Below are 172,664 nucleotides of genomic sequence, written 5' to 3' on the forward strand. Positions count from 1 at the left end.
GAGAAGGCCGTGCCCTTCCACACGTTGGCCAGGACCACGGCCAGGAGCGGGGCGGTGAACAGCCAGTTCTGGGGATCGGCTCCGACCCGGGCCAGCACCGAGTTGAGGGTGCCCTCCCGTTCGAGGAAGGCGTACCAGACGAACCCTGCCACGACCTCCGGCACCACCCAGGCGCCGACCACGACCGCGCCCACCAGGGCCCGGACCGCGCCGTGGCGGTTCTGGAGCAGCAGCGCCAGGGCCAGCCCCAGGACCGTCTGCCCGGCCACACACCCCACCAGGAAGACGGCCGTGAGGAGCGTGGCGGTCCGGAACCGGGGGTCGGCGAGCAGCTGGGAGAAGTTGTCGAACCCCACGAACTCGGTGTGCGCGGCCTGCGCCCCGGTCAGTGCGGCGTTGGTGAGGGAGGCCCACACCGTCCACAGGATCGGCCCGGCGAAGAAGGCCAACAGCAGGAACAGGGCCGGGGCCATCGGGACCACCCACCGCGCCGCCCGGGCCAGGGGCTGGCGCGACCCGACCGCGGACACCGCTCAGGAGCCCGTCGTGACACGGTCCGGCCCCACGATGCCCTCGACCTCCTCGTCGTAGGCCCGCGCCGCCTCCTCCGGGGTGGCCTGTTCGAGCATCACGCCCTCCATCGCCTCCTGGACGGCCAGGGAGATCCTCGGGTACTCGCTGTAGGCGGGCCGGAACCCGGTGATGTCGACCAGTGCGGCGAACTCCCCGGCCATCGGAGAGGCCTCCAGGAAGACGGGGTCCTCGGCGACGTCCGCGCGGACCGGGATCTGTCCGCCCTCGACGGCGAACTTGACGGCGTTCTCACGGTTGAGTGCGTGGGTCATGACCTCCCAGGCCAGGTCGGGGTCGGTGGCGTTGGCCCCCATGGAGAGCGCCCAACCGCCGGACATGCTGGTGGCTCCGGCGCCCTGCCCCTCCTGGGTGGGCATCGGGGTGAACTCCATGACCTCCTCCCACTCGGGCCACGGCTGGTTGGCCTCCGCGATCCAGGACTGGGTGGCCCAGGAGCCCTCCAGGCTGATCGCCATCCGCCCTGAGGGGAAGCGCTCCTCGTTGTTGACCGTGCCGACGTTGGCGTCGAGGGCGTCCTGGGGGTCGAGGGTGAGGTCCTCCTCGTAGAGGGTCCGCAGGAACCCGAGGGAGTCGGTGAACCCGGTGCCGCCGGTCACCCAGCGCTGCGTCTCGTCGTCGAACAGGGTCCCCCCGGTGCCGCTGAGCAGCATCTGGAAGCCCTGGAGGGAGGCGGCCTCCCCGGCGGGGGTTCCGGAGTAGACGTTCAGCGGCACCACGCCGTCACCGAGCTCGGAACGCACGGTGCGGGCGGCGTCGAGGACCTCGTCCCAGGTGGACGGGGTCCAGGGGGTCGCGATCCCGGCCCGCTCCAGCAGTTCGGTGTTGTACCAGAGTCCGCGCACGTCCGTGCCGAGCATCACTCCGTAGCGCTGGCCGTCCAGCGAGGTGACCGCCGAGGCCTCCTGCTCGCTGTACTGGTCCCGCTCGTCCCAGGCGTCGAACCGGTCGTCGAGCGGCATGAGGTACCCGGCGTCGGCGTCCTGGTTGATGGTGAACGTGTCCTGGTAGATGAGGTCCGGTGCCTCGCTGGGGGAACCGTTCATGAGGTTGACCTGGGTCTGGTAGTCCTCGGCCTGCGCCTCGACGGCGTGGAGTTCGACGGTGACGCCGGGGTTGGCGTCCTCGAACTCCTCCTTGACCTGGCGCATCAGGGAGTCCATCGCGATGAAGGTGCCGAACTTCTGGTAGACGACGCGGACGGTGTCCGCGTCCCGTTCCGCTCCGGCCGAGCAGCCCGAGGCGACCAGTGCCAGGAGCGGGACGGCGACCGCCGCACGAATGGTGTTCCGTCGGATTCTCCTCATCGGGGCCCCTCGCGACGAAGTGGGTGCCGGGCGCCCGTAGCCCCCGACACGTGACTCACATCACTTGCTTACTAAAAACCTTGGATAAAGACAATGGGTGAAGTGGACCCTTCCGGGGCGGTTACCCTCATGTGGTCAGTCGGCGGCCCGGTCGGGCGGAAGAGGAATCGGCGTATGCGTACAAGCACCAACCTGCTGTGGCTGGGCGGGCTCAACCAGAGCAGGGTGCTGGACGCCGTGCGCCGCTCCGACGGAATCAGCCGGGTGGAACTGGCCGAGCGGACCGGGCTCACCGCGCAGACGGTCTCCAACATCGTGCGCAGGCTCCTGGAGGGCGGGCTGGTTCTGGAGGACGGCCGCGCCACCTCGCGCGGGGGCAAGCCCGCCACGGTGCTCCGCCTCAACGCGGGCGCCTACTACGCGGTCGGCATGCACATCGACCCCGCCTCCACGACGCTGGTCGTCACCGACCTGGCCGGGAGGGTCGTCGCGCGCAGCCGCCGCCGCACCCCCGCGTCGCAGGGGCCCCGACGGGTGATCGACGCCCTCAGCCGCTCGGTGCGGTCCGTCGTGGAGCAGGCGGACGTCCCGGGCCGCATCCTGGGCCTCGGGGTGGCCACCCCCGGCCCCCTCGACACCGCAGGAGGCGTCGTCACCCCTCCCCACCTGCCCGGATGGCGGTCGGTACCACTGCGCGAGGCGTTGGCGGAGGGAACCGGGCTGAAGGTGGTCATCGACAACGACGCCACCGCCGCGACCATCGGCGAGCGCTGGTCGGGCGGCGAGGAGCGCTCCTCCGACATGGCCTTCGTCTACGTGGGCACCGGAGTCGGCGGCGGCCTGGTACTGGACGGGCGCGTCTACCGGGGCACCACCCTGAACGCCGCCGAGATCGGTCACGTCACGGTGGACCCGCTCGGACCACTGTGCCCGTGCGGGAGCCGGGGATGCCTGGAGACCTACGTCGCGCCGCACGCGGTGGCCACGGAGGCGGCCCGCCGCCGGGGCGAGGCGTCGGACTTCGAACGCGGTCAGGCCCGCACGGTCGCCGCCTACCGGAGGGTGTGCCGCGAGGCCCACGCCGGGGACCCCGTCGCGTTGGAGGTGGTGAACGCCGCCGGGCGGCGCCTCGGCCAGGCCGCGACCACGCTGCTCAACCTGGTCGACGTACCCCTGGTGGTGCTCGGCGGCTGGGGGATGTCGCACGTCGGCGGGCTGTACGGCTCCACGCTGCACGATGCGGTGTCCGAGCGATCGATCGCCCGCTCCGTGCGGCGGGTCCGGGTGGAACCGTCGAGCATCGGCGAGGACGTCGGGGCCATCGGCGCGGCCGCGCTGGTGCTGCACGCGGCGTACGCGCCCGAGGTCGCCAGCGTGTGAACTCGTGCGCGCCCTCACCCGCACCGCGCGACCGGGGCGGGCTCGGGGCCCGCGCAGCCGAACGCCCGGGGTCAGCGCTCCGGGTAGACGGACTGGATGCGCTCGGCGACGTCGGGGAACCCGCTCCGTTCCAGGATCTCCACCTGCTCACGGACGAACGCCGCGCGCTCGGCCTCCCCCTCCACCGAGTCGATGAGACCGCGCAGGATGGCGACCTGGACGTCCTGCTCCATGCCGCCCTCGTCCGGCTCCTGCTCGGCGGGCCACCAGTAGCTCTCGTAGCCCTCCTCGTCCACCCCGCTCCCGGGGGTGGGCGGCCCCTGGTCGAGGTCCTCCCGGAGATCGGTCGTCCCGTGGGGCCCGTGCACGACGGCCACGTCCGACAGGTCCACCAGGTCCGGCGCCCCGGGCAGGTCGTGGGCCGCGGCCGTGTAGCGCGGCTCCGGCTCGCGGCCGGGGCGGGTCCCGCCTCCGGGACCGATCACGTCCCCGATCTCGTCGGACATCGACGCGCGCACACGGGCGGCCTCGTGCTCGGCCGCCCACAGCGCCCGGTCCTTGCGCAGGTGGGCCATGCGGTCCAGGCGAACCTCGTCCTCGTCGTCCAGGTCCAGGCGGACGCTCTCCGCCCACACCTGGATCGTCCCGCCGCAGACCGGCTCCTCCACCGCGAACGCCGACTCCAGCTCGCTCTCGGCGACGGCCCAATCGCTCGGGTGCACGTCCCGCAGGACCTCGCGGGCGCGCAGCACCACCGAGCGGACCGCCGGCCCCGCCGGGTTGCGCAGGCTCAGGTCGACCCGGTGGGCCCAGCGCCAGTGGACGAGCGCGGAGAACCCGAAGGCGTAGTCGTCGACGGCGCTCGGCAGGTCGATCCGGCGTGTACGCACCCCCCGCGTCCCGGTCCGGCCGCGCGGCGCCTCGACCGGCGCGGGCTCGTCGCCCTGGTCCGGGCGTTCGCGGAGCTCGCCAGCGGAGTCTCGCACGTCGGTCTCCTTCCGCGGTTCGCCCTCCTCGACCCCGAGCCGGGCCGTCAGCGGCCCGAGCGCGGCAGCCAACAGCTCCGGGCGTGCCAGGGCCGCGCCCAGCAGTGCCATCGCACAGGGCAGCCAGAGCAGCGCCCAGCCGCCGACCAGTGGAAACAGCACCGCGGGAACGATCAGCACCACGATGACCGCCGCCAGACGGATACGGGCGAAGGTGGCCACGGGGTGTCTCCTCGCACGGGGGCTGGGGGTGGGGAAGAAAGGGTCCTCAAGCCAGTGTGCCCGAGAACCAGCGCGGACGCGCCACCAACGTCGACTCGGCGGCCCCTCGGCGTCCGCTCCGCACCGGTTCCCCCCGTTCTGCGGGCACGGTCCCTCCGGATCTCCATAGCGCGCCCCGACCCGCTCGCCCACACTCCGTTTCCGTCCGTGACCGTCCGGTGCCCTCACGGCGCGATGCGGGAATCTCCGCCCCTCCGGTACCTGCGGACGTGATCGTCGTCGCGGTCGACGCGGGTGGTGTCCCTCCAGAGGGCGAAGACTCAGGAAACACTGGCGAAAGCTCTTCCGCGTTCGGTGCGCGCGGGGTGTCTCCGGGCGCAGGATGACGGCATGCGATCACCCGACTCCACCTCGCCACAGGTCGAGGCCGCCCCAGAAAGAACCGGTGCCCGGGGACGGGGAAGCCGGTTCCGACCCGAGGTTCAGGGGCTGCGCGCCGTGGCCGTGCTGCTCGTGCTCGCCTACCACCTGAATCCGCGGCTCCTGCCGGGCGGCTACGTGGGCGTCGACGTGTTCTTCGTGATCTCCGGCTTCCTCATCACCTCGCTGCTCCTGCGGGAGGTGCGCGAACACGGCCGGGTGTCGCTGGCCGGGTTCTACGTACGCCGGGTGCGCCGCCTCCTCCCGGCCGCCACGGTGGTGCTCCTGACCACCGGGGCCGCGGCGCTGGCCCTGCTGCCGGTCACCCGGCTGGCCGACACCGCCTGGCAGACGCTGGCCTCCGCCGCGTACGTGGAGAACCTGTACCTCGCCGACCAGGCACTGGACTACCTGGCGGCCGAGACCGCCCCCAGCCCCGTCCAGCACTTCTGGTCGTTGTCGGTGGAAGAGCAGTTCTACGTGGTCTGGCCGCTGCTGTTCGTCCTGTGGGCGCTCATGCTCCGGCGGCGGACGCGGGCTCCCGGCTCCGGGCTGCGGCTGCTCACGGTGGTGCTGGCCTCGGTGTTCGCCGCCTCGCTGCTCTGCTCGGTGCTGCTGACCGCGAGCGGCACCCCGGCCGCGTACTTCCTGCCCACGACGCGGGCGTGGGAGCTGGCCACGGGCGGGTTGCTGGCGGTGTTCCTGGCCGATCGCGGTCTGCCCCGGCGGCTCCGGCTCCCCCTGGGCTGGGCGGGTCTGGGCGCCGTGGTGGCCTCCGCCGTGCTCTACGACTCGGGTACGCCCTTCCCCGGGTACGCGGCGCTGCTGCCCGTCCTCGGTACCGCGGCCGTGATCGCCGCCGAACGCTCCGAGGGCCCCTCCGCCTCCCGTGTGCTGAGCACCGGACCGGCCCGGTTCGTCGGTGACGTCTCCTACGCGCTGTACCTGTGGCACTGGCCGCTGATCGTGTTCGCCCTGGTGCTCCTCGAACGGGACACCCTGGGACCCCTCGGGGCCGTCGCGGTGGCCGTCCTGTCGGTCCTGTTGGCGTGGGCGACCAAGCTGTGGGTGGAGGACCCGGTGGCCCGGTACGGGCTGGTGCGTACCGGCCGCGCCGCCCTCGCCGTGGCCCTGGTGGGCGTCCTGTCCGTGGCCGCGGTCAGCGCCGCGGCCCTGACACGGCTCGAGCGCTTCCAGACGAGCGAGTTCGACCCCGAGGTGCACCTGGGCCCCCGGGCGATCGGCCTGCCCTCCCCCGAGCGGGCGTTGATGTTCCCCTCACCGATCGGGGCGGAGGACGACACCCCCGAGGCCTACGACGACGGCTGCCACGCGGGTTTCGACAAGAGCGACCCCTCGGACCCGTGCGTGTACGGTCCCGACGACGCGGACACCACGGTGGCGCTCACGGGTGACTCCCACAGCACCCAGTGGTTCCCCGCCCTGAACGAACTGGCGGAGGAGCGGGGCTGGCGGCTGGTGGTGTTCAACAAGTCGGCGTGCGCGTTCACCGCCGCCGAGGTGGGTCGCGAGGGGGCGGTCTACGAGGAGTGCTCGGAGTGGAACCGGGCGGTGGCCGACGAGATCGACCGGCTGGAGCCCGACATGGTGGTCACCAGTTCCTCGGCCGCCGGGCTCCCCCACGGCTACCAGTCCGGCCCCGACGCGCGTGACGCCATGGCGGCGGGGATGGTGGAACTGTGGGAGGAGGTCGTCGCGCCCGGTGTCCCGCTCGTGGTGATCCGGGACACCCCCCGCACCTCGTCGGACGTGCTCGACTGCCTGGCCAGGCACTCGGAGGCCCCCTCCTCGTGCGATCGTCCGGCGTCGGCCGCGCTGAGCCGGGACGACCCCCAGGAGCTGGCTGTCCGGGAGGTGGAGGGTGCCGCGCTGGTCGACCTCAACGACCGGATCTGCACCGGCGACACCTGCCCGGCGGTGATCGGCAACGTGGTGGTCTACCGGGACTCGCACCACCTCACCGGCACGTACGCGCTGCTGCTCGCCGACGTCCTGGGCTCGCGGATGGACGAGGCCCTGGGCGTCGGCTGAAGGGCCACGGGGGTCAGGGGGCGCGTTCCGCGGACCGGCGCACGGTGTCGCTGATGACCGAGTCCGGGTTGGTGAGCGCGAGCGGCCAACCGGTGTAGGCCTCGGCGAGGTAGGCGCTCCCGGCCCGGGAGCCGGTGAGCTGGTCGATCTCGCCCAACTGGCGGCGTCGTCCGAAGGCGTCCGCGTCGGGGGCGGTGTGCAGCATGGACGTCATCCACCAGGAGAAGTGCTGTGCCCGCCACACCCGGTCGGAGGCGGTGCGTCCGTAGGAGTCGAGCAGCTCGGAGGAGCCTTGGTGGAAGAAGCGTTCGAGCGCCTGGCAGAGCACGGCGACGTCGGCGACGGCCAGGTTGAGCCCCTTGGCCCCGGTGGGCGGGACGGTGTGCGCGGCGTCTCCGGCCAGGTAGAGGCGCCCGTGGCTCATGGGGTCGACCACGTAGCTGCGCATGGGGATGACGCCCCGCTGGATCACCGGCCCCTCCTGGAGCTCGAACCCGTTCCCGTTGACGCGGGCGCGCAGTTCGGCCCAGATCCGTTCGTCGCTCCAGGCCGCCGCGTCCTCGGCGGGGTCGCACTGGAAGTACATCCGTTGGACGGTGGGCGTACGCGAGCTGATCAGCGCGAACCCCCGGTCGGAGTGGGCGTAGACCAGCTCGTCGGAGCTGGGCGGCGCCTCGGTGAGGATGCCGAACCAGCCGTGCGGGTAGGCGTGGAAGTAGTCGGTGCGCGCCTGTCGGGGGACGGCGGTGCGGCAGACGCCCTGTGAGCCGTCGCACCCGGCCACGACGGCGCACGCGAGCTCCACACGCGTGCCGTCCGCTTCGGTGAAGCGGACCACCGGGGTGTCGGAGGTGACACCGTGCACGCTGACGTCCCCCACCCCGAACCGCAGGTCCGCGCCGTCGTCGAGGCGGGCGGCGACGAGGTCCTTGAGCACCTCGTGCTGGGGGTACAGGTGGACGGCGCGCCCGGTGAGGGAGGGGAAGTCGATGCGGCGGGACTCTCCCCTGCTGCGGATCGCGACGCCCTCGTGTCGCCGACCCTCGCTGAGGAGCCGGGCGCCCACCCCGGTACCGGTCATGAGGTCGACCGTCCCCTGTTCGAGGATGCCGGCGCGCATGGTCGCCTCGATGTCGGCGCGGGTGCGCACGTCGATGACGACGGAGTCGATGCCGGACAGGGAGAGCAGGTGGGAGAGCAGGAGGCCCGCGGGCCCGGCGCCGACGACGGCCACCCGGGTCCGTTCCTGGTGAGGGTTGGTGCGCATGAGCACAGGATGCGGTCCACCGGACGTCCGGCACCAGCCCCGCTTCCGTTGAATGGCAAGGTTTCCTCCGGGGACCGCCGAGAACGGGGTGACGGGCGGGCTCACGCTCCGCCGGGCACACGGCGAAGACTCGAGGGTGGGGTGCGCGGGCCGCCGGGGGCGCACCGTCGCCGGTCTCAGCCGGGCGGCGCGCGGTGGCCCCTGGTCCTGATCGCGTCCCCGCCGGGGAGCGGAGCGCCCATGGCGCGGGAGATGCCCCGGGCGGCCGCGAGCAGGACGGGGACGTACGTACGCGCCGGGGCGTCATCGCGGAAGGGGACGACGACGGACAGGGCCGCCACCACCCGGTCGTCCCGGTCGCGGACGGGCGCCGCGAGCCCCACGGCTCCCGGGTCGATCATCCGGGAGGCGATGGCGTATCCGTCCCTGCGCACGGCGGCGAGCAGGCGCCGCAGGTCGGTGGGGTCGGTGACGGTGTGCGGCGTGTGTTGGCGCGGCCGCCCTCCGAGGACCCTCTCCTGGAGGGCGGCGGGGCCGTGCGCGAGCAGTACCAGGCCGGTGGAGGTGGCGTGGACCGGCAGCCGTCCCGCGATCTCGGCGGCGTTGTGCCCGGCGTCGCGGGCGGAGAGGCGTTCGAGGTAGAGGACGTCGGTGCCCTCCAGCACCCCGAGCTGGGTGTGCTCGCGCACCACCGCGTGGAGGTCCTCCATGAAGGGCAGAGCCGTACGGCTGAGGTCACGGACGGGTGAGGAGAGTGAGGCGATCTCCCACAGCTGGTACCCGACGCGGACGCGCTTGCCGGGCGCGGGTTCCAGTGCTCCGAGCGCGACGAGTTCGCGCACCATGCGGTGCGCGGTGGTCACCGGGAGGTCGGCGTGCCGGGCGATCTCGGAGACCGTGAGCGCCGGGGTACCGGCTCCGAAGGCGCGCAGGACCCTCATGGCACGGGTGAGAACGGACTCCCCCGAGGTCGACCTGGCCATCGCCGCGCACCTTTGCACCCGAACGGTCCGTTCGCCCATCGCGCGCTCGGTCGCATGGCGAACACTGCTGCGATCAGTCTGCCACCGGTCACGACGGCGCGCACGAGCGGGTCGGACGACGCGCTTCGGATCGCCCCGGATCGACCCGCCGACGCCCAACCGGCGCGGGCGCCGCACCATCCCTACGGCGCGCACCAGCGCCCAGGGCGGCGGACGTGAGCCAACGAGCCCCCTTCCACCGGGCACGGCGTCCGCCCACCCGCCGCACCTGGCATCCTGACTGCGGATCGTCCACCCCTGCCCCCGGGCAGCCCGACAGGAGGCACCCACCATGGCCGTCTACGCCGTCACCTACACCTACGCCGAGAACAGCACCGAGGCCCGCGATCTGCACCGGCCCGCGCACCGCGCGTACCTGGACGGCCTCTCCCAACAGGACGTCAACCTCTGCTCCGGCCCCCTCGGCCCCGACGACGCCCCCGGCGCCCTGCTGCTGTTCCGGGCGGAGTCCGCCCGCGAGGCCCTGGACCACACCGAGCCGGACCCGTTCCGTGTCGAAGGCCTGGTCTCCGACGTGTCGGTGCGCGAATGGGTGCCGGTCCTGGGCCCGCTCGCCAAGGAGTTCTGACCCGCTCTCCGGCGGCGCCCCACGTCGGGGCGCCGCCACGTCGGGACCCCACGTCCCCTTCGCCCACAATCCACATGTTCTTATCACTCAGATGATTGGAGTATTTTAAGGGTCAGGAGCAGAGGGGGCCCATGGAGCACGCGACCACACCGCACACCACCGAACGGGACCTCCTGGTCCTGCACGCCCTGCGCTGTGCCGGGTTCTCGGGCACCGGGCGGTTGTCCGAGGTCACCGGACTGCGCGAGGACGAGACCGAGTCCGCGCTGATCGACCTCGCCGTCGACGGTCTCGTCACCCGCACCCCCGGGGCCTTCGGTGGATGGGGGCTCAGCGGGTCGGGGCGCACGACGTGCGCCACCCGCATCCACGCCGAACTGGACGCCACCGGCGCCCGACCGCTGGTCGAACACGCCCACGAGGGCTTCGCCGTGCTCAACCCGGAGCTGCTCGACCTCTGCACGGCCTGGCAGCTGCGCGACGTCGACGGCGTCCCGGCCGCCAACGACCACACCGACACCGAGTACGACACCCGGGTACTGGACCTGTTCTCCGACCTCGACGGGCGCCTCGCCTCGGTGTGCGCGGAACTCTCCGCGCACCTGAACCGCTTCGCCCGCTACCGGGTCCGACTGGCCGGAGCCCTCTCCCGAGCCCGCGCGGGCGCCCTGGACCAGGTCGCGGACGGCACCGACTCCTACCACTCGGTGTGGGCCCAGCTCCACGAGGACCTGCTGGCCACCCTCGGCGTTCCCCGGTACTGACGCCCCGCCCCGCCCCGAAACGAGGACGCCATGACGTGGACCCACCCGCTCTCGGCCGAGGTCGAGCGGGGTCCGGACCTGCTGGGCGGCAAGGCGTACGGACTCCTGACCCTGCACCGCCTCGGCCTCCCCGTACCGCCGGGGTTCGTCGTCACCACCGAGGCCTGCCGCCTCCTCCGGCGCACGGGGCGGCTGCCCGACGGGCCACGCCGCGAGGTGGCCTCCGCCCTCACCGCTCTGGAGGCCGAGACCGCACGCCGGTTCGGCGACGACCGCGGACCCCTGACCGTGTCCGTACGCTCCGGCGCGAGCGTCTCCATGCCCGGCATGATGACCACGGTCCTCAACCTCGCCGTCCCACCCGACGGCCCCGGGCGCGGAACGGAACGGCTGGACCCGCTCCTCCGGGCAATCACGGAGGTCGTCGCGTCCTGGGACGCCCCCCGCGCCCGGACCTACCGCGCGCTGCACGGCGTGGCCGACGACCTCGGCACCGCCGTCACCGTGCAGGCGATGGTGTTCGGCGACCGGGACGCCCACAGCGGCAGCGGGGTCGCCTTCACCCACGACCCCAACACGGGGGAGCACCACCCCTTCGGAGAGGTGCTCTTCGGCCGTCGGGGCGACGCCGTCGTCTCGGGTTCCGAGCGAACCTCCCCCCTCGGAGCCCTGGCAGCCCGGGAACCCGGCGTGTGGGCCGACCTGACGGACGCGTTGGCGCGGGTGGAACGGCATCACCGCGACGCCTGCTACGTGGAGTTCACCTACGAGTCGGGATTCCTGTGGCTGCTCCAGCTCCGCCCGGCCCGACCGACCGGAGCCGCGGCCGTCCGCGTGGCGGTCGACCTCGCCGAGGCCGGTGTGATCTCCCGCGAGGAGGCGCTACTACGGGTCTCGGTCCAGGACCTGCGGCGTGCCCGGGTTCCGCGTGCCGTCTCCTCCGACGGCGGCCCGCCGCTCACCCGAGGAGTGGGCGCCTGCCCGGGGGTGGCGATCGGGAGGGTCGTGACCGATGCCGACCGCGCGGTCCGCGACTCCGAGCGGGGACCGGTGGTGCTGTTCCGCCCGGAGACCTCGCCGATGGACATGCGGGGGCTGGCCGCATCGGCCGGGATCGTCACCGCCCGGGGCGGCCCGGCCAGTCACGCCGCCGTCGTCGCCCGATCCCTGGGAACACCGGCGGTGGTGAGAGTGAACGGTCTGGCCGTGGGCCCGAACGGGCTCCGGGTGGGCGACCGGGACGTTCCGGAGGGCACGCTCGTGACCGTGGACGGGAGCGGAGGCGAACTGTTCCTGGGCCGTGCCCGCGTCACCTCCGCCGTGTCCGGCTTCCGTCTCGGGCGGCTCCTCGCGTGGGCGGACACGACGGCGGGCGCGCGGGGCGCGGGGTCGGATCGGCCAGAGGCCGGGATCGGAGGGGAACCGGCAGCGGGGGCGGGAACGGGATCGGAACCTGGAACGGGCACGGGAGAGGGGACACAGCCGGGAACGGCCTCGGAGGAGGCGAGGCTGGTCGCCGCCCAGGCCGCGCTGCGCGGGTGAGGCCCGGCCCGCGCGGGGCGGGCCGGGCACACTCGCTGCCGAGGATGCCCTGAGCTCGCTCACACGCGGGTACGTGTCGTCCCCGATCCCCGGCCGGGGTCAGAGCACCCCGTGTTCGGCGAAGTAGCGGGCCGCACCCGGATGGACCCGTTCCGGGTCCACACCGCGCAACGCCTGCTCGACGGTGGCGGTCGGCGCGCCGCGCGTGCGTTCACCGAGCTCCTCGTACACGGTGCGCGCCATCGCGTACGCCAGGTCTTCGTCGAGGTCGGCGTGGACGTACAGGGTCTCCCAGGTCGCCATGAGGTTGAGCTCCTCGTCCTGCCGGGGCAGGGTGCCCGCCTCGACGGTGAGGTCGGTGTGCTCCGGGTAGACGACGGCGACCTTCTCCACCACCTCCTCCGGGTACGCGAGGACCCGGACCTCCGTTCCCTGCCGTTCGAGGTGGTCGACCTCGGCGTTGGGGACCTCGTCCCAGATCACGTAGACGTCGACGTCACCGTCGATGAGGGCCTGCTGCGGGGTGAAGGCGTCGACCTCGCCCTCCGAGACGATCTCCATGGCGAACGGGTCGGTACCCGCCGCGAGCATGACCAGGTCGCTCACCGCCATGGTCTCCTCGTCGTCCCAGGAGAAGATGGCTCGCGTCCCCTCCAGGTCGCTCACGGAGCGCAGGTCCGAGTCGGCCCTGACCAGGTACTGGAGCGCCCGGGGCCGGACGTTGCCCAGGACCATGACGTCCTCGGGCTCGGCCACGGGGTCGCCTTCCAGCACGTCGAGGGTGCCGTCCTGGAGCTCGACGTACCAGCGGTTCTCCGTGAGGACGGCGTCGTTGCGGTAGGGGTTCCCGTCTCTGGGCGCCCTGACCTCCCGTTCCAGGGCCAGGAACTCCACCCCGGGGTCGAAGATGTCATGCGCCACCTGCTCGGTGAAGGTGACCTCGTCGATGCCGTCGGTCCACGCCGCGCTGATCTCCTGGGCCAGACGGGAGTTGTCGTAGCGCCAAGAGGGTTCGCCGAGCAGGAGGTCGCCCGCGTAGGGAACGGCGGGGGCCTGCTCGGCCACGGGTTCGGCACCGGGCCCCGCGGCCGGGTCCGGCAACACCCAGTAGAGGGCACCGGCCACCAGACCGGTCGCGAGCACGGCCGCACCGACGATCAGCGGGGTCCTGGCACGGCCCGGCCGGTGGTGGACCGGGAGAGGAGGGTGACCGGCCCCCCTCAGGTCCAGGTCCACCTCGTGGTCCTCGAACGGTGATGGTCCCCGCGCCTCCCCGGGGTCACGGGGAGGTTCGGACGCGGTGGGGGATGTGTCCATGTTGTCCCTTCGAGGACTGACATGTGGATGTTGATCCCCTTCATCTTAGAGAGGAACGCACATCCGCCGTCAGCCTCGGGGACGCCGGTGGGCGGCCGGTTCGGGGCCCGGCCCCTGACCCGGCGCCTGGTACTGCCCCTGGCCGGGGTGCTGCCCCTGGTACTCTCCCGCCCCGGGGTGCTGCCCCGGGCCCGGGTGCTGCCCCTGGTTGGGGTGACCGGAGTACCGCCCCGGACCGGCCTGGTTGGCCTGGTCGAAGGCCTGCTGAGCCCGTACGTCCCGTTCCCAGACCACGAAGCGCTCGCTCTCGCCCAGGGCCATGGTGGTCAGCCAGACGGCGACGGCGACGTCGTCCACCAGACCGAACACCGAGAAGATCAGCTCGGGCACGAAGTCGATCGGGGACAGGATGTAGCCCACCAGGACCACCATCATGAACAGCTTGCCGCCGCCGAGCCCCGGGTAGCGGCCACGCAGCTTCGCCCCGAGCATGCGTGGGATCGCACGCACGCGGTCCCACAGCGAGACCTTGCTGTCCGTGTTCTGGATGACCTGCCATGCGGCCGCACCGGCAGCGGCCCGGTTTGCCTTGCGCATCGTGTTCGTCTCCTCAGGGGGCAAATGACTTCTCAAGATATGACGCGAAGTCATCCCTGTTCGTTCCCCCTGACCCGCGTGGCAACCCCGAACGAGACCGACACGACACCGCCGACCCCGCACGCATCCGGCGAAGCGGGCCGGTGGCGCGCCCCCGGTCGCCGAACCGGTGGTCCGGTGGACGACCGCGGACGGGCTCCCTGCCGGTCCCGGAGTTGTCCACAGAGGGACCGCAGGCCCTGGCGGGGCCCGAACCGGAAGGGCATGCTTGAGGTGACGGCACCACACCGCACCGTCCACCCCTCCCACACGGGCGGACCCGCGCCCCTGCCGCTCCGACACCCACCGCACCCACCGCACCCACCGCACCCACCGACCAACGCGTCCCCTCTCGGGCCGTTCCCTCGAGCGAGAAGGCACCGTGACGAGCCGACGACCAAAGAACGCACCGCTCGCGAGGCGCGGGAGAACAGACACCCCCGCGTGCCCGGCGCGGTACCACGGAACGGGGGCCGCTCGGAATCCTCACCCGGACCCCACCGCCTCGGAGCGCACACGTGTCACGCTCCGCCAACCCGGTCACCTTGGCCTCATTGGCGAAAACCCACCACATGGCTCCACCCGTGCCCCAAGGTGGTGAATACCAGGCCTCCCGCTGGGCCGCACCCATTCGTTACGATGCGTCCGAGTGGCACCTGAGACGCGGGGCGCCCCCGAAGCAACCGACACCGCCCGAGTGCGCAGAACCGATGGAGCCTTCCCAGTGTCCAATGCCCTACCGCGGTCGGCGACGACCGTAGCCCTGTTGGCGGACATCCCCAGCACGGGCCACGTGGGCGAGACCGGAGCGCGGCGGTTCGCCATGACCGGCGACGACGTGGGCGCCCGCAGCGCGGCCTTCGTCGCCTTCGCCAGGGAGGAGGCGCGCGCGGGCCGCAAGATCGTGGCGCTCTACCCCGCCTGGCGGGCCACCGACGCCCGCAAGGCGGTCGACTTCGCCCGTGGTTCCCTGCGCACCGACCACATCGCGGGGATCAGCGTCGACCTGTCCCCGCTGGCCCTCTCCCTGATCGCCGACCAGCTCGCCTTCCTCGCCCCCTACGTGCCGCCGGGCATGGTGGCCGCGCTCAGCGCGGAACTGCCCAAGCACCTCCTGGCGGGGGCCTGGCTGAGAACCGTGTCCGGGTTGTCCACGCTCCCCACCAGCCTGGGGCAGCACATGGGGTCGTACGCGCCCACGGTCTCCTTCCTGGCCTACTGCGCGCCCTCCGCCCAGGTGAGTCGGTTGCGCGCCTCCGACATGATCACCGAACTCCCCTTCCGTCCGGTGCAGCCGGTGCAGCTGCTCTGCTCCACCCCGGACCCGAGCATCACCCGGGTGTTCGACGAGAACCTGCCCCAGGCGATCCAGCCCGTGGCCACCCGCAGCCTGCCCGTCCAACCCCTGGGCAGCGCCTACTGGGGCACCACCAAGTACGTGGAGTTCGTGGCGCTGAGCGCGCATCCCCAGGCCCTCGCCTACGCCGCCGGAGCACTGAGCGCGTCGGAGTGCACCTGGTGCGGCGAGTCCGTCGCCGCCACCCCCTGCCCCTTCTGCGGCGGCGACGCCAGCGGCCCTCCCGTCCGGGCCGACCACCCCGCCCCGGCGCCCACCGCGCGGAACGCGACCGGTCCACGGTCCGTGGGTGAGCGCACCGCCCCGGCCGCCGTCGCCCCGAACGGGCAGGGCCTGACGCCGGGCCCCCTCCCCTCTTCAGAAACGGCCTTCGGCGCCCGACTCCCCGGGGCCGCCCCTCCGGGCACCGGGGCCGCCACCCCCTGGACGTCCTCTCCCTGGTCCGCCTCCGCTCGGGACGCGCCGCCCCGGAACGACGGCCGGTCGGCCGCACCCGGGCCGGACGCCTCGACCGCCGCGCCCGCGACCGGGCGACACACCGGTCCCGCACGGGGGCGACGACAGCCCTTCGCCGCTCCCGTGGACCACCGGGCACCCGAACCGGTGCGCCCGCCCGAGGTTCCGGCGGACCCCGACGGTCTACCGCGCCCGGAATCCCCCAGAACCTACTCCCGCTAGGGCCCGACGCTCCGCCGCCCGGACGGACGACCCACGACGACACGGAAACGGATACCACCCCCTATGAACCCCCGTCAGCGACGCGGCGTCCTGCTCATGGTCGTGGCCGCTATCGGCGCCGTCGCCGTGTTCGCCTCCGTCTTCACCTACGTCAACGGGCAGCAGGACCAGGGGGGCAGACTCGCCACCGTCCTGGAGCTGGTCGAGGACGTGGACGCCAACCAACCCCTCGGCCGGGACTCCTACACCGCCGTCGAGGTGCCCGCGTCGTACTTCGATCCCGAGGTCTTCATCTCGGACCTGGAGGAGATCGAGGTCCCCGAAGGGCAGGAGCTGGTCGCCGCCAGCCACCTGGCCAAGGGGTCGATACTCCAGCTCGGCATGGTCAAGCCCCAGCCGACCCTGGCCGCCGGAGAACGCGAGATCGCCATCATGGTGAACGCCGAGAACGGGCTCGCGGGCAAGGTGGGTCGGGGGTCCGTGGTGGACATCTACGGCACCTTCCAGCCGCGTGACCACGGAGAGGCCTGCGCGACCCGGATCGTCACCGCGGTGGAGGTCCTGGACATCGGCGAACTGCGCAGCCAGGAGTCGGAGTCCGGTGGCGTGGCGGGCGTCGTCCCGGTCACCTTCCGTCTCTCCCCGGAGACCGCGCTCCAGCTCGCCTACGCCGAGGAGTTCGCGACGAAGCTGCGGATGGCCCTGGTCAGCGCGGCGGGAGGCGGCGACCCCGGGGACACCCAGGTGTGCAGCGGTGACTTCGACGCGGTCTTCGGCGACGGACTCGGCGGAACCGGCCAGAGTCCGCAGAACGACGAGCGGCGCACGCCGCGGGAAGGGTGAGTGAGCGGTGAACTTCCGAGTCCTGGCGGGGATGCCCACCTCCGAGACGGAGATGGTGATCGCGGCGCGCTTCGAGGAGCTGGCCGCCGCCGACCTCGTCTCGTGCCGCCTCACCAGCACGGACCTGATCAACGGGGCGGGCGAGTACCCCGACCTCGACGTCGTCCTGGTGCACCAGGAGTTGGGCCCCTCCCCGGTCTTCGACACGATCCGGGACCTGTCGCACCGCCACCCGCAACTGGCCATCCTGCTGGTCTCGCCGTCGATGGACCCCGACACCTTCACCGCCGCCATGGAGGCGGGTGCCCGGGGCGTGCTCCCGGCCGACTCGGGGGCGACCGAGTTGGAGACCCGGGTGGCCCGGGCGGCCGAGTGGTCGCGGACGTTGCGGCGACACCTCGAGTCGGCGTCGCTGGACCTTCCCGTCTCCGGGGTGCGCGGCAGGATCGTCACGCTCAGCGGTGCCAAGGGCGGGGTGGGCACCACCACCTGCGCGGTGCACCTGTCGCTCGCGGCGGCCCGGCGGGACCGGCTGGTGTGCCTGGTGGACCTGGACCTCCAGGCCGGGGACCTGCCCGCCTTCCTCAACCTCCAGCACCGCAGGTCGATCGCGGACCTGGTGGACGCGGCCGACGACATCAGCCCGGGCATGCTCGCCGAGACCCTGTACGTCGACCCGCGCGGCCCGCACGTGCTCCTGGCCCCGCAGCACGGTGAGCGCGGTGAGGACGTCACGGCCAGGGCCACCCGTCGTATCCTGAGCGCCCTGCGCTCCCGGTACGAACTGGTGATCGTGGACTGCGGTTCCACGATGAACGAGGCCACCGCCATGGCGGTGGAGGTGGCCGACAGGTCCGTGGTGACGGTGACCCCGGACGTGCCCGCACTGCGCGGCGCCCAGCGATTGATGGCCATGTGGGAGCGCCTCCAGATCCGCTCCCACGAGGACGTGTACTCGCTGGTCACCCGGCACAGCCGCAAGAACGAGATCCAGCCGGACTTCCTCCAGCAGCTGTTGGGCACGAAGGTGCTGCGCACCCCGGTTCCGGCCGCCTACCGGGCGTTGGAGCCCGGGGAGAACAGCGGCGATCCCACGAAGGTGACGGACGAGGGGCTGCGCAGGGCCTTCGCCCGGTTGGCCTCAGAGCTCGACCTGCTCGTGCCGCCCGCCGCGACCGCGAGCGGTATCGGCCCGGGCCGCCACACCACACCCTCGGGCGGGCTTCCACAGGGGTTGGCGGGGCTGGCCTCCCGGCCCCCCACGCAGACCGGCCCCACCACCCGCGACGTGTCCGGGTTCCTCAACTCCCTGGGGGCGGAGTCGGCCGGACACCCGACCTGGCCGACCAGCCCGCCTTCCTGGGGGCCGGGTCCCCGACTCCCGGGGGGCGGCGGTACCGGTGGCTGACGCCCACGGGGCCCACGGGTCGTGCCGGAGCCCCCGGGGGGACCGGGGCGCCGTTCTCGTCGAGTTCGCGGCGACGGTCCCGTTCATGATGCTGGCCCTGGCCCTGGTGTGGCAGGTGCTGCTGATCGGCGTCACCTCCATGTACGCGTCCCACGGGGCCTCCGAGGCGGCGCGCCAGGCCTCCGTCACCCCCGACGACCCGGACCGAGTCGACGAGGAGGCCCGCAAACGCGTCCGGGCACCGTGGAACGGCGCGGACGTGATGTCCACGGAGGTCGTCGACCGCGACGGCACGCGGTTCGCGCGGGTGAGCCTGGAGATGCCGGTGTTCATGCCCGGGGTGACGGTTCCGTGGACCCTCACCGGTGAGGCGAAGGTGGTCACCGAGGTCCGTCCCAGGCACACCGTCGAGACGGAGCCGGAGGAAGAGCTCTGAACCGCACACCAGCTTCCGGTCACGCGTCGGGCCCGCGCCGCCTTCTGTTCGGCGACCACCCGCGTTCGGACCGGGGCGGCCCCCTCCTGGAGTTCGCGGCGATCCTGCCGGTGCTGCTGTTCACGGCGGTGGTGGCGATGGAGGTCTTCCTGGCGTTCACGGCGATCGAACGCATCGAGTCCGCCGCCAGGGCCGGGGCGCGGGTCGCCGGAACCCAGCAGTTGTCCGGGGCCGAGGCCGCCGCCCGCGCCGCCCTACCCGGTTGGTTGGACGGCGCCACCGTCACCAGCGGGGCCAACGAGAGTGACGGGTACTTCGTGGAGGTCTCGCACCCGCTGCCGATCGTGTTCTCGTCGGTGGACCTGAACCTCACGCTGACCCGACGGGTGGACATGCCGAACGTGTGAGTCACGGGTTTCGGGGCGCCACGGCGGCACACGCAAGGAGGAGACGAGGGACATGGGGCTGAAGGACCGTCTGGAGGAGGACCGCGGCGTCGACGAACGCGCGGACCGCGGCAGTGTCACGCACTGGCGGCGGCGCCTCCTGGAGGAGATCAACCTGGAGGACCTGACCCAGCTGACGCTCGCCCAGCGCCGCGTCCGCCTGGAGAGGGTGGTCGGACACCTCCTGTCCCGCGAGGGTCCGGTGCTGTCGGACCGCGAGCGGTCGGTGCTGATCCGACGGGTGGTGGACGAGGCCCTCGGTCTGGGGGTGCTGGAGCCGCTGCTGGCAGACGAGAGCATCACCGAGATCATGGTGAACGGGCCCGACAACGTGTTCGTGGAACGTGGCGGCCGCATGGAGCGCATCGACGCCACGTTCAACGGCGAGGAACAGCTGTACCAGACCATCGACCGGATCGTGTCGCTGGTCAACCGGCGTGTGGACGAGGCCTCGCCGATGGTGGACGCGCGGCTGCCCAGCGGTGAGCGGGTCAACGTCATCATCCCCCCTCTGTCGCTGTCCGGTCCGGTCCTGACCATCCGCCGGTTCCCCAAGCCCTACCCCATCGAGGAACTGGTGCGGATGGGCAGTCTGGACCAGCCGACCGGGGTGCTGCTGTCGGCGATGGTGCGGGCCCGCTTCAACATCGTGGTGTCCGGTGGTACCGGCACCGGCAAGACGACCTTCCTGAACGCGTTGTCGGCCTTCGTGCCCAGCCAGGAGCGCATCGTCACGATCGAGGACTCCGCGGAACTCCAGTTGATGCAGGAACACGTGGTGCGGCTGGAGTCCCGGCCCGCCAACATCGAGGGCCGGGGCGAGATCGCCATCCGCGACCTCGTGCGCAACGCGCTGCGGATGCGCCCGGACCGCATCATCGTCGGCGAGGTCCGCGGCACGGAGACCATCGACATGCTCCAGGCGATGAACACCGGGCACGACGGCTCCCTGGTGACGGTGCACGCCAACTCCGCCGACGACGCCGTCCACCGGTTGCAGACCCTGGCGACCCTGGGCGAGGGAAACGTGCCCTACGAGGCGATCCGGGACCAGATCAACAACGCCGTGGACGCCGTCGTCCACCTGGGCCGCTGGCCGGACGGGTCGCGGCGGGTCAACGAGATCTCCGTGGTGTCGTCGCGGCGGCGCGAGGAGTTCCGGCTCGACCGACTCATGGAGTTCGCGGCGCTGCCGGTGAACCCCGACCGCTCCGTGGAGGGGCGGTTCCGGCACCATCCGCTTCCCCGCCACGTGGCGAGCCGGATCTACCACGTGGGAGAGAGCATCCCCTCCGTGTTCGGTGTCGTGTCCGACGACCGCTCCCGGGGAGACCGGTGAGGGGCCGCACCGCGTCGCCGACGCGGTGTGCAGGTCGCGTGTTCGCGGGTCGAGGGACGGCTCCGGCTCGAAGGGAGTCAGGGTGAACTGGCAGGTCATGGTGATCCTCGGCGGTCTCGCCCTGGTCCTGGCCGTGATGTTGTGGGCGCTGTGGGAGTTCGTGGCCAGCGCCGAGCAGCGGCGGCTGATCGCCGCGCGTAGCGCCCTGGAACAGGCGGAGTACGAGGCGTCCACGCCGCTGGCCCGGTGGGACGCCCGGCTGCGGCGCACGCAGTGGGGCTCCCGGCTGGCCCGTCGGATGGCGCGGTCGGGCACGGACGTGCGTCCGGCGACGTTCGTCCTCGCGCTGGTGGGCGGGGCCCTGTTGGCGGTCGTGGTGGTGTGGCAGGTGCTCGCGCCGTTCTTCGGGCTGTTGGCGGCGGCCGGCGTGGTGTTCCTGTTCTTCTCCTACCTGCGCAGGGCCGAGGCCAAGCGCCGGGAGGAGTTCACCAACCAGCTGCCGGACCTGGCACGGGTACTCGGCAACGCGACCTCGGCGGGGCTGGCCCTGCCGACGGCGGTGGCCATCGCGGCGGACGAGCTGGACGGCCCGGCCGGAGAGGAGCTCGGCCGGATGGCGGAGTCGATGAAGCTGGGCGCGAGCTTCGAGGAGGCCATCGCCGACCTGCGCCAGAGGATGCCGTCACGGGAGCTGGGGGTGCTGCTGTCCACGCTGGTGGTGGCGTCCCGGTCCGGAGGTTCCCTGGTGACGGCGCTGCGCAACATCTCCACCACGCTGGAGAGCCGCAAGGAGACCCGACGCGAGGTGAACACCATCCTCAGCGAGACGACCTCCACGGTGTGGGCGCTCGGGTTCATGTCGGTGGGTGCCCTGTTCATGATCAACGGCATCGAGCCCGGGATCATGCGCACGATGACGAGCACCGGTCCCGGCATCGCGGTGCTTCTGGTGGTGGCCGCCCTGTTCACGACCGGTTTCGCGCTGGTCGCCCGCATCACACGGTTCAAGATGTAGCTGTCGGCGGCGCCGCCGCGGTCTCCTCCGACAGCTCCCGCACCTAAGGACACCCCCGTGAACCTCCCGCTCCTGGCCCCGCTGGCGGCCGCGCTCGCCTCGTCCCTGGTCGTCCTGCTCGCCTTCTACGGCCTGTACCTGACCCGGTCGCACACGCGGGTCCAAGTGGAGGACCCGCTCGACGCCCCGGTCATCGTCAAGAGCGACGAGACCTTCTTCCTGCACCGGATCACCGAACGGATCGGCCGCCCCTTCTCCAGGAGGCTGCTGGCGTCGATGAGTGAGCGCCAGCGGGCGTCGGTCTCCGCCCGCATCGAGGCGGCGGGGCGTCCGGACGGGCTGACCACGGAACGGTACGTGCGGCGCAAGGTCGGCGAGGTGGCCATCTACGGCTCTCTGGCGGTCCTGGTGCTGGTGGCGGACTCCAGTCCGATGCTCGCGCTGCTGGCGCTGGCCTTCACCGGGCTGACCGACCTGAACCTGTACGTGCAGACGCAGGAGCGCGCCGACGAGGTCCAGACGCAGTTGCCGGACTTCCTGGACGTCCTGGCCGTCACGGTGAGCGCCGGGATGTCGTTCCGCGCCGCCGTGGCGCGGGTCGCGGTGTCGATGCCGGGGGTGCTGGCGGACGAGTTCACCATCGCGCTGCGCCAGATGGAGCTGGGCACCTCCCGCCGGGAGGCCTTCGAGTCCCTGCGCCGCCGCAACCGCAACGAGTCGCTGAGCAAGTTCGTGACCGCCATCCAACAGGCCGAGGAACTGGGCGCGCCGTTGAGCGACACCCTGGTGGACATCAGCCGGGACATGCGCCTGGCCGACGCCCAGTACATGCGGCGCAAGGCCCAGCGCCTCAACCCGAGGGTGACGATGGTGACCGCCGCGACCCTGCTCCCGGGCCTGTTGATCCTCATCGTCGGCTCGATGTTCCTGGGCACCGACATCGACCTCGCCCTGCTGCTCGGGGGTTAGGCAAGGACGCCCGGGGACCGCTCGGTTCAGCGGCGTCCGCCGCCGACGCCCGGCAGCTGGCCGAGGGCGAACTCCAGGGCACGGAGGGCGTCGTCGCGGTCGGGCACCACGAGCAGCCGCTCGACCGCGTCGACCTCGCTCTGGGACGGGGTGTCCCTCAGGTCGCGGCGCTTGCGGGAACCGTAGAGGGCGGCCCAGACGAAGGCGGCGGCGGACAGCGACACGGCGATTCCCACGGCTCCCGCGTCGTCCATGGCGTTGGCTGTGAGCAGACAGGCCACGGTGAACAACGCGGCCCCGACGAAGGCGACCACACCGGTGAAGGCGGCCTCCCCGGCCAGCGCGCTGCGGCTCTCCTCCATGTTCCGCAGGCCGCGCAGCCGCAGCTGCGCGTTTCCGGCGCTCCGCGCGACACCGGCCACCGCTCGAACGGCGACGGCCGCCGCCCGCCGGTCTCCGGGAGGGGTCCGGAGAGCGCCCTGGGCCAGGGCCGTGCGCCACGGCCCTTGGGGGACTCGGACCAGGGCCCGCTCCAGCGACTCCTCCTCGGTGCGGCCGCTGGACAGCTCGACGACCAGGTGGGCGGTGAGGGTCAGCGGCCGGACGTCGACGCGCATGAGGGGTCCGGTGAAGCGGCCGCGCAGGGGCGAGGACCATCGTTCGTAGTCCCCGGCCAGGCGCACGGTGGTCGGGACGAGGCGGGCGACCTCCTCGTACACGGAACAGGGGCGGCCGACCTCACACGGGTGGCCGGGCTGTGCGCAGTGGTGTCGGGCCAGGACCGGTAGGGCCCCGCTCTCGATCGCCGCGCTCACGGTGGGGTCGTGCGGTGCCTCGGGGTCGTCAGCGGCGCGGGCGAGGTCGGAGAGGGTCATCCGGACCCCCCGATAGACGGGCGGCAGGTCCGGACGCAGCAGCGCGACCAGCCGGGCGACCTCCAGGTCGTGGCTCGCGCCGTGGTCGTCCTCGATCCAACGGCGTGCCGGTGATCCCGGCGGCAGCCAGTCGGTGAGCGAGCGCCGCCGGGTCGGGGAGGCCAGGAGCGCGACGGCACGGTCCCAGTTCGGGCGCATGGCCTCGGCCAGGTCGCCCGGGTGCAGGTGGAGTCCGTTGGCGAACGCGAACGCCTCCCCCGGGCGGGCGCGGGCGAGTGGTCTCCCAGCCCCTGACGGCGGCGGTCCGGACGGCGGTTCTCCGGACAGCGGGGGCCGCGCGGGGGCGCGGGGCGAGGGAACGGTCGCGCGGTCCGCTTCCGTGGGGGCGCCGATGAGGAGGGCGAGGAGTTCGGCAGCGGTGGGACGGTGTCGCGGGTCCTTGTCCAGGCACCGGGCCACCAGGGGTCCCAGGGCGTCGGGGAGTCCGCTGAGGTCGGGTTCCGCGGAGACCAGCCGGTGCAGGATCGCCGCCGGGTTCGGGCCGTCGAAGGGAGCCCGGCCCGTGGCCGCGAAGACGGTCACCGATCCCCAGGCGAAGAGGTCGATCGCCGAGGTCGACGGCCGACCCTCGATCTGTTCGGGTGCCATGTACCTCGGGGTACCGATGAGCGCGCTCGACAGCGTGCCCGCCCCCTCCAGCGCCCGCGCCACACCGAAGTCGATCACCCTCGGCCCGTCCGGAGCCAGCATGATGTTGGCGGGGGTGAAGTCGCGGTGGACGATCCCCGCACCGTGGATGGCCGCCAGGGCGGTGGTGGTGGCGACGGCCAGGCGGTGCAGGTCCGCGCCGGAGCGCGGTCCCTCCAGGCGCACGGTCTCGTGGAGGGTGCGTCCCTCCACGTACTCGGTGACGACCCAGGGGGTGGTGGCGGTCGGGTCCGCGTCGATCACCCGTGCGGTGCAGAAAGACGCCACTGTGCGGGCCAGCTCCACCTCCCGTGCGAACCGCTCCCGTACGCCGGGGTCACCCGCGTGCTGGGGGTGCATGATCTTGACCGCGCCGAGTCCGCCCTCGGGGTGTCGGCCCAGGTAGACCGAGCCGAATCCGCCGTGCCCCAGCAGACGGAGCAGCCTGTGGCCGCCGACGGTGGAGTCAACCCCTACCAAGATCCGTCCTCTCGTGTGACCGATGTGTGACGGAAGGTGGGATGTGCGGGCCCTCACGGGGGTTCGCTCCGTGACCGGATCGTGGCGAACCCCCGCGGAGCCGGGCCCGGGGGACGGTCGGCCCCCGGGCCCCCGGGCCCCCAGTCACCGGGGCGGGAGACGGGTCACCTGGGCGGGAAGGGGATCGAGGACAGGGTGGGGATCAGGGTGTCCTCCTCGAAGTCCAGGTGGGCCTGGAGTTCTTCGGTCAGCCGGTCGAGTTCGGCCATGAAGCGCGCGCGGTCGGCGGTGGCGACGTCGGCGAGCAGGGCCTCCAGTTCACCCCGGACGCGGTCGACCACGCGGTGCTCCTCCACCAGGCGCTCGATCGGTTCCCGCAGGTGCGGGAACCCCTCGGCGAGCCCGGGGAACATGGTGTCCTCGCCGGTGTGGTGGAAGTGCAGGGACTCGCAGAAGGCCAGGCAGTGCTGGCGGATCTGGAGGTTGAGCCCCACGCCGGAGTCGGTCGCCGAGGCGTCCCGCCCGGCAAGGTAGCGCTCGGCCTCCACCCGCACGTTGGCGAGCTGGCCGCGCAACCAGGTGTGGACCTGGACGAGCTTGTCCGCGAGGTTGTCCGCCTCGTCGGGGCCGAACGCGGGCGGGTGCTGCAACTCGACCACCGGAAGCAGCCGCTCCGTCTGTTCCTGGTACTCGCCGTACCCCGGCAGGCGGCGGACGATCTCCTGGAAGACACGGTCGCGTTCCCCGCCCTCCAACGGGACGGCGACGGACTCGCGGGGGTCCTCTCCCGGAAGCTCCACGGTCACCATCGGGTGGGCGAGCAGGTGACGGTACCAGGCGGGGTGCTCCGGGGCGCCCCCGGCGGAGCCCACCACGAACACCCGGTCGTCGATTCGGACGAAACCGAGCGGGTTGGTGTACTCGTGCCCCGAGCGCTCTCCCTTGGTGGTGAGCAGCAGCAGGTCGCCGCCGGCGAACCGGCCGCCCACACGGCCTCCGTTGGCCCGGAACTCGGTCACCACCGCCTCGTTCCAGGAGCTCACCCTGGGGGCCGGACGCTGGTGCGGGCCGACCGGCGGTTGGTCGGCGGGGGTCGACGCGGAGTCGTGGTCGGCGGGGGTCGACGCGGTGTCGTGGTCGGTGCTGTCGTGGGTGTTCTGGTCGTGCTTGTCCGTCAAGGGACGGTCCTCTCACTGGTGTGGAGGCGGACGCCGCCGAGGGCGCGATGGCGCGCTCGAACTCCGAAAGGCCCGTACGGTTCGGGAGCGGGGCAGGTCACCGGGCAGCCGTCGGGTCGGGAGGGGTCGGAGGAGTCCGCCCGGAAGGGTGCGGTGGGCACCGAAGGGCGGTGGGGCGGCCGAGGCGCGGCCCGGGTGCGACGGCGGGGCGGACCCGCGGGGCCCGGAGTCACCGGGGCCGGAGGCTCACGGTCCCGAAGGACGTGTCGCACCGGAGCCGCGAACGGCTCGGCCCGCTCAGACGCGGAACGTGGTGTGTGTGCTCACGATGGGCTCCCCGAAAGATCATGGCGCCTCCATGCTTCCGGCCGGCCCACTGCTCTTTGGCCGGGAACACGCGACGCACCACCACCTTAGGCGCCCGTTCCGGTGGGGACAAACCCACCCGAAGTCTCGTGCGGGCCCCCTCGGCCGGGGGCCGAGGTCTCCGTAGCTTCGTCGTCGGGTCCCGAACCCGGACCTGCCCCGCAGCCGCGTCGACGAGAGAGTCACCATGAGCAGCTCCCCCCGCCCGCCCTCCAACGGAACCCCACCGCCCCCCTCCCCCGGACGCTCCCTCGCACCGGACCTCGCGCGCGGGTTCATGCTGTTGTTCATCGCGCTGGTCAACGCCCAGTTCTTCCTCACCCACTCCGAGACCGTTCGTTCCGTCGCCGACCAGGTGCTGGTGCTCGTCCAGAGCACCCTGGTGAACGGGCGAGCGATCCCGTTGTTCTCCCTGCTCTTCGGCTACGGCACGGTGTGGATCATGCGGAGGGTGATCGACTCCGGCGGCGGGTGGGTGCACGCCCGCGTGGTGCTGCGCCGCCGCGGCTGGTGGATGCTGACGATCGGCCTGGCGCACGGGGTACTGCTCCTGCCGGTGGACATCGTCGGGGCCTACGGGCTCGGCCTCCTGCTGTTCGTGGGGTTCCTGCGCGCGCGGGACGCCGTCCTGCTGTGGTCGGCGGGGGCGGTCGCGGTCGCCTCCGCCGCTCTGAACACGCTCCTCAGTCTGGGAGGGGCGCTCGGGTCCGCACCCGAGGACGCCGCCACGGCGCCGGCGGTTCCCTCTCTCGTGGAGTCCGACTTCCTCGCGGCCTGCGCCGAACGGCTCGCCGAGTGGGCCCTGTACACCCCGGTCACCCTGTTGTTCGTGGTGCTGCCGCCGTTGCTCGTCGGGATGTGGGCCGGTCGCCGGGGCATCCTGGAACGCCCCGAGGAGCACCGCGACCTGCTGGTACGCACCGCCGTCGTCGGCCTGGCGGTCGCCACGGCCGCGGGCCTGCCGGACGCCCTGGTGACCTCGGGTCTCCTGCCCGAGCCGGGACGGGTCCCCCTGACGTCACTGTGGATCGTGCACGACCTCGCGGGCTGGGCGGGCGGGCCCGGATGGGCGGCCCTGATCACCCTGGTCGCGTCCGGGCTGACCGAGCGGGCACGGGCCCGTGCGGGGCGCGCCGACGCCTCCCCCGGTCCGGTCGCCACGGCCGTCGCCGCCGTGGGCGAGCGTTCGCTGAGCTGCTACCTGACGCAGGCGGTCGTGTTCACCGTGGTGTTCGCCCCCTACGGTCTGGGATGGGGTGCCGGTGCGAGCGCGACGGTGGCCGCCGGGGTCGCGGTCCTCACCTGGAGTCTGACCGTGGTCCTCGCCGAGGCCTCCCGGCGGCTGGGGCTGCGCGGACCGGCCGAGGTGCTGCTGCGGAGGCTGACCTACGCCCGCGTCCACCTGCCGTCCGGCGACCGGAGATCGCACTGACACCGGGGCCGTCGCGGCGCTCCGGGGGTCGGACGCCCGGGCTCAGTCGCCGCCCCGCCCCCGAGGACCGTCCGCAGGGCAGAGCGTCATGTCGTTCTCACCGGGAAGGGTTCCCGGAAGGGCGAAGTGGCCCGAACCGAGCCGGTCGGCGTCCCGCCACTCCTCGGTACCGTCCACGTCGTAGCAGTGGCCGCTGGGGTCATGGAGCAGGGCGCCCGAGTACGCGGAGGGCCGGTAGGCGATTCCGGCGCGCTCCGGCGCCCCCGGGACGAGGACGGAGACCTCGGCGGTCGGGTTCTGCGGGCTCAGTTCGGCGAGGACGGTCATGGGAACGCCGAGCTCACTGCCGCTTCCTCCCCTGACGACCTCCTTGTCGACGCCCCCGTTCCGGTCGGGGTCGAGCGGGGTCAGGGTCAGGAAGTCCTCTTCGTACACCCGGTGGCTGCCGACGTCGGGGAAGTAGGCGAGCTCGGCCGTGAACTCGACGCCCTCGCCCGTGTCGCGTACGCCGGTCAAGCACACGCTCATCACCGGAAACGCCTCTACGAGGGAGGTGACCAGACCGAAGTCGACGGTGTCGTGGTCGAGCGGGGAGACGAACGGCCACACCTCGGGATCGGAGTTCGGCTCGCCCTCGGGGCCGGGCACGAGCAGAGCCGCGTAGGTGTCGGGGGACACGGCTCCCGAACCGAAGGGCCGCCACGGGGCGTGGTCCTGCTGCGCGCTCAACCGTTCCTCGTCGTCGCAGGCCAGCGAGGTGACGACGTCCTCCGGGATCTCCTCGTGCTCGGGACCGGCCGGTTCGTCGGTGGTCTCCTCGGCCACCACGGTGTCGGCGGGTGACGCGGCGAGGGTGTCGAACAGGAGGTAGCCGCCGCCCAGTACCGCGACCATCCCGACCGCGCCCACGGCGAGCCACAGACCGACCCCGCTCCGGGAGTCGGTGTCCTCGTCCGTGTCGAGGCCGCTCCCGGCTGCCTCGGCCTCGGACGGACCGCGCCCGCCGCCCGTCGCGGGTCCGAACAGGTAGTCGGCCCCGCCCCTTCCCGCCGTCCCCGCGCTACGCGTTCCGGGGGCGGGCCCGTCCCCGAACCCCGTCGCCGGTCGCGGGGTGTGACCGTACGCCTCGGCCGCGGCCTCGGGCCCCCAGGCGTCCTCACCCAGCGGGTCGGGGTCCGCGCCGGGACCGGGGGCCGGACCGGTCCCCCCGGAGTGCGCGTCGGCGGAGGATCGGGCCGGGGCGTCGGACGCGCCCGGAGCGGGCGCGGCGGCGAGGGCTCCGGGACCACTGGAGGCGTCGGCGGAACCGGGGACACCGGGAGTGCCCCGCCCGCCCCGGTCCTCAGCCCGGGCGAACCGGGCCCAGTGGTCCCGGTCGTACCAGCTCACGTCCGGCCGGGGCCAGTGCCGGGCGACGAGCCCGCGCAGCTGCCCGGGCCAGGTGTCGGCGGTCGACCGTTCGTCGATGCCCAACAGCAGCAGGCACTCCAGGTAGGCGTCCTCGGCGGTGGGTCTGCGTTCCGGGTCCGGGGAGAAGGCGCGCAGGAGGAGCGGGCGCAGGTCCTCCGGGAGCGCTCTCAGGTCGACCCGCGACTCACGGGCGCGACGCGCCATCTCCCACAGGATCTGCCCGGGGACCCGCCCCGGGGTGTGACCGGCCGGAGAGGCGCCGAAGGGCGGTTCACCGGTGGCGGCGAACACCACGAGACAGGCCCAACCGTGCACGTCGGAGCGGTGAGTGGCGGGCGAGCCCTCGTAGCGCTCGGGGGCCAGCCAGCCCAGGCTGGTCCCGCTCTGCACCGACGCGGCGTCGTCGACGCGACGGGGCACGCCGAAGTCCAGGAGCCGGGGACCGCCCTCCGTCACCACCAGGTTGTCGGGCCGGACGTCTCCGTGCACGGAACCCGTGGCGTGGGTCGCGGCGAGCGCCTCGGCCAGTCCGGCGGCCAGCACGAGAAGCGGGTCTCCGGTGAATCGACCGTGCGTCCGCACGTGCTCGGCCAGGTCTGGTCCCGGCAGGTGGTCGATCACGGCCCATGGTCGGCCCTCGTGCGTCCCGGAATCCCGGGCTCCCGCCGCGCACACTCCCTCGACCCGACCCGTCGCCGCCCGGCCCCCGGAGTCGTCCGCGGGGGCCCATTCGGCACCGGCGAGGCGAAGCGAGACCGGTTCGTCCTCTGGCGAGACGGCGGCGAAGAGGGTGCTCACACCGTCGGCGCCCAACCGCCCGACCAGGCGATATCGGCCCACCTGGAGCGGGTCACCGTCGGTCAGGGGGGCGACGTTCGGCGGCAGAGCGGGGAGGGAGAAGTCCATTGGGGGGCAGCTTTCCACACATCAGGAACGGTTGTGGTGGGCTGTGCCGGGATAGCACATTCGATCCCTTTTCCCTGCGAACCTACCTAATTCGTGAGGCATCCGATACGGCACTCCTCCTCTTTCGCGCACGCGCCACTTCCCTTCCGGCCCGGCGCGCGAACTCCGGGGAGCGCACCCTCCCGCGCGGCTCCGAACCGGTGTCACCCCTGATCACCGGGGTTCACGGGATGCGTCCCGGTCGTCGCCACCGTTGCCGAACCGTCTCACCGCGACCTCCGCCCCCGGACACAGTGGGTGAGGACGTTATGGGAAGGAGAGGAAATCGGTGCACTGCTCCGTGAACCCGGACCCGACCGGCGGGTGACCGGAGCGCCTGTCCCCGGGGCCCCGAGGGCGGCCCGCCACTCGGCCCCCGCCCGGGCCGCCCTCCGGGAGATCGGGGGCGCCGACCACTCGGGCCACATCCGGCCACTGGCGCGCCGCGGGACCGGCTGGCGACCACCGGCGGGGAGCCGTTCCGGGAACACGCCCGCGCCCGATCCCACCAGCGCGGCAACCCGCGCCCACGGCGCCTCCGCGTACCACCGGGGAAACAGGAACGAAACTCGGCCCCGCCACAGAGCGGACACCGGACCGAGCACGACGCGAACCACCGGCACCACCGCTGATAGCGTTTTTCGAAGCCCGCTTCACGACACGAGAAGACCATGGCTGACGACACCCCTCCGCGGGCCACCGAGCCCGACGCCGGTACCTCCCCCGCACCCGGCGGCGCCGCTCCTGCGACCACTCCGCCGACGAGGACTCCCGCGCGGGACGCGTCGGAGGGGGACGCGCCGGAGGGGGACGCGCCGCCACCCTTCCCCCGACTGGTCGGAATGGTCGCGGGCAAGGCACTCCCCCTCTACCTCTCCATGGTCGCCACCGTCATCGGGACCATGGTGACCGCCGGGGTCCTGGGGCACACCGGAACCGCCGTTCTGGCCGCCTACGCCGTGACCGTCTCCCTGTACAACCCGGCCGCGATGGTGGTCCAGGGAGCACTGCGCGGATCGATGCCCTTCGTCGCCCAGCACAGGGACCGCCCCGAAGCCCTCGCACCCACCCTGCGCGACTCCCTCTGGCTCGCTCTGTGCATGGGGCTGCTCGGCGGCACCGTGGTCGCGGCAGTACCACTGGTCGCCCGGCTGGTGGGTGTCCCCGCCGAGACGACGGCCGCCTTCGGGCCGTTCCCCCTCCTGATGGCGCTCGCCCTCCTCGCCAACGCCTTCCAGTCCTGCGCCACCGTCCTGCTCATCGGCCTGGGACGGTCGAAGCAGGCGATGACCGTGGGACTGCTCGGCACCGTGTCGTCCGTGGCCCTGACCCCCACCCTGGTCCTCGTCGCCGGCCTGGACATCACCGGCGCCGGGATCGCGATGTTCCTCACCGCCCTCACCACGGCGGCCACGGCCCACGTGCTGCTGCGACGCGGAACCGGACCGACCCCGCGCCCTTCGGGCCCCATCGCGCCGAACTGGCCCGGGATCTGGCACATCGCCCGGGTCGGGCTGCCCATGGGCTCGACCATGCTGATCAAGTTCGGCGTGCTGGGCCTGCTCGCGATGGCCGCGGCCCGGATCGGTCCTGTCGAGGCCGCCGCCCACCAGGTGATGATCACGTTGGCGACCTTCGTCTTCCTCCCGGCGACCGCCACGGGGCAGGCCGCGGTTCCCTTCATGGCGCGCGCCGCCCCCGGGGCCGAGATCTCCGAGGGCACCCCGCGGCACGGTTTCGGTGAGGTCCGCCGGGCGATGGGCGCGGGCCTGGCCCTGGCCCTGCCGGTCGTCGCGTCGAGCATGCTGCTGGTCTGGGCGGTGTCGGGGCCGATCGTCGGGGTCTTCACCCCCGACCCCGCGGTCGCGTCACTGGTGGCGGCGCTGATCCCGGTCCTCTTCGTGGTGGTCCTGGCCGACGGTGTGCAGGCCGTGCCCGGGATGGGGCTCCTAGCGCTCAAACGCACCACCCCCACCCTGTACGCCTTCGCCGTGTGCTTCGGACTGCTGGCGCTGGCCGCCTTCCCGGTCGCCTCGTCCGGTGGGCTGGCCTGGCTGTGGTGGGCCTACGCGCTCGCCAACCTCGGCCTGGTCGTCGGGCAGGGCGGCGGATTCCTCCTTCTGACCCGGGGCCGGGGCTGAACGGGTGCCCCCGCCCCGGGGAACGGGGGCGCAGAGCGGAGGCGGATGGCCCGGGAAGGGTGGTTCGGGGTCGGACCCACCGTTCCCCGGCACGAACCGCCGTCCGCGCCCGGAACGGACCACTCCATGCGGGACTCGCATAGATCCCGTGACGCGGCCCGCCGACTCCCGCGTGACCGGTCGGGTTCCGACCCACGACCCAGGACCCACGAGCGGCGCGGGCCACCGCCGAGCTGGCACGGCCCCGCGTTTCATCCGGGGAACAACACGGCGTTCTCCGGTAACGACCATTCGTATTCACCCCGAAAACCCCCCGGGTAATACGCGCCTTCACCATTTCGCCACCCCGCCGCGGACGCGTCGGTCCGCGCACCGCGCCACAGGGAGCCTGAACCGCTCCGAACGCGACTCCCGGCGGCGACGCGACCGCGCGCTCCTGAGGGCACCGCGCCCGCGCCGCCGCGAGCGGGGGAACCGGACAGTCGGCCCACCACAGGGAACACCGCCCGATGCCACGCGCCTGGTCGCAGAAGTCCGCCCCGTGAGCGCGTGGAGAGCCCCACGAGCCCCCGGAGACGCCCGTGGCGACCACACCCGCCACCGCCGCACCGGTGTGGCGCCACGCGGCCTCCCGCCCCACGAGGGCCTCGCGAGGGCCCTGCGCCACCGGATCAGCCGCCCCGAGGGTGTCCGGTTTCCGCCAAGCGATGACTTAAGACACCAAACCACCTACAAAAGACGGCGTCAGCGCGTCGCGCCCACCAATCCGGAGGCCGCCAATGACCACCCCGAGTGCACCACTCCAGGCACCCCGGGAATCAGATTGGGGAATTGCCTCGGAACGGCTGCGGAGCACCACCCGGCTGGGGCATACTCGGAACGTCGGCCGCCAGGCGGCGCGAGCTTCGAAGCCGGAGTCAGCGCCTACCCGGGCGTCCGTGTGGTGCGCTCTGCCTTTCGCGCATTCGTCCGTTTTCGGGACTCGTCCGTCGGTTCACGTTCACCGCGGTACGTGGTTTTCGAACGGGGACGTCATGGTGCGGCGAGGCGATAGAGTGCACCTGCGGGATCTCGCTTTCTCACGTTCGTCACACGAGAGAGACGCGGGTTCGACGGGGAACGGCACGTGGAAGTTCTGAATCTAGGGGGAACTTCCACCCAGGACGCTCCCACCCGCCGGGGTGGCGTTGGATTCGGGGGAATTCACGTTCGCCGAGCACGTGAATGTTCCATTCGCCATCAAGGGGACCGCCGTACCTCTGCTGCCCTCCGGACAACACCGCCGTCGGAGGGCAAAGGGGAACAGAGGGCGCGGAACCCGGTCACGAAGAGAAAAAAGGGGGGCCCACTCCGCTTCCACCACGGGGGGAACGGGAGCGGAGGCCAACCTCGACGTCGGCCCCGGACCGCGTCGGCTCACACGGAGCCGACCCGGCCGGGGTCGCCGTCGTCCCCATCGCACGGATGGGAGCGGCTGTCGAGCCCCCACCCTCATCGCGCATACGGCCGCCGATCGCCCCCGCCCCGGGTCGCAAGGCGCCCGCCCCACACCGCGGCAAGAATCCCGCAGGGTCGGGAACTCAGCGTGACCGGGCTTCGTTGCGACTGCGTGAGTGAAGACATGACGTGTCCGCGCCACCGGGCCGCGCCGGGGCGCACCCCCCGGCCCCTACCGCGCGCACGGCACCGGAGCGGCCTCCCGCCGCGCCCCGGACACCCCTCACCGGGGGTCGCTGCAACTCAGTACGGTCTCGAGCAGGCCAGGGAAACGCCCGTCGAGGTCCTGGTCCCGCAACGAGACGAAGCAACGCGTGCCCTCGGTACGGTTCTGGACCACCCCGGCGTTGCGCAGGATCTTCAGATGATGGCTCAGGGTCGACTGAGCGATCGGCAGCTCGATGTCCTTCCAGGCGCGTTCGCCGTCGAACTCCGCGAGCATGCGCACGATCCGCATCCGCGTGGGTTCGGCGAGCGCCGACAGGACCGTGACCAGATCCACCTCCGACAGGGGCGGATGCTCGCGCCCGCGGGACGTCCCCCTGGGAACCAAGACCCCACCTCCACTTCCTCCGCCGTACGGCCGTTCCACGCGTTCACCCGGAGGGACCACCAGCCCTCCGACACCGGCCCGACGGCCGGGTCGGCCGACGACCAGGATTTGGCGTGCGTTCAGCGGCGAGTGTACCGTCAGTGTTCGATGTTCGTCGATCATCGAATGAACCAGGCCAGTGGGGGTAACTGAGATGTCGCAAACAACCGGGGGCACGGAGGCCACAGGACCGGCGAACCGGCCCGCCCTGTCCGTCCTGGACCACGCCAGCATCGTCGAGGGCTCCCACCCCGGCGAGGCCCTGCGCGACGCGCGCGAACTCGCCCAGAACCTGGAGCGCTGGGGTTACACCCGCTTCTGGCTCTCCGAGCACCACAACATGAGGGCCATCGCCAGCGCGGCCACCTCGGTCGCGCTCGGTTTCATCGCCGAGGGCACCTCCACCATCCGGGTGGGGTCCGGCGGCGTCATGCTCCCGAACCACTCCCCGCTGGTCATCGCGGAACAGTTCGGCACCCTGGAGTCCCTGTACCCCGGACGCGTCGACCTCGGCCTCGGCCGCGCCCCGGGCACCGACCCCCGGACCATGCGGGCGATGCGCCGCGACTCCTCCGCCTCCTCGACCTTCCCTCAGGACGTCCAGGAGCTGCGGTCGCTCTTCGAGCCCGCCAGCCCCGGCCAGCCGGTCCGCGCCGTCCCCGGCGAAGGCCTGCGGGTACCCCTGTGGATTCTCGGTTCCAGCCTCTTCGGTGCCCAGCTCGCGGCCCACCTGGGTCTCCCCTACGCCTTCGCCTCGCACTTCGCGCCGAGCGCGCTCCACGACGCGCTCGCTGCCTACCGGGCAGACTTCGCGCCCTCCGACCAGGCCGACAGGCCGTACGCGATGGCCGGGATCAACGTGGTCGTCGCCGACACCGACGCCGAGGCGAAGAGGCTGTTCACCTCCCAGCAGCAGGCCTTCCTGGGCATCATGCGCAACGCGCGCGGCCTGCTCCAGCCACCGGTGGAGAGCTCCGCCATGGACACGATGTGGCGGCCCGGAGAGAAGGAGCAGACCGACGCGATGCTCCGCTACTCCTTCGTGGGCTCCCCGGAGACCGTGCGCGCCAAGATCGACCTCTTCGTCGCCGACACCGGTGTGGACGAGCTGATGGTCTCCTCGATGATCCACGACAAGAAGGCCCGGTTCCGCTCCTACGAACTGCTGGCCGACCTCTTCGACCTGGAGGCCCCCGCCGCGGGCTGACCACGGTCGACACGAAGCCCTGACCGGGGGTACTGGTCAAGGGCGCGGTTCCGGGCCAGGCAGGGCCCGGAACCGTTCTCCCCGGTCACTGGGGTGTGGGGCGGGGCCCAAGGCCCCGCCCCACACTTGTACCCGGCTCGGAACCAGGGCCGGCCGACCTCCCGAACCCGACTCCGCCGCAGGTCCCTTTCGTCGCGCCGACTAGCGTCCGCCCGACCGGCCCTCCTGCTCACGAAGGGCCACACGGTCCAGCTCCCTACGAGCCGGCCCGCTGAGGGGGATGCGTCTCCACCACCAGTTCTCCGCGACCCTGCCCTCCACCTCGGGTTCGGCCAGCGCCAGCCGCTCGGTGCCGTCCTCCTCCGTGAGGCGTCGGAACCGCTCGTCCGCGTCGGCCAGGGCCGCGTCCACACTCGCGGTGTGCTCCGTACCCAGCGTCGCGATGCCCCGGTCGACGAAGTCACGCAGGACCAGCGCCGTGACCAGGTCGTGGACGCCACAGGCGGAGGGGTCGGCGTCCGACAGGTCGAGGTCCTCCCGGAGCCTGCGCACATGGGTGTGCCAGGCGCCGAGCAGGCCCAGCAGGCCGAACTCGTGACCGGTGGGAATCCGTACCGGGAACTGCTCGAGCCGGTCCAGCTCCTCGGGCGCGAAGTAGCGGAGGAACCACTCCCCCGCCTCCGGTTCCGCAGCCATGGGAATCTCCTCGGTTGGGTTGGGACAGGATTCGGTCGGGGCCCGGGACGCCCGGGGCGGGGAGCGGAGCCGGTCGGATCGCCACCGGCCCGGATCGAGGAGCACGGCCCCACACGCCCTCACCACCCTCGCAGCTCCGCCGCTCCCGCTCACCGCCGAGCGGAACACCATGCGCACGGCGCATCGCCGGGCCCCCGACCCCTACCCGCCCCCTCCTACTTACGCGCCCCACGCGCTCCACCGGTTCACTCTTCGGTTCCCCGGTTCCGAGAGGCCAATCCGTTCGCAGGTTACGCGGTCGCGGAAGCACAGCCCAGGCGCCCTTCCAGGGGCGGGAATCCGCCGCCGGCCGTCAGTCGCCGCCCCCGCCGCCGCTGTCACCGCCACCGCCGGAGTCGCTCCCCCCGCCATCCCCGGAGTCGCCGTAACCACCGTCACCACCGGAGGAACCGCCTCCGCCCGAACCCGAACCGCCGGAACCACCGCTGTCCCCGCCCACCGAGCACAGCTCCGCGATCTCGCACAGGCTCGCCCAGTCGAGTTCGAGGCCCTCCCGCGTCTGCGGGGTCTCCTCCCCCACCCGGTGACGACTCTCCTGGACCACTCGGACCGACCCGGTGTCGGTCACCACCCGCACCGAGTCGTCACCACCGCCGACGCGCTCGCGACGCCTCGGCCCGGCCTCCCGCCCCATACGCCCGAGTCCTACCACGGCCATGTACCGCAGGGCCACCTCGCGCTCCATCGACCGCCCCCGGGCGCCACTGACCGCGAAGTCCACCTCCGCCTCCCCGACCAGCTCCCGCCCCGCCGGGGTCCTGGTGGAGGCGTTCCGCCCTCCCCGGGCCAGGTACAACGCGACGGCCAGACCGTTCACCACGGAGAGGACGGCGCCGAGCACCACCAGCGCGACGGACCACCCGTCCGGTTCCCGCACACCCACCAGGACCAGGCCCCCGACCACCAGTCCCGACCCCACGAAGGACAGCCGCTGGGCGATCCACCCCCCGTCATGGAAGTCGGCCAGCGTCTTGGTGAGCTCCCCCGAATGGGCGATCAGGCGCCGTTCGGCCAGCCGCTCGCGCACCCGGTCGACCCCCCGGCTGAAGGTGGCGGTCCGGATGATCCCGCGTGCGGTCAGACCGGTCCGGTTCTTGAACGCCTTGACGATGTCCCTGCGGACCTGATCCTTCTCGGTGACATAGGCGTTCGACGGGCCGACCAGGGTGAAGAACCCTCCCCTGGCCTGACGCCGGATACGACCCGACAGGAACAGGTCCATGAGTGCGACCTCCCCGACCCGGGTCGCACCGCCCACGAGACCGGCGAGCTCCGAGGGAGTGAGGTCCTGCGGCCGCTGCCGCACCCGAGGCACGGGGACCGCCGAGATCGCGGCAGCGATGGATCGGTGCGCGGTGACGACCTTGACCAGCGGATACGCGCCGACGGCCAGGCCAGACAGGGCCCCCAACAGGGGAATCAGCACCATGGCGTCCAAGATTCGGGCCTTTCTGGGAGGCCGACCCGAGGGGGCCGACCGGAAGAATCCTCAGCTGGGGCGGGGGCGACCCCGAGGGGACGAGGAGGCGGGAACGGGACAATTCAATACCATCGACCCGACACACCTCCGGCCTGGGCGGTCACCTTCCAGCAGCCCCCTTCGCGGAACGCACCCGCGCCCCCTGCACAGACACACCATGTCTCGAGGAACCCGGACACCATGTGCGATCATTCGGGCACGAGTGGCACCGCGCCCTTGAACGCCGCTCCCCCTAGCACTTCTCACCCAACCCATGATCTCCAGAGCCGAAATTCGCTTGGCCACATCCGGCCAATCTCAGGGGATGCACCTGACCGCGTGTCACATAGTGGGGTTTTGTAGCCTCTGAGGCCCCACCCCCGGGACCCCGGTGAGCCAACACTCCGGGCACCGGAGGCAGATCCAGGCAGCGGCACACAACCCCGCGGCCCTTCGAGGAGAAGATCCCATGCACAGCTTGCACCGACTGTGGGCGACCCTCATCACGCTGAGCCTGCCCATCGCGTACCGCAAGAGCGACAGGGGCGCAGGGTTCATCGAATACGGCGCCATCATCGTCTTCGTGGCTCTCGTGGCAGGGGTCATCATGACCTCCGGCCTCGAGAATCGCATCGTCAACGGAATGACGTCCGCTATTGATCGGATTTTCCGGTCGGAATAGACGAGGACCGCAGGGCCACGACCAACGCGGAGCGTAAAACGGAACATGTCGACCAGCGGACAGAGGAACGGGAAGACATTGCCCCCGAGAACCGAGAGACCTCCTCTGGGGAACCGAGTATCTTGGGCAGGATTCGCCAGTACTCTCATCCTCCTCAGCGCGACCGGCTGTGTCGTCGGTTCGGAAGAACCGGGAAACCCTGACCGCAGCCCGCCCGTTTCGACAGGGTCACCTGCCCCCGGATCTGGTCCCGGCCCCGGCTCCGGCGCTCCCGACGCGCTCGCCAGCTCGTCGTCCACCTCCACGGAAGTCGGCCCAGAACTCCTCGTCGAGGTCACCGCCCTGGAGAGGCTTCAGAACGGCCTACTCAGACTCCGAGTCAGCATCACCAACACCTCTGACACCAGTTTCGATGTCGGAGTTGGGCTGGCTGAGGGCACCGAACGCAATACTGGGAGCGCCATCTCCCTCATCGACGACGCGAACCAGAAACGGTACTTGAGTCAGGAGCTCAGTGACGGAAGCTGTTTCTGTGGAGCGCTGAGCGGAGCGGTCGAGAGCGGTACGACGCAGGACCTGTGGGTGATCTACCCGGGAGACGGTGGAGAACTCGACAGGATGACGGTCACCACTCCCCTGACACCTCCCATGTTCGACATCCCGATCACCGAGGTTGCGGAGTCCGTCGACACCAACGACCTCGCCGAACCCCGGGTCCTCGACCTGACCATGCTTTCCGACAGCGTGGACGAGGACCAGACGGGCCGTTCGGAGAGCGGGGACGAGGTGAGCATCATCCTTTCCTCCGACGTCCTCTTCGAGACCGGGAGCTCCGATCTCAGCGACGAGGCCCAGGAGATCCTGGAGCAGGTGGCCCAGGAAATCGACGACGCGAGCTCTTCCGTCATCTCCGTCGACGGACACGCGGACAACACCGGCAGCGACTCCGTCAACACTCCGCTGTCCAAGGAGCGGGCGGAAAGCGTGGAGGCCACGTTGAACGACCTCATCACCCGTGAGGGAGTCACGTTCGAGGTCGAGGGTCACGGCTCCGCCGACCCCATCGCCGACAACACGACCGAAGAGGGTCGGGAGCGCAACCGCCGAGTCAGTGTCACCTTCGAGAAGTAGGGCCGCACAATGAACCTGAGACTCCGAGGGACCTGGGCGGCGTCCCTTGCGCTGCTGCTCCCGTTCGGGGCGGCGTCGAGCGTTCTCGCCGCGCCCGTACCGCAGACCGACCTCGAATCCCTGGGGACGGCGGAATCCACCGACTCGATCAGCTCCGGCCTGACCGCGGAGGCCCACGCGGCGGAGAGAAACGCATCCGGGAACCTTCTCTCCTTGACCTGGAGCGTGGAGAACCAGGGCAGTTCCGAGGTCGATTTCGACTGGCCCCAGGGAACCACCTACATGTACAGCAACCGTATGGCCTACTCGGGGGTCACCATCCTTTCCTCGAATGAGGGAACGAGATTTCACCCCGTGATGGACAGCGCCGGGGACTGCCTCTGCTCGGGAAACAACTCCATGGACAGCAAGAACTTCCTGAGGCCGGGGGAGAAGGTCGTCTACTGGTCGATGTTCTCCGTTCCCGAGGACGTCGAATCCGTTGACCTGGAGATCCCGGGGTTCGACCCGATCGAGGACGTTCCCCTATCCTGAAAACGCCCCCACTTTCACTCCTGGACTCTTCCGGAGGCGGAGTTGACCACCCCTCAGCCCCCCGAACTCGGGGACACGCGACGGCCTTCCTCCACCCGCCCTCCCAACCGTTCGGACGGACGCGACCGGCCGCCCCGGATGTCGGAGCCGCGGGCGCGGCCCCATCGGCGGGCGCGACCGTGGTCGGCGGGCCGGGAGGACGGCGGGGCGGCGTTCGTGGAGACCGGAGCCGCGCTCCTGCTCGCCGCGCTGATCATCACGACCGTCTACGCCTCTGAGGTGAGCACGAGCTTCAACGACGGCGTCCGGCAGATGGTGTGCCTGGTCAACGGTCCGGGGTGCGGCGACCGCACCTGGGTGGACGAGGACCGTCCGGACGAACCGGAGCAGTTCGAGTGGGGGTCGGGCGGCTCGGACACGAGTGACAACAAGAACCTCGGTATGCAGGCGGCCGCCGCCGACCCCTACAACTGGACCGACCAGGAGTGGACCTGCCTGGACGGTTTCTGGAGCGCGCTGTCCTCCTGGGACGCGGGCATGGTGGACCCGACGACGGGGGCGCGGGGGATCGTCGGGTTCAACCCGGCCCAGCACGGTGCCCTGCCCTCGGGGTTCGACGGCAGCGCGTCGGCGCAGATCGGCTGGGGACTGTCCTACATCCAGGCCACGTACGGCACCCCGTGCGCGGCCTGGCGGTACTGGCAGAGCACCGGTACCTACTAGGCGCGGCGGGCCGGGGGCTCGAATTCTCTCACCGTGTGCGACCTGGTGTTTCCCCACGGTGGCCGGATTCGGCCACGGGAAGTCGCCCTCAGCGCACGATTTTGGTCCGGATATCCGGCAGAGTGTCCTTCACAAGCAACGTTGCGTTGCTCCCGGCGAGACGTCGTAGGTGGGTCAACCACCGGGCGTTGTTCGGTCGAAACAGCGTTCATCCGCTGGGGGCAGGCATCCGTTCACGGTCCAGCTCGAGTGCCCCCTACGTGCTGGGGACCCCACGTAGCAGTACGAGTTCCCCCACCTCGTCAGGGATCACGCCTTGGAATCCGAACAGACGCACGCGCGGAGCGCACCGCCGGTGAGCCGTCGGGCATCAGGGCGTTCGCATGGTCCGTCCCTGCGGAGACGGGCGGACACAGACCAGGAGACGGCACCGACGCGGGGGGCGGGCCCCGCCTCGGCGAGTCGGGTTCCGTGGCCGGGGTGCTTGGGCCTGGAGGGTCTCCAAGCACCCGTGTCGGCCGCGGTCCAGGATTCCTTGGGCCCCGACCACGCTGTCTCCCCCCACCGCTCCCCCGCCCTCGCACCGGGCTCCCCCCACCGGGGGGCGGGGGAGCGGACCCCTCCACGCCGGGGCGTCCGCCCTCGCGTTCGCGCAGCGCCGCCCGCCGCAAAGCACCCACAGGGGGCGGCAAACCTTTGGACATCACGGGGCAGATGCGGACCTTTGGCCCCATATCGCCCATAGCCTGATCCCTCGGTCCCCGCCCCGGGGCGGGGCACGGATCGGTGCGGACAACGGGGGTCGGAGCCGCCTCGTGCATGCCGCGCGAGCGGTTCCGAGGACTGGGGGCGCGATGAGGATCGCCTATCTGATCAACGACATGTACGGCATCGGCGGTACCGTGCGCACGGTCGCCAACCAGGCGGCCGCGTTGTCCGCCCGGCACGAGGTCGAGATCGTCTCGGTGTTCCGGCACCGTGCCGAGCCCGTCCTGCCCGTCCCGGCGCGTGTGAGGCTGCGCCCGCTGGTGGACGTGCGCGGACACGACGATCAGGCGGCCGGAGTGGACGGTCGCCCGCTGTACGAGGGGTCGGAACGGGCCGGGCTCCCCCCGCTGCTCTTCCCCGTGGAGGACGGCCGTGCGAGTACCCACAGCCGCCTGACCGACGACCGCCTGCGGGAGTACCTGGCGACCACCGACGCCGACGTGGTGGTGGGAACCCGTCCCGGGCTGAACGTGGTGATCGCGCGGGCCGCCCCCGGCCGGATCATCAAGGTCGGCCAGGAGCACCTCACGTACGAGCAGCACTCGGACGAGCTGCGCCGGGTCATGGCGGCCGAGTACCCCAACCTGGACGCGTTCGTCACTGTCACGGAGGCCGACGCGCGCACCTACGCGGCGCGGATGCCCCTGCCCGGGGTACGGCTGCTCTCCATCCCCAACTCGGTGCCCGCGCCCCCCTTCACCGTGAACGGGCACAACACGCGCACGATCGTCGCCGCGGGCAGGCTGGCCCCCAGCAAACGCCACGACCTCCTCGTACAGGCGTTCTCGATGGTCAGTGAGGAGTTCCCCGACTGGACGCTGCGGATCTACGGTCGGGGGAGCCGACGCGGAGCGCTCGGCAGGCTGGTGGGTTCCCTGGGGCTCCAGGACCGCGTCTGGTTGATGGGGCCGCATCCGAGGGTCGAGGAGGCGTGGGCCCAGGGAGCGTTCGCGGCGGTGACCTCCAGCGAGGAGCCCTTCGGGATGACCATCGTGGAGGCCATGCGGTCGGGCTTGCCGGTGGTGAGCACCAACTGCCCGCACGGTCCCGCGTCGATCATCCGGGACCACGAGGACGGTCTGCTGGTGCCTAACAAGTCGGCGCCGGGGATCGCCGAGGGCCTGGCCCGGCTCATGGGCGACGAGGCTCTGCGACTGCGCATGTCGCGGGCGGCGCTGACCGACTCCGAGCGCTTCGATCCGGCCAACGTGGTGCGTCTGCACGAGGAGCTGTTCTTCGACCTCGCGGGGATGGGCGCTCCGTCCCCGGCGGTTCCCGTCCTGCCCGCGCCCCGGACGGAGCCGCCGGTCTCCTGCCGGGCGGCGGTCGGCCCCGACGGGGTGACGGTGCTCTCGTTCGGCCCGGCGGAGCAGACTCCCGGCAGGGCGGGCGGGCGGGTCCCGCAGCTCGTGGTCCTTTCGAAGCCGGGGCGCAGGGTCGAACTGGTCCCGGACTCCGACGGCCGCGTGGTGGTGGACGCCTCCCGCACGGGTGAGGAGTCCTCCGACGTCGACGGACACCCCGGCGGCCTGGTCACCGGAGTCTGGCGGGTGTCCCGCGTGGACGACGGCGCGGAGGAGGCCGTGCGGGACGTGGAGATCCACCAGCACGGCTTCCCGCTGGCGCCCGAGCGGACCGGAGAGCTGTCGCTGGTCATCCCGGTCCGGTCCGCCAAGGGCCGTCTCGTGCTGCACGTGCGCCGTTCCGCGCACCACGCCGAGATCTCCCACGTGGAGGTCGCGGACGGGCTGATCACCGTGCAGGGCCGGGTTCTGGGGCGGCGGGTGCCCGACGCGCGCGCCCGGCTCGTGGTGCGGCTGCGGACCTCTCCGCAGACCCGTCGAGAGTTCCCCTCCGCGGTCGCGGCGGGAGGCGCGTTCACGGCCGTGATCTCCCCGGAGCTGGTGGTGCGGGGGCGTGAGGGCGACTCCGAGAAGTGGGAGATGCGGGTGGTCCTGTCGGACGGCACCGAGTACACGGTGGGCCGACACCTGTCCGGGGTGGTCGGTTACAAGAAGATCATCGAGTACGCGCCGCAACGGGTGCGCCCGGCCCGGGGCGTCGGCAGCCGGGTACGCCCGTACTACACGGTCAACGACCGGTTGGGGTTGCTGACGGCGCCGCTGGCGCCGTCGCTGCCGGTGGAACGGGCCCGGGTGCGGCCGATGGGCCGTCACGGCGACCAGTTGACGTTCGAGGTGTTCCTCGGCGGTGCGGTGCCCGAGGACACGAGCTTCGCGCTGGAGGTCGTGCGGGGAGGCGGTGCGGGCCAGCGGTACCCGTTGGAGGCCCTGCCCGCCCACCCGGGTCGGCGGGAGGGGCGGCTCGTGGGGGTGCTTCCGCTGTTGGAGCACGATGACCACCGGGGAGCGCCGGTGCGGCGGACCTCGTGGCAGGTGAGGTTGAAGGCGGGGCCGGCGGGTGCCCTCGCGAAACTGGGCGCCAAGGCCGTTCCGGCCCTGACCGCCCGCCGGTGGAGCCGAGGTGCCTACGTGCGCTCGGTGACCGTCTCGCCCCTGGACTCGGGTGACCTCAGGATCACCGTCGCCGACGTGCACGTGGTGGAGGCCGTCAGCCGACGCGTCCACTGAGATCGTCGACGGGGTACGCGCGGGGCACCGGCGGGTCACGCACCCCGGCCTCGACATCCGCGCACACACCGCTACAGTTCCCCTCATGAACGCACACGGCGTGACACGGCGGTGGGGCACCCTGGTGGTGCCCCTGGTGGCCGTGGTCGTGCTGTGCTTCCTGTGCGCCCTGTGCTACCCGGGGGCCGGTCCGTCCGGCGAGGGCCGGGGCGGGGTCGCCGTGGAGTGGTCGGTGGCCTCCGGTTCCCCCGAGGAGCCCGCACTCTCGCACGCCTGCCCCACCCCGGACGAGCGCGGGCTGCTGACCGCGCCGCCACTGCTCGCCCTCGGGTCGGCCCTGGTCCTGTGCGTGCCCGTGATGCCCCAGATCGGGCCCTCCCGGCGCCGCGCCCGCGAGGGTCCCGCGGCGCCGCACGGCTGCCGTCTGCTCACCCTCCTCTGCGTCCAGCGGGTCTAGGAGTACCGAAGAGCCCCTCCCCGCGCGGGGGCTCACACGCGTGCCCTCATTCTCAACGGACCACGGGAACCCTCAATGAGCAAGAACCTGATCATCACCCTCTGTCTCCTCTGCGTCGCCGTCCTCGGCATCGGCCTGCTCGTCTACCTGGACCGCGACGACGGGACCGGGGCGGCTCAGGGAGCCGCCGGACCGACCGCCCCCGGCGCCTCGCCGGAGGAACAGCCCACCGCCCCCGCCAGTGTGCTCGTGCGGGAGGACAGCCGCCATCTCGACCGGGTCGAGGACGCGGCCGTCACGGTGGTGGAGTTCCTCGACTTCGAGTGCGAGGCCTGCTTCGCCCAGTACGACACCATGGAGCAGATCCGCGAGGACTACGACGGCCGGATCAACATGGTGATCCGCTACTTCCCGCTGCCCGGGCACCTCAACTCCAGGCCGTCCGCCGCCGCCGTGGAGGCGGCCGCCCAGCAGGACGCCCTGGAGGAGATGTACCAGCGGATGTTCGAGACCCAGGGTGAGTGGGGCGAGTCCAGGCAGGACCAGAGCGAGGTGTTCGTGGGCTTCGCCGAGGACCTCGGCCTCGACATGGACGAGTTCGTCGCGACCATGGAGTCCGAGGAGACCGAGGAGCGGGTCCAGGCGGACTTCGACGACGGACTACTGCTCGGTGTGCAGGGCACCCCGACGATCTTCGTCAACGGCCGCCTCGCTCCCAGCATGCCGAGCTCCGAGGTCCTGTCCGCGATGATCGACTCGGAGCTGGGGTGAGGTCCGCGTCCGTGCGCGGCGCGGCGCCCGACGCCCCTCGCCCGCTGCCCGGGGCCGACACTCCGGTCATCAGCCGGGCCCTGCCGTGGTTGCTCCTGGTCGGCGGGCTGGTGGGCCTGGTCGCGGCGGGCGCGCTCCTGGTGGAGAAGATCCGTGTTCTGGCCGACCCCGAGCACGTGCCCGCGTGCAGTTTCAACCCGGTGCTGTCCTGCGGGACGGTGATGACGACACCGCAGGCCGAGGTGTTCGGGATGCCCAACCCGCTCGTCGGGGTGGCGTGCTTCGCCGTCGTCGCGGCCGTCGGGGCCGCCCTGCTCGCCCGCGCGGGCTCCGATTGGGAGGCGGACCCGGGTTTCCGGCGGTGGTTCTGGCTGGGCCTGCAGGCGGGGACGGTGTTCGGCGTGGTCTTCGTGCACTGGCTGATCTTCCAGAGCCTGTACCGGATCGGAGCGTTGTGCCCGTACTGCATGGTGGTGTGGGCGGTGATGATCCCGGTCTTCTGGTACGTCACGCTCCACAACCTCCGCTCGGGGCACCTTCCCGTGCCGATCGCGCTGCGTGCGCCCCTGGGGGTGCTGGCCCGCAACCACACGGTGGTGCTCACCGTGTGGGGCGTGGTGATCGCGAGCGCGATCGCCCAGGCCTTCTGGAGCTACTGGACGACGCTGGTGTAGCGCCCGGAACCCGCCGAGTGCGGGCGTCGCCGCGCGCGGCGGCGCCCGTTCCAGCGGGGACCATGTCCGGACCCGGGCGTACCGAGGCCGTCACCTGCGGTGACGGCGGTGGTCGTCCACAGGCCCCGGCCGCCGCCTTTACCCGCCCCGCCCGGGCGGGCTAAGCTGCGCCGGACAGGGGTGTGCGTGCGGCAGAAGGCGTGCCACCCCGCCGTCCCCGTGCGTCCACCCGTCCTCCTCTCGGAGACCGAACCCCCGGGACACCATGCGAAGGCCCCCCTCCTCCCCGGTACGCCGACACCGTCTCCTGGGACGCCGCGACGACGGACAGGCCAACGTCCTCCTGCTCTTCGGCATGACTCTGGGCCTGCTCGCCCTCACCGTGCTGTTCGTCCGCGTGGGTGCCGCCAACGACCTGCGCTCGCGGGCGCAGACCGCGGCCGACGCCGCCGTGCTCGCTGCCGTGGCGGGGTTGCGGGACCAGGCGGCCCGTGAGCTCGCCGACGGCGTGCACCCCATGCCCAGGTACGACGAGGAGGTCGCCGAGTCCCGGGCCCGGACCTACGCGCGCGACAACGGCGCCGTGCTCACCGACATCCGGGCCAGCGACAACGTCATGGGCCGCTTCGGCAACATCGTCCGGGTGGAGGTGCGCGGCGCCCTCTGCCAGAAGGAGCTGTCGGAGGACGGTACCCGCGCCTGGAACGACGTGGTGTGCGACGGTGAGGAGGACTCCGACGCGTCCTTCCGGGGCACGGCGGCGGCGATCGCGATCATCGACCTGTCCGCGGACTGCGGGCGGGACGACGACGGTCTGGTGTGCGACGGCCGGGCCGTCACCGACCAGGGCCAGGCCTCGGCCCTCTTCGACGTGCACCTCGTCGACCAGGAGGGCCGCTACCGGTTCGACCCGAACTCCGTCTTCGGCGGCGGCGCGATCACCGACTGCGGTTCCCTGGGCGGGCTGCACCCCCAGATGTGCGCCGCGCACGAGGCGCTCAACCGCGAGTTTCCCGGGTTCTACCTCAGTGCGGGCGGCTACCGGGACGAGAGCGGCAGCGACCACGGGTACGGCGAGGCGGTCGACTACATGATGGCCGAACCGGGGGGAACGCCGACCCCGGAGATGGACGCGACCGCCATCGAGGTGATCGACTTCCTGATCGCGAACGCCGGGGACCTCAACGTCAAGGGCATCATCTACGACCACCACATCTGGAGTCCCAGCAAGGACCTCCCGGGGCGGTGGATGGAGGTCAGGCGGCCGGCCAACAGGTTCTTCGACGACCCGACCCTGGACCACGTGGACCACATCCACCTGTCGGCGGGTCCGCCGCCGTTCCGGTGACCACGGAAGACGTCAGGGCCGAGGGGTTGTCCACAGGTCGCGTCCGGGGCTTGTCCGACGCGCTCCGGCCGCCGAACCTGGACGTATGACGCGAGACCGACGCGCTCCCTCTGGTCCTTCTCCGCTCTTCCCGCTCCCACGTGCCGCTCCCCGGCCGCGCGGGGCCCGTCCGCAGCCCCCGCCAGCGCGGAGCTCGCCGCTGTCCGGCCCCCTCCCCGACCACGACCTCCTGTTACGCACCCTGCGCCCGGTCCTGGCGGGACTGTCGCCGGACGCGGTGGCCTTCGGCCGAACGGCGGCCTACGTCTGGGGCGTGGACCTGCACCCGCGCGGCACCTCCGTGACCCGGGAGCGACCGCACGTGGCGCTGCCCCCGGGAGTCGCGGGCGCCGCCCGCGCCGGGGTCGTGGCGCACCGTCAGTACGTGCCCGAGACCGAGCGCGACCGGGTTCGGGGGGTGCGGGTGACCGCACGGGCGCGGACGGCCCTGGACGTGGCCGCGCTGTCCGTGTCGCTGTACGCCGCCACCGCCGCGCTGGACCGCTTCCTCGCGCTGCGGGTCACCACCGCCGAACGGTTGCGCGCGGCCGCGTTGTCGCACCCCCGGGCCTCCCGGGGCAAAACTGAGGCGGGCACTGGGTCTGGCGGACGGGCGCAGCCAGTCCCCCGCCGAGAGCTGGACCCGTGTGTTGCTGGACCAGGCGGGCCTGCCCCGGCCGCTGCCGCAGTGCCCGGTCCCCACTGTCGAGGGTGACTTCAGGGCCGACCTGGGGTGGCCCGCCTACCGAGTGGCGGTGGAGTACGACAGCGCGGCCCACCACTCGCTTCCCGCCGACCGCGCCCGCGACCGGTTCCGGCACGGGGCGATGCGGGCGGAGGGGTGGACCGTGATCCCGATCGGTGTGCACGACCTGTGCGCCCGTCCGGCGGCGTTCCTGCGCGAGCTGGTGGCGGCGCTCACCGAAGGGGGCTGGTCGGCGTCGCCCGAACGGACCGCCCGGGTCTGGCGGGCGGTTCACGGTGTCGAGCGCCGTCCCCCGCGCCTGGGGTAGGTTCCGCGGGCCGCCCGGTACGGCCACGGGCGGGCGGCGCCCCGGCGGCACCGAGGTGGACGAGGCCCGTTCGTCGTCGGTGCGGGCGATGATGTTCGCCCGCCCCCGAACAGAGCGGTGCGTTACGGCGTCGTACTCCGCGTAGGCGGTACCACCCATCACCGAGCCGCAGAATCGAGGCGTTGTCAGTGTCGACGTCGTTGCCGTCCACGGAGCAGGAGCCGGAGGACACCGCCCCCGGGCGTGCCGACTGGCTGTTGAGCCTGCTTGTGGCCCTGGCGTGTCTGGCCACGGTCGCCAGCGGCTGGGGCGTGGCCCGGCTGACGCTGGACGAGGATGCGGCCGCGCCCTCCGCGACCGACCCGGGCGGACCGGAGTCCTCGGTGATGCGCGCCGTCGACGCCGACCCCTCGGACCCGGAGGTGTTCCTCGAACTGGCGGTCAGGGAGGTGCGGAACGCCCCCGCGTTCCACGTCAGTTACACGCGGACCGTCGGGGGCGAGGAGCCCGTCCGGGGGTGGGCCCGGCACGAGCCCGCCTCCGACACCACGTTCGAGCACTACTTCGAGTCCGCCGACGGCGTGCGGGTCTACCGCTACGATCTGCCGGGCACCGGTTTCATGATCAACGCCGACCAGGGGCTGCCCGGGATGACCGTGCTGGACCTGCCCACCAGGGCCGACCAGCGGCTGTGCTCGGAGGAGTTCGTCCTGGGCCTCCTGGGAGACCTGGTGGACACCGCGACCGGGGTGGAGCTGCTGGGAACGGAGGAGGTCCGGCTTCCCGAGAGCACGCGGGAGGTGGGGGCCAGTACCCACACCGCCTACCGGTACGCGGGGACCTTCGCGACGGTCGCGGGCGACTACCTGCCCGAGACCGGCCGCAACGTCCTGATCGAGGTCCCCGAGGCCCGGTTCGACCTCTGGCTGGACGAGTCCGGACATCCCCGAAGACTCGCGTACACCGCGCTGAACGGGTTCGGTGAGACCTACGACTTCCACCCCGTGGACCCGTGAGTCCGTGTCGGTCCCGGCCGCCCGGACGGAGCGGTCAGTCGGTTCCGGCCCCGCTCATCACCAGTTCCGGAACGTTGACGGTGTCGTCGAGCTCGTAGGCGTAGGGAGGGTCGGGCACGGTGCCGCGCGGCTCGGGCTGGGCCGAGTCGACCAGCAGGTTGTCGCGGGTGACCGCGTTGCCCGGCTCGTCGGACCCGGTGGACACCGAGACCGGGGTGTTCTCGAAGTAGTTTCCCTCGACCAGCACCTGGGAGCCGAAGGAGGTTCGTACGCCGTACTCGGAGACGGCGCGGAAGTAGTTGTTGAACACGTGGACGTGTTCGGCGTTGAGGGCGCTGGGATGGCTCTCGGAGGTGCCGTCGAAGAAGTTGTGGTGCACGGTCACGCGCAGCGCTCCTGGCGCGTCGTCCTCTCCCCCGACGGTGATCGCGGACTCGGCGTCCGTGAAGTGGTTCCAGGAGAGGGTGACGTGGTCGGCGCCTTCGGCCACGGTGACCAGGGCGTGGTCACCGCCGCCGGAGAAGGTGGAACCGTCGACCCACACGTGGTGGGAGCCGCCCCGGACCGCGACCGCGGAGCCCGGGGAGTCCATGCCCAGGTTGGCCAGGATGACGTTGTCGGAGCCGTCCACGACCAGGCCGCCGCCGGTGAGCTCGACGCCCTCCCCCACGCCCAGGAGGGTCTTGTCCGAGGCGACCCGTACGCTGCCGTCGAGGTCGATCTCGCCCTCCACCTCCACGACCAGGGGTTCCTCGGCCTCCAGGTACTCCGCGAGCTGGTCGGCGTCGGCAGCGGTCACCGTCTCGCCCGCCGCCCCTCCGGTCACGCCCGGATACTCGTCCGGGGCGTCCTCGGCGGGGTCGGCGTCGGCCTCGTCGCCGGTGTCCTCGTCGGCGTCGGTGTCGCCGGTGTCCTCGTCACCGCTGTCCCCCTCCGTCTCCTCCTCGTCGGCGGGGGCGGCCGCCATGGGCTGGCCCGCCCAGCCGACGGGGGCGCCGAAGGGCCATGCGTCGTCGCTGTCCGGCGGCGCGCTGGACTCGTCGGCCTCACCGGTGTCGGTATCCAGGGCGGCGCCGACGGGGGGTTCGGCGGTGTCGTCCGTGTCCTCCTCCTGACGCGAGCAGGAGGAGAGGGCCACGCACAACAGGACCGCCAGGCATGCGGCGGCGAGAGGGTGGGGTCGCATCGGGAACTTTCCAACGAGCGGGGCGGGGGGAGGTGTCGGGCTCCACCGATTCTCTCAGGCGGCGGGAGACACCGGACACACCGGCCGTGCGCTCCGGGGCCGGTTCCGGATACGCGCGAGGGCGCCGACCCCCTCCGAAGGGGGCCGACGCCCTCACTGTCACGTTTCGCGAACACTCACCGTGCTCGTGCGGGTGTGACGACTAGTCCTCCTTCTTGGCCCAGCCGATGTCCTCGTACACGTAGTCCGAGGCCAGGCCGAACTCACCCCAGTTGTGCAGGTCCTCGTTCAGGGCCCACAGACCCGGACGCTCGAACATCGGGATGGTCACGACCTCCTCCCACAGAAGGCGGTCGATCTCGTTGGCCAGCTCGGCGTAGCGCTCGGGGTCGGTCTCCGACATGAGCTCGTCGAACTTCCCGTCGATCTCCTCGCTGGAGGTGCGGGCGAGGTTGTTGCCCCACTCGCCGTCCGCGTTGGGCATGCCGTAGTTGCCCTTGCTGCCGCCCGCGTAGGGGTCGGTGCCGGTGAGGACGTAGCTGGCCATCTCGTAGTTGCCGGGGATGACGTACTCGGGGAAGAGCGCGTTGCCGGGGACCTGCTGGACCACGACCTCGACGCCGATCTCGGCGAGCATCTCGCTGGCGATGTCACCCTCGTCCTGGGCGACGGCGAGGTCGTCGGAGACGACCCAGTCGAGGGTCAGGGAGTCGCCGTCCTCGTTGGTGCGGACGGTCTCGCCCTCATCGAGGGTCCAGCCGGCCGAGTCCAGGAGCTCCTGGGCGGTCGCCTGGTCGTACTCGCCGTAGCCCTCGCTGTTGTCCTGGTAGCCGAACTGGCTGGAGCGGAGCAGACGGTTGACCTCACCCGTGATGGGCCAGTTCACCGCCTCCAGGCTGACCTGGGACAGGACGTCGGTGTCGATACCGAGGGAGATCGCCCGACGAACGCGGACGTCCTCCAGGCGCGGGCTGCCGCCGTTCAGCGAGATGAACCGGTGACCGTGGTTGACGGCCTCGGTGAGGTAGGTGCCCTCACGGTCCTTGATCAGCTCGTAGCCAGCGGCGTCATAGCCGAGGTAGAAGCCGTCGACCTCGCCGTTGTTGAAGGCCGGGGCCTGGGCGTCGCTGCCCATGGAGTCGAAGATGATCTCGTCCAGCAGGGCCGGGGTGCCCCACCAGTCCTCGTTCTTCGTGACCGTGATGCGCTCGGAGACGTCGTCGAACTCCACGTCGCCGAAGGGGCCCGCGGTGACCGGGTAGGCCTTGCTGTACCCCTCCTCGAACAGCTCCTCGTCCTCCATGTACTCCGCGGGGTACAGGGGGCTGAAGAGACCGGGCCACTCGGAGTAGGGCTCCTCGAACTTCAGGCTGAAGTTGAGGTCGTCCTCGATGACGAACTCGTCGACGCGGTCGTAACCGACGGTGGAGCCGACCTGGAAGTCGCCGTCGCGCTGACCGGAGCGGGTGATCCAGTTGGCCTCGTAGTCCTCCGAGGTGATGGGCTCACCGTCGGACCAGACCGCGTCGGGGTTGAGCTCGTAGTAGACCTCGAGGCCGTCGTCGCTGACGCCGTAGTCGAGGACGTAGTCGGTGAGCGGCTCGTTGGTGCCGTCGGCGCCGAAACGGCTCGTGCGCGGCAGGACCGCGGCGGCGGTGCGGCGCACGTTGGCCAGGTTGCCGTTCGTGTGCGCCATGTTGTGCTGCTCGGCGTACTCGTTGAGGGCCCACACGAAGGTGCCGCCCTCCTGTAGGTCCTCGCGGGGCGCCGGGTTCAGGTCCTCGGCGGCCAGTGCCGCGACGCGCTCCTGGGCGTCCTCGTTGCTGTCGCCGTCACCGCTCGCGCAGGCGCTGGCGAGCAGCACCACGGCGGCGGCGGGTGCGAGGTACCGCGCCTTCCCGATTCGCATGGGGATCTTCCTTCTGTGAGTGTCGGCCAGCGCGCGGGGCGGCGCTGGCCTCGTGCCCGTGTCGGGCCGCGGGTCCGTCAGAGGACGTCCTGTCGCTCCGCGAAGTGACAGGCGGCCCCCTGGTCTCCACCGTTGGTGGGCTGGATCAGCGGTTCGACGCTCATGCACTGCTCCTGGTCGGACTCCGAGAGCGTGATGAACTTCTGGCACCTGGTCCGGAACCTGCAACCCGAAGGCGGGTTGGCGGGGCTGGGCAGGTCACCGTCCAAGACGATGTGCGTGCGTGCGCGTTCCTTCTCGGGGTCGGGGATGGGGATCGCGGACAGCAGCGCCTGGGTGTAGGGGTGGGCGGGCCGGGTGTAGATCGACGTGGTGTCGCCGATCTCCACGATCCGGCCGAGGTACATGACCGCGACCCGGTCGGCGATGTGCCGGACCACGGACAGGTCGTGCGCCACGAACAGGTAGGCGAGGCCGAGCTTGGCCTGCAGCTCTTCGAGCAGGTTGACGACGCCGGCCTGGATCGAGACGTCCAGGGCGGACACCGGTTCGTCGAGTACGAGCAGCTTCGGCTCCAGGGCCAGGGCCCGGGCGATACCGATGCGCTGGCGCTGCCCGCCGGAGAACTCGGACGGGAACCGTGTCGCGTGCTCGACGTTGAGGCCGACCAGCTGAATGAGCTCGTAGACCCGCCTGGTGGTCTCCGCCGTGGGGACGCCGTGGGCGCGCAGGGGTTCGGCGATGATGTCGAAGACCGGCATGCGCGGGTCCAGGGAGCTCATCGGGTCCTGGAAGACGATCTGCATGTCGCGTCGCAGGTCGAACCGTTCGCGCTTGCCGAGCTTGGCCGTCGGCCGGCCCATGACCTCGACCGAGCCGCGCTGCGGTTTCTCCAACCCCATGATCTCCATGAGGGTGGAGGACTTGCCGCAACCGGACTCGCCGACCAGGGCGAGGGTCTCGCCCTCGCGGATGTCGAAGCTCACCCCGTCGACCGCGTACACGGTGCCGACGCGGCGCTTGAAGACGGCGCCCTTCATCAGCGGGTGGTGCTTGATGAGGTCGTCGACCCGGAGCATCTCCGTGCGGTCCTCGCGGGGAACGGAGGTGGCCTCCGCCTCGGGGATGTCGGGGACCGGGTAGATGTCGCGGGCGGTCCACTCGTTGGTGTGGATCTCCCCCGAGCGGATGCAGGCGACCCTGCGCACCCCGGTGTCCTGCACCGAGTCGGGCTCGGGTACGGGCTGGTCGGAAACGTCCCCACCCGTCTCGGCGGCCGACGCCCTGTCCCGGATCTCCTCCGTGGAGGGTTGGTCCCCGATGGTGAGCAGCTCCGGCTCGGCGAGGTCGCACTCCGGCTGCGCGATGGGGCAGCGGGGGGCGAACGGGCAGCCGGGCGGCAGGGCGCTCAGGGAGGGCGGGTTGCCCTTGATGGGCACCAGGGCGCCCTGGCGCTCCAGGTCCATGCGGGGGACCGCGCCCAGCAGACCCATCGTGTAGGGCATGCGGCTCTGGTAGTAGATCTCGTCGACGCTGCCGATCTCCACGGGGCGCCCCGCGTACATGACCAGGACCCGGTCGACGAACCCCGCCACGACGCCGAGGTCGTGGGTGATCATGACGATCGCGGCGCCGGTCTCGGCCTGCGCGGTGCGCAGGAGGTCGAGGATCTGCGCCTGGATGGTGACGTCCAGGGCGGTGGTGGGCTCGTCGCAGATGATCACGTCGGGGTTGTTGGCCATCGCCATGGCGATCATGACCCGCTGGCGCATGCCGCCGGAGAACTCGTGCGGGAACGAGCGGTGGCGCTGCGCGGCGTTGGGGATGCCGACGAGTTCGAGCAGCTCCACGGCGCGGGCGTTGGCCTTGGCCTTGCCCGCCTTGGGATCGTGGACCAGGACGGCCTCGGCGAGCTGGTCGCCGACCGTGTACACGGGGGTGAGCCCGGACAGGGGGTCCTGGAAGACCATGGAGATGACCTTGCCGCGTTTCCTGGCCATGGTGCGGTCGTCCAGGCCGAGGATCTCCTCCCCGTGCAGGCGCACGGAGCCGGTGACCTTGGCGTGGTCGGGCAGCAGGCCCATCGCGGCCATGGAGGAGACGGACTTTCCGGAGCCGGACTCGCCCACGATGCCGAGGACCTCGCCCCGGTGGACGGCGTAGCTGACGCCGCGTACGGCGTGGACGTCGGGGTTGCCCCCGAGCCCCTGGAAGGTGACGTTGAGGTCGGTGATCTCCAGGACCGGGGTCCCGGACGTCGGTTCGTCGGTGCGGCCCTCGGTGGCCTCGACCGTGTTGGTGCTCATGTGTGTGCCCTCCCCTAGGACCGACGCGACTTGGAATGCGGGTCGAGGGCGTCGCGCAGGCCGTCCCCGATCATGTTGACGGCCAGGACCAGGACGACCAGCAGGATCGTCGGGAACGCGAAGACCCAGGGCGCGGTGGTGGCGTACGGAGCGCCGGCGGCGATGACCACGCCGAGGCTGACGTCGGGTGACTGGACGCCCAGACCGAAGTAGCTCAGGGCGGTCTCGCCGATGATCGCGGTGCTGACCATGATGGTGGCGTCGGCGATGAGCAGCGACGACATGTTCGGCAGGATGTGGCGCAGGATGATCTTGTGGGGGGGCACGCCCATGAAGCGGGCGGCGTGGATGTACTCCCGCTCCCGCAGCGAGATGGTCAGTCCGCGCACCATCTTGGAGGTGACCATCCAGCTGAAGGCGGCGAGCAGGATGACCAGGATGAACCAGCCGCCCTGTCCGACGAACTGGCTGGACAGGATCGCCAGGATGACGAAGCTGGGCAGCACCAGGGCGAGGTCGGCGATCCACATGAGGGCGCGGTCGGTGAACCCGCCGAAGTAACCGGCGAACGAGCCGACCAGCGCGGCGATGACCGTGGAGCCGATGGCCACGAGGAAGCCGATGAGCAGGGACTTCTGGAGACCGGCGGCGGAGCGCGTGAAGATGTCCTGGCCGGTGTGGTTCGTGCCGAACCAGTGGTCGGGCGAGATGCCCTCGAGGCGCGCGGTGAAGTCGCGTTCGCTGACGCCCCACTGGCTGATCACCGGGCCGAGGAAGGCGAGGGCGGCCAGCAGTCCGATCAGGACGAGTCCGACGATGACCCGCCGGGTTGCGAGGAGCTGGCGGACGATGTCCCTGGCCCGGTTGGGTGCCGGGGGCACCGCGGGGGCGTCGTTGACCTCGCGCTCCTCCGGGGAGCGCGTGCTGTCTTCGGTCGTACTCATGACGTGGTCTCCAGCTGGGCGGACGCGACGGGACGCGGAGGTTTCGTGGTGGTGCCGGGCGCGGTGGGGTCCCCGGCCCGGGGAGCGGGGGTGTGCGTCATGGTCACACCCGCACTCTCGGGTCGAGCCAGGCGTAGAGGATGTCGGAGAGGAAGGACGCGGCCATGATCGTGATCGCCATGAACCAGGAGACCGCCGCGACGACGTGCACGTCCTGTCGGGCGATGGAGTCGATCAGCCAGGCGCCCATGCCGTGCCAGCCGTAGATCTTCTCGGTGAAGGTCGCGCCGGACACCAGGGCACCGAAGGTGAAGGTGAAGTAGGTGATCGTGGGGATGAGGGCCGTGCGCAGGGCGTGCTTGAACAGGGCCCGGCGCCGGGTGAGCCCCTTCGCCATGGCGGTCCGCACGAAATCGGCGCCGAGCACGTCGAGCATCATGTTGCGCTGGTACCGGGCGAAGGCCGCGAACAGCGCGATCGTGAGCACGAGGGTCGGTAGCAGTGCGTGGTAGACGCGGTTGAGGAGGAGTTCGTACCACGCCCCGCTGAAGCCGGCCGTGTACTCGCCGGAGTAGCGCAGGAACTGGAAGCCGAGGAGGTCGTTGATGCTCACGGCGCCGACCTGCACCACGATCGCGATGACGACGGTGGGGACGGACAACACGAAGAAGGAGGCCGCGGTGGCCGCCTTGTCGAAGCTCCGGTACTGGCGGATGGCGGCGTAGGCGCCGACCACGATGCCGAGGACGCTTCCGAGGATGGTGGCGACCGTGATGAGGCGCAGGGTGACCCCGGCCTTCATCCACATCTGGGAGGCGACGTCGCCGCCCTGGATGGTCTTGCCGAAGTCGCCGGTGAAGACTCCGGAGATCCAGGTCGCGTAGCGCTGGGCGATCGGGGTCTGGTCGTTGAGGTTGAGCGCGTCGAGCTGGGCGTTGACCGCCTCGGGGGACGGTGGCGGCTGCATCTGCTCGAAGTACCCGCGCGGATACAGGTTGGTGGCGGCGAGCACGTAGGCGAAACTCGTCGCGAGCAGAATCAGCACGACGTAGTTCAGCAGCCGCCTGGCCAGGAACTTGCCCAAAACTATCTCCGAACCTCACAGCCGAGCCCGGCACTTGATCTGTCTAGATCGGTTGCGGGTGACCAACACGGGGAGTGACGCGGGGAGGGCGGGGTTCGTACGCTCCGGTCGGTTAGCCCGGGTAAGCGTTCAAGCTCTGCCGACACCGCGGGGATCACCCCCAGTGACTGCCGAAACACACGGTCTTCCAGTTCACGTTCAGTGACCGGAATGTCAAGATTCTGAGGGGTCATGAGACACTTGCCGGTAACCGACGCATCAAGAAAGGACAACGGTGGCGATTTGGGCACCAAGTTCTCGCGCAATTGTCAAGATTGACACCCAACGGAGCCACATCACTCCATTGCGTTACGAGAACTCTGTGAACTGCGCAAACGAAGGCAGTCACGCCCCGCCGCGTCAACGTTGTTTACCGAAAGCAGTCCCTCCCGACACCGCGTCACGCGTTTGAGGAACGCTCGCAACACCCGGGAAACAATCCCACCCCGCCCGCATCGTCAACCTCGGGAACAATCCTCGAAATCCGTCACTCCGGGTGACGAAACGCGCGATCGGGAACTCGGGCCACCCACCCCTGGAGGCCAAGATTGGTCACCGTGGGCAACGGTCGTTAACTGGGACTAAGTACCAAACCCGCGCGAGACTTACGTACGGGCCCGTCCGTACCCTCCACGACCTGCACGGATTCGAGTGAGACGGCCGACACCGGTGGTCGGACACGCGGTACCAACGAGGCCGCCGAACCAGAACGCACCGCACCCCACCACGTCCCGCACGAGCGCGCCGCGTCACCGGCGACCGCGAGGCCGGTCCACATCAGAGGCCCCACCGGGGCCGCACCGTGGCGGCGCCGCCACGACAACAGGTGCGGAACGGTGAGCACGGCGGCCGCGGCCAGCGCCCCGAGGCCCGGCGCCACCGTCTTCGCGACCGCGCCCCCGCGCCCGGCCGCCGCCGAACGCCGACGGGACCGGAGCGCCGCCCCGCCCACGGCCACCGCCGCGGTCAGCGGCCAGTGCGTCGTGCGGGCGAACCGCGCCGCCTCCCCCGAGGTCCGCGCGAGGTCCGCCGCCACGGGGCCCAGTGTGTGCCGGACCGGCACCCCGGTGTCCCGGGCCAACCGCTCGGCGACGACCATGGCCGCGAGCCCGTACACCGCCAGGCCCGCCACGGGCCGACCCAACAGCGCGAGGCCCAGACCGAGCACGCCGGACACGGGAAGTTCGGGGCCGCTCCCCCTTCCGCCGTGCTGGCGCGCCAGCGCGCCCACCGTGGCCCCCACCTCGAACCGGGAGCTCAGGTAGGGGCCCAGCCGGGTGCGCGGTGGGACGTACACACGCGACCGGGGCTCGTACCGCACCGACCATCCCCGCTCGCACAGGCGCCGCAGCAGCTCGACGGCGGTCGCCGGACCCGGATCGGGACCGGGTGCGGCAGGGCCCCTGCGCAGGAGCAGCGCGGGCGGGGGTGCGTGCGCCTCGGCCGCACCGAAGGCGTCGATCCGCGCGGGGTCGGGGCCCCGGTCGGCCGCCGACGCGTCGAGGGAGGCGACGGACATCCCGAGGGGGCCGCTGAGTACGCGTTCGGACAGGACCCTGGGGACCACCGCGGCGACGGCGGGGTCCGCGAAGTGGCCGAGGGCGGCGGCGAGCCAGCCCGGAGCGGGCCGGGCCCCGGCCTCCAACAGGGCCACCACCGGGGTGTCATCGGCCCCGAGCGCCGCTTCCAGGGCCTCGGCGTCGGTCAGCGGCCCCGGGACCACGGACAGGCCCCGGGCCCGGGCCACGCGTGCGCCCAGACAGGTGGTGCCCACCACCCGCGGACGAAGGTTCGGGTGTTCGTTCCCGAGGTGGTCCAGCGTGGACTCCAGGTCGTCGTGGCGACCGCCTCCGACCACGACGACCCGCACCTCGGGAACGGGGACGCGGGCCGAGGGGCGTGGGTGGGCCAGCCCCACCTCCACCAGCGCGCGGGCGATCCCGCGTTCACCGGGGCTGTCGGGCGCGGCGCCGCTGAGCCAGCGGATGACCGCGCTGACGCCCTCGGGTGACAGTCGCAGGGCACTCGGCGGTGAACCGCCGACCAGGACGTGGCCCTCGTCGGCGAGGCGGACGGAGCGGTCGATCTCGATACCGAGGCCCACGGGCAGAGGGGCGGGGGCGGGGGCGGCCATGCGGTCCAGCCTGTCGGGTGACCCACACCACGCGCAAGACCGGAGCAAGGAGGAAAATTCGGGAAGTCTTCACCACATCGTTATCGCCCCTTGAACGTCCCCGGGGGCCGCCGATCCACCGCGGTCCCACCCCCGAACGGGCCCACCGACCGACCCGGCGCCCTCTTTGGGCAGCTCAGAGGGGGCTACCCTGTCCGAACCAGGTCGGCCGAGTCGCCAAGGAGGCACGGAGCGTATGCTGAACGCGAACAGGCCCTTCAGTGTCGTAGGGCACACCCCCCACACATGACCATCCTCCACGGCCCGCCCCCGGCCACGCCACCGAACCGTGTGAAGCCGCACGGCCTCTCGCTCGCACGCAGCCGTCCCCGTGCCGCGTCCCCAGCGGCACCGAGCCGTGTCCCCCTGCCCCGTGGGCGTCGCCCCGTGTCCGCCTACCGCGCCGTGACCCGTTCCGGGCATGGACGCGACCAGGGCCAGGCGCCGGTTCGGCCCTGCCCGCGAACACACACCAACGGGGAGTGAACCCACTTGTGTGAGACCGCAGCCCCTCGTCCAGTACCCGCGCACACGCTTCCGGCGGTGTCGGACCCTCTCCACCGTCCCCAACGCCCGGCCAGTCCCATGGAAGAGACCAGCAGCTCCCCCGTCGAGACCGCCGCCGAGGACCGTTCCGCGCGGCGGCGCTTTCCCGGCCTGCCCAGCCAGATCGCCTACGCGCGCAGGTTCGTCGCGCGACAGCTGGCCGTCTCACCCGAGGTCACCACGGCGACGCTGCTGACCAGCGAGCTCGCCACCAACGCCATCACGCACAGTGACTCCGGCCGGTCCACCGGGAAGTTCGAGGTGTGCGTGCGGCACGCGCCGGGGTGGGCGCGGGTCGAGGTGCGCGACCTCGGCAGCACGACGGAGGCGCCCGCCCCCCAGCACCGGGACCCCTACGACACGGCCGAACACGGCCGGGGGCTGGATCTGGTGGAGGCGCTCGCCGCGAAGTGGGGGACGGAACCACGCCATGACGGCCGGGGCCGCCAGGTGTGGTTCGAGCTGGTGTGGGACGCCGACGACCGGGAGGCCGACCCGCACGGGTGAGGGTCGGTCCGCGTCGGGGCCGGTGCGCCGACCTGTCGGGGCGCGTGTGGTCCTACTCCTCCGCCGTTCCCGTGGGGGTGCCCGTGTTCACACCGGAGCCCGTGGCGGGCAGCCGGTAGCGCTCGTAGAGTTCGCGCGCGTAGTCCTTGGCCTCCTGGGAGGGCTCGTCCCCGAGTTCGTCGCGAACGAGGTCGTCCAGGCTCTTCTTCGCATCATCCATGTGAGGAAGCCTGCCTGGACTGCGCGGATAGCACAAATCGACAGCCCGGTGACAGAGAGGAAAGTCCCGAAAGTCCTACACAACAGGGCCTCTAGCTACGGATGTGCGGTCGTTCCGCGACATTGGGGCCGGGGTCGGCAGGAGCCTCGGCGGCCCTGTCGGCTCGCGTCACCTCCGCGCACCCCTGATCGCGGGACGGTCGATCCCCCGAACGGTGCCGAGGGTGACTCTACCCCCGAGTCGGTGCCCGCATCCCGCGAACGGCGTCGGCGGCTCGGTACCGACGACGGGGGGTGCCCCGCGCGCGGTTCGCGCGCGGGGCACCCCCTGATCGGTCCGAACGGTCGCTATCCGCCCTGGACCGCGTCCTGCTTCGGCGGGACCTCGCCGGCCTCGCCCTCGGCGGTGGAGCCGTTGCTCGGGGCGTTGTCGGCCGCCCGCGCCTCGGCGCGGGACCGGCGCTTGGCGGCGCGCCGGTCGCGACGGTCGGCCGCCCGGGCCTCCCGGCGCAGACGGCGCACCTCCACCAGCTGGTAGAGGACCGGAACCAGGATGAGCGTGAGCACGGTCGAGGTGACCAGCCCGCCGATCACCACGAGGGCGACCGGGGCGGAGACGAACGCTCCGCCGCCCGCCAGACCCGTGGCCATCGGGACGAGCGCGGCAATCGTGCCGACCGCGGTCATCAGGATGGGGCGCAGACGGTGCCGGGACCCCTCGACGATGGCCTCTCCGAGGTCCATCCCCTTCTTACGGTTCTGGTTGATCAGGTCCATCAGCACGATGGCGTTGGTGATCACGATGCCGATGAGCATCAGCATGCCGATCAGGGCCGCCGCGCCGATCGGCGTACCGGTCAGCATCAGCAGACCCAGCGAACCGGTGGCGGCGAACGGGACCGAGATCAGCAGCATCAGCGGCTGCATCAGGCTCTTGAACGTCGCGACCATCGTCAGGTAGCAGATGACGATCGCGGCGAGCAGCGCCAGTCCCAGCTGGGCGAAGCCCTCGGTCTGGTCCTGGCTGACACCGCCGAGGCTGGCGGAGGCACCAGAGGGCAGGTCCAGGCCGTCCAGGGCCTGGGTGATGGCGACGCTGACCGCCCCGAGGTCGCTGGCGGTCGGGTTGGCCGACACCGTGGTGCTCGTGACCCCGTCGATGCGGGTGAGCTCCGGCGGCTGCTCGACCTCGGTGACCTCGGCCACGTCGCGCAGCTCGATCTCCTGCCCGGTGGGCGTGGCGATCGGCAGCCTCTCCAGCTCCGCCACCGTCGCGGGGGCGTCCTGGACCAGGACGACCACGTCCCGGCGGAGGTGCTCGATGGTGGCGTGGCCGACGTTGCGGCCGTTGAAGGCGGCGGAGACGGTCTGGCCGACCATCGTCTCGTTGAGGCCGTACTCGGCGGCGTCCTCTCCGTCGACGTGGACCTCCAGCGCGGGCTGCGACTGGGAGATCCCACTGGTGACGTCGTCCGCGCCGTCGATCCCGCGCAGCTCCTCCTCGATCATCCCGGCCGCCTCGACCAGGGTGTCCTGGTCCTCGGCGGTCACACGGACCTCGATGCCCGACCCGCCCATGCCGCCGGTGGAGTCCAGGCGCGGCTCGTACTCGGTGTCGAGGTCGGCGAAGGTGTCCCTCAGGACGTCGCGGTTGCGGATCTGGTCGGTGCCGGGGTCGGCCGTGATCGTGTAGTCGATCCGGTCGGCCGCGCCGCCGCCCATCATCGGGTTGCCCCCGATGTTGACCTGGTAGGTCTCGATCCAGGCCATCCCCGCCAGGGCCGCCTCGACCTTGACGGCCTCGGCGTCCGCGGCCTCCAGGGACATGCCCGGTTCGAGCTCCTGGATGACGGTGTAGGTGTTCTCCTCGGCCTCGCCCAGCCAGTCGGTCTCGGAGTTGGCGGCCATCACGAGGGTGCCGCCGAAGATCGCCACCGACGCGGCGAGCGTCACCACCGTGGCGGTCCTGCGCTTGGTCGTGATCCACCGGATGATCGGCAGGTAGGCGCGCTGGAGCGGTGTGCGCATCTCGCGTTCGTGGGCGGCGCGCTCGATCTCCTCGCGGCTGGCGTCCCCGACCTCGGCGGGTCGCAGGAACCAGTAGCACAGGACCGGGGTGATGGTCAGGGCGACGAGGAGCGAACCGGCCAGGGCCAGGCTGCTGGTGACCGCGAACGGCATGAAGATCTCGCCGACCATGCCGCCGACGAAGGCCAACGGCAGGAACACGGCGATGGTCGCGAAGGACGAGGAGGCCACGGCGGTGGCGACCTCGCGGACGCCGTCCTTGACGGCGGCCATCCGCTCCTTGCCGTAGTCCATGTGTCGGCGGATGTTCTCCAGGACGACGATGGAGTCGTCCACCACCCGGCCGATCGCGATGGTGATCGCGGCGAGGGTGAGCATGTTCAGGGTGAACCCGAACGCCTGCATACCGATGAAGGCCACCAGGACCGACACCGGGATCGACACCGCGACCACCAGGGTGGAGCGGATGGACAGCATGAAGACGAGGATCACGATGACCGAGGCGGCCAGGCCGTAGGCCCCGGCCTCGAACATGTCGGTGATCGAGTCGTTGATGAAGGGCGCCTGGTCGAAGACGACGGTCAGGGAGATGTCGTCGCCGAGCAGGTCGGCCTGCTGGTCGAGCACGTCCTGGACGCCGTCGGAGATCTCGACGGTGTTGCCGTCCGGCGTCGCCATGACCATGAGCGCGACGCTGGGGTCGCCGTCCAGGCGGGCGATCGAGGAGGCGTCCTCGGTCACCATCGCGACGTCGGCGACCTCGGACAGGCGTACGGGAGAGGGCGCGGCCGCGGGCGGTGCGCCCGGCATCGCGGTGGACGGGTCGGCTCCCAGGGAGGGCCGCACCCACACGTCCTCGATCTCCTGGAGGCTCGTGAGCTGGTCACCGGTGGTGACGCTCAGGCTGCGACCGTCCTCGTCGATGCTGCCGCCCGCCATGAGCAGGCCGCTGGCCTCCAGGGCGTCGGACACGTCCTGGACGGTGGCCCCGGCGTCGTCGAGCTCGTCCTCGTCCGGGGTGACCTCGACGCGCTGCTCGGGGACGCCGGAGAGGTTGGCCGAGCGCACGCCCGGCACCGACTCCAGTTCGGGGATGAGGACGTTCTCGATGGAGGAGGCCATCGACTGCTCGTCGCCGTTGCCGGTGCTCGCCGCCAGCATCATCACCGGCATCATGTCCATGCTCAGGGCCATGACGGAGGTGGAGACGTCGTCGGGGAGCAGTCCGGAGATCTGGTCGACGGCGACCTGGGTCTCGCGGACCAGGGCGTCCTGGTCACGGCCGTAGTCGAACTCGGCCATGATCTGCGCGGACCCGGTGGTGGAGGTCGAGGTGACGGTGTTGACGCCCTCCACCCCCTGCAGGGCCTGTTCGAGGGGCTCGGTGACCTGTCCCTCGACCACCTGCGGGGTGGCGCCCTGGTACTGGGCCGAGACCATCACCATCGGCAGGGACATCTCGGGGAAGAGCTCTCGCTTGGCCGACACCGCCGCGAGGACACCGAAGAGCAGGACGGCCAGGGTGATGAGGAGGACCAGTGCCCGGTTGCCGAGCGACACGACCGAAAGGCGGTTCACGCGTTCGTCCCTTCCGCCGGGTGGGCGTGGCGCGCCCCGGTCAGGGGGTGCTCCGCACGCGGGGCCGTGGGGGCCTGTCTGGACATGAGAGGTGATCGCTCCTAGCTCGCCGTGGGTGGGACGGTCGGACCGGGGTGTGCCGCGCGTTCGTCGCCGAACACGCGCTCACCGGTGCGGTCGCGGTGCCGATCCGCGAGGACGTGGGTGTGGGGGATGCGGGGTGTTCGTCCGCCTGGTGCGAGGCCCGCGAGGGGCGGCGCATCCGCCGGGCGCTGTACTCACCATACGTCGCGTTATATCGGAAGTTGAGCGGACCGAGGGAGGTTCAGGGATCTCTCAGGGACGCCTCAGTCTTCTGTCAGGGTCCGACCCGACCAAAGTTGGGGACGTTCCGCCAAAGTCGGCCCGCTCCCCTTCCGAAGTGGGTCTTCTCCGGTTCCCCTCGCGCGGATTCTTGTTACGGACATCACACGCCAGGTTTCGGTTCGCCGAAAATCGGTGAGGCGCGCGGGAATCCCACCGGGTGCGGCCCCGGAGCGCGCTCCCGGGGCGGCGGTCGGCGCGGCGCGGTGACTCAGACGGCCGAGGCCTGTTTCCCTGGTTCCTCCCGGGAGTCCAGGGTGGCGTGCGGCTGGGTGGTACCCCAGACGACGCCGAGGAGGTCCTCCAACGCGTGCGCCAGGGAGTCGTCGACGAGTTCGTAGCTGACCTGACGGCCGCGGGCCTGGGTGCGGACGAGTCCGCAGTCGCGGAGACAGGCGAGGTGGTTGGAGACGTTCTGCCTGGTGAGGCCGAGCCGGTCGGCGAGCCCGGCCGGGTAGTCGGCTCCCTCCAACAGTGCCAGGAGGAGGCGGCACCGGGTGGGGTCGGACAGGGCGCGGCCGAGTCGCTGGATCGCGGTGAGGCGCTGCTCGGAGGTCAACATGAAAATCATTGTACATCGTTTGCTGTATAGACAGCCTTCGCTGTATAAACAGTGAAGGCTGAACTGTTCGGCCGGGTCTCCGGAGTCACACGGGACCGCCCGAGGGCGGTGGTCCGCCGGAGGGGCACGACGACCGACGCGTGGCGGCGCCACCGATCGCCGAACCGAGGAGGGAACCCATGGGCGCGGGACACGACCACGGCCCGATCACCGCCGGGGCCGCCAACAAGGGACGCCTGGCACTGGTCCTGGGAATGATGCTCACCGTCGCCGTCGTCCAGGTCACCGGCGCCGCGTTCAGCGGCAGCCTCGCCCTGCTCGCCGACGCCGGGCACACCGTCACCGACTCCCTCGGGGTCGCTCTGGCCCTGGCCGCCGTGTGGATCGCCGCGCGACCCGCCACCAGTAAGCGGACCTTCGGGTTCCAACGGGCCGAGATCCTCGCCGCCGCCGTGAACGCCATCGTGCTCTTCGCCCTGTGCGCGTTCATCGTGTCGGAGGCGATCAACCGATTCCGCGAACCCGCCGAGGTCTCCGGCCCGGGCATGATCGCGGTCGCCTCCTTCGGCCTGGTCATGAACATCGCCGCGATGTTCGTCCTGCGTTCCGGAGCCCAGGAGAGCCTCAACGTCAAGGGCGCCTACCTGGAGGTCATGAGCGACGCCCTGGCCTCCGTCGGTGTGATCGTGGGCGGTCTGATCGTGTGGCTCACCGGGTGGCAGCAGGCCGACACCCTCGTCTCCCTGGGCATCGCCGCGATCATCGTCCCCCGCGCGTGGTCACTGCTGCGTGAGGCCGTCCACGTCCTGCTGGAGGCCACCCCGAAGGGCATGGACCTGAGCGAGGTGCGCGAGCACCTCATGGGCCACCCCGCCGTCATCGACGTCCACGACCTGCACGCCTGGACCATCACCTCCGGCGTCCCCGTCATGTCCGCGCACGTGGTGGTCTCCGAGGAGGACCTGAGGGACACCGGGAGGATGCTCGACGAACTCCACGAGTGCCTCACCGGCCACTTCGACGTGGAGCACTCCACACTCCAGCTGGAACCGCCCGGCCACGCCGACCACGAGGGCGCACGGCACGCCTGACCGGCACCCGCCCGGCCGGGCGGGTGCGGGCCCCGAACGGTGGGGCGCCGTGTCTGGGCCAGGGGGTTTTGGCAGAATCGTTCGGGTCCCCGAGCAAGGAGAGCCCGTGTCCCGCAACCCCGACCACCAGGCACGTCAGCGGTGAACCGCAGGCCCGTGCGCCGACCCTCCGGCGCGCTGCGGCGGCTCGCCAGGAGCGTGATCCCGCTCCGCCGGTCCGCGCGCCACGGCGATCCGCGCACCGAGTGGCACACCACGCGGGAGTCCCGTGCCTGGTTCAAGCCCGCACGCGTGTTCCTGCTGATGTTCGTGACCGTCGACCTGGTCGGCGCCGTTCTCCTGAGCACTCCGTGGGCCACCACCGACGGCCGGGGCCTGCCCTTCGAGCAGGCCTTCTTCATGGCCACCTCGGCGCTCTCGGTCTGCGGGCTCAGCGTCGTCTCCATCGGCGACGACCTGAGCGGGTTCGGCCAGGGCGTGCTGCTGGCGCTGATGCAGGCGGGCGGCATGGGCATCATGACCCTGGCCTCGCTGTTGGGCACCGCCGTGATCCACCGGTTCGGCCTGCGCATGCAGCTCAACGTGCAGGCCGAGGTGCGCACGCTCTGGGTCGGTGACGTGCGCGGCCTGGTCAGCCGGGTCCTGACGATCTTCCTGGTCTGTCAGGGGATCACCTTCCTGCTGATCACCCCGCGCATGTGGCTGGGGTACGACCTCAGCCTCCACCAGGCGGTCTACTCCGGCTTCTTCCACTCCATCTCCTCGTTCAACAACGCCGGGCTCTCGCTGTACCCGGACAGCTTCGTCCGGTTCTCCGGGGACGCGTTCGTGCTGTTCCCCATCGCGCTGTCCTCGATCCTCGGCGGTATCGGCTTCCCGGTGCTCCTGGAGCTGCGCCGTCAGCTCCGTACCCCGCGCCGCTGGACCCTGCACACCAAGCTCACGGTCACCACCACGGCGCTGTTGTTCGTCGGGGGCGCCGTGCTGGTCACCGCGATGGAGTGGAACAACCCGAACACCCTCGGTCAGCTGCACTGGTGGGCCAGGGTCACCGACGGGGTCTTCCACGGCGTGATGCCGCGCAGCGGCGGCCTCAACGCCGTGCCCACCGGCGAGATGCAGGATTCCACACTGCTGCTGACCATCATGTTGATGTTCGTCGGCAACGGCAGCGCCGGGACCGCGGGCGGTATCAAGGTGGCCACCCTCGCCGTCATCTTCCTGGTCGTGCTCGCCGAGGTGCGCGCGCACGACCGCGTGCACGTCTTCGGTCGACAGCTGCCGTACGAGGTGATCCGGCAGGCCCTGAGCCTGGTGTTCCTGTCCGCGACGGTGGTCGCCGCCAGCACGGTGCTCATGCTCTACGCCACCCGTTTCTCGCTCATGGAGGTGCTGTTCGAGGTGGTGTCGGCGTTCGGCGTGGTGGGACTGTCCACCGGGATCACCCCCGAGCTCGCACCGTGGAACCAGTACCTGATGGCGGTACTGATGGTCGCCGGCCGGATCGGCCCCGTCACCTTCGTGACGGCCCTGGCCTTCCGCGACCGGCATCGCCGCTACGAACTCGCCGAAGCCCGGCCGATCATCGGTTGAGCCGACCGACGCGCCGAGCCCTTCCCCAGAGGAGAGAACCATGCCGCACCGCGACAGGAACGACGACAAACGCGTGCTCGTGATCGGCCTCGGCCGCTTCGGGAGCTCGCTCGCTTTGGAACTGGTCAACCGGGGCTGGGAGGTGCTGGGCCTGGACTCCAACCCCAGGATGGTGCAGACCTACGCCGACGCGCTCACCCACACGGTGGTCGCCGACGTCACCGACGAGGAGGCCCTGCGGCAGATCGGCGCCGCGCAGTACGCGCGGGCCGTGGTGGCGATCGGCAGCCACCTGGAGGAGAGCATCCTCGCCACCTCCCTGCTGGTGGACCTCGGGGTTCCCTCGATCTGGGCGAAGGCGACCAACCGCAGGCACAAACGCATCCTGGAGCAGGTCGGCGCCGACCACGTGGTGCTGCCCGAACACGACATGGGCGAGCGGGTGGCGCACCTGCTCTCGGGGCGGATGCTGGACTACGTGGTGTTGGACGCCGGTTTCGCGCTGGGCAAGACCCGGGCGCCGAAGTCGCTGCTCGGTCGGACCCTGAGGGAGACCCGGGTGCGCCAGCAGTACGGGATCACGGTGGTGTCGGTGAAGCGGGTGGGGGCGTCCTTCACCTACGCCACCCAGGAGACCGTCCTACACAAGGGCGACGTGATCGTGGTGGCGGGGCGCACGGACGATGTGGAGCGGTTCGCCGAGTCCACCTGAGCGGGTTCGGGCAGGTCGTGAGCTTCCCGACAAAGCTGGCAAATTGACAACCGTTTTCATTTTCCCGATGATGGCTCCATGAGAACTCCCATCGCGCGAGCCGCCGCCCTCGGCGCCACCACACTGATGATCGCCACCGGTTGCGCGGCCGGAGGAGAGGACGACTCCGGCGAGGGGGTCGCCCCCGCCGACGCGGCCCTGACCGTCGTCACCGGCGTGTACCCCCTGGAGTGGCTGGCCCGCGAGATCGGCGGTGAAGACGTGGCCGTCGTGCAGCTCACAGAACCGGGCACGGAACCGCACGACCTGGAGCTGACCGGACGACAGATCGCACAGGTCAGCGAGGCCGACATCGCCTTCTACGTCGGTGGGCTCCAGCCCGCCGTCGACGAGGCCGTCGGCCAGGAGGCGGCCGACGCCGCGCTGGACGTGGCCGACGTCGTCGAGCTCCACCCGGCCGGAGAAGGGGGCGGCCACGCCGAGGACGACGGGCACGACCACAGTGGGGACGGGCACGACCACGGAGACGAGGAGCACGGCGAGGACGACGGGCACGACGGGCACGACCACGGCGACCTCGACCCGCACTTCTGGCTCGACGTGGACCTCATGCAGGAGGCCGCCTCGGCCCTGGCGGAGCGTATGGGCGAGGTCGACCCGGACGGCGCCGACCGCTACCAGGAGGGGGCCGAGCGCGTCATCGGCGAACTCTCCGGCATCGGCGAGGAGTACGAGGCGGGCCTGGGCTCCTGCGAACACCGCGAGGTGGTCGTGGGCCACACCGCCTTCAGCTACCTGACCGAGCGGTACGACCTGGAGCAGATCGGAGTGAGCGGTGTGGACCCCGACACCGAACCCTCCCCCGCGCAGATCGCGGCGATCACCGACATCGTGCGGGACCGCGACATCTCGACGATCTTCACCGAACCCCTGATGCCCGCGGCCACCGCCGACACCATCGCGGCCGAGACCGGGGCCCGTGTCGAGGTACTCGACCCGCTGGAGGGCGTCACCGAGCGCTCTCCCGGCGACGACTACCCGTCGATCATGCGCGGCAACCTCGACGCGCTGTCGGAAGCGCTCACCTGCGACTGACACACGCGCCACCCCCTTTGAGAAGGCCCCGCCGTTCCCACGGCGGGGCCTTCGGTACTACAGCGCATTCGGGACCGGGTTCCCGTTCCAGCGACGGTTTCTCCCTGCCATCACCCACCTGACCTGGGATGGAACAGGTCCGAATCAGCTCCGGAGAAGCGTCCCGATTACATGGCGCTTACATCCTCACAAACGCCCGGACAAGTGGCGATGGTCACGCTATGCTCGGGAGAGTGTCAGTGCCAATGCACGTGCATCTGGCAGTGCATCGGCACGCACATCCCCTCAGACGGACCAAGGAGCTACTGGAACATGACCGCACACAACGGCATCCGCGCGACCGAGCTGACCGAGGCCGCCTGGCAGAAGGCCAAGCGCAGCAACTCGCAGGGCGCCTGCGTCGAGATGGCCCGCCTCACCGACGGTTCGATCGCCCTGCGCAACTCGCGCTTCCCGACCGGACCGGCCCTGGTCTACACCCAGGAGGAGATCGACTGCCTCATCCTGGGCGCCAAGGACGGCGACTTCGACAACCTGCTCAGCTAGGACGTGTTCCCCGGCCCCTGAACGGCGCGCCCCGGGGCGGTGCGCCGACCACGGCCTGGTATGCCTGCCCCCTGCTCTCTCCCAGGCCTCAGGGGCCCGTGCGACGCCGAAGGGCTCCGTCCATGCCGGACGGAGCCCTTCATACGTGCGCGGACCGGAGGGGCGGGTCGCCCAGGTCACGGAGCCTGCGGGGGATCAGCTGCCTTCGAGGTCCTTGAGCATGTCCCTGAGCAGGGAGAGGGTCTCGTCGGGAGTGGCGGCGGAAACGCTCAGCCGCGTCATGGCCTTGGTGTAGGCCTCCACGGTGGCGGGCTTGTCGATGATCTCGCCGTCGGTGAGCTGTTCGAGGTAGACGATGTCGGAGAGCTCGAACTCGGAGTAGCGCAGCAGGGTGAAGGAACCGGCCTCCGCCGCGTGCGCGCCCACCTCGAAGGGGATGATCTGGAGGGTGACGTTCTCGTGGTTCTCACAGAGGTGGATCAGGTGGCGGAGCTGGCCGCCCATGATCGCCGGACCGCGCTCCCGGCCCCCGATCGGACGGCGCACGGCCGCCTCGTCGAGGATGATCCACATCTTCTTCCCGGCCTCCAGATGCTTCTGTCTGGTGAGTCTGGCCTGAATGCGCTGCTCGGTCACCACGTCGGTGTCGACACCGCCGGAGATGATCTCGCGGGCGTACTCCTCGGTCTGCAGCAGGCCGGGGACGAACTGGGACTCGTAGATCCGGATCTGGTCGGCGGCCTCCTCGAAGCCCACGTAGCGGATGAACCACTTGTGGAGGGCGTCGCCGTACTCCTTCCACCAACCAGGCTTGTTGGATTCGGCCGCCAGTTCGCGGAATTGCTTGAGGAGCTTGCGGTCCGTGACCCCGTACAACTTCAGGAGGTCCTCGATATCGCGGGTCTTGAATCCGACCCGGCCGAGTTCCATGCGGCTGATCTTGGAGGCCGAGGCACGAATCTTCTCGCCCGCGGCCTCACGCGTGAGACCGCTGCGCTCACGGTGCTTGCGCAGCTGGTGCCCGAGGAGCATGCGACGCACGGTGGGTCCACTCCCCTGACGCAATTGAGCGATATCCACCTTCGCCGCCTCTCTGTCATTCTCCGAACAAGGGTATCGGGTCGGCCGCACCCCTTTGCCGGGCGGTCCGGACACTACACGTACACGATATAGCCCGCGCTCCCGAGCACCCGCGAGCCGGTCTCGACCCGATCCCGCAACCCGTCGGACCGCTGGATGGGCTCCCGCGGAACCCGCCCCGGCGGCCGGCGCCCGAGAACGTGACCCGGGCCGCCCACTCACACGAATTGCGCCCAAACGAACTTTCCGCCGGGCGGTGTGGGAATCACACCCCACTCTCGCGCGAAAGCGCTCACCAGGGCAAGCCCTCTGCCGCCCTCCATGCTCGGCTCCGCTTCCCTTCTACGGGGCAGTCGATCTCCGCCGTCGCGAACGGCGCAGATGAATTCACCGCCGCTACGCATGAGGGACAGCTGAATACCGGCCTGGCCCTGCCTGGTCAAGGCCAGCGGGCCTCCGTGCCGTACCGCATTCGTGACCAATTCGGAAACAACGACCCCCACATCGCCGGACAAGTACTCCATGCGCCATTCGAGGAGCAGGGCCGCGGAAATCTCCCGGGCGGCGGCGACGGCCCGGGGACGGGACTCGAAGGTCCACGTGACGGCGTCGTGGCGGTCGCCGCAGACCGGGGTGTTCCAGCGACGCGAACCGTGGGTCAGGACCTTGAGCCACCAGGCACCGGTCGGCTTGGCCACCGCCTCCGCACACTCCATGCCCTTCAACTCCTCACTGACGCTCGCGCGCCGGGCCGCCGACGAAAGGAAGGCTCGTGCCGGTGCACGTCCCGAATGCACGTGCATCTCAGCGCTGCACGCAATCGTAAGGCACCCCCCGGCAAAGTGCAGGCAAACGCGGACACGAACCGGGAAGGTTTACCGGTGCGCAGGTGGGAGGTATCGGCGGGCTGTCGTGGAAGCGTTACCCGAGCGTTTCACAAGTGCGTCCCAAGCGCCCCCGGGGACGTACCGACCGGTAGGCACGTGGATAGGATTCCCCCGCGCCCAGCACGCGAACAACGGAGGTAACACCATGTCCCCAACGCCTCGTGTGGCGATCGTGACCGGAGCGGCACGCGGTATCGGCGCCGCGACCGCCGAGCGCCTGGCCCGGGAGGGCCGCGCCGTCGCCGTACTGGACCTCGACGCCTCCGAGGCCGGTGAGGTCGTGGACCGGATCACCGCCGACGGCGGGACCGCCGTCGCCGTGGCCTGTGACGTTGCCGACGAGGACCAGGTCGCGTCGGCCGTCGACACCGTCGCCGAGCGCCTCGGACCGCCCGCCATCCTGGTCAACAACGCGGGCGTGCTCCGCGACAACCTGCTGTTCCGCATGTCCGCCGACGACTGGGACACCGTCCTCGGCGTCCACCTGCGCGGCTCCTTCCTGATGAGCCGGGCCGCCCAGGCGCACATGACGTCCGCGGGGTGGGGGCGGATCGTGAACCTGTCCAGCTCGTCCGCGCTCGGCAACCGCGGCCAGGCCAACTACTCGGCCGCCAAGGCCGGTCTCCAGGGCTTCACCAAGACGCTCGCCATCGAGCTCGGGAAGTTCGGCGTCACCTGCAACGCCGTCGCCCCCGGGTTCGTCGAGACCGCGATGACCCGCGCCACCGCCGAACGGATCGGTGTCGCCTACGACGACATGAAGGCCTTCAAGCAGGCGGAGATCCCGGTACAGCGGGTCGGGTACCCGGAGGACATCGCCAACGCCGTCGCGTTCTTCACCGGCGAGGACGCCGGATTCGTGTCCGGGCAGATCTTGTACGTCGCGGGAGGTCCCCTCGACTGATCCGTCCCCGGTGCGCCCTCGGAGCGTTCCGACAGGGCCGCCGCGGGACACTGGCCGGTTCCGGCCATCCGCGCCGCCCGGCGTGCCACGGGCCCCTCAGACGGGCTCCGGGCCCCCGGGCGGCCGTGTGCGCGGCTCCTCCCCGGCTCCCCCGGCCGCGGGCAGGGCCCGGACCTCGGTGATGGCCCTCCCGTCGGCCTCGGCCACCTCCGCCGTCCATCCTCCGAAGTCCACCCGCTCCCCCGGCTCACGCGGAATGTGCTCCAGGACGGCCAGGATCATCCCGGCCACGGTGACGTAGTCGCCCTCCGGCGGGGCGGTCGTCTCCAGACCGAGGTCGGCCAGGTCGTGCACCGGGTAGGTGCCCGGCAGCGTCATCGACCCGTCCTCGTGCCACCGCGCCGCGCGGACGTCGGTGTCGGTCTCGTCGTAGATCTCCCCGACGATCTCCTCCAGGAGGTCCTCCAGGCTGACGATCCCCTCGATCCAGCCCGTCTCGTTGACGACCACGGCGAGCTGGGCCCGCTCCGCGGTCATCCTCTGGAGGGCCTGGGACACCACGAGCGAGTCGGGGAGCAGCATCGGCTCCCGGGCGACCTCCCGCAGGCTCCCCGAGCCCCGCACCAGGTCGGACCAGTGCACCACGCCCAGTACCTGGTCCAGCCCCGCCCCCGACACGATCGGAGCCCGCGAGTGCCCGTGGTCGGCGAGCATCCGCACCGCGTCGGCGGCGGGAGTCTCCTCCGGGATGGAGAACACCTCACCGCGCGGCACCACCACCTCGCGCAGACGCCGGTCGTCGATCTCGAACGCGCCCGTGATGATGGTGCGCTGTTCCTGCGTGATGTCGCGCTGCGAGGCGAGCATGTCGCGCAGCTCCTCCTCCGAGACCTCCTCCCGGGCGGCCGCGGGGTCGCCGCCGGTCATCCGCACCAGGAGGTTGGTGGACGCGCTGAGCAACCACACGACCGGACGGGACAGGGTCGCCATCAGGTCGAGCGGACGTGACACGGCCAGTGCCCACGTCTCCGCGCGCTGCATGGCGACCCGTTTGGGCGCGAGCTCGCCCAGAACGAGGGTGACGAAGGTCAGGGCGACCGTGACGAGCACGACCGACACGGGTCCGGCCGCGGAGCCCAGGAATCCGAGTGGTTCCACGAGCGGGCCCGCGAGGGACACTGCGGCGGCCGCGGAGGCCAGGAACCCGGCGAGGGTGATGCCGATCTGGATGGTCGCGAGGTAGCGGTTGGGGTCTCGCGCGAGACGGGCCACGGCCCGCCCACCGGCCCCTCGTCCGGCCAGCCGCCGGACCTGGCTCTCACGCAGCGTGATCAGAGCGATCTCACTGCCCGAGAACACCGCGTTGACCAGGACCAGGGCCAGAACCAACCCGAGTTGCGCCCCGTAGCCGTCCATGGCGTCCGTCGTCTCCCCTGTGGTGGACCCGCGCTCTCGTACGGAGCCGTCGTGCTCCCACCTTGACACAACGTGCTGGTCGGAACCGGTCCGCGCACCGCCGTGGCCCCGTATCGCCGTGTTCGGGCCCGGGGCGGGCACCGCTCCGGGCGGCCTCGGCGGGGGTCACCCGGACCGTGCTCGGGTGACCTCGTCGATCCCCCGGGCCACGAGCGCCTCTCCGGTGGCGTCGGCCATCCGGAGGAGCTGGACGATCACGGGAACCACCAGCAGGTGGGGGCGGCCGGACAGGCCCCGGGCGCGGTACCCCTCGCGGGCCGCTCTCCAAGCGGCGGCGACCATCGGGATCGACCGGACGGTCAGGGCGAGCACCAGCGCGATCCGGTCCGGGTCGGCTCCCACGTGGCGCAGCGGCCGGGCCAGGCGCTCGAAGAGGTCCAGCATCTCCCGCACGCGCGTCGTGAGGGTGACGGCGTTGGCCAGCAGGACCAGTGCGGAGAGCTGGGCGCACAGCCGCACGCCCTCCTCCCATGCCCCGAACAGGGCCTGGAAGGCGCCGATGGCGAGCAGGAAGGGCCAGAGGGCGCGCACCACCGCGAGGGCCCGCCGGGGCCGCAGCCCGACCAGCGGGTACAGAACCAGGCTCACCGCCAGGGTGCCCAGGGACACCCACGCGTTCCCGGCGACCACCAGCGCCGTACCGGCCACCAGCAGGCCCAGGAGTTTGGGTCCGGCGGGCACCCGGTGCAGCGGGCCGGAACCGGGGACGTAGAGTCCGATCGCGCTCACGCGGCCCCGTCCTCCTCGTCCATGAGCTTGGTGTAGAACGTCACCGCGTCCTCGGGGCCTCCGTCGAAGGCCACCCGCCCCCCGGCCATGACCAGGACCCGGTCGAAGTCGGGCAGCAGGTCCAGGTCGTGGGTGAAGAGCACGACCTGCTGGTCGAGCCCGGCCAGGGTGCGGTGGACCATACGGGTGTTGCGCAGGTCGAGCAGGGTGGTGGGTTCGTCGCACACCAGGACCTCGGGGCCGGTCACCAGGACCGACGCCAGCGCGAGGAGCTGTTTCTGCCCTCCGGAGAGCAGGTGGCCCGGGTGGTCGCGGTGGTCGGCCAGGCCGTACCGGTCCAGGACCTCGTCCACGCGCCGCGCCGTCTCGGCCCTGCCCAGCCGCTGGGAGCGGAGTCCGATCTCCACGTCCTCCGCGACCGTCGGCATGATGATCTGGTGCGCGGCGTCGGAGAAGACGAAGCCGACCCGGCGCCGGACCTGCCGGGCGTGCCGCCGGGTGTCCCACTCCCCCAGCGACACCCGGCCCCGGTCCGGCAGCACCAGGCCGTTGAGGGTGCGGGCCAGGGTCGACTTGCCGGAACCGTTGGCCCCGATCACGCCGATGCGGTGCTCCGGGAGTTCGAGGTCGATCTCCCGGAGCACCGCGCGGTCGTCGTAGGAGTGCGAGACCCCTTCGAGGCGGAGCATCAGCCGTTCTCCTCGGGGACCCGGTCGTCGACGACCGGGCGGCCCGCCGGGGGGATCGGGTAGGCGCGGAACACTGCGCTCGCGATCGACGCGGTGGCCACGGCCTTGAGGAGGTCACCGGGTAGGAAGGCCGCCATGGACAGGGCGCCGGCGAGGACTCCGTCTCCGAGCACCACGGCCATCCAGGGAACTCCGATGGCGTAGATGACGACGACGCCGCCCAGGACGTTGGCGGCGAGGCCCCGCCAGAACACGTAGCGCCCCCGCGCGACCATGCGGTCGGTGAGGAGACCGATCACGAGGCCCGCGAAGATCCAGCTCACGATGAAGCCGCCCGTGGGACCGGCCAGCACCGACAGTCCGCCCCGACCGCCCGCGAAGAGGGGCAGCCCGGCGAGCCCGAGCGCGAGGAAGGCGGCGATGGCCAGGCAGCCGCGCTTCCACCCAAGCAGGCTGGGCGCGAGCATGATGCCCAGCGTCTGGAGGGTGATGGGCACCGGGCCGATGGGGATGGCGACGGTGACGCTGAGCGCGGCGATGAGCGCGGCGAACACGGCGACGAGCGCGAGGTCCCGTGCGGTGAGGCCCCGGTAGCGGACGTGGGCCGTCACGGTGGTGGGCATGCGTGGTCCCCCTCGGGGAGGAGTCGGGAGTGGATCACCGTCCATTGTCCGATATGCGGAGCCCCGCGGCACGGGGCGGGGGGCACAGAAGCCGGGCACGACTCTTGTAGGAGTTCGCCCAGGAACGGGGGCGTGCTCCGACCGGTCAGGCCTGGGCGGCCTCGGCGCGCTGGATGCGTTTGATGGGGACGGGGAGCACGCAGACGGGGACGGGGACGTCGACCCGGTGGCCGGTGTCCTCGGGGATTCCGGTGTCCGGGTCGACGCGCAGCGACATCAGGGAGTCCCCGTTCTGGGCGGCCACGACCAGGTGGTCGGGCTGCCCGCCGTGGCCGCGCACCACGGCGAAGTGGCGCGGCCAGGCGCCGACGGGGGTGTCGGCCAGGTGTTCCAGACGGGCGCCCTCGTCGCGGACGGCGAAGGTCGAGACGGTGTCCGCGCCCCGGTTGGAGACGTACACGCGCCCCTCGTAGCCGGTGGTCATGGGCAGGGCGTCGCCGTCGGCGATCTCCCGACCCTCGACCCTGAGCCGGTGGAGCGCGATCTCGGCCGGGTGGTTGGCTCCGGTGACGGCTGCGGTGCGCGCGCCGAGGGCGGGCACCGACCCGAGGTGCTCGCCGGTGCCGTTGCGGGGGTTCCAGCGCACGGTGTGCACGCGCGAGTCCAGTTCCCCCGCGACGTAGACGTACGCGCCGTTGACCGCCATGTGTCGGGGGCCCGTGCCGGACGGAAGGCGGACGGTGCCGAGCAGGCCCTCGTCATAGGCGGGCACCGGGCCCTGGTTCTCCTCGGTGAGCGGTGTGGCGTAGTGGTGGACGCGCAGTTCGTCGGTGCCGAGATCGGCGGCGACCAGGTACCGGAGACGGGGGTCGTGCGTGTCCCGGAGCACCGCGGTGCTGTGCGCGTGGGGACCGTCCTGGCGGTCGGCGACCGGGCCGCGGCCCCGGTGCGCGAGTTCGCGGGCGGGCCCGGAGGGGGAGCCGTCCTCCGTGGTGGGCTGGATCGCGACCACGCCGTTGGCGTAGTTGGCCACCGCGACGCGTTCGGGGCCCAGGTAGCGGACGTGGCAGGGCGAACCGCCGCCCGTGGGTACGGAGCCGATCTCGGTGAGGGTGGTGTCGCCGCGCACGCGGAAGGCGGTGAGGGTTCCCCGGGCCCTCTCGTTGACCGCGTACACCGTGGGCGGGTCGGGTCGGAAGGCCAGGAACGAGGGGCCGGTGGTGCGCGCGGCGACGCCGTCGGCGCTCAGCTCCCCGCTCTCGGGGTCGAACCACACCCGGTGGACGCCCTCGCCCTTGCCGGGCGGGTCGGAGTCGGGGGTGTAGGTCCCCACGAGCAGGAGCCGTCGTGGTGTGTCCACCGTGAGCCTCGTTTCCGTCGCCTCGGGATGGGCCGTGGTCCGGACCACGGCCGGAATGCTACCGCTCCCGCCGTCAGCGGGGAAGGACGCGCGCGATCGCCTCCGGAACCGCCCCGCTACCCACCGGTCACACAGAGAAAACGGTGACGTGCGTAGCCTTTCTGTTACAGTTCCTCCTCAACAGGCCGAGATGGGAGATTCAGGGCCGTCTCCCTCGCACCCGCCCTGTTCGCGACCACCGGATTCGGCTGTCCGTACCGACGGTGGTCCCGATCGGTCGGGCGGCTCCCGGGGCTCCCCGTACGCGTCCGTCGCGCCCCCACGGAAGGACCACCCCACCGCAGGTCCTCATCCCCCTCGGTGACCGCGAGCGGCGCGTCCACGCGCACTCGCGGACCGTGGTTCCCCGCTCACCCGACGTCTGGACCCGAATTGACCCTTCGCCGACTGTCCGAAGTGCCGTTGCCCGACAAGGAGACCATCGAGCTGGTCCGCCAGTCCTGCGTGGACATCCCCGAGGGCTCCACACGTCTGGCCCGGTCCTTCTACGAGAACCTCTTCTCGATGGTCCCCGAGGTGAGGAGCATGTTCTCCGAGGACATCAAGCCCCAGCAGCAGCGCATGGCGGACGCCCTGTTGTCCGTGGTGCGCCACCTCGACACCCCCGACGACGTCGCCCACTACCTCCGGCGCCTGGGCCGCCAGCACCGTGTGGAGCTGGGCGTGCTACCCGAGCACTACCCGCACGTCGGCCGCGCCCTGGTCCGCGCCGTCAGCGAGGTCTCCCCCACCTGGTCGTCCTCCATGAGTTCGGCCTGGGTCCTCGTCTACCAGTGGGTCACCGCGAACATGATGGCCGGGGCCGACCAAGCCCCGGGCCCCGCTCCGGCTCCGGCTCCGGAGCCCGCCCCCACCCGCGCCCCGGCTCCGTCGGCCGCCCCCCACGCGTTCCGGCGGGCCTGACACCCGCCTCCCCTGCCTGCCGTCCCTCACCCCGTCGAAAGCCACCGTTCATGACTCACAGCCATCAGAACCGCACCCCCGGCACCGAGGGGGAACGCCACGTACAGGCGGTCCTGGGCACCACCGACCGGGCCGACCGCTTCTACCGCGACCAGATGCTCGACCACCTCAACCCGCTCATGCGGGACTTCGTCGCCCGCCAGGAGATGGTGTTCGTGGCGACGTCCGACGCCCGGGGCGAGTGCGACTCCAGCTTCCGAGCGGGCCCTCCCGGTTTCGTGCACGTCGTCGACGACCGCACCCTGGTCTACCCCGAGTACCGGGGCAACGGGGTGTTCGCCAGCGCGGGCAACATCCTGGAGAACCCGCACATCGGGCTGATGTTCCTCGACTTCGAGCGGGAGCGGATCGGGCTGCACGTCAACGGGCGCGTGAAGATCATGGAGGACGAGACCCTGCGCCCCCACGTTCCCGGCCTACCGCTGCCGCAGGTGCCGGGGCAGCGCGCACAGATGTGGATGATGGTGCAGGTCGAGGAGGCCTACATCCACTGCCGCAAGCACATCCCGCACCTGCGCCGGGTCGGCGCCGAGGAGTCCTGGGGCACCGACGACGCGCTGCGCAAGGGCGGCGACTACTTCGGGGCCAGGGAGGGCAGGCGCGCCACCGCCGGTACCGGCCCCTGGTAGCGGCCCCTGGTAGCGGAGGGGGCGGCCCCGTGACGGCGGGACCGCCCCGACGACCTAGGGCGTGTTCTGTGGATGCTTTCGCCTTCTGGCGGCGGAGCCGCCAGCCCCGCGAGCGGCCGCCAGGCCATCTCTCGCAAGACGATGAGCGACGGTCAGCCCGGGTTTGGCTGTCCGAGCTTCATCGGCGCAGCGAGAGGCAGCCTGGCCACGCGAGCGCGGAATGATCCACAGAACACGACCTAGGAGCGTCTGCCCGCCTCCCTGACGGCCTCGACCGCCTTCATGATGCGCTTGTCCGAAACCGGGTAGGCGGTGCGCAGCTCCTGCGCGAAGAGGCTGACCCGGTACTCCTCCAGCATCCAGCCCAGCTCGACCACGTCCGGGTCGTCGGCCCGCCCCGCGGGCAGGGCCCCGCGGACCTTCGCGACGGCCTGGCGCATCTGTTCGACCTTGGACATGTTGACCTGGTCGCGGCGAGGGTTCTCGGGGAGCTTGCCCAACCGGTGTTCGACGCCGCGCAGGTAGCGGTGCACGTCGTCCAGCCGTGCCAGCCCCGCACGCGTGACGAACCCCGGACCGACGAGGTCGCCGAGCTGCCCCTGCACATCGTTGAGGGACGGCAGCACCGCGAGCGACGTGGTGCCCTTGACCTTCTTCGACACCTTGCGCCACAGCACGAGCACGCGCGCGGTCCTCCCCAGGATCTCGGCGAGGGTGTCTCCGAGGTCGGCGCGCACCCGGTCGGCGAGCCGGGCGAAGTCGTCACCGTTCCACACCGGCCCGCCTTCGCGCGTGAGCAGGTGGTCGACGGCGGCCGCCTCGGCGTCCTCCAGCATCTTGCGGATCGACCCGTGTGGGTTGTCCGCCAGGGCGAGTTTGTCGGGGTTGTTCAGCCCCTTGCTGACCGCCGTCGCCGGGGACGGGATGGTCAGCATGAGCAGGCGCCGGGTGCCCGCGCGCATCGCCGCCCGCTGCTCGGGCCGGGTGTCGAAGATGCGGATCGCCACGCTCTCGCCCTCGTCGACCAGGGCCGGGTAGCCCTTGACCTTGGGGCCCAGGGCCTTGCGTTCGAGGGTCTGCTCCAGCGGGCCGAAGTCCCAGGAGGTCAGGCCCTTCTTCTCCACGCCCTTCGCCTCGGTGGCGATCGCCTCGCGCAGGCGCGGTTTGAGTTTGGCCCGCAGCTGTTCGAGGTCCTTGGACTCGGCCAGGGTGCGCTTGCGGTCGTCGACGGCGCGGAAGGTGATGCGCAGGTGGTCCGGAACCCGGTCCAGCTGGAAGTCCTCCGGGCGGACGCGTTCTCCGTGGGCCATCACGGTGAGTTCGGCCGCAAGCGCCTCGCGGAGCGAGCCCTCGTAGGGGGTGATCCCGCCCCGGGCGCGGGCCGCGTTGTCGGGGACCGGCACGAAGTTGCGGCGCAGCGGCTTGGGCAGCGAACGGATCATCGCGGTGATGAGCTCGTCGCGCAGGCCCGGGATCTGCCAGTCGAACCCGGTGTTCTCGACCTGGTTGAGGAACTTCACCGGTACGTGCGCGGTGACGCCGTCGGAGTCGCTGCCCGGCTCGAACTGGTAGGTGAGGGGGAAGACGAACGCGCCCTGGCGCCACACGTCCGGGTAGTCGTCCTCGCTGACCGCGCCCACACCGTCGTTGATGAGCTCCTCGCGGGTGAAGTCGAGGAGCGCGGGCTCGGTGCGCCGGGTCTTCTTCCACCACGAGTCGAAGTGGGCGGCGGAGACGGCGGTGTCCGCCACGCGCCGGTCGTAGAAGTCGAACAGGGTGTCGTCGTCCACGACGATGTCGCGGCGGCGGGCCCGGTGCTCCAGGTCCTCCACCTCGTCCAGGAGCTTCCGGTTGTCGTGGAAGAACTGGTGGCGGGTCTCCCAGTCGCCCTCGACCAGGGCGCGGCGGATGAACAGCTCCCGGGACAGCTCCGGGTCGATCCCCCCGTAGGAGACCTTGCGCTGCACGACGATGGGCACCCCGTAGAGGGTCACCCGTTCGAAGGCCATGACGGCGCCCCGCCTGCGCTCCCAGTGCGGTTCGCTGTAGCCCCGCTTGACGATGTCCGCGCCGAGCTCCTCGGCCCACTCGGGTTCGATCCGGGCGACCATCCGCCCCCACAGCTTGGAGGTCTCGACCAGTTCGCCGACCATCACGAAGCGCGGCTGCTTCTTGAACAGCGCCGAACCGGGGAAGATCGCGAACCGCGCGCCCCGCCCGCCGAGGTACTCGTGTTTGTCCGGGTCCTTGAGGCCGACGTGCGAGAGCAGCCCGGCCAGCAGGGACATGTGCACGGCGCGGGGGTCGGCGGCCTCGGCGCGCAGCGGCGGGACCTCGATGTCCATGGTGCGCAGGACCTGCTTGAGCTGGCCGTGGATGTCCTGCCACTCGCGCACCCGCAGGTAGTTGAGGAACTCCTCGCGGCACATCCGGCGGAACTGGTTGCCGGACAGCTCCTGCTGCTTGTCGCGCAGGTGGTTCCACAGGTTGAGGAAGGCGAGGAAGTCCGACTCCTTGTCGGTGAACCGGGCGTGCGCCTGCTGGGCCTGCTGCTGCTTCTCGGTGGGCCGCTCGCGCGGGTCCTGGATGGACAGCGCGGAGGTGATGACCATGACCTCGGCGAGGCAGTCGCGCTTCTCGGCCTCCAGGACCATCCGGCCCAGGCGGGGGTCGATGGGTAGCTGGGCGAGGCGTCGGCCGATCGGGGTGAGGCGGCGCTGCCGGTTGTGCTCGCCCTTGGGCTCGGGCTGGAGGGCTCCGAGCTCGGCCAGCAGGTTGACGCCGTCCTTGATCTGCCGGTGGTCGGGCCCGTCCACGAACGGGAACGCCGCGACGTCGCCCAGGCCGAGGGCGGCCATCTGGAGGATGACCGAGGCCAGGTTGGTGCGCAGGATCTCCGGGTCGGTGTACTCCGGGCGGGAGAGGAAGTCCTCCTCGGAGTACAGCCGGATGCAGATGCCCTCGGACACGCGGCCGCACCGGCCCTTGCGCTGGTTCGCGGAGGCCTGCGAGACCGCCTCGATGGGCAGGCGCTGCACCTTGGTGCGGTGGGAGTAGCGGGAGATGCGCGCGGTGCCGGGGTCGATCACGTACTTGATGCCGGGGACCGTCAGCGAGGTCTCGGCGACGTTGGTGGCGAGGACGACGCGGCGTCCGCCGTGCCGGGACCACACGCGCCTCTGCTCGGCCACGGACAGGCGCGCGTAGAGGGGCAGCACCTCCAGGCCGCGGATCTTCTTCTTCTCCAGCGCCTCGGCGGTGTCGCGGATCTCGCGCTCGCCGCTCAGGAAGACGAGGACGTCTCCGGGTTCCTCGCGGGAGAGTTCGTCGACGGCGTCCAGGATGGCCTGGGTCTGGTCCTTGTCGGTGCCGGGCCCGGGGTTCCTCTCCTCGGGGTCGAGGATGTCCTCGGAGATGGGCCGGTAGCGGACCTCGACCGGGTAGGTGCGCCCGGAGACCTCGACGATGGGGGCGTCGTCGAAGTGGCGGGAGAACCGTTCGGGGTCGATGGTCGCGGAGGTGATGACGACCTTCAGATCCGGCCGTTTGGGCAGGAGCTGTTTGAGGTAGCCGAGCAGGAAGTCGATGTTGAGGCTGCGCTCGTGCGCCTCGTCGATGATGAGCGTGTCGTACTGCCGCAGCATGCGGTCGTGCTGGATCTCGGCGAGCAGGATGCCGTCGGTCATCAGCTTGACCAGCGTGTTGTCGTTGGAGGAGTCCGTGAACCGGACCTTGTAGCCGACCGTCTCGCCCAGCGGGGTGCCGATCTCGTCCGCGATGCGCTCGGCCACCGTGCGGGCGGCCAGCCGTCGCGGCTGCGTGTGGCCCACGGTGCCCATGACACCGCGCCCCAGCTCAAGGCAGATCTTGGGCAGCTGGGTGGTCTTGCCCGAGCCGGTCTCCCCGGCCACGATGACGACCTGGTGGTCGCGGATGGCCTCGGCGATGTCCTCGCGCCGGGCGCTGACCGGCAGGTCCTCGGGGTAGCTGAGCTGGGGCACGGCCTCGCGGCGCTCCGCCACGCGGAGCTCGGCGCGGTCGATGTCACCCGCGATCTGTGCGGTCACCGAGGAACGGCGGCGCTCGTCGCTGATTCTGGCCAGACCGTCGATACGGCGGCGCAGCCGGTGCCGGTCGGCGGGCATGAGGTCGCGCAACCGGGAACGGAGCTGGTCCGTGGCGGGCGCGGGCGTGGTGGTGCTCATCAGTACTCAAGGTTAGGAGGGCTGGCAACCGGTTTTCCCGGCGGGCACGGTTCTGGTCGGGGCGGGCCCCTACCGGCGGACGCGTCCCGGGCGCACCCAACGGGTCGTCCCGGGCACACCCACGGGTCAACGCCCGGAGTGCCGGAGTTGTTCCGCCGGGGGGGCGGGGGGGGGCGGACGCCGGTGGGCGCCCGCCCCGCCCGGGTTCACTCCGCGGCGTCCCGCTCGGAGAGGATGCGGCCGACGGCCTCGGCGGTGTGCGGCGCCCACTCCTCCATCATGGTGAAGTGGTCGCCCGGTACCTCGACCCGCTCGTGCCCGGTCGGCCAGCTCCACCCCAGGCCCAGCTTGCCCCCGTCCGCCGTGACCACCGCCTCGGTCGGCCTGACCTGCACGGTCCTCCCCCGCCAGTCGGACGGGCGCCACTGCGAGAACAGGTCGAGGTAGGCGCCCATGGCGGTCAGCCGGGCGGTGTCGAGGAGCTCGAACTCGTTGGCGCGGTCGGTGACGAACTCCGTCACCATCGGCAGGAGTTCGTCGTCACCGGGAACGACGGTGTCGAGCAGCACCGCCCGCTCCGGCGGGGTGCCCCGGCGCGCGAGCTCCTCCGCGACGGCGTGCGCGGTCCACCCTCCGGAGGACCGGCCGACCAGCACGAAGGGGCGGCCGTCGGCGGCGGCCAGCGCCTGGTCCGCCTGGGTCCGTACGAAGGTGTCCAGGTCGGCGGGAAGCTCCTCGCCGTCCAGGTAGCCCGGCGCGGACAGAGCGACGACGCGTCGTCGTCCCTGCCACCTGCTGGCGAACCGGGCGAACTCGTGCGGACCGGAGGTCATGACCAGTGACGGGTGACAGATCAGGACCGGTTCCTCGGGCCCGGTGGCCAGGACCGTGGTGGCGGCGGGCGAGTCCCCGGTGAAGACCGCCCGCGTACGCGAGGCGGCCAGGGCCAGGTCGATGGCCTCCCTGGGCCGGTACTGGACGCAGGCGTCCAGGAAGAGGCCGACGAGGCTGTCGTTGACTCCGGTGGCGCCCGGGGTCCGTTCGCCCGGGCCCTCCGGGGCGGGGCGGCGGGAGCCCTGCTCCGGCTCGGGCGCGGTCTGCCCCATCTCACGGTCGAGGAACCGTGCCAGGGCCACGGGTGTGGCGTGCTGGAACACCAGGGTGGCGGGCAGGCGCAGCCCGGTGAGCGACTGGAGGTGGTTGCGCAGTTCCACGGCGGTCAACGAGTCGAACCCCGACTCGGGGAACTCCTGGTCGGCGCCGTACTCCGAAGAGCCCAGGATCTCGGCCGCCCGTTCGCGCACCAGGCGGGTGAGCAGTTCCCGCCGCTCGGCGCCCGCGGGAACCGAGCCCAACGGCACCGTGTCCGGCCCGGTCCGCTCGGGGGCCCGGACCAGCCCGCGCATCAGCGCGGGCACGTGCCCCCGGGTGACCGCGCGGGTGCGGAGTCCGACCAGGTCCAGCGGTGAGGGCACCAGGTGGGCGCGGTCGGTCGACAGCGCGGCGTCCAGGAGGGCGCGCCCCTCGCTCTCGTCGATCCCCTGGACGCCCCAGGTGCGGGACATCCGGTTCGCGTTGACCGGGTTCATCTGCGCCGAGTCCCCGGACTCGGTGAGCCAGCGGCCCCAGGCCAGTGACTGGGCCGGAAGGCCCCGCTCCCTGCGGTACGCGGCCAGGGCGTCCAGGTAGGCGTTGGCGGCCGAGTACGCCGACTGGCCCGCGCTGCCGAACACCGCGGCCGCCGAGGAGAAGAGGACGAACGCGTCCAGGTCGAGGTGCTCGGTCAGGCGGTGCAGGTTCCAGGCGCCGACGGCCTTGGGCGCCATCACCCGAGCCATGGTGCCGTCCGTCAGACCCGTGAAGGTGGCGTCGTCGAGCACGGCGGCCGAGTGCACGACGGCGGTGAGCGGAGTGTCGGCCAGGAGCTCCCCCAACCGCTCGGCGTCGGCGACGTCGCAGGACTCGACCCGGACGCGGGCGCCCAGGGCGGTGAGTTCGGCGACGAGCGCCTCGGTGCCCGGGGCGCGGGAGCCCTGACGGCTGACCAGGAGGAGGTCGTCCACGCCGTGCCGGACCACGAGGTGGCGGGCGACCAGCTTGCCGAGCTGTCCGCTGGCGCCGGTGATCAGCACCGTTCCGCCGGGCCGGAAACGGCCGGTCAGGTCCAGCACCGTCTTGCCGACGTTGTGGCCGCGCTGCATGACCTGCAACGCCTCCGCGGCCTCCTCGATCGGGTACCGGTGCAGCGGCCCCTGGTCCAGGGTGCCGTCCGTGAGCAGGGGTACGAGCGCGGCGAAGGCCCGCTGGATGCGTTCGGGCCCCGACTCCAGGACGTTGAAGGCCCGGTAGGTGACGCCGTCGGGGACCTCGTCGGCCCCGAGCAGTTCGTTACGGCCCAGTTCCACGAACCTGCCGCCCTCGCCGAGCAGCCGTAGGGAGGCCGGGATCGCCTCGCCCGTGAGGGAGTTGAGGACGACGTCCACGCTGCCCGCCGCGTTCCGGAACCGCTCCTCGAACCCGGGCTCGCGCGAATGCGCGATCTCGTCGTCGCCCAGCCCGGCCGCTCGGAGCAGGTCCCACTTGCCGGGGCTGGCGGTGGCGAGCACCCGGGCGCCCAGGTGGTGGGCCAGGCCGAGGGCCGCCTGGCCCACGCCACCGGCGGCGGAGTGGATCAGCACGGTCTCACCCGCGCTCAGCCCGGCCTCCTCCACGAGGGCGAGGTAGGCGGTCAGGTACACGGCGGGGACGGCGGCCGCCCGTGCGTGGTCCCAGCTGTCGGGGACCCGGGTCAGGTAGCGGTGGTCGGCCACCGCCACGGGCCCGAAGGCGCCCGGGAAGAGTCCCATGACGCGGTCACCCGGTCGCAGGCCCCCGGCGTCGTGCCCGGCCTCCAGCACCACGCCGGAACCCTCGTTGCCGATGTCACCCGGCTCCGGGTACATGCCCACGGTCATCAGCACGTCGCGGAAGTTCAGCCCGGCGGCGCGGACCGCCACACGCACCTCGTGGGGGGCCAGCGGCCGTTCGGGCGCGGGGAGGTGCCGGAGTCCCCCGACGATGCCCCGGCCGTCGGCGTCCAGGCGCCAGCCGGGACTGCGCGCGGGCGGGAGGGCACCGTCATCGGCCTCCGAGCGGCTGCGGGCCAGGCGGGGTGCGTGGAGCCGCCCCTCCCGGGCCGCCAGCCGGGGCTCCTCCGTGCGCAGCGCCTCGGCGACCAGCCCCGTGTCGGCCCGGTCGGCGTCAAGGAGCAGGAAGCGGCCGGGGTTCTCGGTCTCCGCTGAGGCGACGAGTCCCCACAGTGCCGCCCCCGCCGGGTCCGCGGGCGGGTCGGCGTCGCCCGGTAGGCGCACCGCGCCTCGGGTGAGCACCACGAACCGGGTGGCGGAGTAGTGGTCGTCGTCCATCCGGTCGCGCAGGGACGCCACCAGTCCCGAGAGCCGGGCGAGCGCCTGGTCGGGATCGGCGCTCGCGGCGGTGTCCGACCCGAGCACGATCACGGGGGGCGCCGTCTCCCCCTCCTCCGTGGGGCAGTCGTCCAGCGGCGTGCCCGGGGTCGCGACCCACGTGCGGGGGTCGGGAGTCGCGGCCTCGCCCCGGCCGGTGACGTCCTCCCATTCCAGGTGGAAGAGCGCGTCCCGGTCCGGGCGAGACGTGTCGGCCGCCTCCCTGACCGTGAGGGAGTCGACGCTCAGGAGCGGGGCCCCGTCGGGGCCGGTGCACAGGACCTCGTACGTGTCGTGTCCGGTCCGGGTGAGCTGGACCCGCACGCGGTCGGTGGCGTGTCGGCCGTACGCGCGCACCCCGTTCCAGGAGAAGGGCATGAGGAGCCGGGGGCTCTCCCCCTCGTCCGCCTCACGCAGGAGCAGGGACTGCAGGCCCGCGTCGAGCAGGACCGGGTGGGGGCCGGTCATGGCGGCCGCGTCGGCGGGCAGGGTCGCGGGGCCCGCCTCGGCCCACGTGCGGGAGCCCTCGGCCCGCACCGTGCGCAGACCCTGGAACGAGGGCCCGTAGCGGACGCCCCGGGCCTCCAGGAGCTCGTAGACCCCCGCCACCGCGAGCTCGGACGCGCCCGGGCCGGGCGGAACGGGGGTCGGGGCGGGCGTCCGGGTGGCCGGAGCCAGGAGGCCCTGGGCGTGCTCGGTCCACTCCCGGCCGTCGGCGGTGGCCGACAGGAGCCGGAACGCGCGGGTGCCGCGCAGGTCGGGGGCGTCCACGATGACCTGGACGGGGGTTCCACCGCCGTCCGGGTCGGGTTCGAGGGGGGCGCTCAGGGTGAGTTCGGCGATCTCGGGCCGGTCGCACAGGTGCCCGACCCGCAGGAGCAGCTCGACCGTGGCGGCTCCCGGGAGGAGGGCCCGGCCGGAGAGCGCGTGTTCGGTCAGCCACGGGGTGCCCTCGGTGTCGAGCCTCCCGGTGAAGAGGGTCTGCCCGGTCCCGCCGAGGGGGGTCCAGGCCCCGATCAGCGGATGGTCGGCGGAGTTCAGCCCCACTGAGGAGGGGTCGCCGGAGAGCACGGGTTCGGTGAGCCAGTACCGCCGGTGCTGGAAGGCGTAGGTCGGCAGCGGGACCCTCCCCGCGCCCTCGCCCAGGACCTTCGCCCAGTCGACGCCGATCCCCAGGCAGTGGGCCTCGGCCAGCGCGGTCAGGAAGCGGTCGCGGGGGTCCTGGTCCCTGCGCAGGGTGTGGACCAGGGGGCGGTCGTCGGCCCCCGCCGCGTCCAGGGTCTGGCGCAGGGGAACCGACAGCACCGGGTGCGCGCCGACCTCGACGAACGGGATGCCGGTCGGGGCCAGGGCGCGGACGACGGGTTCGAGGACCACGCCATGGCGCAGGTTCCGGTACCAGTACCCGGCGTCCAGGGTGGTCCCGTCCACGGGCGCGGTGGGCGGTACGTATCCCGGCGTCCACGTGGTGGCGGGCGCGACGGTGGAGTGGAACGGCACGGTGCCCGCACGGGGCCGGAGGTCGGCCAGCTCGGTGAGCATCTCGTCCTCGACCCGGTCCATGAGGAAGCAGTGCGAGGTGTAGTCGACGGGGATGCGCCGCACGAAGGTGCCCTCCGCCTCCCGTGCCGCCACGAAGGCGTCCACGGCGGCGACGGAGCCGGCGACCGTGCAGGTCTCGGGACCGTTGGCGCCCGCCACCGCCAGGCGGTCCTCCATGCCCGCGATCAGGGCGGCCGCGCGGTCGGCGCTGAGCCCGACCACCGCGATACCGCCCTCTCCCGCGACCCGGGCCAGCGCGCGGCTGCGGGCGACGACCACCCGGGCGCCGTCCGCCAAGGACAGGACCCCGGCCACACAGGCGGCCGCCACCTCCCCCTGTGACTGGCCGACCACCGCCGCGGGCTCGACCCCGGCCGCACGCCAGAGCCGGGCGAGCGAGACCAGGAACGCCCACAGGACGGGCTGGACGACGTCGGGGCGCACGTTCTCGCCTGTGAAGGCCGGAGCGCCGGGTTCCTCGCGCAGGACCGCCGAGAGCGACCAGTCGACGAGGGGGGCCAGGGCTCCCTCGCACTCGGCCACGGAGGCAGCGAAGGCCGGGGAGTCGGCCATCAGGTCGCGGGCCATGCCCGACCACTGACTGCCCTGGCCGGGGAAGACGAACACCGGCCCCTCGGCGGGTCCGGACCGCCGCGCCGTACCGGTGGCGGTCCCGTCCGCCTCCTCGCCCGCGGCCAGGGATCGGAGTCCGCCGGTGAGGGCCTCGGCGGAGCCTCCGACGACGACGGCGCGCCGGGAGAAGCGGGCGCGTTCGGTGGCCAGGGTCCGTGCGACGTCGTGCGCGGAGGGGCCCGCGCCCGGCGCGTCCACGAGCAGGGTGTCCGCGTGGTCGGCGAGGCGTTGCGCCTGTGCCCGGAGCGCGGGTTCGTCACGGGCCGACAGCAGCCACGCGGTACGGCCCGCGACCAGGGGTGCGGTGGACCCGTCGCCCTGGCCGGGGGCGAGTGCTCCCTCCTCCGGGGCGGGCTCGGGGGCCTCCTCCAGAACCAGGTGGACGTTGGTCCCGCTGATGCCGAACGACGACACCCCCGCTCGGCGCACGCGCTCCCCGCGCGGCCAGTCCCGGGCCTCGGAGATCGGGCGCACCCTGCCCGAGTCCCAGTCCACCAGGGGGGTGGGGCGGTCGGCGTGCAAGGTCCTGGGCAGCCGTCCTCGGCTCAGGGCCAGCACCATCTTCACGATGCCGACCGCACCGGCAGCGCCCTGAGTGTGCCCCAGGTTGGACTTGACCGAGCCCAACCACAGCGGGTCGGGAGCGGACCTGGAGCCGAACACCTCCAGGAGGGCTCCGGCCTCGATGGGGTCGCCGAGCTCGGTACCGGTGCCGTGCGCCTCCACCGCGTCGATGTCGTCGGCGACCACGCCCGCGTCCTCCAGCGCGGCGCGGACCACCCGGATCTGCGCGGGGCCGTTGGGCGCGGTCAGACCGCTGGAGGCACCGTCCTGGTTGATCGCGCCGCCCCGGATCACCGCGAGGACCGGGCGCCCGTGGCGCCGGGCGTCCGACAGCCGTTCCAGGACCAGGGAGGCGGCGCCCTCCGCGAACCCGGTTCCGTCGGCTCCGGCTCCGAAGGCCTTGCAGCGCCCGTCCCGCGAGAGGGCGCCCTGCTTGGCCGACTCGGCGAAGAGCGAGGGCCCCGACATCACGGTCGCGCCGCCCGCCAGCGCCATCACGCACTCACCCCGGCGCAGGGAGCGCACGGCCAACAGCACGGAGGCCAGGGAGGAGGAACAGGCGGTGTCCACCGTCAGCGCGGGCCCGCGCAGTCCCAGCGTGTAGGCGATCCGCCCCGAGGCGACGCTCGCGGCGGTGCCGGTCATCAGGTAACCCTCGACGCCCTCCGGCATGGGCACCCGTCCCGAGGTCGTGGTCCGGGCGTAGTCGGTGGTGCTGATCCCGGTGAAGACGCCCGTGCGCGTCTCGGCGAGGGTGTGGGGGTCGATGCCCGCCCGTTCGAGGGACTCCCAGGTCACCTCCAGCATGAGTCGCTGCTGGGGGTCCATCGCCTCGGCCTCGCGGGGCGAGATCCCGAAGAAGGCGGCGTCGAACCCGGCCGCGTCCTCCAGGAACCCCCCGCCCGTGGACATACCGGGGCGGCCGCGCATGTCCTCGACGTCCCAGCCCCGGTCGTCGGGCAGGTCGCCGATGGCGTCGTCCCCCCGCTCCAGCAGGTCCCAGAGCTCCTCGGGGCCGTTCACCCCACCGGGGAGTCGGCACCCCATGCCCACCACGGCGATGGGCTCGCTGTCGCGTTCCCGGAGCTGGTTCAGTTCGGCCCGGGTGCGCCGGAGGTCGGCCGTGACCCGTTTGAGGTAGTCGAGGACCTGGGCGTCGTCAGTCATGGGTGTGCCTCATCGGTTCACTTCGCGGCACCGGGGCGCCGGGGGTGGTGGGGACTGGGGATCGTGGGGGCCGCGCGGCCGGACGGGGAGGAGGGCGGGCTCAGTCCGCCAGGGTCTCGTCGATGAGGGCGAAGAGCTCCTCCCGCGACGCGGAGTCGAGGTCGGCCCCGTCGGTCTTCCCGCCGAGGCTCCCCGGTGCGTCCGGCTCCAGCCTCCCCAGCAGGGCGCGGAGCCGCTCCGCCACGCGGGAGCCGTCGGCGCCCTCGTACTCGTCGAGCGCGGCGGCGAGCCCGTCGAGGCGCTCCAGGACGACCTCCTCCGCGCTGCCGAAGACCCGCTCCTCCACGTGGCGCGCCAGCGCGGAGCAGGTGGGGTGGTCGAAGGCGACCGCCGGGGGCAGGCGGACCCCGGTGAGAGCGGTGAGCCGGTTGCGCAGCTCCACGGCGGTGACCGAGTCCATGCCCAGGTCCTTCAGGCCCCGGTCGGCCGGGACCGCGTCGCCGGAGTCGTATCCGAGGATGGCCGCCACGTGCTCGCTCACGTGACCGGTGAGGACGCGCACGCGTTCGGCGCGCCCCGCCCCGGACAGGCGCGATCGCAGACCCGCGCCGCCCTCGCGTGGCTCGGTGCCGGTCACGGCCCCCTCAGCGGGACCGGTGCGGCCCCCGTTCCCGGCGGAGCCGGTCACGCCGAGGTCGCCGACCAGCGGGCTGGGCCGGTTCGCGGTGAAGGCCACCCGGAAACGCGGCCAGTCGACGTCGGCGACGGCCAGCGCCGTGAGGTCGTGGTCCAGGACGCGGCCCAGACCGGCCAGTGCCAGCTCGGGCTTCATCGTGGGCAGTCCGTGGCGGCGCAGCAGCCCGGCCACCGCCTCGCGTCCGGCCATCCCGGCGCCCTCCCAGGCGCCCCAGGCGATCGAGGTCGCGGTCAGGCCCAGCGACCTGCGGTGATGGGCGAGGGACTCGCAGAAGACGTTGCCGGGGGCGTAGTTGCCCTGGCCGGTGACGCCGAACACCGCCCCGACCGACGAGAACAGCACGAACGCCGACAGGTCCAGGTCGCGGGTGAGCTCGTGCAGATGCACGGCTCCGTCGGCCTTGGCGCGCAGGGCGCGGGCCAGGGCCTCCGGGGCGAGGTCGGCCACGGGCGCGTCGTCCAGGTGGGCCGCCGTGTGGAAGACCGCCGTCAGGGGCAGGTCCGAGGGCACCTCGGACAGCGTCTCGCGGAGCTGGTCGCGGTCACCGACGTCACGGGCGACCAGTGTGACGCGGGCGCCCAGGGCGCGAAGCTCGTCGACGAGTTCCGTGGCGCCGGGGGCCTCGGGGCCGCGACGGCTGACCAGGAGCAGGTGCGGCGCGCCCCGCTCGGCGAGCCAGCGCGCGGTGTGCGCGCCGAGTCCACCGGTTCCTCCGGTGACCAGCACGGTGCCCGAGGGCCGCCAGTCGCGGGGGCCGTCGTCGGGGACGCGGACGCGGACGAGGCGTCGGGCCAGCACCGTGGTTCCGTGGATCGCGAGTTGGTCCTCGCCCCGGGCGGACCGGCCGGTCAGGACCGAGGCCAGCGCGGCCCCGGAACCCGGGTCGTCCGGGTCGGGCAGGTCGACCAGCCCTCCCCAGCGGTCGGTGTGCTCCTGGGCCGCCACCCGGCCGAAACCCCACAGCAGGGCTCCGGCAGGGTCGCCCGTACCCGCGCCGCTGTTGACGGCGCCGCTGGTCAGGCACCACAGCGGCGCGTCGGTCCCGGTGTCGACCAGGGCTTGGAGGACGGCCACGGCGTCCCGGTGGGCGGGAGCGGCGGAGGGCGGTCGGACGGGGCCGGGCCCGGTGTCGAGGGAGGTGGCCAGCACGACGCCGGCGACGGGGTCCGCGCCGTCACGGGCGGTGGAGAGCAGCGCGGCCGCTTCCCGCCGTCCCGCGCCGTCCGGCAGGTCGAGCACGCGCGTGCGGTACCCGTGGCGCTCCAGGGCCTCGGCGCACCCCTGGAGGGCGGCCCCGGGCCGGGAGCCGACCAGCAACCAGGTGCTCCGGTCTCGGGAGGCGTCCCCTGGTGCGCCCGGTTCCGATGAGACCGGGAGGGGCACCCACTCCTCGCGATAGGTCCAGGCGTCGCCGGAGGCCCGCGCTGGTGCGTCCCCCGGGCCGTCCTCCCGCCCGGACGGGGCCGGTCCGGGGCCCGGACGCCAGTAGCGCCGACGCTGGAAGGCGTAGGTGGGCAGGGGCACGGGGACGGCGTCCGGGCCCGAGAGCGAGGTCCAGTCCAGGTCCACTCCGTGGGCGTGGGCCTGTCCCAGGGACGTCAGGAACCGGACCGGGCCCCCTTCGTCCCGGCGCAGGGTCGCCAGCGCCACCGCGTCGTCGGCGCCCGCCTCCTCCAGGGTCTCCTGGATCGCGGGCGTCAGCACGGGATGCGGACCGACCTCGACGAACACGTCGTGGCCCGCCTCGACCAGGGCCCGGGTCGCCTCGGCGAAGCGCACCGGTCGGCGCAACCCCTCGAACCAGTAGGCCGCGTCGAGCGGGCGCCCGTCCAGGGCGCCACCGGTGAGGGTGGAGTAGAAGGGGATCATCGGACGTCCGGGGGTGACACCCGACAGTTCGGCCGTGACGCGCTCTTCCAGGACGTCCACCGCGGGGGTGTGCGAGGCGTAGTCGACGGCGATCGCCCTGGTGCGCAGGCCGTCGGCCTCGCACTCCTCGACCACCAGGGCCACCGCGTCGGGCCGACCCGCGATGACGGTGCTCCCGGGACCGTTGGTGGCGGCCACGCCGACCACCCCCTCCCAGGCGGCCAGCCGGTCGCGCAGGTCGGGCTCGGCGGCGGCGACCGAGACCATCGCCCCGGTCCCGGCGAGTTCGAGCACGGCCCCGCTGCGCAGCGCCACCACCTTGGCGGCGTCCTCCAGGCTCAGGGCCCCGGCGATGTGCGCGGCGGCGACCTCCCCCTGGGAGTGCCCGACCACGGCGGCCGGGGTCAGACCGTGTGCCATCCACAGGCGTGCCAGCGCGACCATGACCGCCCAGAGGGCGGGCTGGACGACGTCGGCGCGGTCCAGGGCGGGCGCGCCCGCCCGTCCGCGCAGCACGTCGGTGAGCCGCCACCCCACGTGCGGTTCCAGGGCCCGTTCGCAGGCCTCCACGTGAGAGGCGAACTCCGCGGAGGAGTCCAGCAGCTCCACGGCCATGCCCTCCCACTGACCGCCCTGGCCGGGGAAGACCAGCACGGGGCGCCGGTCCGGACGGGCCCGGCCCGAGGCCGTGGACGCGCCCGGCGTCCCCGCCTCGACGGCGCCCAGCGCGGCCAGGAGCTCCTCACGGTCGCGGCCCACGGCCACGGCACGGTGTTCGAGCGCCGACCGGGTGGTGGCCAACGACAGCCCGACGTCGGCGGGAGCCAGTCCGGGACGCCGCTCCACGTGCTCGCGCAACCTCGCGGCCTGCGCGCCGAGTGCCTCGGGGCTCCGGGCGGACAGCGGCCAGGCCACGGCGCCCGAGACCAGAGCCGGGCGGGAACGGTCGGGCGTCCCCTCGGCCGGAGGGTCCGTCCGCGGCTCGGGCGCCTGCTCCAGGATCAGGTGGGCGTTGGTCCCGCTCATACCGAAGGAGGAGACGGCCGCCCGACGCGGCCGACCCTCGGGTGTCCAGGAACGGGGCTCCTGGAGGAGCCGGACCCCGCCGTCCTCCCAGTCCACGTGGGCGCTGGGCCGGTCCGCGTGCAGCGTGGGGGGCATGACGCCACGGCGCAGCGCCTCGACCGCCTTGACCACGCCCGCCACCCCGGCCGCCGCCTGCGGGTGTCCGATGTTGGACTTGAGGGACCCCAGCCAGAGCGGGTGGTCCCGGTCGCGTCCACGGCCGTAGGCGTCGATCAGTGCCTGGGCCTCGATCGGGTCGCCCAGCGGTGTCCCCGTTCCGTGGGCCTCGACCAGGTCGACCTCCCCCGGTTCCAGACCGGCGTCCGCCAGGGCCCGGCCGATCACGCGAACCTGGGAGGGGCCGTTGGGCGCGGTGAGCCCGTTGGAGGCGCCGTCCTGGTTGACCGCGCCTCCCCTGACCACGGCCAGGACCGGGTGGCCGTTGCGGTGCGCGTCGGACAGGCGCTCCAGAAGGACCATGCCCGCGCCCTCGGAGAAGGCGGCGCCGTCCGCGCCGTCCGCGAAGGCCTTGCAGCGGCCGTCGGGCGCCACCCCGCGCAGGCGGGTGAACTCGGTGAGGGTGCCGGGGCCGGACATGACCGTGGCCCCACCGGCCAGTGCCAGGGAGCAGTCGCCGTCGCGCAGGGCGCGCACGGCCAGGTGGAGGGCGACCAGTGAGGAGGAGCACGCGGTGTCCACGGTCAGCGCCGGACCGACCAGGCCGAGGCAGTAGGAGATACGTCCGGAGGCCACGCTGGCCGACACCCCGGTCAGTGTGACCCCGTCCGACTCCGCGGCGTGTACGGGCGGCCCGTACTCCTGGTGGGCCAGTCCGACGTAGACGCCCGTGTCGCTGCCCGTCAGCGAGGTCGGGGCCAGACCCCCGCGTTCCAGCGTCTCCCACGCCAGTTCGAGCAGCAACCGCTGCTGGGGCTCCATGGCCTCGGCCTCGCGCGGCGAGATGCCGAAGAAGGCCGGGTCGAAGTCGAAGGCGCCCCGCAGGAAGGAGCCCCGGTCCATGGCGACGCGGCGGTCGTCGTCTGACCCGGCCACCAGCCCGGGCAGGTCCCACCCCCGGTCGTCGGGGAGGGGGCCGCGCGCCTCCCGCCCCTGGGAGACCATGTCCCACAGCTGTTCGGGGGTGTCGACCCCGCCGGGCAGACGGCACCCGGTCGCGACGACGGCGATCGGCTCGGGCCCGCCCTCCAGTTCGGCACGGAGGCGCGCGTTCTCCTTCATCGCGGTCCTGAGCGCCGACACCAGGCGTTCGCTGTCACTGCTCAACTCAAGCCTCCTCGTCATACACCGGGGCCCCGCAGGGCGAGGTCCACCAGTTCGTCGACGCCCATCGCGTCGATGGCCTCCCCGTCTCCCCCCGCCTCTGCGGCCCCGCCCGTGCGGTGCTTCCCGGGGCGTTCCCCCGCGGCCTCGGGCCCGGGTGCCAGGAGGACGTCGAGCGAGCGCGCCAGCGCGCGGGGCGTGGGGTGATCGAAGACGGCGGTGGCCGGTACCCGCACCCCCACGGCCGCACTGAGCCGGTTGCGTAGTTCGACGCTGGTGAGCGAGTCCGTTCCCTGCTCGGTGAAGGGCCGGTCGGGGTCCACGCCGGACGGCGACCCGGCCCGGTGGCCCAGGACCACGGCGGTGTGCGCGCGGACCTCCTCCAGCAGGGCTCGGGAGCGTTCGTCGGCGCCCATGGCCGCGAACCTCGCGGCGGGGTCGGTGTCCTCCCCCTCGGCTGCCGCCCCGTGCGGGGAGGCGCCGGACACCACGGCGACCGCGGCCGGGTCGGTTCCGGGGCCCGACAGGAGCCCCCGGAGCACGCTGGCGTCGGCGGCCGGGGAGAGCCACGCCGGTACCGCGTGGACGGGGTTCCGGGCCACGGCGGCGTCGAACAGGTCCAGCGCGGCGTCGGGCCGCATCGGTAGGAGTCCGCTCCGGCCGAGGGCGGCCAGGTCGTCCTCCTCCAGGTGGCCGGTCATGCCGCTGCCACCCGCCCAGAGCCCCCACGACAGCGAGATGGCCGGCAGGCCCGCCTCCCGGCGCAGGTGGGCCAGGACGTCACAGAAGACGTTGGCGGCCGCGTAGTTGGCCTGCCCCGGGTTGCCCAGCACGCCCACCGCCGAGGAGAACACCACGAACGCGGAGAGGTCGTCGGTGAGTTCGTGCAGGTTCCACGCCGCGTCCACCTTCGGCCGCAGCACCGCGTCCAACCGTTCGGGGGTCAGGGAGGCGACGGTGGCGTCGTCGAGCGCGCCCGCCGCGTGCACCACGGACCGCAGCGGACGGTCCTCGGGGATCGCGGCCAGGACCCGGCCGAGGGCCTCCCGGTCGGAGGCGTCGCAGGCCACCACCTCCACGCGGGCGCCGAGCGCCTCCAGCTGCGCGGTGCGCTCCTCCTGACCCGGGGTGTCGGGGCCCCGGCGGCCGAGCAGCAGCAGGTCCCGGACCCCGTACCCGGTGACCAGGTGGCGGGCCACACGGTGGCCGAGGCCCCCGGTGCCGCCCGTGACCAGCACGGTGCCCTCCCGGGGGAAGGGGGCGGGGACGCGCAGGACCAGCTTGCCGACGGTCTCGCCGCGCTGGAGGGCGCGGAAGGCCGACTGGGCGTCGCCCACGTCGTACACGGTGAGCGGCGGGAGGGTGAGGGCGCCCTCCTCGAACAACTCCACCACCCGGGCGAGCATCTGCCCGACACGGTCGGCGTCCACGTGGGGCAGGCTGAACGCCTCGTAGTGGCAGCCGGGGTGCCGCTCGGCCACCCCGGCGGCGGCGCGCACGTCGGTCTTGCCCATCTCCACGAACCGGCCGCCCGGCCCCCTGCCGTCCCTGGGCGAGCGCAGCAGGCGCAACGAGGCGTCCACGAACTCACCGGAGAGCGAGTTGAGGACCACGTCCACGCCCCGGCCGTCGTTGGCCTCGCGCAGTCGGTTCTCGAACTCCAGCGTGCGGGAGGAGGCCAGCTGGTCCGGGGCCAGCCCGTACGCGGCCAGTCCGGGCCACTTGTGCGGGCTCGCGGTACCGAACACCCGGGCCCCCATGTGGCGGGCGAGCTGCACGGCGGCCGTCCCCACGCCTCCGGCGGCCGCGTGCACGAGCACGCTCTCGCCAGGGCGCACGGCGGCCAGGTCCACCAGCCCGTGGTAGGCGCTGAGGAACGCCACCGGGACCGCGGCGGCCTGCTCGAAGGTCCAGCCTCCGGGCACGTGGGCCAACCGCTGTCGGTCCGCCACGGCGAAGGGACCGAAGGCGCCGTCGAACATGCCGAACACCCGGTCACCGGGGGCCAGGTCCGTGACGTCCGCACCGGTCTCCAGCACCACCCCGGCGCCCTCGATACCGACGCCGACACCGTCGTCGACCACGCCCAGCGCCGTGACCACGTCGTGGAAGTTCAGCCCGGCGGCCCGGACGGAGAGGCGCACCTCGGAACGGCCCAGAGGGGCCCCGGCCGCGCCGGAGGGCACCGCCTCCAAGGAGTCCAGGGAGCCCGGGCTCCGGGTGTCCGCGCGCCACAGGCGTCCGGCGGGCGCCAGGGGCCCCTCCTCGCCGTCGGCGGTCCTGCGCAGCCGGGGCACCAGCACCTCACCCGAACGCAGGGCGACCTGTGGTTCGTCGAGTGCCAGCGCCACCGACAACACCCGGTGGGACTCCTCAGCCCCGTCGGAGTCCAGCAGGACGAGGCGTCCCGGGTGCTCGCGCTGCGCGGTGCGCAGCAGGCCCCAGACCGCGCTGGCCGCGATACCGGGCAGCGCCTCGCCGGGTGTGGCGGGGACCGCCCGCCAGGTGATCAGGGCGAGGCGGGAGTCGGCGGTGCGCTCGTCGGCCAGCCATGCGCGGACCGACTCCAGGGCCGACTCCAGCCCCCGCCGGACCGCGTCGGGAAGCGTGCCGCCGTCCGCGTAGACCACGGACGCGGGCAGTTCGACGCAGACCAGCCCCGGCACGGGGGCCTCGGGGTCCAGGTCCTCGAAGGCCGGCAGGGGGGCCGGGCACGGGTCGGTCCCGTCGGCACCCGGCGGGGTCACCCGCTCCCACACGAGTTCGTGGAGTTCGGGAACCTCCCCCGGCTCGGGATCAGGGAGCGTGTCGGCTCCCAGCGGCCGCAGGGTCAGCTCGTCCACGGTCCACAGGACCGAGCCGCCGGTGTCGGTGGCCAGGACCCGGTAGCGGTCCCCGCCCAACGGGGTGATCCGGGCCCGCAGGCCTCCCGGAGCCGCCGCGCCGCCGCTGGGGGTCACACGGACCCCGCTCCAGGCGAACGGCACCGCGGTGCCCTCGCGGCCGCCCGCGCCCCCCGGCAGCACCGCGTGCAGCACGGCGTCCGACAGGGCCGGGTGCAGGCCGTGGAAGGGGGCCGCCGAGCCGGCGGTACCGGGTAGTCCGGCTTCGAGGAAGTACTCCCCGCCGTGTTCCCACACCGACGTCAGCCCCTGGAAAGCGGGGCCGTAGTCGTAGCCCAGACCCCGAAGGCCCGGGTAGTCGACCGGGACCCGTACCGCGCCGGGGGGCGCGACGGTGTCGGCACCAGTGCCGTCCTCCGTTCCTTCGGTCCCCTCCTGGGAGCGGACCACGGAACCGCTGGCGTAGCGTATCCAGGGTGCCTCGTCCGCTCCCTCGCGGCGCGCGTACACGTTGACCCGGCGCGGCCCCCCGGCCTCCCGTGCGCCGACCATGACCTGGAGTTGGGCCGTACCGGCCCGGCCCAGCGTCAGGGGAGCCTCCAGTACGAGGTCGGACACCGTGTCCGCTCCGACCGACGCGGCCGCCTCGGCGACCAGGTCCACCACGGCGGTACCGGGGAGCATGACGCGGCCCAGCACCCGGTGGTCGCCCGCCCAGGGGTGGTCCGCCACGGCGACCCGGCCCTGGAACACCGCGCCGCCGTCGGCGAGGCTCAACCCCTCGCCCAGCAGGCGCTGGGCCGTTCGCGGTTCCGCGCTCCGGGGCGCTTGCGGTGTCAACCAGTGCCGGGTCCGCTCGAAGGGGTCGTCGGGCACGGTGACCGGGGCGCCCTCGTCGGCGACCCCCTCCAACACCACGTGGGCGTTGGTACCGCTGATGCCGAAGGAGGACACCGCCGCGCGCCGGGGGCGCCCGGTGTCGGGCCAGGGCGTCTCCTCGGCCAGCAGTCGTACCCCGCTGTCGTCCCATTCCACCCGGTCCGTGGGGCGCTCCACGTGCAGGGTCCGGGGCAGGCGGCCGTGGCGCAGCGCCTCCACGGTCTTGATCACGCCCGCGACGCCGGCCGCCGCCTGTGCGTGGCCGATGTTGGACTTGAGCGAACCCAGCAGGAGGTCGTGCTCGCGGTCGCCCCCGTACACGGACATCAGGGCACGGGCCTCGACCGGGTCGCCGAGGCGGGTGCCCGTTCCGTGCGCCTCGACCGCGTCGACCTCGTGCGGGGCGAGGTCGGCGGAGGCCAGGGCCTGGCGGATCACGCGTTCCTGGGCCTGCGGGTTGGGTGCGGTCAGGCCGTTGGAGGCCCCGTCGGAGTTGACCGCGCTGCCGCGCAGCAGGGCCAGCACGGGACGACCGTTGCGGCGGGCCTGGGAGACCCGTTCGAGCAGGAGGACGCCGGCGCCCTCGGCCCACGCCGTGCCCTCGGCCCCGGCTCCGAACGCGCGGCAGCGCCCGTCGGCGGACAGGCCGCGCTGGGCGGAGAACTCCAGGAACATGCCGGGGGTGGCCATGACGGTCGCGCCCCCCGCCAGCGCCATCGAGCACTCGCCCCGGCGCAGCGCCGCGGCGGCCTGGTGCAGCGCCACGAGCGAACCGGAGCAGGCGGTGTCGATGGTGAGCGCGGGGCCGTGCAGACCGAGAACGTAGGCGATGCGCCCGGAGGCGACGCTCAGGGTGCTCCCGGTGAGCCGGTATCCGCCGTCGGCACTGCTGGAGGGGTCGGCCAGGCGCGCGCCGTACTCGGTCGGCATCGCTCCGACGAACACGCCCACCTGCTCGCCGCGCAGGCTGGCGGGGTCGATCCCGGCCCGCTGGATCGCCTCCCAGGAGGTCTCCAGCAGCAGACGCTGCTGCGGGTCCATGGCATCGGCCTCGCGGGGGCTGATGCCGAAGAAGCCGGGGTCGAAGAGGTCGGCGTCGTAGAGGAAGCCTCCGTGTCGCGTGTAGGTGCGTCCGGGGGTGCCGGGCTCCGGGTCGTACAGGGCGTCCAGGTCCCACCCCCGGTTCTCCGGGAAGGCCCCGATGGCGTCGGTCCCGTCCTGTACGAGCCGCCACAGCCGTTCCGGGGAGCGCGCCCCGCCCGGCAGTCGGCAGGCCATCGCGGTGATGGCGATCGGGTCGTCGTCGGCGACCGCCCCGGAGGGCGGCGTGGAGACGGCCCCGCGCGACGCGGCGGCGGGCCGCTCCGCCGTGACCGGCTCCCCACCCAGTTCCCCGGCGACGTGCCCGGCGAGGGCCGCGGGGGTGGGGAGCTCGAACAGGACGGCGTCCTCCAGCCGGACCCCGGTCTCGTCCTCCACCAGGTCGGCCAGTTCGAGCAGCATGATGGAGTCGAAGCCGAGGTCCCGGAAGGCCCTTCGTTCGTCTGCGGGGTCCAGAGCGTCCCGTTCGAGCACCCGCGCGCACAGGGCCGCGACCAGCCCGGTGGTCTCCCCGGCTCGTTCCGCCTCCGAGGCGTGGGGGGCCGGGAGCGCGGTCGGCGCCCCGGCGACCGGCGCCGCCGGGGCCGTCTCCGGCCAGAACCGGGTCCGCTGGAAAGGATAGGTGGGAAGGTCGATCCGGTGCGCGCCCGAACCGCGGAACAGACTCCCCCAGTCGACGTCGAGCCCCGAGGTGAAGGCCTGTGCGGCGGCGGTCAACAGCTGCGCCACGTCCCCGTGGTCCCGGCGCAGCGTGGCCAGGACCGAGCCGCGCACCCCCTGTGCGGCGAGCACGCCCTCGACACCGTGGTGCAGCACCGGGTGCGGGCCGACCTCGAGGAAGGTGGTGTGCCCGTCCGCGACGGCGCCCGCCACCGTCTCGGCGAACAGGACCGGATTGCGCAGGCCCTCGTACCAGTACCGGCCGTCCATGGGCGGCCCGTCCTCGCCGAGCCCGCCGCCGGTCAGCGTCGACAGCACCGGGACGCGGGCCGGGCGGGGGGTGACGTCAGCCAGCTGTTCGAGCAGGGGCTCGCGCACCCGTTCGACGTGGGCCGAGTGCGAGGCGTAGTCGACGTCCACGAGGGCCGCGTGCGCTCCCGCGTCCACGCAGTGGTCCACGGCGGCGCGCACCGACGCGGGGGCACCCGAGACCACCACGGACTCCGGACCGTTGACGGCGGCCAGGTGCAGGTCGGGCAGGGCCTCGGCGAGTTCCCGGGCCCGCTCGGGACCGACCCCGAGCGAGGCCATCGCCCCGCTGCCGCCGAGCGCCGTGAGCGCCTGGCTGCGCAACGCCACGACCTTGGCCGCGTCCTCCAGGGTCAACACACCGGCCACGTGGGCCGCCGCGATCTCGCCCTGGGAGTGGCCGATCACGGCGGCCGGGCGCACGCCCATGGCCTCCCACACCCGGGCCAGGGCCACCATGACCGCCCACAGGACCGGCTGCACGACGTCCACACGGGAGTCGGGGCCCACGTAACGGGCGGCGCCGGGCTCCCCCCGCAGCACCCGGGTCAGGGACCAGTCCACGTACGGGTCCAGGGCCCGCTCGCACTCACGCAGCCGTCGGCCGAAGAGCCGGGCCAGGCGGCCGTCACCGTCCAGGAGCGCGCGGGCCATGCCCGCCCACTGCCCGCCCTGCCCGGGGAAGACCAGGACGGGGCCCCGGCCGTCGCGCGTCGTCACCGGGGTGCCGGAGGGGCGGATCGACTCCAGTTCGCGGGTGCCGCTGCCGCCCGGCGCCAGGATGACGGCGCGGTGGTCCATGACCGTGCGGGTGGTGGCCAGCGAGTACCCCACGTCCTCAGGGCGCAGGCCGGGCCGCTTGGACACGAAGGAGTGCAGCACCGAGGCCTGCGCGCGCAGGGCGTCGTCCGAGCCCGCCGAGAGGACCCACGGCACCGGGTCCAGTGCCCCCTCTCCGGGGGACTGCTGGGAGGTGTCGGGCGAGCGCCGGGGCGGTGGGGCGAGCACCAGGTGGCAGTTGGTACCGCCCATGCCGAAGGAGGACACCCCGGCCAGGGGGGCGTCGGTCGGCCAGGGCTCCCTCGCGGTCTGCGGGAGCAGCCCGAGCCCCTCCAGGTCGATCTCGGGGTGGGGGGTGGAGAAGTTCCGGGTGGGGGGCAGCAGCCCGTGGGAGAGGCTGAGCACCACCTTGAGCAGGCCGACGATGCCGGCCGCGCCCTCCAGGTGCCCGACGTTGGTCTTGGCCGAGCCGACGCGCAGGACTCCGGGGCGACCGGCGAAGACCGAGCCGAGGGCGGCCGCCTCGACCGGGTCGCCCGCCGGGGTGCCGGTCCCGTGCAGTTCCACGTAGCCCACGTGGGCGGGGTCGATCCCCGCCCGGCGGTGCGCCGTGCGCACGACCTCGGCCTGGCCCTCGGGTTCGGGCCGGGCGAGGAAGGCGGTGGGGCCGGAGTTGTTGACGGCCCCGCCGGACAGCACCGCGTGGACGTGGTCGCCGTCGGCCAGCGCGCGGTCGAGCGGCTTGAGGACGAGCACGACCCCGCCCTCGCCCCTGACGTAACCGTTGGCGCGGGCGTCGAGGGTGTAGCAGTGGGCGTCGGGCGACAGACCGCCGAACTGGGCCACGTGCTCGGTGCTGTGGGGTTGGAGGATGAGGTTGACCCCGCCCGCCAGGGCGAGGTCGCAGGCGCCGTCGCGCAGACTCTCCATGGCGGCGTGCACGCCGACCAGGGACGAGGACTGGCCGCTGTCCACAGTCATACTGGGGCCGCGCAGACCGAGCGTGTAGGACACGCGGTTGGCGATCATGCCGCGTTGGCCACCGGTGAGGCTGTGGTGCGTGGCGGGAAGGTCGCGCAGCAAAAGCGCGTAGTCGGAGGCGATCGCGCCGGTGAAGACGCCGGTCCGGGTGCCGCGCAGGCTGTCGGGCGCGGTGCGCGCGTTCTCGACCGCCTCCCAGCTCAGTTCGAGCATCAGCCGCTGCTGGGGGTCCATGGCCACGGCCTCGCGCGGCGAGACGCCGAAGAAGGCGGCGTCGAAGTCCTCGGCGCGGTCCAGGTAGCCGCCCCAGTTGCGGTCCCGCTCGGGGGAGCTCCATCCGAGGCGCTCGGGCGGCGGGGTGATGGCCTCACGGCCCTCGCACAGCAGTCGCCAGAAGGATTCCGGGTTGGAGGCCCCGGGGAGGCGGCAGGCCATCCCCACGACCGCAACGGGCGGACGGGCGACGTCACCGTTGTCAGGGTCCCTGGTCATCGCGTTCCTCCGGTCGAACTCGACGTCCTCGCCCCGAACGGGTCACGGCCCGGGGCATGTCACGGGGCCGGCTTGCGGTTCTCGTGAAGGTGCACGCGCACCGCCCGAGCCGCGAGGTGCGAGGCGGTGGTGACAGGCACGAGGCCCCTCCGCGGCTACCCAGTGTGCCTCCGGGGCGCCGAGCGGCGGGGCGGACAAGCCGCACACGACTCCATTCTCACGTGGAGCGCAGGTGCCGCATATGCGCTTTCACGCCTTATGCAGAGTGGATCGTATCCGCGATTCAGGACACATGACAACGGATCACTTGTTTTCGGTCATTAGATGACGCCCATTCAGAGCGCAACAGAACCCCCTTTTTCTCCACATTGTTACCAAAAGGAAATGCCCGATGTCCGGAGACATCGGGCAGGGGTGCGGCGGTGCGATCGGCGGTCAGTCTCCGTGCCGAGCCCGGACCTCCGCGACGTACTTCATGGCCTCCTCGGGGTCCAGAAGCCAGTTGGCGTAGTCAGGCGGGTAGTCCCACCCGCGAATCCAACGGTCCGCGATCTCGGGGTAGCGCTGAGCCCCCGCGATGAGGTCGTTGAAGTACTCGGGCATGTCACCCCGATCCCAGATCGTGGAATTGATCTCGGACCACAGCTGGTTGTGCAGACCGAATTCCCAGAAGCGGTCGAACATGCTGACCAGGAAGCTCTCGTCGAACTCCCGGTCCCCGTGCTCCATGATCGCCTCGAGATAGGCCTTCGCGCAGTGCATGGAGTTGTTCCAGCTCTGACCGACGTAGGGGTCCATCGTGACGACCACGTCCGCCATCCCCAGGACCTTGCCCCCGGACGGCAGGACTCCGACGGGGTTGCGCACCTGCGGCGTGACCTCGTCGGTGAGGGTGCTGCCGTAGCCGTCCACCAGCGCCGCGTCCTTGACGCGCTCGTAGTACTCCGGCGCGTAGCGGCGCAACAGGTCCTTCATCCGGCGCAGCTGCTCCTCCGGACCCGGCCGGTCCGGCCACGCGTCCATGGGGCCGCCCCGCTTGTCGACCATCACCAGAGCGTGGCAGGGGCCCTCCTGGCTCAGGATCGGCATGAGGATGGTGTTCCCGGCCTCGGCCGCCGAGGCCGCCCACCCGACGTTGACGTCGTCCTTGGAGTCCGGCCAGACGTCGTAGACCAGCGCCTGGGCCATCGACCGGGGACGGGCCCCGCTGAACCTGCTCTCGTCGTAGTCGAAGAGCTGACCCAGCTCCCCGTGTCCCACGGCGACGATGATGAGGTCGAACATCCGGGAGAAGTAGTCGAGGTCGGTCACGGTGACGCCGTGGATGACGACCTTGCCCCCGCGGTCCTCGAAGAACTCCAGCCAGTCGGCCATCTTCACCCGGCGGTCCACAGACACCATGTAGTCGTTGTTCAGGCCCGTGCGCCCGGCGAACGACAGGGTCGGCTGCCCCGAGCCCGGGTAGAGGTGGATGCGCTGGTTGCGGACCTGCGGGCAGAGCACGCTCCACAGGTCGAGGTCGTACTCGCGCTCGTGGCTCAGCGACGTGGGGAGGGTGAACTGCGTGACCGAGGACCGCCCCGTCCGGATCTCCGTCGAGGACTGCCCCGTGATCACCGTGACGTCGTAGCCATGGGTCAGGAGACCGTGGGCCAAGTGCAGGCCGGCGTGGCCAGCGCCGACGATAAGGATCTTGCGCATTGTGTCGCTAACTTTCCTGGGAATCTACGGGGCCGCGGGGGAGGATCGGCCAGAGGGAGTCCGAACGCCCCCACCCGTCAGGCGACGGGCTCGCTCGCTCGGTTGTGCTCCAGCGCGTACCGCAACAGGGTCTTGAGCACGTCGCCGCCGGACGTCCTGTGCCGCGCGTCGAAGTCGATGATGGGAACCTCCGGACTGACCTCCAGCGCCTCGCGGACCTGCTCGGCGGTGTAGTCGAGTCGGCCCTCGAACTTGTTGAGCGCGACGATGTAGGGAATCCGCTTGTTCGTCTCGAAGTAGTCGACCGCGTCGAAGGAGTCCGCGAGCCTTCGGCAGTCGACCACGACGACGGCACCCACGGCGCCGCGGACCAGATCGTCCCACATGAACCAGAACCGGGCCTGCCCCGGCGTACCGAACATGTACATGACCAGTTCGTCGTCGATGGTGATGCGGCCGAAGTCCATCGCGACGGTGGTCGTCGTCTTGTCGGGTGTGACCGAGGTGTCGTCGTGCCCGACACTGGCCTCGGTCATGATCGCTTCAGTCGTGACCGGCGGAATCTCCGACACCGAGCGCACCAAGGTCGTCTTGCCGGCACCGAAGCCACCGGCGATGACGATCTTGCTCGACATCTTCTTGCGATTCGACCTGTTGTCACTGGAAAAGTCGTTCGAGACCACGAAGAGCCCTCTCCAGAACCTGGTTTTCGGACGGACTGCTACCGGTGATGGTCGGGTGAATGTACACCAGGTCCTGCTCGGCCAGGTCACTGACCAGGACCTGGGTCACACCCAGGGGGATGTTCAACTCGGCCGACACCTCGGCGAGAGACCGCGTCTCCCGGCACAGTTTGTAGATACTGATCGACTCCGGCATGAGGGTGCCAGGAGGTTCCTGCCCGGGCTCGGACGTCGAGACCAGGGTCTGCACCATCAGCGGATGCCGTGACCGCGTCCGCCCACCCGTGAAGGTGAACGGGCGAACACGGTTACTCCTTCGCCTGCGGAAGCTCATAGCCGCGGCAACCTCATTCCTGCCGAACCGTTACGGGTCACCGTCGTCAGTTCTGGATGACCTCGCGCAGCTGCGAGCGCAGCTGCGGAGTGAGCACGTGGGCGACGTTGTCCACGAGCTTGGCCATCTGGAAACCGACGATCTTCAGCTCCGTACCCGGCGCGGTGAGCACCGCCATGCAGGAACCGTCGCTGATGGCCATGATGAACAGGTGTCCGTGGTTGAAACGGACCAGGAGCTGCTCGCACTCCCCCCTCTGGAACAGGCTGGCGCCCCCGACCGCGAGGCTGTGCAGACCGCTCGCGATGGCCGCGAGCTGTTCGGCGTGGACCTCGGGGAAGTCGCTGGAGTGCGTCAGGACCAGGCCGTCGGAGGAGACCACCACGGCGTGCTCGACACCGCGCACGTCCCGGACGAACCGGTCGATGAGCCACGAGAAGTTCTCAACGCTGTCGTTCGTGGATTCAGTCATGGTTGTGCTCTACCTGCCTCGGCCGAAGGTCGTGTTCGCTGGGGGTCTGGGGTCTGGGGCCCGTGCGCAACACACGGGCCCCCGTGTGTGAGGTCATTCCTTGCCGTCCTCGAGCTCTTCGCCGTCGAGCGCGGCGCGCTCACCGTCGAGGAAGTCGCCGATCTCGTCGCGGATCTGTTCCGCGCGGGCCTCGCCGGTGAGACGGGCAGGGGTGTCCTCCCGGCCCTTCGGCGGCGGCGGCGGGTTGTCCGACAGCGCGTCGGGATGCGGCAGCATCCGCAGCGGCGAACCGTGCGGGGTGGCGCTGCGCCGGGGCAGGCCCGCGGCCGTGACGGCCGAGGTCCCTCCCACGGGAGGCTTCGGCGCTGCCTTGGGCCCGCTGGGGCCGTTGCCCGCGGAACCCTTGCCCGAGGAGCCGTTGGCGGACTGCTGCGGAATCGGTCCGGTCGAGGTCACGGCGGGGCTCGCGCTCGGAATCGTGGCGGTACTGGACTGTCCGGGGGTCCGGGGGGTGGCCACCCGCAGGAGCTCCTTGGGGACGATGGTGTAGGCGCTGACCCCCCGGAAGGAGCGCGACTCCAGCCTGGTCTCCAGGTTGTGCTTCTCGGCGATGCGGCTGGCGACGTACAGGCCCATGTGCTTGGGCACCTCGTCGTCCAGGACCGGTTCGCCGTCCAGACGGCTGTTGAGCTCGGCCAGCTGGGACTCGGGGATGCCCACGCCCTCGTCCTCGACGACGATCATGAGGCGGCCGTCGTCCAGCTCGCGGGCACTGATCACGACCTGCGAGTGCTCCGGCGAGTTGGCGGTGGCGTTGTCGAGCAGCTCGGCCAGGAGGTGGCTGATGTCGTCGGCGGCCAGACCGGTGATGGAGGTCTGCGGGATCTTGCCCAGGCTGACCCTGGGGTAGTCCTTGATCTCCGAGGTCGCGGCGCGCGCGACGTCCAACAGCGGGACGATCTCGTCGTGGGCGTCGGACTCGCCGCCGTCGTGCCCCGTCAGCACCAGGAAGTTCTCCCCGTTGCGTCGCATACGGGTCGCGAAGTTGTCGATCTGGAAGAGCTTGTCGAGCAGGTCCGGGTCCTGGGCGCTGGTCTCCAGCGACTCCACCATCTCCAGCAGGGCGTCGACCAGGGAGAGGTCGCGCATGGCCAGACCCGCCAGCGCCTCGTTGAGGAGGTCGTCCTGGGGGGCCGTCTGGTCGGCGGCGGGTGTCGCGACCTCCGTGGCGTCGGCCGCGACCGGCGCCACGGGGGCGCTCTCCTCGACGCGGTCCCGGACGGGCGCGGGCGCCGGGTCGGCCTCCGCCTCCGGTGCGGCCCCGCCGTCGGTCTCGGAGTCGGTTCCGGGCTCGGAGCGGGTGAGCGCGCGGTCCTGGCCCAGCTCCGGAGCGACGGTGGGCTCGGCGCGCTCGGACAGGAGCGTGGCGGCCGACTCGGCGGTGACCACCTGGGGCTGCTGTCCGGCGGCGAGCACGATGACGTGCTGGACCGGCTGCCCGTAGGGGCTCAGCTGACCGTAGGGCGGGAACTGACCGGGGTAGACCACCGGCTGGCCCGGGAGGACGTAGCCGGGCGGCTGGTAGGGCAGCGGGTAGGCGCTCTGGTAGGGCAGCGGCGGGTAGGCCGGGTAGTGCGACGCGGGCGGCTGCGGGGCGTACCCGGGGTAGTGCGCGGGGCCCTGGGCCTCGTGCGGCGGACGCGGGTAGGCGTGCGGGGCGGGCTCGGGGCGGGCGTAGCCGTGTCCCGGGTAGCCGTGGCCCTGCTCGGGGTAGCCCGCGTTCTCGGGGTAGCCGCCGTGATCGCGGCGGGGCCGCGCCTCGGGGTGACCGTACGGCTCCGGGTGGGCCGGGGCGGTCCGCTGGTTCCACTCGCCCGGGTGGCCGTTGCGCTCCTGGTGCGCGAGGTGACCGCCGTAGGGAGCCTGGGACTCCTGCCCGGCCGGACGGTACTCCCGGCCCGGCTCGGCACTCTGGGCGGGGGCCGGGTAGCGCTGCTCGTGGGGCGCGGGCGCCGGAGGCGCGGCGGGTTCGGCCGCGGCCCGGTACGGGTCGGCGCGGGGTCCGGTGTACCGGGTGTCGGCGGCCTCGGGCACGCTCGGTTCGGCCCTGGACGGTTCGGTCCTGGCCGCCTCGTGGGCGCTGTGGGCGCCCGTGGTGTGCCGTGTGGCGCCCGCCGGGTCGTGGGCCGCCTGGGCCGTGGGTGGCACGGGGGCCTGGGGCCGCTCCGCGCGCTCGGAAGGTGTGGGGCTGTCGGTCATGGTGTCCGTGGTGGCGGGGATGTGTGGGCTGCGCGGCTCGGGCTCGTTGAGGCCGACGCCGCGCCACTGGCCGACCGGGTTGGCCCCGGTGTCGACGTCGTCGATCTCCAGGCTCCGGGTCGTGTAGGGGTTGGGGACGCTCACCCGGGAGGTGGGACGGTAACCGTTCTCGGCGGACGCGGAGAAGGGTCCGGTGGGGGGCTCCGTCGCGGCTGTCTCCTCGCCGACCGACGTTCGGTCGGCGTCCTGCGAGTGCGGATGCACGGGCTGATGCACGGGATGTCCTTGCTCGGTCTCCGGTGACGGGGGTTCCTGGGACTTGACCATCCGGGAGATGGCCCGGCGGAACCTTCCTTCGCGCCTGGCTCCACGCCCATCCTCCGTCGACATCATCTTGGCCAGGGAGTGGTCATCGCGATCGTGCGGTGACTGCGCCTGTGCCACAATCTCGTCTCCTCGCATCAGGTGGGCGGATGGCGGTGGCCCCGCACCACCGCCCTGACCAGGGAGGAAATCGCTTCTCAGGCCGTTTCGACCTGGGAGACGACCAGACGTCCCGAACGCCGGGGGGACGTCTCGACGGTTCTGGCGGGAGGGGGCCGCGGAGTGTGTCCGGGGTTCGACCGCGAGCGCGCGTTCCGGTGGACAAGTGTCCACGCTCCGCACAATTCCCGTACTTCCACCGGGAACCGTCGTTCGGTTCGTCAGACTAACAAAGGACGCCCAGCTTGACAGAAGAATCGAAGATCCGCCGAAAGGGCACCGCGCACCACCCGGGTGACGTGCGGAAACACGTCGAAAAACGCCGCCGGAACCACCTCGGAAGGGGTGGATTTGTACACATATGTCTGATTCTTGCCGGGTGTCACCTTCTTGCGACGGCCTTCTCCGGACCCTTCGGCGAGGTCGTCAGTGATCGAACCCCACCTGCCCCGGAACCGCGTTGACCAGCGCGACCATGTTCCCCGGAGGCTGCCTGTTCTCCCTCAGCATCTGGTGCGCCGCGCCGATCTCGTCGAAGGGTACGGTCTTGGTCACACAGGGATCGAGCTGGCCTCCGGCCACCAGGTCGATCACCATGCGGCACTGCGCGGGCGTCGCGAAGTGCGAACCCTGGATGCGCTTGAGGCGCATCCACAGGAAGCGCAGGTCCAGGTCGGCCTGGAACCCCGTGGTCGCCCCGCAGAGCACCACCATCCCCGAGTTGTCGCACAGGTAGAGCGAGGTGGGCAGGGTGTCCGCCCCCGTGTGCTCGAAGACGATCCGGGGCGCCCGCCGCTCCCCCAGCTCCTCCCAGAACTTCCGCCCGAACGCGCGCACCCCGCGCATCCACTCCGCGTAGGCCTGGGTGTCCCCCTCGTCGGGGACCCGCCCCCAGTGGTCGAACTCGGTGCGCAGGATCGTGCCGACGGCTCCGAGCTCCCGGCACACCTCGGCCTTCTCCGGCGTCGAGACCACGGCGATCGGCTTGCCGCCCACCTGGCGGGCGAGCTGGATCGCCGACGTGCCCAGGCCGCCCGCACCGCCCCAGATCAGCACCGGGTCACCCGGGCGCACGATGTTGGGCTCCCAGCCGAAGAGCTGCCGGTAGGAGGTCGCGGCGCTGACGAGGAAGCCCCCCGAGTCCTCCCAGGTCATGTTCTCCGGCTTGCGCAGGCACTGGATGTCCTGCACCAGGGTGAACTGGCCGAAGGAGCCGAAGTTGTTCTCGTACCCCCACACCCGCATGCTGCGGGAGGCGACGGGGTCGCCGCCCATCCGGATGTCGTCGGAGCTCTCGTCCCACTGCCCCGGCGAGAGGATGACGTGGTCGCCCACCTCCACACCGCGCACGCCCTCGCCGACGGCCCAGACCACGCCCGAGCCGTCGGAGCCGCCGATGTGGTAGTCCTCCGTGGCCCCGGCCTTCTCACGCGCGGCGATGACGTCGGCGGGGTGCCCCAGGGCCGCCCAGATGTTGTTGTAGTTGATGCCCGCGGCCATCGTGTAGACGAGGACGTGGCCCGGCCGCAGCTCCGGCACGGGGACGACCTCGCGCGCGAACGCGTCACGGGGCTCGCCGTAGCGCTCGCGGCGGAGGGTGAAGGCGTGCATCCGCGCCGGGACGTGGCCCAGCGGCGGAACCTCGCCGAGGTCGTACAGGTCCTTCAGGTCCTTGGGCATGGTGCGCCAGTCCTTTCCAGGTCCGGGGGCGGGGCGGGCGGGGGTGCGGGCGACGCGGCGCCGGGCCCGCCGGGGGCGGGGAGACGGGTGGGGTCGGGGGTGACGGCGTGTGCGCGTGCGAATGCACGGGAGACTATCCTTCTTCGCCCCGAACGCGCACAAACGGTCCTCCGAAGGGGCAAACGTGCGCATGCCCGTAATCCGGACCGGGAACGGACGCGGCGGCGGGGGCGGCGCCCGCCCCGGGCACCGCCCCCGCCGGGGCTCGTCACTCAGTCACCGCCGTGTCGGCGGTTCAGCCCTCGACCGGCTCCAGCTCGCCCTTGATCAGCGACAGGATGACGTGGTTGTCCTGGTACTGCTCGTTCTGGGAGGTCGGGGTGTCCCTCGGGAACTCCTTCACCCGGATGCCCTCCACCGCCGGGGCCAGGTACTTGTACGTCCAGATCGGGATGCGCGGAAGCAGCTCGTTGAAGACGATCGCCAGCGTCTTCAGGGCCTCCTTCTGCTCCTCCTCGCTCTCGGCCCGCTGAGCGGTGTCCACCAGTTCCCTGATGTCCACGTCTCCCTGGGAGGGGCTCTCGACCTCCAGGTCGAAGCCCTGGCCCGGGGAGTCCTCGGTACCGGCGTTCTCGGTGAGGAAGTTCATCTGGAAGGCGCCCCAGTAGTCGGGCTGTTCGGGGTTGCCCCAGTGGCGCACCGCGACCTCGAAGTCACCGGCGCCCCAGATGCCCCACGGGTTGTCCTCGGGGACGTTGCGCGCCTCGGTCTTGATCCCGAAGTCGTTCCAGGCTTCCTCGACCTGGGTCGCGGTCAGCTCGAAGTCACCCCACCCGGAGACACCGATGACCTCGAAGCTGGCCTCCTTGCCGTCCGGGAGGTACCACTTGCCGTCCTCCTTGGTCCAGCCGGCCTCCTCCAGCAGCTCCGTGGCCTTGTCCAGGTCCTGGTCGAAGGTCTCGAAGTCCGCCAGCTCCTCGGCGGTGAGGATCTCCTCGGCCTGGATGTCGGCCAGACCCGCGTAGTGCGTGACCCTGCTGTAACCCTCGCCTCGCGCGACCTGGCCGATCTGGTCGCCGTCGAGGACGTAGGCCAGCGCCTTGCGCACCCGCACGTCCTGGACCTCGGGCTTGGCCTTGTGGTTGAACATGATGCCGCAGCCGTCGTAGCCCGCGTGCTCGATCCAGCGGAAGCCCTCCACGCTCTGGAAGGCCTGCTGGTCGGCGGCGGAGGGTGCCAGGCTGGAGTAGTCGACCTCGCCCTGCTGCACCAGCAGCGCCGACTGCCGGTTGTCGCCCTTGTGCACGACCACCTCGTCGAACTTCACCTCCTTGCCCTGGTAGCCGTTCTCGTTGCGCACCAGGGTGATGCGCGCGTCCGACATCTGGGCCTCGTCGAACATGTACGGGCCGCTGCACACGATCTCGTCCGGGTTGAACTCGATGAACTCGGCGTTCCACTCGGCGTGCTCGTCGTCGCCCTGGCGGACGCCGTCGTTGACCATCTCGACCGCGCGCTCACCGAAGTTCTCGTAGGTGGCCTTCGAGACGATGCGGTGCTTGATGACGCTGCGCTCGATGTTGGGGAACGGGTTCTCGAACCCGAGGCGGACGCTGAGGTCGTCCAGCTTCTCCAGGTCCTGGACCTGGGGGAAGCCGAATCCCCACGGCGGGGCCTCCAGGACGCGCATGGCGTAGCTGCGGATCATGTCGTCCGCGTTGATGTCGTTCCCGTCGCTCCACTTCAGTCCGGAGCGCAGGCTCAGCACGAGGTCGTTGCCGTCCCACTCGTGCCCCTCCAGCAGGAGGTAGTCCCACTCGTGCTCGGCCCAGTTGTAGACGCCGCCGGGGCACAGGAACAGGTCCTTGTAGACCGAGTTGAGCAGCAGCGCGCCGTCCTCGCGGTGGACGTTGCGCGTCATGGAGTCCAGGTCGTAGTCGAAGACCCCGGTGAACTGCTTGGCGTCGGAACTGCCGCCGGAGTCGGCGGAGCAGGCGGACAGGAGTCCGGCGCCGGCGACCCCGACCGTGCTGAAGCCGACGGCCTTGAGGAGTCGCCTCCTGCTCAGGTCGTTCAGGATCGCGTTGCGAGAGGGGGTGGAGGTCATTCTTGACGCTTCCTTTCCAGAAGGACGGCGATCAGACCGAGGGCGAGCACGGCCAGGCCGACACCGATGGTGACGACGCTGATGACGAACTCGGCTGTGCCGGGGGATGTGATCACGGCCGTGAGGGTGCAGGAGAGGGTGAGGAACGCCCCGACGAACAGGCCGAAGCGTCCGATGAGGAGCAGCAACTCCCCCTCACCCCCGGGTGACGACGTGGCAGGCCAGCAGCCGGTCGTGGCTGCGGACCAGCGGTGGCCGAACGGTGTCGCAGCTGCCCTGCGCGAAGATCGGGCAGCGCGGGTGGAAGTCGCACCCCGGAGGCAGGTCGGTGAGGTCGGGGATGTCCGCGCTGCGCAGCCGGACCCGCTCCTTGTTCCTGGCCAGGTCCGGGTCCGGTTCGCAGACCGCGGAGATGAGGGCCTTGGTGTAGGGGTGCTGGGGGTCGTTGACCACCTGTGGGGTGGGTCCGTGCTCCACGACCTTGCCCAGGTACATGACCGCGATCTCGCCCCGCCACGCGAAGTACTTGGCCACGGCGAGGTCGTGGGTGATGAACAGGAAGCTCACGCCGAGTTCGTCGCGGAGCCTCCCGAGGGTGTTGAGGAGGCTGACGCGGATGGACACGTCGAGCATCGACGTGGACTCGTCCGCGATGATCACCTCGGGCTCCATCGCGAGGGCCCGGGCCACGGCGACGCGCTGGCGCTGGCCGCCGGACATCTGGTGGGGGTACTTGTCCAGGTAGTCCTCGGCCGGGGAGAGGTCGACGCGCTCCAGCAGTTCGGCGGCGACGCGGCGGGCCTCGTGGCGGTCCTTCACCAGCTTGTGGCGGCGCAGTCCGGCGGAGACGGTGGAGTAGACGGTGCGGACCGGGTTGAGGGAGGCGTAGGGGTCCTGGTGGATGTACTGGACCGAGCGGCGGAAGGCCGCCCGCTCCCCGCGGTCCATCGTGGCGACGTCCTTGCCCCGGAACAGGACCGAGCCCGCGGTGGGGCTGGACAGGGCGGCCGCCATCCGGGCCGTGGTGGTCTTGCCGCAGCCGGACTCCCCCACCAGGCAGAGCACCTGGCCGGGGCGGACGTCGAGGTCGACCCCGGCCACGGCGGGCACGTCGCCGCGCGGGGTCCTGAAGACCTGCTGGGCACCCTTGAGGGTGAGCACGGGGGGCTGGGCGCGACGCTCGTCCGCCTCCAGGGCCCGTGCGGCGTCGTCGGCGCCGATCACGGTGCCGGGGGCCGGTTCGCCGGGAGCGGGGGCCCCGGTCCGGCCGATGGTGCTCGCGGAGCGCGGAGCCGTGTCGTCGGGACGCGGTTCGGCGTGGGCGGGGTTGACGGTCCGGTCAATCACGGGAGACCCCCTCTGCGTGGAGTGCGGCGTCGGTGGAGCGCAGGCAGGCCGCCGTGTGGCTCAGGCCCGCGTCGCGGTGCTGGAGAACGTCGAGCGTCGGACGCGTGGTGGTGCAGACGTCCAGGGCGTGCGCGCAACGGGGGGCGAACGAGCAGCCCGTGGGCAGGGCGTTGAGGCTCGGCGGGCCGCCCGGCAGGGACTCGGGGACGTGGAGGTCGCCGACCACCGGCGGCACGGAGTTGATCAGCGCCGAGGTGTAGGGGTGCCGAGAGCGGTAGAAGATGTCCCGGGTGGTCCCGGTCTCGATGAGGCGTCCCGCGTACATCGTGCCGACCCGGTCGGCGAGTTCGGCGGCCAGACCGAGGTCGTGCGTGATGAAGACCATCGAGAACCGCAGTTCCTCGCGCAGTTCTGCCAGGCGCTCCACGATGGACCGCTGGGTGAGGATGTCCAGGGCCGTGGTGGGCTCGTCGAGGATGAGCAGTTGGGGACGGAGCGCGAGCGCCAGGGCGATGAGGCTGCGCTGGCGCATGCCGCCGGAGAGCTCGTGCGGGTAGCTGCTGAGGACGCGGGCCGGGTCGAGGCGCACCATCTCCAGCAGTTCGGCGGAGCGCTCGGTGATCTCCTTGCGGGAGCTGCGGCCGCCCGCCCGCTCGTGGGCGCGGAAGGTGTCGAGGAAGTGCTCCTCGATGCGCAGCACCGGGTTGAAGGCGTTCATGGCGCCCTGGAAGACCATGGCCGCCTCGTTCCAACGGAAGCGGCGCAGCCTCTCCTTCTCCAGGGTCCGCACGTCCACGCGCGTACCGTCCTTGCGGCGGAAGAGGATCTCTCCCTTGGAGACGACTCCGGTGCGCGGGAGGAGGCGCAGTAGGCCGAGTCCGAGCGTGGTCTTGCCGCAGCCGGACTCCCCCACCAGGGCCATGGACTGGCCGGGGTGCAGGTCGAAGGAGACGTCGTGGACGGCGGTGACGTGGGTGCGGCGGCCGGTGCGGTAGCCGACGTCGACCCCGCGGACGGACAGCAGGGGGCCGCCGGGCTCGTCCGGGGCGGCGGGGTGGTCGTTCACGGGGCTCACCTGTCCCGGAGTCGTGGGTTGAGGGCCTGTTCCAGGGAGCGGGTCATGGTGACCAGCCCGATCTGGAAGAGCATGATCATCACCATCGGGGCGACCAGGAAGGGCGCGGCCTGCGGGAGGAGGAAGGCGTTGTTGGACCAGGCCTGCTGGATCATCAGGCCCCAGTTCTCGGCGGTGCTGGGCAGCAGGCCGAGCAGGTACATGCCGACGACCGCGTAGATGGCGTTGGTGATGGCGATGATGAAGTTGATGAAGATGTAGCCCGCCATGTTGGGCAGCACCTCGACGCAGAGGATGCGGGCGGTGCCCAGGTCCTGGAGGCGGGCGGCCTCGATGAACTCGCGTTCCTTGAGGGTGAGTACCTGGGCGCGGATGGACCGCATCAGGTACGGCCAGGTGACCAGGCCGATGATGAAGGAGACCACCAGCGGAGAGGAGGTCCGGTAGAAGGAGGCGATGACCAGCATCAGGACGATGAAGGGGATGGTCATCGTGATGTCGGTCAGCTGGAGCAGGAAGTGGTCGACCCGGCCCCGGACGTACCCGGCGACGGCCCCGAGGGCGACGGCGATGGCGACGGTGATCAGGGCGGCCATGAGGCCGACCAGGATGGGTTCGCGCCCGCCGAGGACCAGCTGGGTGAAGGTGTCCTTGCCCTCGTGGTTGGTGCCGAGCCAGTGCTCGGAGCTCATCGGACCCCAGATCTTGCTGACGTCCGTGGGGTTGTGGTGGTCGATCAGGAGCGGGCCCACGAAGGAGAACAGCAGGACGCTGAGCACGAGGCAGAGTCCGATGAACCCGCTCGTGCTGCGGGTGATGCCCTGCCAGATGGTGCCCCAGACGCCCGCTGACGCTGGTGCGGTGGTGACGGCCATGCGTGCGTCCCCCTACTTCCGGATGCGCGGGTCGAGCCTGCTGTAGAGCAGGTCGGCGACGAGGTTGGCGATCACCACGCACGAGGTGATGATGATGAGCAGCCCCTGGAGGAGGGGGTAGTCGCGGTAGTTGACCGCGTCGAGGAGCAGGCCTCCGACGCCCTTGTAGACGAGGACCTGTTCGACGAAGATCGCACCGCCGACCAGGGTGCCGAAGGAGATGGCGATCTGGGCGACCAACGGCAGGACCGCGTTGCGGCCGACGTAGGCGGTGGCGATGCGGCCGTCGCGCAGCCCCCGGGCGCGGGCCACGGTCACGTAGTCCTCACCGAGGACCTCGGTGGTGGAGGCCTTCATGACGAGCATCCAGGTGCCGATGATGGCGAGCACGTAGGTGAAGATCGGCAGGGCGGCGTGGAAGAGCGCGTCGCCGACGAACCTGAACGTGAACTCCGGTTGGACGCCGGGGCTGAGGGTGCCGCGCAGTTCGATGGGGTTGAACCAGCCGAGGTACATGCCGCCGCCGACGACCAGCACCATGGCGATGAGGTAGTTGGGGATGGCGCCCAGGACCGAGGCCAGGATGCTGAGCACGTGGTCCAGGATCTGGTTGCGCCGGTAGGCCATGATCATGCCGAGGGCGAGGCCGAGGGCGATCGCGACGAGGGTGCCCACGCCGATGCTGAAGAGGGTCCAGGGCAGGTAGGCGCCGATGGCGTCGGTGACGCTGAAGCCGGGGCGGTTGATGGTGCCGCCGAGGTCGAGCGTGAACAGCCCGACGATGAACTCCCACCACTGCTTGAAGAGGGGCGCGTCCGGGTCGTAGGCCAGTGAGTGGATCGCGATGGCCCGGGCCTCGTTCATCGACATGCCGCCCTGGGTGAGGCGGCCCGCCATGACGTCGATGGGGTCGCCCGGCATGGCGCGTCCGAGGAAGAACGTCACGTTGGCCACCACGAAGACCACGACGACGGCCTTGCGTACCTTCACGAAGACGTAGTTGCGCCAGATCCGGCTGAGGAGGCGCTGGGCCGTCCCGGGGGCGGCGGGCCCGGGGTCGCCGGTGTCCGGTGGGGGTGGGGAGGCCGCGATTTCGGTGGCCACGAGGCTCCTTCGAGCAGGGGGCACGGCGGTGGTGGGGGATGGGGTGGGGGCAGGCACAGATTTATTAGGAAACTTTCCTAATAGAACGACACGGTAACGCCACCCCTGTGTCCCACGCCACCTTCGTGACCAAACGGCGTCTTTTGTGCGACATGATCGGCATCACAAAAAGAACAAAGGGCAACAAAACCACCCAAAAGACCAAACGCTTCATGGCCGCATGCGGTCACCTCTCCAAAGAAGCCCGAAGACGCTACTTTCGATGGTTTTCCGGCTGCTCGGGCGCTTCGTACCGTGACGGGGTCACCACACACCACCTGCCGGAGCGGGCCCGCTCCCCACCCGGCGGCAGGACAACGGAGGTAGCCCCCCGTGCCACGACCCGGCACCACCATCCGCTCGGTCTCGGTGGTCACCGCCACCGGCCTGGCCCTCTCCCTGGCGGCGGCCCTCCCGGCCTCCGCCGACCCCGTCGCCGCACCCCCGACCGCGGCCTCCACCGGCTACCCGGTGGAGGGGACCGCCCTGGCCCCCTTCCACGACCAGGAGATCGTCTGGACCGCGTGCCCCGAACCCGAACTGGTCGAACTCGGGATGGAGTGCGCCGAGTACGAGGTCCCCCTCGACTACGCCGACCCCGACGGCGCGCGGCTCACCATCGCCGCCGCCCGCGCCGAGGCCACCGAACCGGAGGAGCGCCGCGGCGTCCTCATGATCAACCCCGGCGGCCCCGGGGGCCCCGCCCGCATGATGGCGGGCATGTTCACCGGGACCTTCGCGCACGAGGCGTACGACCTCATCGGCATGGACCCGCGCGGCACCGGCGCCTCCTCACCCCTCGACTGCGGGGTCGAGTTCCCGCTGATCCGCCCCCGGGCCAGCGACGCCCAGATCAGGGAGGACACCCGGGAGAAGATCCGCTACTCCCGTGCCTGCGACGCCAACGAGGGCGACCGCATGCCGCACATGACCTCCGCCAACACCGCCCGCGACATGGACGTGCTGCGCGCCGCCATGGGCGAGGAGACGACCAACTACCTCGGCTACTCCTACGGCACCTACCTGGGCGCGGTGTACGGCACCCTGTTCCCGGAGCGGCTCGACCGCAGCGTCCTGGACTCCTCCGTCAACCCGGACGGGATCTGGCGGGACGTGTTCATGGGACAGGGACCCGCCGGCACCGCCAACGTCGAGCGCTACACCGACTGGCTCGCCGAGCACGACGACGTGTACGGGTTCGGCACCGACCCGGAGGAGATCGTCGCGGTCTTCGACGAGACCTCCGCCCGACTCGACGAGGAGCCCCGGGACGACGTCCCCAACGCCGGGCACCTCGACGGGGCCCAGTTCGACGCGCTGGTCGCGAGCCTGGCACGGTCCCAGGGCTACTGGGACTCCAGTTCCCAGTTCCTGCGGTTGCTGGTCGACGACGCGCCCGTTCCGGGCGAGGACGAGGAGTGGCCCGAGTCCGACCCCGTGTTCGACATGAACTTCGACCTGTTCTCGGCCGTGGCCTGCGAGGCCGAGTGGCCCGACCGGCTCGGCCTCTACCACCAGCAGGCCCGTGAGTACCGGGACGCGCACCCGTACAGCTCCGGCGCCATGTGGGCGACGCCGCAGGCCTGCACCTTCACCCGTAACGCCCCCGTCGAGGACGAGGTCCAGCTGGCGCGGGACGGTTACCCCGAAGCGCTGGTGATCGCCGCCGACTACGACGCCAACACCGCCTACGACGGCGGACCGGCCATGGCCGAGCGCCTGAAGAGCCCCCTGCTCACCGTCACGGACGAGGGCGGCCACGGCTTCACCCTGATGGTCGCCCCGGACACCGGGCGGCCCGCCTACCCCTGTGTGGACGACGTGGTGGAGGCCTACCTGGTCGACGGCGTGGTCCCGGACGACACCGAGTGCGGGGGCGTTCCCCGGCCGGAGAACCCGGGAGCGACGACCTTCGACGGCGCTCCGGAGGTCCCGTTGCCCAGGACCGACCGCCCGCACGAGTGGCCGCTGCTGAGCCCCCTGGGGTAGATCGGCGTACGAGACCCGCTGAGGCGACCGACACACGACGACGGCCCGCGCCATCCGATGGCGCGGGCCGTTCGTTCGCGGTGTGCGACTCCGGGCGGCCCGTCACGGGCCGCGCCGGATCAGCGGTTGGCGCCCTGGAGGCTCTCGCTGATCGGCTCCTCGGAGAACACGTAGCAGAGGATCTCGCGGTCCTCGAGCAGGTCCCAGGACTCGACGGTCGGCATGAGCCCGCTGGCGTAGATCTCGGACTCCATGAAGTCCACACCGACGAACTCCTGGAACGCGGGGCCCGTGCAGACCTCCTCCATGGAGGCGTTCACGGACTCGGCGCCCGGGAAGTCACCGTCCGGGAGCTCCTCGACGTGGAACACCTCGGAGTCGTGCGGCTCGGAGCAGTCGACCAGGGGGACGTCACCGACCTCGTCGCCGGCGTCGGAGGTGAACATCTCGCTCTCGGTGAAGCAGTCGCCGACACCGATCTCCATCACGTTGCCCGAACCGAGGACGGAGTCGAGCAGGTCGCAGGCGGACAGGCTGAGAACGGCGGAGGCAGCGGCGGCCGTGACGGCCGCGCCGCGCACGGCGCGGGAGAGGGAAGGCATGTGGATACTCCGGGGATGAATACTCGCGGGACATTCGCCGGGACGGCGATGGCGAGAACGAAAGAATTCACCAGGTCGCGCGGAATGTCAATCTGGTTTTCCGGGCGAACACGAATACGTAGCGAAGGAATACTCCACGTGAGCAACCGAGGGCACTCCCGACCACTTGACCTGGGAACACTTGACGAAGAACACACGCAAGGGGGAGGCTCTCCCATCAGGCGAGAGGAGAAGAGAAGGACGGGAAAACGATGGGAGACATCGATTCCGACGATTCCACGAGCCTTCTCATAACGGAAAGGAAACGGCCCTCCGGAGATCATCTCGCGGACCACTGACAGTTCGGGGCCCCGGGACGCGACGAGGGCCCGCGCCGGGTGGCACGGGCCCTCGTCGTCAGGGCGTGGGAGGCGATCCGGATCTGCGACTCCAAGGCCGCTCGACGGCTACAGGTTGGACTGCGCGAGGGTCCCGGTGGTCTGCGAACCGTCCATCTGCCCGATCAGGCAGAGGTACTCGCGGTCGCCCATCTCCCAGCCCTCCTCCATGGGGAAGAGGGTCTGGATGTCCAGGACGGACTCCTCGTAGGCCGTTCCCACGAAGGTCTGGAAAAACTCCAGGCAGTTCTCGTTGACCATGTCGATGACCTCGTCACGGCCCGGGTAGTCGAGGCCGCTGTCGAAGTCGCCCCCCCAGTAGACCTCCAGGTCGTGGGCCTCCGAGCAGTCGACGATCGGCACCGAGCTGACGGCTTCGTCGTACCCGGTCTCCATCTCGTTGAGGCAGTCGCCCACGGCCAGGTCGTTGACGTCCTGGTCCTCGGCGTCAGCGGGCGGGTCGGCCTCCTCGGTCTCCTCCTCGTAGTCGGTCTCCTCGGCCGCCTCGGGCTCGTACGCCTCGGTGGACTCGTCACCTCCCCCTGTGAGGGCGGGCGGCAGCAGCGGCAGACCGCACCCGGACAGGGACAGGGCGGCACCGGTGGCCAGCGCCGCGAGGGCGATACGGCCAAGCAGGGGGCGGTGCGCTTCGGACAGCATGACGGCTCCACGGGGTGTTGGTTGCCCGCCGACTTGGGAGGGGAACGGCGGTACGTATCCAGACGCACCCGGAGGCCGGAAGGTTTCGGCCGATTCGCGGATTCGTTCCCGGAACATCGGACATGACCTGGTCGGACGCGGAGGTCGGGCACGAGAGAGGGCCCCGGCCGGTGGAGACGAACTCCACCCGCCGGGGCCCTTCATGTGCGTCATCAGGGACTCGAACCCCGGACCCGCTGATTAAGAGTCAGCTGCTCTAACCAACTGAGCTAATGACGCCGGTCTCCGCCTCGAACCTCGCGGCTCTCTGCGGCAACGGAGTTAACTCTACCCGAACTTCGGAGCGCCCGGAGCCGAAACGGGCCGATGTGCCCCAGAACACGAGGGCCCTCCCGTGCGGGGGTTCCACACCCCCGGGGAGCACCGACGACTCCCGGGACAACGAGAGAGGGCCCCGGCCGGTGGAGACGAACTCCACCCGCCGGGGCCCTTCATGTGCGTCATCAGGGACTCGAACCCCGGACCCGCTGATTAAGAGTCAGCTGCTCTAACCAACTGAGCTAATGACGCCGGTCTCCGCCTCGAACCTCGCGGCTCTCTGCGGCAACGGAGTTAACTCTAGCAGGACCTCGGGGTCACCGCGAACCGATTCCGGGTCCGACCGGGACAGGCCCGGTCACACCACGGCCCAGGCCCGGAAGGGGGAACCCGCCGGGCACGGTCCGTACCGCTCCGGCTAGAAGAAGGCCACGAACAGGGCGACGATGACGCCGACCGTCAGGGCGACACCGACTCCGGCGAGTACCAGCGGCAGGATCGGGCGGCGCGGAGCCTCCTCGGGCTCGGGGTTCTCGTCGACGAAACGGCGGAAGTGCTGGGTGGTTCCCGCCGGGTCCATGTTGGGATCGTTGTTCTGCGTCATGGCCTTGACACTAGCGACTGATCCGACCGCTGAGCACCCCTTGGGCGAGATCTGGTCGATCTCACAACCGTCCGTTGGGGTGACCGGAACCCGAACTTTTCCCGAGACCCCAGGTCACTCCCGCCACATGGGCACCGCTTCACCCTCGGGCGGTGCGCCGCGACACCGAGGACTTCGCCTGGATGAAAGCCGTCCGTAAGACGGGTCACGCAGACTCATCCCCGGGGTTCCGGTCCCGGTCGGTACTTCCCCGCGGCCGTGCCCGCCCCCAAGGGCCCGGCGCGCAGTACCGCGGCCATCCGCGCCGTGGGCGAGACCCCGTGCGCCGGGTCCTCCCTCTCCACCAACCGCGCCAGGTCCGAGGCGGACCGCTCCGGGTGGGCGTCCATCCACGCCACCGCCATGCGCAGCGCCAACGGTAGACGGCCCGCCAGTTCCGCGACCCGGCGCAGCTCCGCCGTGGGACAGCGCTCCGGTCCCAACAGCGACCGCAGCAGCGTGATCGCGTGCTCCTCCGGCAGCGCGTCCACCGGGAGCGCTCGCAGACCGTCCCGGACCAGCAGGTCGGTGAGCCAGTTGCGGCTGACCACCACGGCGCAGCTGCCCTGGCTGCCCGGCAGCAGGGGCCGCACCTGGTGCGCGGTGGAGGCGTTGTCAAGAACGATCAGCACGCGGCGCCCGGCCATCAGGGAGCGGGCCCGCGCGGCCACCTCGTCGGCCTCGGGCACCTCCTCCCCCCGCTCCCCGGTGTCCACCGTCCCCGCCGACAGGGACCGCACCAGGCGGCGCAGGACCTCGGCCGGGTGACGCGGGGCCCCGTCGGGTCCTCGCAGGTTGACGTACAGCTGCCCGTCGGGGAAGTGCGTCGCCACCGAGTGCGCCCACCGCACCGCCAGGGCACTGCTGCCCGCCCCCGCGGGGCCGCGGACCAGGACACTGCCGGGGTCCGGTGAGCAGGGGTCGACGAGGCGGTCGAGTTCGGCGAGGGCGTCGGCCCGCCCCACCAGCGCGCGGGGGGCCGAGGGGAGTTCGGCGGGGAGCAGCGCCGAGGCGGGCCGGGGGGTCCGGCGGGCGGCGCAGGGCCGGACCTCGTCATGGATGCGCGGTCGCGGGACGAGCGCCCCGGTGGAGGCGCCGGCGGGGCCGGTCGTCGCCCGTGGACGGGCCCCGGGCCGGGAGTCGAGGTCGCCCCGCAGGATGCCGTGGAAGGTCTCCTGGAGCTCGCGGCCCGGGTCGGCCCCCAACCGCTCGGCGAGGACCGCGCGCGTCCTCGCGTAGACGCGCAAGGCCTCGCTCTGGCGGCCGGAGCGGAAGAGCGCGGTCATCTGCACCCGGACGAGCGGTTCGCGCTCGGGGTGGTCGGCGGCGAGCGAGCCCGCCCGGACGGCGACGAGCTCGTGCTCGCCCCGGGCCAGGGCCGTCTCGAACCCCCGCTCGGCCACACCGAGCAGCTCCTCGTTCAGCCGGGCCACGTCCCTGGAGTGCAGCAGGGGCGCGGCGACGTCGGTCAGGACCGGCCCGCGCCACAGGGTCAGGGCCCGGTGCAGGAGGTCCGCGTGGGCGTCGGACGCGCCCCGCTCGGCCGCGCGCTCGGCCAGGGCCGCCAGGTCGCGGAAGAGCAGGAGGTCGGACCGCTCCCGCTCCAGGTCGATGCGGTAGCCGCCGTCCGCTCCCAGGATGAGCGGGGTACCCAGGTGGCGTTCGAGGAGCGCCCGCGCCCGGGCCACGTGGACCTGGAGGGCGCCCTTGGCCGCGGGCCCCGGAGCGTCCCAGACCCGCTCGATGAGCTCCTCGGTGGAGACGGTCCGTCCCGCGTTGAGCATCAGGGTCGCCAGCAGCGCGCGGCGGCGGTCGCCGCGCAGGCTCAGCGGAGCGCCGTCGACCTGAACACCGAAGCGGCCGAGGAGGCTCACGTAGAGCCCCCGGGAGGCGGGTTCGGGCGCGGATTCGACGGTCGCCGCGCCCCGGGCCTCCGGCGGGCTGTACAGCGGCACGGCTCCATCCCCTCTGCGAGGCCGACACGGGTGTGCTGGGTGGAAACGTGCCGCCTCGCCTCCAGGGTGCCTTCTGAGCTGCGGCATCGCAATCGGATCGGGGACACTTGCCGAGGGGGCCGTCCCTTGAAATCCTTGAATCTCCCGGTTTTTCCCGCCAGTGCGTTGACTCTGCACCACGACCGAAAGAAACTTTCCTCCATGGCGCAAATCCCGAAGCCGTCTGGCGGCCGCGTGCACCCGGGCGACGTCGCTCCGCCACCCGTCCCCACGACGGTCCTGCGGATCAGGTCGTTGCTCCCCTCGCTGGCACCCGCCGAGCAGCGTGTGGCACAGCGGGTCGTCGACGATCCCGAGCGCGCCGCCGCCTCCTCGATCACCCAGCTGGCCAAGGACTGCGCGACCTCCGAGGCCACCGTCATCCGGTTCTGCCGCACCATCGACTTCAGCGGGTACCGCGAGCTGAGGCTGGCCCTGGCCACCGAGGCCGGACAGGCCCGGGGCGCGCGCGGCAACACCGCCGAGCTGGCCAGCGACATCAACCCCGACGACACCTTGGTCACCGTGGTACAGAAGATCGCCTACACGGACGCGCGCGCCGTGGAGGAGACCGGCGCCGCCATGGACGTCGAGGTACTGCGCGCGGTCATCGACGCCATGGCCAACGCGCGGCGGGTCGACATCTACGGTGTGGGCGCGAGCGCGTTCGTCGGCGCCGACCTGCAGCAGAAGCTGCACCGGATCGGTCTGGCCTCGTTCGCGTGGTCGGACGCGCACGTGATGCTGACCAGTGCCGCCCTCCTGGAGGAGAGCGACGTGGCGATCGGCATCTCGCACAGCGGCACCACCATCGACACCGTGCAGGCCCTGACCGAGGCGGGCCGCAGGGGTGCCCGGACGGTGGCGATCACGAACTTCCCGCGGTCACCGATCGGCTTCGCCGACCACGTGCTCACCACGGCCGCGCGGGAGACCATGTTCCGCTCGGGTGCCACGGCCTCGCGGCTGGCACAGCTGACCGTGGTGGACTGCCTGTTCGTCGGCCTGGCGCAGATCCGCTACACCGACAGCAGGACGGCCCTGGAGACCACCTACGAGGCGGTCCGCGGGCTGCGTCTGAGTGACGACCGCAGACGGCGGCGGGGCGACGCCTCCGCCGCGAGGAACACCCCCGACACCACTGGTAACGACGACTGACCCGCCCCCGCCGTGAAGGACGGGTGTGCGGACCGGACAGGAGAGCGCAGTGCACGGTGGCACGGAGCAGGACCCGAGGAACCCCTCCCGGGAAGCGGACGGTTCGGCAGGGGGTGAGGCCGTGATCGTGCGTGCGCCCACTGAGGAGCGCAACTCGGGCACCTACGACATCGACCTGCTCCCCGCCCTGGACGTGCTGCGGCAGATCAACGCCGAGGACACCACCGTCGCCGCGGCGGTGGCCGCGGTGCTGCCGGAGCTGGCCCGGGCCGTGGAGCTGGGTGTGGCGGCGCTGGAGCGCGGCGCGGGCATCCACTACTTCGGAGCGGGGACCTCCGGGCGCATAGCGGCGCTGGACGCGGCGGAGCTGCCTCCGACCTACGGGGTCCCCCCGGAGTGGGTGGTGGCCCACCACGCGGGCGGCGCCGAGGCCATGGCGCGCGCCGTCGAGGGGATCGAGGACGACTGGGAGTCGGGGCGTATCGACGCGGCCGCGGTGGAGCCGGGGTCCCTCGTGGTGGGGCTGGCCGCCAGCGGCCGTACCCCGTACGTCGGCGGGGCCCTGGAGGCGGCGCGGGAGCGGTCGGCCGCCACGGTGCTGATCAGCGCGAACCCGGAGGCCCCCCTGGCCTCCGGCGCCGACGTCCACGTGGGGGTGTCGACGGGTGCCGAGGTGATCGCCGGATCGACCCGGATGAAGGCGGGTACGGCGCAGAAGCTGCTGCTCAACGCCTTCTCGACCGCCGTGATGGTGCGGATCGGCCGTACCTACTCGAACCTGATGGTGGGGGTGGACGCCACCAACGGCAAACTGCGCGGGCGCGTGGTCACCATCCTGATGGAGGCCACCGGCCTGTCCGAGGCCGACTGCGCGCGCGCCCTCACCGAGGCGGACGGGGACACACGGGCGGCCCTGGTGTCGCTGCTGGCCGGTGTGGACGCCATCACGGCGGCGCGGTCGCTGGAGAAGTCCCGGGGCCGGGTACGGACCGCCCTGGCGGATCTGGGGCTGCCCGGTCAGGAGGCCCCGAAGGAGTAGCGGGCGCGTGCCGTGCCCGGCCGCAGGGGCGGGCACGGCACGGTCGCGGGGCACGCGGGCGTGGGCGCGCCCGCGTGCCGGGGCCGGTCAGGCCTCCAGGGCGGCGTCGATCAGCCCCAGGGGCGGGGAGCCCAGCCGGAGCAGGGCGGCGTGGAAGCGCGCCAGGGAGAACCCGCTCCCCCACCGCTCGCGGGCCCGCTCGCGCAGCGCCAGGATCTCCAGCTTGCCGAGCGTGTACCGGCCGTAGGTGGGGTCGAAGGTGGCGCGGCGGGCCTCGGACAGGGCGGCCGGACCCTGGAGCGGAGTGTCCTCGGAGAAGCGCGCGGCGGCCTCCTCGACCGTCATCGTGCCGGTGTGCACGCCGATGGCCACGGACAGCCGGGTCACGCGGATGAGCGCCTCCAGCCACACCCCGATCTCGTAGTGGTCGGCGGTCCAGTCGGGGTCGCCGAGGCGTTCGGCCGCGTAGGCGCCGAATCCCTCCTCCAGACACATCTCCTCGGCGTAGTGGGCCCAGCCCTCGGCGAAGGTCATGGAGTGCAGGGCGCGCCGGACCGGGGTCGGGGCCTGGCGCAGCGCGCGGCTGTGGGAGAAGTGGCCGGGCGCGACCTCGTGGACGCTCACCGCGGGCAGGGTCGTGTGGCTGAACTGCTCCAGCCACTCGGCGGCCTCCCGCTCCGAGAGCCCGGCGTCGGGCGGGGTGATGTAGTAGAAGGACGGGGTGTCGGCCTCCCAGGGCCCGGACCAGGCCATCATCGCCGTGGCCCAGCGCAGCGAGGGCGGCGGTACGTCCACCCGGCACTCGCCGTCGTCGTACGGGACCAGCCCGCGCTCGGCGGTGAAGTCGAGGGCGATCCGGGTCCAGGTACGGGCCGCTTCGAGGACACCGTCCGGGTCGGGGTGCCGGCGGGTGAGTTCCCGGCTGAACTCCATCGGGTCGCGCCCGGGGGCCAGCCGACCGGTGGCCTCGGCGAGCGCGGCGCGCAGCCGGTCGCGTTCGGCGTCGGCGCGGGCGGTCAGGGCGTCGAGGTCGACCTCCATCGCCTCGCCGGTGCCCATCAGGCGGCTGAGCGCCTCCGCGCCCAGGGCGGCGCTCGCGGGTCCGTGTTCGGCGGCGTGCTCGACGTGGGCGAGCAGGCGGGCGTGCGCGGCCAGGGCGTCGCGGCGCACGTCCTCGGGGACCCGATCCGGGAGCCCCTCGGCCAGTCCCCGGACGGAGCCGAGGAGGGCGCGGGCCACCGGTGCGCTGAGCCGGTCGAGGGCGGCCACGGCGTTGCCGGCCAGGCCCGGCCAGAGCCTCAGGTGGGCGACGCGGGCCGCGTCGCGCTCGGCCTCGGGGGCGTAGGCGCGTTCGTAGCTGGCCAGGTCCATCTCGCCCACGTGGTGGAGCGGATTGGAGCGGTGGTCCTCCAGCTCGCCCAGTTCGTAGCGGAGGCCGTTCTCGACGGCGGTGAGGTGGGCCTCGTCGTAGGGGTCGTCAAGGGGGTCTCCGCCGAGCCGGTCCAGGCCCGCGCGGACCCCTTCCGGGGAGAGGTCGGCGGCCCTGCCGTCGTACTCGTGCATGCCCGCGCCGTCGCGCGCGGCACCGGGGGTGAGGTCGGCGATCGCCCGCAGTCGCGGGGGGAGTGGGGATACGTGGGACTGTGCAGACATGGGGCGACTCTAACCCGGGGGCGCCGTCGGGGCGGGCGGGTGGGCGAGTGCCTCGGTGGCACGGACGCGGAACTCCGGTCGGCCCCCGCGCGTCTCCCTGGTGTGACGACCTCCCCTCAAACCCCCGACGACGAACCGGTTCCCGACGCGGCCGCCCCCGGCGACGCGGCCGCCGGTGCGCGCGAGCGCCGGGCCGCGTGGCGCCGGTGGCTGGCTCCGCTGACCGCGACCGCGCTGCTGCTGGGGTTCGCGCCGTTCGCCGGGGTGCTCGCCTCCACCAGCGCCCAGCGGTACTCCGTCGACACGGTGCCCGACCGGCCGGTGGCCGTCGTCCTGGGCGCCGGGGTCCGTCCTGACGGTCGGCCCAGCCTGCTGTTGGCCCAACGCCTGGACCTGGCGGCGGAGCTCTACGAGAACGGAAGCGTCCGGGCCGTCCTGGTCACCGGCGACAACGGGGTCGAGCACTACAGCGAGACCGACACCATGCGCGACTACCTGGTGGCGGCGGGGATACCCGGGGACCGCGTGGTGGGCGACCACGCCGGGTTCTCCACCTGGGACTCCTGTGTCCGGGCCCGCGAGGTGTTCGGGGTCCGCGAGGCCACGGTCGTCACCCAGGAGTTCCACCTGCCGCGCGCGGTGCGCCTGTGCAGGGCCGCGGGGATCGACGCGGTCGGGGTGGGCGCGGCCAGTATGCGCGAGCGGGGCCCCGCGACGGTTTACGGCTGGGCCCGCGAGGTCCCCGCGGCGGTGGCGGCACTCGGCACGATGGTGTTCCGGCCCGACCCCCGGTTCCTCGGCGACTACGAGACCGGAGTGGACGACGCCCTCGCCGCCGACGACGCACCCTGACCCACGGAGCCGGTCGGCCCCTCGACCAGAGGCTCCGCCCACCGGCAGCGCAGCCGGTGGGCGGGGCCGGGCGGACGGTCCGGGCTCAGCGGCCTCCGCCGAAGAGCCGGCCGAACAGACCGCCGGGGGCCTCCGGTGCCTGCGGTGCCGCGGGGGCCTCCGAGGGCTCCTCGGCCTCCGGCTCGGGTTCCACACCGACCAGTGCGCAGAACTCCTCGGCGTCGTCCGGCAGCGCCCAGGCGCGCAGGGTCGCGGTGAACTCCTCGTCCTCCCACGCGGACGCGGGCAGCTCCGCGATGGCCCACAGGACCTTCAGCGTCTCCTCGTCGTAGTCGGCCTGGGCGTGCTCCTCGGCCGTGTGCCCCTTGGAGCGCGGGCCCAGCACCATCTCCAGGCCCGCCCCGGTGACCAGGGCGCGGGAGTCGTCCTCACCCTTGATCAGGCCCGGCAGGATGTCCAGGCGCAGGCGCCGGGCGCGGTCGCCGGCCCTTCCCAGCGCGAGGAAGCCCAGGACCTGCGGGGAGCGCTGGCCGCAGTGCGGCCACGACTCGTTGAACAGGCCCTCGTAGCCCACGGTCGTGCCGCCGCCGCGACCGATCCGGCGCAGGGCCTCCCTCGGGGTGTTCTCCCCGTGGATGAGGACGAGGGCCACCGAGGCGGCGAAGGAGTTGTAGAGGTTCCCGCCCGCCATCTGGTGGGTGAGGCCGATGGTGGTGTCCACGTCCCGGGGGTCGGCGACCTGACCGAGGGCGAACAGTTCGGCGGGGAGCGGCTCCCCGCCGTCCAGGCCCTGGGTCATGATCTCGCGCATGGAGGTGGGGGCCTTGGGGGCCGGGCGCAGGTCCTTGGCCAGGAGCACCTGGGAGGCGCCGGTGATCTCGGAGGAGATCCGTTCGGCGTCGGAGGGCAGGAACCCGAGCAGGTAGCTGACCCACTCTCCCGCGCGGTCGAGGCCGCTCCGGTTGGCACCGCCGTTCAGGAGGGTGACCAGGTCGGGAACGCGGGCCAGGACGGCCTCGTAGGTGTCCAGCTCGGCCTGGAGCAGCTCGGCTCCGTCGTCGGCCTCCATCACGGCCAGGCGGTTGCGCATCCGGAGGTAGTGCTGTTCGTCGGGGGCCTCCTCCATCCAGGCCCGGTACTGCTCCCGTACCTTCTCGGCGTCGTGGGAGACGGCCCAGGCCACCTCGTCACGCCACTGGGCGAGGTCGCGGTGCTGGGGGAAGCGGTCCTCCGCGTGGGCGCTGACCAGTTCGAGCAGCAGGCTCAGGGGGCGCCACCGGTCGGTGGGCGGGGTGTCCTCGGCGATCGCGATGTCGACGAGGCGGTCCACGATGGCGGGGGCGGCCCGGTGGCCGGGGGCGGGGTAGTGGACGAGGTCGTGCAGGTCAGACAGGGCGCTGTCGCTGGCCGCAACCCGTTCGAGCAGCTCGGGGACGCGCTGGCCGCCTTCGGGGACCAGGGCCTCCCAGTCCGCGTCCGCCGTGGTGTCGTGTGGTTCGTTTCCCGTGGTCGCGTTCATGTGCCGATTATCCCGGCTCGACGGGACCGCGCGCATCGGTACCCGCGTCGCACTCGTCACCGCGCTCCGGGGCCCGCGCGCCGGTCACGCGGCGCACCGGGCGCACCAGGCGCCGAAGGCTTAGGAGTCCGACTCGCTGAGCTCGGCGCGCAGCGGCTCGGGGCGCAGGACCGCGTCCTTGAGCGCCTTGGCGGCGGCACCGACCTCGCGCACGTAACCGATGAGGGTGGAGCGGCGGCGGGCGCCGAGGCTCGGGTCGCCCACGCCGACCGCGTCGATCCCGGCCGCGCGGGCCAGTGCCACGGTGCGGGGCAGGTGGAAGGACTGCGTGACCATGGTGGCGGCGTCCACCCCGAAGGGGCCGCGCATCCGCGCGCAGGTGTCCCAGGTCCGGTACCCGAACGGGTCCGCCGTCACCAGGTGCGCGGGGACGCCGTGGGCCACGAGGTAGTCGGTCATGGTGTCGGTCTCGCGTCGGGAGACCTCGCGGTTGTCCCCGGAGACGATGACCCGGTCGACCTTCCCCGTGTCGACCAGTCGCACGGCGAGGTCGAGACGGCGGGCGAGCAGGGGCGAGGGGCCGTCGTTCCACGCCGCGGCTCCGAGGACGACGGCGACCGGGCGGTGCGGCACCGTGTCGACGGTGCGGCGCCGACCCGCGCTGGCCAGGTGAATCCAGGCGTAGGGTGCCAGTGCCAGGGCGCACGCGCCCGCGACGATCGACGCGATCAAGATGCCCACGGCCCGAGTCCTCCCGCTCTTCGCGCGGCCCCTGCCGCACGGCCCCACCATCATGGCGCACGGCGGGGCCGGGCGGGCCGGTCCGGTGCTCGCCCGGAGGTCACCCGAAGAGGTCGGCCCAGCCGCCGGACTTCTTGTGCCGCACCTTGAGGCTGCCGCCCTGGTTCTTGCCCGTGATGACGAAGTGCGGGGCGTCGTGGCGCGCGATGGAGTCGACGTCCGACCGCTGGCTGCCGAACCAGGTGGCCTCGACGTTGACCTCGGCCGTGGCGCCGTCGGGGATGATGAGGTCGCCCGAGCCCCAGGAGACGTCCACCCAGACCTCCGTCACCCGCGAGGTGAGGCGCGCCTGGCGGAAGTCGAGCTTGGCCTCGCCGAAGCGGACGTTGACCTCGACCCGCTGGGGAACGGTCCACTCGCCCTTGCGCACGACGGAGTCGCCCTGGCCGGTGAGGACGAGGGCCTGTCCGCCGCCGGAGAGCGGCCCGGGCGTGCGGGGGGCGAGCCCTCCCGGGCTCGGTGCGCTGGCGGGGGCGGCGCCGAAGCTGCCCGCACCGGCGGGGAGGTCGGCCACGATGGGCTGGATGTCGGCGTAGGTCTTGGCGGCGTACACGGCGCCGAGGCGCTCGTCCAGCTCGTCGAGGTCCAGTCGTCCCTCTCCCGCGGCCTCGCGCAGGATCTCCGCGACCTGGTCGCGCTCGGTGTCCGAGATACGCAGTTGGTTCCTGTCGTTGGGGGCCACGTGCTCGTCCCGCTCCTTCCGCCCGGTTTGTCGCCACCAACGTTAGAGCATGTGCCCCCGCCCGTGGGGGCCCGAAGGGCACGGGTGGGGCGTCGGTCGGCCTCCGGGCCCGGCCGATCACGTGCCGGGGGACCGAATGTCACACCCCCGGGGCAGGATGTTGCGTGGTTCGACGACGTGCGGCGGACCGGGAGAGGAGGTTCCGTGGTGAGGGGACCGGGCACGGCCCGCACGGCCCGGGCGGTCGTCACCGCGGACGGGTTCCGCCGAGGTGCCGGGGCTTCGGCGGTTCCGGGGCTTTGGGGACGCCGGGCACGGGGTACCGCTTCTCTAGGGTGGTCGGTGTCCCGCTCCGGAGCGGTCGACGGCCGCACTCCGTGCGCGGACCGACGACCGTGTCCTCCGGGTGGTTGAGGACTCTGCCGGGGTAGGACGGACCCCGGCAGAGTCCTGAATCACGCGTGGTGCGCCCCGGGTGGGTACACGATCTCGCACCGCACGGCCCTCCGCACAGAGCGTGTCCGCAACCGGCCAGAGTGTGAGCCCGGGCCGGTCGTCCTCTCATGTTTGCGGCGCTCCTCCGCCATGCCCGCTTCCCGGGTTTCGGCCCTCCTCCCTCCGCGGACCCATCTCCACTCCCCCATCCCGCTCCCCCCAGCAAGAACAGTGAGACACGCACCCATGGGACAAGTTTCGGTCGGTTACATAACCCCACTTTCGGCTTCCGTCGCGCCGCGACGAACCGCAGGTCAGCCCGGCGCCGCTCCGAGACCAGGGGCGACCCCCGAAAGGCAGTCGAACGCCCTTTCGCAAACACCACCCTGACCTGCCAAGAAGCGGCGACCCGAACGACAGGGAGCGCCGCCGAGAATCCGCCACGAAGCGGCGTTTGCCCAAATTCCGCAGCGAGCAGGTTTCAGGTGAGAGCGGAGCCCCCGGGCTCCCTCGGACGACACCATCCGCTCCGACCGTCCGCCAGAACACCACCAGGTCGAAGACCGGAGGAGACCACCACGTGTCCGCCCTTGCGATCGCCCCGACGTTCCTCAGCGACTTCAACCGCCTCGCACCCGAGGTCCAGCTCGACACCCTGGCCGTGATGCGCGCCTACCAGGCCGGTGAGCACCCCGAGACGGAGTCCGTCGCGGACGCCGCCGACCCGGGTGTCCGCATCGTCGGCATCGCCCCCGACTGGTCCGGCGTCATCGTCCCCGACCCCGCCGCCGAGGCCGAACCGGGCCGTGACGACGACACCGCCGACACGCACTACCGCCTGCTCACCGTGCGCCCGCGTGAGGAGGCGCTGCGCTTCGCCCGCGGCCTGCGGCCGCGCACGGCGTCCGGAGTCCTGCGCGAGGCCGGGGCGGCCCCCGAGGCCGACCCCCGCCCCCTCGGGCCGCCCGAACTCGCCGACGCCCTGGGAGCCCCCTTCGACCAGTGGCGGGTCACCCTGCACCCGGACCAGCTCCGGCTCGCGAACGCGCGCTTCCGGGGGTCGGCACGGATCACCGGCGGCCCCGGCACCGGTAAGACGGTCCTGGCCCTGCACCGCGCCGCCCGCCTGGCCGAGCTGGACGCCGACGAGAACCCCGGCGACCACGGCGAGTCGATCCTGCTCACCTCCCCCAACCGCACCCTGGCCCAGTCGCTGTCCGACCGCCTCGACCAGCTGCTGCCCGACCCCGACACGCGCTCCCGCGTCCGGGTGGCCACCACCGACGGTCTGGCCCACTCGATCGTGCGGGCGCACTCCGGGGTGGCCCCGCGCACGCTGGCACTGGACGAGCTGGCCGAGCGCTGGCGCGCGGCCGCGCTCACCGACGGCCTGCCCTTCTCGGGACGCTTCCTCGCGGACGAGTGGGAGCAGGTGATCCTGGCCCAGGGCCTGGAGCGGCTCCCCGACTACATCCGCTGCGAGCGCAGCGGCCGTGTGCAGCACCTGGCGCCCGAACACCGGCGCCAGGTCTGGGAGGCGGTCCGCCGCTACGTGGGCGCGATGCGGGTGGAGGGCCTGTGGTCCCAGCCGCAGCTGGCCGGTGAGGCCGCGCGTCTGCTCGGCCGGTCCGGCCCGGCGTACCGGCACGTGGTGGTCGACGAGGCCCAGGACCTGCACCCGACGCAGTGGCGGATGCTGCGGGCCGCCGTCCCGGAGGCCGCGGACGACCTGTTCGTCGTGGCCGACCCCGACCAGCGGGCGTCCGACCACCGGGTGTCGCTGGCCTCGCTGGGCATCAACGTCCGGGGCCGGGGCCACCGGCTGCGGGTCAGCTACCGGCTGACCCAGGAGATCCTGGACTGGAGCACGCCGATCCTGGGCCGACGGGCCGCCCAGGGGGCGACCGACGACCCCGACACGGTCTCGGGCCGCAGGTCGGTGCTGCGCGGCGCCGCCCCGCAGGTGCGCGGCTTCGCGAACCGGGCCGAGGAGTTCGGCGGCCTGGGCGAACGTGTGCGCTCCTGGATCGAGGCCGGTGTGCGTCCGGCGGAGATCGCGGTGGCCGGGCGCAACCAGTGGGTGGTGCGCGGCGTCACCAAGGAGCTGGAGGCCCTGGGGGTGCGCACCACGCCGTTGGAGGGCGCCTCGGACCCCTCCTCGGTCCGGGTCGGCACGATGCACCGGATGAAGGGACAGGAGTTCCGCTGTGTGGCGCTGGTCGGGGTGAGCGACCACCTGCTGCCGCCCAAGGCCGCGCTGGAGGCGGCCGAGGGTGACCAGGTCGCGCTGGAACACACCCACCAGCGGGAACGAACGCTGTTGTTCGTGGCCTGCACCCGCGCCCGCGACGCCCTGTACGTGTCGCACGTGGGACAGCCCAGCCGCCTCCTCGCCGAGAGCTGGTGAGGCGCGCGGCGGCGGCTCCGCGCTGAGCCGCCGAGGGTCCGACCGGGCGGGGCGGCCCGGTCGGACCGGCCGCTCCGGCGGGGGCCGCACACGGCGCGCGGGGGCGTCACGTCCGAGACGCCCCCGCGCGGTGCCGGTGCGGTCAGCCGCCGTACCGGCCGTTCAGGTCGGGGATGGTCATGACGTCGGTGTAGGCCATCGGGTTGCCCACGTCCACGTCGGTGACGTACATGATCGGGAGCAGGAGCGGGGGCGGGAAGTCCGGCGTGAAGGTCAGCGGGATGCCGAGCAACCGGACGTGCATGCGGGTCACGTGCATCTCCACGTCGCCGGTCATGTTCATGTTGGGCAGTCCGAGGCTGCGACGGGTCCCGAGGTCGTCGAACCACAGCTCCCCGCCCCGGACGTCTCCGCTGCTCATGGTGAGGCGGATGTAGCGCTGGGGCCCGTCCTGGGTGGGGCACTCCACGACACCCCGGTAGCGGGCGCCGTACATGGCGAGGCTGTCGGCGGTGAGGCCGGAGTCGCGGACCGACCCCTGGAAGCAGTCGTACTCGGTGTCGACCGTGACCTCCGGGTACAGTCCCTCGTCCCGGGCGGCCTGACAGGCCAGGACCGCGGCGAGGAGGTCCTCCTCGTCCTCGGCCAGGGCCGCCTCGCCCACGCGGGGCTCGCAGTCCACCGCGTCGCCCTCCTCCTCGGGTTCGGTCTCCTCGTCTTCCTCGTCCTCCTCGTCGGTGTCGTCCTCGGGCTCCTCGGCGCCGGGGTCGTCCGCGTCCGGGTCCGAAGGGGCGGGGGTGGGCCGACCCGGCCGCTCGGTGGGTTCGTCGGAGGGCGCCTCCGAGGGCTGCTCCTCGGACTGGTCACCGCCGTCTCCGGGGAAGAGCCAGTCCCAGGGCCAGCCCAGAGTGGGGGCGGGAGCCGAGGCGAACGCGACGGCGGCGGCGAGCGGCAGGGCGACGGCGGCCAGGTAGCGCGAACGCCCACCCGGGTCGACCGGGTCGTCGCCCCCCTCGTTCGCCGGTTCGACCGGCCCGCCCGCGCCGGAACCCGAGCCACCGGTCGCCGACACCTCGGCCTCGGTGCGGTCCCCGCTCTCAACGGGGTCCCGGTCCTCGTCGGGGTCCCCGCCCTCGGTCGCGGTGTCGGAAGTCTCGATCGGCGGCCGGGCCCCGCGACGTCGGCGCGGCCGTCGGCGCGCCTCGGGAGACCACGCGAACACCAGGGCCCCTCCGACGATGCCGAGCAGCATGCCGATGACGAAGCCGCCGAAGTTCGAGGTCGGGAACGACACCAGTGCCAGCATGAGCCCGACCAGGCCGAAGAACACGTGTTGGGCGGGCTGGAACCAGCTCAGCGCGCCGAGCGAGATCAGCAGGAACGCGATGAGGGGCCCGTAGACCCCGGCGATACCCGCGTAGATGACCAGGTCGATCGGAAGGACCAGGCTCTGGGCGGCGGGGGCGACCAGGAGTTCGACCCCGGCCACGACCAGCAGGAGGCCGCCCCAGAACGGTCGGGTCCGCCGCCAGCCGCGGAACCAGGACCACCCCGAGCGGATCGGCGTCAGTGCGTGGGCCATGGGCTCAGAAGCACTCGTGGTTGCCCGGCTTGATCGCCAGGTTCAGCCCGCTCAGGCGCAGGGAGCCCGAGCTCACCGCCCAGGTGGTCATCTCCATGTCGGAGACGGTGATCGTGTCGGCCTGAAGACCGAAACCACCCGCGGGCCCCTGTCCGCCCTCCGCCTTGTCCAGGGTGCTGGCGTCCCGCCCGATCTCGATGGCTCCGAACTCGGCGTTGCCCTGGAGCTGCTCGATGTCGATGACCAGGTTGCTTCCCTCGACGGGGCTGCTGGCCCCGGCGTTGATGACGAGGGTCGCCTCGCCGATGGGCAGGTCCCACAGGGAGGACATGCACAGGTTCTCCAGCTCGGCGCTGTTCACGGTGGACAGGCCGACCGCCCGGGCCGATCCGTCCACGGAGTTGGCGACGTCGCCGTACTGGCTGAACCCGGTGCCGACGAGGGAGTCGGCGGACATCTTGAAGCTGTCCCCGGAGACCGCGAAGGAGGCGGCGAGGAGACCCTGCGTGGTCATGGCGCCGAGGACGCCGGCCGCCACGAACCCGGGAACCGCCACGAGAGCGAACCTGCGCCAGCGGGTTCCACCACCGCCTTCGTGCTGCTCAGGCGCGTCCTGTGGCGCTTCGGGCGCCTCTACGGGGGCCTTGGGCATGTGAACCTCCAGTGGTCCGCCGCCGGGGGGTGCGGCGAGGGGAGCGATACTTGCGCCGAAGCACGCCTCGTGTGTTATATGGAACACATCTTACTCGGCGGTAGTGACGAACATTACAATATTCAATGTCACATTTCTAGATGGTGCATTCATCGTTGCGGACTCGTATCCGGCGCATTACGGGTCCCGCGTCCGACCTGGAGAGAGACCCGAACCATGTCCCCTCAGCGCACGGAAGAACCCGCCGAAGGACCGAAGACCGTGGATGACACGTTCGACTACGACGTGGTAGTGATCGGCTCCGGTTTCGGGGGATCGGTCAGCGCCCTCCGCCTCACAGAGAAGGGTTACCGCGTCGGCGTCCTGGAGGCGGGCCGACGTTTCACACCCGAGACCCTGCCGTCATCGTCCTGGGACGTGCGGAACTTCCTCTGGGCCCCCGGCGCCGGGCTCTACGGCATCCAGCGCATCCACCTCCTGCGCGACGTGATGATCCTGGCCGGAGCGGGTGTCGGCGGCGGTTCGCTCAACTACGCGAACACGCTCTACCACCCGATGGACGCCTTCTTCGAGGACCCGCAGTGGCGCCACATCACCGACTGGAAGTCCGAGCTGGCTCCCTTCTACGACCAGGCCCGACGCATGCTCGGCGTCCGCACCAACCCCACCGTCACCCCCTCGGACGTCCACCTCAGGGCGGTTGCCGAGGACATGGGGGTCGGTGACACCTTCCGCCTCACCCCGGTCGGTGTGTGCTTCGGCGACGGCCGGGACGGCGACGGTTCCCGGGCGGTGCCCGGTGCGTCGGTCGGCGACCCCTACTTCGGCGGCGCGGGCCCCGAACGCCGTGCCTGCAAGGAGTGCGGCGAGTGCATGACCGGCTGCCGCCACGGCGCGAAGAACACCCTCACCGAGAACTACCTGTACTTCGCCGAACGCGGCGGGGCCGAGGTGCACCCGCTGACCACCGTCGAACGGCTGCGCGAGCGCCCGCCCGCGCAGGGGGGCGGGTACGCCGTGGACACCCTGCGCACCGGCTCCGCCCGGCGCCGGTCCAACGCCCGCACGTTCACCGCGCGCCAGGTCGTGGTCGCCGCCGGGACCTACAACACCCAGACCCTGCTGCACCGGATGCGCTCCGACGGGCTGCTGCCCCGGCTCTCGGAGCGGCTGGGCACGCTGACCCGTACCAACTCCGAGGCCCTGGTGGGCGCCATGAGCAAACAGGTGCCGCCGCCGGAGGACCTCACCCACGGCGTCGCCATCACGTCCTCGATCCACCCCGACGAGAACACCCACATCGAACCCGTGCGCTACGGCAAGGGCTCCAACGCGATGGGGCTGCTCACCGCGATCCAGGTGCCGGGAGGCGGCAGCGTCCCGCGCTGGCTACGCTTCCTCGGACTGGCCGCGCGCCACCCGACCGTGTTCCTGCGCAGCTTCTCCAACCGGCGCTGGTCCGAGCGGATCATCATCGGGCTGGTCATGCAGTCCCTGGACAACTCGCTGACCACCTCGGTCCGGCGGGGCCTGTTCGGCGGCCGGAAGAAGCTCACCTCCCGGCAGGGGCACGGCGAGCCCAACCCCACCTGGATTCCCGCCGGTCAGGAGGTGGCCACACGGCTGGCCGACCGGATCGACGGTTACCCGGGCGGCACGGTCGGCGACATTCTCAACATCCCGATGACCGCCCACTTCCTGGGGGGCTGCCCGATCGGTGACAGCGCGCGGACCGGCGTGATCGACCCCTACCACCGCCTGTACGGCTACCCGGGCCTGCACGTGGTGGACGGTTCGGCGGTCACCGCGAACCTGGGCGTGAACCCGTCTTTGACCATCACCGCCCAGGCCGAGCGGGCGATGTCGATGTGGCCCAACAAGGGTGAGGAGGACACCCGCCCGGCACAGGGCGAGGCGTACCGGAGCGTGCGGCCGGTCTTCCCTGAGAACCCCGCGGTTCCGAGCGGGGCCTTCGCGGAGCTGCGGTTCACGAGATCGCTTCCGCTGAGTGTGGTCGAGACGGCGGCTCCGTCCGAGCCGCCGTCCGCGAGGATCGACGGCTGAGGGCTCCCGGGACGGACGGGCCCGGACATCCGCGTCGGTGTCCGGGCCCGTGGCCCGTGTCGGGGGTGGGGTCCGTCGCGGGGGGCGCGGTCGGGGACTCGGGGGCGGGGGGCGGGGAGATCGAAGTCGTGCGCCGGGAACAGAGGTGGAGTCCGGGCGGGGGCGGTGTTCGGGCCGGAGAGCGGGTCCGGCGGTCGGTTCACCCGGTGCGGATCAGGGACCGTGGGGGCCGTCCGTGTCCTGCGTCGTCTGGTCCTCGTTCCTGAGGTGCTCCATGGCGTGGGCGAAGTGGTCGCCCATGACGTTGGTGAGGTGGTGGGCCATCTCCTGTGCCAGGACCGCGTCCACCGCCTGCTGCGCGAGGGGGCGCACCCGGCGGATGAGTTCGGCGATCTGGGCGACGTCCTCACTCTGGATCACGGTGCCGGGGGCGTGCTCGGCGATGATGTGGTCGGAGACCTGGCGGACCATGTGCTCGGAGACGTCACCGATCCGGTCCCGCAGGTTCTCCGCGATGTCCAGCACCGCTCCCACGCTCATTCCCAGCTTGACCAGCTCGACTCCCGCGTGCAGGAGGCGCGGGCTCGGGACGCGGAAGCGCAGACCGTCGCGCTCCAGCACGCCGAGGTCGAGGGCACGCTTTATGGTCTTGGGGGTCACCCCCTTGCCGAAGAGGTCCTTCAGGTCGGCCATACCGAGGTAGTCGGCGATCTCGTCGCTCCAGGCGTCACCGACCGCGGACTCGAAGCCGAGGATCTCGGACAGGTCGCCGCCGCGCTCCCACACCTGGAACATCTCGCCGATGTTGGCGAAGGTGTAGCCGCGACGCAGGAGCTGGCCGATCAGCCGCAGACGTGCCAGATGCGCCTCGGAGTAGATGCCCACCCGACCCTGGCGCCGGGGCGGGGCGAGGAGACCTCGGTCCTGGTACACCCGCACGTTGCGCACCGTCGTGTCGGCGAGCCGGGCGAGTTCGTCAATACGGTATTCGGCCATGCAACCCAGCCTAGAGACCCCGGAGCGCCGTACTCATCAGTAAATCCGCTCCCGGGCGCCGTTGAACGTTGACAACAGAGATTGTAACGTTCTAGGTGATCGGAGTGAACGGGGTCACACCACTCGAACCGCCCGTTCGGCGCGCCTCCGGCACGGAACCCCCTGGAGGTACCCATGTCCGTGGGAAACGCGCCGACACCCAAGCTCACCGACCGCGAGGACATCGCCAAGCGCCTCCTGCGCGGCTCGGCCAAGGCCTCCTTCGACCCCCTGGTCGAGATCGACTGGGAGGCCCCCCTCGAGGACCTGTGGGGGATGCGCCCCGAACGGGTCTCCCTCTACGGCACCCACCTGTGGGACCAACTCGGCGAGGCGGAGCGCCGGGAGCTGTCCCGGTTGGAGATGGCCAGCACCATGGCCACCGGGATCTGGTTCGAGACCATCCTCATGCAGATGCTCGTCCGGCACGCCTACCACAACGACCCCACCAGCCTCCACGTCCAGTACGCCTACACCGAGATCGCCGACGAGTGCCGCCACACCGTCATGTTCGCGAAGGCCATCGAGAAGCTGGGCTCCACCGCCTACCGGCTGGACCCGGTCGCGCACGTGCTGGGCAACGTCTTCAAGGCGCTCGCCCACGGGCCGCTGATCTTCGCCGGCGCCCTCTTCGTCGAGGAGATCCTCGACCAGCTCCAGCGGGAGATGATCGACGACGAGAGCATCGAGCCGGTCGTGCGCTCCACCTCCCGCATCCACGTGATCGAGGAGGCGCGGCACATCCGCTACGCCCGCGAGGAGTTCCACCGCGACTGGCGGCGTCGCGGGCCCGTGGACCGGGCGTACTCACGGCTCGTACTGGGCCTGGTCGCCTACTACGCGACGACGCGGCTGATCCACACGAAGGTCTACGAACGGATCGGCCTGGACCCCAGGGAGGCCCGGCGGACGGCCCTGCGCAACACGCGCTTCGTCGACAGCAAGACCGAGCTGTCCCGCAAGGTCGTCCGAACGCTCGACACCGCAGGGGCGATCTCCGGTCTGGGCCGGTACTTCTGGAAGAAGGCCGGGCTGCTCGGCCGCGGCTAGATAACGAAGGGGGGCGCGAACCGCCTCCGACCGGGGGCCGCGCACGGGCGCGCGGCCCCCTCCGCACGCACACGGACCCCGCACACCCGTCACCACCGGGAGTCCCCGACTTTACTGGCGAGTAAATTTCCGTGGTCTACCCATTGCATTGTGACAATGCTCGTTGTAACGTTCCGGCAATGACTGTGGAGGAGATCACATGACGACCCCCCTGCCGCGCCACCTGGGCCGCCTGCCCGGCCAGAACGCCATCGTCACCGGCGCCTCCGGCGCGTTCGGCAGCGCCACCGTGGCCGTCCTGCGCCACCTCGGCGTCAACGTCGTCGGGATCGACCGCAAGCCCGCCCCCGGCGTCATCGCCTGCGACATCACCGACGACGAGCAGGTACGGACCGCGATCGCCGAAGCCGTCGACCAGCTCGGCGGGAGCCTGGACCTGCTCATCCACTACGCCGGGGTCGGGCCCTCCGTGGACATCGGCCACCTGCCCGACTCCCACGCCCACCAGGCGCTGGAGGTCAACCTCCTCGGCACCTGGCGCGTCACCGCCGCCGCGATGCCCGCCCTGCTCCGGAACCGCGGCCGCGTGATCGTCACCGCCTCGCTCCTGGCCAACCTCCAGCTCCCGCTCGCCGGGGCCTACACGGTCTCCAAGCGCGCGGTGACCGCCTACGCCGACTGCCTGCGCGCCGAGTACGGCACGCACGTCGGCGTCACCACGGTCTACCCCGGCTACGTGGACACCCCCATCCACGAGAGCTCCCGCGCCACCGGCGCCTCCCTCGACGGACTCGTCCCCGCCGAGGCCGAGCGCGACACCGTCATGACCGTGGTCCGCGCCGCGGGCGCCCGACGCGCCCCCCGCGACGTCGCCTGCACCGCCTTCGGGACCGCCGCGCTGCACCTGACCAAACACTTCCCCGGAACCACCGAACAGATCGTGTCGCTCCAGCTCGGCCTCCTCCTCGCCGACGGCGCCTTCGCCGACGCGGAGATCGCCCGGGGGCTGCACGCGCGCCACGGTTCCCCCCACGCCCAGACCAGCGCCTCCTGAGGAGGAACGAGATGACCGCCGAAGTCGTCGCCAAGCCGAAGACCACCGACCGCGAGGACATCGCCAAGCGCCTCCTGCGCGGCTCCGCCAAGGCCTCCTTCGACCCCCTGGTCGAGATCGACTGGGACGCGCCCGTCGACCCCGACATGTGGGCGATCCGCCCGGAGCGCATCTCCCTCTACGGCACCCACCTGTGGGACCAGCTCAGTGACGGGAAGCGCAAGGAGCTCTCGCGCCTGGAGGTCGCCAGCGTCGCCACCATCGGCATCTGGTTCGAGACCATCCTCATGCAGATGCTCGTCCGGCACGCCTACCACAACGACCCCACCAGCCTCCACGTCCAGTACGCCTACACCGAGATCGCCGACGAGTGCCGCCACACCGTCATGTTCGCGAAGATGGTGCAAAAGCTCGGTTGGGAGGCGCACCGGCTCGACCCGGTCACCTTCCACCTCGGCCGGGTGTTCAAGGCCATCGCGCACGGGCCGCTGATCTTCGCGGGCGCCCTCTTCGTCGAGGAGGTCCTGGACCAGCTCCAGCGCGAGGCCGTCCCGGACGAACAGATCCTGCCGCTGGTGCGCTCCGTGGCCCGCATCCACGTGACCGAAGAGGCGCGCCACATGCGCTACGCCCGCGAGGAGTTCCAGCGCGACTGGCCCGAGCGCGGCGCCCTCAACAAGGCCTACAGCCGGATCGTCCTGGGCCTGGTCACCTACTACTCCGCGACCCGACTCATCAACCCGAAGGTCTACGCGCAGGTCGGGCTGGACCCCAAGGAGGCCTACCGGGTCGCCAGGGCCAACCCGCACTGGGTGGAGACCAAGACCTGGGCGGCCCGCAAGGTGGTCGGCACCCTGGACACCGCGGGTGCGATCACCGGCCTGGGACGGTACTTCTGGAAGAAGGCCGGGCTGCTCGGCCGCTAGCCCCCTCCCTCCCCCCGAGAGGACCCCCTCTCCCCGAGACACCGCCGCCGGAGGCGTAACGCGCCACGTCCTCCGGCGGCGGCCCAGACGTCGGGGACCGAGAGCGAACGCGCCACGCGCTCGGGCCCCGACACCCTCCCCCCGGGGGACGTCACGCGCCACGTTCCCCGGGGGCCGTACTCACCGGTCGGTACACCGGCGTCCACGGCCGCACCGGGCCGCACGAAGGGAACAGCATCGTGACCGAAGCAGTGCCGCACCACCGGGTCGCCATCATCGGTTCCGGGTTCGCCGGGATCGGCATGGCCGTGCGCCTCACCCAGGCGGGGCTACGGGACTTCGTGATCCTCGAACGGGCCGACGGCATCGGTGGGACCTGGCGCGACAACGCGTACCCGGGCGCCGCCTGTGACGTCCCCTCCCACCTGTACTCCTTCTCCTTCGCGCTCAACCCCGGCTGGAGCCGGACCTTCTCCCCGCAACCGGAGATCTGGGACTACATGAAGCGGGTCGCCGGGGAGCACGGCGTCGACCGGCACGTGCGCCACAACAGCGACGTGCTGGCGGCGCACTGGGAACCCGAGGCCAACCGCTGGCGGATCGAGACCACCAGCGGCACCGTCACCGCTCAGTTCCTGGTGAGCGGCGCCGGTCCGCTCGCCGACCCCACCTACCCCGACATCAAGGGCCTCGACTCCTTCGAGGGCAGGCTCTTCCACTCCGCCGAGTGGGACCACGACCACGACCTGAGCGGCCGGAAGGTGGCGGTGATCGGCACCGGGGCGTCCGCCATCCAGTTCGTGCCGAAGATCCAGCCGCTGGTGGGAAGGCTCTCGTTGTTCCAGCGCACGGCCCCGTGGGTGATGTTCCGGCACGACCGCGACATCACCAAGGCGGAGAGCTGGCTCTACCGCAACGTGCCCGGTGCCCAACAGATCGCCCGCAAGAGCATCTACTGGGGACGCGAGACCTACATCCTCGGGTTCGCCAAGAACCCCCGGCTGCTCGGGGTGGTGGAGCGGCTCGGCCGGGCCAACATCAACCGCAGCGTGAAGGACCCCGAGCTACGGCGCAAGCTCACACCGACGTTCCGGGCCGGGTGCAAGCGCATCCTGATGTCCAACGACTACTATCCCGCCCTGGCCCGGCCGAACGTGGACGTGGTCACCGACGGCATCGTCGAGGTCCGGGCGAACTCGGTGGTCACCCGGGACGCCTCCGGCCGGGAGACCGAGCACGAGGTGGACACCATCATCCTCGGCACCGGGTTCCAGGTCACCGACCCGCCCATCGCCCACCGCGTGTACGACGCCCGGGGGCGCTCCCTCGCCGAGCACTGGGGGACGGACGTCCAGGCCTTCCGGGGCACCACCGTCAACGGCTTCCCCAACGCGTTCGTGCTGGCCGGGCCCAACACCGGGCTGGGGCACACCTCGCAGGTGTTCATGATCGAGGCACAGATCCGGTACACCATGCAGGCGCTCGGGTTCGCTTGCAGGAACCGGATCGACCGGCTGGAGCCCCGTGCGGAGGCCCAGCGCGCCTACAACGAGATGGTGGACAGGTCCATGCGCGGAACCGTGTGGGTCACCGGCGGCTGCGACAGCTGGTACCTCAACGAGCAGGGCCGCAACACCACCCTGTGGCCCACCTTCACCTGGAACTACGCGCTGCGCACCCGCTGGTTCGACCCGCACAACTACGACCTGCGCCGCGCCCCCTCCACCGGCCGGTCCGGTGCCCGGGTCCCGGAAGGAGCGTCCGCGTGAGCGGGTTCGACGACGAGGAAGAGGAGTACCAGGGCACGGTCACCGTCCTGCTGCTCCAGGAGTCCGCCGACGGCGGCGACGCCAAGCCGGCCGAGAGCTTCCAGGTCAGGGCGCACTTCGCCGGGCACTTCTCCCCGCTCACCGGCGACTACCGCTGGAAGGGGCGGCTGGCCCCGGAGCCAGGGCTGACCCGGGCCTACGAGCAAGGGGCGCGTACGGTCGTCGTGCGCACCCCCGACGGGCACGAGGGGGTCGGCAGGCTCGACACCCCCAACCTGTGGGGCGGGCACCCCGTCCACGGGTCGGGCACGCCGCCCTTCGCCGTGCCCAGCATCGATCTCGACGACTGACCCCCGAGGCCACTGGCCTCCCCCAGATCGCCCCTCCGGGCCACGCGCCGTCCCGGAGGGGCACCCACCACCCGAGCGAGAGGCAGACCCCGATGGCGACACGACACGTGGGACACGCGCAGGAGCTCCGCGTCCGCTCGGCGGACGGCACCCTGCTGCACGTCGAGGTGCGCGGCCCCTCGGACGGACCGACCGTGGTGTTCTCCCACTGCTGGTCGACGTCCCTGGCCTCCTGGGGTCCCGTGGTACGGGACCTCGACCCGGGCCTGCGGGTGGTCCTGTACGACCAGCGCGGCCACGGTCGGAGCCAGACCCCCCTCACCCGGGCGGGGTACGGCACGGAGAAGCTCGCCGACGACCTGTGCGCCGTCCTGGAGGCCACCGTTCCCGCCGGGAGCAGGGCGCTGGTGGCCGGACACAGCATGGGCGGGATGACCATCATGGCGTCCGGCCCGCGCGCCACCTTCAAGGAGCGGGTGGGGGCGGTGCTGCTCACCAACACCGGGTGCGCCGAGCTACCAGACCGGTCCACCGCCATCCCCCTGCCCGGGCCGCTGGGCAAGCTGGGCGCCAGGGTCTTCCTGACCGCGCCGCTCCCCCTGGGTCCGGCCAACGCCGGGAGCGCCAGCGTGCTGCGGTACCTCGTCATGGGGAAGGGCACCAGTCTGGCGGCCAAGCGGCTGTGCGCCCGCCTGGTGCACGGGTGCGGCGGTGTCCCGCGCGGCGAGTGGGGCCGGGTGATGACCAGGCTGGACCTGGCCGACTCCGCGCGCGAGATCGCGGTGCCCACCGTCGTGGTGGGCGGGGACGAGGACAAGCTGACCCCCCAGTGGCACGCGCACCACATCGGCGGCCTGGTCCAGGACTGCGAGGAGGTCCGGGTGGTCCCGGGCCTGGGCCACATGGGTCCGCTGGAGGTCCCCGGAGTGCTCGCGGAGCTGGTGGGGAAGCTGGTCGCCAACCACGTCACCCCGAAGAGCTGACGGCTGGAGAGTCTGACCGCAGGCGCCCTCCCCTGACGCGGGGAGACCCGGTGGCCGGAGCGGGCGCCGGGCCGCGGGATCATCTCGGCGTGCGCGGGGAGCCCGCGTCCGCATGTCGTCGGGGGACGGACACGATCAACGCAGAGGAACAGACGCCTCAGCCGTGTTCCCTTCCGGGGACGGGGATCACGTGTTCCGACACCTCCGAGTGCACCTGGTGCAGCCTGGCCTGCACGGACCGGCGCAGCTTCGCCAGACACTCCACCAGTGTGATGTCGTCCCCTACCAGCCCGCCCTTGGCCACCACCGGAGTCCCGTCGAGCGGGCCCCCGCTGAGGTGGCCGTGCACGGCCAGCGGAACGATCTCCCCGCCCACGTCGAAGGCGTGCACGTCGAGTTCGTCCAGCAGGCTCGCGGTGAGGTCCCCTCCGGTCAGGTACAGGCCGCTGGGCAGCGCCTGCGCTCCCACCGTGTCGGCGAGTTCGTTGACGACGTCGGCCACCAGCCCGGCGACCCTCCCCGGCAGTTCCGCCCTGGCCCCTGCGGGCAGCTCGCGGACCCGCGCGGCCGGGGTCACCACCCGCAGCACACAGATCTCGGGAAATCCCGAGGACGACAGGTGGTCGGTGAGCTCCCGCGCCACCTGGTCGGGGTGGTCACTGGCCGGATCGCTGAGGGCGACCGCGTCCAGGTCCACGAATCGGACCGCGCCGGTGCGGGCCACGGTGGCGAGCTGTCTGCGGGTGAGGTCGGTGGTGCTCCCCGCCACGGCGAGCAGCGGCCCCCGGGAACCGGCCTGGCCGCGCAGCCTCAGTGCGTAGGCGAGCAGGGCGCCGGTCGGTCCCGGGTCGACGGCCACCCACACGATTCCCTCGGCGTGGTGGGCGGCGGCCGCGGCCTCGGCGATGTCGGTGAGGTGCTGTTCGGTGCTGGCGTCGCAGAGCACCACGGGCTCGTCGCCGGCCAGCAGCTCGGCGGTGAGCATCTCCTGGGTGATCCGGCGCAGCGGGACGTGCCGCACGGCGAGGTCGCTCTGGGCGGCGAGGATGTCCGAGACCACACTGGTGGTGACCGGGCTCAGGGGGTCGAGCGCGAGTTCGGTACGCTCCAGCGGCACACCGTCGAGCAGCTGCACGCCGTCCTCGGTGATCCGCCCGGAACCGGGGAAGGCCGGGGCGAACAGCACCCGGACGCGGGTCCCGGCGGGGAGCCTCTCCCGAACGGCGTCGTAGGCGGCCTCGATCTCCGCGCCGACGTTGCCCCTCAGCGTGGTGTCGGTGCGCTTGACCACCAGCCCCACCGGCCACACCGCCTCGACGACGTCGGTGACCAGGTCGGCGGCCTGTTCGGCGGGCACGTGTCTGCTGTCGAGGTTGGCGACCACCACGTCGTACTCCCCCGCGACCCGGCTGACGTGCTCGGGGGTCACCGTGGCCACGCGCATCCCGGTGCGGGCGAACCGTGCGCCGGTGGCGTTGGCTCCGGTGAGGTCATCGGCGACCACGAGGACCTGGGCCACGGCGCTGCTCCTGACGTGTGGGAAGTATCTGTCTCCAACATAGGGCCATGGGGAGGGGCCGGGTACGTCGTCCACAGGGTCGGCCGGGCGGAGCGCCCCCTGGTACGGACGCGGCTCCGGCGGCGCGGTGCCCCGGCCCGCCGTGGCGGGCCGCAGGTACCGACCGGTCAGCTCTCCGGCATACGCACCACCGAGGCGGTCCGGGCGGAGCGGCGGGCCGCCTCGATCACCTCCAGGCCGTGGATCACCTCGTGCGGGTCCACCGGCAGCGGTTCGCCTTCGCCCACCGCGTCACGGACACCCGCGTAGAACTCCGGGTAGGCGCCGCGCGCGCTGGGCACCGGTGTGGAACGGCCGTCCTCGCCGAGCATCCCCCACCGCCCCTCCGGGACCACGCCCCAGTCGGCGGCGTCGGGGCGCTCCCCCGCGGTCAACCGCGCCTCCTGGCCGTCCAGGCCGAAGCTGGTGAAGGCGGCCTGGTCCCCGAGTACGCGGAACCGGGGACCGTTGCGCGCGCTGAGCGCGCTCATCCACAGGTGGGAGCGCGTGCCCCGGACATGCCCAAGGGCCAGGAAGACGTCGTCGTCGGCGCGCACGCCGGGGCGCAGGGCCCCGATCTCCGCGTAGACGGTGGCGACCGGGCCGAACAGGTTCACAGCCTGGTCGATCAGGTGCGGGCCCAGGTCGTACAGGAGGCCGGCTCCGGCGTCCGCGTCTCCCGTCTCGCGCCAGGTCCCCTTGGGAACGGGGCGCCAGCGCTCGAACCGCGACTCGAAGCGGTGCACACGCCCCAGGCTTCCCTCTTCGATCAGCTGCCACAGGGTGAGGAAGTCGGCGTCCCACCTGCGGTTCTGGTAGACGGTGAGCACGTGGCCGAGCTCATCGGCCAGGTCGGTGAGTTCCCGGGCCTGGCGCGCGGTGAGCGCGAAGGGCTTGTCCACCACGACGGCCATCCCCGCTTCGAGGGCGGCCCGGGCCAGCGAGGCGTGGGTGTCGTTGGGTGTGCTCACGACGGCGATCTCGTAGTGCCCGGCGTTCGCCCACAGGTCGGCGGCGGTGGGGTGGACGGTGATCCCGGGGTAGCGCTCCCTGGCGGCCCGGGCGCGTTCGGGCGAGCCGGTGACCACCGCGGACAGGCGCAACCCGGGTACCGCGTCGATGAGCGGAGCGTGGAAGACCTCGCCGCCCTTGCCGTAGCCGAGCAGGGCCACGTGCAGCTCGGGTCCGTCGTGTCCGGAGGAGCCCTGACCAGGGCTGGTGGGTGCGTCGGCCATGTCCCCAATGTACGGCTCCGTCGGCCCCACCGGGCGTGGGGCACACGCCGGGCCCGTTCCCGTGGCCACGAAGTCCCAGCACACACGATCGGATCGCAAGATTTCGGATCGTTACGCAAGAATTTGCGCGAGGTCTGGACTTTCCCGCCGGAGGGGACTTACATCGAGAAACGCATGACCTGAATCACACCCGACCCCTGCGGGTGTGCGTGCCGAAGGAGTGAGACCCCCCATGCCCGGTTCGGTGACTCGACGCGCGCTGGCCGCGGGAGGCGTGGTCCTCCTCGCCTCCGGCTGCTCCTACCTGAGCGGGGGCGACGGCGGCACCGCCGACACCTCCGGCATCGACTGCGCCCCCTACGAACAATGGGAGGGCACCGGCGGCACCGTCTCGGTCTACGCCTCCATCCGGGACGAGGAGGGCGACCGCCTGGAACAGTCCTGGGCCGACTTCGCCGCCTGCACCGGCATCACGGTCCAGTACGAGGGCAGCGGCGAGTTCGAGGCCCAGCTCCCGGTGCGGCTCGACGGCGGCAACGCGCCCGACCTCGCCTTCATCCCCCAGCCGGGCCTCCTGGAGCGCGCCGCCGGGGACGGCTACGCGGTTCCGGTGTCGGACGGCGTACGCGAGAACGTCGAGTCCGGGTGGAGCGAGGACTGGCGGGGCTACGCGACCGTCGACGGCGAACTGTACGGTTCCCCGCTCGGCGCCAACATGAAGTCGATGGTCTGGTACTCACCCTCCTTCTTCGCGGAGAACGGCCACGAGGTCCCCGAGACCTGGGACGACATGATCGAGCTCAGCGACACCGTCGCGGCGGACGGCACCCGGCCCTGGTGTGTGGGCTTCGAGTCCGGCGACGCCACGGGCTGGCCGGGTACCGACTGGATCGAGAACGCCCTCCTGCGCACCTCGGGCACCGACGTCTACCACGACTGGATCGCCCACGACATCCCGTTCGACGCCCCCGAGGTGGAGGAGGCCTTCGACCTGGCGGACGGGGTCATCCGCAACGAGGACTACGTCAACGGCACCTTCGGCGGCGTCGACAGCATCGCCGTCACCTCCTTCCAGGACGCCGGGATGCCCCTCCTCGACGGCGGCTGCGCCCTGTACCTGATGGGTTCCTTCTACGGAGCGCAGTTCGCGGACGACGTGGAGATCGGTGAGGACGGCGACGTCTACGGCTTCGTCCTGCCTCCGCTGGAGTCCGGGGCCGAGGTGCCCATCATGGGCGGCGGAGAGTTCGTCGTGGCCTTCGACGACCGTGACGAGGTCGTGGCGTTGCACGAGTACCTCTCCTCCGGCGCCTACGCCAACGAGCGCGCCTCCCTGGGGTCCTGGGTCTCCGCCCACCAGGATCTGGACCCCTCGGTCCTGGCCGACCCCACCGACCAGTTCACCGCGGAGGTCCTGAACGACCCGGACACCGTCTTCCACTTCGACGGCAGCGACGCCATGCCCTCCTCCGTGGGGACCAACGTGTTCTGGAGCGGCATGGTCGACTGGGTCACCGGGACCGACACCGCGACGGTGCTGGAGAGCGTCGAGTCGGCGTGGCCGTGACCGCACGGGACCCCGCCCTCCGCCCGGTTCCGTCGCCCCCTCTGAGGGCGCCGTGGCCGGGTGGGGGCCCGGGGCGGGTCGACCGCCCCGGCCTGACGTCCCGCCCCGCCGACCGTGTGACGGCGGTCGGCGGGCGCACGACACCTTCCCCGCTCCTCCAGGTACCACCAGGGGTCTTCCATGGAGTTCTCCCTTCTGAACGAGCTGCCCAAGCTCGTGTGGGCGCTCATCGGGATCGCCGCCTTCCTCGGCGTCATCGGCCTGATGCTCGTCCTGCTCGACGCCCCCAGGAGCCGCCGGGACCGCTGGCAGGCGGCCTTCTTCCTCGGACCCGCGGTCCTACTGCTCCTGGGCGGCCTGGTCTATCCCGTCGTCCGCACCATCGTGCTGTCCTTCCACGACCGCTCCGGGGACGCGTTCGTCGGCCTGGCCAACTACCAGTGGATGTTCCAGCGACCGGAGATCCTCCAGGTCCTGGCCAACACCCTGCTCTGGGTGCTGTTCGCCCCGGCCCTGGCCACCGCCGTCGGGCTGCTCTACGCGGTGCTCATCGACCGGTCGCGGTTCGAGTCGCTGGCCAAGTCGATGGTCTTCATGCCGATGGCGATCTCGTTCGTCGGCGCCAGCATCATCTGGCGGTTCGTGTACGCCTACCGGCCCGCCGACCAGGAACAGTACGGGCTGCTCAACCAGATCGTCGTGTGGTTCGGGGGCGAGCCGCGGCTGTGGCTGCTCGAACAGCCGCTCAACACGTTCCTGCTGATCCTGGTCCTGATCTGGGTCCAGTCCGGGTTCGCCATGGTGGTGCTCTCGGCCGCCGTCAAGGCGATCCCGACCGAGACCGTGGAGGCGGCGCGCATCGACGGCGCGGGCGCGTGGCAGCTGTTCGCGCGGATCACCCTGCCGTCCGTGTGGCCCACGCTGGTGGTCGTGCTCATCACCATCTCCGTGCAGACCCTCAAGATCTTCGACATCGTCCGTACCATGACCGGCGGCAACTACGGCACCAGCGTGATCGCCAACGAGATGTACAGCCAGGCGTTCTCGCAGGGACAGATGGGCCAGGGGTCCGCGCTGGCCGTGGTCCTGTTCGTCCTGGTCGTCCCACTGGTCGTCCTCCAGATCCGGCGCAACCGCAAGGCCAGGGAGTTGGCATGAGCAAGACCGCATCCCGGAACCGCAGCGCCGCCGCCCGGGTGCGCGGGCGGCTCAGCGGCGGGGCGGCCAGCCTCGCCGCCCTGGTGATCGCCGTGCTGTGGACGCTGCCCACCGCCGGGCTGTTCGTCTCCTCGTTCCGGCCCGCCGACCAGATCCGCACCAGCGGTTGGTGGACGTTCCCCAGCTCCCCGGAGGTGACGCTGGACAACTACCGGGACGTGCTGTTCGGCAGCGCCAACGACGGCCGGCTGGCCAGCCACTTCGTGAACTCGTTCGTGATCACCCTGCCGTCGACGGTGTTCGTCCTGGGCTTGGCGGCGCTGGCGGCGTACGCGCTGGCCTGGATCGACTTCCGGGGCCGCGACTGGGTGTTCCTGGGCGTCTTCGCGCTCCAGATCGTGCCGATCCAGATGGCCCTGGTGCCGTTGCTGCGCTTCTTCTCCCAGGGGGTGTCGGTGGGCGGCGCGCAGGTGCTGCCCGCGTGGGAACTCACCGGGGCGATGGCCTTCACCAACGTGTGGGTGGTGCACACCGTATTCGGGCTACCGCTGGGCGTCTTCCTGATGCACAACTTCCTGTCCCAGCTGCCGGGGTCGCTCTTCGAGGCGGCCCGGGTGGACGGCGCGGGGCACGGGACGATCTTCCGGAAGGTGGCGCTGCCGCTGATCGCGCCCGCCCTGGTCTCCCTGGGCATCTTCCAGTTCCTGTGGGTGTGGAACGACCTGCTGGTGGCGTTGATCTTCGCCGGGGGCGACGCCGCCACGGCGCCGCTCACCGTGCGCCTGGCCGAGTTGGCCGGTACCCGGGGAGAGGCCTGGCACCGGCTCACAGCGGGCGCGTTCGTCTCGATCGTCGTCCCGCTGCTGGTGTTCTTCCTCCTCCAGCGCTACTTCGTGCGCGGACTCCTGGCGGGCAGCGTCAAGGGGTGAGGGGTCAGGTGGCGCGGTAGGCGGCCCGCGCAGCCTCCAGGGCAGTGGTGCGGTAGGCGGCGCCGAACAGGCACACGTGTACGAGCAGCGGGTGCAGCTGGTGCAGGGCCACCCGGCCGCGCCACCCCGAGGAGAGCGGGGCGACCTCGTTGTAGGCGTCGCGGACCCGGTCCAGGTGAGGCAGGCCGAACAGCGCCAGCGTGGCCAGGTCGGCCTCGCGGTGGCCGCCGTGCGCGGCCGGGTCGATCAGCACGGCGTCCCGGGCGCGCCAGAGCACGTTGCCGCTCCACAGGTCGCCGTGGATGCGGGCCGGGGGTTCGGGTTCGCCCGCCAGGTCCTCGACCGCGTCCACGACCCGTTCGATCGCGCGGGCGTCGGTGGGGGTGAGCGCACCCAGGTCCAGGGCCCGGCGCAGGTAGGGGCGTAGGCGCTGTTCGGCGTAGAAGCGCGGCCAGTGGCGGGCGGGGGTGTTGTCCAGGGGGAGCGGCCCGATGAAGCCGGGCCAGTCCGCCCCGAAGACGTCGGCGCCGGTCAGATGGGTTCCGGCGAGTTGTCGGCCGAGCCGTTCGGCGGCGGCGGGTGTGGGGTCGTCCTGTTCGACGAGGGGCAGTACCAGCAGGCGTTCGTCCCAGCCCAGGGGGCGGATCACCGGGGAGCCGAAACACCGGCCGAGCCACTCCAGTCCGAGCGCCTCGGCCAGGAGCGCGCCGACGGGTTCGTGCCCGCGTGTCTGGGACTTGACGAACAGTCGGGTGCCGTCGGCCAGTTCGGCGTAGGAGAGGGTCCAGTCATGGCTGGTCCCGGCCTTGGCGGCGCGCCGGACGTCGGTGTCCAGCAGGGCCGCGACCCGGTCGGCGAGGGTGCCGGTCTGCGGGTCGCGGCCGGGGCGGCCCGCTCCGTCACCCGCGCCCCCGGGGCCCATGGACCGCACGATCGCCTCCCCGTCCACGCGCCTAGCCCCGCAGCCGGGTGGCGAGTTCGCTCGTCAGCCCCTTGGCCGCGGACTCGACCATGCTGAGGACGGCGGTGAACCCGTCGTCCCCGCCGTAGTAGGGGTCGGGGACCTCCGGGTTGGGGCCGACCCCGGGAGCGAAGGAGCGGAACAGTCGCAGGCGGGAGGGGTCGAACCCGAGTTCGGCGCCGTGTTCGGCCACGGCTCCGCTCAGCTCGTCGAGGTTGTCCAGGTCCATGGCCAGGACGAGGTCGCGGGTGCCCAGGTCCGCGGGGTCGAACTGGCGGGCGGTGTGGGTCGTGAGGTAGCCGTGCACGCGCAGGGTCGTGGCGGCGCGGGTGTCCATCCCGTCGCCGATGTGCCAGTGACCCGTGCCGGAGCTGTCGACCCGTACGAGGTCGTGCAGCCCGGCGCGTTCGAGGTCGGCGGAGAGCACCTTCTCGGCCATGGGCGATCGGCAGATGTTGCCCAGGCACACGACGCTGACGCGGTAGGGACCAGAGGGGTCACGCGGTTCCGGCAGGCTCATGCCCTTACCGTAACGAAAAACCGCCACACCCACCCGGTTCGGCGCGGTGCGTGCCGGTTCCGTCCGTGTTCACCGCGGGTTCAGCCCTTGGGCAGTCGCACCACGGTGACGAAGAAGTCGTCGATCTGCCGGACGACCCGGATGAACTGCTCGAAGTCCACGGGCTTGGGCACGTAGGCGTTGGCGTGCAGCCGGTAGCTGCGGAGCACGTCCTCCTCGGCCTCCGAGGTGGTGAGCACCACGACGGGGATGTGCGCCAGGTCGTCGTCGTTCTTGACCTCCTCCAGGACCTCCCGGCCGTCCTTGCGCGGCAGGTTGAGGTCGAGAAGGATCAGGTGGGGGCGGGGGGCGTCGGCGAACTCGCCCTCACGGCGCAGGAAGCGGAGCGCCTCGACGCCGTCCGAGACCACGTGCAGCCGGTTGCCCAGCTTGTGTTCCTCGAATGCCTCCTTGGTCATCAGGACGTCACCGGGATCGTCCTCGACCAGCAGCACCTCAATGGGATGCACCAACATGACCTCGCTCAAGCTTCCAGACCCCTATACGGGTTCCGCCCCGTGACCGGGTGGAACCGTACCGCCAGCGCCGCCGGGCAGGGGGCGCGGTTCCCCCTCGGGTTCACTGCCCGCGGGGGACTCGTCCTCCGGACCGGAGTCACCGGACTCTCGTGTGGCCGTCGGCGCCTCGTCCGTGGGGGCGGGCTCGGCGACCTCGGTACCCTCGACACCACTATCGACGGCGTCGGCCGGTTCGGTTCCCTCCACGGCAACCGGCTCGTCCTTCTCCGCCTCGGTGTCTACGGGCAGGGTCCAGCATATGCGGGTTCCGGTCCGTCCGGAGTCCGTCCCCTCGGAGGTTTCGGCCTCTTCGGGGTTCTCCGGGCCGGTGTCGAGCCACATGCGACCGCCGTGGAACTCCACGATCTTCTTGCACATGGCCAGGCCAATGCCGGTTCCGGTGTACTTCTCCCTGGTGTGCAGCCGCTGGAAGATGACGAAGATGCGCTCGGCGTACTGCGGTTCGATACCGATGCCGTTGTCCGAACAGCAGAAGACCCACTCGTCGCCCTGCCGTTCCACGGTGACGCGCACCTCGGGCGCGTCCTCTCCCCGGAACTTGACGGCATTGCCGACCAGGTTGAAGAAAACCTGGGTGAGCAGGGTGCGGTCGCCCTGGACCGTGGGCAGGGTGTCGCCGGAGATCTCGGCGCCCGCCTCCTCCAGCCGTGTCTCCAGACTGCTCAGGGCGTCGTCGAGCGCCACGTTGAGGTCGACCGGCGCGAAGTTCTTCGTGCGGCCGACCCGGGAGAAGGCGAGCAGGTCGTTGATCAGGGTCTGCATGCGCTTGGCTCCCTCGACCGCGAAGTCGATGTAGGAGTCGGCGCGTTCGTCCAGCTGCCCGTGGTACCGGCGCTGGAGCAGCTGACAGAAGCTGGCCACCTTGCGCAGTGGCTCCTGGAGGTCGTGCGAGGCGACGTAGGCGAACTGCTCCAGTTCCAGGTTGGACCGGCGCAGCTCCTCGGTCTGGTGCTCCAGGAGGGTGGACTGTTCCTGGAGCTTGCGGCGTGCGGAGGCCACCTCGTCCAGGTCCTGCACGATGCGTTCGCGCATGGAGTCGACGTCGTGTCCGAGCTGGACGATCTCGGGCGGCCCCTGGAGGGAGATGCGGTGGGCGTAGTAGCCCTCGGAGACCTGGCGCATGTGCCCGGCCAGGTCCTCCAGGGGGCGCAGCACCCACTGCTGGAGCATCACCCACAGGAACACCGACAGGAACACCACGACCAGCCCGACCAGCACCAGCAGGGCCACGACCTGCTGCGTGGCCAGGGTCAGACCGCTCTGGGCCTCCTGGATCTCGCTGGCGAGGTAGTTGGTGGTGGCGTCGGCGGCGCGGTTGAGTTCCAAGAAGAGCACCCGACCGCGCTGGAGCTCCGCCTGGGTGGGGCTCTCGCCGCTGCGCACCTCCTCCAGGACGGGCTCGGCGAACTGCTCGCTCCAGACGTCGCCCGCCTTGATGAGCTCGTTGACCTTGGGCGCGATGTCGGGGTTCTCGTCGGCCAGGGTGGCCAGGGCGCTGCGGTGCTCGGCGAGCGACATGCGCTGCTCGACGAAGGGCTGGAGGAAGTCGCGGTCGCCGGTGAGGATGTAGCCGCGCAGGGCGTGGTCCTGGCTGAGGTAGGCCGAGCGGGTCTGCTCGACGGTGCTCAGACCGGGGGTGAGGGAGTCGACCTGGAGCACCAGGGAGTCCCTGGCCTGGAAGGCCGCGAGGGTGATCACCGACACGGCGACCACCAGCACGACGGCGACCACCGTCAGCAGGCTGGTGACCCTGCGCCGCAGGCTCCAGGAGTGCCTGCTGGAGTGGACGCGCCCGGCGGGGGCGGCGTCGACGAAGGGCGTCCCGCCGACGGAGGTCCGCGCCCCCTTACCCGGCCCCCCGTCCGGGGTGTCCTCGGTTCGGGGCTCGGTGTCCATGGCGTGGTCTTCCTCCCCGGTGGGGCTCACTCCGGCTCTCCGTGGTTGATGAGCAGCATCGCCACGTCGTCCTGGAGCGGCCCGCCGTTACTGCGTTCGGCCTCGTCCACCAGGTGTTCGGGCAGGTTGTACAGGGCCACGCCCTGGCTGAGGACCCCGTTCACCATCCGGCGCAGCCCCGCCACCTCCAGCCGGGCGGGAGGTCCGCCGTCGTAGGCGTCGACCAGGCCGTCGGTGTAGAAGAGCATGCTGGCGCCCTTGGGCAGGACCACCTCGGTCATCTCGTCCTGGTCGACCGGGAACACGCCCAGCGGCGGCTGCGGGGCGGCCTGGATCTCCTCGGCGACACCGTCCCTCACGATCATGGGCGGCGGGTGGCCGAGGACCCGCACGCGGGCGCGGTCACTGCCGGTGTCGAGGCTGATCATGCACAGCGTCGCGTACATCTCCTCCTGGGCGCGCTCGCTCACCAGGAGGTCCTCCAGGTTGGGCAGGACGCGCGCCTCGGCGACACCGCTCATGACCAGGGTGCGCCAGGCGATGCGCAGGCTGACGCCCAGGGCGGCCTCGTCGGGGCCGTGCCCGCTGACGTCGCCGATGATGACGTGGGTGGTGCCGTCCTTCTCGACCGCGTCGTAGAAGTCGCCGCCGACCAGGGCGCGCTTGCGGCCGGGCCGGTAGTAGGCGCGGTGGCTCAGGGGTGAGCGGGCGAGCAGGACCTGGGGCAGCAGGCCTCGTTCCAGTCGCATGTTCTCCCGGGCGCGCATACGGGCCTCGCGCAGCTGGCGGGCGTTCTCGTCCGCGCGGCGCCGCTCCAGCGAGTAGCGCAGGCTGCGGGCGAGCAGGGAGCCGTCGACCTGGCCCTTGACCAGGTAGTCCTGGGCGCCGGCGGCCACGGCGGCGATGCCCTCGTGTTCGTCGTCGAGGCCGGTGAAGACGACGACGGCGGCGGAGGGGGCGCCTTCGAGGACCTCGCGCAGGAGGCCGAGGCCATGGCCGTCGGGGAGGTTGAGGTCGAGCAGCACGCAGCCCCGGAAGCCGGTGAGGTGCTCCCGGGCGGCCTGGAGCGTGGAGACCCAGGTGATCCGGGTGGTGAGCGCGGTGTCCGCGAGGAGTTCCTCCGCGAGGAAGGCGTCTCCGGGATCGTCTTCGATCAGCAGGACGTCAACTGATTCGACGGTAGCCTCCACCCGGTCGTCCAGGACGGTGTCGTCACCCAGGGCGGCGCTGCCGTCTGTCGCAGCGCCGTGCGCGGCTCGGGCCGCCTCGTCACCGATCACTGTCACGTGATCGTGCCCTGTTCTCCTGGTATCCACTCATCGCCTCAAGGTTCACGGGGTCGCGGGGTCGGACGTCACGCCGTGTACCCGAGACGGACACCTCGGGTCCAACCGGTGGTTCGGACCGCACGACACCCAAACGATAAACGCCCCGGCGACCAGTTGACCAGCGGACGAGACGAGACACATCCAACGTAGGGGGGTGGAACCCCCTGGGTTCCGGGTGTGTGGGGGTCCGAGGGGACGGGCCTCCCCGGCGTGGCCGGGGGCTCGCACGGGTGGTCGGCACGTGCGGACGCGCCTGCGGGGGCGCGTACCGGAACACGGCCGCACCGTATGTCGATACACGTGCAATGGGCGGGATGTCACTATTTTTCTGACAGAGTGTCGTATCCGTCTTGACAACCCGAACCACCTAAATGACATCATGTCATAAAGATCCCGGAACGAGAGGTGCAGGTGTCGATGAGCGCCACGGCCGAGGCCCCCACGGCGGCGGAGACCGCCGAACCGTTCTCCGCGCGGCTGCGCGCCGCGACCTGGAGCGACCACGAGGCCGCCGAGCACCACGGTTTCACCCAGGCCCTCATGGAGGGACGGCTGTCCCTGGACGGCTACACGGCGATGGTCGCCCAGCACCACTTCGCCTACGTCGCGCTGGAAAGGGTCGGCCGCGAACTGGCCGACGACCCCGTCGCGGGCCGCTTCCACCGCCCCGAGCTCGAACGCGTACCCGCCCTGGAGACCGACCTCGCCCACCTCCTGGGTCCCGACTGGCGCGGTCGGGTCCATCCCACCCCCGCCACACGCACCTACGTGGCGCGCATCGAGCAGATGGCCGACCACCCCGCGGGATTCGTCGCGCACCACTACACCCGCTACCTGGGAGACGTCTCCGGGGGCCAGTTCATCCGGAGGGTCGCGGCCGGGGCGTACGGCCTCACCGACGACGCCGGAGTGTCCTTCTACGTCTTCGACGCCCTGGGGAGCCTGCCCAGGTTCCGCTCCGGGTACCGCGAACTGCTCGACTCACTGGACCTCGACGAGAGCGCCGCCGACCTCCTCGTCCGGGAGACCCGGCTGGCCTACCAGCTCAACACCGAGGTCCTCGCCGACCTGGGCAGGCTCCACGCCTGAGACCGCCACGGGCCTCCCGAGCCTCCACGGGCCTCCACGGGCCTCCAGACGTGACGCACCGTACTCCGCCGCCGTGCCACCATAGGTGTCATGCCCAAGATCTCGGCTCCGACCATCGCCGCTCACCGTGCCCGCACACGGGAGCGCATCATGGACGCCGTCGAGGAGCTGACCAGGTCCCAGGGGATCGACCGCATCTCCATGACCGACGTGGCCAACGCGGCGGGCATCACCCGAACCGCGCTGTACAACTACTTCCCGGACAAACCCGCGCTGCTTCTGGCCTTCACCGAGCAGGTCAGCGGCGCGTTCGTCGAACGGTACAAACGCGAGCTGCCCTCGGGGGTCTCGGCCGCCCGCCGCCTGTCAGCCTTCGTCCGCCTCCAGCTGGAGGGCATCGTCGCGCACCCGCACCCGCCCGCCGCCGAGCTGGGCGCCAGCCTGGGACCCGACGCCTACCAGGCGCTGGCCGCCCACGTGGCACCGATGCAGCGCCTGCTCACCGAGATCCTGGAGGAGGGCGCCGCCGCCGGGGAGTTCGACCGCCTCCCCGCCGACCGCGTGGCGGGGCTGACCCTGTCCATGGTCGGGTCGCAGCGGCTGCCCCTGGTCAGCGGCGAGGTCGACATCGACGGGACGCACGCCCTGGTGACCAGGTTCGTCCTGCGCGCCCTCGGGGTCGGGACCGAAACCGTGGACACGATCCTCCCAACGAACACGTAGAGTTCGCACCCATTGACAGCCTGTAGTTAGGGCCAGGTTCTAACACTGTGCTGGCCGCTAGCGGCCAGCACCCGACGGCATGAAGGCCGCGGATGCGGGGAACGACCCGCACTGCCCGACCCCCACCCGGGCGTACCCGTCCGAACGCCGCCGAGTCCCGTTAGGCCCTCTCCCTCGTGACCCTCACGCTGATCGCCGTCGGCGCCGCCCTGGTGTCGATCGCCCTCTTCAACAAGGTGCCCCGCTTCGTGCCCGGACGCCTGCCCGAACCACGCTCCGCAGGCGGGATCGCCACGGCGCAGCGCACCGCGGCGCCGCCACGGATACGCCTGGTCTCCGCGCGGCTGACCGAGCAGGGGCGCGCGCTCCTCACGACGGTGGGCGGGAGCGCCCTGATCGTCGCGTTCTTCCTCAGCCTCTCCGGCCTCTGACCGACCTCGCCAGGCGCACCAGCAGTCCTCCCGCGACGGTGGCGGCGACCCCACCGGTCACCGCCGCGGCGGCCGCCGCCCGCCCGCGCGCCCTGGCCCCGCGCCGGGCAGCGGACTCCGCGACCGACCGGTCCGTGGCGCGGAAGGCCCCGCCGCACAGGGCGGCGTCCAGCTCGGTCCCGCGCCAGTCCGCCTTCCAGTCGTTCAGGGGGCCCAGTCCGTCCGGCGACGGGGTGGTCCGGGGCTTCCAGCGCACCGGCTCGTCCCGGCGCTCGTGCGTCCGCAGGACCCGGGGGGCCGGACCGGAGTAACGCAGCTCGCCCGGGGCGTTCGCGATCATCTCCACGAGCAGCCGGGCACAGGCCCGGGCGTCGCCCAGCGCCGTGTGCTGCCCGGTGGGCCACGTTCCGTTGAGCAGGTGGGTGGCGCGCGGCAGAGAGTACCGCGCCAGGTCCAGTTGGGAGCGCAGAGCCCGCAGCGTGCACAGCCCCGACAAGCCACGCGGCAGCCCGGCCGGGACGAGCTCGGAGGTGAGGAAGCGCTCCTCGAAGTCCAGGTTGTGGCAGACCACCACAGCACCCGAGAGCAACTGGGTGATCCGGGGCACGATCGCCTCCGCCCGGGGGGCGCCGATCACGTCACCCTCGCCGATCCCGTGGAACTCCTGGCCGCTGACGGGGGCTCGGGGGTCCACCAGTGTGCTGAACTCCTCCACGAGGGTGCCGTCACCCCGCACCCGCACCACGGCGATCTCCACCAGACGGGCGCCCTCGCGCGGGTCCAGGCCGGTGGTCTCCACGTCGAGTACCGCGTACTCCAGGTCCGCCGCCCGCGTGCCGACCCTTCTCCGGGTCAGTGCGCCCGTCCGCAGCGTTCCCATCGTCTGCCCCTACTCCCTGTGGTCGATCAACGTCGGTTCACGACCCTACTGCCCGGACCCGACACCGCCCGCCCCCAGGAACGCCGACAGCACACCGCCGAACGGGAAGAAGGAGGGGTGTGTGTACGTTTTGACGCGTGCCCGGCACCAACGCACACCCACCACACAGCCCGTACGGCGAGGAGAAGCCGCATGAACCAGCCCCCGCTGCCCAGCTACGCCCCGCTGGCGGAGGTCGTCCGCTCCGGGATGCGCGAGGGCGTGCACTACGGAGCGGTGATCGGACTCTCCGCCGACGGTGAGATCGCCTACGCGCGCGGCCCCGTGCACGACCCCATGTTCCCCCGCTCCTCCGCCAAGCCCTTCCAGGCGCTGGCGGTGTTGCGCGCCGGCGCCCGTCTGGAGGGCCGGTCCCTCGCGATCGCGGCGGGCAGCCACGGCGGTGAGGAGTTCCACGCCGCGGAGGCCGAGCGCATCCTCGCCGACGCCGGGCTGACCGCCGACGCCCTCCGGTGTCCGCCGGCCGTCCCCGGCGCTCCCACCGCGAGACGGGCATTCGTCGCCGCGGGCCGCGAGCCCGAGCCCCGGTACATGAACTGCTCGGGCAAGCACGCGGCCATGCTCGCCGCCTGCGTCGCACGCGGGTGGAGCACCGAGGACTACCTCGACCCGGAGCACCCCCTCCAGCTCATGGTCCGGGAGGCGACCGAGGACATGTGCGGGGAGACCGTCGCGCACACCGCGGTGGACGGCTGCGGTGCGCCCCAGCTGGCCGTCACGCTCACCGGACTGGCACGCGGTGTCCAGGGGATGCGGCTGTCCCCCGAGGGCACCCACGAGCGCGCCGTCGTCGAGGCGATGAGCGCGCACCCCGAGTACGTCTCGGGACCCGAGCGCGTCGACACCGACCTGATGACCCGCCTGCCCGGACTGGTCTCCAAGATCGGCGCCGACGGCGTCCTCGTGCTCAACGCCCCGACCGGTGAGACCGTGGCGGTCAAGATCAGCGACGGTGACGCCGAAGAGCGCTCGCGCGTGCTGGTGGGGCTCACCGCCCTGGACGCCCTCGGAGTGGGCGTCGGCCCGGTCGGCGACCGTCTCACCACCCCCGTGTACGGCGGCGGCCGCAGGGTCGGTGAGGTCCGGGCGCTGTAGGACCCCCGCGCGGTCCCGGGGCGGGGCGCGGGGAGGACGTGGAGTTCGTGAACAGGAGAGATCGGTGTCGGACAGCCTGAACGAGATCGTCATCGCCGGTGCGGGCATGGCCGGCCTGCACGCGGCCGAGGCCCTGCGCGAACGGGGGTTCGAGGGTCGTCTGATCCTGGTCGGCGACGAACCGCACCGGCCCTACTCCCGGCCCCCGCTCAGTAAGGAGGCCCTGACCGGGGTCGGGCTGGACCCCGCCAACGGCGGCCCGGGGTGGCTCGCCGGACACCGCGCGCTCCAGCTGCGCGAGGACTCCGTCATCGACGGACTCGACCTGGACTTTCGGCCGAACACCCGAGCGGTGGGGCTGGACCCGGCCGCGCGCGAGGTGCGCGTGCGGGGGCCGGAGGGCACGGTCGCGCTGCGCTACGACGGGCTGGTGGTGGCGACCGGCGCCCGTGCCCGCAGGCCCGATACCGACCTGGCCGGGGTGCACGTGCTGCGCACCCTGGACGACGCCGAGGCGGTCCGGGCCGCCTTCGACTCCGCGGGGCACCTTGTGGTGGTCGGCGCGGGTTTCGTCGGCGCCGAGGTGGCCGCGAGCGCCCGTGCGGTGGGGATGGAGGTCACGCTGGTCGAGGCCGCCCCGACCCCCCTGACCCGGGTGGTCGACCCCCGAATCGGGGAGGTCCTCACCGAACTGCACCGGGAGAACGGCGTGGACCTGCGCCTGGGTGTGGGTGTGAGCGGGTTCGAAGGCGCCGGCCGGGTGGAGCGGGTCCGCCTGTCGGACGGCTCCGGCGTCGACGCGTCCCTGGTGGTGGCCGGTGTGGGCGTACACCTGAACACGGAGTGGCTGCGCGGTTCGGGTGTCGACCTCTTCGAAGACGGTTCGGTGGTCTGCGACGCCTACTCCGCCGCATCGGTGCCGAAGGTGTACGCGGTCGGTGACCTCGCCAACTGGCCGCACCCGCGCTTCGGCGGCCGGATCAGACTGGAGCACTGGACCAACGCGAGCGAGCAGGGTGAGGCGGCGGCCCGCAACCTGCTCGCCGGGTCAGGGCGGACGCCGTTCACCCCCGTGCCCTATTTCTGGTCGGACCAGTACCGCAAGAAGATCCAGCTCCTGGGGCAGGGCGCACCCGCTGATCAGGTCGCCTTCGTGCACGGGTCTCCGGAGGACCGAAAGTTCGTGGCATTCCTGGGGCGCGGGGGGATGCTGACCGGGGTCCTCGGACTGCGCTCCACCCCGCGCACCATGCGCTATCGCGGCCTGCTGGAGAAGCCCACCTCCTGGGAGGAGGCGCTGGCCGCGGCAGGGGTCACCCCGTCACGGTGACGGCCTGCTTGGGGCACAGCCGCGCGGCCTTGAGGACCTTCTCCCGAAGCTCCTCACCCGGCTCCTCGGTCAGGAGGTACAGGAAGTCGTCGTCCCTGACCTCGAAGACCTCGGGGGCTGCGGCCATGCACAGGGCGTTGCTCTCACACTGGTCGTAGTCGACCTCGACTCGCATCTCGTCCTTCTCTCTCGGGCTGGGCCCTTGGGGGTCTGCGGGTGGCAACACCCTAGCCACAGGTCTCCTCGGCCCGGAAACCCCTCCACTGCGGAGGAACCAGTCCCGCGCGGGCGTCATCACACCCCACGTCCGTCCCCTGAGGAGCAGTGTCGTGAGAGGTGGGCCATGAGCACGGACGAGACCGTCCCGCGCGAGAGCGGCACGGACCCGGAGGCGGCGGGTGCGCGGGCGCCGGACACGACCGGGGCCGCCACCTCGGACGACGGCACGGAGGGAACCAGCAGGGGTACCGGTGGGGAAGGCGGTGGTGCCCCCGTCCCGGACGGCAGTGCGGAGCGGACCCCCGCCACCGAGGGTGCGCGGGGCGCCGAGGGGCCCGTCTTCGAGGAGGCCCGTGCCAGGGACACGGGCCGGGGCCCGGGAACGGCCGCCCCGGCACCTCCCTGGCCACCCCCGCCGCCCCCGTTCACGCCTCCACCGCCACGCCCGCCCCTGCCGGACGCCCAGGTGTGGTTGTCCCCGGCGGCGATGGGCACGGGCGCGGTGGCGCTGGCCCTGGCCACGTTCGACCGCCCGGGAGTCGGCGTGGTGATCACCGGGGCGCTGGCCGCGTCCGTCGCGATCACCGCCCTGGTGACCCGCCCCCGTGCTCCGGAGCGGTCCGGGGCCACCGAGGGGATCGAGCCGCCGCAGGAGCCGTCGGGAGCGGAGGGACCCGACCGGCGCCGACGGGGATGGTCGGCCGTGTACGGCGGCCTGGCCGCCGTCCTCCTGGCCACGGCGGCGCTGCGGGACGCGGGGTGGGTCCTGGCCTGGACGCTGACGGCGGCGTTCCTCCTGGCCTCGCTCGCGTTCTCCGTGCACAACCCCGCTTCGCGCGGGAGCGCGTCCGGGGTGGTCGCGGGGGCGACGGCCCTGGTGCGTGACGCCGTCGCCGCCCCGAGGTTCCTGGTACGCCCGCTGGTCCGGTTCAGGTCGTCGAACCGGCTCCTCGTGCCCGCACTGGCCACGGTCGGGGCCACCCTGGTGCTGCTCGTGGTCTTCGGCGGGCTGTTCGCCCTGGCGGACCCCGTCTTCGCCAAGCACCTCGAAAGGCTGTTCGTCGCGCCCGACGTGCGTCTGGGCTGGCTGCACCCGGCCTCAGCGTTGGCGACCGTCCTCCTCACGGGCTCGGCGGTGCTGGCCGCCCGACGCCGTCCCCGCCCCGTCGCTCCGCCGCTGGCGCGCCGGACGGAGGAACCGGACGAGCGGTCGGCCTGGCCGGTCTGGGTGTGGGCGGTCCCGCTCGGGTCCCTGGCCGCGCTGTTCTCGGCCTTCCTCGGGGTGCAGGCCACCGCCATGTTCGGCGGCGACGACTACGTGCAGCGGGTCGCGGGGGTCATCTACGCCGAGTACGCCCGACAGGGCTTCTTCCAACTGGTGATGGTGGGTCTGCTGGTCCTGGGCGTGGTCGCGCTGACGGTTCGGCTCGTGCCCGCCCCCCGCATCCCGCGCAACGCGCTCCTCGGCGTACTGTGCCTGCTCACGCTGGTCATCCTGGCCTCGGCGATGGCCCGCCTCCAGCTGTACATCGACGTGTTCGGGCTGACCCGGCTGCGGGTGGCGGCCGAAGCGTGGATCGTGTGGATCGCGCTGCTGTTCGGCCTGATCATGGTGGCGGGACTGCTCAACTGCCTGGGCCGCCCGACGCGCTGGCTGCCCCGCGCGACGGTGGCCCTGGGCGCGGCCGCCCTGGCCGTGTTCGCCTACAGCGACCCCGACCTGCGCATCGCCGAGAGCCACCACGACCTGGATCTCCAGAGCGTGGACACCCGGTACCTGCGCGGGCTGTCGGCCGACGCGGTGCCCGGGCTGCTCGAACTGGACGGGCCCGACCGCACCTGTGCCCTCGAACTGATCGACGCCCGGCTGCGGGACGCCGAGGAAGTCGGGGCCCGCAACCTCTCGCGGGAGCGGGCCCGGGACCTGCTGGCCGAACACGGTCCCCTGGACCCGGTGTCCGCGGACGGCGACCGCCCCGCGTGTTGGGTGCCGGACCGCGGCTGAGCGGCGGGGCCGCGCCGGGTGGCGCGGCCCCCTCCGGCTCACTCCTTGGCGAAGCGGTCCGTGGCCTCGATGAGGAGGTCGAGGATGCCGGGCTCGCTGAAGGCGTGACCCGCGTCGTCGACGATGTGGAAGTCGGCCTCCGGCCACGCGCGGTGCAGGTCGTAGGCGGTACGCACCGGGGTGCACACGTCGTAGCGGCCCTGGATGATCACGCCGGGGATGTGCCGGATGCGCTCGGCTCCCTCGATGAGCTGCTCCGGGGTGAAGAACCCCTTGTTGTGGAAGTAGTGGTTCTCGATCCGCGCGAAGGCGAGCGCGTAGTCCTCGTCGGCATGGTGTTCGCGCAGCGCGGGGCTGGGCCGCAGGGTGATCGTCGACCCCTCCCAGACGCTCCACGCGCGGGCGGCCGCCAGGCGCACCTCGCGGTCCGGTGACTCCAGCCGGCGCGCGTAGGCGCCGATGAGGTCCCCGCGCTCTTCCTCCGGGATGGGCTCCAGGTAGGACTCCCACAGGTCGGGGAAGAGGTGGGAGGCGCCCTCCTGGTAGAACCAGCGCAGTTCCTGGTCGCGCAGGGTGAAGATGCCGCGCACGATCAGCTCGGTGACGTGGTCGGGGTGCTTCTGGGCGTAGGCCAGGGCCAGGCAGCTGCCCCAGGAGCCGCCGAAGACCTGCCAGGCGTCCACGCCGATCATCTCGCGCAGGCGCTCGATGTCCTCGACCAGCGCCCAGGTGGTGTTGGTGGACAGGTCGGCGTCCATCCGGCTGGCGTGCGGTGTGGACCGGCCGCAGTTGCGCTGGTCGAACAGCAGCACGCGGTACCGCTCCGGGTCGAAGAGCCTGCGGTGGTCGGGTGTGCAGCCGCCGCCCGGGCCACCGTGCAGGAACACCACCGGCTTGCCCGCCGGGTTTCCGCACAGCTCCCAGTAGACGCGGTGTCCGTCGCCGACGTCGAGCATGCCCGAGTCGTACGGCTCGATGGGCGGGTACAAGGTGCGCAAGGCGTGGCCCTTTCGTGGGTGGGTGACTGGACTCGGGTCAGATCCGGTCGAGGAGCTCGGCCTTCTTGCCGCTGAACTCGCTGTCGGTCAGCAGTCCCTCGGCGTGGAGGCGGCCGAGCTCCCGGATCTTGGCGAAGATCTCGTCGCTCGCCTCGTCGCGGGCGGGCGGGGCCGGCTCCAGGGCGGGGACACCGTCGTCGGCCTCGTCCTCGGTCTCCCCCGCGGCCAGCGCGATGTGGGTGTTGACGGTGGCCGCCATCAGCAGGCTCTCCTCGCTGCCCTTCAGCCCGTGTGACGCGAGAGTGAAGAAGTCGTTCTCCAGTCCCGAGGCCTCGGGCATCGTCACTCCGCGCAGCACGACCCGGAGGAAGCCCTCGTCGAAGTCGCGCTGGGGGTACCACCGCAGCGACTCGATCTCCGAAACGGGGAACTCGCGCGACTTCTCCTGGCCCTTGGCCGTGCTGGCCATCCAGCCGTCCCACACGAGCCGCACGCGTTCGCCGTCGAAGGTCGCCGAGCCCTCGCCGGTGCGCGCCTGGTAGGGCAGGCCCACCACCAGGGCCTTGGCCACCTGTGCCGGGTCGAGCGGCGCGGTGAGGGTCTCGCGGGCGTAGCGGGAGGACTCGGTGATGCGGTCGGCGCAGTACTCGGCCACGAGTTCGCGCTCGTGTGGTCCCGTCAGGACGAGGGGCGAGGAGGCTCCCGACGCACCCGCGGTCTCCAGTGGCGCGTAGGGGTCGGCCCCGTCCACGAGCCGAATCCGCAGCCGCCATCCGTGTTTGCGGTCGCCCGGGGTGAACTCCACGTCGCGGACCGCGCTCAACGGGACGGCGCAGTGCCCCAACGCCCTGAACAGGGCGGGAACCTTGCGCCCGGTTCCGAAACCGATGCGCACCGTCTCCTCGTCGAACCGCCAGATGGCGTGGTGTCCGTGCAGTTCCTCCATGGGAGACCATCCTAGGGGTGCCGGTCGTGGCGGACACCCCTGGCCTGCCGTGCCCCTCGGAGCCGCTCAGCGGACCGCCGTGGCGGTGAGGGGTCGGAGCGTGGCGTTGCGGGTAGAACCGCAGGGGCACACCCCGTCCCGCCACCCGCCCGGTGGCCGGGAGCACGTGGGCGGTGCGCCCGGCGCGCCGCCCCCGAACCGGAGGCCTTCGATGACGCACGAGATGTCCGAGGGGGCACGGGAGTTCCGCGCCGCGCGGGACCTGCTCCTTCAGCACCGGGATGACCAGGAGACGGCCCACCGCGAGTTCACGTGGCCGCGTCCGGAGCGGTTCAACTGGGCTCTGGACCACTTCGACCACGTGGCCGCCACACGGCCGGACCGAACGGCTCTGTGGCTGGTGGAGGCGGACGGGTCCGAGGTCCACCACACCTACCGCGAACTGTCGGAGCGCTCCAACCAGGTGGCCAACTGGCTGCTCGGCCAGGGCGTCCACCCGGGTGACCGGATCATGCTCATGCTCGACAACCAGGTGGAGCTGTGGGAGGTGCTGCTCGCCGCGATCAAGCTGGGGGCCGTGGTCACCCCGACCGCCACGAACCTCTCCGACGCCGACCTGGTGGACCGACTGGACCGCGGCGAGGTGGCGCACGTGATCTGCTCGCCCGCGCAGACCGCGCGGTTCGAGCCCCTCCAGGGCCACTGGACGAGGATCTGCGTCGGCTACATGGAGGGGTGGCTCAGCTATCCGGACTCGGAGCACTCGGGGCTGGACTTCACCCAGCCGGCTCCGACCTCCCCCGACGACCCCCTGCTGCTCTACTTCACCTCCGGCACCACCGCCCGGCCGAAGCTGGTCACCCACTCCCAGAGCTCCTATCCCGTGGGACACCTGTCCACCATGTACTGGCTGGGGGTCCAGCCGGGCGACGTGCACCTGAACGTGTCGGCCCCCGGATGGGCCAAGCACGCCTACAGCAGCGTGTTCGCGCCCTGGAACGCGGAGGCGACGGTGCTGGTGGTCAACCAGGAGCGGTTCGACCCGGCCTTCCTGCTGGACGCGGTGGTGCGCTGCGGCGCGCACACGCTGTGCGCGCCGCCCACGGTCTGGCGGATGCTGGCCCAGGTGGACCTGGCGGAGTGGAGGGTGCCGCTGCGCGAGACGGTCTCGGCCGGGGAACCGCTCAACCCGTGGATCGTCGAGCACGTCCGCCAGGCGTGGGGCCTCACGGTCCGCGACGGTTTCGGGCAGACCGAGACCACCCTGCTGGTCGGGAACGGCCCCGGTCAGGTGGTGGTGCCCGGGTCGATGGGGCGCCCCGCACCCGGCTACGACATCGTCCTGGTCGACCCGGAGACGGAGGAGCCCTCGGACACCGGCGAGATCTGCGTGGACCTGTCGGACCGCCCGGTGGGGACGATGACCGGTTACGCGGACGCCCCCGACGACACCCGTGAGGCGACCCGCCGCGGCCTGTACCACACCGGCGACATCGCGACTCGGGATTCGCGTGGATTCCTCACCTATATCGGCCGGTCCGACGACGTGTTCAAGGCGTCGGATTACCGTGTCTCACCATTCGAACTCGAAAGCGTGCTCATCGAACACGAATACGTGGCGGAGGCCGCGGTCGTGCCCTCCCCCGACCCGCTGCGGCTCGCGGTGGCCAAGGCCTACGTGACCCTGGCCGAGGGCGTCGCACCCGACGCCGTGACCGCCCGCGCCATCCTGGAGTACGCCCGAAGACGCCTCTCACCCCACAAGAGGGTCCGCCGCCTGGAGTTCGCCGACCTGCCCAAGACCGTCTCGGGCAAGATCCGGCGGGTGCGCCTGCGCCGGGCCGAGGCCGCGCGCGGAACGCAGGAGGACGGAACCCGCCACCCGCACGAGTACTGGGAGGAGGACCTCCCGGGCCTGAAAGACTGACGCCGTAAGACGCGCTCCGCCGATCGGAAATGGCCGCCGGTGCCATTGTGTCTCGCCGGTTGGGACGCCGGTGAGCCCATGCACACCGTGTGGCCTTTCCCATCCCCGGAATACCCGGACAATTCCCACCTCGGCCGCACCGGCCCGCCGGGACCGCGCTACGGTCGGTGTGCGGCACGAGCATCTGTCGCCAGGCGATCGACGTGATGGGACCGGGGAGAAGATGACGAGCACCAACGACACACGGGTGGCGAGCTACACACCGCTCATCGCCCCTCAGGACCTGCTCGCCGAACTCCCCATGAGCGAGGAGAGCACCGCCCTCGTCGAGAGTTCGCGCGCCGAGGTCAAGCGGGTCCTGGACGGCACCGACGACCGCCTGCTGGTCGTCGTCGGACCCTGTTCGGTGCACGACACCGAGTCCGCGCTGGACTACGCGCGCCGCCTGCGCGACCTCGTGCCCTCGGTCAGCGGCGAGCTGTGCGTGGTGATGCGCGTGTACTTCGAGAAGCCCCGCACCACGGTGGGATGGAAGGGCCTGATCAACGACCCGGGCCTCGACGACACCTACGACGTGCACCGTGGCCTGCGCACCGCCCGCGAGCTCCTGCTCGACATCAACGCCCTGGGCCTTCCCGCCGGGACCGAGTTCCTCGACCCGATCACCCCGCAGTACATCGCCGACGTGGTCTCCTGGGGCGCGATCGGGGCCCGCACCACCGAGAGCCAGGTGCACCGCCAGCTCAGCAGCGGCCTGAGCACCCCGGTGGGCTTCAAGAACGGCACCGACGGCGACGTGCAGGTGGCCGTGGACGCCGTGGGCGCGGCCGCCGCCTCCCACACGTTCTTCGGTGTGGACCCGGCCGGGGCCGGATCGGTCGTGGTCACCGAGGGCAACCCGGACTGCCACGTGATCCTGCGCGGCGGCCGTAGCGGCCCCAACCACGACCCGGCGTCGGTGGCCTCCGCCCTGGACGTCATCGAGGGGTCGGGGCTGCCGCGCCGCCTGATGATCGACGCCAGCCACGCCAACAGCGGCAAGGACCACGTCCGCCAGGCGGGTGTGGCCCGCGAGATCGCCGCCCAGGTCGCCGAGGGCCAGAAGGGCGTCATCGGCGTGATGCTGGAGAGCTTCATCGTGGAGGGCGCCCAGAAGCTGGGTGACCCGGCACGGCTCACCTACGGCCAGTCCATCACCGACAAGTGCATGAGCTGGGAGACGACCGAGGGCGTGCTGGAGAACCTGGCCGAGGCGGTGCGCCAGCGCCGCAAGAACGCGGCCTGACCCCGCCTCCGAGGGGCACGGCGCGAGGACGGCGCGCCGGGCCCCTCGTTCCGCGTCGGGGCCGGGTCAGGCCCGGGTGTCCTTGACGACCTGACCGCCCTGCACGACCAGCACCACGTTGGCCCGGTCGCCCAGCAGGGCGATGTCGGTGAGGGGGTCTCCCTCGCACACCACGAGGTCGGCGAGCTTGCCTGCCTCGACGGTGCCGGTCCGGTCGGCGGTGCCCACCAGGGCGGCGGCGTTGCTCGTACCCGCCTGGATCGCCTCCATCGGGGTCAGTCCCACGGACACCAGCTGGGCGAGCTCGCGCAGGTTGCGCCCGTGCTCGGAGATGCCCGCGTCGGTGCCCATCGCGACCCTGACCCCCCGGCTGACGGCGTGCGAGATCCTGCGGTAGGTCTCCTCGGCCAGCGCCCGCTTGGTCTCGACCGCCTTGCGGGTCATGAGGTGGGCCCGGTCCTCGAAGTCGAAGGTGGTCAGTGTCGGCACGAGGAACGTGCCGCGCTCCAACATGAGGTCGATGCCCTCGTCGTCGACGAGGTAGCCGTGCTCGATGCTGGCGGCCCCGCCGCGCACCGCGTTCCTGATCCCCGCCGCGCCCTGGGCGTGCGCCGCGACCGGCCGACCGCCGTGCCGGGCGGTCTCGGCCACGATCACGGCGATCTCCTCCTCCGTGATCCCCTCGTCGGTGGGGCCGTCCGAGGGGCTGGAGAGTCCGCCCGTGGCGCACACCTTGATGACGTCGGCCCCGTCCCGGACCAGGCGCCGGGTGGCCACCCGGACCTCCTGCGGGGAGTCGGCGATCTCGACGGCGGTGTGCTCGCAGTCGTGCGGGTTCGCGCCGGAGGGCAGTGTGAAGTCGGCGTGGCCGCCGGTGTGGCTCATCAGGCGCAACGCCATGCTCAGACGCGGTCCCCGGATCAGCCCGCGCTCCTGGGCGAGACGGAACCCGGCGTCGGCGCCGCCCAGGTCGCGGGCGCCGGTGACGCCCGCCTCCAGGGTGACGCGCATCCGTTCGGCGGACTCGAACGCGTGCAGGCTGCGGGAGACGCCCGCGTTGTTGGCGGCCAGGGCGCGGCCGTCGGAGAACCCGAAGTGCACGTGGGTGTCGACGAAACCGGGCAGCAGGGTGCGCCCGCCCAGGGTCTCGACGGTGTCGCCGGGCAGGGGCGCGGGCGCGTCGGCCGCGGGCCCCGCGTAGGCGATCAGGCCGCCCTCGACCAGGACGGCGGCGTCGGGCACCGGTGCCGCTCCGGTGCCGTCGATGAGGGTGAGGTCCCGGTACAGGGTCCTGGCGCCGGTCATGGGTGCTCTCCTTCTTCTCGTGCTTCTGGTTCGGGGGGCGTGGCTAGGGCGTGTTCCGTGGATGCTTTCGGTTGGTTCGGCGCTCGCGCCGATCGACGCGAGCGGCCTCCAGGCAATCTCTCGCAAGACGAGGAGCGA

The 172,664-nt window shown here is 71.9% G+C and carries 127 protein-coding genes and 2 tRNA genes (1 of these 129 only partly in view); 59 read left to right on the plus strand and 70 right to left on the minus strand.

Annotated elements, in window-relative coordinates; translation table 11 throughout:
* Positions 1–473 carry the 5' portion of a sugar ABC transporter permease gene (locus ACFYL4_RS02265; RefSeq protein WP_357765001.1) on the minus strand. The gene continues 361 nt to the left of window position 1, outside the view, so the window shows 473 of its 834 coding nt (coding positions 1–473); it begins with the start codon at positions 471–473; its stop codon lies off the left edge, out of view.
* Positions 474–533: 60 nt separating this feature from the next.
* On the minus strand, positions 534–1,898 hold the full coding sequence (locus ACFYL4_RS02270) for an extracellular solute-binding protein (protein WP_387515782.1): 1,365 nt from the start codon (positions 1,896–1,898) through the stop codon (positions 534–536).
* A gap of 174 nt (positions 1,899–2,072) precedes the next feature.
* On the opposite strand from ACFYL4_RS02270, the gene ACFYL4_RS02275 reads away from it, so the two are divergent.
* Positions 2,073–3,278 carry an ROK family transcriptional regulator gene (locus ACFYL4_RS02275; RefSeq protein ID WP_357764996.1) on the plus strand — a complete coding sequence of 402 codons (1,206 nt, stop codon included), beginning with the start codon at positions 2,073–2,075 and terminating at the stop codon, positions 3,276–3,278.
* Between the two features lie 71 nt (positions 3,279–3,349).
* On the opposite strand, the gene ACFYL4_RS02280 is transcribed toward ACFYL4_RS02275, so the two are convergent.
* Positions 3,350–4,486: a hypothetical protein gene (locus ACFYL4_RS02280; protein ID WP_357764994.1), complete on the minus strand. Its 1,137-nt coding sequence runs from the start codon at positions 4,484–4,486 to the stop codon at positions 3,350–3,352.
* Positions 4,487–4,876: 390 nt separating this feature from the next.
* Here ACFYL4_RS02280 and ACFYL4_RS02285 point away from each other — a divergent pair, with 390 nt between their 5' ends.
* The gene (locus ACFYL4_RS02285; RefSeq protein ID WP_387515784.1) at positions 4,877–6,958 is read left to right on the plus strand and encodes an acyltransferase family protein; all 2,082 of its coding nucleotides are present in this window, start codon (positions 4,877–4,879) and stop codon (positions 6,956–6,958) included.
* 13 nt (positions 6,959–6,971) lie between these two features.
* Here the strand turns inward: ACFYL4_RS02285 and ACFYL4_RS02290 are convergent, their stop codons facing one another.
* Positions 6,972–8,225 (minus strand): 4-hydroxybenzoate 3-monooxygenase, encoded by a 1,254-nt coding sequence (locus tag ACFYL4_RS02290; protein ID WP_387515786.1) that lies wholly within the window; start codon positions 8,223–8,225, stop codon positions 6,972–6,974.
* A gap of 176 nt (positions 8,226–8,401) precedes the next feature.
* The gene (locus tag ACFYL4_RS02295) at positions 8,402–9,208 is read right to left on the minus strand and encodes an IclR family transcriptional regulator (protein ID WP_387515788.1); all 807 of its coding nucleotides are present in this window, start codon (positions 9,206–9,208) and stop codon (positions 8,402–8,404) included.
* A 331-nt stretch (positions 9,209–9,539) separates the two neighbouring features.
* On the opposite strand from ACFYL4_RS02295, the gene ACFYL4_RS02300 reads away from it, so the two are divergent.
* The 3 genes from ACFYL4_RS02300 (at position 9,540) to ACFYL4_RS02310 (ending at position 12,142) form a co-directional block, all read left to right on the plus strand.
* On the plus strand, positions 9,540–9,836 hold the full coding sequence (locus tag ACFYL4_RS02300; RefSeq protein WP_387515790.1) for a YciI family protein: 297 nt from the start codon (positions 9,540–9,542) through the stop codon (positions 9,834–9,836).
* Between the two features lie 131 nt (positions 9,837–9,967).
* On the plus strand, positions 9,968–10,600 hold the full coding sequence (locus ACFYL4_RS02305) for a transcriptional regulator (RefSeq protein WP_357764968.1): 633 nt from the start codon (positions 9,968–9,970) through the stop codon (positions 10,598–10,600).
* A gap of 30 nt (positions 10,601–10,630) precedes the next feature.
* The gene (locus ACFYL4_RS02310) at positions 10,631–12,142 is read left to right on the plus strand and encodes a PEP/pyruvate-binding domain-containing protein (protein ID WP_387515792.1); all 1,512 of its coding nucleotides are present in this window, start codon (positions 10,631–10,633) and stop codon (positions 12,140–12,142) included.
* A 99-nt stretch (positions 12,143–12,241) separates the two neighbouring features.
* On the opposite strand, the gene ACFYL4_RS02315 is transcribed toward ACFYL4_RS02310, so the two are convergent.
* Together ACFYL4_RS02315 and ACFYL4_RS02320 are read right to left on the minus strand one after the other, a co-directional pair.
* Complete coding sequence (locus ACFYL4_RS02315; protein WP_357764962.1) at positions 12,242–13,459, minus strand: TAXI family TRAP transporter solute-binding subunit; 1,218 nt, start codon at positions 13,457–13,459, stop codon at positions 12,242–12,244.
* 69 nt (positions 13,460–13,528) lie between these two features.
* Entirely contained in the window at positions 13,529–14,056 is a 528-nt protein-coding gene (locus tag ACFYL4_RS02320; RefSeq protein ID WP_387515794.1) for a YkvA family protein, read from the minus strand.
* Between the two features lie 805 nt (positions 14,057–14,861).
* On the opposite strand from ACFYL4_RS02320, the gene ACFYL4_RS02325 reads away from it, so the two are divergent.
* The 8 genes from ACFYL4_RS02325 (at position 14,862) to ACFYL4_RS02360 (ending at position 22,586) form a co-directional block, all read left to right on the plus strand.
* Positions 14,862–16,130 carry a hypothetical protein gene (locus ACFYL4_RS02325; RefSeq protein WP_387515796.1) on the plus strand — a complete coding sequence of 423 codons (1,269 nt, stop codon included), beginning with the start codon at positions 14,862–14,864 and terminating at the stop codon, positions 16,128–16,130.
* A gap of 63 nt (positions 16,131–16,193) precedes the next feature.
* Positions 16,194–16,973 (plus strand): Flp pilus assembly protein CpaB, encoded by a 780-nt coding sequence (cpaB, locus tag ACFYL4_RS02330; protein ID WP_357764954.1) that lies wholly within the window; start codon positions 16,194–16,196, stop codon positions 16,971–16,973.
* 7 nt (positions 16,974–16,980) lie between these two features.
* The gene (locus ACFYL4_RS02335; protein ID WP_387515798.1) at positions 16,981–18,381 is read left to right on the plus strand and encodes a CpaE family protein; all 1,401 of its coding nucleotides are present in this window, start codon (positions 16,981–16,983) and stop codon (positions 18,379–18,381) included.
* Between the two features lie 85 nt (positions 18,382–18,466).
* Entirely contained in the window at positions 18,467–18,817 is a 351-nt protein-coding gene (locus ACFYL4_RS02340) for a pilus assembly protein (protein WP_357765075.1), read from the plus strand.
* Between the two features lie 44 nt (positions 18,818–18,861).
* Positions 18,862–19,224 carry a TadE/TadG family type IV pilus assembly protein gene (locus tag ACFYL4_RS02345; protein WP_387515975.1) on the plus strand — a complete coding sequence of 121 codons (363 nt, stop codon included), beginning with the start codon at positions 18,862–18,864 and terminating at the stop codon, positions 19,222–19,224.
* A 52-nt stretch (positions 19,225–19,276) separates the two neighbouring features.
* Positions 19,277–20,602, plus strand: coding sequence for a CpaF family protein (locus ACFYL4_RS02350; protein WP_387515800.1), 1,326 nt, complete (start codon positions 19,277–19,279; stop codon positions 20,600–20,602).
* A gap of 97 nt (positions 20,603–20,699) precedes the next feature.
* Positions 20,700–21,617 carry a type II secretion system F family protein gene (locus tag ACFYL4_RS02355; RefSeq protein WP_387515977.1) on the plus strand — a complete coding sequence of 306 codons (918 nt, stop codon included), beginning with the start codon at positions 20,700–20,702 and terminating at the stop codon, positions 21,615–21,617.
* A 57-nt stretch (positions 21,618–21,674) separates the two neighbouring features.
* Positions 21,675–22,586, plus strand: coding sequence for a type II secretion system F family protein (locus ACFYL4_RS02360; RefSeq protein WP_387515802.1), 912 nt, complete (start codon positions 21,675–21,677; stop codon positions 22,584–22,586).
* Between the two features lie 26 nt (positions 22,587–22,612).
* Here the strand turns inward: ACFYL4_RS02360 and ACFYL4_RS02365 are convergent, their stop codons facing one another.
* On the minus strand, positions 22,613–24,628 hold the full coding sequence (locus ACFYL4_RS02365) for a protein kinase (protein WP_387515804.1): 2,016 nt from the start codon (positions 24,626–24,628) through the stop codon (positions 22,613–22,615).
* Positions 24,629–24,792: 164 nt separating this feature from the next.
* Positions 24,793–25,671: a nitroreductase/quinone reductase family protein gene (locus ACFYL4_RS02370; RefSeq protein ID WP_387515979.1), complete on the minus strand. Its 879-nt coding sequence runs from the start codon at positions 25,669–25,671 to the stop codon at positions 24,793–24,795.
* Positions 25,672–26,359: 688 nt separating this feature from the next.
* On the opposite strand from ACFYL4_RS02370, the gene ACFYL4_RS02375 reads away from it, so the two are divergent.
* The gene (locus ACFYL4_RS02375) at positions 26,360–27,604 is read left to right on the plus strand and encodes a DUF418 domain-containing protein (protein WP_387515806.1); all 1,245 of its coding nucleotides are present in this window, start codon (positions 26,360–26,362) and stop codon (positions 27,602–27,604) included.
* Between the two features lie 42 nt (positions 27,605–27,646).
* On the opposite strand, the gene ACFYL4_RS02380 is transcribed toward ACFYL4_RS02375, so the two are convergent.
* The gene (locus tag ACFYL4_RS02380; protein ID WP_387515808.1) at positions 27,647–29,920 is read right to left on the minus strand and encodes a serine/threonine protein kinase; all 2,274 of its coding nucleotides are present in this window, start codon (positions 29,918–29,920) and stop codon (positions 27,647–27,649) included.
* A 710-nt stretch (positions 29,921–30,630) separates the two neighbouring features.
* On the opposite strand from ACFYL4_RS02380, the gene ACFYL4_RS02385 reads away from it, so the two are divergent.
* On the plus strand, positions 30,631–32,100 hold the full coding sequence (locus ACFYL4_RS02385; RefSeq protein ID WP_387515810.1) for an MATE family efflux transporter: 1,470 nt from the start codon (positions 30,631–30,633) through the stop codon (positions 32,098–32,100).
* A 1,720-nt stretch (positions 32,101–33,820) separates the two neighbouring features.
* Here ACFYL4_RS02385 and ACFYL4_RS02390 read toward each other — a convergent pair.
* Positions 33,821–34,099, minus strand: coding sequence for an ArsR/SmtB family transcription factor (locus ACFYL4_RS02390; protein ID WP_387515812.1), 279 nt, complete (start codon positions 34,097–34,099; stop codon positions 33,821–33,823).
* A gap of 244 nt (positions 34,100–34,343) precedes the next feature.
* Here ACFYL4_RS02390 and ACFYL4_RS02395 point away from each other — a divergent pair, with 244 nt between their 5' ends.
* Complete coding sequence (locus tag ACFYL4_RS02395) at positions 34,344–35,396, plus strand: LLM class flavin-dependent oxidoreductase (RefSeq protein ID WP_387515814.1); 1,053 nt, start codon at positions 34,344–34,346, stop codon at positions 35,394–35,396.
* 201 nt (positions 35,397–35,597) lie between these two features.
* Here ACFYL4_RS02395 and ACFYL4_RS02400 read toward each other — a convergent pair whose 3' ends face one another.
* Positions 35,598–36,092, minus strand: a complete 495-nt coding sequence (locus tag ACFYL4_RS02400; RefSeq protein ID WP_387515816.1) for a hypothetical protein — start codon at positions 36,090–36,092, stop codon at positions 35,598–35,600.
* 352 nt (positions 36,093–36,444) lie between these two features.
* The gene (locus ACFYL4_RS02405; protein ID WP_387515818.1) at positions 36,445–37,581 is read right to left on the minus strand and encodes a TIGR04222 domain-containing membrane protein; all 1,137 of its coding nucleotides are present in this window, start codon (positions 37,579–37,581) and stop codon (positions 36,445–36,447) included.
* 499 nt (positions 37,582–38,080) lie between these two features.
* Here ACFYL4_RS02405 and ACFYL4_RS02410 point away from each other — a divergent pair, with 499 nt between their 5' ends.
* The 11 genes from ACFYL4_RS02410 to ACFYL4_RS02460 all read left to right on the plus strand — a co-directional run bounded on the left by ACFYL4_RS02410 (position 38,081) and on the right by ACFYL4_RS02460 (position 49,358).
* On the plus strand, positions 38,081–38,293 hold the full coding sequence (locus ACFYL4_RS02410) for a hypothetical protein (protein ID WP_357769253.1): 213 nt from the start codon (positions 38,081–38,083) through the stop codon (positions 38,291–38,293).
* 498 nt (positions 38,294–38,791) lie between these two features.
* Positions 38,792–39,424 carry an OmpA family protein gene (locus tag ACFYL4_RS02415; protein WP_387515820.1) on the plus strand — a complete coding sequence of 211 codons (633 nt, stop codon included), beginning with the start codon at positions 38,792–38,794 and terminating at the stop codon, positions 39,422–39,424.
* Between the two features lie 9 nt (positions 39,425–39,433).
* Complete coding sequence (locus ACFYL4_RS02420; RefSeq protein ID WP_357769257.1) at positions 39,434–39,958, plus strand: hypothetical protein; 525 nt, start codon at positions 39,434–39,436, stop codon at positions 39,956–39,958.
* Between the two features lie 216 nt (positions 39,959–40,174).
* Positions 40,175–40,681: a hypothetical protein gene (locus ACFYL4_RS02425; protein WP_387515821.1), complete on the plus strand. Its 507-nt coding sequence runs from the start codon at positions 40,175–40,177 to the stop codon at positions 40,679–40,681.
* Between the two features lie 854 nt (positions 40,682–41,535).
* On the plus strand, positions 41,536–44,040 hold the full coding sequence (locus ACFYL4_RS02430; RefSeq protein ID WP_387515823.1) for a glycosyltransferase family 4 protein: 2,505 nt from the start codon (positions 41,536–41,538) through the stop codon (positions 44,038–44,040).
* An 85-nt stretch (positions 44,041–44,125) separates the two neighbouring features.
* A complete protein-coding gene (locus tag ACFYL4_RS02435) occupies positions 44,126–44,497 on the plus strand; it encodes a hypothetical protein (RefSeq protein ID WP_357769263.1) in 372 nt (123 codons plus the stop codon).
* 75 nt (positions 44,498–44,572) lie between these two features.
* Complete coding sequence (locus ACFYL4_RS02440) at positions 44,573–45,268, plus strand: thioredoxin domain-containing protein (protein WP_357769264.1); 696 nt, start codon at positions 44,573–44,575, stop codon at positions 45,266–45,268.
* Entirely contained in the window at positions 45,265–45,942 is a 678-nt protein-coding gene (locus ACFYL4_RS02445) for a vitamin K epoxide reductase family protein (protein WP_387515825.1), read from the plus strand. The genes ACFYL4_RS02440 and ACFYL4_RS02445 overlap by 4 nt, the downstream gene beginning before the upstream one ends.
* Positions 45,943–46,207: 265 nt before the next feature.
* Positions 46,208–47,290: a pilus assembly protein TadG-related protein gene (locus tag ACFYL4_RS02450; protein ID WP_357769268.1), complete on the plus strand. Its 1,083-nt coding sequence runs from the start codon at positions 46,208–46,210 to the stop codon at positions 47,288–47,290.
* A gap of 686 nt (positions 47,291–47,976) precedes the next feature.
* On the plus strand, positions 47,977–48,342 hold the full coding sequence (locus ACFYL4_RS02455; protein WP_387515827.1) for an endonuclease domain-containing protein: 366 nt from the start codon (positions 47,977–47,979) through the stop codon (positions 48,340–48,342).
* Positions 48,343–48,530: 188 nt separating this feature from the next.
* A complete protein-coding gene (locus tag ACFYL4_RS02460; protein WP_387515981.1) occupies positions 48,531–49,358 on the plus strand; it encodes a hypothetical protein in 828 nt (275 codons plus the stop codon).
* A gap of 34 nt (positions 49,359–49,392) precedes the next feature.
* Here ACFYL4_RS02460 and ACFYL4_RS02465 read toward each other — a convergent pair whose 3' ends face one another.
* The 6 genes from ACFYL4_RS02465 to ACFYL4_RS02490 form a co-directional block, all read right to left on the minus strand.
* Positions 49,393–50,544, minus strand: coding sequence for a right-handed parallel beta-helix repeat-containing protein (locus ACFYL4_RS02465; protein ID WP_387515829.1), 1,152 nt, complete (start codon positions 50,542–50,544; stop codon positions 49,393–49,395).
* A 202-nt stretch (positions 50,545–50,746) separates the two neighbouring features.
* Positions 50,747–52,453 carry an ABC transporter family substrate-binding protein gene (locus tag ACFYL4_RS02470; RefSeq protein WP_387515831.1) on the minus strand — a complete coding sequence of 569 codons (1,707 nt, stop codon included), beginning with the start codon at positions 52,451–52,453 and terminating at the stop codon, positions 50,747–50,749.
* Positions 52,454–52,530: 77 nt separating this feature from the next.
* Positions 52,531–54,759 (minus strand): dipeptide ABC transporter ATP-binding protein, encoded by a 2,229-nt coding sequence (locus tag ACFYL4_RS02475; RefSeq protein WP_387515833.1) that lies wholly within the window; start codon positions 54,757–54,759, stop codon positions 52,531–52,533.
* Between the two features lie 14 nt (positions 54,760–54,773).
* The gene (locus ACFYL4_RS02480; RefSeq protein ID WP_387515835.1) at positions 54,774–55,703 is read right to left on the minus strand and encodes an ABC transporter permease; all 930 of its coding nucleotides are present in this window, start codon (positions 55,701–55,703) and stop codon (positions 54,774–54,776) included.
* 103 nt (positions 55,704–55,806) lie between these two features.
* Positions 55,807–56,787 (minus strand): ABC transporter permease, encoded by a 981-nt coding sequence (locus tag ACFYL4_RS02485; RefSeq protein ID WP_357769277.1) that lies wholly within the window; start codon positions 56,785–56,787, stop codon positions 55,807–55,809.
* Between the two features lie 610 nt (positions 56,788–57,397).
* Positions 57,398–58,960: a family 2 glycosyl transferase gene (locus tag ACFYL4_RS02490; RefSeq protein WP_357769278.1), complete on the minus strand. Its 1,563-nt coding sequence runs from the start codon at positions 58,958–58,960 to the stop codon at positions 57,398–57,400.
* Positions 58,961–59,584: 624 nt separating this feature from the next.
* On the opposite strand from ACFYL4_RS02490, the gene ACFYL4_RS02495 reads away from it, so the two are divergent.
* A complete protein-coding gene (locus ACFYL4_RS02495) occupies positions 59,585–60,052 on the plus strand; it encodes an ATP-binding protein (protein WP_357769280.1) in 468 nt (155 codons plus the stop codon).
* A 52-nt stretch (positions 60,053–60,104) separates the two neighbouring features.
* Here the strand turns inward: ACFYL4_RS02495 and ACFYL4_RS02500 are convergent, their stop codons facing one another.
* The 3 genes from ACFYL4_RS02500 to ACFYL4_RS02510 all read right to left on the minus strand — a co-directional run bounded on the left by ACFYL4_RS02500 (position 60,105) and on the right by ACFYL4_RS02510 (position 64,802).
* Positions 60,105–60,272 carry a hypothetical protein gene (locus tag ACFYL4_RS02500; protein WP_357769282.1) on the minus strand — a complete coding sequence of 56 codons (168 nt, stop codon included), beginning with the start codon at positions 60,270–60,272 and terminating at the stop codon, positions 60,105–60,107.
* Between the two features lie 347 nt (positions 60,273–60,619).
* Complete coding sequence (locus tag ACFYL4_RS02505; RefSeq protein WP_387515838.1) at positions 60,620–63,877, minus strand: efflux RND transporter permease subunit; 3,258 nt, start codon at positions 63,875–63,877, stop codon at positions 60,620–60,622.
* A gap of 574 nt (positions 63,878–64,451) precedes the next feature.
* Entirely contained in the window at positions 64,452–64,802 is a 351-nt protein-coding gene (locus tag ACFYL4_RS02510) for an ArsR/SmtB family transcription factor (RefSeq protein WP_387515840.1), read from the minus strand.
* Between the two features lie 179 nt (positions 64,803–64,981).
* Between ACFYL4_RS02510 and ACFYL4_RS02515 the strand changes: the two genes are divergently transcribed.
* From ACFYL4_RS02515 to ACFYL4_RS02535, 5 genes are all read left to right on the plus strand, one after another.
* Positions 64,982–65,893, plus strand: coding sequence for a cation diffusion facilitator family transporter (locus tag ACFYL4_RS02515; RefSeq protein WP_357765869.1), 912 nt, complete (start codon positions 64,982–64,984; stop codon positions 65,891–65,893).
* Between the two features lie 303 nt (positions 65,894–66,196).
* Positions 66,197–67,486, plus strand: a complete 1,290-nt coding sequence (locus ACFYL4_RS02520) for a potassium transporter TrkG (RefSeq protein ID WP_357765879.1) — start codon at positions 66,197–66,199, stop codon at positions 67,484–67,486.
* A gap of 40 nt (positions 67,487–67,526) precedes the next feature.
* Positions 67,527–68,198: a TrkA family potassium uptake protein gene (locus ACFYL4_RS02525; protein ID WP_357765866.1), complete on the plus strand. Its 672-nt coding sequence runs from the start codon at positions 67,527–67,529 to the stop codon at positions 68,196–68,198.
* A gap of 78 nt (positions 68,199–68,276) precedes the next feature.
* A complete protein-coding gene (locus ACFYL4_RS02530) occupies positions 68,277–69,293 on the plus strand; it encodes a metal ABC transporter substrate-binding protein (protein WP_387515842.1) in 1,017 nt (338 codons plus the stop codon).
* A gap of 312 nt (positions 69,294–69,605) precedes the next feature.
* Entirely contained in the window at positions 69,606–69,839 is a 234-nt protein-coding gene (locus ACFYL4_RS02535; protein WP_357765859.1) for a DUF397 domain-containing protein, read from the plus strand.
* Between the two features lie 195 nt (positions 69,840–70,034).
* Here the strand turns inward: ACFYL4_RS02535 and ACFYL4_RS02540 are convergent, their stop codons facing one another.
* Complete coding sequence (locus ACFYL4_RS02540; RefSeq protein WP_357765857.1) at positions 70,035–70,871, minus strand: helix-turn-helix transcriptional regulator; 837 nt, start codon at positions 70,869–70,871, stop codon at positions 70,035–70,037.
* Between the two features lie 266 nt (positions 70,872–71,137).
* Entirely contained in the window at positions 71,138–71,635 is a 498-nt protein-coding gene (locus ACFYL4_RS02545) for an ATP-binding protein (RefSeq protein ID WP_357765854.1), read from the minus strand.
* 316 nt (positions 71,636–71,951) lie between these two features.
* Here ACFYL4_RS02545 and ACFYL4_RS02550 point away from each other — a divergent pair, with 316 nt between their 5' ends.
* Complete coding sequence (locus ACFYL4_RS02550; protein WP_357765851.1) at positions 71,952–72,710, plus strand: SDR family NAD(P)-dependent oxidoreductase; 759 nt, start codon at positions 71,952–71,954, stop codon at positions 72,708–72,710.
* Between the two features lie 96 nt (positions 72,711–72,806).
* Here ACFYL4_RS02550 and ACFYL4_RS02555 read toward each other — a convergent pair whose 3' ends face one another.
* From ACFYL4_RS02555 to ACFYL4_RS02575, 5 genes are all read right to left on the minus strand, one after another.
* Positions 72,807–74,126, minus strand: coding sequence for a hemolysin family protein (locus tag ACFYL4_RS02555; RefSeq protein WP_357765877.1), 1,320 nt, complete (start codon positions 74,124–74,126; stop codon positions 72,807–72,809).
* Between the two features lie 165 nt (positions 74,127–74,291).
* Positions 74,292–74,915 carry an energy-coupling factor transporter transmembrane component T family protein gene (locus ACFYL4_RS02560; protein WP_387515845.1) on the minus strand — a complete coding sequence of 208 codons (624 nt, stop codon included), beginning with the start codon at positions 74,913–74,915 and terminating at the stop codon, positions 74,292–74,294.
* Positions 74,912–75,604 (minus strand): ABC transporter ATP-binding protein, encoded by a 693-nt coding sequence (locus tag ACFYL4_RS02565; RefSeq protein WP_357765846.1) that lies wholly within the window; start codon positions 75,602–75,604, stop codon positions 74,912–74,914. Before ACFYL4_RS02565 ends, ACFYL4_RS02560 begins: the two co-directional genes overlap by 4 nt.
* Entirely contained in the window at positions 75,604–76,227 is a 624-nt protein-coding gene (locus ACFYL4_RS02570) for a biotin transporter BioY (protein ID WP_357765843.1), read from the minus strand. The genes ACFYL4_RS02565 and ACFYL4_RS02570 overlap by 1 nt, the downstream gene beginning before the upstream one ends.
* 145 nt (positions 76,228–76,372) lie before the next feature.
* On the minus strand, positions 76,373–77,587 hold the full coding sequence (locus ACFYL4_RS02575; RefSeq protein ID WP_387515847.1) for a lactonase family protein: 1,215 nt from the start codon (positions 77,585–77,587) through the stop codon (positions 76,373–76,375).
* A 432-nt stretch (positions 77,588–78,019) separates the two neighbouring features.
* On the opposite strand from ACFYL4_RS02575, the gene ACFYL4_RS02580 reads away from it, so the two are divergent.
* Positions 78,020–78,550 (plus strand): globin domain-containing protein, encoded by a 531-nt coding sequence (locus ACFYL4_RS02580; protein ID WP_357765839.1) that lies wholly within the window; start codon positions 78,020–78,022, stop codon positions 78,548–78,550.
* 50 nt (positions 78,551–78,600) lie between these two features.
* Complete coding sequence (locus tag ACFYL4_RS02585; RefSeq protein ID WP_387515850.1) at positions 78,601–79,239, plus strand: pyridoxamine 5'-phosphate oxidase family protein; 639 nt, start codon at positions 78,601–78,603, stop codon at positions 79,237–79,239.
* A 239-nt stretch (positions 79,240–79,478) separates the two neighbouring features.
* On the opposite strand, the gene hrpA is transcribed toward ACFYL4_RS02585, so the two are convergent.
* From hrpA to ACFYL4_RS02665, 16 genes are all read right to left on the minus strand, one after another.
* Positions 79,479–83,444, minus strand: coding sequence for an ATP-dependent RNA helicase HrpA (hrpA, locus tag ACFYL4_RS02590; RefSeq protein ID WP_357765833.1), 3,966 nt, complete (start codon positions 83,442–83,444; stop codon positions 79,479–79,481).
* Positions 83,445–83,650: 206 nt separating this feature from the next.
* Positions 83,651–90,793: an SDR family NAD(P)-dependent oxidoreductase gene (locus tag ACFYL4_RS02595; RefSeq protein WP_357765830.1), complete on the minus strand. Its 7,143-nt coding sequence runs from the start codon at positions 90,791–90,793 to the stop codon at positions 83,651–83,653.
* A gap of 100 nt (positions 90,794–90,893) precedes the next feature.
* Entirely contained in the window at positions 90,894–95,708 is a 4,815-nt protein-coding gene (locus tag ACFYL4_RS02600) for an SDR family NAD(P)-dependent oxidoreductase (RefSeq protein WP_387515853.1), read from the minus strand.
* A 14-nt stretch (positions 95,709–95,722) separates the two neighbouring features.
* The gene (locus ACFYL4_RS02605) at positions 95,723–103,750 is read right to left on the minus strand and encodes an SDR family NAD(P)-dependent oxidoreductase (protein WP_387515854.1); all 8,028 of its coding nucleotides are present in this window, start codon (positions 103,748–103,750) and stop codon (positions 95,723–95,725) included.
* Positions 103,751–104,185: 435 nt separating this feature from the next.
* The gene (locus ACFYL4_RS02610; RefSeq protein WP_387515856.1) at positions 104,186–105,451 is read right to left on the minus strand and encodes a styrene monooxygenase/indole monooxygenase family protein; all 1,266 of its coding nucleotides are present in this window, start codon (positions 105,449–105,451) and stop codon (positions 104,186–104,188) included.
* Between the two features lie 77 nt (positions 105,452–105,528).
* Positions 105,529–106,086 (minus strand): ATP/GTP-binding protein, encoded by a 558-nt coding sequence (locus ACFYL4_RS02615; protein WP_049576901.1) that lies wholly within the window; start codon positions 106,084–106,086, stop codon positions 105,529–105,531.
* 22 nt (positions 106,087–106,108) lie between these two features.
* Positions 106,109–106,468, minus strand: coding sequence for a DUF742 domain-containing protein (locus ACFYL4_RS02620; RefSeq protein ID WP_013151545.1), 360 nt, complete (start codon positions 106,466–106,468; stop codon positions 106,109–106,111).
* Positions 106,469–106,514: 46 nt separating this feature from the next.
* Complete coding sequence (locus ACFYL4_RS02625; RefSeq protein WP_017543700.1) at positions 106,515–106,940, minus strand: roadblock/LC7 domain-containing protein; 426 nt, start codon at positions 106,938–106,940, stop codon at positions 106,515–106,517.
* A gap of 93 nt (positions 106,941–107,033) precedes the next feature.
* Entirely contained in the window at positions 107,034–109,463 is a 2,430-nt protein-coding gene (locus ACFYL4_RS02630; RefSeq protein ID WP_387515984.1) for an ATP-binding protein, read from the minus strand.
* A 645-nt stretch (positions 109,464–110,108) separates the two neighbouring features.
* Complete coding sequence (gene ccrA, locus ACFYL4_RS02635; RefSeq protein ID WP_387515861.1) at positions 110,109–111,362, minus strand: crotonyl-CoA carboxylase/reductase; 1,254 nt, start codon at positions 111,360–111,362, stop codon at positions 110,109–110,111.
* Positions 111,363–111,657: 295 nt separating this feature from the next.
* A complete protein-coding gene (locus ACFYL4_RS02640; RefSeq protein ID WP_357765811.1) occupies positions 111,658–113,469 on the minus strand; it encodes an ABC transporter substrate-binding protein in 1,812 nt (603 codons plus the stop codon).
* Positions 113,466–113,657 carry a hypothetical protein gene (locus tag ACFYL4_RS02645; RefSeq protein ID WP_357765809.1) on the minus strand — a complete coding sequence of 64 codons (192 nt, stop codon included), beginning with the start codon at positions 113,655–113,657 and terminating at the stop codon, positions 113,466–113,468. The genes ACFYL4_RS02640 and ACFYL4_RS02645 overlap by 4 nt, the downstream gene beginning before the upstream one ends.
* 7 nt (positions 113,658–113,664) lie before the next feature.
* The gene (locus ACFYL4_RS02650; protein ID WP_357765806.1) at positions 113,665–114,816 is read right to left on the minus strand and encodes an ABC transporter ATP-binding protein; all 1,152 of its coding nucleotides are present in this window, start codon (positions 114,814–114,816) and stop codon (positions 113,665–113,667) included.
* A complete protein-coding gene (locus ACFYL4_RS02655) occupies positions 114,809–115,882 on the minus strand; it encodes an ABC transporter ATP-binding protein (protein ID WP_357765803.1) in 1,074 nt (357 codons plus the stop codon). Before ACFYL4_RS02655 ends, ACFYL4_RS02650 begins: the two co-directional genes overlap by 8 nt.
* 5 nt (positions 115,883–115,887) lie before the next feature.
* Positions 115,888–116,766, minus strand: a complete 879-nt coding sequence (locus tag ACFYL4_RS02660) for an ABC transporter permease (RefSeq protein ID WP_357765800.1) — start codon at positions 116,764–116,766, stop codon at positions 115,888–115,890.
* A gap of 12 nt (positions 116,767–116,778) precedes the next feature.
* On the minus strand, positions 116,779–117,870 hold the full coding sequence (locus tag ACFYL4_RS02665) for an ABC transporter permease (RefSeq protein ID WP_387515864.1): 1,092 nt from the start codon (positions 117,868–117,870) through the stop codon (positions 116,779–116,781).
* A gap of 372 nt (positions 117,871–118,242) precedes the next feature.
* On the opposite strand from ACFYL4_RS02665, the gene ACFYL4_RS02670 reads away from it, so the two are divergent.
* Positions 118,243–119,898, plus strand: a complete 1,656-nt coding sequence (locus ACFYL4_RS02670) for an alpha/beta fold hydrolase (protein WP_387515866.1) — start codon at positions 118,243–118,245, stop codon at positions 119,896–119,898.
* A 119-nt stretch (positions 119,899–120,017) separates the two neighbouring features.
* On the opposite strand, the gene ACFYL4_RS02675 is transcribed toward ACFYL4_RS02670, so the two are convergent.
* The 6 genes from ACFYL4_RS02675 to ACFYL4_RS02700 form a co-directional block, all read right to left on the minus strand.
* On the minus strand, positions 120,018–120,500 hold the full coding sequence (locus tag ACFYL4_RS02675; RefSeq protein ID WP_357765792.1) for a septum formation family protein: 483 nt from the start codon (positions 120,498–120,500) through the stop codon (positions 120,018–120,020).
* A gap of 446 nt (positions 120,501–120,946) precedes the next feature.
* A complete protein-coding gene (locus ACFYL4_RS02680; protein WP_387515868.1) occupies positions 120,947–121,537 on the minus strand; it encodes a septum formation family protein in 591 nt (196 codons plus the stop codon).
* Positions 121,538–121,742: 205 nt separating this feature from the next.
* A tRNA-Lys gene (locus tag ACFYL4_RS02685) sits at positions 121,743–121,816 on the minus strand.
* A gap of 217 nt (positions 121,817–122,033) precedes the next feature.
* Positions 122,034–122,107, minus strand: a tRNA-Lys gene (locus tag ACFYL4_RS02690).
* A 166-nt stretch (positions 122,108–122,273) separates the two neighbouring features.
* Positions 122,274–122,459: a hypothetical protein gene (locus ACFYL4_RS02695; RefSeq protein WP_357765787.1), complete on the minus strand. Its 186-nt coding sequence runs from the start codon at positions 122,457–122,459 to the stop codon at positions 122,274–122,276.
* A 215-nt stretch (positions 122,460–122,674) separates the two neighbouring features.
* A complete protein-coding gene (locus ACFYL4_RS02700; RefSeq protein WP_357765784.1) occupies positions 122,675–124,453 on the minus strand; it encodes an AfsR/SARP family transcriptional regulator in 1,779 nt (592 codons plus the stop codon).
* A gap of 201 nt (positions 124,454–124,654) precedes the next feature.
* Here ACFYL4_RS02700 and ACFYL4_RS02705 point away from each other — a divergent pair, with 201 nt between their 5' ends.
* Both ACFYL4_RS02705 and ACFYL4_RS02710 read left to right on the plus strand, forming a co-directional pair.
* A complete protein-coding gene (locus ACFYL4_RS02705) occupies positions 124,655–125,650 on the plus strand; it encodes a MurR/RpiR family transcriptional regulator (protein ID WP_357765781.1) in 996 nt (331 codons plus the stop codon).
* A 49-nt stretch (positions 125,651–125,699) separates the two neighbouring features.
* Positions 125,700–126,689 (plus strand): N-acetylmuramic acid 6-phosphate etherase, encoded by a 990-nt coding sequence (locus tag ACFYL4_RS02710; protein WP_387515871.1) that lies wholly within the window; start codon positions 125,700–125,702, stop codon positions 126,687–126,689.
* 87 nt (positions 126,690–126,776) lie between these two features.
* On the opposite strand, the gene ACFYL4_RS02715 is transcribed toward ACFYL4_RS02710, so the two are convergent.
* Positions 126,777–128,342, minus strand: a complete 1,566-nt coding sequence (locus ACFYL4_RS02715; RefSeq protein ID WP_387515873.1) for a DUF885 family protein — start codon at positions 128,340–128,342, stop codon at positions 126,777–126,779.
* 102 nt (positions 128,343–128,444) lie between these two features.
* Between ACFYL4_RS02715 and ACFYL4_RS02720 the strand changes: the two genes are divergently transcribed.
* Positions 128,445–129,194 carry a vancomycin high temperature exclusion protein gene (locus ACFYL4_RS02720; RefSeq protein WP_387515875.1) on the plus strand — a complete coding sequence of 250 codons (750 nt, stop codon included), beginning with the start codon at positions 128,445–128,447 and terminating at the stop codon, positions 129,192–129,194.
* Positions 129,195–129,279: 85 nt separating this feature from the next.
* Here ACFYL4_RS02720 and ACFYL4_RS02725 read toward each other — a convergent pair whose 3' ends face one another.
* The 3 genes from ACFYL4_RS02725 to ACFYL4_RS02735 form a co-directional block, all read right to left on the minus strand.
* Positions 129,280–130,713 carry a hypothetical protein gene (locus tag ACFYL4_RS02725; protein WP_357767122.1) on the minus strand — a complete coding sequence of 478 codons (1,434 nt, stop codon included), beginning with the start codon at positions 130,711–130,713 and terminating at the stop codon, positions 129,280–129,282.
* 120 nt (positions 130,714–130,833) lie between these two features.
* Entirely contained in the window at positions 130,834–131,454 is a 621-nt protein-coding gene (locus ACFYL4_RS02730; protein ID WP_387515877.1) for a vancomycin high temperature exclusion protein, read from the minus strand.
* Between the two features lie 100 nt (positions 131,455–131,554).
* Positions 131,555–132,196 carry a DUF1707 domain-containing protein gene (locus ACFYL4_RS02735; RefSeq protein WP_357767128.1) on the minus strand — a complete coding sequence of 214 codons (642 nt, stop codon included), beginning with the start codon at positions 132,194–132,196 and terminating at the stop codon, positions 131,555–131,557.
* Between the two features lie 1,015 nt (positions 132,197–133,211).
* Here ACFYL4_RS02735 and ACFYL4_RS02740 point away from each other — a divergent pair.
* Positions 133,212–135,038 (plus strand): UvrD-helicase domain-containing protein, encoded by a 1,827-nt coding sequence (locus ACFYL4_RS02740; RefSeq protein WP_387515879.1) that lies wholly within the window; start codon positions 133,212–133,214, stop codon positions 135,036–135,038.
* Between the two features lie 142 nt (positions 135,039–135,180).
* On the opposite strand, the gene ACFYL4_RS02745 is transcribed toward ACFYL4_RS02740, so the two are convergent.
* Together ACFYL4_RS02745 and ACFYL4_RS02750 are read right to left on the minus strand one after the other, a co-directional pair.
* Positions 135,181–136,620, minus strand: a complete 1,440-nt coding sequence (locus ACFYL4_RS02745) for a DUF6114 domain-containing protein (protein ID WP_387515881.1) — start codon at positions 136,618–136,620, stop codon at positions 135,181–135,183.
* Between the two features lie 4 nt (positions 136,621–136,624).
* Entirely contained in the window at positions 136,625–137,272 is a 648-nt protein-coding gene (locus ACFYL4_RS02750; RefSeq protein ID WP_387515883.1) for a DUF6230 family protein, read from the minus strand.
* Positions 137,273–137,488: 216 nt separating this feature from the next.
* On the opposite strand from ACFYL4_RS02750, the gene ACFYL4_RS02755 reads away from it, so the two are divergent.
* The gene (locus ACFYL4_RS02755) at positions 137,489–139,336 is read left to right on the plus strand and encodes a GMC oxidoreductase (RefSeq protein WP_387515885.1); all 1,848 of its coding nucleotides are present in this window, start codon (positions 137,489–137,491) and stop codon (positions 139,334–139,336) included.
* A 213-nt stretch (positions 139,337–139,549) separates the two neighbouring features.
* Here ACFYL4_RS02755 and ACFYL4_RS02760 read toward each other — a convergent pair whose 3' ends face one another.
* Positions 139,550–140,332 carry a MerR family transcriptional regulator gene (locus tag ACFYL4_RS02760; RefSeq protein ID WP_357767141.1) on the minus strand — a complete coding sequence of 261 codons (783 nt, stop codon included), beginning with the start codon at positions 140,330–140,332 and terminating at the stop codon, positions 139,550–139,552.
* Positions 140,333–140,506: 174 nt separating this feature from the next.
* Between ACFYL4_RS02760 and ACFYL4_RS02765 the strand changes: the two genes are divergently transcribed.
* The 6 genes from ACFYL4_RS02765 (at position 140,507) to ACFYL4_RS02790 (ending at position 146,503) form a co-directional block, all read left to right on the plus strand.
* On the plus strand, positions 140,507–141,421 hold the full coding sequence (locus ACFYL4_RS02765) for a diiron oxygenase (protein WP_387515887.1): 915 nt from the start codon (positions 140,507–140,509) through the stop codon (positions 141,419–141,421).
* Positions 141,422–141,620: 199 nt separating this feature from the next.
* Positions 141,621–142,475, plus strand: coding sequence for an SDR family NAD(P)-dependent oxidoreductase (locus ACFYL4_RS02770; protein ID WP_357767147.1), 855 nt, complete (start codon positions 141,621–141,623; stop codon positions 142,473–142,475).
* Between the two features lie 11 nt (positions 142,476–142,486).
* Positions 142,487–143,401, plus strand: a complete 915-nt coding sequence (locus ACFYL4_RS02775; protein ID WP_387515889.1) for a diiron oxygenase — start codon at positions 142,487–142,489, stop codon at positions 143,399–143,401.
* 239 nt (positions 143,402–143,640) lie between these two features.
* A complete protein-coding gene (locus ACFYL4_RS02780; protein ID WP_387515891.1) occupies positions 143,641–145,170 on the plus strand; it encodes a flavin-containing monooxygenase in 1,530 nt (509 codons plus the stop codon).
* Positions 145,167–145,520, plus strand: a complete 354-nt coding sequence (locus ACFYL4_RS02785; protein WP_357767156.1) for a DUF4873 domain-containing protein — start codon at positions 145,167–145,169, stop codon at positions 145,518–145,520. Before ACFYL4_RS02780 ends, ACFYL4_RS02785 begins: the two co-directional genes overlap by 4 nt.
* A gap of 92 nt (positions 145,521–145,612) precedes the next feature.
* Positions 145,613–146,503: an alpha/beta fold hydrolase gene (locus tag ACFYL4_RS02790; protein ID WP_387515894.1), complete on the plus strand. Its 891-nt coding sequence runs from the start codon at positions 145,613–145,615 to the stop codon at positions 146,501–146,503.
* A gap of 157 nt (positions 146,504–146,660) precedes the next feature.
* Here the strand turns inward: ACFYL4_RS02790 and ACFYL4_RS02795 are convergent, their stop codons facing one another.
* Both ACFYL4_RS02795 and ACFYL4_RS02800 read right to left on the minus strand, forming a co-directional pair.
* Complete coding sequence (locus ACFYL4_RS02795) at positions 146,661–148,022, minus strand: four-carbon acid sugar kinase family protein (RefSeq protein WP_387515896.1); 1,362 nt, start codon at positions 148,020–148,022, stop codon at positions 146,661–146,663.
* Between the two features lie 167 nt (positions 148,023–148,189).
* Entirely contained in the window at positions 148,190–149,296 is a 1,107-nt protein-coding gene (locus ACFYL4_RS02800) for a Gfo/Idh/MocA family oxidoreductase (RefSeq protein WP_387515898.1), read from the minus strand.
* A 232-nt stretch (positions 149,297–149,528) separates the two neighbouring features.
* On the opposite strand from ACFYL4_RS02800, the gene ACFYL4_RS02805 reads away from it, so the two are divergent.
* The 3 genes from ACFYL4_RS02805 (at position 149,529) to ACFYL4_RS02815 (ending at position 152,950) form a co-directional block, all read left to right on the plus strand.
* Positions 149,529–150,863: an ABC transporter substrate-binding protein gene (locus ACFYL4_RS02805; RefSeq protein WP_387515900.1), complete on the plus strand. Its 1,335-nt coding sequence runs from the start codon at positions 149,529–149,531 to the stop codon at positions 150,861–150,863.
* Between the two features lie 180 nt (positions 150,864–151,043).
* Positions 151,044–152,021, plus strand: a complete 978-nt coding sequence (locus tag ACFYL4_RS02810; protein WP_357767170.1) for a sugar ABC transporter permease — start codon at positions 151,044–151,046, stop codon at positions 152,019–152,021.
* Positions 152,018–152,950, plus strand: a complete 933-nt coding sequence (locus ACFYL4_RS02815; RefSeq protein WP_387515902.1) for a carbohydrate ABC transporter permease — start codon at positions 152,018–152,020, stop codon at positions 152,948–152,950. Before ACFYL4_RS02810 ends, ACFYL4_RS02815 begins: the two co-directional genes overlap by 4 nt.
* Before the next feature lie 4 nt (positions 152,951–152,954).
* Here ACFYL4_RS02815 and ACFYL4_RS02820 read toward each other — a convergent pair whose 3' ends face one another.
* The 5 genes from ACFYL4_RS02820 to ACFYL4_RS02840 all read right to left on the minus strand — a co-directional run bounded on the left by ACFYL4_RS02820 (position 152,955) and on the right by ACFYL4_RS02840 (position 158,191).
* The gene (locus ACFYL4_RS02820) at positions 152,955–153,872 is read right to left on the minus strand and encodes a fructosamine kinase family protein (RefSeq protein ID WP_357767228.1); all 918 of its coding nucleotides are present in this window, start codon (positions 153,870–153,872) and stop codon (positions 152,955–152,957) included.
* Between the two features lie 31 nt (positions 153,873–153,903).
* The gene (locus ACFYL4_RS02825; protein WP_387515904.1) at positions 153,904–154,431 is read right to left on the minus strand and encodes a low molecular weight protein-tyrosine-phosphatase; all 528 of its coding nucleotides are present in this window, start codon (positions 154,429–154,431) and stop codon (positions 153,904–153,906) included.
* Positions 154,432–154,511: 80 nt separating this feature from the next.
* Positions 154,512–154,946, minus strand: a complete 435-nt coding sequence (locus ACFYL4_RS02830) for a response regulator (RefSeq protein ID WP_026129711.1) — start codon at positions 154,944–154,946, stop codon at positions 154,512–154,514.
* Positions 154,947–154,970: 24 nt separating this feature from the next.
* On the minus strand, positions 154,971–156,935 hold the full coding sequence (locus ACFYL4_RS02835) for an ATP-binding protein (protein ID WP_357767180.1): 1,965 nt from the start codon (positions 156,933–156,935) through the stop codon (positions 154,971–154,973).
* Positions 156,932–158,191: a SpoIIE family protein phosphatase gene (locus ACFYL4_RS02840; RefSeq protein ID WP_357767183.1), complete on the minus strand. Its 1,260-nt coding sequence runs from the start codon at positions 158,189–158,191 to the stop codon at positions 156,932–156,934. The genes ACFYL4_RS02835 and ACFYL4_RS02840 overlap by 4 nt, the downstream gene beginning before the upstream one ends.
* A 459-nt stretch (positions 158,192–158,650) precedes the next feature.
* Here ACFYL4_RS02840 and ACFYL4_RS02845 point away from each other — a divergent pair, with 459 nt between their 5' ends.
* The 3 genes from ACFYL4_RS02845 (at position 158,651) to ACFYL4_RS02855 (ending at position 160,476) form a co-directional block, all read left to right on the plus strand.
* On the plus strand, positions 158,651–159,322 hold the full coding sequence (locus tag ACFYL4_RS02845) for a heme oxygenase (biliverdin-producing) (protein WP_387515907.1): 672 nt from the start codon (positions 158,651–158,653) through the stop codon (positions 159,320–159,322).
* A 90-nt stretch (positions 159,323–159,412) separates the two neighbouring features.
* Positions 159,413–160,045, plus strand: coding sequence for a TetR/AcrR family transcriptional regulator (locus tag ACFYL4_RS02850; protein WP_357767188.1), 633 nt, complete (start codon positions 159,413–159,415; stop codon positions 160,043–160,045).
* Positions 160,046–160,221: 176 nt separating this feature from the next.
* Positions 160,222–160,476, plus strand: a complete 255-nt coding sequence (locus ACFYL4_RS02855) for a hypothetical protein (protein WP_357767190.1) — start codon at positions 160,222–160,224, stop codon at positions 160,474–160,476.
* Here ACFYL4_RS02855 and ACFYL4_RS02860 read toward each other — a convergent pair.
* On the minus strand, positions 160,457–161,356 hold the full coding sequence (locus ACFYL4_RS02860; RefSeq protein ID WP_357767193.1) for a 3'-5' exonuclease: 900 nt from the start codon (positions 161,354–161,356) through the stop codon (positions 160,457–160,459). The two genes, ACFYL4_RS02855 and ACFYL4_RS02860, sit on opposite strands and share 20 nt — an antisense overlap.
* Before the next feature lie 192 nt (positions 161,357–161,548).
* On the opposite strand from ACFYL4_RS02860, the gene ACFYL4_RS02865 reads away from it, so the two are divergent.
* The gene (locus tag ACFYL4_RS02865) at positions 161,549–162,511 is read left to right on the plus strand and encodes an asparaginase (protein WP_387515910.1); all 963 of its coding nucleotides are present in this window, start codon (positions 161,549–161,551) and stop codon (positions 162,509–162,511) included.
* Positions 162,512–162,575: 64 nt separating this feature from the next.
* Entirely contained in the window at positions 162,576–163,841 is a 1,266-nt protein-coding gene (locus ACFYL4_RS02870) for an NAD(P)/FAD-dependent oxidoreductase (protein ID WP_387515912.1), read from the plus strand.
* On the opposite strand, the gene ACFYL4_RS02875 is transcribed toward ACFYL4_RS02870, so the two are convergent.
* Positions 163,825–164,016, minus strand: a complete 192-nt coding sequence (locus ACFYL4_RS02875; RefSeq protein WP_357767201.1) for a ferredoxin — start codon at positions 164,014–164,016, stop codon at positions 163,825–163,827. The two genes, ACFYL4_RS02870 and ACFYL4_RS02875, sit on opposite strands and share 17 nt — an antisense overlap.
* A 168-nt stretch (positions 164,017–164,184) precedes the next feature.
* Here ACFYL4_RS02875 and ACFYL4_RS02880 point away from each other — a divergent pair, with 168 nt between their 5' ends.
* Positions 164,185–166,065: a DUF4153 domain-containing protein gene (locus tag ACFYL4_RS02880; protein ID WP_387515914.1), complete on the plus strand. Its 1,881-nt coding sequence runs from the start codon at positions 164,185–164,187 to the stop codon at positions 166,063–166,065.
* Between the two features lie 38 nt (positions 166,066–166,103).
* Here ACFYL4_RS02880 and pip read toward each other — a convergent pair whose 3' ends face one another.
* Positions 166,104–167,063 carry a prolyl aminopeptidase gene (pip, locus tag ACFYL4_RS02885; RefSeq protein WP_357767206.1) on the minus strand — a complete coding sequence of 320 codons (960 nt, stop codon included), beginning with the start codon at positions 167,061–167,063 and terminating at the stop codon, positions 166,104–166,106.
* Positions 167,064–167,100: 37 nt separating this feature from the next.
* Entirely contained in the window at positions 167,101–168,009 is a 909-nt protein-coding gene (locus ACFYL4_RS02890; RefSeq protein ID WP_357767208.1) for a DUF4429 domain-containing protein, read from the minus strand.
* A gap of 211 nt (positions 168,010–168,220) precedes the next feature.
* Here ACFYL4_RS02890 and ACFYL4_RS02895 point away from each other — a divergent pair, with 211 nt between their 5' ends.
* A complete protein-coding gene (locus tag ACFYL4_RS02895) occupies positions 168,221–169,936 on the plus strand; it encodes an AMP-binding protein (protein ID WP_387515916.1) in 1,716 nt (571 codons plus the stop codon).
* Positions 169,937–170,159: 223 nt separating this feature from the next.
* Positions 170,160–171,221, plus strand: a complete 1,062-nt coding sequence (locus tag ACFYL4_RS02900; protein WP_357767213.1) for a 3-deoxy-7-phosphoheptulonate synthase — start codon at positions 170,160–170,162, stop codon at positions 171,219–171,221.
* Between the two features lie 66 nt (positions 171,222–171,287).
* Here the strand turns inward: ACFYL4_RS02900 and ACFYL4_RS02905 are convergent, their stop codons facing one another.
* Entirely contained in the window at positions 171,288–172,526 is a 1,239-nt protein-coding gene (locus ACFYL4_RS02905) for an amidohydrolase family protein (RefSeq protein ID WP_357767216.1), read from the minus strand.
* Positions 172,527–172,664 lie beyond the last annotated feature (138 nt).

Origin of the sequence: Nocardiopsis sp. NPDC006938 (assembly GCF_042869555.1) — a bacterium.
Lineage (GTDB): Bacteria > Actinomycetota > Actinomycetes > Streptosporangiales > Streptosporangiaceae > Nocardiopsis.

Excerpts from the sequence above, each read along its gene's own strand:
- ACFYL4_RS02400 (WP_387515816.1), bottom strand. The coding sequence starts at position 36,092 with ATGGCTGCGGAACCGGAGGCGGGGGAGTGGTTCCTCCGCTACTTCGCG.
- ACFYL4_RS02595 (WP_357765830.1), bottom strand. The coding sequence starts at position 90,793 with ATGACTGACGACGCCCAGGTCCTCGACTACCTCAAACGGGTCACGGCC.
- ACFYL4_RS02800 (WP_387515898.1), bottom strand. The coding sequence starts at position 149,296 with ATGGCCGACGCACCCACCAGCCCTGGTCAGGGCTCCTCCGGACACGAC.
- ACFYL4_RS02725 (WP_357767122.1), bottom strand. The coding sequence starts at position 130,713 with ATGAACGCGACCACGGGAAACGAACCACACGACACCACGGCGGACGCG.
- ACFYL4_RS02805 (WP_387515900.1), top strand. The coding sequence starts at position 149,529 with ATGCCCGGTTCGGTGACTCGACGCGCGCTGGCCGCGGGAGGCGTGGTC.
- ACFYL4_RS02515 (WP_357765869.1), top strand. The coding sequence starts at position 64,982 with ATGGGCGCGGGACACGACCACGGCCCGATCACCGCCGGGGCCGCCAAC.
- ACFYL4_RS02300 (WP_387515790.1), top strand. The coding sequence starts at position 9,540 with ATGGCCGTCTACGCCGTCACCTACACCTACGCCGAGAACAGCACCGAG.
- ACFYL4_RS02275 (WP_357764996.1), top strand. The coding sequence starts at position 2,073 with ATGCGTACAAGCACCAACCTGCTGTGGCTGGGCGGGCTCAACCAGAGC.
- ACFYL4_RS02905 (WP_357767216.1), bottom strand. The coding sequence starts at position 172,526 with ATGACCGGCGCCAGGACCCTGTACCGGGACCTCACCCTCATCGACGGC.
- ACFYL4_RS02545 (WP_357765854.1), bottom strand. The coding sequence starts at position 71,635 with ATGGAGTGTGCGGAGGCGGTGGCCAAGCCGACCGGTGCCTGGTGGCTC.
- ACFYL4_RS02760 (WP_357767141.1), bottom strand. The coding sequence starts at position 140,332 with ATGGCCGAATACCGTATTGACGAACTCGCCCGGCTCGCCGACACGACG.
- ACFYL4_RS02605 (WP_387515854.1), bottom strand. The coding sequence starts at position 103,750 with ATGACCAGGGACCCTGACAACGGTGACGTCGCCCGTCCGCCCGTTGCG.
- ACFYL4_RS02475 (WP_387515833.1), bottom strand. The coding sequence starts at position 54,759 with ATGAGCACCAACACGGTCGAGGCCACCGAGGGCCGCACCGACGAACCG.
- hrpA (WP_357765833.1), bottom strand. The coding sequence starts at position 83,444 with ATGAGCACCACCACGCCCGCGCCCGCCACGGACCAGCTCCGTTCCCGG.
- ACFYL4_RS02755 (WP_387515885.1), top strand. The coding sequence starts at position 137,489 with ATGTCCCCTCAGCGCACGGAAGAACCCGCCGAAGGACCGAAGACCGTG.
- ACFYL4_RS02745 (WP_387515881.1), bottom strand. The coding sequence starts at position 136,620 with ATGGCCCACGCACTGACGCCGATCCGCTCGGGGTGGTCCTGGTTCCGC.
- ACFYL4_RS02510 (WP_387515840.1), bottom strand. The coding sequence starts at position 64,802 with ATGTTGACCTCCGAGCAGCGCCTCACCGCGATCCAGCGACTCGGCCGC.
- ACFYL4_RS02295 (WP_387515788.1), bottom strand. The coding sequence starts at position 9,208 with ATGGCCAGGTCGACCTCGGGGGAGTCCGTTCTCACCCGTGCCATGAGG.
- ACFYL4_RS02820 (WP_357767228.1), bottom strand. The coding sequence starts at position 153,872 with ATGGGCCCCGGGGGCGCGGGTGACGGAGCGGGCCGCCCCGGCCGCGAC.
- ACFYL4_RS02435 (WP_357769263.1), top strand. The coding sequence starts at position 44,126 with ATGAACGCACACGGCGTGACACGGCGGTGGGGCACCCTGGTGGTGCCC.
- ACFYL4_RS02315 (WP_357764962.1), bottom strand. The coding sequence starts at position 13,459 with ATGGACACATCCCCCACCGCGTCCGAACCTCCCCGTGACCCCGGGGAG.
- ACFYL4_RS02285 (WP_387515784.1), top strand. The coding sequence starts at position 4,877 with ATGCGATCACCCGACTCCACCTCGCCACAGGTCGAGGCCGCCCCAGAA.
- ACFYL4_RS02895 (WP_387515916.1), top strand. The coding sequence starts at position 168,221 with ATGACGCACGAGATGTCCGAGGGGGCACGGGAGTTCCGCGCCGCGCGG.
- ACFYL4_RS02880 (WP_387515914.1), top strand. The coding sequence starts at position 164,185 with ATGAGCACGGACGAGACCGTCCCGCGCGAGAGCGGCACGGACCCGGAG.
- ccrA (WP_387515861.1), bottom strand. The coding sequence starts at position 111,362 with ATGCCCAAGGACCTGAAGGACCTGTACGACCTCGGCGAGGTTCCGCCG.
- ACFYL4_RS02640 (WP_357765811.1), bottom strand. The coding sequence starts at position 113,469 with ATGACCTCCACCCCCTCTCGCAACGCGATCCTGAACGACCTGAGCAGG.
- ACFYL4_RS02480 (WP_387515835.1), bottom strand. The coding sequence starts at position 55,703 with ATGAGTACGACCGAAGACAGCACGCGCTCCCCGGAGGAGCGCGAGGTC.
- ACFYL4_RS02385 (WP_387515810.1), top strand. The coding sequence starts at position 30,631 with ATGGCTGACGACACCCCTCCGCGGGCCACCGAGCCCGACGCCGGTACC.
- ACFYL4_RS02440 (WP_357769264.1), top strand. The coding sequence starts at position 44,573 with ATGAGCAAGAACCTGATCATCACCCTCTGTCTCCTCTGCGTCGCCGTC.
- ACFYL4_RS02565 (WP_357765846.1), bottom strand. The coding sequence starts at position 75,604 with ATGCTCCGCCTCGAAGGGGTCTCGCACTCCTACGACGACCGCGCGGTG.
- ACFYL4_RS02450 (WP_357769268.1), top strand. The coding sequence starts at position 46,208 with ATGCGAAGGCCCCCCTCCTCCCCGGTACGCCGACACCGTCTCCTGGGA.
- ACFYL4_RS02815 (WP_387515902.1), top strand. The coding sequence starts at position 152,018 with ATGAGCAAGACCGCATCCCGGAACCGCAGCGCCGCCGCCCGGGTGCGC.
- ACFYL4_RS02520 (WP_357765879.1), top strand. The coding sequence starts at position 66,197 with ATGTTCGTGACCGTCGACCTGGTCGGCGCCGTTCTCCTGAGCACTCCG.
- ACFYL4_RS02765 (WP_387515887.1), top strand. The coding sequence starts at position 140,507 with ATGTCCGTGGGAAACGCGCCGACACCCAAGCTCACCGACCGCGAGGAC.
- ACFYL4_RS02875 (WP_357767201.1), bottom strand. The coding sequence starts at position 164,016 with ATGCGAGTCGAGGTCGACTACGACCAGTGTGAGAGCAACGCCCTGTGC.
- ACFYL4_RS02825 (WP_387515904.1), bottom strand. The coding sequence starts at position 154,431 with ATGAGCCTGCCGGAACCGCGTGACCCCTCTGGTCCCTACCGCGTCAGC.
- ACFYL4_RS02890 (WP_357767208.1), bottom strand. The coding sequence starts at position 168,009 with ATGGAGGAACTGCACGGACACCACGCCATCTGGCGGTTCGACGAGGAG.
- ACFYL4_RS02625 (WP_017543700.1), bottom strand. The coding sequence starts at position 106,940 with ATGACTGAATCCACGAACGACAGCGTTGAGAACTTCTCGTGGCTCATC.
- ACFYL4_RS02350 (WP_387515800.1), top strand. The coding sequence starts at position 19,277 with ATGGGGCTGAAGGACCGTCTGGAGGAGGACCGCGGCGTCGACGAACGC.
- ACFYL4_RS02770 (WP_357767147.1), top strand. The coding sequence starts at position 141,621 with ATGACGACCCCCCTGCCGCGCCACCTGGGCCGCCTGCCCGGCCAGAAC.
- ACFYL4_RS02810 (WP_357767170.1), top strand. The coding sequence starts at position 151,044 with ATGGAGTTCTCCCTTCTGAACGAGCTGCCCAAGCTCGTGTGGGCGCTC.
- ACFYL4_RS02355 (WP_387515977.1), top strand. The coding sequence starts at position 20,700 with ATGGTGATCCTCGGCGGTCTCGCCCTGGTCCTGGCCGTGATGTTGTGG.
- ACFYL4_RS02320 (WP_387515794.1), bottom strand. The coding sequence starts at position 14,056 with ATGCGCAAGGCAAACCGGGCCGCTGCCGGTGCGGCCGCATGGCAGGTC.
- ACFYL4_RS02570 (WP_357765843.1), bottom strand. The coding sequence starts at position 76,227 with ATGCCCACCACCGTGACGGCCCACGTCCGCTACCGGGGCCTCACCGCA.
- ACFYL4_RS02555 (WP_357765877.1), bottom strand. The coding sequence starts at position 74,126 with ATGGACGGCTACGGGGCGCAACTCGGGTTGGTTCTGGCCCTGGTCCTG.
- ACFYL4_RS02680 (WP_387515868.1), bottom strand. The coding sequence starts at position 121,537 with ATGCTGTCCGAAGCGCACCGCCCCCTGCTTGGCCGTATCGCCCTCGCG.
- ACFYL4_RS02750 (WP_387515883.1), bottom strand. The coding sequence starts at position 137,272 with ATGCCCAAGGCCCCCGTAGAGGCGCCCGAAGCGCCACAGGACGCGCCT.
- ACFYL4_RS02375 (WP_387515806.1), top strand. The coding sequence starts at position 26,360 with ATGAGCAGCTCCCCCCGCCCGCCCTCCAACGGAACCCCACCGCCCCCC.
- ACFYL4_RS02865 (WP_387515910.1), top strand. The coding sequence starts at position 161,549 with ATGAACCAGCCCCCGCTGCCCAGCTACGCCCCGCTGGCGGAGGTCGTC.
- ACFYL4_RS02535 (WP_357765859.1), top strand. The coding sequence starts at position 69,606 with ATGACCGCACACAACGGCATCCGCGCGACCGAGCTGACCGAGGCCGCC.
- ACFYL4_RS02340 (WP_357765075.1), top strand. The coding sequence starts at position 18,467 with ATGATGCTGGCCCTGGCCCTGGTGTGGCAGGTGCTGCTGATCGGCGTC.
- ACFYL4_RS02490 (WP_357769278.1), bottom strand. The coding sequence starts at position 58,960 with ATGGCCGCCCCCGCCCCCGCCCCTCTGCCCGTGGGCCTCGGTATCGAG.
- ACFYL4_RS02380 (WP_387515808.1), bottom strand. The coding sequence starts at position 29,920 with ATGGACTTCTCCCTCCCCGCTCTGCCGCCGAACGTCGCCCCCCTGACC.
- ACFYL4_RS02395 (WP_387515814.1), top strand. The coding sequence starts at position 34,344 with ATGTCGCAAACAACCGGGGGCACGGAGGCCACAGGACCGGCGAACCGG.
- ACFYL4_RS02500 (WP_357769282.1), bottom strand. The coding sequence starts at position 60,272 with ATGGATGATGCGAAGAAGAGCCTGGACGACCTCGTTCGCGACGAACTC.
- ACFYL4_RS02900 (WP_357767213.1), top strand. The coding sequence starts at position 170,160 with ATGACGAGCACCAACGACACACGGGTGGCGAGCTACACACCGCTCATC.
- ACFYL4_RS02775 (WP_387515889.1), top strand. The coding sequence starts at position 142,487 with ATGACCGCCGAAGTCGTCGCCAAGCCGAAGACCACCGACCGCGAGGAC.
- ACFYL4_RS02615 (WP_049576901.1), bottom strand. The coding sequence starts at position 106,086 with ATGTCGAGCAAGATCGTCATCGCCGGTGGCTTCGGTGCCGGCAAGACG.
- ACFYL4_RS02585 (WP_387515850.1), top strand. The coding sequence starts at position 78,601 with ATGACTCACAGCCATCAGAACCGCACCCCCGGCACCGAGGGGGAACGC.
- ACFYL4_RS02675 (WP_357765792.1), bottom strand. The coding sequence starts at position 120,500 with ATGCCTTCCCTCTCCCGCGCCGTGCGCGGCGCGGCCGTCACGGCCGCC.
- ACFYL4_RS02470 (WP_387515831.1), bottom strand. The coding sequence starts at position 52,453 with ATGCGAATCGGGAAGGCGCGGTACCTCGCACCCGCCGCCGCCGTGGTG.
- ACFYL4_RS02420 (WP_357769257.1), top strand. The coding sequence starts at position 39,434 with ATGAACCTGAGACTCCGAGGGACCTGGGCGGCGTCCCTTGCGCTGCTG.
- ACFYL4_RS02845 (WP_387515907.1), top strand. The coding sequence starts at position 158,651 with ATGAGCGCCACGGCCGAGGCCCCCACGGCGGCGGAGACCGCCGAACCG.
- ACFYL4_RS02530 (WP_387515842.1), top strand. The coding sequence starts at position 68,277 with ATGAGAACTCCCATCGCGCGAGCCGCCGCCCTCGGCGCCACCACACTG.
- ACFYL4_RS02305 (WP_357764968.1), top strand. The coding sequence starts at position 9,968 with ATGGAGCACGCGACCACACCGCACACCACCGAACGGGACCTCCTGGTC.
- ACFYL4_RS02430 (WP_387515823.1), top strand. The coding sequence starts at position 41,536 with ATGAGGATCGCCTATCTGATCAACGACATGTACGGCATCGGCGGTACC.
- ACFYL4_RS02495 (WP_357769280.1), top strand. The coding sequence starts at position 59,585 with ATGGAAGAGACCAGCAGCTCCCCCGTCGAGACCGCCGCCGAGGACCGT.
- ACFYL4_RS02620 (WP_013151545.1), bottom strand. The coding sequence starts at position 106,468 with ATGAGCTTCCGCAGGCGAAGGAGTAACCGTGTTCGCCCGTTCACCTTC.
- ACFYL4_RS02790 (WP_387515894.1), top strand. The coding sequence starts at position 145,613 with ATGGCGACACGACACGTGGGACACGCGCAGGAGCTCCGCGTCCGCTCG.
- ACFYL4_RS02830 (WP_026129711.1), bottom strand. The coding sequence starts at position 154,946 with ATGTTGGTGCATCCCATTGAGGTGCTGCTGGTCGAGGACGATCCCGGT.
- cpaB (WP_357764954.1), top strand. The coding sequence starts at position 16,194 with ATGAACCCCCGTCAGCGACGCGGCGTCCTGCTCATGGTCGTGGCCGCT.
- ACFYL4_RS02525 (WP_357765866.1), top strand. The coding sequence starts at position 67,527 with ATGCCGCACCGCGACAGGAACGACGACAAACGCGTGCTCGTGATCGGC.
- ACFYL4_RS02290 (WP_387515786.1), bottom strand. The coding sequence starts at position 8,225 with ATGCGCACCAACCCTCACCAGGAACGGACCCGGGTGGCCGTCGTCGGC.
- ACFYL4_RS02540 (WP_357765857.1), bottom strand. The coding sequence starts at position 70,871 with ATGCTCCTCGGGCACCAGCTGCGCAAGCACCGTGAGCGCAGCGGTCTC.
- ACFYL4_RS02715 (WP_387515873.1), bottom strand. The coding sequence starts at position 128,342 with ATGTCTGCACAGTCCCACGTATCCCCACTCCCCCCGCGACTGCGGGCG.
- ACFYL4_RS02610 (WP_387515856.1), bottom strand. The coding sequence starts at position 105,451 with ATGCGCAAGATCCTTATCGTCGGCGCTGGCCACGCCGGCCTGCACTTG.
- ACFYL4_RS02410 (WP_357769253.1), top strand. The coding sequence starts at position 38,081 with ATGCACAGCTTGCACCGACTGTGGGCGACCCTCATCACGCTGAGCCTG.
- ACFYL4_RS02660 (WP_357765800.1), bottom strand. The coding sequence starts at position 116,766 with ATGGCCGTCACCACCGCACCAGCGTCAGCGGGCGTCTGGGGCACCATC.
- ACFYL4_RS02405 (WP_387515818.1), bottom strand. The coding sequence starts at position 37,581 with ATGGTGCTGATTCCCCTGTTGGGGGCCCTGTCTGGCCTGGCCGTCGGC.
- ACFYL4_RS02850 (WP_357767188.1), top strand. The coding sequence starts at position 159,413 with ATGCCCAAGATCTCGGCTCCGACCATCGCCGCTCACCGTGCCCGCACA.
- ACFYL4_RS02860 (WP_357767193.1), bottom strand. The coding sequence starts at position 161,356 with ATGGGAACGCTGCGGACGGGCGCACTGACCCGGAGAAGGGTCGGCACG.
- ACFYL4_RS02705 (WP_357765781.1), top strand. The coding sequence starts at position 124,655 with ATGGCGCAAATCCCGAAGCCGTCTGGCGGCCGCGTGCACCCGGGCGAC.
- ACFYL4_RS02270 (WP_387515782.1), bottom strand. The coding sequence starts at position 1,898 with ATGAGGAGAATCCGACGGAACACCATTCGTGCGGCGGTCGCCGTCCCG.
- ACFYL4_RS02695 (WP_357765787.1), bottom strand. The coding sequence starts at position 122,459 with ATGACGCAGAACAACGATCCCAACATGGACCCGGCGGGAACCACCCAG.
- ACFYL4_RS02550 (WP_357765851.1), top strand. The coding sequence starts at position 71,952 with ATGTCCCCAACGCCTCGTGTGGCGATCGTGACCGGAGCGGCACGCGGT.
- ACFYL4_RS02465 (WP_387515829.1), bottom strand. The coding sequence starts at position 50,544 with ATGCGACCCCACCCTCTCGCCGCCGCATGCCTGGCGGTCCTGTTGTGC.
- ACFYL4_RS02310 (WP_387515792.1), top strand. The coding sequence starts at position 10,631 with ATGACGTGGACCCACCCGCTCTCGGCCGAGGTCGAGCGGGGTCCGGAC.